The following is a 195,747-nucleotide window of genomic DNA, read 5'->3' on the forward strand; positions in this document are numbered from 1 at the left end:
TGGCGACCAGGTCGGATGACGCCTGGGTGACGATCGTCTGGAACGACCCCGTCAACCTCATGTCGTACGTGACGTGGGTCTTCCAGACCCACTTCGGCTTCACGCGCGCCGTCGCCGAGCAGCGGATGCGCGAGGTGCACGAGCGCGGTCGCTCCGTCGTGAGCTCGGGAAGCCGTGAGCGGATGGAGGTCGACGTGCAGGCGATGCACTCGTACGGGCTCTGGGCCACGCTGCAGCGGAGCGGCGAGTGAGGGGCTTCGAGCGCGATGGCGACCACGCCACCGCGCTCATGGACGAGGAGGAGCGGACCGTCATCGCGCGGATCGTCGCCGACGTCGGCCTCCTGCTGGGCGAGGTCCGGTTCGGCACGGAGGACCCGGACGATGCGGTCGCGCCGGACGATCCGTTCGCCGGCCTCGGCGACCTGGGGGCGAAGGCCTCCGCGCCGACGGATCCCGCGGTGCTGAGGCTCCTGCCGAACGCGGCTCCCGACGACGAGGAGATCTCCGACGAGTTCCGCCGCCTCACCGAGGGCGACCTGCGGTCCCTCAAGGTCGAGCGGCTGCGGACCATGTGGGAGCAGCTGTCCGCCGACGGCGAGGAGTGGACGCTGCCGCTCGCCGAGGCGGCCCCGACGGCCGCGGCGCTCACCGATGTGCGCCTCGTGCTCGCCACACGCCTCGGGCTCGACACGGACGCCGACGTGGACAGGCTCCACGCCGAGATCGATGCGGGGGTGCGCGCGCTCGACGAGGACGAGGAGGCGCCGGTCGATCACGAGAGGGTCTGGCTGGGCATGCTCTACCAGGCGCTCAGCTGGCTTCAGGAGACGCTCGTGAGCTGCCTCGCGGCGGGACAGGAGGACGATGTCTGACGCGCCTATCGGGGTGTTCGACTCGGGAGTCGGGGGCCTCACGGTCGCCCGCGCGATCATGGACATGCTTCCCCACGAGTCGATCCACTACGTCGGTGACACCGAGTACGGACCGTACGGCCCGCTGCCCATCCAGGAGGTCCGCCAGCACGCGCTCGACATCATGGACAAGCTCGTCGAGGACGGCGTGAAGATGCTCGTGATCGCGTGCAACACCGCGTCCGCGGCGGTGCTCCGCGACGCGCGCGAGCGCTTCTCGCGCGAGCGGGGCGTCCCCGTGGTCGAGGTGATCATCCCGGCCGCACGTCGTGCCGCGGCGCTCACCAAGGAGGGGCGCGTGGGAGTGATCGGCACCGTCGCGACGATGACGTCGGGCGCCTACTCCGACGCGCTCGCCGCCGCGCCGTCCATCAAGGTCACGCCGCAGGCCTGCCCCAGGTTCGTCGAGCTCGTGGAGGCGGGTGTCACCTCCGGCCGCGAGGTCATCGAGGTGGCCGAGGAGTACCTGGCGCCCCTCAAGGCGGCGCAGGTCGACACCGTGATCCTCGGCTGCACCCACTACCCGATGCTCGCCGGCGCGATCGGTTACGTCATGGGCCCCGAGGTGACGCTCGTCGACTCCGCGCGCGAGACCGCGCTCGACGTGTACCGCGCCCTCGTGAAGGCAGGGCTCGAGCGGTCGCCCGACGCGATCCCCGAGCATCGCTTCTTCGCGACGGGGGAGCGCGACAGGTTCGAGGCGCTCGCGCAGCGCTTCCTCGGTCCGATCGTGGGCACCGTGGAGCCGTTGGAGAGCGTGTCCGAGCCGCTGGGAACCGCGGCGGAGCCTCTGCCGTGAGGCTCGTGATCGTCGGCGCGTCGGGGTCGGTGCCCGGCCCCGCCTCCGCATCGTCCTGCTACCTGGTCGAGGCCGAGGACGAGCATGGGCGGACGTGGCATGTGGTCCTGGACCTCGGGTCGGGAGCCGCGGGGTCGCTCCAGCGCTATCTGGACCCGCGCGAGCTCGACGCGATCGCGATCTCGCATGCGCACGCCGATCACTGCGCCGACCTCGCCGTCATGGACGTGTACCTCAGGTACAGTGATCCGGACGGCCCCGCGGTGGTCCCGGTGCACGGGCCGTTCGGGCTCGCGGGGAGGATCGCCGAGCTGCGCGGGGTCGACGAGCACTCCGATGTGCTGCCCACGATCGCGTGGCAGCCGGGCGTGCCGGTGAGGATCGGTCCGATGACGCTCACGTGCGCCGCGGTCGAGCATCCGATCCCGGCCTACGCGATCCGTGTCGAGGGTCCGTCCGAGCGTGGCGGCGACGCTGTCCTCACGTACTCGGGGGACACGGACGCATGCGAGGGTCTCGAGGCGATGGCTGAGGGCGCGGACCTGCTGCTGTGCGAGGCGTCGTTCCTCGAGCGCGACGATCAGCCGCGCGGCATGCACCTGACGGGCGCGCGCGCCGGCCAGATCGCGCAGCGGTCCGGAGTCGGGCGCCTGCTGCTCACCCACATCCCGCCGTGGATCGAGCCCTACGAGGCGGTCGCGGAGGCCGCCGGGGAGTACTCGGGGCCGCTCGGCGCCGCGCATGCGGGCATGCGGGTCTACCTGTAGCGGACAACCGGGACGAACAGCGCATTCCGCGCTGGGGTGCGCGGCGGGTAGTCTCGGGGTTCATGACCTCTCGCGCCGATGGACGCCGCCCAGACCAGCTTCGACCCGTCTCTCTCGAGCGGGGATTCCAGACCAACGCCGAGGGCTCCTGCATGGTGACCTTCGGGGGCACGCGGGTGCTGTGCTCCGCGTCGTTCACGGTCGGGGTGCCGCGCTGGAAGAAGGGCTCGGGCGAGGGGTGGGTGACCGCCGAGTACGCGATGCTGCCGCGCGCCACGAACACCCGCAACGACCGCGAGAGCGTGCGCGGCAAGATCGGCGGCCGGACCATGGAGATCTCGCGACTGATCGGCCGCTCGCTGCGCGCCGTGGTGGACGTGAAGGCCCTCGGCGAGAACACGATCGTCCTGGACTGCGACGTGATCGACGCCGACGGCGGCACCCGGACCGCGGCCATCACGGGCGCCTACGTGGCGCTCGCGGACGCGATCGCGTGGGGGCGCGCCAACGGCGCGGTCGCGCTCGACGCGAAGCCGCTCACGGGGTCCGTGTCGGCGATCTCCGTGGGGATCATCGACGGCATCCCGATGCTCGACCTCCCTTACGTGGAGGACGTTCGCGCCGAGACCGACATGAACGTCGTGATGACCGGGGGCGGAGGCTTCGTCGAGGTGCAGGGCACCGCCGAGGGCAAGCCGTTCAGCAAGGCGGAGCTCGACGAGCTCCTCGCGCTCGCCACCGCGGGCAACGCGGAGCTCGCACGGATCCAGCGCGACGCGCTCGCGGGGGCCTGAGCGGATGGCCGACGACAGCAAGGTCAAGCCGATCGTCGCCTTCGCGACCCACAACGCTCACAAGATCGACGAGGTCTACCAGATCCTCCGTCAGCGCGTTCCGGGCCTCGAGCGAGGACACCTGCTCAGCGCAGCCGAGGCCGACGCCCCCGCACCCGTCGAATCGGGCATCTCGTATCAGCAGAACGCGCTGATCAAGGCGCGCGCCCTCGCGGAGCGCACGGGGCTGCCCGCGATCGCTGACGACTCCGGGCTCTCCGTGGACGTCATGGGCGGTGCCCCGGGCATCTTCTCGGCGCTGTGGAGCGGGCGCCACGGCGATGACAGGGCCAACCTCGAGCTGCTGCTCGCGCAGATGGAGGACATCCCGGACGCGAACCGTCAGGCGGCGTTCGTCTGCGCGGCCGTGATGGTGCACCCCGACGGCCGTGAGATCACGGAGATGGGCATCATGGGCGGTCGGCTGACGCGCGAGCCCTCGGGCGCTGCCGGTTTCGGCTACGACCCGATCTTCATCGCCTCGGGTCAGTGCGTGACCAACGCCGAGCTGGACCCCGAGGTCAAGAACGCGATCTCGCACAGGGGCGGCGCCTTCCGCGCCCTCGCGCCGCACGTCGCGGCATTGCTGCCGCGCAGATAGTGCTGCGCGGCACGCGTGCCGCGCAGATAGGGCGGTGCGGCACGGCGTCCGCGCGGCGCCACGTCGCAGGGACGATGCGGTGCTCGGCTCAGGGCAGGACGCCGCAGTGGGCGAGCGCCTGCTTGAGGAGCGACTCCTGGCCGCCCATCATCTCGGCGGCGATGTCCTCGGACGCCGCCTCCTCGGGGGTGAACCAGGCGATGTCGAGCGCGTTCTGGCTGGGTTCGCAGTCGCCGTCGACGGGCACCACGTAGGCGAGCGCGACCGCGTGCTGGCGAGAGTCGTAGTACTTGCTGATGCCTCGCGTGGGGAAGTACTCGGCGATGCAGAACGGCGTGGGGTTGAGCGGCAGGCGGGGCAGCGCGACGGGGCCCAGGTCCTTCTCGAGGTTGCGCAGCAGCGCGTCGCGGATCGTCTCGTGGTAGAGCACCCTGCCGGCCACGATCGCGCGGGAGATCATGCCGTCGTCGTCGGCCCTCAGCAGCAGCCCGACGTGCGTCAGCTCGCCGTGGGGATTGATTCGCACCGGAACGGCGTTGATGTACAGCAGAGGGAGCTCGCCTCGGACGTGGTTCAGCTCTCTGTCGCTGAGCCAGCCCGACGGCTCGGGGGGCAGTTCGGCCATGTCCGTCATGACTCAGTTGTACCCCGGCGCGAGTCTCCCTTCGCACATGCGCGCCGGGCGTGACAGTCTGATATTGGGAAATGAAGTCCGTAGCAAGTGCGTTAGGATACCCCCTAGGGTATATAGACGCCGAGAGAGGAAACATGGCTACCGTCAATCTCACCACCGACACCTTCGACGAGACCGTCGCCAAGGACGGCATCGTCCTCGTCGACTTCTGGGCCGACTGGTGCGGTCCCTGCAAGCGCTTCGCGCCGATCTTCGAGCAGTCCTCCGAGACGCACGGCGATGTCGTGCACGCCAAGGTCGACACCGAGGCCCACCAGGAGCTCAGCATCAAGTACGGGATCACCGCGATCCCCACGCTGATGGCCTTCCGCGACGGCATCATGGTCTTCAACCAGGCCGGCGCGCTGCCCGGCCCGGCCCTCGAGCAGCTCGTGGGAGCCGTATCGGACCTCGACATGGACGAGGTCCGCCAGAAGATCGCCGAGCACGAGTCGCAGGCTTGATCTGATCGCGCGGCCCTCGGCCGCCGGAATCACGCGGGGTCGATCCACACGGATCGGCCCCGCGTCGTCGTCTCCGGCCACAGGGCCCGGGCTCCGAGCCACCGGGCGGGCCCCGCATCGTCCCTGGACGGCGAGCCTCGCATCGTCCCTGGACCAGAGTGCGCGAGAGGGGACTTGAACCCCTACGCCCGAAGGCACTGGAACCTAAATCCAGCGCGTCTGCCAATTCCGCCACTCGCGCGCGCCGCCAAGTGTAACGGGCGCACGAAAGCCTTTCCGCGTCATCGTCGGTGCCGATGGGGCTCTCATGTGGCGAGCGGTCGACGGACGGCCGCGAAGGGAGACGGAATGCTGACGACGTCGGGGTTCGACGCGCGCTGGACCACGCTGCTCGACGACGCCATCGCGGGTGTCGGAGTGGGCATCCACGTGCAGCCGGTCGTGGATCTCACCGCCGGCCAGGTGGTCGCGTACGAGACGCTCGCCCGCTTCAGCCACGAGGACGCCGGAGGCGTGAGCCCCGACGTGTGGTTCGGACGGGCGCGCGAGCACGGGCTCGCCGCAGACCTCCAAGCCACCGTGCTCCGCAAGGCGCTCGGACTGCTCCCGACGCTGCCGGCCGGAACCCTCCTCGGCCTCAACCTCGAGCCCGACACCATCGCGAGCACCCAGGTGCGCGAGGCGCTCCTCGAGCACGTGGACCTGTCGAACGTGGTCGTCGAGCTCACCGAGCACGGATCGTGGTCGTGGGACGAGATCGGTCCCACCGTCGAGGAGCTCAAGGCGCGCGGAGCGCGCACCGCGATCGACGATGCGGGAGCCGGCTACGCGGTCATCCACCAGATCGCCCAGCTCGAGCCCTACGCGCTCAAGCTCGACCGCGTGATCGTCGACGGCGTCGCGCAGGACGTGGGCCGCCAGGCGCTCGTGTCGATGATCATCGGCATGGCCAAGCGCGCGGGCGCCGTCGTCGTGGCCGAGGGAGTCGAGAACATGATCGATGCACAGCGCCTCATCGCCTCGGGCGTGACGCTCGCGCAGGGCTACCTGATCGCCGCCCCCGGCGAGCCCTGGCCGCAGCCGGACGAGGCCAAGCTGCGCGTCCTCGCCGCGGCGGCGGAGCTGTAGCTCAGGCGATCCCCAGGTCGCGTCGCAGCTTCGCGACGTGGCCCGTGGCCTTGACGTTGTACTGCGCGAGCTCGACCGCGCCCTCGGGGTCCACGACCACCGTGGAGCGGATGCTGCCGACCACCGTGCGGCCGTAGTTGTTCTTCTCGCCCCACGCGGCGTACGCCTCCTGGATGGACTTGTCCTCGTCCGAGACCAGGGTGAACGTGAGTCCCTCCTGCTCGCGGAACTGCGCGAGCTTCGCGGGGGAGTCCTTGGAGATGCCGACCACGGTGTAGCCCGCGGCGTTCAGCGCGTCGAGCGAGTCGCGGAAGTCGCACGCCTCGGTCGTGCAGCCCGGCGTCATCGCGGCGGGGTAGAAGTACAGGATCACGTGCTCGCCCCGGTGGTCGGACAGCGTGAACGTGCCCGTGTCGGTCGCCGCGGTGAAGTCCGGCGCGGCCTGGCCCTTGGTCAGTCGGTTGTCGCTCATGGTGCCCCCAACGCTACCCGGGCGCGCGGGATTCCCCCGTGCCGGGGACGGGCGTCCGGAGGCCGCCAGGCGCGTCACCGCGTGTCCCTCCACACGTCCCCGCGGCCACCGAGCCACGCCCGCTACTGTGACGCCAGAGGGCTGGAGGGGTGATGGGCGAGACGATGTCCGAGGTGCGCTGTCCGATCTGCGGCGCCGTGTGCGTGCCGGAGGTCAGCGCTCGGTGCCGGCGCTGCTACGCCGACCTGACCGGCCCTGCGTTCGCGGAGATCGTCGAGCTCGACGCGCGCATCGGGAGCTACAGGGCCGAGTACGACGCGCTCGCGGCGCGGTGGCGCATCGCCCTCGATCAGCGTGGGTCCGCGGTCGCCGCGCTCAACCAGACGCGGGTCGTCGGGCAGGAGCCCGTTCCCGGCGCCGCTCCCGCGTCCACGCCCGGCCTCGCTCCCGCGCCGGCGTCGAGCGCACCGGTGCCTCCCGCCGCACCCGTGCCGCACCGGCGCAGCGCCCTGCGAGACTCGCTCACCGCGCCGATGCTGCTCGGACTGGGCGGCGCGGCGCTCCTGGTCGCATCCGCGGTCGTCTTCGTCGCCGTCACGTGGGAGACGTTCTTCCCGCCCGCGCAGGCGATGCTGCTGCTCGCGCTCTCCGGTGCGACCGGATGGCTCGCGCTGTGGCTCACCCGCAAGGGTCTCGGGGTGTCCGCGGGCGCCGTCGGCGTCGTGTCGATGGCCTTCGCCGGCACGGCCGTGGTGGCGCTCGCGCGTGCGCTCACCGTGCTCGGGCTGTTCACCACGTCCGCGGCGGCGCTTGTCGCCGCGGCCGCCGGCGTCGCCCTCGCGCGCCGGGGCGTCGCGTGGGTGGGGGTCACCTCGACGGTCGCGCTCGGCGTCTCGGGCGTCGGCGCAGCGATCGCCGGAGGCGTCGAGCATGGAGTCGGCGGGTGGACGCTCTGGGGATGCGCCGCGATCGTGGCCATGGCCGCCCTGTCGCGCTGGTGGCTGGAGGGCGTGCTCCGTGTCGCGTTGCGGTACACGGCGGTGGGCCTGGTGGTCCTGGTCGCGGCAGGCGCCGCAGTCGGCGGCTGGGATTCAGCCGAGGTCCTCTGGGTGTGGCTGCCGACGGCGATCGGCATCGGCCTCGCGGTGATCGCTCCGCGCATCGCGCTGCCTGCCGCGGTCGCGGTCGCGACCGGAGCGGCGGCGGCGTCCGCCACCGCGTTCTCCGAGCCCAGCGCCGCGATGCTCCTCGTCGCTGTCGTGTCCGCGGCGACGCTGCTCGCGGGAACCCGACGGCCCGAGCATCGCGCCCGCCTCACGATCGGGCTCGCGCCTGCCGCGCTGGGCGCGGCCTTCGTGGCGTTGATCGTGCTCGGTGGCACGCCCGAGCTTCTCGCCGACTCCGGGCCGAGGTCGGATCTCTCGTGGCTCCTGGCGGGCCTCATGGCCGCCGCGCTGTCGACTCTTGCCGTGCGTCTGTGGGGGCCCGCGGACGCGCCGGCACCGGGTCCGGTGCTCTCCGCCTCCGTGGCACCTGCCCCGGCCGCAGGCCCGGCGGCGGGCGTGCGACCCGGCGATGTGCTGCTCGCGGGCGCGGCGCTGTTCGTCGCGGCGCTTCCGGGAGCCACGGCGGTGCTGTGGCCGAGGCCTGAGCCCGCGGCGCTGGCGGCGACGGCCGTCGCCGTCGGCGTCCTGGCCGCCGTGGCCGCGCTCGCCTGGCCTCGCGGAGGCTCGCGCCAGACGGTGCTCGTGGCGTCCGTCGCGCTCGGAGTGGTCGGGGCGGTCGGTGGAGCTGTCGTGTGGGCGGACGCGTCGTCGGACGTGACGTGGGCTGCGGTCGCGGCGTTCGCCCCTCTGTCGCTCGTTCTCGCGCTCGTCCGGCGCTTCCCGCGAACGTTGAGCGGGCTCGCAGTCCTGCTGCCCACGCTCGTGGCCGGAGCCACGGTGCTCCGCCTCGCGGACGATGCGTCATGGGTCGTCGCGGCGCTCGTCGGCACTGCTGCCCTCGCCGCCTGGGTGCTCGCTCGCGTGCCGCATGACGTGCGGAGGTGGGCGCTTCCAGGGCTGCTGCCCGCAGCGGCAGGCGCGGTGGTCGCCGGCGTCGCGACGGCGGCTGAGGCGACCGACTGGCTGCTCGGCACCGACCTCGCCTACGGCGTCGGCGGTCACGCCGCGCTCGCGGCGACGCTCGTCGCGGCCGCGCTCGCCGCCGGCGCCGTGCGCGTGAGGGTCGACGCGGGCGAGTCCGGGCTGGGGCCCGCCGCCGCGTGGCTCGAGGCCTGCGGCGCGCTTGCGCTCACGGGAGCCGCCCTCCAGCTCGCGCCGGCCGCCGATGCGGTGGTCGGGGACGTCACCGTCGCCTCGGTCGTGAGTATCGCCGCGGCGGTCGCGGTCGCGGCGTCGGCCTGGTGGTGGGCATGGCCCGGCGCCCGCACAGTGGCGTTCGTCGGCGCATCCGCCTGGACCTCGGTGCTCGCGCTCGCAGCGCTCGCCCAGGCCGCCGATCAGGATCTGGACCTGTGGCGAGGCCTCGCGGTGGCCCTGGCCGCGACCGCCGCGCTGGCGCTCGGCGCCCGCTGGCGCCCGATGATCACGCTGCCAGCCCTGACCGCGGTCGTGCCCGTCGTGGTGCCGGCGACCGTCGCATCGTCCACCGACGACGTGCTCGCCACGAGCCTCGCCGCGGCGGCCGCAGGCGCGGCCGCATGCTGGGCGCTCGTGCTGCTCACCCCCGCGCCGCGCGCGAGGGCCGCCCTGGGCCTCGCGACCTCGGCGATCCTCACGCTTCCCGCCGTCGCGATCGCAGGATGGCGGTGGACGTCACGCCTCGGCGAGGCGTGGGACTCGGGCGACGGCGCTCCGTCGTCCTTCGCGCCAGTGATGCTGGTGGCTGTCCTCGGACTTGCGCTCCTGTCGACGCGGTGGTGGCGCACGCACGCCGCCTCCATCGGTACGGCGGTCGTGATCGCGCTGCTCTGTGCGCCACCCGAGGCGTGGGCCTGGGCCGTCGCGGCCACCGCCGCGCTCGTGGCCGTCGTGGCCCTCGTGGCCACGGGACCGTGGGGACGTCTCGGCCCGCGGCCGGCGCACATCCTTGCGCTCGCGGCGTCCGCGGTCGTCTGGGCCGGACCGCACGCCTGGGCGCAGGCGGGCGCGCTCACCGTCTCCGCCATCGTCCTGGGAGCCCTCGCGGCCCGCGCGGTGGAACCACGAGCCGCGTACGGCCATGGCGCCGCGCTGGCTCTCGCCGCCGCCGGCTGGAGCGCATGCATCGGAGCCGACGCGCCGACCGTCGCGTCGGCGCTCGCTCTCGGCCTGTACGGCGTCGGGCTGTCGGTGATGCTGAGGTTCGACGTCGTCGCGCGGCGCGACACCGCGATCGGGCTCGCCGGCACGTCCGTCGTCGCGACGATCGTCGCGCCGCACGGCGATGCGGTGGTCGCGGTCGCGCTCACGATGCTCGTGACCTCCGCCACCTGGCTGGTCCTGCGGCGCGAGCTGGGCCGATGGTCGCGCTGGGTCGCGGGTGCCTACGCGAGCGTCGGCGTGGGGCTGCTCATCCTCAGCGCCGGCATCGACACGCTCGAGGCGTACACGCTGCTGCCCGCGGCGTGGGTGCTCGCCGAGGGCGTCGCGTGGATGCGGCGCGACCCGCAGGTGCCCAGTGTGACGGCGGTCGGGGGAGGGCTCGCGCTCGCGATCGCCCCCAGCGTCGTCGCGCTCGCGATCCAGCCGGGTGCGCTGATCCGCACCCTGCTGCTCACGCTCGCGATCGCGGGGCTCGCCTTCGCCACGGTGCTGCTGCGCTGGCTCGCGCCCGCGGTCGCGGCCGCGGGGACATCGATAGCGGTCGCCCTCGCGCAGCTCTTCGTCGCCGAGCAGCTCGTGCCTCGCTGGGTCTCGTTCGCGGTCGTCGGGGCCGTGCTGATCGTGCTCGCCGCGACCTATGAGAGGCTCAAGGAGTTGCGCTGAGAGCACGCCGGAGCGGGTCCGACCCGCCGATTTCGCAGATCGTCCGACGTCTGCTAATGTTGTCTCTCGTCGCAAGCGCCTCTAGCTCAATTGGCAGAGCAGCTGACTCTTAATCAGCGGGTTCAGGGTTCAAGTCCCTGGGGGCGTACCAGACACGAAGGCCCGGTCCAGATGGACCGGGCCTTCGTCGTTCCCGCGACCGTCAGTCGCGCTCGATCCAGCGGTCGATCGACCAGGTGAGCGCGAGCGCGATCGGCACGTCGAAGCCGTCGGCGACGTCGAGCGTGTAGGTGTCGCGGACCGACAGCCACTTCTGGGTGATCTGCACGACGACGTTGCCCTGCTCGTCCTTGAGCGAGTAGTCCTTCTCGATGAGGTTGCCCTCCATGAGGAGGCTCTTGCCGCCCTCGAGCATGACCTCGATCTTGTCCTTGATGAAGGAGAACGGCTTCGCGTGCAGATAGGCGAGGGGGCTGCCCTCGGCGTCGGAGATGGTGATGCGCTTGGGGAAGGCGAGCATCTCGCCGCGGACGGACGCCACGACGGCGCCGGAGGCGTCGAGGATGTCCGCCTTGGGGCGGATCCCGATCTTGCCGTCGACGAGGTAGAGCTCCGCCTCGGTCTCGGGCTCCAGCACCTTGAAGTCGCGACCGGCTCCGAACTTGCTCTTCATCAGCAGGCGGGTGTAGCCGGCGGGTGCGGCGGGAACGTCCATCGGTGGGATCCTCTCGTGTGCGTCATTCCTGACGCTACCGGGTGGGATGCCCTGGTGTCATGAAGGTGGGCGTGTCAGCCGACCGGCCGTTCCTTCGAGGAGGGCGGGACCGCGTCCCCAGCGTCGGACGCATCGTCCGTGTCGCCGTTGCCGTTGCCGTTGTCGCGCGATCCGAGCCGTTCGCGGTACTCGTTCGTCCAGGTCTTCCAGCGCTCGCGGCGAGACCCGCGTCCCGCCTGCTGCTCGGCCTCGCGTTCGAGCCGCTTGGACGTCTGCAGGAGGCCCTTGTGCTTGCGGCGGCGACGGCCGTTGGAGACGATCCGGTACAGGGCGGCGATCAGGACGACGAAGACCACCACGACGAGCACGGGGATGAAGATCGCGAGGAACGACAGCGCGACCGCGATCGCGTCCTCCGCGAACGATGCCAAGGGTGCCCCAGTGCCGCCGGTCGACGCGTTGATCGTGGGTCTGGAGGCGGTCTTGGACACGTGGACGATGCCGGCGATCACCGCGCCGACGATGCCCGCGATGAGGGGGTTCTCGGTCCAGAACACGTGGCCGTCGAACTCGGCGGCGGCCGCGCTCGCGGCGAAGATCACGCCACCCACGAGCGGGCGCACCGCGGTCTGGATGAGGTCGTTCACGGTGTCGACGCCGGGGATCTTGTCGAGCACGATCTCGGCGGCGAGGAGCATGAGCCCGATGATGATCGCGGGCCACGACTGGAGCCACATGAGCTGCTCGGGCAGCTGCATCACGTCGGTGAAGCGCGCGAACACGCCCACCATGACGAGCGGGATGAAGGCGTTGAGGCCCGCCGCCGCGGAGAGCCCGGCTCCGGTCAGTGCGGCGAACATGTGAACCTCCTGGGTCGGTCGCCCCTGCGGGCGTGCACTGCACCACGATAGCGTTCGGCCGCCTCAGAGGGCGGCCCCGGAGACGCGAGAGGCCCCCGGCCTGAGCCGGGGGCCTCTCGACCTCCATGGGGTGGCTGACGGGACTTGAACCCGCGGCCCTCGCGACCACAACGCGATGCTCTACCTGCTGAGCTACAGCCACCATCGGCCCCTCAAGAGAAGGGCCAGCGAAAAGTGTACCGTGCCGCAGCGGGTGGTGAGGACCGTTCGGCTCAATCGGCGGCTTCGGCCGCCTTCTCGGCGCCCTCGGCTGAGGGGTGCACGACCCGCTCGGCCGAAGCGCGGGCCTCGTCGGAATCCGGTCCGGGAAGCGGGACGAGCACGGTCTCGCGGTAGTAGCGCAGCTCGGCGATCGAGTCCTGGATGTCGCCGAGCGCGCGGTGGTTCCCCGTCTTGTCGGGGGCGTGGAAGAACACGCGGGGGTACCAGCGGCGGACCAGCTCCTTGAGCGAGCTGACGTCGACGACGCGGTAGTGGAGGCGCTCCATGAGCTGGGGCATGTCGCGTTCGAGGAAGGCCTTGTCCATGCCGACGGTGTTGCCTGCGAGCGGCGGGCGCGCGCCTGCGGGGATGTGCTTGTTGACGTAGGCGAGGACCTGCTGCTGCGCGTCCTCCATGGTGGTGCCGTGCTCGAGCTCGGGCAGCAGTCCGGACGTCTCATGCATCTTGGTCACGAAGTCGTTCATCTGCTCGACCGCGCCGGCCGGTGGTCGGATCACCACGGACACCCCTTCGCCGAGCACATTGAGCTCGGCGTCGGTGACCAGGCACGCGACCTCGACGAGCGCGTCGTTCTCGAGGTCCAGCCCGGTCATCTCGCAGTCGATCCAGACGAGTTGATCAGAAGCCATGCCTTCACTCTAGGGGGTGGGGCCGACATCTCCTCTTGACGGGGACATGGTTGCATGGTTAGTTAGTTGAGTAACTAACTGACAGGGAGGGTGCATGGACGACGGAAGGCCGCTGTTCCTGCAGATCGCCGAGGCGCTCGAGTCCGCGATCCTGGACGGCTCCATGCCCGAGGGCGCGCAGGTGCCCTCGATCAACGAGCTCGCGGCCTTCCACCGCATCAATCCGGCCACCGCGCTCAAGGGCGTGAACCGGCTCGTCGATGCGGGGGTCCTGCACAAGCGGAGGGGAGTGGGCATGTTCGTCACCGAGGGGGCCCGCGGGGCCCTGCTGGAGGCCAGGCGAGGCGAGTTCGCCGCGGAGCACGTCGCCCCGCTGGTGTCCCGAGCGCAGGCGCTGGGGATCGGCGCGGACGAGCTCGCGGCGATGATCACGAAGGAGATGGGGCGATGAGCGCGATCCTTGAGGCACAGGGCCTCACGCGACGGTTCGGGGATGTCGTCGCGCTCGACGACGTCACCTTCCGGCTCGACGAGCCCGGCATCCACGGTCTTCTCGGACGCAACGGTGCCGGCAAGACGACCCTCATGAACCTGCTCACAGGGCAGGACCTCCCGACCTCCGGCCGGGCGCTCCTGCACGGCCACGACCCCGCCGCCGGTGCGCACGGCTTCGGCCGCGTCGCGTTCATCAAGGAGTCGCAGGCGTACCCCGAGGGCTTCAAGGGGCGTCACGTCCTCAGGGCAGCGGCGGCGGTGTACCCGCGATGGGACGACGCGTACGCCGCCCGCCTGGTCCACGAGTTCCAGGCGCCGCTCGACCGCTACATGAAGAAGCTGTCGCGGGGTCAGCGCTCGGCCGTGGGCGCGATCGTCGCGCTCGCGTCGCGGGCGGATGTCACGCTTCTCGACGAGCCGTACGCCGGGCTCGACGCGGTCGCGAGGCAGATGCTCTACGAACGACTCATCGAGGACTTCGGCGAGCACCCTCGCGTCATCGTCATGTCGACGCATCTGATCGATGAGGCCGCAGACCTGTTCGAGCGCGTCCTCGTGCTCGACAAGGGCGCGCTCCTCATCGATGAGGACGCCGACACCCTGCGAGGCTCCGCCGTGCGCATCGTCGGCCCCGCGAGCGTGGTCGAGGAGACCGCGAACGGGTACGCCGTGCTCCACCGCGAGGCGCTCGGAGGCACGGCCGCCCTCACCCTCGACAGCGCCGACGAGGGCCTGCGCCGCGCCGCGGTCGACGCCGGCCTCGAGCTGGCTCCCGTCTCGCTTCAGCAGCTCATCGTGCGCCGCACCGGCGTCACCGTCCGCGAGGAGATCGCCTCATGACCACCATCGAATCCGTCCCAGGTGCAACGGTCCCCGACCTCGCGCCCCTCGCCCGCCGCATCGGCGCTGTCCTGCGGATCCATCTCGCGGGGCCGTTCCTGACGCTCATCCAGCCGTGGATCGTCACCGCGGTGATCTTCGCGGTCAACCTCGCCGTCTACGGGATGATCGCTTACGCGGCGGGCGGCGTGTCGGCGATCGACGACGACGCCTTCAAGCACGGCGGCTCCGTGAGCTGGGTCTTCGTGTTCATGATCGTCGTCGCGGTGCAGGCGATGCACTTCACGTTCCGCTTCGCGCTGGGCCTGTCGATCGACCGTCGCGACTACTACCTGGGCACGCTCGCCTTCTTCGGCATGCTCGCGGTGACGTACTCCATCGGGCTGACGCTGTGCGCCGGGTTCGAGCGTGTCACCGGTGGGTGGTGGCTGAACGCGGCCTTCTTCGCCCCTATCCCGCTCGACACCGCGCCTCTCGTCACCGTCGCCTACGTGTTCGTCGTCGGGTTCCTGCTCGCGTTCGCCGTGGGCGCGTTCTCCGCGTCGGTGTGGGTGCGATGGGGAGCGCGAGGGCTGTACTGGTACTTCGGGATCCTCGCGTTCGCGGTCGTCGGCCTCCTGTGGAGCATCACCGCCGCCGGGGCGTGGGGAGACGTGTGGGAGTTCCTCTCGCTGACATCCCTCGCGGAGATCGCCACGTGGGCGCTGCCGCTTGTGGCGGTGTGCGCGGCGGGCGGCTGGCTCCTCCTGCGCAGGGCGCCGCTCAGCGCGTGAGTCAGCCCTCGTCGGTCGGCACGCGGCGAGCCGCGAACGTGCCGCGCAGGAACTGCTTGGGCCAGTAGTCGATCTCGACGCCCAGCTCGTGCGCGGCGCGCAGCGGGAAGTGCGGGTCACGGAGGAACTCGCGGCCCGCGAACACGGCCGACGCCTTGCCCTCGGAGATGATCAGGTCCGCCTGCTTGGCGTCCACGATCTCGCCGACGGCGCCGGTGATGATCCCTGCGCGGTCGTACACCGCCTTCGAGTGAGGCACCTGGTAGCCGGGGCCCGTGGGGATCTGCGCGCCGGGGACGAGGCCGCCGGTCGAGACGTCGATCATGTCGACGCCCGCCTCGCGCAGCCACGTCGCGACGGTCACGGTGTCCTCGAGGGTCCAGCCCTCGGGCTCCATCCAGTCGGTCGCGGACATGCGGACCAGGACGGGGACGTCGGGGCCGGCGATCGCGCGGACCTCCTTCGCGATGGCCAGGAGCAGGCGCGAGCGGTTGACGATCGAGCCGCCGTACTCGTCCTCTCGGTCGTTGGACAGCGGGGAGAGGAACTGGTGGACCAGGTAGCCGTGCGCGGCGTGGATCTCGAGCACGTCGAAGCCCGCCTTGAGCGCGCGCGCCGCCGACTGGCCGAACGCGTAGACGATGTCGTTGATCTCGTCGGACGAGAGCCCGTTCGGCTCGTCGTAGCCCGGGAAGGCGATCGGGGAGGGGGCGACCGTCGTCCATCCGCCCTGGTCCTTCGGCACGGTGCCGTTGCCCACCCACGGGCGCTCGCTCGACGCCTTGCGGCCCGCGTGCGCGAGCTGGATGCCGGCCTTGGCGCCCTGCGAGTGGATGAAGTCGACGATGCGCGTCCACGAGTCCTGCTGCTCGTCGCTCCACAGCCCCGGGCACCACGGAGTGATGCGGCCCTCGGGGACCACGCCGGTCGCCTCGGCCATCACGAGCCCCGCGCCGCCCTGGGCGTACGAGCCGAGCTCCACGAGGTGCCAGTCCGTGGGGACGCCGTCCTGCGCGTCGCACGAGTACTGGCACATCGGGCTGACCCACAGGCGGTTGCGGAAGTCGACGGAACGGATCGTCAGGGGACTGAACAGCGTGGAGGTCATGCGGCCATCCTGTCGTACATCGTGCGATTTGCGAACAGTCGCGCGCCGACGGGGATGAACCCGCGTCCGGTCACGCCGTCGGGGCGTTGGCGAGATCGAACCAGTAGCGCGGCGTGGCCTCGATGAGGAAGTCCGATGCGGCGTCGCGGTCGCGCGGCTCGGGGGAGAGCAGCCACGCCCGCAGCGCGCCGACCAGGCCGTGGCTCGTGAAGGCCACCTCCATCTCGAGGTGGAGCCTCTCGCCCGGGTCCTGGAACCGGTGCGGTGCCGACGCCTCGGCGAAGTCCAGCAGCGAGCTCTCGATGTGCCGTGCGAGCATCGCCTGCATCGCGGTGCCGCGATTGGCCTTGGTGGGGGCGAGCGCCATGCGGTAGACGTCCTGGTGCTCCTCGACGTGCGTGAGCAGCGCCATCTCCGACTTGCGCCACTCGGCCTCGAGGTCGCCGCCCACGAAGCCGCGCAGGAAGTCGGCGCGCACCCTGTCGAGGCCCGCGGCCAGGACGCGGCCCAGGAGCTCCTCGGGAGACTCGGCGTGGTTGTAGAACGTCGCGCGCGAGACGTGGGCCGCGCGAGCGATCTCGCTCACGGAGAGCTCCTCGATGGGACGCTCGGCGGCGAGCTGGAGCACGGCGGTCTCGAGCGCGGTGGCGCTGCGAGCGAAGCGAGGGTCGACAGTCATATTTGACACCCTAGCCCTATCTGTCGCGTGTATGGCAGAGGCCCCCCGCCCGAGTCGGACAGGGGGCCTTGCGAACTGGTTCGGATCAGGCGTTGGCGGCCTCGCTCGCGCGCACCTCGGTGAGGATCTCCTCGACCTTGGCCTTCGCGTCGCCGAACAGCATCGCCGAGTTCTCGCGGAAGAACAAGGGGTTCTGCACGCCGGCGTAGCCGGTGGCCATGGAGCGCTTGAAGACGATGCACTGCTTGGCCTTCCAGACCTCCATGACGGGCATGCCCGCGAGCGGCGAGCCCGGGTCCTCGAGCGCGGACGGGTTCACGACGTCGTTCGCGCCGATGACGAGCACGACGTCGGTCTCGGGGAAGTCGTCGTTGATCTCGTCCATCTCGAGGACGATGTCGTAGGGCACCTTGGCCTCGGCCAGCAGCACGTTCATGTGGCCGGGGAGGCGGCCGGCGACCGGGTGGACGCCGAAGCGCACCTCGACGCCGCGCGCCCGCAGGTTCGCCACGAGGTCGGCGACCGGGTACTGGGCCTTGGCGACGGCCATGCCGTAGCCGGGGACGATGACGACGGACGATGCGCCGGTGAGCATCTCGGCGACGTCCGTGGCCTGGACCTCGGTGTGCTCGCCCTGCTCGGCGGCGGCGGATGAGGTGCCGCCCTCCTGACCGAACCCGCCGAGGATCACGGAGACGAACGCGCGGTTCATCGCCTTGCACATGAGGTAGGACAGGATCGCACCGGACGAGCCGACGAGCGCGCCGGTGACGATGAGCAGGTCGTTGCTCAGCATGAGGCCCGCGGCGGCCGCGGCCCAGCCCGAGTACGAGTTGAGCATCGACACGACGACGGGCATGTCGCCGCCGCCGATCGCGGCGACCAGGTGGAAGCCGAGCAGCAGCGCGATCACGGTCATGATCAGGACAGGGACGATGCTTCCCGTGGCCATGTAGACGAACATCAGCACGAGGCTCGCGACGACCGCACCGAGGTTCAGCCAGTTGCGGCCGGGCAGCGTGAGCGGGCTCGACTTCATCTTCGCGGACAGCTTGAGGTAGGCCACGATCGAGCCGGTGAGCGTGACCGCGCCGATGAAGATGCCGAGGAACACCTCGATCTGGTGCACGGCGTCGGCGTGCGTCTCGGTGAGGTGGGAGTTGAAGCCCACCAGCACCGCGGCCGCGCCGACGAAGCTGTGCAGCATCGCGATGAGCTCGGGCATCTGGGTCATCTCGACGGTGCGAGCCCGCCAGAATCCGATGGAGGCGCCGATCGCGAACACCATGGCGATGAGCAGCGCCGCCTGGAGCGGGCGGTCGGACGTGTCGAGCGACAGGACGACGGTCGCGGCGAGCGCGAGGCCCATGCCGACCATGCCGAGCATGTTGCCCCGGCGCGCGGTCTCCTGCTTGGACAGGCCGGCGAGCGACAGGACGAAGAGGACGGCGGCGATCAGGTACGTGGCCTGGGCGAGCGAGGTGAGCGTCATCACGCGTCCTTCCTGAACATTCCGAGCATGCGGTAGGTCACGAGGAAGCCTCCGAAGATGTTGATGCTCGCGACGGCCGCCGCGACGAACGACAGCGTCGCGACCAGCGGGTCGGCGGAGCCGATCTGGAGCAGCGCGCCGACCAGGATGATCCCGGAGATCGCGTTGGTCTGCGCCATCAGCGGGGTGTGCAGCGAGTGCTTGACGTTGCTGATGACGTAGAAGCCGACGATCACCGCGAGCGCGAACACCGTGAGGTGCTGGACGGTCGCAGAGTCGGCGAACGACAGCAGCAGGAGCGCAGCAACGGCGCCGAGGCCGTACGTCATGTTGCGGCGCTTCGCCTTCGCCTCGGCCTCCGCGGCGTCAGCAGCCGCCTTCGCGGCGAGCTCCTCCTCGGTGGGGCCTGCCGGAGCGGCAGGGGCGGGCGCGGCGGACACCGACACGGCGGGCGGCGGCCACATGACCTCGCCCAGGTGGGCGACGGTCATGCCTCGCTGGACCACGTCCTCGAGATCCAGCACCATCTCGCCGTCCTTGCCCGGCGTCAGCAGGGCCATCAGGTGGACGATGTTGGTGCCGAACAGCGTCGAGGTGTGCCGGGGCATGCGGCTCGTGAGGTCGGTGTAGCCGACGACCACCACGCCGTTGTCGGTCGTGATCGACTTGCCGGGCACCGTGAGCTCGCAGTTGCCGCCGCCGGAGGCGGCGAGGTCCACGACCACCGAGCCGGGCTTCATGGACTCGACCATGGCCGCGGTGATGGTGGTCGGCGCCGAGCCGCGCACGAGGGCCGTCGTGATGACGACGTCGGCGTTCGCAGCCTCGCGGGCATACACGTCCATCGCCGCCGCCTGCTGCTCCTCGGTGAGGGGCTTGGCGTAGCCGTCGGCACTGATCTCCTGCTGCGCCTCGGGCGCGACGACGAACTCTCCGCCCATCGAGCCGATCTGCTCGCCGACCTCGGGCCGGACGTCGAACGCGCGCACCTGGGCGCCGAGCGAGCTCGCGGCGCCGATCGCGGCAAGCCCTGCGACACCGGCGCCGATGACGAACACTGTCGCGGGCCGGGTCTTGCCGGCGGCGGTGACCTGGCCGGTGAACATGCCGCCGTACGCCTCGGCCGCCTCGATCACGGCGCGGTAGCCGGCGACGTTGGACATCGTGGACAGCACGTCGATCGACTGCGCGCGGGAGATGCGCGGCACGGCGTCGAGCGCGAGCGCCGTCACGCCCTTCTTGGCGAGCGCGGCGAGCAGCTTCTCGTTGGACTGCGGCGCCATGGTCGCGACGATGGTCGCGCCCTCGCGGAGCTGCTTGATCTGCGTGGTCGTCGGTGCGTTGACGCACGTGACGATGTCCGCCCCCCATGCGTCGGCCGCGGTGACGAGCGTCGCGCCGGCCTCCACGTACTGCTCGTCGGGGAAGGACGCGCCCGTTCCGGCGCCCTCCTGCACGACCACCTCGTAGCCGAGCTTGATCAGCTGCGCGACCGAGGCGGGACTGGCGGCTACCAGCCTCTCGCCGCGGCGGGTCTCTGCCGGGACCCCTATCTTCATCGTCGATCCTTGTCCGCCGCCGCGGGACCGACCGCCGATGGCGCGGCGAGGGTCCGGGGCGACCAGTGCGTCGGCCGACCCCCGCGAACCTCGCAGGGGTCGGATGAGTTCCGTCCGTCGAACTCTAGCCAACCATGCGTGGGGGAGGCGTGGTACCTAGTACCCGGCTCTGGCGGTACCTCCCACGGGACCGCGCCTCGCATCGTCCGGCCGCGACGGGGCGCCTCGCAGGACTAATGCGCGTCATGCGCGCGTTGGCACTGGCGACGCATCTGCACCACCCTCGAGGAGCACCCACCGCATGGATCTCGGGCACCCGCTCGCCTTCGGCACCTTCATCACACCCGGCAACGCGCAGCCGCAGGCGCCCGTGGCGCTCGCGAAGCTGAGCGAACGGCTCGGCTACGACCTGGTCACCTTCCAGGACCACCCGTACCAGCCCGCGTTCCACGACACGTGGACTCTGCTTTCGTACGTCGCCGCCGCGACCGAGTCCATCCACCTGGCGCCGAACGTGCTCAACCTGCCGCTGCGCCAGCCGCTCGTCGCGGCGCGGGCCGCAGCCTCGCTCGACCTCCTGAGCGGCGGGCGCCTGGACCTGGGCCTCGGCGCGGGCGGGTTCTGGGACCCGATCGAGGCGATGGGAGGACGCAGGCTGACCCCGGGGCAGGCGGTCGACGCGCTGTCCGAGGCGATCGACCTCATGCGCGGCCTGTGGTCGCCCGAGGAGCGCGGCGGGCTGCGCGGTCGCGACCACTACACGGCCAGCGGCGCCAAGCGCGGGCCCCGGCCCGCGCACGAGATCCCGATCTGGGTGGGCGCGTACAAGCCGCGCATGCTGCGCCTCACCGGTCGTCAGGCGCACGGGTGGCTCCCGAGCCTCGCGTACATGAAGCCCCACGAGATCGGGGAGCACAGCGCGCGCGTGGACGATGCGGCCGCGGGCGCGGGGCGCGATCCTGGGGAGATCCGGCGCCTCCTCAACATCGGCGGTCGCGAGTCGGTCGCTCAGCTGTCCGACCTCGCGCTCGCGCACGGCTTCTCGACCTTCATCGTCGCCTCGGACGATCCGACGGCGATGGCGCGCTTCATCCAGGAGGTGGCGCCCGCGGTGCGGGACGCCGTCGCCGAGGAGCGTTCGCGCCGCGGCACCGCTCCGGCATCTGGGCGTTCGCGGCGCGCGCTCGACGCACGGCGGGACGGCATCGATTACGAGGCCGTCCCCGACTCGCTGCGGGAACGCGCGGTCGAGCCCGGCGACTTCGCCTACCCGACCGCGAGCTCGACCTATATGAGAGGAGGCGCGCCCGGCATCGTCCTGCGGCCCGAATCCGCCCTCCAGGTGGCGGACGCGCTCGCGTTCGCGCGCGCCCACCGCCATCTTCCGTTCGGGATCCGCTCCGGTGGGCACGGCATCAGCGGGCGCAGCACCAACGACGGCGGCCTCGTGATCGACCTGGGCGCGCTCGACGCCATCGAGGTGATCGATGAGGCCAGCCGGCGCGTGCGCGTCGGCCCCGGCGCGCGCTGGCAGGACGTGGCCCGCGCGCTCGAGCCGCACGGGTGGGCCATCACGAGCGGCGACTACGGCGGCGTGGGCGTCGGCGGGCTCGCGACCGCGGGCGGGATCGGCTTCTTGGGACGCGAGCACGGGCTGACGATCGACCACCTGGTGGCGGCCGACGTCGTCCTGGCCGACGGGACGCTCGTGCACGTCTCCGCGACCGAGCGGCCCGACCTGTTCTGGGCCGTGCGCGGCGCGGGCTTCGCGATCGGCGTGGTCGTGGCGTTCGAGTTCGAGGCCCAGCCCGTCGGGAACGTCGGCTGGGTCCAGCTCGCGTTCGACGCAACCGACACCGCGGGCTTCCTGCGCCGGTACGCCGAGGTCACCGAGGCCGCACCGCGCGACACGACGCTGTTCCTCATGGCGGGAGCCCCGAGGCCGGGGCAGCCGCCGATCGTGCGGCTGTACGGGATGGTCGACTCGGCAGACCCGGACACGATCATCGAGCGGGTCACACCGTTCGCGTCGATCGCGCCGCTCGTGGACCAGTCGATCCAGCTCGGCTCGTACGCCGACGTCATCGCGAACGCCCCCGACACGCCCCACCAGGGCCAGGGCGAGCCGGGCTTCCGCTCGGGGCTGCTCGATGAGCTGGGCGAGGACACGGCCGCGCTCGCGGCCACGCTCCTGACCTCCGGAACGACACCGTGGTTCCAGCTGAGGCCCGTGGGCGGAGCGATCGCGGACGTCCCCGCCGACGCGACCGCCTACGCGCACCGCGGGGCCCGCTACTCGCTCACCGCGATCGCCGGCTCGCCCGCGTTCGACGCGCTGTGGCGGCCGCTCGCCTCCCGTTTCCACGGCCTGTACGTGAGCTTCGAGTCGCGGGACGATGCGTCGCTGGTCGCCGAGGCGTTCCCCGAGGCGACGCTCGCGCGCCTGCGCGGCATCAAGCGCGCGGTGGATCCCGAGGGTCTGTTCAGGGACAACTTCCCGCTGTTCGACTGACAGAGTGGGGTGCGCTTCGCATCGTCCTGGCTGCCGCATCGTCCTGGCTGTCGCATCGTCCTGGCCGCCGGCATTGCGGGCCCGCACGTCTTCCACACACTTCGCTCTGCCTGCGGCGTGTCGAGGCGGATCGGGGCCGCGACACGCGGGGCGCAAAGCTAGGTGTGTGGAAGACGTGCGGCGGCGGGGCGATGTTGCTTGGGGAGGATCGCGTGCACACATGGGGTTTCAGGGGGTGGCTCGCCGGTGTTCAGGCGAGCGTCACGCCTGGTAATGACAGGTGCCCCCGGCAGGATTCGAACCTGCGACCTGCGGATTAGAAGTCCGATGCTCTATCCAGCTGAGCTACGAGGGCCTCGCGCATTCGCGCATGTACAAGGGTAGCGGGGCGCGCACGCGTCGGAAATCGTTCGCGGTTCGTGAATCTGGGGACGAAGGTCCTAGCGCGTTCGCATGCCTGCGACCGACTGGGGGAGCGACCACGGAGGGTCGCCACGCGGGGAAGGGGCCGCAGGCCGCCGGGTCGAGAGGAGCCTCCCGCCCATGCTCAGCTTCCGCGGACAGATGATCCTTGGCGCGGCCGTGACCGCGACCATCGCCGCCACCGGCGCCATCGCGGCGCTCGTCGCGCTCGGCTCCGTCGACGGCGCTCCCTCGTGGGCGTCCCCGACGATCCTCGTGCTCGGCTCGGCCGCAGTCCTCATGCCGATCGGCTGGGTGTCGTGGCTCAGCGTGCAGCTCGGCGCACCGTGGCAGGAGTTCGCGGCTCTTCTCTCGGCCGCCGCCGAGGGCGACTTCGGCGGCCGCGCAGACGCGTCCACGCGGGGTCCGTTCGCACCTCTCGCGCGCGACTACGACCGCATGGCCGACACCGTCGGCTCGAGCATCGGCACGATCGGCGACGACGTGCTCGCCCTCTCAGCAGCCATGGAGGAGCTGTCCGCCGCGACCTCACAGATCTCCGCGGGCGTGAGCGCGTCGTCGACAGAGGCGACGTCGGTCGCCGCCTCCGCGCAGCAGGTGTCGACGAGCGCTCAGACCGTCGCGACCGCGACCGAGGAGATGTCCGCGTCCATCCGCGAGATCGCCGCGAGCACGAACGCCGGCGCGGCCGTGGCAGCCGAGGCCGTCGAGGCCGTCGAGACGGCGAGCGCGACGGTCGCGGAGCTCGGAGACTCCTCCGCCCAGATCGGGGACGTGGTCAAGCTCATCACCCAGATCGCGGAGCAGACCAACCTGCTCGCGCTCAACGCCACGATCGAGGCCGCGCGCGCGGGCGAGGCGGGCAAGGGCTTCGCCGTCGTCGCGTCCGAGGTGAAGGACCTCGCGCAGGCGACCGCCAAGGCCACCGGCGACATCGGCGGCCGCATCGATGCCATCCAGTCGGGCGTCGGCGCCGCCGCGTCCGCGATCGGGCGCATCTCCGGCGTGATCGAGCAGGTGAGCGAGAGCCAGGGCGCGGTCGCGGTCGCGCTCGAGGAGCAGACGTCCGTGACCGAGGAGATGAGCAGGTCCGTGACCGAGGCCGCGATGGGAGCGGAGTCGATCGCGGAGTCGATCAACCGCATCGCGCAGGCCTCCTCGGCGTCGAGCGAGGCCGTCTCGGACACCACCACTGCACAGGGTGACGTCGCCCGCATGACCGACGACCTGAGCGAGCTGCTCGCGCGCTTCACGTACGCCGAGCCCGCCACGACAGAGGTCTCGGCCGAGCGCCAGATCACGCGCGCGATCGGCGCGCACGGCGCGTGGAAGAAGCGCGTCCGCAAGGCGGTCGACGCAGGGCGACACGGCGAGGACCTCGCGACGGTCGCCAGGGACGACGCGTGCGCGTTCGGCCGCTGGCTGGCGTCCGACGCGAGCCAGGACGCGACGGGCTATCACGAGGCGAGCCGGCAGCAGCACGCGGCCTTCCACCGCGAGGCCGCGGCCACGCTGAGGCTCGTGGGGGCTGGGCACCGCGCTGACGCGGCTGCGGCGCTCGAGGCGGGCGGATCGCTCGCCGAGGCCTCCCGCGTGCTCACCCAGACGATGCTCGAGTGGCGACGCCAGGTGTCCTGACCTCCGCGTTCTCCGCGCGGCCGCGGCTCCGACGGGCGCGCGCCGAATGTGAACACTCACAATTGCGCCGATCAGCGCCCGCGCAGGCATCGCCATGCGGCGCTCCGTTACGAAATCGTGACCTTCCTCCAGTTGAGAACACTCCAATTGTGAGCGCTAATATTCGTTAAGCGGCGTCATAGGGGACGCCGTGAGGCAATGCGCTCGAACCGGCAACGGTGCCGGACAGAACGAGGAGGTTCTGAGAATGAGGAAGCGTTTTCTGTCAACACTTGCACTGGCTGGGGTCGCCGCTTTCGCGCTGACCGCATGCTCGAGCGACGGAGGAGAGACCGATTCGTCGGAGATGGCAGCCGGCGACACCGCTGGCGACACCGTCACCGTCGGATTCGCGCAGACCGGCTCCGAGAGCGGCTGGCGTTCGGCAAACACCGAGTCCATGAAGGCCGCGTTCTCCGAGGAGAACGGCTTCGAGCTCGTGTTCAACGCGGCTGACAACGACACGGCGGCGCAGATCGCCGCAGTCCGCAGCTTCATCAACCAGGGCGTCGACGCGATCGTCATCGCGCCGATCGTCGAGGACGGCTGGGACGACGTGCTCCAGGAGGCCGCCGACGCGGGGATCCCCGTGATCCTCGAGGACCGCACGGTGTCCGCGTCGGATGACCTGTACGCCGCCTGGGTCGGACTCGACTTCGAGGCCGAGGGCGTCAAGGCGGGCGAATGGGCCGCCGCGGAGTACGGCGACACCGAGACCAAGATGGTCGTGCTCGAGGGCACCACCGGCTCGGCTCCCGCCAACGACCGCGCCACGGGCTTCGACTCGGCCATCGAGGGCACCATGATCGAGAAGATCGACTCGCAGACCGGTGACTTCACCCGCGACGGTGGAAAGACCGTCATGGAGGGCTTCCTCCAGAAGTACGGGGTCGACGGCATCGACCTGGTCTACGCGCACAACGACGACATGGCGCTGGGTGCGATCGAGGCCATCGAGGCCGCGGGCGCCGTCCCGGGCGAGGACATCAAGATCATCTCGATCGACGCGGTCCACGACGGCATGCAGGCCCTCGTCGACGGCCAGATCAACTACATCGTCGAGTGCAACCCGCTGCTCGGCGACCTCGCGGCGGGCCTCGTGACGGACGTGCTCGCAGGCAACGACGTCGAGAAGACGGTGTACGTCGAGGACCAGGCGTTCGACCAGGCCGCGGCCGAGGCCGCGCTGCCTGACCGCGCGTACTGATCCGTCGGATACCAGGAACCACGGAGTCCTGTCGGGGGCCGGTGACCGCCGGCCCCCGACAGGGCAGACCCCCTCGACCAGAAAGCTGCACACGACATGACCGAGGACAACGTCGTCCCACCCATCGTCGAGATGACAGGGATCACCATCAGGTTCCCTGGCGTTCTCGCGCTCGATCGCGTCGACTTCACGCTGCGCCCGGGCGAGGTCCACTCGCTCATGGGGGAGAACGGCGCCGGGAAGTCGACCCTCATCAAGGCGCTGACCGGCGTGTACGCGATCGACGCGGGCTCGATCGTCGTCGCCGGTGAGCGCAAGACCTTCTCCACCGCCGCCGACGCCCAGGCCGCGGGCATCTCGACGGTGTATCAGGAGGTCAACCTCTGCACCAACCTGACCGTCGGCGAGAACGTCATGCTCGGCCATGAGAAGCGCCGCGGCAACGCGATCGACTGGAAGTCCACGCATCGCGCGGCGACCGAGCACATGGAGGGTCTCGGCCTCACGATCGACCCGCGCTCGATGCTGTCGAGCCACTCCATCGCCATCCAGCAGCTCGTGGCGATCAGTCGCGCGATGGTCCTCGACGCCAAGGTGCTCATCCTCGACGAGCCGACCTCGAGCCTCGACCGCGGCGAGGTCGAGCAGCTCTTCGGTGTGATCCGCGGCCTGCGCGACAAGGGCGTCGCGATCCTCTTCGTCTCCCACTTCCTCGACCAGGTCTACGAGATCTCCGACAGGATCACGGTGCTGCGCAACGGCGCCCTGGTCGGCGAGTACCCGATCGCCGAGCTTCCCAGGGACGCGCTCGTCACCAAGATGATCGGCCACGAGCTCGAGGACCTCGCCGCGATCGCATCGTCCTCGCACCGGGTCATCGACCGCTCCGGAACCCCCGTCGTCCGCGCCGAGGCCCTCGGCAAGCGCGGCGTGCTCGAGCCCGCCGATCTCGACGTCTACGAGGGCGAGGTCGTCGGCATCGCCGGGCTGCTCGGCTCGGGACGCACCGAGCTCGTCCGGCTGCTGTACGGCGCCGACCGCCCGGACTCCGGCACCATCGAGGTGCACGGCGAGCACGCGAAGGTCCACCAGCCGCGCCACGCGATCGAGAAGCGGATCTCGTTCTCGTCCGAGAACCGGCGCGAGGAGGGCGTCGTCGCCGACCTCACCGTGGCCGAGAACATCGTCCTGGGGATGCAGGCGAGGCTCGGATGGCTGCGCAAGGTCCCCAAGAAGGACCAGGACGCGGTCGTCCAGGAGTACATCGAGGCGCTCGGTGTGCGCCCTGCGAACCCGAACGCGCTTGTCGGCAACCTCTCCGGAGGCAACCAGCAGAAGGTGCTTCTCGCCCGCTGGCTCGCCACGGCGCCCGAGCTGCTCGTGCTCGATGAGCCCACCCGCGGCATCGACGTCGGCGCGAAGGCCGACATCCAGAGGAAGGTCGCCGAGCTGTCCGCTCAGGGACTCTCCGTCATCTTCATCTCCTCGGAGCTCGAGGAGGTGCTTCGATTGGCACAGAGGGTGGTGGTCCTGCGGGACCGGAGGAAGATCGGCGAGCTCGACTCGTCCTCGACTGACCTCGACGGCCTCATCGACTACATCGCCAACGCCGGCGAAGGGAGCGCGGCATGAACGCGATCATGAAGAGCCGACTCGTGTGGCCGGCCTCGGCGCTGATCCTGCTGATCCTCGTCAACACGATCGCCCGGCCCCAGTTCATCAAGATCACCGTCCGCGACGGGGAGCTCTACGGCGCGCTGATCGACATCCTGCGCAACTCCGCGCCGCTCATGCTCGTCGCGCTCGGCATGACGATCGTCATCGCCACGCGTGGCATCGACCTGTCGGTCGGCGCGATCATGGCGGTCTCCGGAGCGGTGGCCCTCACGATCATCGACGGCTCGGGAGACCCCGGCAACCTCGCGACCGTGCTGATCGCGGTCGTCGTGGCGCTCCTCGTGTCGCTCGTCCTCGGCGCGTGGAACGGCTTGCTCGTGTCGGTGTTCGGGATCCAACCGATCATCGCGACCCTCGTGCTGATGCTCGCCGGCCGCGGCGTCGCGTTGCTCATCACCGGCGGATTCATCACGACCGTCAACTCCGAGCCCTTCTCCTTCATCGCCACCGGATACCTGGTCGCGCTGCCGTTCGCGTTCCTCATCTCGATCGCGGCGATCGTGGCGATCTCGGTCATCGAGCGCCGCACAGCGCTCGGAGTCCTCACCGAGGCCGTCGGCATCAACCCGGAGGCCAGCCGCCTCGCGGGTGTGCGATCGCGTGGCATCATCTGGAGCGCCTACGCCGTCAGCGGGGTCCTCGCGGGGCTCGCCGGCGTGGTCTACGCCTCCAACATCAGGGCCGCCGACGCCAACGCCGCGGGCCTGTTCATCGAGCTCTACGCGATCCTCGCGGTCGTCCTCGGCGGAACCTCCCTGAACGGAGGAAAGTTCTCGCTCGCAGGAACCGTGATCGGCGTCCTGATCATCCAGACGCTCGAGTCCACGATCCTCTTCCTCGGAGTCCCGTCGGCGCAGAGCCCGGTCTTCTTCGCGATCGTGGTCGTGGTCGTCGTCGTCGCGCAGTCGTCGCGGCTGCGCAGCGATCTCACCAAGCTGTTCAGACGAACCGGAGCGGCTCCCGCCCCGGCCCAGGACCGCGAGAAGGCCGAGGTGGCCTCATGACCGCCACGACCCTCGACCGACCGGTGCGTACCCAGGAGAAGCCCTCGATGCTCAAGACCTTCCTGAGCCGCAACGGCAGCATGATGCCGACCTTCGCGGCGATCCTCATCCTCATCCTGCTGTTCGCCGGAGCCGAGGCCTTCCTGCGCGGCGACTTCATCACGCCGCGCAACATCTCGGCGCTGCTGCTCGACAACGCGTACCTCCTGGTGCTCGCGGTCGGGATGACGTTCGTGATCCTCACGGGCGGCATCGACCTGTCGGTCGGCTCGGTCATGGCGTTCACGGGCATCCTCGGCGCGCGGATGCTCGCCGAGGGCGCCCCGGTCGCCGTGACGGTGCCCACGATGCTGCTGGGAGGCGCGGCCATCGGCCTGCTGATCGGCATCCTCGTGCAGTACTTCGGGGTGCAGCCGTTCATCGCATCGCTCGCCGGCCTGTTCCTGGGCCGCGGGCTCGCGTACATCGTCAGCCTGTCCTCGATCAAGGTCGAGGAGCCCGCGATCCTGTGGCTGCAGTCCACGCGCATGTCCTTCGGCGGGTGGTACATCACGCCGACGGGGATCATCGCGCTCAGCGCGGTGGCGATCGCCGCGTTCGTGCTGCACCTGACGCGCTTCGGCAGGACCATCTACGCGGTCGGTGGCAACGAGCAGTCGGCCCGGCTCATGGGCCTCAAGGTCGGCAGGGTGAAGATCGCTGCCTACACCATCTCCGGCTTCTGCGCGGGCCTCGCGGGTCTGATCCTCACCGCCTACTCGGGCGCCGGATACCCCCGCAACGGCATCGGCACCGAGCTCGACGCGATCGCGGCCGTGGTCATCGGCGGCACGCTCCTGATCGGTGGCCGTGGCTACGTGCTCGGCTCGATGGTCGGCGTGTTCGTGTACGGCACGATCAAGACGATCATCTCGTTCATGGGCGCCGAGCAGTCGTGGATGCAGATCATCGTCGGCGCGCTCCTGCTGCTGTTCATCGTCGTCCAGCGGGCCATCGTGGCACGCTCGGACGGGCGCAGATAGGCGCGCCGGTTGTACGGAGTTCCTGGTCCGCACCCCGATAATGGGGGTGTGGACCAGGAACGTCCCCTTCTCGAGCTCCGAGGCGCGACGGTGCGCTTCGGAGCTGACGTCGTGCTCGACGAGGTGGATCTCACGCTGCGCGCGGGTGAGGTCCACTCGCTCATGGGCGAGAACGGCGCGGGCAAGTCGACGCTGATCAAGGCCATCACGGGCGTGATCCCGATGGATGCAGGGCAGCTGCGGGTCGAGGGCAGGCAGGTGCGGTTCTCGACCCCGGCGGAGGCGCAGCGCGCGGGCATCAGCACGGTCTATCAGGAGATCGACCTGCTGCCGAACCTGTCGATCGCGGAGAACATCGGCCTGGGACGCGAGCGACGGCGCGCGGGGATGCTGGACCGGCGCTCGATGACGCAGCGGGCGCGCGAGGTACTCGCGGACCTGGGCCTCGACATCGACCCGGGGTCGATCCTGGGCTCGCAGCCGGTGTCCGTGCAGCAGCTCGTCGCGATCGCGCGCGCGATCTCGGCCGACGTCAAGATCCTCGTCCTCGACGAGCCGACCTCGAGCCTCGATCTCGACGAGGTGGGCGAGCTGTTCCGCGTGATCCGCGAGCTCAAGAGCCGCGGCGTCGCCATCCTGTTCGTCTCCCACTTCCTCGACCAGGTGTACGAGATCTGCGACCGCATCACGGTGCTCAGGGACGGCATCCACGTGGGGGAGTACCGCACGGACCAGCTTCTGAGGATCGAGCTCGTGCAGAAGATGCTCGGTCAGGAGGGCGCGACGCTGCGCGAGCGCGACCCGGCCCCCGTGGCGAGGCCGCCCGCGGACCCCGTGCTCAGCGCGCGCGGCATCTCGGTCGGCCGACGCGTCGAGTCGGCGGACGTCGAGCTCGGATCGGGCGAGGTCCTCGGGATCGCGGGGCTGCGGGGCTCGGGGCGTACGGTGCTCGCTCGCGCTCTCACGGGCGTCACGCGGATCGACGCGGGAGTGATCCGCATCGAGCAGACCGAGGAGAGCCTCGACTCGCCGCGGCGCGCGATGTCTCTCGGCGTCGTCTACGCCTCAGAGGATCGACGCCGTGACGGCATCGTCGCGGAGATGTCCGTGCTCGACAACATCACCCTGGGGCTTCAGGCCGAGCGCGGCAGCTTCCGCCGCATCCCGCCCGAGCGGCGTCGTGAGCTCGCGGCCAGCTGGGTCGACGCCCTGGGCATCCGGCCCCCGGATCTGGACCGACCGGTCGGCACGCTCTCGGGCGGCAACCAGCAGAAGGTGCTGCTCGCGCGGCTGCTCGCGCTGGCTCCCAAGATCCTCGTCCTCGACGAGCCGACCCGCGGCATCGACGTCGGATCCAAGGTCGAGGTCCAGCACCTCGTGCGGAGCATGGCGGACAACGGGGTGTCCGTCGTGTTCATCTCGGCCGAGCTCGAGGAGGTCCTCAACGTCGGCGACCGCGTCGCCGTCGTGCGCGACGGGCGCATCGTCGAGACGGTCGACGCGCGGTCGACGACGATCGACGGGCTGCTCGCGCTCGTGGCGCGGCCCGACGAGGGCGATGGCGGGCAGGTGAGCCATGGCTGACGATCAGACGACGCGCGCCGCGACCATCTTCGACGTCGCGAGGCTCGCCGGGGTCTCGCACCAGACGGTCTCGCGCGTGCTCAACGACCTCCCCAACGTGCGCCCCGCCACGCAGCAGCGCGTGCGTGAGGCGATCGCCCAGCTCAACTACAGCCCGTCGCCCGCCGCCCGCGCGCTCGTGACCAGGCGCACGCGCACGATCGGGCTCATCACCCCGGACAACGTGGACTACGGACCGTCCTCGATCGCGATGCACGTCAACAAGGCCGCGCGCGAGGCGAGGTACAGCGTCGACGCCGTGAGCACGCAGGGCTCGAGCGAGTCCGCGGTGCGCGCGAGCATCGAAGGGCTGCTGCGGCAGAGGGTGGACGCGGTCGTCGTGATCGTCGCCGAGAGGGCCGCGCTCGAGGTGGTGCGCGCTCTCGACATGTCGGTGCCGCTCGTGGCGTCGGCGGCGAGCCCGCGGCCGAGCTCGCGGACCGTGTCGATCGACCAGTATCGCGGCGCGCGGGCCGCGGTGGCGCACCTCGCGGAGCTCGGACACACGAGGATCCGTCACCTCGCGGGTCCGCTCGACGCCCCCGACGCGACCGAGCGGCTGCGCGGCTGGCGAGACGAGCTCGCCGCGCGCCAGCTCGAGACCGCCGAGCCGCGGCACGGCGACTGGAGCGCCGCGAGCGGCTTCGCGCTCGGTCACGAGCTGGACCTCGAGCCTGGCTCCGCGGTGTTCGTCGCCAACGACCAGATGTCGATCGGGCTCATGTCCGCTCTGAGGCAGCGAGGCCTGTCGGTGCCGCGCGACGTCAGCATCGTCGGCTTCGACGATGTGCCCGAGGCCGGGTTCCTCTACCCGCCGCTCACGACGGTCCGCCAGGACTTCGCCGCCCTCGGACGCGCGATCGTGCAGAAGGTGCTGTTCGCGCTCGAGGACGATGCGGAGGCGACCACCGACACGCCGCTGCCCGCGCAGCTGGTGATCCGCGAGTCGACCGCGGAGATCGAGCCGGACTGAGGCCCGTGTCGCCGGGTGCCGCGACCAGGGGGTGTGCGCGCGGCATCCTGGTCCCGGACGGGTAGCCTTGAGGCATGGAGCTTAGGCGGGGATACCAGGCATGAGCATCCGGCCGATCAAGACCTGGTCGTACCCGGGCGCGCTGCTCGACGCCCTCGTCGATACCCGCAAGGTGGTCGCTTCGACCGAATTGCCCCTCCCGACCGGACACGAGGGCGAGTCCGAGCAGCTCATGGAGCAGATGCTCGACCAGCTCGACCACCACCTCATCCCGCGCGTGCGCGAGGAGGCGTCTCCCGCGATCGTCGTGGTGGCCGGCTCGACCGGCGCGGGCAAGTCGACCGTCGTCAACGCGCTCATGGGCGAGGAGCTGACGCCGTCGGGCGTGCTGCGTCCCACCACCAAGCAGCCCTACCTGTTCCACCACCCGCTCGACACGCAGCTGCTCAGCGAGGTGGAGCAGCGCGCCAAGGTCCACGCGACCGAGGAGATGCCGCGCGGGCTCGCGCTCGTCGACAGCCCCGACCTCGACTCCGTGTCGGGCGAGAACAGGGAGGTCGCGCACGAGCTGCTCGAGACGGCCGATCTGTGGCTCTTCGTCACGACGGCCGCGCGCTACGGCGACGCCGTGCCATGGGAGGCGCTGCGCGCCGGCGCCGAACGCGGCGCCTCGATCGCCATCGTCCTCAACCGCGTGACGGTGGACGTCGCCGCGCATGTGCGCCGCGACCTGGTCGAGCGCCTTCAGGAGGAGGGACTCGAGGGCCTGCCGCTGTTCGTCGTCCCCGAGGACCCCGAGGGTCGGGGACGGGTGCCGCGCGACGTCGTCGGCAACCTCGCCCGCTGGCTCGAGTCGGTCGCGGCCGCGTCGGCCGAGGCGATCGTCGAGCGCACCCTCCACGGCGCCGCCGAGTCGCTCAAGGAGTGGCTCGAGCGGCTCGCCGAGATCATGGACGACCAGGCCGCCGCCGCCAAGGAGGTCCGCTCCGAGGTGAGGCGATGCGCCGCCCAGGCCGACGCCAAGGGAGGCGACGCCTGGTACCTGGAGATCCCCACATCGTCCCTGGCCTCCCGATGGGAGCAGGCGGCCAGCGAGGGCGGCGACCTGTTCCGGCTGCGCCGCTCCGCGTGGACCCGACGTCGGGTCGCGCGCGAGCGCAGGGACGCCGTGCTCACCCCGATGCGGCGCGAGATCACCGAGGCGGTCGAGGCGTTCCTCGTGCTCGCGGCCTCCGACGCGTCCGACGCGATGGTCGCGGCCCTGACCGACGTGGGCGAGGGCCCCGGGCCCTGGCTGGCCGCGCAGCGCGACCCGCGCGACGCGCGCGCGATCCGCGAGCGCCACGCCGCCGACGCGACCCGCGCATGGCTCGACCGCGTCGACGAGCTGGCCACGTCGCTGCCCGGCTCCCAGCGCGCGAGCGACCTCATCGGGACGCAGGGCCTGTCCACCGCGCTCGCGTCCGCGGCGCTCGGCGTCGAGGGCGCCCGCACCTTCCTCACCGTCGCGTGCTCGGGCTCGATCAACGAGCAGTCCGAGATCGCGCGCGCCGAGCTCACCGCCGCCCGGAAGTTCGTCATCAACAGGGAGGCTCTCGACATGATGAAGCCCACCGACGTGACATCCCTGCTGCCCGAGGCCTCCGCGAAGGTGCGCCTGCGCCGGGCCGAGCTGCGAGGCCTGCTGTGAGCCCCACGTTCAACGACGTCCCCGTCCGCACCGAGACGCGCGCGCTCAAGGAGCGCGTGGACCGGCTGCGCGCCTCGATGGAATGGGCGGCCGACGCGATCCCGCGGGACGTCCGCGACGAGGTGCGCGAGACCATCGGACGATGCGACGAGCGGCTCGCGCTCGGCGTCGACTGGACGATCGTCGCGCTCGCGGGCGGCACGGGCTCGGGCAAGTCGACGCTGTTCAACGCTCTCGTCGGCACCGACTTCGCGGTGCCGGGGGTCACGCGGCCGACCACGTCGCATGCCTCCGCCGCGGTGTTCTCGCACGGCGCGCACCCGCTGCTCGACTGGCTCGGCGTGCAGGAGGAGCACCGCTATCACGTGCCGCAGCCGCCCGAGGAGCTCCACGGGCTCGTGCTGCTCGACCTGCCCGACCACGACTCGATCAACGGCGCCAACAGGGACGTCGTCGACGTCGTCGTGCCGCTCGCGGACCTCATCATCTGGGTCGTCGACCCGCAGAAGTACGCCGACCACGCGATCCACTCGGCCTACATCCAGACCGCGTCCGTGCACGGCCAGCCGTCCCTGATGGTGCTCAACCAGACCGACCGCCTGGCCGAGGGTGACGACTGGAAGATCATCGAGGACCTCCAGCGGCTGCTGGGGGACGAGGGGCTTCCCGACGTGCCGGCGATGCCGCTCAGCGCGCGCACCGGGCGCGGCGTCGAACACCTCAAGGCCGAGCTCGCGGGCGCGGTCGAGTCGGGCTCGATCGCGGCCGAGGCCGTGCGCGCCGACCTGGTCTCCGCGGGCAGGGCGCTCGCGAGCGCGCTCGCGCAGGACGCCGAGCCGACCCTGCCGGACAAGCGCGAGGTCACCGACGCGCTCGCCCGCCTGTCGGGAGTCGAGGCGCGCGCCGAGGCCGCCGGCGCAGTCGCCTCTGGTAAGGCCAAGCACGTGCCCGACCTCACGCCGCTGGGCCTCGCGTCCGTCGAGCGCGAGCGGCTCGACTGGATCGACGCCGCCTCCGACGGGCTGCCGCTCACGTGGCGTCACGTCATCGCCGACACGGTCGCGAGCGGCGAGGAGCTCGCCGACGCGCTCAACCGCGAGCTCGCGGAGGCGGAGTGGCCCACGGTGGAGAGCCCTTCCGGGTTCAGCGGCTGGATGTCGCGCCCCGTGCGCGGGTCGGCGGCCTCGAAGGCCGCGATGGCCGTCGGGCACGACGCCGTGGCTCGCGTCGTGCGCGACTCGCTCGTCGAGCCGACCATCAGGATCCACCAGGCGTATCGCAACCTCGACGAGCTCACGCGGCTCGAGTAGCGCCGCTGAGCCGCGGCGGGCGTGCCAGTCGTCCCGCAACCCGTCGTCCCCAGGCCCCGTCGCATCGTCCCTTCTCCACCGTTCCCGGCCCCCGCATCGTCCTGGCCCTCGCATCGTCCGACTCTGGACCCGCGGCCGCACCGTGCGGCCCGGCGAGGAGGACCAGATGAACGACCTGACCATGACCGCATCCGGCTGGGTGGCGACCGAGCCCAAGCTGCACATCGGTCCCAGCGGCACCACGCTGTGCACGTTCCGGCTCGCGACCACGCCGCGGCGCTACGACCGCACCGCCAACACCTGGGTGGACGGCGACACGCAGTGGTTCACCGTGCGCACCTTCCGTGGCGCGGCGGTGACCGTGAAGCAGTCGGTGAAGAAGGGACAGCCCCTCGTCGTGACGGGGCGGCTGCGCACGAACACGTGGGAGGCGAACGACGGGCCGCGCACCGACCTGCAGATCGACGCGACCTCGCTGGGACACGACCTCACCCTGGGCATCGCGACCTTCAACAGGGCGGTCGGGGACCCGACGCTCGGCGTCGAGGATGTCGTGGCCGACGCATCGTCCGAGGAGGGTGAGGGCGCGGTCGCCGAGGACGATGCGGCGGTCGCCGGCGCGTGGGACGTCGAGCCGGAGGGGGACGAGCCCGAGGGCCTGGAACCCGAGGGCGTCGAGCCCGAGGAGGACGCGGACGAGCTCGTCGCGGCGCGCTGAACCCGCGCCTCGAACGACGATGCAGGGGAGATCCGCTGTCGGCGCCCGCGCCCGGCCCCGCCAGGTCGGGCATCCCGCGTAGGCTAGGGGCGTCGACAGCGGGCCCGCGTGGCCCGGAACCCACAAGTCTCGGAGCATCAGTGGCTGAGTTCATCTACACCATGCAGAAGGCGCGCAAGGCGCACGGCGACAAGGTCATCCTCGATGACGTCACCATGGCCTTCTACCCCGGAGCCAAGATCGGCGTCGTCGGTCCCAACGGCGCAGGTAAGTCCACCATCCTCAAGATCATGGCCGGCATCGAGCAGCCCTCGAACGGCGAGGCTCGCCTCAGCCCCGGCTACACCGTCGGCATCCTCATGCAGGAGCCGCCGCTGAACGAGGACAAGGACGTCATCGGCAACGTGCGCGAGGGCATGGGCGCGATCTACGAGAAGCTCGAGCGCTTCAACGCGATCTCCGAGGAGATGGCGGACCCCGACGCCGACTACGACAAGCTGCTCGCCGAGATGGGCTCGCTGCAGGAGGACCTCGACAACGCGAACGCGTGGGACCTGGACTCGCAGATCGAGCAGGCCATGGACGCACTCCAGTGCCCCCCGGGTGACGCCGACGTGAAGGTGCTCTCCGGTGGTGAGCGTCGCCGCGTCGCGCTGTGCAAGCTGCTGCTCGAGAAGCCCGACCTGCTGCTGCTCGACGAGCCGACCAACCACCTCGACGCCGAGTCGGTCCAGTGGCTCGAGCAGCACCTGGCCCAGTACCCGGGCGCCGTGCTCGCAGTCACTCACGACCGCTACTTCCTGGACCACGTCGCGCAGTGGATCTGCGAGGTCGACCGCGGCCGCCTCTACCCCTACGAGGGCAACTACTCGACCTACCTCGAGAAGAAGCAGGAGCGCCTCCAGGTCCAGGGCAAGAAGGACGCGAAGCTCGCGAAGCGACTCAAGGACGAGCTCGAGTGGGTGCGTCAGAACGCCAAGGGCCGCCAGACGAAGTCCAAGGCGCGCCTCAACCGCTACGAGGAGATGGCCGCCGAGGCAGAGCGCACCAGGAAGCTCGACTTCGAGGAGATCCAGATCCCGCCGGGCCCGCGCCTGGGCAGCATCGTCCTCGAGGCCAAGAACATCGAGAAGGGCTTCGGCGACCGCAAACTCATCGACGGCCTGTCGTTCACGCTGCCGCGCAACGGCATCGTCGGCGTCATCGGCCCCAACGGCGTCGGAAAGACGACGCTGTTCAAGACCATCGTCGGCCTCGAGCCGCTCGACGCGGGAGACCTCAAGGTCGGCGAGACCGTGAAGATCTCGTACGTCGACCAGTCCCGCGGAGGCATCGACCCCGACAAGTCGCTGTGGGAGGTCGTCTCCGACGGGCTGGACTACATCCAGGTCGGCAAGGTCGAGATGCCCTCGCGCGCGTACGTGTCCGCGTTCGGCTTCAAGGGCCCGGACCAGCAGAAGCCCGCAGGCGTGCTGTCCGGCGGTGAGCGCAACCGCCTCAATCTCGCGCTGACGCTCAAGGAGGGCGGCAACGTCCTCCTGCTCGACGAGCCGACCAACGACCTCGACGTCGAGACCCTCGGCTCGCTCGAGAACGCGCTGCTCGAGTTCCCGGGCTGCGCCGTCGTGGTCAGCCACGACCGCTGGTTCCTGGACCGCGTCGCGACGCACATCCTCGCGTACGAGGGCACGGACGAGGACCCGTCGAACTGGTTCTGGTTCGAGGGCAACTTCGAGTCCTACGAGAAGAACAAGGTCGAGCGCCTCGGCGCCGATGCGGCCCGCCCGCACCGCGTGACCTACCGCAAGCTCACGCGCGACTGATCCGGGGCGCGGTGCCGCTCAGGCGGTGCCGCGCGCGACGTAGCGCGGCTCGCGCCGCGCACGACCGGTCGCAGTGAAAGTGAGGAGCCCCCCGGCAGCGATGCCGGGGGGCTCCTTAGCGTTCAGGGCCGGCGCATCGTCCCGACGTCCGAGAAACGACAATGAGCGCCCACTGGCGTGCGCTGAAGTGTGAGAAGCGACAACCATCGCCCGCCACGGTCTCCTCGCCATGCGAGACGTCACCGTGGGCGCTGATTGTCGGTTTCTGCGGTGTGCCGCGTCCCAGTGGGCGCTGATTGTCGTTGCGGGTCGGGAGGCGTGGCGCATCACGCGGCCCCGCAGATACGACGAGGCCCCGGGCGGTTGCCCAGGGCCTCGTGCGGTGCGACGTCGGTCGCGAGGGAGTCCTACGCGGTGAGCGAGTCGACCCACTCCTGGTTGTCAGCGATGAAGCTGGCGACGATGTCCGAGTAGTCGTCCTCCGACTCGGCGGCCTGGAGCTGGTTCTCGAGGTCCGCGAGCAGCGTGGAGTCCATCGTGAAGTTCGCCATCCAGTCGTTCACCTCGGGGAAGTCCGTGGCGAAGTCGGCGCGCGAGTAGGTGTAGATCGACTCGGCGTCACCGAGGGTGCCCTCGGGGTCCTCAAGGTTCTTGAGGTCGTAGGCGCCGTAGGCCCAGTGCGGCTCCCACAGCGTGACGACGATGTTCTCGCCAGCCGACATCGCGGAGTCGAGCTCGGCGAGCATCGCCGGGGTCGACGAGGTGAGGAAGTCCATGCCATCGAGGCCGTAGGTCGGGATGACCGACTTCTCCATGGTGCCGGTGAGGCCAGCGCCGGGCTCGATGCCCACGATGGTGTTGTCGAACTCGTCGGCGGCGTCGGCCAGCTCGGCGAGCGAGTCGATCGGGGCGTCGGCGTTCACGGCGACCGTGAGCTTCGCGCCGTCGTACCAGGCGCCGACCTCAGCGATGTCGTCACCGAACTCCTCGAGGTACGAGGCGTGGGTGACGGGCAGCCACACGTCGGTGACCAGGTCGTAGTCGCCGTCGGCGAGCGCCTGGAACGTGGGGGCGGGGTCCGCGTACTCGAGGTTGACGGTGTAGCCCTTGTCCTCGAGGATGGCCTGCCACAGGACGGACGAGGCAACCGACTCGTCCCAGCCGTTGAAGACTCCGAAGGTGATCTCGCCGCCAGCGGTCGAGCCGGAGTCGGCCGACGCGTCGGTGTCCTCCGACGACGACGAGCAGCCCGCGAGCACGAGGCCCGCAGCAGCGGTGAGTGCGAGAGGCGCGAACGAGCGCATCTTCATGATGAGTTTCCTTTCCCGACGCGGGCTTCTCCGCACGTCGTGAGCACCTGGCCGTCCATCGGTCTGGACGGGGGTGCGCAGCTCCCCTCCGGGGCTGCGAGGTCTGGGGTGGTGGGGTCAGGCGGGCTGCTTGGCGGCATCGGAGGCGCCGTTGCCGTTGGAGGCGGAGCCACGGAGCTTGCGGACCAGGTGCAGCCCGCGCTTCATGCCGAACGCGCCCGTGAAGCGGTCCAGGATGATCGCGAGGATCACGACGGAGACGCCCGCCTCCACGCCGAGCGCGGTGTTGAGCGCGGAGAGCGACTTGGTGACGTCGCCGCCGAGGCCACCCGCGCCGACCATGCCCGCAATGACGACCATTGACAGCGACAGCATGATGACCTGGTTGACGCCCGCCATGATCGACGGCATCGCGAGCGGCAGCTGGATCTGACGCAGGATGCGGCCGGGGGCCGCGCCGAAGGCCTGGCCCGCCTCGACGACCTCCTTGTCCACGCCCCGGATGCCGAGCTCGGTGAGACGCACCGCGGGGGCGATCGCGAACAGGATGGTCGCGAAGATGCCGGGTGCCACGCCGATGCCGAAGAGGCCGATGGCGGGGATCAGGTAGACGAAGGCGGGCATCGTCTGCAGGAAGTCCATGACGGGCTTCACGACGTTCGAGACGTGCTGGTTGCGCGCGGCCCAGATGCCGAGCGGGAGCCCGACCAGGAGCGCGAAGAACGCCGAGACGATGACCAGCGCGAGCGAGCTCATCGCGTTGTCCCACTGGTCGACGCCCACGACGAAGAGCAGGCCGAGCGCGGTGCCGACGGCGAACTTCCAGCCGCGCGCGAAGAGCGCGCCGACCGCGATCACCGCGATGACGAGCAGCGCGGGGGGACCCGCGAAGATCCAGTTGAACGCGTCGTACAGGCCCTCATAGAGGCTGCCGAGGCCGTCGAACAGCCAGCTGAGGTTGTTCTCGATCCAGTCGAGACCGGACTCGATCCACGTGCCGAAGGGGATGCGGAACTCCATCACTGCACCTCCTTCGCGTCGATGGTGCCCGTTTCGACGGCGGCCTCCAGGGCCTCGTCGACCACCTCGGTGGGCAACGGGTCGGGCCTGGGCGAGGCCTCGGTCTCGGGCTCGCCGCCGAGGGCGGACAGGAGCGTGACGCGCGGCACGACGCCGACCAGGCGTCCCCGCTCGTCGATGACGGCGAGCGGGAGCTGCGCCTCGACGACCGGGATGAAGAGGTCGGCGAGCGAGGTGTCCTTCGCGACGGCGCCGTGGTTGTCGCGGATGATCGTCTCGAGGCTCGTGACGCCCTGGCGCACGAGGTCGAGCGCGTCGCGGTCGGTGACCCAGCCGATGAGCGTGCGGTCGCGCTTGGTGACGTAGACCGCGCTGAGCTGCTCGTCGCGCATGATCTTGAGTGCGACGTGCGGGCCCGCGGCGGGGTGGACGGACGCGCGCGGCTTGCGCATGACCGACTCGGCGGTCAGCACGCGCGTGCGGTCCACGTCGGCGACGAACTGCTCGACGTACTCGTTGGCCGGGTCGGTGAGGATGTCCTCGGGAGAGCCGATCTGGACGATGCGGCCGTCCCGCATGACCGCGATGCGGTCGCCGAGGAACATGGCCTCGTTGAGGTCGTGCGTGATGAAGATGATGGTCTTGCCAAGCGTCGCCTGGAGCTCGAGCAGCTGCTCCTGCATCTCGCGACGGATCAGCGGGTCGAGAGCGGAGAACGCCTCGTCCATGAGGAGCACGTCGGTGTCCGCGGCGAGCGCGCGGGCCAGGCCGACGCGCTGCTGCATGCCGCCCGAGAGCTGGCTGGGGAGCTTCTCCTCCCAGCCGGCGAGGCCGACGATCCCGGTGACCTCGCGGGCCTTGGCATCGCGCTCGGTCTTCGGCATCCCCTGGATCTCGAGGCCGTAGGCCACGTTGTCCAGGACGGTGCGGTGGGGGAGCAGGGCGAAGTGCTGGAACACCATGGAGACCCGCTTGCGGCGGATGTCGCGCAGCTTCTTGGCGGGGATGTCGGTGATCAGGTCCCCGCCGATCTCCACGGTGCCGGCCGTCACGTCGTGCAGGCCGTTCAGCATGCGGATGAGGGTCGACTTGCCCGAGCCGGAGAGGCCCATGACCACGAAGATCTCGCCGCGCTGCACCTCGAAGGAGGCGTCGATGACGGCTGCCGTCGTGCCGGCGCCGAGCTCGTCGCGGCTGGCGCCCTCCTCAAGACGGGACACGGCCTGGTCGGCATGCTTGCCGAAGACCTTGTACAGGCCCTCAGCGCGCAGCGCGATGCTGTCGCTCACAGATTCGTCCTCTGATCGTTCGCGCACGAAGGCGCGGACTCGTTCAGATCGCGGCCCGGGCTGAGGTGACTGGATCGGGACGCTGATGCGCCCGCACGATCCCGTGCGGCGCTCGCCGGGAGGCGGCGCCGGACACTCACTGCCATACGCGCGCCGCCATCGTGGGGCACTCGCGGACCTGGGTTGTCAGGGCCTCCGCGAGCACCGCACGATGGCGGCGCCCAGGCGAAGGGCCTGCTCGACCGTAACAACGTCGAGGACAGATCTTCAACCTTTGGTCAAGAACGTAATCATTCTGTGACCTTTGGCCGGGTGTATATCAAGCCTGGTAAATAGGGGTGAGTCAGCACGGTCCGACGGAGGGGTCACAAGCGGACCATTCCCTCCTGTGCCACCGTCGCGACGAGGGCCCCGTCCTCGGAGAATACCCAGGCGCCCGCGAGGCCTCGGCCGCCCTGCGTGGTCGGCGCGTCCTGCACGTAGAGGAGCCACTCGTCGGCGCGCGCGGGGCGGTGCCACCACATCGCATGGTCGAGGCTCGCGAACGAGATGTCAGGCGTCGCCCATGAGACGCTGTGGCGGCGCAGGATCGGCTCGAGGATGATCTGGTCGGACGCGAACGCGAGCAGCGCGCGGTGCGTCAGGTCGGGCACCTCGACCTTGGTCCGAGCGCGCACCCACGTGGTCTGATAGGCGCGCTTCTGGCGGTCAGGGCGAAGGTAGATCGGGCCCTCGACCTGGCGCGCGTCGAAGGGCGCCCGCTCGAGCCAGAAGTCGGCCGTCGGATGCCCTGCGAGCGGCGCGAAGACGTCCACGCTCGACACGAGTTCGTCGGGACCCGGCACCTCGGGCATCGTCACCTGGTGCTCGACGCCGTCCTGCGCCTCCTGGAATGACGCGATCATCGACAGGATCGGCTGGCCCTCCTGGAGCGCGTGCGTGCGCCGCGCGGAGAAGGAGCGGCCGTCGCGGAGGATCTCGACCTCGAAGTCGATCGGCTTCGACGCGTCGCCCGCGCGAAGGAAGTAACCGTGCATCGAGTGCACCGGCCGCGCCTCGTCGACCGTGAGGCCCGCCGCGACGATCGCCTGTCCGAGCACCTGCCCTCCGAACACGCGCCCGCCGGGCATCGGCAGGGATTGGCCGGTGAAGCTCGTGTCTCCGTCGCGGTGGAGGTTCAGCGCGTCGAGGCCGGAGGCGACCGCCTGATCGGCCCAGGTGTCCGGGGTGTGATTCATGGGATCGAGAGTATCCCGATCCTGGGAACGCCCCGGCTCGAGGTCTGCTCGCGCGTGCGCGGACCGGCCGCCGGCGCTGTCGCGCTCGTCAGCCTCCCGGCGTCGGCTCGAACGTGTTGATCATCGAGTGGGCCGCGCGCTCGAGGTAGTCCATGAGCGTCGCCGAGTGCATCGGCGAGAGCTGGGCCTCGACCACGGCCGCTCGCATGTGAAGCATCCAGCGGTCGCGCGCCTCGGGGTTCACGTGGAAGGGCTGGTGGCGCATGCGCAGCCGCGGATGGCCGCGCTGCTCGGAGTAGGTGGTGGGCCCGCCCCAGTACTGCTCGAGGAAGGCGGTGAGGCGCCAGACCGCGCCGTCCATGTCGTCCTCGGGGTACATGGGGCTCAGCACGTCGTCGTCCTTCACCCCCTCGTAGAAGCGGCGCACGATCGCCTCGAACGTCTCGTGCCCGCCCACGGCGTCGTAGAAGCTGGGAGGCTCGGTGGGGGACATGGACGATGCGGGGGCGACGGGCTCGCTCACTCGTCGCCCTCGCCGCCGTCGGCTCCGTCACCCTGGTCGCCGCGCACGACGGAGCCCCCGCGGGTCAGCTCGTCCTTGCCGGGCTTCGCGTGGTGCGACGCGCTGGCGGCCGACTTGGCGCCGGCCGTGGACGATGCGGCGGTCTCCTCCTCTGCCGTGCCGGGGGGCGCGGGCTCCGACATCCTGTAGGCCTGGTGCGGGATCGCCATCTCGATGCCGCGCTCCGTGAACTCGCGGCGGACCTCGCGGCGCACCGCGCGCATCACGTCCCACTGGGTCGCGGGCTGGACCTGGATGAGCAGGCGGATGGTCACGGCGTCGTAGTCGAAGCCTTCGATGCCGGGCACGTCGGGCTCGGACAGGATCGCGTTGTCGATGACCTCGTCGGCCCTCCGCGCGGCCTCGACTGCGCTCAGCATCGCCTCGCGCGCCTCCTCGAGGTCGGTGTCGTAGCCGACGCGGATCTCGAGCAGCGCCCGCGACCATAGCCGCGTCATGTTGCCGACGCGCGTGATGTTGCCGTTCGGGACGTACCACATCGTCCCGTCGATCGACCGCAGTCTCACGGAGCGCAGGCCGATCTCCTCGACCGTGCCGGAGGCCTCGCCGACGTCGATGATGTCGCCCACGCCGTACTGGTCCTCCACGAGCATGAAGACGCCCGCGATCAGGTCCTTCACGAGCGACTGCGCGCCGAAGCCGAGCGCGACGCCGACGACTCCCGCGGACGCGAGCAGCGGGGCGATGTTGATGCCGACCTCGCCGAGCACGATCAGCGTGACGGTCATGATCACGAAGACGGAGAGCGAGGCGTTGAGCACGAGGCGGATGGTGCGCGCGCGCTGCTTGCGGCGCTCCCGCTCGAGCCGGGATTCGAGAGTGTCCTGCATCGGGACCGCGATCTTCGCCTTGCGGAGCGCCGACTTCGCCTTGTGCTCCGTGATCGGCAGCCCGTCCTCGATGGACTGCGTGACGATCTTGATGACCCACCGGCCGAACAGCAGGAACAGGACGCCCGCCAGGATGATCGCGATGATGAAGGCGGCCTCGCCCCAGCCCGAGCCGAGCCAGTCCACGAAGCTGTTGGACACCTCATCGACGGTCTTGCTGCCGGGCAGCGGCGTGGCCGTGACGTCGGGGGACGGGTCAACGGTCGCGGCGAGGAATGCTGCAGTCATCACGTGCTCTACAGTAATCGCCGCCTCCGACACGATGTCCACTTTCCGCTTCACCCGTACAAGAACCACGGACGATGGCAGGATGGAACGCGTGAGCGACGCACCTGATATCCCCGATGAGAGCCCTTCGCCCGCGCTGCAGGAGCTCGCGCGTGCGTGCGGCGTCGCGCTCGACTACACGGCGGCGTCGGGAGAGCACACGACCAGCTCGGCCTCCGCGATCCGCGCGGTGCTCGCCGCGATGGGCGTGGACGGCTCCGACGACGAGCGCTGCCAGGCGGCGCTCGTGAGGCTCGAGGACCTCCGCTGGGAGCGGATGGTGCCCGCGGTGACGGTGCTGCGCGAGGGCGCCGAGGCGGTCATCCCCGTCCACGTCGCGCACGGCGAGCCCGCCGAGGCCGCGCTGGTCCTCGAGACGGGTGAGCGGTGGCCGCTCGAGCAGCTCGACATCTACATCCCTCCGCGCGCGGTCGGCGACCGCGAGATCGGCCGCGCGTCCTTCAAGATCCCTGCCAGCCTCCCGCTCGGCTGGCACCGGGTCGAGGGATCGACCACGGGGACGACGGGCAAGGGCTGGATCGTCGTCACGCCGCAGCGCGTCGAGATCCGCCGCGAGATCCGCGAGGCGAAGCCGTACGGCCTGCACACGCAGCTGTACTCGATCAGATCCTCGCGCTCGTGGGGGCTGGGAGACTTCGCGGACCTCGGCGACCTGTGCGCGCTGGCGAAGGTGCGGGCCGGGGCCGACTTCGTCCTCGTCAACCCGCTGCACGCGTGCGAGCCCGTGCCGCCGATCTCCAACTCGCCGTACAGTCCGTCGTCCCGGCGCTACCTCAACCCCACGTACATCCGGGTGGAGGACATCCCCGAGGTCGCCTACCTTCCCAGTCAGCGTCGGGCCGTGCTCGAATGGGAGTCCGAGAAGCCCCGCCGTGTCAACGCGACGGCCGAGCTGCTCGACCGCGACGGCGCGTGGACCGCGAAGAAGGCCGCGCTCGAGCAGGTCTTCGAGGCGCCTCGCTCGATCGGGCGGGACGCCCAGTTCGAGGCGTACTGCCTGCGCGAGGGCAGGGCGCTCGAGGACTTCGCGACCTGGTGCGCGATCGCCGAGACCTTCAGCGGTGAGGCGTGGCCCGAGGAGCTGAGCCACCCACGCGCTCCCGAGGTCGCGCAGTGGCGCGAGGACCACCCGGACCGCATCATGTTCTACGCGTGGCTCCAGTGGATCGCGCAGGAGCAGCTCGCTGGCGCTCAGGCGCGGGCGCTCGAGTCGGGGATGCGGATCGGCATCATGATGGACCTCGCGGTGGGCGTCCACCCCGAGGGCGCGGACTCGTGGGCCCTCCAGACCGTCCTGGCCCGCGGCGTCGGCATCGGAGCCCCGCCGGATGCGTTCAACCAGAAGGGCCAGAACTGGGCCCTGCCCCCGTGGAACCCGCGCGCGATGGAGTCCGCCGCCTACCTGCCCTTCCGCGACCTGGTCCGCGCGGCCGTCGCGAGCGCGGGTGCTCTCCGCATCGACCACGTCCTCGGGCTGTTCCGCCAGTGGTGGGTGCCCGACGGCCACCAGGCCGACGACGGCGCGTACGTCTACGTGGACCACGAGGCGCTCATCGGCATCGTCGCTCTCGAGGCGCAGCGTGCCGGCGCGATCGTCATCGGCGAGGACCTCGGCACCGTGGAGCCGTGGGTCATGCAGTACCTCAACGAGCGCGGCCTGCTCGGCACCGTCGTCCAGCGCTTCGAGTGGCGCGACGGTCACCCGCTCGCGCCCGAGGACTACCGCGAGGACGTGCTCGTCGCGGTGACGACGCACGACCACCCGCCCACCGCCGCGTACCTCGCGGGCACCGACCTGGACGTGCCCGAGGAACTCGGTCTACTCGTCGGCGACGTCGAGGAGATGAAGGCGCAGGGACGACGCGAGGTCGAGGGCCTCACTCGCTACCTGGACGAGCGCGGCTGGCTGCCGATCGAGCCAGAGGACGAGGACATCCTCGCGGGCATGCACACGCTCGTGCTGAACTCGCCCGCACTGCTCAGCGCGATCGCGGTCACCGACCTGGTCGGGGAGATGAGGACGCAGAACCAGCCGGGCACGTTCCTCGAGTACCCGAACTGGTGCATCCCGCTCACCGACTCCAACGGCGTGCCCGTGCTGCTCGACGAGCTCTTCGACCACCCGCGCGTGCGAAGGCTCGTGAGCAAGCTCAAGAACGCGCGCGGGTGAGGCGACGACGTTGAGCGGTCCGGAAGCGGTCGAGCGGCGCCGCGAGCGACGCTGAGCGACCCGCTTCGCGGGGTGACGGTCAGACCGCCTGGGCCGCGACCGCTCGCCGCATCTCGTCGAGCGACTCGATGACGACCTTGCGCAGCACCGACGGCGCGTCGGGGTGCGCCTCGAGCCACGCCTCGACCTGCGCCTCGATCCCGGGGACGCGGCCGACGGTCGCGATCGGGAACACGTACCGTGCGACACGCGCGCCCACGAAGCCCTCGTTCGGCAGGTAGTAGTCGAGCAGCTCGTCGAGGATGGTCGGCGCGAGGTCCGCGAGCACCGCGGGGTCGTTGACCCGCGCGAGGCCGAGCCCCACCTCGTACTGCGTGGCGTTGTTCAGCGGCGCACCGGACGGTCGGACGAGCGACTCCCATGCGGCGCGCTTGGCGTCGGGGGTGCCGATCGCGGCCTTGGCCCCGGCGGCGCGGCGGCGGCCCGCGGCGGTGTCGTCGGTCGCCAGATGCGCGTCGATCCCGGCCGCATCGAGCGCGCCCGCCGCGGCGAGCGACTCGACGAGCAGCCAGGCCAGGTCGGCGTCGATCTCGAGCCCGGCGAGCGGGACGGCGCCCGACAGCAGGGCCGCGAGCCGCTCGGACTGCTCGGTCGTGCGCGCCACCTGGGCGTAGGCCTTGAGCAGCTGGAGCTGGAGATCCGACCCCGGCGCGGCGGCCTCGACCGCGGTCCACAGCCGCTCGGCGGCGCCGGTCGCCACCTCGTCGAGGCGGGCCGGGGGAACGTAGCGGGTGAGCGCGATCACGAGCGTGCGCGCATGCGAGGCGGCCGCGGTCGAGTTCGCCATCACGGGCAGCGCGGTGAGCGCCGCGTCGATGTAGCTCTCGGCGGGGATCTGGGCGTCGCGGCACATGTGCCACAGCGCGTCGAGCACGATCGCCTGCGGCTTCGCCTCGGTCAGGTCGCCGATGTGAAGCACCGCGGTGGCGACGGACTCCTCCGTGAGGTGGAGCTTGGCGTAGGTGCGGTCGCCGTCGTTGACGAGCAGCAGGTCGTGGCGCGGTCGGCCGGCGGCCGCCGGCACGTCGACGCGGCCGTCCTCGAGGGCGACCTCCGACTCCCACAGTCGCGTGAAGGCGCCGTCCTCGTGCCGGTAGCCGGCGACCGTGAGGCGGTGCGGGTGGGCGACGGGGAAGTCTGCTGCGGGGGTCTCGACGACGGAGATCGACCCAACCGTCGCATCGTCCTGGTAGGCGACCTCCGCACTCAGCGTCGGCACGCCCGGGGTCTCGAGCCAGGCGTGCGCCCACGCGGACAGGTCGCGGCCCGCGGCCTTCTCCACCTCGGCGAGGAACTCCGCGAGGGTCGCGTTGCCATACGCGTACGTCGCGACGTACGACGCGACGCCGGCGAAGAACGCGTCCTCGCCCACGTAGGCGGACAGCTGCTTGAGGGACGATGCGCCCTTCGCGTACGTGATCATGTCGAACGCCGAGACGGTCGCCTCGGTGTCGGGCACCTCGGTCACGATCGCGTGCGTGGTCGGAAGCTGATCCTGGACGTAGGCGACGGACTTGCGGTTCGCGCCGAACGTGACCCACGAGTCCGCGAACTCGGTGACCTGCTCTGTCGCCCACGTGCCGATGAACTCGGCGAACGACTCGTTGAGCCACAGGTCGTCCCACCAGCGCATCGTCACGAGGTTGCCGAACCACATGTGCGCGAGCTCGTGAAGGACGACGTTCTGGCGCGCCTCGCGCTCGCCGTCGGACGGGCGGCCGCGGAACAGCAGGCGGTCCTCGGAGATGGTGACGGCCCCGACGTTCTCCATCGCGCCGAGGTTGTACTCGGGGACGAACAGCTGGTCGTACTTCTCGTACGGGTAGGGGGCGTCGAAGACGCGCTCGTAGAGGTCGAGTCCGGCCTGGACGGTGGTGAGCAGCTCCTCGGCGTCGAGGTGCGCCTCGAGCTGCGCGCGGCCGTAGACGCGCGCGGAGATCTCGCCCTTCTGGGACGTCAGCGTGCCCTCCGCATAGGCGTACGGGCCGGCCATCACGGCGGCCACGTAGCAGGGCAGGGGGTCGGTCTGCGCGAAGGCCCACCGGTGGACGCCGACGGCGCCCGACGGGGCGACGGTGGTGGTCGCGGCCTCGAGGGGCGTGGGCTCGGGCGTGGTCGAGTTGGACACGACGACCCAGTGGGCGGGCGCGTCGACCGTGAACGTGAAACGGCCCTTGATGTCGGGCTGGTCGAAGCACGCGAACGCGCTGCGGGCATCGTTCGCGGCGAACTGCGTGTACAGGTACGTCTCGGCGGTCTCGGGGTCGATGAAGCGGTGCACGCCCTGGCCGTCCGTGCGATACGGCATGAGCGCCTGGACGACGACCGTGGTCCGGCCCGAGAGGGAATGCAGCGTCAGCCGTCCCTCGGTCACGACCGCGGTCGGGTCGAGCGGCTCGCCGTCGATCTCGACGTGGGTGACCTCGCGGGCGACGAGGTCGAGGAAGGTCGTCGTGCCGCGCTCCGCGTCGAACGTGAGGACGGTGCGCGACCCGAACACGTCGCCGGGCAGCGTGAAGTCGAGGGCGACGTCGTAGGCGACGTCGGACACGACCGCAGCGCGCGCGGCGGCCTCGATCTTGGTGAGGTTCAGTCCTGGCATGGCTGAAGTCTTCCACGGCCGACCGACATCGGCGCACGACCTGGGGCCCGGTGGAACCGCCTACCGGCGGGGGTATGAGAAGCGGGCCCGGGATCGTGACGATCCCGGGCCCGCGAGCAGTCGGACGATGCGCTGGATCAGCCCTGGTAGGCCGCGTCCGCGGCCTGGTTCTGAAGCGAGCGACGCACGCCGTCGTCGCCCTCGCGCACGAGCCGCTTGAGCGCGTCGTGCGCGTCGGCGTTCTCCTCGAGCCACGCGGCGGCCTTGTCCTGCAGGCCCTCGACGCGACCGGCGAGCTCCGTGGGGTAGAGGCCCTCGATCAGGTTGGTCGCCATCTCGTTCGTCTTGTCCTTGTAGACGCGGCGCAGCATCGCGAAGTACGGCTCGACGAACGGCTCGAGCAGCGACGTGTCGTGGACGTTGGAGAAGCCTGCGGTCGCGGCGAACTGGAGCGCGTTCGGGAGATCCTCTCCGTCGGCGGCGTTCACGAGGGTGTCCCACGCGGCCTGCTTGGCCTCGGGGGTCGCGATCGCGGCGCGCGTGCCCGCCGCCCGACGCTGGCCCGACGCCGTGGCGTCCTTGCCGAGCTGCAGCTCGATCTCCGCCTCGCCCGCGCGGCCGCCCGCGACGAGCGCCGTGAGCAGATCCCAGGCGAGGTCCGTGTCGACCGGCAGGCCGTCGAGGACGATGCCGCCGTCGAGGATCGCCTGGACGGTGTCGAGCTGGGCGTCGGTCGAGGCGAGCGACGCGAACGCGCGCACGAACTGAAGCTGGTTGTCCGAGCCTGCCTCGGCGGCGCTCGCAAGCGTCCACAGCGTGTCCGTGGCGGCCTCGGCGGTCGCCTTGGCCGCGTCGGGCGCGACGTAGAGCGACAGCGTCGTGTCGAGCTGGCGCAGCAGCGACAGGACGACGGTCGACTGGTCCTCGGTCGCGATGCAGCCCAGGACCAGGTCGACGAACTGGCGCGCGGGCATCTCGCCGTCACGCGTCATGTCCCACGCCGCCGAGAGCACCATCGAGCGCGGCATCGCGTCCGTGAAGGCGCCCACGTGCTCGACCGCGGTCGCGAGCGACGCCTCGTCCAGGCGCACCTTCGCGTACGCGAGGTCGCCGTCGTTGAGCAGGATGAGCGACGGGCGGTGCACGCCGACCATCTCGGGGACCTCGGTGCGCTTGCCGTCGACGTCGACCTCGACGCTCACGGTGCGCTTGAGCGTCGTCTCGCCGTCCGCGCCCACGACCACGTCGTAGCCGGCGATGCCGAGACGATGCGGGCGCTGGGTCGGCCACTCGGCCGGGACCTCCTGGAGGACGGAGAACGCGGCGATGTCGCCGTTCGAGTCCTCCTCGATGACGGGGCGCAGCGTGGTGACCCCTGCCTTCTGCAGCCACACGTCGGACCACGCCGCGAGGTCGCGGCCCGAGGCGGCCTCGAGCTCGACGAGCAGGTCCTTCAGCACCGCGTTGGAGTGGTGGTGCTTGCGGAAGTACTCCTGCACGCCCGCGAAGAACTCGTCCTGGCCGACGTACGCGACGAGCTGGCGCAGGACCGACGCGCCCTTGGCATAGGTGATGCCGTCGAAGTTGACCTCGACGTCCTCGAGGTCCCTGATCTCGGCCATGATCGGGTGCGTCGACGGGAGCTGGTCCTGACGGTACGCCCAGGACTTCTCGAGCGAGTTGAAGGTGACCCATGCGTCCGTGTACTGGGTCGCGTCGGCCGCGCACAGGGTCGACATGAACTCGGCGAACGACTCGTTGAGCCACAGGTCGTTCCACCACTTCATGGTGACCAGGTCGCCGAACCACATGTGCGCGAGCTCGTGCAGCACGGTGATGGTGCGGCGCTCGATGCGCGCCTGCGCCGTCTTGGAGCGGAAGACGTACTCCTCGAGGAAGGTGACGCAGCCCGCGTTCTCCATCGCTCCCGCGTTGAACTCGGGCACGAAGATCTGGTCGTACTTCTCGAAGGGGTAGTCCATCTGGAACTTCTCCTCGTAGAAGGTGAAGCCCCGCTGGGTGTCGTCGAGGATGACGTCGGCGTCGAGGAACTCGGCGAGCGCCTTGCGGCAGTACACGTTGGCGCTCAGCGTGCCCTTGTTCGACTCCACCGAGCCCTGCACCTCGTGGTACGGGCCGGCGACGATCGCGGTGACGTAGCAGGGGATGCGCGTGGTCGGGGTGAACGACCAGCGTGCGACGCCCCGCTCCTTGCCCGCGTTCATCACGGTGCCGTCGACCGCGACCTTCTCCGACGGCGAGTTGGACAGCACGTGCCAGTGCTCGGGTGCGGTCACCGTGAAGGTGAAGGCCGCCTTGAGGTCGGGCTGCTCGAACACCGCGAAGACCCGCCGCGTGTCGGCGACCTCGAACTGCGAGTAGAGGTACACCTCGCCGTCCTCGGGGTCGACGAAGCGGTGCAGGCCCTCGCCCGTGTTCATGTAGGCGCAGTCGGCGACGACCGTCAGCTCGTTGTCGGCCGCGAGGCCCGGCAGCGTGATCCTGCTGTCCGCGAAGTGCGTCGCGGGGTCGAGCGACTCGCCGTTGAGCGTGATGCTCAGCACGGACGGCGCGATGAGGTCGATGAACGTCGACTCCCCGGGGGTGGCGGAGAACGTGACGGTGGAGGTGGATCGGAAGGTCGTCTCGGAGGTGGTGAGATCGAGCTCGATGTCGTATCCGTCGGTGGTGACGACGGCGGCGCGGGCCTCGGCCTCGGCGCGCGTGAGGTTGGTTCCTGGCATACGCGGATTCTGTCACGCCAGGGTGACAAGGAGGTGATGGGCCGTTCACCTTCGGCGCTCGCCGACGAGCGTACGCTGGGCGAGGCGGCACCGGGGCGCGTCGGGACCCCCGCCGCGCTCGACGCGTCGCGCACCTGTTCACGAGGGGGACGCCCGATGCGGCGACGATGGTCGACGGCCTGGCTGTGGGGCCTGGTGCCCGTCGGGGTCGTGCTCCTCGCCTCCACGGGGCTGCGCTCGCCGATCGCGGTCGTCGCGCCGCTCGTGTCCGACATCTCCTCCGACCTCGGTCTCGACGCGCCGACGGCGGCCCTCCTCACGTCGATCCCCGTCCTGTGCTTCGGGCTTCTCACCCCTGCGGCGTCGTGGCTGCTCGGGCGGGTCGGCATCAACCACGGGATGCTCTACTGCCTGGGCGGAATCGTCCTGGGGTCGCTCATCAGGTCCTTCGCGGGGATGGCGGGACTGCTCGCCGGCACCGTCCTCATCGGCGCCTCGCTCGCGATCGGCAACATCGCCGTTCCCATGCTCATCGGCCGCCAGTTCAGGCATCGGGCCGCGCTTCTCATGAGCGCGTACACGGCGAGCGTCAACATCATGGTCACGTTCGTGACGGCCACCGCCGTGCCGATCGCCACGGTGGTCGGGTGGCGGTGGTCGGCCGCGTGGGTCGGGGTCGCGATCGGCGTGATCGCGTTCGCGGTGTGGATCGCCGTCTATCCTCCCGGCGTGCGCGGCGCGAGCGCCGCCGTGAGGAGGCGAGCGGGACTGACGGAGCCGACCCCGAGCCTCGACGGACCAGGGACTGTGGCGAGCGCGCCGCGCGCGATCGGTCGCTGGCGCTTCGTCTGGCTCCTCCAGGTGGCCTTCGCGGGTCACACGATCTCCTACTTCTCCATGACCGCGTGGCTGCCGCTCGCCCTCGCCGATCTTCAGGGCCTCGGCGCCGCCGGCGCCGGTGTCGCATCGTCCGTGTTCCAGGCGGCCGGGATCCTCGGCCCCTTCCTGGTCCCCGTGCTCGCGGGGCCGTTGCGCTGGAGCCCGCCCCGCATGCTCGCGGTGATCTCCGCCGGATGGCTGCTGCTCCCGGTCGGGCTGCTCGTCGCGCCCGGGTGGTGGTTCGTGTGGTCCGCCGTGGGAGGCCTCGCGCAGGGGGCCTTCTTCACGGCGCTGTTCGTGTCCGTCGTCCTGCGCTCGCGCGACGTCGACGAGAACCGGCGGATCACCACGCGCGTCCAGGTCGCGGGCTACACGGCCGCGGCTGCCGGTCCCGTGCTCGCGGGTCTCATCTATGAGCACACCTCGGGCTGGACGCTGCCCTTCGCCTTCGTGGTCGCCGTGCTCGCGGTGGGCTCGATCGCCGCGGTCGCCTCGGCGAGCGACGTCTCGCAGCCCGCCGAGGCCGTGGCGCCCGGGGCGGGCGTAGGGTGACCAGCGGGGGAGTTGCAGATCTGCCTGGAGGTACCGCCATGTCCAAGGGTGCGGCCTGGCGCGTCGACACGCCGCTGGGTCCCGTGCTCGCGCATCGTGATGGCGACCTGTGGCGCGCGCGGGGCATCCCGTACGCCGAGGCCGCGCGATTCGAACGGCCTTCGCCTGTGCGGCCCTGGCGCAAGCCGTACGACGCCGCGACGCCCGCCCCCGTCAGCCCCCAGGCTGCAGACGGGCTCACCGCCTCGATCAGCCCGGATTACACGGAGCTTCTCGGGATCGACGAGCGCTGCCAGCGAGTGTCGGTCACCTGGCCGGACGATGCGGGCGACGAGCCGCTGCCCGTGGTCGTCTGGATCCACGGGGGCAGCTTCCTCACGGGAGCCGGCGACCTCGAGGCGTACGATCCGGCGCTGCTCGTGCGCGAGCAGCGCGTCGTCTTCGTCTCCGTCACCTACCGGCTCGGCCTGCTCGGATGGTTCGGGGACGACGACTTCGCGCCCGCGAACCTGGGCCTGCTGGACATCCTCGAGGCGCTGAGATGGGTGCGCGCGTGCGTGTCGAGCTTCGGCGGAGACCCGACTCGGATCACCGTCATGGGCCAGTCGGCGGGCGGGGACGCGATCGCCGCGCTCCTCGCCGTGCCCGAGGCGCAGGGACTGTTCCGGAGGGCGATCCTCCAGTCCGCGCCGCTCGGCATCGACGATCGTCGCGACGGCATGCATCGCACGATGCGCGGCGTGGTCGCGCCCGTGGACCCCGGCATGGGGCTCGACGAGGTGTACCGCGCGCAGGAGGACATCTACCGCGCGACGAAGCGGCATGGGCTCAAGGGGCTCATGCCGTTCGGTCCCCAGTGGGGGCGCCACCCGCTTCCTCCGGAGTCGCGTCGCGCGACCGAGACCGCGCGCGCGAGCCGCGTGGACCTGATGGTCGGACACCTGTCGCAGGAGGGCATCGTGGTCGGTGCGGCCATCCCCGCCGTCGGCAGGGCCTTCCGCGCGCGCGTCGTCGGCGGCTCCGCCCAGCGGGCGATCGCCGGTCCGCTGCAGGCAGTCGTGTACGAGCGCCCCGCGCGGGCCTTCGTGGACGCTCATCGGGCAGCCGGAGGGCGCGCCGTGCACTACGTGCTCGGGTGGAAGGCGACCGGGTCGCCGATCGCCGACGGCCACGGCATGGACATGCCCGTCCTGCTCGGCGACCCCGACGCCTGGACCCAGGCGCCCGCACTCGTCAACGAGAGCGCTGACCGGATCCGTCGGGTCGGCGCCGCGGTGCGGCAGGTGTGGGGCGACTTCGCCCGCACCGGCGCGGTGGCACCGGGCTCGGCGGCCGCCGCGTCGGAGTGGCTCAGGCTCAGCTGAGCGCGTTCCCGACCGTTGCAGGCGTGGCCGCCCCCGGACTCAGTCGGACCCATTCGTGGTGCTGCGGGCCTTGTGTCGGTACATCGCGTGATCCGCGCGCGTGAGCAGGGAGTCGAGCGTCGGCGCGTCACCGGGGCCGGCCGCCGCGGACCCGATGCTGGCCCTCGCCTCCGCGGGGCCGTCGCTCAGGACGAAGATGTCCCCGAAGAGCTCATGGATGCGCGCGGTCACCGGCTCGGAGACGATCTCGGGACATCCCTCGACGACCACGATGAACTCGTCGCCGCCGAGCCTGCCGACCAGATCCTTGGGCCCGCTCCTCACGAGCACGCCGAGCCGTTCCGACACCGCGACGAGGAGCTCGTCGCCCGCTGCGTGCCCGCGGGTGTCGTTGATCTCCTTGAACCCGTCGAGATCGATGAACCAGACGACGATCCCCGGCGAGTCTCCTGCGCGCACGCGTGTCGTCAGCGCCTCGATGCGGGCGTCCACCGCGCGCCGGTTGGGCAGGCCCGTGAGCATGTCGTGGTCCGCGAGGAAGCGCAGCCGGGACTCGGCGTCGCGGTGCGAGGCGGCGAGCTGGCTGATGCGCGTGAGCACGAGGGAGGTGACGACCACCGAGGCGATCGCGCCGCTCAGCACGTCGACGCGCCCGCCCGCCAGCACGCGCGTGATCACGATGATCGGCGTGGTCATCATCGCGACCCCGAGGACGAAGATCCGGCCCGAGGTGAGCTGAACCGTTCGTTGCGGGATGATCTCGAAGGCGTCGGGACCGGCAGGATGCACGATCGCCCCCCACGTGGCCGCGAACGCGACGGGCCACAGGACGCCGATCCACTCGGGAGCGACGCGGGTCGCGGGATCCGCGAGCACGGTCTCGAGCACGTTGCCCGTGACGGTGATCAGCAGCGCCACCGCGAAGTACCACTTCACGGGGCGCGCGGAGCGCGGCACCCCGCCTGTCGCCCTGAGGCCCACCACCACGCCGATCGCGCCGATGAGGGTCGTGGTGACGATGAGGATCTGCCACCGCTGCCACGGGGCGGCGTCCGCCATCCCCAGCACGGGAGCGAGGGACGCCTGCCACAGCGCGGACGTCGTCGCGACGGTCAGCGTGGTCGCGTCGAGGACCCCGCCGAGGCCGTGCCGCGCCGAACGGCGGATCACGAGGACCGCGGCGACGAGCAGGAAGAGGTAGCCGACGCCCATGAGCGCGTGCACCGCGAGGTGCGTGGAGTCCTCGGGCGTCCCGCTCGCGAAGGTGCCGAACCACAGCGCGCTGGCGGCGAGCTGGAAGACGTAGCCTGCGAGCAGGGCCGCGTAGACGCGGCGCGCGAGGCCGCTCGTGCGGCGGACCCGGCCGAGCGTCGCGATCGTGAGCACGAGGCTCATCGCCGTGACGGTGCCGGAGCCGACGGTCGGGCCGCCGGCGAGGTAGGTCGCGACCGACGCCGCGGACATCAGCAGCACGGTCGCGAGCACGCGGGCCTCGGCGCTGATCGTCCTCATGTTCTCAACATCGGAAGCGATGCGCGGAAGTGAGGGATTGTGGCGCGCTACCGGTTCGACGGCGCGGGCGCCGGGTCGGCGGTGACCGCGGGCAGGACGCGCTCAGGACGGAGCAGGATCGCCGGCCTCGCGCCGCCGGTGCTTCTCCGCGTACATCGCGTCGTCCGCGCGGCTGAAGAGCTCCTCCGCGGTGCGGAGGTCGCCGGGGCCGACGACCGCCATCCCGATGCTCGCCGACGCGGTCACGGCGCCATCGCTCAGGGAGAAGGGGGCGGAGAACGCCTCGCGCACGCGGGCCCCGACGGACGGCGCGGTCGAGGCAGGGTCTCCCGCGGCGACCAGGATGAACTCGTCGCCCCCGAGCCGGCCGACCAGGTCACCCGAACCCGCGCGCGCCAGCCCCGCGAGCCTGTCCGCGATGGCGATGAGCAGCTCGTCGCCTGCCGTGTGCCCGTGAGTGTCGTTGATGACCTTGAAGCCGTCCAGGTCGATGTAGCAGACCGTCAGCCCAGGCGACGATCCCTCCGCGACCGTGCCCAGCGTCGTCTCCAGGTGGTACCTCACGGTGCGTCGGTTCGGAAGCCCCGTGAGCGCGTCGTGCCCTGCCAGGAAGCGCAGTCGGGTCTCGGTGTCACGGTGCGCCGTCGCGAGCTGGTTCACGCGCAGCAGCACCATCACGGCCAGCACCGTCGTGGCCCCTGCGGACGCGGCCCATCCCACGAAGCCCCCGGTGATCTCGCGCACGATCGCGATGGTCGGGGAGATCACGAGGGCGACGCCGAGCAGCATGATCCTGCGGGTGGTGAGCCTGCTCTGCCGCGGAGGAGCGGCCTGGAACGCCTCGGACCCCGCCGGGTGCGCGATCGCGCCCCATGCCACGGAGAAGGCGAGCGGCCAGCACAAGCCGGCCCACCACGGGGCGATGTTCGTGACGGGATCCGCATACATCGCGCCGATCGCGTTCCCGCCCACCGTGAGGATGAGCGCGACCACGAAGTAGCGCAGCACGGGGCGTGCGGCGCGCGAGGTGCTGCCGTTGGCCTCGAGCCCGATCACCACGCCGACGGATCCGCTGAGGATGATGATGACGAGGAAGACGTAGGCCCGCTGGGCGTACGACGTCGAGGAGGCGTCCATCGCGGGTGCGAGGAAGGCCTGCCACACCGCGGACGCCGCCGCGACCGCAAGCGTGGCCGCGTCGAGCACGCCTCCGGGGTCCTGCCTCACGGAGCGTCCCACGACGAGGAAGGCGGCCACGAGGAGCAGCACGTATGCCACGCCGAGGAGCGCCTGCCACTCGTTGTGGATCGAGGACTCCTCGACACCGCGCGCGAAGGTCGTCAGCCACAGCAGCGCCGCGCCGTTCAGCACCACGAAACCTGCGAGCAGGAACGAGTAGACCAGGCGCGGGAATCCGGTGACGCGCGAGGCCCGGACCGCTGCGGTCGCGGTGACCATGAGACTCAGGACCAGCACGGTGGCGGATCGTATGACGGCGTCGCCGACCACGTAGGCGGCGGCGGACGCCGCGGACATCACGAGCACGACGAAGAGCACTCGCGCGCGCGTCCTGTCCTGACTCATGCCCCCACCATCGGCCGTGACGCTCCGAGGTGAGCGACTCGAGGCGTGCGGTGTCCACGATCACACGGGCGAAGCGGTCCGATCAAGCCCCGTCGCGTCCGGAGGCCGTCCCGCGTCGGCGCTTGTCGTCATACATCGCGTGGTCCGCCTGCGTGAGCAGCTCGTCGACCGTGTGCAGCTCGCTCGGGGAGGCGGTGGCGAGCCCGATGCTCGCGGACATCGTCATGGGCCCGTCGCTCAGCGCGAACGAGGTCTCGAACGCGTGCGCGATGCGGGCCATCATCGGCGCCGAGGCGAGGGACGGGTCGCCCTCGCCGATCACGATGAACTCGTCGCCGCCGAGCCTCCCCACGAGGTCGTCGGACTCCGAACGGGCCAGTCCCGCGAGACGAGCCGCCACCGCCGCGAGCAGCTCGTCGCCCACGGCGTGCCCGTGAGCGTCGTTCACGCCCTTGAAGTCGTCCAGGTCCACGAAGCACACCACCGCGCCGAGCGCGTGCCCGGTGGCGACGCGGGAGGCGAGGTCGCCGAGATGCTGCTCGACGGCGCGGCGATTCGGCAGGCCCGTGAGCGCGTCGCGTTCGGCGAGGATCCGCAGCCGCGCCTCGGCGTCGCGGTGGGCCGCGGCGAGCTGGCTGACGCGCGCGAGCACCATGACGACGATCGCGAGCGTGGTGATCGCCCCGGTCAGCCAGTCGACGTATCCGTCGGTGAAGGAGCGCACGACGGCGATCGCCGGCGTGATGACCATCGCGACGCCGAGCGCGACGAGTCGCCTCGTCGTGAGACGGCTCTGGTGCGGACGGCCCACCTCGAAGACGGCGGAGCCCATGGGATGAGCGAGGGCCGCCCACGCCGCGATGTAGGACAGGGGCCACAGGACGTCGGTCCACCATGCGTCCGCGCCCGTGACCGGGTCGGTCGCAGTGGCGTTGAGGCCGTTGCCGGCCACGGCGATCAGGAGCGCGGCAAGGAAGTAGCCCAGGACTGGGCGGGCCGAGCGCGAGACGGATCCGTTGACGCCGACACCGATCACCACCCCGACCGTGCCGCTGAGGACGATCGTGGCCGCGAACGTCGACACCGTCTGCGCTCGGGGCGCGTCGACTGAATCGAGCGCGGGCGCGAGGAACACCTGCCACAGCACCGATGCGGTGGCGATCGCGAGCGTCGCGGCGTCGAGGACCCCGCCGGTGTCGTAGCGCAGCGCCGGCGCCATCGCGAGGAGTGAGGCCGCGAGCAGGAGGACGTAGGCGGCGCCGACCATCGGGACGCTGATCGCGTCGACCGCGGACTCCGACACCCCGACGGTGACGACGGCGAGATACGACGCCTCGTTCATGACCATCAGGACGAAGCCTGCGAGCAGGAGCGAGTAGACGAGACGCATCGAGCCGACGGCGGTGCGCAGATGCGGGATCACCGCCGAAGCCGCGAGGACGCTTGTCAGCACGACGATGGCGCCGCCGACGGCGGGCGGGCTCGCGAGGTACACGGCCGAGGAGGCGAGCGCGAGCACCAGCGCGCAGCACGCCACACGTCCCGGTGTGCTCACGAAGCCCATCCGCGTCCCCCTGATCGCCGACTGGCGCGGCCGATCGATGCCCTCACGTCGCCACGGCTCGACGCCGAGCGCGCTTGTCCTGATACATCCTGCCGTCGGCATGGGTGAGGAGCGAGTCGGCGCTGCTCACCTCGCCGGGCCTCGCGGTGGCCACGCCGACGCTCGCCGACGCTGTCGCGGGGCCGTCGCTCAGCGCGAACGTGCCTTCGAGCGCCCGGTGGACCCTCGCGACGAGGGCGTCCGCGGTGGCTTCTGGCTCCCCCTCCGCGACCACGACGAACTCGTCGCCGCCGATCCTTCCGACGAGGTCGTCCGTACCGGAGCGCGCGAGCCGAGCGAGCCTGCCCGCGATCGCGACGAGCAGCTCGTCCCCGATGGCGTGGCCGCGGGTGTCGTTCACCTGCTTGAAGCCGTTGAGGTCGATGAAGCACACCGCAGCGCCGGGCGCCTCGCGCGCGGCGACGCGGAGCGCGAGGGCGTCGAGGCGCTGCTCGACGATCCGCCGGTTGGCGAGCCCCGTGAGGCTGTCCTGGTCGGCCAGGGACTGGAGCCTCGTCTCGGCGCCCCGGTGCGCCGCGGCGAGCTGGGCCACGCGCGCGAGGACCATGACGATGATCACGACGCTCGCGACGGCCTCGCCTGCCCAGTCGACGTAGGAGCCGGCGAGATCGCGGACGACCGCGATGCTCGGGGTGATCATCATCGCGAGGCCGAGCATGAGCAGCCGTCGAGAGGTGAGGCGTCGCGACCCCTGCGCGGTCACCGCGAGCATGTCGGGACCCGCGGGGTGGGCGAGGGCCGCCCACGCGGAGACGTAGGACACGGGCCAGACCGCGTCGATCCACGAGGGGTAGGCGTGCGTCGCGGGGTCGAGGAAGGCGGAGCCGAGCACATTGCCGGCCAGCGCGAGCCCGAGAGCGCCGAGAAGGTAGAGCAGGACCGGGCGGGCCGAGCGCGGCGCCGAGCGGTTGAGGATGATCCCCGCCACGATGCCCGTGGCACCGCTCAGGATCACGACGATCGCGAAGGAGTAGGCGCGGGCGCTCGTGGGCGCGCCTGTGGCGTGCAGCGATGGCGCGAGCACCGCCTGCCACAGCGCGGCGGCCGCGGCGACCGCGAGCGTGGCCGCGTCGAGCATTCCTCCGGGGTCGCGCCGCGCGGTCGGCACCAGCGCGAACGCGGCCGCCACCAGGATGAGCAGGTAGCCCCCTGCGATCAGCCCCGACATCGCGTTGCCGATCGCCTCGGCATCCACGCCCAGGGTGAGTGTCGAGACCCACAGCGTCTCCGCGGTGATCAGCAGCGTCAGCCCGACGAGCACGGAGCCGTAGACGACGCGGGCTCCACCCCTGGAGCGCACGAGGTGGGGGATCACGTTCGCGGCGGTCAGCATCCCCGCGAGCGGGACGACGACGGCGCGGATGAGCGGTGTGCCCTCCAGGAACAGCGCGACGAAGGCGACGGAGAGGGCCACGGCGAGCACGAGCACGCGCGCGGGAGTGCGGACGATGCTCATGACGTCCCTATCGACTGGCGCGCGCGCGAATGAAGCGTTGCCGGGGCCCTGTTGCCACCCGTCGTCCTTCGCCCGGGCCGTTCGCGCTGACGGCGCCGACGCTGCGCCTCGCACACGCCCTATCGTCCCGGCGTCGTCCGCTCGCGATGCCACCGGGTGACGCGAAGCGCTTGTGCTTGGCCAGCGGACGCCGGTACCTTCACCGGGTGGGAGCAGGAGCCCGCGGCGAGAGGGGACGTCGGTGACGCAGCGGTATGGCGAGGTGTTCCTGCCCGAGGGTGAGGGGACGAGCGAGGGCACGTCGACCGCGGGCGCCTCGACAGTCGTCTCCGGGAGTGAGGCGGTGTTCGAGACCCCGCCGAAGCCGCCCGTCGACCCCGCCGCCGCGAGCGGCCGTCGCCTCGCGACCCCCGCGGGAGTCGGCAACGGTGTGGTGCGATGCCCGAGCTGCGGGTCGTCGCAGGGAGCCGCCGCGGACGACGGCACGTCCTTCGTGTGCGCCCACTGCCGGCACGAGTGGCGCGCTGCGGACCTGGATCGAGCGATGGGCCTATCCGAGCACATCTCGGGGCTTCAGGGGCCGACGCACGCGACTGCCGCGACGAACATCACGTCCGACGACCCCCTGATGGCGGTGGCGTGCGACGGGTGCGGCGCTGAGGTGGTGATCGACACGGAGCGTTCGCTGCGCGCGGCCTGCCCCTGGTGCCGCCACGAGCTGTCGCTCAGCGACGCAGTTCCCAGTGGAATGGTTCCCGACGGCATCCTGCCGTTCTCGGTGTCCAAGGCGCAGGCCTGGCAGAGCGTGCAGGCCGCCGCGCGTCGTCGCTGGTGGTTCGCCTCGAAGGGTTTCCGGCAGGGACTCGCAGTGGAGAACCTCAAGCGGGTCTACCTGCCGTACATGACAGTGGATGTGCGCGCGAACGTGCGGATGGACGGCTTCGGAGAGGTCGAGCTCGCCAGGTCGAGCGCTGGCGAGACCACGACGTACCAGGCCCGACGCTACGCCGTGATGCGTCAGGTGGAGGTCGAGGTCGACGATCTGATCGTCGAGACCGGCTCTGCCACGGCGAGCTCTGGCGCCGCGGCAGCGACCACGAACATCTTGGGCGCGATCCTGCCGTTCGACGTCAAGAACGCGGTGCGATTCGACGCGCGGGTGCTGGAGGAGGACGCCACGGTGCAGCGTCGTGAGCTCGACTCGTCCGACGCGGGTCCCGTCGCGGCGGGGCACGTCCTCGCGATCGCGAGGGAGGCGGCGCGCGAGTCGGTCTCCCAGTACGACCGCTATGTGCAGTGGGAGGCCGAGCAGGCCAGGATCGAAGGAACCCGATGGGTGTCGATGCTGCTGCCCGTATGGCTCTACAGCCATGTCGAGCACGAGCGCGGCGGGGACACGGCCCACTTCATCGCCGTGAACGGCCGGACCGGGGCAACTTCGAGCTCGATCCCGATGGACCGTCGACGCCTCGCACTGGTCTCCTTGGGGCCTACGATGCTCCTCCTGTCGCCGTTCTTCCTGATCGGGCTCGCCTCGCTGTTCCTCATGCGAGACCCGATCTTCTCCCTGATGTTCCTCCTCGTTCCGGTGCCGTTCGTCGTCGCGCCGGCCTGGATCATCCGATTCGTGATCAAGCGGAGGTACCGCAACGCCGAGGCACGGTACGAACCCGAGAAGGTCGTGGCGAGGGAGTCGGCGGTCGTCGCGGGAAGCGACCTCGAGGTCGGCGACGTGACGTCGACGTCGGCCGGGGTCCCGTGGCCGAACTCGATGTTCGCGCACCTGCGTGCGCGCCATTGCGTGTACTTCGCGGCCACTGTGGCCTCCGGCTCCCGGCTGGGCCCGCCGCCGATCTCCACTCATGAGCCCTACCAGGCGGACCTGCTTGAGCACGGCATCCGCGGTATCCCCGCTCAGCTCACGCCTCCGAGCGTCCCACGGCTGATCGACGAGCCGTCGCCGCAATGAGCGCGTGCGCAGAGTCGGTGCAGACCCCACCGTGCATGGGAACCCGGTTGCGGGCCGTCACGTTGCCTCGATAGGTTCTCAGTGCGGATCCTTCCGGTCCGTTTCGGGGGAGGGCTCGAGGCGCGGGCCCGACGTGCGACCAGAGGTCGCGCGGGACGAGAGGAGTCGTCATGGGGTTCATCCAGATCGCGCTCGGCGCAGGCTGGGACGCTCTGAAGTCGTCGTTCGGGGACCAGTTCCTCGACTTCCTGGTCCCGCCGGCCGGGATCGGCGACACCGTCGTCCTGTTCCCTGCCGTGACCCAGGGCACGAACGCGGGCCGCGGCCAGAACACGCGCGGCTCCGACAACATCATCACCAACGGTTCCGTGATCGTCGTGCCCGAGGGGTACGGGCTGCTCACCTTCCAGGACGGCGCCGTCACGTCGGTCGTCGCCGAGTCGGGCGCCTACCGGTGGGACAGCGAGGCCCAGGACTCGAAGTCCGTCTTCTCGGGCGGCGGCCTGCTCAACTCGACGTTCACGACGTCGTGGGAGCGCTTCAAGCTCGGCGGCCGCCCGATGGGTCAGCAGCTCGCGTTCTACGTGAACCTCAAGGAGATCCCGAACAACAAGTTCGGCACCCAGAGCCCGATCTACTGGGACGATCGCTACCTCAACACGCAGGCGGGCGCGATCACGCGGGGCACCTACGTGCTCGAGGTCTGCGACCCGATCCTGTTCGTGAAGACCCTGGTACCCGCCTCGTACATCTCCGCAGGGGCTCGCCCGTTCGACATCACCGAGGCGACCAACCCGGTCTCCGAGCAGCTCTTCAACGAGGTCATCGGCTCGCTCGCCGGCGCGTTCTCGCGCTACGTCAACGACCCCGACAAGGACCACCGCATCACGCGCATCCAGGGCGACTCGGTCGGCTTCGCGAAGTCGCTGTCCGAGGAGGTCGAGAAGAACTACCAGTGGACCACCGAGCGCGGCCTCGAGATCAGCTCGGCGACCCTCGTCGCGATCGAGTACGACGCGGACACGCAGACCCTGCTGTCCGATGTCCGCAAGGCCGATGCCCTCTCGGGCGGGCGCGCGGACACCTTCCTCAAGCAGTCGGTCGCCCGCGGCGTCCAGTCCGCCGGTGAGACGGGGGGCGGGACCGGGCTCGCGATGATGGGCATGGGGATGGGCGCGATCGGCGGCATGGTCCCCGCGACCCCCGGCGCGCCGGCGGGGATGGCCGCGGGAGCCGCGGCCCAGCAGCCCGCTGCCCCGGCGGCCCCGGACCCCTACGCCCAGCTCGCCTCGGCCAAGAAGATGCTCGACGACGGCCTCATCAGCCAGGACGACTACGATGCGCTCAAGAAGAAGGCGCTCGGGCTGTAGGCGCTCATGGCTGAGGAGATCGCGACCCCGTCGGGAAGCGCCGACGGAGTCGACAGGTGCCCCAAGTGCGGCGCGTCCGACGTCGTGCAGCTCGAGGACCAGCACCAGTTCATGTGCTCGTTCTGCCGTCACCGGTGGGGCTTCGAGCGGCTCGACGAGGCGATGGGCCTGTCCGAGGGCATCGCGGACCTCACAGGGGTGAGCTACTCGACCGCGGCCTCCGACATCGTCTCGGACGATGCGCTCGTCACGCTCAAGTGCGACGGCTGCGGATCGGAGGTCGTCGTCGACACCGACCGCACGCTCCAGGCGCGCTGCCACTGGTGCAAGCACGTCCTGTCGCTCAACAACAGGATCCCCAACGGCGCGGTGCCCGACGGGATCCTGCCGTTCTCGGTCACGCGCGAGCAGGCGATGGCGCACATCCAGAGGTTCGCCGAGGAGCGCAGGTCCTTCGCTCTCCCGGCCTTCGCTGACACCTTCACCCCCGCGAACGTCATGGGCGTGTACCTGCCGTACATGACGGTCGACGGCAACATCTCAGCGCGGCTCGACGGCATCGGGGAGATCACCAGGCGCACCACCCACAGCAAGGAGCACGGCACCACCTACTACGTGGACCGCTACGGGGTGACGCGCATGCTCGACATCGAGATCGATGACCTCATCGTCGAGTCGAACTTCGAGAAGGCGAACATCCGCTCGGCGACGAGCACGAACAACGTGATCAACGCGATCCTGCCGTTCGACGTCAAGAACATCGTCCGCTTCGACGCGCACTTCCTGGGTGAGGATTACACCTCGCAGCGGCGCGACATGGACATCGACGAGGCCGAGGGCGTCGCCGCGAACCACTTCATGACCGTGGCGCGCGGCGCCTCCGAGGCCTCGGTCGCCCAGTACCGCCGCGGCGTGCGCTGGGAGTCCGAGCAGCTCCGCATCGACGGGGTGCGCTGGACCTCCGTCCTGCTCCCGGTGTGGCTGTACGGCTTCGTCGAGAACCGCAAGGGCACCCCCGTGACGCACTACATCGCCGTCAACGGGCGCACCGGCGCGACGATGGGGTCGGTCCCCATCAACACCAGGAAGGCCGCGATGCTCGCATGGGGCATCGCGATCGGCGTCTCGGTGGTCACCTGGCCACTGGGCTTCGCGATGCTGGTGGCGTCATGATGCTCGGCGACGTCTCGGACGTGCTCGCCGCGAACGTCGTCCTTGCGTACGGCGGGGGAGGAGGCGACGGCGGTGGCCTCGGCTTCTTCGCGCTGCTCCTGTTCGCGGCGGGGCCCGCCGCGGGCTGGGGGACCTGGACGTGGATCCAGCGCCGCTACCGCAATCGGGAGGCCCGCTACCGGCCCGACCGGACCGTGGCCCACCACGTCTCGAGCCTCACAGGCGATGACCAGCCCCGCGGTCGGTTCAGGAGCCGTTCCGCCTACACCTCGGACCGCAACGACGGCGCCCCGGATCAGCGGGCGCGCCACGCGCAGTACTTCCACGGCGAGCTCCGCAAGCCGGAAGCGGAGGACGAGGTCGAGGACGGCGTGCGCGAGGGCGAGGCCGAGCCAGCGCCCCCGGTGACGGGAACCGCACCCCCGCCGCCCCCCGCATCGTCCCCTCCGACCCCTCCTCCGCCGACGCGCTAGCGTCGACGCCCCCGGGCCTACACTCGTCCGGTGACCGATTCCCCAGGTGAGGCGCAGGATTCCGGCCGACGACACCTCGTCGACCTGGCCCCGCTGAAGGCGAGCCCCGCGTTCGCGCGGCTGTTCATCGGCAACACGATCTCGCTCATCGGCGCGCAGATGTCGGTGCTCGCGGTCGGCCTGCAGATCTACGACATCACCGAGTCCACCTTCATGGTCGGCCTCGTGGGCGGCGTCTCGCTCGTCCCGATGATCATCGCGGGGCTGTGGGGAGGCATGCTCGCCGACGTCTTCGACCGCCGGCGCCTGCTCATCGTCGCCTCGCTCGTGAGCTGGGGGTCGACGCTCGCGCTCGTCGCCCTCGCGCTGTGGGACCTCGCCGAGATCCGTCACGGAGGGCGCGCCGAGGTGTGGCCCTTCCTGCTCGTCACGACCGTCAACTCGGTCGCGGCGACCATCGCGAGCGCGACCCGGTCAGCGCTGGTCGGGCGCATCATCCCCGAGCACCTGCTGTCGCGAGCGAGCGCCCTCAACGGCATCGCGATCGGCGTGGGCGTCACGATCGGCCCCGCGCTCGCGGGCGTGCTCGTCGCGAGCGTCGGCTTCGCCTGGACGTTCGCGGTGGACGCGGTCCTGTTCTCGGCCGGCTTCCTCGGCGTGTGGATGCTGCCCTCGCTGCCGCGCCTGGGCGAGAAGGCTGAGGCCGGCTGGGGGATGCTCCGCGAGGGCGCTCACTTCCTGCGCCACGCGCCGAACCTGCGCATGAGCTTCCTGGTCGACATCATCGCGATGACGTTCTTCCGCCCCTATGTCCTGCTGCCCGCGATCGGCGCGACCGTCGTGGGCGGAGGGTCGCTCTCGGTGGGCTTCCTCACGGCCGCGGGCGCGGTGGGCACGATGCTGGCGTCGGTCTTCTCGGGTCCGGTCGCCCGGATCCACCGTCACGGCCTCGCGGTGTCACGCGCGATCACCGTGTTCGGACTGTTCGGCGTGCTCTTCGGTCTCGCGACCCTGCTCCTGAGCCTCGGCGACCACGAGGCCGCCGAGGGGTGGGGCGGGGTCCACTGGGGCGCGCTCGCGGTGCTCGCGTTCGCGATGCTCGGGATGGGCGCGTCGGACGAGGTCAGCGCGATCTTCCGCTCGACCATGCTGATCCAGGCGGCGCCGGACGAGATGCGAGGCCGGCTTCAGGGCGTGTTCATCGTCGTCGTCACGGGCGGCCCGCGCCTGGGGGACATGTACGCAGGAATCCTTGCGACCGCGGTGGCGGTGTGGTTCCCGCCCCTGTTGGGAGGCTTCGCTATCGTCGCGCTGATCGCGGTGCTGACGAGGGTCGGATCGTCGTTCCGCACGTACGACGCGCGTAACCCGACGCCCTAGGCTTCAGCCGGCTCGGCGGCGGGTGCGGTCCGGGTGCGGTCCGGCTGCGGTCCGGCTGCGGCTCAGAGCCGCGACTCACAGCTCCGAGGCGACGACCGACGCGAGCGCGGTCGTGACGTCCGAGAGGTCGACCCAGTCGTCCACGTAGTGGAGGACAGTGACCGACAGGCCGCCGACCGCGAACTCCACGACCGTGCCGTTCTGGGCGACGAACGCATCGTCCGCGCCTTCGAGTTGGACGTCGGAGGCGTCGCCATAGTCCGTGTCGGCCTGCGCGCGCACGTCGGCGAAGTCGCCCGAGAGCGCCTTCACCTGCACCTGCACGGTCGAGTACGAGTCGCCGGACGCGTACCAGTCGCACACCGCGAGATCGCTGTCCGAGAGGATCGCGTTGAACTCGCCGGCCTCGAAGGCCTCCCCGACGATCGACTCGAGCGACGCCTCATCCAGGAGGTCGCACGCGTCGGGAAGGTCGGGCGAGATCGACTGCTGGTCGGCGACCGCCTGCTCGGAAGCAGCGTCCTCGACCACGTAGACCGTCTCATCCGTCGCCACCGCCGGGTCCGCCTCGGCCGCCTCGCACGCGGACAGCCCCGCCGCCATGAGGATGGCGCCGGTGATCAGTGCGGACTGTCGGACGGGCGTGCGGAAGCGCATGCGATTCCTGTTCGGGAGGGTGCCGCTGCGCCGCGGCGGGTGGACGGACAACGGTCGGCGCGCTCGCCGACGCCGTCATGGTAAGGCAAAAGGTCGGCAAAAGTGAACATGCTGTCGGCATGTCGACACCGGGAACCGCGGACGCAACGAGCCGTTCACACAGGTGGGCTACCGTGAGTGCCATGACGACCTCGCCTGGCCGTGTCCGCGCCTATCTCGCCACCTCGGCGGATGGGTTCATCGCGGGGCCCGACGACGAGATCGGTTGGCTTCAGGAGCCCCGCAACTCGGGGGTGCCGATGGCTGTCGAGCCGTGGTCGGAGAGGGTGCCCGACGGGACCACGTACGACGAGTTCGCGGCCACAGTCGGCTGCATGCTCATGGGGCGCAGGACGTTCGACGTCGCGTGCGGGTTCGGGACCTGGCCCTACGGCGACCTGCCCGTGCTCGTCGCCACCAATCGCCCGCTGCCGGAGTCGAGCACGGTGACCGCGGTGACGGGCGACATCGAGGAGCTCATCGAGGCAGCGCACGAGCTCGCGGGCGGCGCGGACGTCTACGTCGACGGGGGATCGCTCATCAGGCAGGCGCTCGTCGCGGACCTGATCGACGAGCTCATCATCACGATGATCCCCACCGTGCTCGGCGACGGGGTGCGGCTGTTCGAGGCGCCGATGCGGCGGATCGATCTCGCCGTCGCCGACGTGCGTCGCTACGGCGACGGCTACGTGCAGATCCACTACCGCTTCGAGTAGCAGGCGCTCCCGGCCGCCGGCTCGTGAGGCCGGGCGGCCACCGCATCGTCCTCGCTGGATCAGACGTGGCCGTCGAAGTCCGCTTGCCGCGCGGCCTCGTACGCCGCGATAGCGGCGGAGTTCGAGAGGTTGAGCGAGCGGCGTCCGGGCAGCATCGGGATGCGCACCCACTGAGTGACCCGAGGGTGGTTCAGGACCTCGTCCGGCAGCCCCGTCGGCTCGGGGCCGAACAGGAGCAGGTCCGTCGGCCGGTACTCGACGTCGGTGTAGCGCGTCGTGCCCTTGCCGGTGAAGGCGTAGACGCGCGCGTCGGGCATCTCGTCGAGCAGCGCGTCGAGGGTCGGGTGGATCGTGACGGTCGCGAGGTCGTGGTAGTCCAGCCCCGCGCGCTTGAGGCGCGGCTCGTCCATCTCGAAGCCGAGCGGCTCGATCAGGCGCAGCGGGCACCCGGTCACCGCCGACAGGCGGATCGCATTGCCCGTGTTGTTCGGGATGCGCGGCTCGAAGAACACGATCGACGGCAGCACGGTCATGCGCGACAGTCTCCCACGAGCGCAGGGGGCCGGGACGATGCGGGCAGGGACGATGCGGGGGCAGGGACGATGCGGCGGTCGGGTTCGGCTCGGGGTGCCCCTACGCCTTGGCTGCCATCCTCTTCAGCACGGCCTCCTGGCGCAGCCAGCCCACGAGCTCGCCGTCGTCGTCGAGCACGGGCAGGCCGTCGTTCTCCTCGCCGTCGAGGATCCCGTCGAGGACCTCCTCGACGGGAGTGTCGGGGCTCACGAAGTCGCGCCACTCGATCAGCTGCGAGACGGTGACCGTCTCGGCGTCATCGTCGCCGGACATGGCGGACGCGGCGGCGGTGAGGGTGACGACGCCCACGTACTCGCCGTGGTCGGTCACGACGGGGAGGGACTTGCGGGGGATCGCGAGCATCCTGTCCATCGCCTCGGATGCGGTCAGGCGCGGCGACACGGTGCGCGGCGCGGTCCGCATGAGCGACTGGACGGTGACGCCGGCGAGCGTCGTGGCGCCAGGGCGGCGGGTGAGGTCCACGCCGCGGCGACGCAGCTTCGCGGTGTAGATCGAGTCCTTGCTGAGGTGGGAGGTGATCATCGTGGAGACGACCACCGCGAGCAGCAGCGGCAGGATGATCGTGTACTCGCCCGTGAGCTCGAACAGGATGATCACGGCCGTGATGGGCGCGCGCGACGCTCCGCCGAACACCGCGGCCATGCCCACCAGGGCGTACGCGCCCGGGGTGATCCCAGCGTCGGGCACGAGCCACGCGACCGTCTGGCCGAACGCCGCTCCGAGCATCGCCCCGAGGAACAGTGACGGGGCGAACACGCCGCCGGAGCCGCCGATCGCGATCGTGAGCGACGTCGCGACGACCTTGGCGACCAGGAGGACGATGAGGAAGCCGATGACGTACTCGCCCGTCACCGCGTTCTCGAGCACCGGGTAGCCGACGCCGTACATCTGCGGGATGAACAGCAGCAGCAGCCCGAGGAGCAGGCCGCCGACACCCGGCCGGAGCCACTCGGGTCCCTTCCAGATCTTGTCCGCCATGTCCTCGAACCAGTACAGCGCCTTGGTGAAGCCCATCGCGACGAACGCGGCGAGCACGCCGAGGACCACGTAGAGGGCGTACTCGCCGACGTTCGACACGTGGAACTCGGGGAGCACCAGGAACGCCTCGTCGCCGAGGACCGCCCTGGCGATGACGGAGGCGGTGACGGAGGAGAGGACGACGGCGGCGAAGGTGCGCGCCGCGAAGTTCACGAGCAGCAGCTCCATCGCGAAGAAGACGCCCGCGATCGGGGCGTTGAACGTGGCCGCGATGCCGCCAGCGGCGCCGCATGCGACGAGCAGCCGCACCTGCGACTCGTTGAGGCGCACGGCGCGGGCGAGGCTCGAGCCGAGCGCCGAGCCGATCTGCACGATCGGCCCCTCACGCCCGACCGAGCCTCCCGAGCCGATCGTGATCGCGGAGGCGAGCGCCTTCACGAGGGCGACCTTGACGGGGATCCTGCCTCCGCGCTTGGAGATCGCGTACATGACCTCGGGGACGCCGTGGCCGCGGGCCTCGCGCGCCCACCGGTGGATGATCGGGCCGTAGATCAGCCCGCCGACCGCGGGGGCCAGGACCACGAAGAAACCCCCGAGCCAGGGGACCCAGGGGTTGGCGGCGTGGTCGGTGACCGCGGAGTAGTCGGAGTGGCCGGAGAAGATCAGCGTGAAGGTCTGGATCAGCCAGCGGAAGGCGATCGCGCCGAATCCGGCGGCGGCGCCGACGACGAGCGCGAGCGCGATGAGGGCGGAGTTCTCGGAGCGGCGCAGCCAGGCCAGTGCGCGCTGGGGCAGGGGTGCGGGGGCGGGTGGCACGGGTGCTTCCTCACGTGTACGAGTGCAACAGTTGCACACTAGCATGCATAAGCATTAGCGTCGGCGCATGGATATCGACCGCGACGGGTCGTCGCTCGACCCCACCTCGGAGGCCACCGTCCTCGCCTCGCGGTCCCTCCTCGGCTTCGTCGTCCGCTCCCTCGCGCCCGTGCTCGAGGAGCTCACGCTCGTGCAGTTCCGGGCGCTCGTGGTCGTGGACGCGGCCGCTCCCGTGCGGATGGCCGACCTCGCTGAGCGCGTCGGGGTGCACCCGTCCACGCTCAGCCGCACGGTGGATCGCCTCGAGGCCGGCGGCTGGGTCCGTCGTGTGCCCGTCGAGGGCAACCGGCGGGAGGTCCACGTCGAGCCGACCGCGCGGGGAACCGAGCTCGTCGCCGACGTCACGCATCATCGGCGCGCGGAGATCGCTGCAGCGCTGACGCGCCTGTCGCCGCCGGACCGCGAGGCGGTGCGGCGAGGGATGGAGCTCTTCGCGGCGGCGGCGGGGGAGGCGGACCCGGAGGAGCTGCTCGAGCTCGGTCTCTGAGTGTCACCCCTGGGCCTTACGCTGGCGGTCTAGAACCGAGCGAGGTGGGATGGGTCCAGGCGGGCGCGGCATGGTCCGCAACGAGGACGAGGCGAGACGGCTGATCGCCGAGGCGCCTCAGATCCGTGATCTCTGGCGCCGGATAGGCGCCCTGTTCGCGCCCTACCGCGCCCATCTCGCGCTGACCGCTGTCCTCGTGGTCGCCGCGTCGGGCCTCGCGGTGATCCCCCCGCTCGTGGTGCAGCGGATCTTCGACGAGGCGCTGTTCCCCACGAGTGCCGACGGGGTGGTGGGGGCTCCGGACGTCCGCCTCCTCGCGGAGCTCGTCGCGGTGACGATCGCGATCTTCATCGGCGCCGCCGCGCTCGGCGTGTGGCAGACGTGGGTGACGTCGACGGTCGGCAACCGTGTCACGGGCGACCTTCGCGTGCGGCTGTTCTCTCGGCTGCAGTCCATGGAGCTCGGCTTCTTCACGCGCACCCGCACGGGAGTGATCCAATCGCGCCTCCAGAACGACGTCGGCGCCGTCTCCGGGGTGCTCACGACCTTCGTCCAATCGATCGTCGGCAACGTCGTCACGGTGGCCGCGAGCCTTGTCGCGATGCTCCTGCTCGACTGGCGGCTCACGCTCCTGGCCGTGGTGCTCATGCCAGCGCTCGTGATCGTCCAGCGTCGCGTGGGGCTGGTACGCCAGCGCATCGCGGCCCGGACTCAGGAGAGCCTGTCGGAGATGACCGCGATCACGCAGGAGACGCTCTCGGTGAGCGGCATCCTGCTGTCCAAGACGTACAACAGGCAGCGGTTCGAGACCGCCCGCTACGGTCGCGAGAACGACACGCAGATCCGCCTCCAGGTGCAGCAGGCGATGTCGGGGCAGTGGTTCTTCGGGCTCGTCAACATCGTGATGTCCTCCGTCCCTGCGATCGTGTACCTCGCGGCGGGCCTGCTGCTGTCCTCTGGATCGGCCGACGCGGCCGGAGGCACGCTCACGGCGGGCACGATCGTGGCCTTCACGACGCTCCAGGCGCGGCTGCTGTTCCCGCTCATGGCGCTCATGCGGGTCGCCTTGGACGTCCAGACGTCCAAGGCGGTGTTCGCGCGCATCTTCGAGTACCTGGATCTCGAGCCCGCCATCACCGACGCGCCCGACGCTGTCGACGTCACCGAGGCGCCGGGACCGATGGGTCGGATCGAGTTCCGTGACGTCGCGTTCCGCTACCCCGGTTCCAGGGACGATGCGGCACCCACCCTGGCAGAGGTCTCGTTCGTGGTGGAGCCGGGCACCACGCACGCCTTCGTCGGACCGTCGGGCGCGGGCAAGACCACCATGGTCTACCTGGCGGCGCGGCTGTACGAGGCATCGGCGGGCTCCGTGCTCTTCGCCGGCGCCGAGGTCGCGGGCCTGACCCAGGAGTCCGTCGTCTCCCGGATCGGCGTGGTCACGCAGGAGACGTACCTGTTCCACGACACGATCGCCGCGAACCTCCGCTACGCGAGGCCCGAGGCGACCGACGCGGAGCTCGAGGCGGCGTGCCGCGCGGCCAACATCCATGACGCGATCGTCGGCTTCGCGGACGGCTACGACACGGTCGTCGGCGAGCGCGGCTACCGGCTCTCGGGCGGCGAGAAGCAGCGCATCGCCATCGCGCGCGTGCTGCTCAAGGACCCGCCCGTGCTGCTGCTCGACGAGGCCACGTCCGCGCTCGACACCGTCAGCGAGCGCATCGTCCAGCAGGCGCTCGACACGGCCGCGCGCGGCCGCACGACGCTCGTGGTCGCGCATCGTCTGTCCACCGTCGCCGACGCCGATGTGATCCACGTGGTCGACGGCGGCCGCATCGTCGAGACCGGGACGCACGCCGAGCTGATCGCGCGCGATGGCCTCTACGCCGCGCTCGCGACCGCGCAACGACACTGAACCGCGCAGCGGCATTGAGTGAGACCGCGCAGCGGCACTGAACCGCGCAGCGGCATCGACGACGCGCGCGCGGGCCTAGGGTGGGGACGACGGCGTCGTCGAAGGAGGCAGCGGTGAGCGGCGACTGGTGGAAGTCCGCGGTGGTCTATCAGATCTATCCGCGCAGCTTCCAGGATTCGAACGGTGACGGCATCGGCGACCTGAACGGCATCAGGCGGCGGCTCGGGTACCTCCAGGACCTCGGGGTGGACGTGCTGTGGCTGTCGCCGATCTACGCGTCCCCGCATGCGGACAACGGCTACGACATCTCCGACTACCAGGCGATCGATCCCGCGTTCGGGACGATGGGCGACTTCGACGCGCTGCTCGCCGAGGTGCATGAGCGCGGCATGAGGCTCGTCATGGATCTCGTGGTCAACCACACGTCCGACGAGCATCCCTGGTTCCTCGAGTCCAGGGCGTCCAGGCACAGCGCCAAGCGCGACTGGTACTGGTGGCGCCCGCCGCGAGAGGGGTTTGAATTCGGAATGCCAGGAGCGGAGCCGACGAATTGGCGCGGCTTCTTCTCGGGCTCCACCTGGGAGCCCGACGACGAGTCGGGGGAGTACTTCCTGCACCTGTTCCACCCCAAGCAGCCCGACCTCAACTGGGAGAACCCGGAGGTGCGTCAGGCCGTCTACGCGATGATGCGCTGGTGGCTCGACAAGGGGGTCGACGGCTTCCGGATGGACGTCATCAACCTCATCTCCAAGGTGCTGCCGCTTCAGGACGGGGAACCGGGCCCGGGCGGGCTCGGCAACGGCTTCCCGCTCGTCGCGTGCGGCCCGCGCATGCACGAGTTCCTCCAGGAGATGCACCGCGAGGTCTTCGCCGGCCGTGACGCCGAGCTGCTGACCGTCGGGGAGATGCCCGGCGTCATGACGGACGATGCGATCCTCACCACGGATCCCGAGCGCCGCGAGCTCGACATGGTGTTCCAGTTCGACCACGTCGACGTCGACCACGGGCCCGGAGGGAAGTTCGACCCGCAGCCGCTCGACCTGGTGCGGCTCAAGGCGACCCTCGGCCGCTGGCAGTCCGAGCTGGGCGAGCGCGGCTGGAACAGCCTGTACTGGGACAACCACGATCAGCCGCGCGTCGTCTCTCGCTTCGGCGACGACGGCGAGCACCGGGCGCGCTCGGCCAAGGCGCTCGCGGCCGTCCTGCACCTCATGCGCGGCACGCCGTACATCTACCAGGGGGAGGAGCTCGGAATGACGAATGCCGGGCTCGGGTCGATCGACGACTACCGCGACGTCGAATCCCTGAACGCGTACGACGAGCTGCTCGCGCAGGGCTGGGAGGCCGGCCGGATCATGGCGGGGCTCAGGGCCGCGAGCCGCGACAACGCGCGCACGCCGGTGCAGTGGGACGCGACGGCTCACGCCGGCTTCACGGACGGCGAGCCGTGGCTCAAGGTGACGGCGAACCACACGTGGCTCAACGCCGGCGCGCAGGTCGACGACCCGGACTCCGTGCTGGCGTTCTACCGGGCGCTCATCGCGATGCGGCACGCGGACCCGGTCGTCGCGCACGGCGCGTTCGAGATGCTGCTGCCGGAGGACCCGCAGGTCTTCGCCTATCGCCGTCGCCTGGACGATGCGGTGCTCACGGTCGTCGCGAATCTCTCGGGCGATCCGGTGACCGCCGAGATCGACGTGGCTGGGGCATCGTGCGTGCTCCACAACCTCGGCGCGGGGGCCGAACCGGAGCCGGTCGGTGACCGCGGCATCGTCCTGGGGCCGTGGGAGGCTCGCGTCCACCGGGCGTGAGGCGCGGGCCGTGCGGCCTCACACCTGCCCCGGATGTCGGTGCGCGGGACGGCGAGGGCCCTGACGCAGAACGGCGGGACCGGGCCGAAGCCCGATCCCGCCGTCCGCTTGAAGTTCTAGGGTCGCGTCACTCGCCGCAGCTGCAACCGCCGCATCCGCAGCCGCCCGAGGTGTCCTCGGCAGCAGCCTTGTCGGAGGTGACCTCGATCAGGTCGATGCTCTGCTTCTCTGCCATAGGGCGCTCCTCTCGTCGGGGGTGCGGACTCGTCGTGGAGCCCGTCCCGCCACGATACGCCTCGGCGTCCGATCGCGGAATCCGCTGTGGCGAAGTGTGCGCGGCCGGCGCGTCACCAGATGCTGACGCGCTCCTCGGGGTCGAGCCACATGTCGTCGTCGGCGCCGACCTCGAAGGCCTCGTACCACGCGTCCATGTTGCGCACGATGCCGTTGACGCGGAACTCGCTGGGGGAGTGCGGGTCCGTGTTGAGGCGGGTGATCAGCGCCTCGTCGCGCACCTTCATGCGCTCGGTCAGCGCGTAGCCGACGAAGAAGCGCTGCAGGGCCGTCAGCCCGTTGAGCTCGGCGGCCTCCTCGACGGGGTGGCCCAGGGCGATCTCGTACGCCTTGAGGGCGATCTCGACTCCCGCGAGGTCTCCGATGTTCTCCCCGATGGTGAGCGCGCCGTTGACGTGGTGCTCCTCCGAGAGCTGGGCGGGGGAGTACGAGTCGTATTGCGAGATGAGCATCCCAGTGCGCTGCGAGAAGGCCTCGCGGTCGGCCTCGGTCCACCAGTCGTCGAGCTTGCCCGTGCCGTCGTACTTGGAGCCCTGGTCGTCGAAGCCGTGCCCGATCTCGTGGCCGATCACGGAGCCGATGCCGCCGTAGTTGACGGCGTCGTCCGCGCTCGGGTGGAAGAACGGGGGCTGCAGGATCGCCGCGGGGAATACGATCTCGTTCGCGACCGGCAGGTAGTAGGCGTTGACGGTCTGCGGCGTCATGAGCCACTCGGTGCGGTCGACCGGCTTGCCGATCTTGGACCACTCCCAGTCCTCCTCGAAGGCCGAGGCCGCGCGGATGTTGCCGACGAGGTCGTCCGCCGCCAGCTCGAGTCCCGTGTAGTCGCGCCACTTGTCGGGGTAGCCGATCTTCGGGGTGAACTGGTCGAGCTTCTCGAGGGCGCGCTTCTTCGTGTCCTCCGTCATCCACGTCAGGGAGGTGATGGACGCGCGGTACGCCTCGATGAGGTTCGCGACGAGGGCGTCCATGTGCCGCTTGTGGTCCGCGGGGAAGTGCGCCTTGACGTACTCCTGGCCGACCAGCTCGCCGATGACCGACTCGACCAGCCCGACGCCGCGCTTCCAGCGCTCGCGCTGCTGAGGCGCGCCGGACAGGACGGTGCCGTAGAAGTCGAAGTTGGCCTTCGACAGCTCCTCGGTGAGGTACGGCGCGCGCGAGTTGACGACCTTCCACCGCAGGTAGGTCTTCCAGGCCTCGAGGTCGGTTGCGGCCCAGGCCGCGGCGACGCCGGTGAAGAACTCGGGCTCGCTCACGACGAGCAGCTCATGCGCCGCCTCGGGCAGCTGGATGGCATCGGCCCATCCGGCCCAGTCCAGTCCAGGCGCCTCCGAGATCAGCGAGTCGAGCGTCATCGGGTTGTACGTGAGCTCGGCCTCGCGCGTCTTCACCACGTCCCAGTGGTGCGAGGCGATGGCCGTCTCGAGGTTCATGATCTCGGAACCCGTGAAAGCCACACCCGTCAGCGACGACATGCGGTCCACGTGAGCCACGTACTTCTCGCGCGTCTCAGCGTGCGCGTCCTCGCGGTAGTAGGCCTCGTCGGGAAGGCCGAGACCGCTCTGGGACATGTACACGACGTTGCGGTCCGGATCGGCCTTGTCCGCGAAGACGTAGTACCCGACGAGCCCGCTGATGCCGCCGCGCTCGAGCGTGCCCATCGCCCTCGCGAGCTCGCCGTGGTCGGCCGCCTCATCGATGAGCGCCAGATCCTGCTCGAGCGGGGTCATGCCGAGCGCGGAGGCCCTGTCGAGGTCCATGAAGCTCGCGTAGAGCGCGCCGATCTGCGAGTCCGCGGGGGCGTCCTCGATGATGACGCGCACCTGCTTCTCGGCCTCGTCGCGCAGCGTGTAGAACGACCCGTCGGCGGAACGGTCGTCGGGGATGACATGCTCGGTCTCCCAGATCCCGTTCACGTGGCGGAAGAAGTCGTCCTGCGGGCGGACCTCGCTGGAGAACTCGTCGGTGTCGATACCTGAGCGCTTCGTCATGCCCAACACCCTAGGGGGAGGGTCTGACGCGTGAGGGGTGGTTTCGCTGTCGGCGTGGCACGACGAAGAGCCGGGCAGGAACGATGCGGCACGCGCCCCGGCGACAGCCGTGCACCGCACCGCGCCTCAGATGGCATGATGGCGCCATGCGCCTCCACATCGCCGCGGACCACGCAGGGTTCGAGCTCAAGCAGCACCTGATCGCCCACTTCTCCGACGCAGGGGTCGAGGTCGTCGACCACGGTGCGTTCGAGTACGACGCGCTCGACGACTACCCGCCGTTCTGCATCGACGCGGCGACCGCCGTGGCGGCCGCCCCTGGCGACCTCGGCATCGTCATCGGCGGCTCGGGCAACGGCGAGCAGCTCGCGGCCAACCGGGTCAAGGGCATCCGTGCGGCACTCATCTGGTCCGAGGAGACCGCGAGGCTCGCGCGCCAGCACAACGACGCGCAGATCGGCTCGATCGGCGCGCGCATGCACTCGCTCGAGGAGGCGACCGCGATCGCCGACGCGTTCGTGGCGGAGCCCTTCAGCGGAGACGCGCGTCACCAGCGTCGGATCGACCTGATGCTCGACTACGAGGCCGCGCACTAGCCGCGAGGCCTCGGCGCCCGGCGAAGGGCGCGACGCGGCGCGCGACGCTCAGTCGACCCGGGACGCGAACAGGTGCTCCGGCGGCGACCACTTCGCGAGGTCCTCGGGCCACATCGGTCGGCCCAGGTAGAAGCCCTGAAGGTTGTCGCACCCCATGGAGACGAGCAGATCGAGGTCCGCGCCGCTCTCGACGCCTTCCGCCGTGCAGGTCATGCCGAGCGCGTGGCCGAGGTCGATGATCGAGCGCACGACCGTGCGCGACTCCTCCGACGTGGTGGCTGTCGCGACGAAGCTGCGGTCCACCTTGAGCTCGGAGAAGGGGAGCCTCGCGAGCTCGAGCATCGACGAGTAGCCGGTGCCGAAGTCGTCCAGGGAGACCTGGAAGCCCTCGAGCCGCAGACGCGTGAGGCGCTTGAGCGAGGTCACCGGATCGGACATCGCCGCGGTCTCCGTGACCTCGACGATCACTCGAGAGGGGTCGACCCCGCAGTCGTTCGCGAGGCCCATGAGCCGTTGGTCGAGTCGGCTCTCGCCGACCTCGGAGGCGGAGATGTTGATCGAGATCGTCTGCGTCTCGGGAAGCCTCGACGCGGCGAACCATGACAGGGCGCTCGTCATCACCGAGTTCGTGAGGTCCGAGGCCATCCCGTTCGCCTCGGCCACCGGGACGAAGACTCCGGGCGGGATCAGCCGGCCCTCGGGGGTGAGGCACCGTGCGAGAGCCTCGTAGCCCACCACCTTGCCGCTCGCGCACGAGACCTTCGGCTGAAGCGCCACCGTGATCTGCCCGGCGCCGAGCGCCTTGCGCAGGGACTCCGCTGTCACGACCGGGGCATCGCCCGCGGTCGTGGGGGCTGATGCGGCCGTCTTGGGAGTCGGATGCTCGGTGCGCACCTCGAGGATCTCGGTGAGCCTCGCGCGCGAGTACGGCTTGCCGAGCGATCCGGCGACGATGAGGCCGTGCGCCTTCGCGTAACGCAGCGCGGACTCGAGCACCCGGGTGTCCTGGCCGCTCGAGACGATCACGGCGGCCTCGCTCTCTCGCTTGGCGAGCTCCTCGAGCACCATGAGCCCGTCGTCGTGACCGAGCACGAGGTCGACCATCACGTGGGTGGGGCTCCAGTCGTCGTGGGCAGCGAGGAACGACTCCACGCTCGACTCGAGGCGCGCCTCGGCCCCGGTCGCGGTGACCATCGCGCGCGCCATCCGGCCGACGAGGTCGTCGTCATCCACGATCAGCACTCGCAGTCCCTGCGTCGCGTCGCTCATGCGTCGGCGCTCCTTCCCTCGGAAACCAGCCGCGAGACTCGTGAGGCGAGCTCGTGGATCGTGTACGGCTTGGTGAGCAGCTCCGACTCGGGGTCGAGTCGGCCATCCGCGGCGAGAACCTGCTCGGTGTATCCCGATACGCACAGTACAGGCAGCCCGGGCCGGGCCTCGCGAGCCTCGCGTGCGAGGTCGGTTCCAGACATACCCCCAGGCATCACGACGTCGGTGAGCAGCAGGTCGATGTCGTGATGCGAGTCGAGGATGTCGAGCGCCGCCCTGCCGTCGGACGCCTCAAGCACGTCGTAGCCGAGGTCCACGAGTCGCCGCGAGGTGTAGCCGCGCACCAGCGCGTCGTCCTCGACGAGCAGCACGGTCCCCTCGCCCGCGGTCGGCACCGGCGTAGGGACGGACCGGGTCTCCTCGACCTCGACCCGCGCGACAGGCAGGTACAAGGAGAAGGTCGATCCGGCCCCGACCTCGGAGGACGCGTTGAGCGTTCCGCCCGACTGCTGCGCGAAGCCCCACACCATGGCGAGCCCCAGCCCCGACCCGCTGCCGAGGGGCTTCGTCGTGTAGAACGGCTCGAACAGGCGGGGCAGGGCCTCGGGCGCGATGCCCGTGCCCGAGTCCCTCACCGCGAGCCGCACATAGTCGCCGGGGGGAAGCTCGATCGCGGACGTCTCGGCGGGGACGACGTGCCGGTGGAGGCCTGCCTCGATGACGACGGTGCCGCCGTCGATCATGGCATCGCGGGCGTTGATGACGAGGTTGAGCACGCTGTTGTCGAGCTTGCCGCGGTCGACCATGACCGTGGGCAGCCCTTCGGCGATGTCGTACGAGACCTCGATGGCGCCGCCCAGCGTCCGCTCGAGCAGAGGCGCCATCGCCGTGACGGCCTCGCCGATGGAGGTGGGCTCGGGGCTCAGCGTCTGCCTGCGGGCGAAGGCGAGCAGCGCGCCGATGAGGCCCGAGCCGCGCTCGGCGGCCTCGGCGATCATGGAGCGCATCGCCTCGTCCTCGGGTGCGAGCTCGGAATCGGCGAGCGCCTCCGCACCTCCGGAGATCACGGTGAGCAGGTTGTTGAAGTCGTGGGCGATGCCACCCGTGAGGCTGCCGACCGACTCGAGGCGGTTGGCCCGTTCGAGCCGCTGGTTCAGGTCGCGAAGCTCGGTCACGTCCTTGGTGTAGACGGTGAAGCCGGTCGCCTGGGCGGACACCGTGAGCTCGAACCATTTGTCGATGGTGGTGGCGTAGTGCGTGAACTGCACCGTGCGACCCGTGCTGCGCACGGCCTCGAACGCCCTCTCCATCTCGGTGCCCTTGAGGTGGGGGTAGGCCTCCCAGATGTGTCTTCCCAGGAGCGCTCCCGGCTCTCGGCTGAACATCTCGTTGGCCGCTCGGTTGAGGTAGGAGAAGTGCAGATCGTCGGTGTACACGATCACGCCGTCGGTGATCGAGTCGAGAGTCTCCTCGAGCTGGAGCGCGATCGCGGCGGTCTCGCGCTGGCTCTGACGCAGCGCCTGGACGTCGGACGCCGTCGCCCACCACTGCATCGACGAGCCGGCCAGCGCGGGCGTGGTGGGCTCGATCGGGACCGCGCGCACGGTCTGCGCGCGGTAGATCCCGTCGTGCCTGCGGACCCGCAGCTCGACCTCGTATCGCTCCTTCGCCGCGAGCGCCGGCAGGATGACGTCCAGGGCATGCGCGCGATCGTCGGGGTGGACCACCTCGAGCCAGTCCTCGCGGTCGTGGAGATCTCGCCCGAGGAACTCGCGCGTGCCGTGCGAGGTGTAGGTGATCCTGCCGTCGTCGTCCGTGAGCCACACGGGCAGCGGCATCGACTCCGCGAGCGCCACGAGGCGGTCCTGCTCGGCGCGCAGCTCCTCTGCCGTCCCCTCGAGCTCGTGCACGGATGACATGAGCTCCTGCTCGGCCGCCGCGAGGCGCTCCCTGCGTCGCACGCCGAGCACCGCGAGGGCTGCGACGAGCACGATGCCGCCAGCCTGCATCGCCCTGTTGGAGGCGAAGTCGGCGGCGTCGAGATGGAAGTCGGCGCTCCCGGGGTCGCCGAGCGAGGCGATCAGGATGCCCGCGATCGAGGCTCCCGCGACGATCAGGATGAGGCGGGTCCGCTCGGCGAGCATCGCGGTGAGGATGAACAGCGAGTATCCCGCTGCGACGCCGATCGGCACGTCGACGATCAGGTCGGTCACGAAGACCGCGAGCACGCCGACGGACACGATGGCGACATCGATCGCCACGCGTCGTCCTGCCGGCATTCGCTCCCGCATGCGGCTCCCCTCAGAACCCGGGACGCGAGCGGCACGCCCCCGTACCGCCGAGCCTAGCGCCGCGCTCCCGCGTCGTACATGTGTGAAAGATCACTTGCCGTGCCTCGCGGTCAGTGCGGCGAGCGCGACCGCGAGCTCCTGGACTCGGTACGGTTTCGCCAGGTAGGAGACCCCATCGACGATTCGCCCGGCCGCCGCGAGGTGCTCCTCGCCCGCGCCGGACAGGCACAGGACGGGGACGCCAGGGCGTGCGCGTCGGATCTGCTCGAGCGACTCGGGCCCGGTGAGCGCACCGGGCAGCGCGGCATCCGTCACCACGATATCGACGTCGGATCCCTCGGCGAGGAGCTGGAGCGCGTCCGCGCCGTCCTTCGCCTCGACGACGCGATAGCCGAGGGAACCCAGCTGGGACGCCGCGAGAGCGCGGACCGCGGCATCGCCCTCGACGAGGAGGACGTCGGCGTCGCCGCGGGGCGGCTCGGCCAGGGACGATGCGGGGGCCGCCGGGTCTGTCGAGGTCGCCTCGGGAAGGTGCAGGCAGAAGGTCGAGCCGACGCCGAGGTCCGACATGACGGTGAGCGCTCCGCCCGACTGCTGCGCGAAGCCCCATGCCATCGCGAGGCCCAGCCCGGTGCCCTCGCCTGGGGCCTTGGTGGTGAAGAACGGCTCGAACAGGCGGTCGAGCACCTCGGGGTCGATGCCCGTCCCGCTGTCCTCGACGGACAGGCGGACGTACTCGCCGGAAGGGACGTCGACGATGATCGAGCCCTCGTCGGAGGGGAGGGTCTCGCGGCGGGCCTCGATGCGCAGCCGTCCGCCGCCGGGCATCGCGTCGCGCGCGTTGATGACCAGGTTCAGCACCGCGTTGTCGAGCTTCGAGCGGTCCACGAGCACGTTCGGCAGGTCGTCGTCCACGGAGAGCTCGATGGCGATGGAGTCCCCGAGCGTCCGCACCAGCATCGGCCGCATGCCGGCGACCGCCTCCGCGACGCTCGTGGGCTCGGGGTGGAGCGCCTCGTGGCGAGCGAACGCGAGCAGGGAGCGGATGAGTCCCGCCCCCCGGTCGGCGGCCTCCGCGACCATGCTCCTCATCTCGTCGCCCGCGGGGGAGAGGTCCTCGGCGGCGAGCGCGTCGGCGCCGCCCGAGATCACGGTCAGCAGGTTGTTGAAGTCGTGCGCGATGCCGCCCGTGAGGCTGCCGATCGACTCGAGCCGGTTCGTCCGCTGCCGGTGGTGCTCGAGCTCGTGCTCCGCGGTGACGTCCCTCATGTATCCCGTGAAGCCGTCCACGGCTGGGGTGATCGTGATGTCGATCCATCCGCCGGCCTGCTGCGCGTGGTGGACGAGGTGACGCGCGAGTCCCGTGGACCGGACCTCCTCGAACGCGGACTCGAGTGCGGAGCCCTCCAGGTAGGGGTAGAGGTCGACGAGCCGCTCCCCGGCGAGTTCCCGCACCGTGCGCCGCAGGATGGCGCAGGCGCCGGGGTTCGCGTAGGTGATCGTGAGGTCCCGCCCGAGCGTGACCACCCCGTCGCCGATCGAGTGCAGCGTCTCAAGGTGCTCGCGTGTCGCTCGCGCGGCCTGCTCCTGGGTCACGCGCAGGTCCTCGACGTCGATCGCTGTGGCCCACCAGTGGGTGGTTCCGTCGAGCTGCATGGGGGAGGCCTGGACCGCGTGGGCGCGATACTCGCCTGACGCGCTGCGGAAACGGGCCTCGAAGCTGTAGGCCTCGCCGCCCTCGATGGCCCGCATCGTTGTGACGTGGACGCGCCGCTGGTCCTCCGCGTGCACGACGTCGAGCCATTCGTCGAAGCGCAGCGGATCCTGGCCCAGGTACTCGCGGACCGCGCGATTGGCGAAGCTCATGGTGCCGTCGGCCGACATGAGCCACACGGGGGTCGCGATCGACTCGGCGAGCGTCGTCGTGCGAGTCTGCTCGGCGTGGAGCTGCGCGGTGGTCCCCTTGAGCTCGTCGAGCGACGTGTCGCGCTCGGCGAGGGCCCTCTCGGCAGCGTGGCGGTGCCGCACCTCCGCCACGGCCAGGACCGCGGCGAGCACGACGCCCAGCACCTGGAAGCCGCGCGCGACCTGATGCTCGGACTCGGTGATCACCAGGGTGTCGGCGGTGTGGGAGACCAGCTCCGCGGTCAGGATCGCGACCACCGCGGCCGCTGAGATCCACAGGATCAGCGCGATGCGCTCGGTCCGCATGGCCAGGATGATCAGCAGCGCGTAGACGACGGTCATGCCGATGGGGAACTGCACCATCAGGTCGACGCCGAACGTCGCGACGACGCCGAGTGAGAGCAGCCCCGCGGTCACGACGAGGCTCCGTCGCCGCGCCGTCGCTTCGGCCATGCCGCGCTCCCCTCAGTCAGAGCTCGCAATCCACCGGTACTCAGGAGAGATGCTAGTCGCGCGGCGCGTCGCGGCACAGGCCCTGTCGCGACGGGTGTGCCATACTGACCCCGATGCACACCGCGATCATCATTCCGTAGCGCGTCGGCGGACCCTCCCCGACGCGCAGCCTCCCGCACCCAGGGGGGCTTTTTTGTTGGGAGGGTGAGCCGGCGGCACGAGCCGAGGAGCGACACGATGACGGATCTCACTGTCGAGGTCTACGACACGACCCTGCGCGACGGCGCCCAGCAGGAGGGCATGAACCTGTCCGTCGCGGACAAGATGACCATCGCGCCGCTGCTGGACCAGCTCGGCGTGGGCGTGATCGAGGGCGGCTGGCCGGGGGCAGTGCCCAAGGACACCGAGTTCTTCCAGCTGGTCGCCAAGGAGCTCAGCTTCCGTCACGCGCAGTTCGCCGCGTTCGGGATGACGCGTCGTGCCGGGTCCACCGCCGCGGCGGACCCGCAGGTGCGCGCCCTGCTCGACTCCGAGGCCCCGATCCTCACGCTCGTCGCGAAGACCGACATCCGTCACGCCGAGCGCGCCCTGAGGGTGAGCCCCGACGAGAATCTGCGGATGATCGAGGAGACGGTGGCCTTCCTCGTCGACGAGGGCCGCCGCGTCGTCCTCGACGCCGAGCACTTCTTCGACGGCTACCGCTTCGATGCCGACTACTCCGTGAGGTGCCTCCTGGCCGCCGAGGCGGCCGGCGCATCGTCCCTGGTCCTGTGCGACACGAACGGGGGGATGCTCCCGGACGACGTGACCCGCATCGTCACCGACGTGCGTGCCAGGACGACGGCGGCGCTCGGCATGCACGCACACAACGACTCGGGCTGTGCTGTCGCGAACTCCCTGGCGGCCGTGTCCGCGGGCGCGACGCACGTCCAGGGCTGCGTGAACGGCTACGGCGAGCGCACGGGCAACGCCGACCTGATCGCGGTCGCGGCGAACCTCGAGATCAAGCGCGGCGCCACCGCGCTTGCGCCGGGCGGGCTCGCGGAGTCGACCCGCATCGCGCACGCGATCGCCGAGGTCACCAACATCGCCCCCTTCGCTCGCCAGCCGTACGTGGGCGCCTCGGCGTTCGCGCACAAGGCGGGACTGCACGCGTCGGCGATCAAGGTCGACCCGGACCTGTACCAGCACACCGACCCCGCGCTCGTGGGCAACGACATGAGGATGCTCGTGTCGGAGATGGCAGGCCGCGCCTCGATCGAGCTCAAGGGCAAGGAGCTCGGCTACGACCTCTCGGGTCAGGGCGAGCTGCTCAAGCGGGTCACCGATCGCGTCAAGCACGCCGAGGCCGCCGGCTACACGTATGACGCTGCGGACGCATCGTTCGACCTGCTGCTGCGCTCCGAGCTCGGCACGCTCGACCGCTACTGGTCAGTCGAGGAGTGGCGCGTGCGCGTGTCCTCGGAGCCCGGCGATCCCACGGAGGCCGGCGCCGAGGCGGTGCTCAAGCTCCGCGCGGGCGGGGACCGCCACCTCGTCGTCGGCGAGGGCAACGGCCCTGTCAACGCGCTCGACCACGCGCTTCGCACCGCGCTCGCGAAGGTCTATCCCGAGATCGGACGATTCGAGCTGACCGACTTCAAGGTCCGCATCATGGACGCGAGCCACGGCACCGACGCGATCACCCGTGTGCTCGTGACCACCGTGGACACGGACACCGGGCGCTCGTGGGTGACGGTGGGCGTCGGGCCCAACATCATCGAGGCGTCCTGGGAGGCGCTCACCGACGCGTTCTACTACGGGCTGGCTTCGCTGGACGTCGCGCCGACGCCCTGAGCGAGCCTCACGTGCCGTGAGTGAGCGTCAGCGCGAGCCGGTGCGCTGCTCCATGGCCTCCGAGACTCGCTGGGTCAGCTGCTGCGCCGTGTAGGGCTTCGACAGCAGCAGCACGCCCTCGTCGAGGCGGCCGTTGTGGAGCACGACGTTCTCCGTGTACCCCGACGTGAACAGCACGGGGACCTCGGGACGGCGGCGATGCACCTCGTCGGCGAGGTCGCGGCCGGTCATCCCGTCGGGCATGATCACGTCGGTGAACAGCAGGTCGATCGTGTCGAGCCTCTCAAGGAGCTCGAGCGCCGCGGGGCCCGAGGACGCCGCGTGCACCGTGTGCCCCAGCCCGCGCAGCCGTTCGGTCGCGAACGTGCGAACGAGGTCGTCGTCCTCGGCCAGCAGGATCACGCCGGGGCGGATCGGGTGGATCGGCGGAAGCTCGTGGGGCGCGCGCGAGGCGACACCGTTGCCCGACAGCGGCAGGTACAGCTTGAACGTCGTGCCGATGCCCTGCTCGGAGTAGACCGCGATGTGGCCGCCCGTCTGCTTCACGAAGCCCCACACCATGGCCAGACCGAGGCCCGACCCCTTGCCCTTCGCCTTGGTCGTGAAGAAGGGCTCGAAGAGCCGGTCCACGTCCTCGGGGGCGATCCCCTCCCCGGAGTCGGAGACGTCGACGAGCACGTAGCGGCCGGGGGAGACCTCGGCATGGCTGTTGGCGTACGCGTCGTCGAGGACCGTCTCGGTGGCGCCGATGGTGACGCGGCCGCCCTCGGGCATCGAGTCGCGGGCGTTGAGCACCAGGTTGATGAGCGCGTTCTCGAACTGGCCGACGTCGAGCATGACGGCAGGGAGATCGTGGTCGGGCCTGACCACGAGCTCGACCGTCTCGCCGACGGTGCGCTCGAGCATCGGCGTGAGCGTGGCGAGGCAGTCCTCGAGGTCGATCGCGTGCGGTTCGAGCGGCTGCTTGCGTGCGAAGGCCAGGAGGCGTGAGGTGAGGTCAGCGCCGCGCTTGGCGCCCTCGACGACGAGCTCGGCCATCTCGCGCGCCTCGTGGCCCACCTGAGGGTCCTCCGCGACCGCCTCGGCGCCGCCGAGGACGACCGTGAGCACGTTGTTGAAGTCGTGCGCGATCCCGCCGGTGAGCCGTCCCACCGACTCGAGGCGCTGCGCCTGCGCGAGCTGCTCCGACAGGCGGCGCACCTCGGTGACGTCCCGGTGGAACACCGACAGGCCGCGGGGGGTGGGGGTGGCGGTCACCGTGAACCACTTCTTGAGGTTCTCGCTGAAGTAGGTGAAGGTGTGCGGGGAGCCCGTCGCCATCGCGATCTGCAGGCCCTCCTTGCCGTCCCTGTTGGGGTCGAACGGGAAGACGTCCCAGAGTCGCTCTCCGACGAGGTTGTCCGAAAGCCGCCCGATCTCGGCACGGGCGGCGGAGTTCACGTAGGCGATGCGCCAGTCATGGTCGACCGCGTACACCCCGTCGGTCGTGGACTCGAGGATCGTGGCGACCTCGGCCGCGAGGTCCTCGGCATGCTGCTTGAGCTCGACCGTCGTGTTGACGTTGAGGGAGCTTCCCCACCAGCGGATGACCTGACCCATGCCGTCTGTCTCGGGGACCGCGGTGACGTGGAACCACTCGTACTCGCCCGTGCGGCTACGGATCCGGTGCTCGATCTCGTATCTCTCGCCGACCTCGAGCGCGTGGCGCCAGGAGGACATGGTGTGTTCTCGATCGTCCGGGTGGATGTGCTCGATCCACTGGGGGGTGAGATCCGCGACCGAGGGGATCCCCGTGTAGTCGAGCAGGGCGTTGTTCGCGTACTCGAACCCGCCCGTGGGGTGGGCGGTCCAGATGGCGAACGGAACCGACGACGCCATCGCGGTGAAGCGCTGCGCCTCGGCCTCGGCGGCCGACTCGGCCTCGGCCCACCGGGAGATGTCCTGCATCGAGCCGTGGACCACGGTCCGGCCCTCCGCGTCGGTCGACACCGGGTCGCCCATGATGAGCAGTCGTTTGTGGGCGCCGCTCGCGGTCACCGCGTCGAACTCCGAACGGAAGGGCGAGCTCGTCTGGAAGGCGTGCAGGAACCCGCCGAGGAAGCGCTGCTGGTCGTGCGGGGCCAGGAAGTGGATCGCCTGGGCCACGTCGATCGGGGTGTCGGGCTCGACCTCGATGATGGCGGCCGCGCGCGGCCGCCAGATCACGGCCTGCAGCACGGGGTCGAAGTACCACGTCCCGATCGGCGCGATCTCCGAGGCCGCGGCCACCATCTTCGCGGTCTGCTCGTAGGTGAGCTCCGCGGCCTGCAGGTCGGTCTCGAGGCGGTGCGCCTGCTCGGTGCGCCTGAGCGCGATCAGGACGGCGGCGGCGCTCGCCACGACGAGCGCGACCGCGGTGAGGTGAGAGAACAGCATCGGCCCGAGATCGTCCTCGGAGCCGGGGATCTTCGCGATGCTGACGGAGATCACGACTGCCGAGGAGACGGCTGCCGTCCCGACCACGTAGCGGCGGGAGCGCGTGAATCCGGAGGCGAGCACCACGATCGCGTACATCGAGCTGATGTCGTAGCCGCGCGGCAGGAAGACGTTCACGATCGCGACGGCGAGGAGCCCGATCGCGACGAGCAGCCACGCGGGGGCGTCGCGATGGCGCGAACGGTCACGGATCGGCGCTCCTGGGGCCGACGGAGGCCTCAGCTGGCGCAGATCCTCCACGCTGGGACCCGGGGTCCCGCCCTCAGCGGAAGACGCCATGCGGTCATGCTAGCCGGGGTGTCCAGGGGGTCCACAAGGAATGTGATGGATCGCGCACTCCGTGACAGTTCGAGGCGTCGTGCCTGGAGAACGCCTTCCGGTGCGGGCGCTCGGGGCCCTCGGGGTGAGGGGAGGCCACGCGACAGGGCAGGATGGACCCATGCATGGCGAGTACAAGGTCCCCGGCGGCAAGCTCGTTGTCGCCGACGTCGAGACGACCACCGACACCACCACCGACGCCGACCACCCGCGGTTGAGCAGCGTCGTGATCTCCGGCGACTTCTTCATGGAGCCGGCCGAGACGATCCTCGAGATCAACGCGGCGCTGACGGGGCTTCCCGCGTCGACGGCCGTCGGCCCGCTCGCGGAGGCCGTCGAGCGCGCGACCGCGGGGGCGACGATGATCGGCTTCACGCCCGAGTCCGTCGCGATCGCGGTCCGACGCGCGCTCGGGCATGCGACGAGCTGGCACGACCACACGTTCGACGTGATCCACGACGAGCCCCGCGCGCCGCATATGCAGATGGCGCTCGACGAGGTGCTGACCCAGGAGGTCGCGGCGGGACGCCGCGGTCCCACGCTGCGTGTGTGGGAGTGGGAGCGGCCCACGGTCGTCATCGGCTCGTTCCAGTCGCTGCGCAACGAGGTGGACCCTGAGGGGGCCGAGCGCCACGGCATCACGGTGACCAGGCGCGTCTCGGGCGGGGGCGCGATGTTCATCCAGCCGGGCAACACGATCACCTACTCGCTGTCCGTCCCGTCCTCCCTGGTCGAGGGCCTCAGCTTCGAGCAGTCCTACGCGTTCCTCGATGACTGGGTCCTGGGCGCGCTGCGCGACGTCGGGGTCGACGCGACCTACGTGCCGCTCAACGACATCGCCTCACCGGCGGGCAAGATCGCGGGCGCGGCGCAGAAGCGCTACGCCGCGGGCGCGGTCCTCCACCACGTGACGATGGCGTACGACATCGACGCCGACGCGATGCTCGAGGTGCTGCGCATCGGTCGCGAGAAGCTCTCCGACAAGGGCACCAAGAGCGCGAACAAGCGTGTGGACCCGGTGCGCAGCCAGACGGGCATGGCGCGCGCGGACGTGATCGACGCGTTCCTTGCGCACTTCGCCGGCCGCTACGCGACCCAGCCGGGCGTGGTCACCCACAACGAGGTGCAGGACGCCGAACGGCTCGTCGAGACGAAGTTCGGCACCGAGGAGTGGATCCGACTGGTGCCGTAGGCGCCGCGTCGGTCAAGTGCCGTAGGCGCCGCATCGTCCCTGGACGATGCGGGGGTCGCGGACGATGCGGTCCGTGCCCGCCCGTGGTGGGCCGGGTGCGTCGTCAGACGGCGACGCCGACGAGCGTTCCGACTCCGAACGTGATCGCCATCGCGACCGAGCCTCCGAGCACGTTGCGGATCACGGCCTTCGGGTAGGGCGACTTCGCGATGTATGCGGAGATGTAGCCCGTGATGCCGAGCGCGATCGCGACGAGCACGAAGGTCAGCGGGATGCGCCAGCCGGCGGGCGGAAGAGTCGTGGTGAGCAGCGGCGTGAGGCCGCCGATCGTGAACGCGACGATCGAGGCGAAGCCGGCGGCCCACGGGTTGGTGAGGTCGTCGGGGTCGATCCCGAGGTGCATGCGGGCGTGGACGTTCAGCGGGTCCTTGGCCATCTGCTCGGTGGCGGCCGCGCGGGCCGTCGCCTCGCTCATGCCGGTGTCCATGTGGAGCCGCACGAGCTGCTCGAGCTCCCAGTGCGGGCGCGCCTTCTGCCAGATGCGCTCGCGGTCGAGGAGGGCCTCCTCGGCGTCGCGCTGCGCCGACACGGAGACGAACTCGCCGACGCCCATCGAGAGGGCTCCTGCGACGATGCTCGCGATCGCGGTGAGGATGATGATCGACAGGTCCGTCGTGGCGGCGGCGACGCCGACCAGCAGGGCGGCGATGGAGACGATGCCGTCGTTGGCTCCGAGGACGCCCGCGCGCAGCCAGTTGAGGCGCGAGGACATCGCCTCCTCGTCGGGGCCCGCGAAGATGTTGGGCCGATGGGTGTCGCTGCTCATGCGGCAAGGCTAGAGCCGTGCGCCGCGCTCTGCTAGGCAGATGAGGCTTCCCTCACCGCGTGTCGCGGTGTCGCGACGCACGCGCGCGCCGGGCTGCAGGCGCGCGGCGGGCTGCAGGCGCGCGGCGTCCGCGGCCGCGCCGCATCCACCGACGTCTCAGGCCGCGGGACGCGCGCCCATGATCGCGGTGCCGACGCGCACCATGGTCGCGCCCTCGGCGATCGCCCATTCGAGGTCGTTCGACATGCCCATCGACAGGTGCCACGCCTCGCGCAGGTCGCACCTGCCGCGCTCGGACTCGATCAGCGCGGTGTCGCGGATCTCGCGCAGACGCCGGTAGCCGGCCCGCACCGCGTCCTCGTCGGATGAGTTGAGGCCGATGGTCATGAAGCCGGTGACGGTGAGCGCAGGGAGCTTCTGGACCTCGGCAGCGAGCGCGAGGGCCTCGTCCGGGTCCACGCCTGCCTTCGAGTCCTCGCCGGACACGTTCACCTGGATCATCACGTCGAGACTCTTCTCGCGCTCGGACGCGAGGCGCGAGAGCCGCTCGGCGAGCGTGAGCGAGTCGACGGTCTGGACGCAGCTCGCGAACTCGACGGCGGTCGCTGCCTTGTTGCGCTGGAGCTGGCCGATCACGTGCACCTCGGCGCCCGCCTCCAGCAGGGCGGGGCCCTTCACCGCGAGCTCCTGCATGCGCGACTCGCCGACGAGCGTGCCGCCGGCCTCGACCACTGCTCGGGCCGCATCGGCGTCCTTGGTCTTCGTCGCGACGAGCAGGCGCACGCCCGCGCCGGCGCGCCCGCACGACGCCTCGGCCACGTGGATCCGTGCCTTGACCTCCGCGATCGCGGAGGCGGGGTCCCAGCCGGCGGGCGGGGGAGTGAGGTCCATCAGCTCTCCTTGGCTATCGGCGCCACGACGGCGTCGGTGAGGCGGATCAGATCGGCGGGCGCGAGCGAGATGTCCATCCCACGTCGTCCTCCCGAGACGTAGATGACGTCGAAGAGCTCGGCGGTCTCATCGAGCGCGGTCGGCAGCGCGGTGCGCTGGCCCAGCGGCGAGATGCCACCGACGACGTAGCCGGTCGCGCGCTCGGCGTGCTTGGGGTCGGCCATCTCGGCACGCTTGGCGCCGAATGCCTTGGCGAGCGCCTTGAGGTCCAACCGGCCGTCCACGGGCACGATCCCGACGCTGAGATGTCCGTCGACCTCGGCGCACAGCGTCTTGAAGACCTGCTCGGGCTCGACCCCGAGCGCCGTGGCGGCCTCCATCCCGAAGCTGAGGTCGGTCGAGGGGTCGTGCTCGTACTCGTGCACGCCGTGCGCGACACCGGCCTCGAGGAGGGCGTGGATCGCGGGCGTGCTGCCGCCGGCGGCGTGCTTGCGGGACATGTGCCCATTCTGTCGTGTCCGGGCGTCGGCTCGTCGCCCCGGTACCGTATGCGGGTGGCTGACGAGACTCTCACCAAGGTCGACATGTGGACCGACGGCGCATGCAAGGGCAACCCTGGACCGGGCGGCTGGGGCGTGCTGATGAAGGCCTCCGGGCGCGAGAAGGAGCTCTTCGGCGGCGAGAAGGTCACCACGAACAACCGCATGGAGCTCATGGCGGTGATCGAGGGCCTCAAGACGCTCAACCGCCGCTGCGACGTCACGCTTCACGTCGACTCGCAGTACGTGAAGAACGGTGCCCAGTCCTGGATGAAGGGCTGGAAGCGCAACGGCTGGAAGACCTCGAACAAGCAACCCGTGAAGAACGTGGAGCTGTGGAAGGCGCTCGACGAGCAGCTCGGCCGCCACGACATCACGTGGGTGTGGGTCAAGGGACATGCCGGCGACCCCGGCAACGAGAAGGCCGACGAGCTCGCCAACCGCGGCACGCCCAAGGCGTAGGTTTCTCCTCGGACCCAGGGACGATGCTGGGGTGGTCGCGACAGCAGGGACGGTGACGATGCTCGGGTCGGGGAGGTGCGCGTGAACGGCAGGTTCGCCGCCGTGGGCGCGCTCGTCCTGACCTCGATCCTGTGGGGCACGACCGGCACCGCGGCGACCTTCGCTCCCGACGCGGGCCCGCTCGCGATCGGCGCTGCGGCACTCGGCATCGGAGGACTGCTGCAGGCTGCCATCGCGATCCCGGCCCTGCGCCGGGACGCGGCCCGTCTCAGGGCCGACTGGCGCATCGTCCTGGTGGGTGGCCTGGCCGTCGCGATCTATCCGCTCGCCTTCTACTCGTCGATGCACCTCGCGGGCGTGGCCATCGGGACGACGATCTCGCTCGCGTCGGCGCCGCTCGCGGCCGGGGCGCTTGAGCGAGTGGTCGACGGGACGAGGCTTGGTCGCACCTGGATGGTCGCTGCGGGGCTGGGCGCGTTGGGCGCCGGTCTCCTGAGCGCGTCCGACCTCTCCGGCCACTCGGGGTCCGAAGGTGGCACCGGCTCCGACAACGGCACCATGTGGGGAGTGCTGCTCGGCCTGGTGGCGGGCGCGACCTACGCGACCTATTCGTGGGCGGCGCGCCGGCTCATGCAGGCGGGCTCCTCGCGCGGCGCCTCGATGGGTGCGGTGTTCGGGCTTGGCGGGCTGATGCTCATGCCGGTGCTGCTCTTCACCGGAGCGCCGCTCGTCGCGACGCCCGAGGCCTTCGCGGTCGCGGCGTACATGGCGCTCGTGCCGATGTTCGCGGGCTACGTGCTGTTCGGCTTGGGGCTCGCCACTGTCGGCGCGTCCACGGCGACCACGATCACCCTGCTCGAGCCGGCCGTCGCCGCCGTGCTCGCCTTCGTGGTGGTGGGGGAGCGGCTCGGACCGCTCGGCTGGATCGGGCTCGTGCTGATCGGCGTCGTGCTGGTGCTGCTCGCGCTCGCTCCGAGCACGGACGACGCGACCGGCGAGCCGGAGCTCGAGGCCCGCCTCTAGCCTCTCCTCGCGCGTCGGCGCGTCCGGTCGCGTCGCGCACTCTGGCAACGCTCCCGTGCGCGGACTCATGCTGCGAGGTCGAGGGCTGCTCGGCCGCCGAGGCGGGGTGTCTGGGTGGGGTCGATGTGTCGGGGTGGCACGATCCATACCCGGTGGTCGCGTATCCGGACGTCCCAGCCGTCGCGGTGCAGGTCGTGATGACAAGAGGTGCATAGGAGGACGCCGTTGTCGACGTTGGTCGGGCCGGTGTCTCGGTCCCACCAGCGGATGTGGTGGGTCTCGCACCAGTCGGGCGGGGCATGGCATTTCGCGCAGCCGCCGTCGCGTTCGCCCAGGTAGAGGGCCTGTGCTTTGGTGAAGAGCCGTCGTTTGCGCCCCCAGTCGAGGACCTCGCCCTTGCCGCCGAGCACGGCGGGGATGATCTCGGCGTCGGCGGCCAACTGCCGGGCGGTGGTCACGGACACAGGAGTGTCGAGGCCGTCGACCTCCGCGACGCCCTCGCCGGTTTGCAGGTCCGCCAAGGTCATGCGCACCACGACGGTGGTCTTCACGCCCGCGTGCCCCGCCTCGCAGCCTGCGCCGTGGCGTGCCAGAGCGACGAGCGCGTCGGCACGCATCTGCGCCGCGCTGCGACGATCCTCACCGCTCTTGCCTTGGCGATCGCTGTCGCCCCGCTGGTCGTGGAAGCCTGCGCGCACGTAGGCGTCCATGAATGCCTTGATGGGTGCGGCCGACGCGGCATCGAGTACGGCGGTCAGCCTCCACGATCCGTCGGCCTTGGCCGTCAGCGACGCGGAGCGCTGCTGACGGTGTCGGTCTTCGCGCTTCTTGACCTCGTCGGGGTTCACGCGCGCCTCGGCGGCCGCGATCATCCGCCGCACCTGCGCCAACGGCAACCCCAAGGCCTTCGCCACCGCATTACGCTCGAAGACCGCCAGTTCCTCACCCTCGAGCATGTCGGCGACCCGCACCAGCGCCTGGCCGATCACGTCACCGGCCTCGATGGACAGCTCCATCCGGCGCACGGCGTCGGCCAGCACGGGGAGCACCGGCCCCTGAGGTGCGCCGTCGCCCGCCTCGGCGTCGACATCGGCCTCGCCATCAGCGCCGAGGCCGAACAGGTCCTCTCCGAGCTCCTCGGCCAGCGCCTGCGCTCGAGCGGCCGCCTCCTCGGCGCGCCGAGCCTTCTCCGCATCGTCCAGCACTTTGCCCACCCGGGCCTGACGGCCGGCCTCGGCCGTCGACCCGCCTGATATCGACGCGACGAACCCCTCCGCGGTGCGGAATCCCTGCCCGCGAGCAAGCCCGACGCCCTCGTCGTCATCCGAGCGGCGGAACGTCTCCGCGACCATCCGCGCGGACTCGACGTCGAGCTCTCGCCGCACCGCGAACAGCTCCTTCTGTCGCTCCAGCAGCAGCCGCTGCGGCCACGCCTGCGCGCCGTCGACGAGCGCACGCAAGGCAGCCAACCCAGCCCGCACCTGGGCGAACGCCGCGCCCATCTCGTCGTCTGAAGTCATGAGCACAGTCAAACACCGGGGTCTGACAAAACGGACAAACAGGATGCACGGGCGTTCGCGGTCGACCTGAAATGCGGCGCGACTCAGGCCGGCTTGCTGGTTAAATCGTCACCAACTGATGTGGCAGACCCGATCTCAGTCTCCGCGGCTGCACCGAAGCCGTGTTTGCTGGAAACATCGCGCGCGTGGAAGCGGCTCAAGTGGAATAGGTGCCCAATGAAGGCAAAGAGAGCGAGTCGGGGCGAGCACATTGCGAGGCTCACGGCTGCTGCCGCAGGGAACGCGCTGATCTTCGGGCTGCTCATATTCGGGGAGGCGTGGCCCATGTGGCTCAAGATCATCCTCGTGATTGCCGCACTGTGTCTCGTTCCGGAGGGTAGCCCCTATGGGAAGTGGCTTCCCCTCCCGAAGCGGATGGAGCGCGGCGCAACGGACGTTCTCCTCACACGGATCGGTATGCAAGACACGCGGGTGTTGCAGATCGTGCGCAAGTGCGGAGGGGAGGTCGAGTCGTTGGATGAACTGCACCAGGAATTCAAGCGAAACTCAGAACTGCTAGTCGCCTCCGGTATCTCTGATGCCGAAGCCCAGCGCTGTCTGGCCTCGCTACAGCAAGCTGGTGCAAGCGCTCGCATCTGCGCGACTGCGCCGATTCCGACGGCCTAACGCGTGAGGTCTGAAGCCTCTCGACGGTAGTGCGCCATTTCTCCCTCGCGTCGATCGCCCGGCGGAACTCGCATCCCACGCGGAGTGCTCACCTTCCACCCAACGTGCGTTGGCGGCACCGGGTGGATTGACGTGTAGCGGGCTTGACCGCTGTTTCGGCGCCACGCGCTCCGACAGGCCCCTCCGACTAGGATCGATCCAACACCAGGGGGGAACACCGTGATTGCTTCAGCCGTCGTTGGAGTGCTGTTCGTTGCGGCTGTGGTCGCGCTCACGGTTGCGGGGGCATTCGCCGTTCGTCGCCGCTCGAAGAACTAGAACCGGGCCGACGCGCAGGAGGGCGCGCGGACCGCCAAGGGGTGGATTGGCGCATAGCGGGCCTGCCGACGGGCGTCTCGCTTGGCGGACGCTCCCCAGCGCACTTCTCTCTGCATTCTCTGCATGTGGCTTGTCGCCATCGAAATGGGAGCGGACACGCCGAGCGCAGAGCCCGCTGCGTGTCGGAGCGTCGAACCTCCGGCGTCGTAGTGTCGTGAGGAGACAACGTCGTGGGCGGGCGGCGTCGTGCTTGGCGCATCCCGAGCCGGGACCCGATCGGGAGGAGAGTCATGCTCGAGAACTCGTTGGAGCTCGGGATCGACGTGGGGATCAGCGTCGGTGTCGCGCTGCTGGTGCTCCTCGTCGCCGAGGCGATCATGCGCAGGCTCGCGCGGCGCAGCGAGTGGGCGCGCGAGCTGTTCGTCCAGGTGCGTCGCCCGTTCCGGGTGCTCGCGGTCGTGGTCGGCCTGTGGATCGGAGTGCGGGCGGCGCTGATCGGGGTCGACTGGTGGCCCGGGATCACGCGCATCTTCACGATCGCGGCGATCGTGATCGTCGCGTGGCTGCTGGTCGCCTTCGTGCGCTTCTTCTCGGACGTCGCGCTCGGCTACAGTCGCATCGACGTTCCCGACAACGGGCTCGCCCGCCGGCTGCGCACGCAGACGCTGATCGTCAAGCGACTCGCGGTCGCGCTCATCGTCATCATCGCGGTCGGCGGGATCCTCTTCACGTTCGACGAGGTGCGCGCGGTCGGCGCGAGCGTCCTCGCCTCGGCGGGCATCGCGTCGATCGTCGCGGGCCTCGCGGCGCAGTCGGTCCTGGGCAACATGTTCGCGGGCGTCCAGCTCGTGTTCAGCGACGCGCTTCGTGTGGACGATGTGATCGTCGCCAGGGGCGAGTGGGGTCGGGTCGGCGAGATCACGCTGAGCTACGTGGTCCTGGACCTGTGGGACGACCGTCGGCTGGTCCTCCCGTGCACCTACTTCACGACGACCCCGTATGAGAACTGGACCAGGCAGGGATCCGAGCTGCTCGGCTCCGTCGAGTTCGACCTCGACTGGCGGGTGTCCCCGCAGAGGATGCGCGAGCACCTCGAGAAGGTTCTCACCCAGACCCCGCTGTACGACGGGCGAGCCAGCGTCCTCCAGGTCACGGAGGCCACCGGCGGCTACGTCCGCGTCCGCATCCTCGTCACCGCGAAGGACGCGCCGACGCTGTACGACCTGCGCTGCTTCGTGCGCGAGGCCATGGTGCTGTGGATCCAGTCGGTCATGCCCGAGACTGCCCCCGCGCAGCGTGTGCTGGTCTCGGAGCAGACGACGCCGGTCCGTCGCTCGACCAAGCCCGAGCAGGCCGGGGAGACCGGGCTGTTCCATGGCTCCCCGGAGGCCGAGGAGCGCGCGAGCGCGTTCACCCAGGCGATCCCGCGCGATCAGCTCGACAGGGAGCTCGGCGAGGTCCCGCCGGCGCAGGAGGTCGAGGACTCGCCCTGACCTGACTCGGGACTGGCGCTCCGGTCGCCGAGTCGTGGCTGCGACCGGACGCCAGGGCGTCCGGTCGCACTCGCGACTGCGCGCGGAGTGGGCAGCGCGCGGAGGGGTCAGCGCGCGAGCAGGCCGCCGTCGACGGGGATGTACGAGCCTGTCATGAAGCTCGCCTGCGGGCCGGCGAGCCATGCGATCGCGTCGCCGACCTCGTCGGGCTCGCCCAGGCGGCCGAGCGCGTGGAGGCCGGGAAGCGCGGCTGCCGTCGCATCGTCCAGGTTCGCCTCCATGCCGGTGGCGATGAACGCCGGGGCCACGGCGAGGGCGCGGATGCCCTGGTCGCCGTACTCCCACGCGACGGTCTGCATGAGGCCGACGACCGCGTGCTTCGCCGCCGAGTAGGGCGACATCCCCACCAGGGCGCGGTCGCCCGCGATCGAGGAGACGGTGATGATCGCGCCGCCTCCCGCGCGCTGGAGGGCGGGGATCTGCGCACGCACGCCGTAGAAGGCGCCGTTGAGGTCCACATCGATCACCTTGTGCCACTGCTCGTCGGTGAGGTCGGCGGTGGGAGTCGAGGGGATCGTGAGCCCGGCGTTGTTGACCGCGATGTTGAGCCCTCCGAGCTCCTTCTCCGCGAGTGCGACGGCGGCGACGTGGTCCTCGTTGCTCGAGGCGTCGAGCCGCGTGGCGAGGGCGGTGCCGCCTGCGGCGATGATCTCGTCGGCGGTGCGCTGAGCGGCTGCGAGGTCGATGTCGGTGACGAGGACCGAGGCGCCGTTGCGGGCGAGCGAGCGGGCGGTCGCGGCGCCGATTCCCGCGCCCGCGCCGGTGACGAGCGCGCGGAGCGGCTGGGGGGTGGTGTTCGTGGTCATGGGAGTGCTCCTTTGGGATTCGCGGGGACGATGTGGGTGGGGACGATGTGGGTGGGGACGATGTGGGTGGGGACGATGCGGTTGGGGACGATGCGGCTGGGGACGACGTGGTTGGCGGGGTGGGAGGGTGGCGGGCGCGGCCGGGGCGGATCGTGCCCCGACCGTGCCGCGTCGGGGGTCAGCGGTGCTCGAACATCGAGAACGCGACCATCTCGGCGTTGGGCCGAGTCGCGGCCTCGTAGCCGTAGAGCTCGCCGTACTTCGGGCGGAGGGCGTCGACGGCGTCGGCCGCGATCGCGTCGATCCAGTCCGCGAGGAACGGGGTGTGCGCGGTGGCGTCGGGGCTGATGAAGCTCATGAAGTCGTGCTTTCCCATGGCCTCGCCGACGGCGGCGACCAGGTCCTCCATGAACGCGAGGTCGAAGTCGATGTCCTCGCGCGAGCCGATGTTGCCGTGGCCGCCGGAGAGGTGGGTCCACTCGAGGTCGCGCACCTGACGCAGGTTCTCGGCGCTGAACAGGAAGCGCTCATTGCCGGCGAAGCGCCAGAACGGGGGCTGGTCCGGGTTGATGAGGTCGGGCGAGTGCACCACGCCCTCCTGGACCAGCAGCCACGCCGAGTGGTCGTCCGTGTGGGCGGCCCACTCGAAGCCGTGCAGCTGCACGGTGAGTCCCTCGAACTGGAACGAGTCGGTAGGCCAGGCGATCACCTGGTTCGGGACGGGGTACTGGCTGCCGACGAGCCTCATCTTCTCGACCGTCTTGGAGGAGCCGACGATGGTGAGCTCCTGTCCGCGCGCCTTGGCGGCGTCCACGAAGACGTTGATGTCGGCGATGTGGTCCGCGTGGTAATGCGAGTAGACGACGGTCGTGACGGGCTTGTCGGTGACCTCGGCGATCGCGCCGGCGACCATCGGGGAGATGCCCTCGGGTGCGTCGAACACGAGGACCGACTCGTCGCCGACGTAGAAGATGGTCTGGTAGTTGAAGGCCTCGACCCACCACACGCGGTCGGTGAGCCGCTGGACGACGGGTCCCTGCATGTTGCGGGCGAAGAGGTCGGCGATCTTGTCGCCGGGGGTCAGCGTCTCGGTGGCAGACGGCTCGACGTAGTGGGCGCCGATGGTGGAGGTGGCTGCTGCGGTCATGGTCCTTCTCCTTCTGAGGGGCATTCATTGGCGAATGCATCGTTGGTATGACATTGCATATCAATGCTTCGAAGTCGAAGTTCATTCCCGAACTGGACGAAATATGTTCTGGGAACGTAGCGTTGTGCTCGGCAGGCCCCCAGACGCCACCCGAGAGGAGGGGCGATGAACGACACGAGCCCGCGCTGTCGCGTGGATGACGAGGACCTCGCCGAGATCCTGGACCTGCTCGCCAACCGCTGGACCGTCGTCACCGTGACCGCGCTCGAGCAGGGCCGCAGCCGCTTCGGCGCGGTCCGCGAGATGACAGGCATGAGCGCCCAGCTGCAGTCCAAGACCCTGAAGCGGCTCGAGGCCTCAGGCCTTGTCGACCGCACCGTGTACGCCGAGGTCCCGCCGCGCGTCGAGTACGAGCTGTCCGCGCTCGGAGAGAGCCTGTGCCCCGTGATGCGTGCGATCAACGGCTGGGCCGATGATCATGCGGACGAGGTCGTCGCGGCCAGGGCCGCTCGCGCGGGGCTGGGGTGACGCCCGCGGTCCGACTGTCATCCCCGTTACCCTGCCTCACGTGACCTCCCAGCCGCTCCCGTCGACCATCGCCGCGACGGTCGAGCACTCGCTGGAGATCAAGAAGTCCGTCTTCCTTGCTCACCTCGAGCCGGTGGCGAGCATGGAGGAGGCCGACGCGATCATCGCCGCGATCCGCAAGGAGCGCTGGGATGCGCGTCACCACTGCACCGCGCTGATCGTCGGACCCCAGGCTGACCGCCAGCGCTCGAACGACGATGGCGAGCCCGCCGGGACAGCGGGAGTCCCGATGCTCGAGGTGCTGCGCCACCGTCATGTGACCGACCTGGTCGCGGTGGTCTCCCGCTGGTTCGGCGGAACCCTCCTGGGCGCGGGCGGCCTGGTCCGCGCGTACGGCAGCGCAGTGAGCGAGGCCCTCGATCGCGCGACCCTCGTCGAGCGGGTGCATCTCACCCAGGTCACGGCCGACGTGCCCCATGCCGACGCCGGTCGCATCGTCGCGTTCCTCCACCAGTGGGCGGACACGCACTCCGCGGTGCTGGACGATCCCGAGTACGCGGCCGAGGCCCACCTGTCGATCCGCGTCGCCCCCGAGGACGTCCCCACTCTGGAGGCCGACCTCGCCGCGCTCACTGCGGGAGGCATCGTCCCTGTGCGAGGCGAGACCCGCATCGTCGACCGTCCGGCGGCGGGGTGACCTGTGCCGAACCGTCCCGCCGCCGCCACCGCCGCGCCCTTCCTCGTCCTCCTGGGGCTCGTGTGCCAGGAGGCGGGCGCCTCGGTCGCGGTGCTCGTCTTCCCGACGGCCGGACCCGTGGGCATGGTGGCGCTGCGACTGCTGTTCTCGGCCGTCGTCCTGATCCCGCTCGCGTGGCGCGGGCTGAACCGCGGCGTCCTCGCCCACTGGAGGATCCTTCTGGGCTACGGCTTCGCGCTCGGCACGATGAACGTGGTCTTCTACCTCGCGATCGATCGGATCCCGCTCGGCATCGCCGTCACGATCGAGGTCCTCGGTCCGCTCGCGCTCAGCGTGATCGCGAGCCGCAGCGCGCAGGGGCTGCTGTGGGCCGGGACGGCGGCCGCGGGCGTCGTCCTGCTCGGCGGCACCGCTCACGATCTGGACCCGCTCGGCGTCGCGTTCGCGGTCGCCGCCGCGGCGCTGTGGGCCGTCTACATCCTCATGGCGCGCGCGGCCGGCGCCGCGCTTCCCGGGGTGACGGGCCTCGCGGTCGCGATGTCGCTCGGCGCGCTGCTCACCTTGCCAGCGGCGCTCGCGGTCACCGGGACGATGCTGCTGCGGCCCCACGTGCTCGCGCTGGGCTTCGCGGTGGCCGTGCTGTCCTCGGCGATCCCGTACGGCATCGAGATCTCCGCGCTGAGGCATATGAAGGCCGAGACCTTCGGGGTCCTGATGGCGCTCGCCCCGGCGGTCGCGGCGCTCGCGGGGCTCGCGTTCCTGGGGCAGGCGCTCACGTGGGGAGTGGTGGGCGGCATCGCGCTCGTCACCGCGGCCGGCGTCGGCGCGGTCCGCACGGCCCGGCCTCCGGCATCGTCCGGTCCCGAGGGTGCGGAGATCCCGCCCGCGCCCGCGTGATCGACCTGGGAACCATTCGACCCTCCCGTTCGTGACACTGAGTGGCCATCGATGTGCTGCTGCTTCCCTGTCGAACTACTAGCGTTGGCTTGTTCACCAGATGTTCACCAGTGCTGCACGGAGGTCTCCGGATTGGCTGAGCCCGCTTCGACGGTCGTCGCTCCTGTCGTCGTCGACGAGTCCGCCGAGACGCGTCCGACCCTCATGTCTCGCAAGCCATGGCGCGAGGCGCTGGTCGTCCTGGCGCTCTATGCGACGTACTCGCTCGTGAGGCTCGCCGCGACGGGCGACCTCGAGGACGCGGAGGACGCGGCGCACGGCATTCGCATGATCGAACGATGGCTCGGGATCGACGTCGAGCGCTCCTGGAACGGGTGGATCTCCGGTCATCCGACCCTGATGCTCGCAGTGTCGCTCTGGTACGCGACCCTGCATTGGGTCGCGACGGCGGCCGTGCTCGTGTTCCTGTGGCTGCGGCGACCGAGGGTGTACCGGCCGTTGTTCGCGATCCTCGTCGGGACGACCATGTCGGCGCTCGCCTTCTTCGTGCTGATCCCCACGGCGCCGCCGCGGCTGATCGACGGGTTCGTCGACGTGCTCGAGGCCGCCGGCAACCTGGGCTACTGGGACCACGGCGCGACCGGCGAGGATGGGCTCTCCGCGAGCACCAACGAGCTCGCGGCCTTCCCTTCGCTGCATGCGGGGTGGTCGCTGTGGGTGTGCCTCGCGGTCTTCGCGTCGACCCGTCGCCTGTGGTGGCGCCTGGGTGGCGTCGCGTACGCGCTCACCACTGCGGCGGTCGTGATCGTCTCGGCCAACCACTGGGTGATCGACGTGCTCGCCGGGTGGGCGCTCGTCGCGGGCTGGGCGTGGGTGGTGTCGCGCTGGTGTCGCCGACGCAGCGAGGGTCTGTGCGAGGGGACGACCGCCGTCGTACCCTAGGGGGTATGCCTGAGGCTGAGTCGAGGACGACGCGGGTCGCGCGCGGCGGGGCTCGCGCGCTGGCCGGGGCGCTCGCGCTGATCGCCCTTGCGGCGTGCGACGCCGGCGGCACCACGATCGCCTCGACGCAGTCCGCCGCGGCGAGCGCTCCGGCGACCTCCGGGACCCCGGCCACGGCCGCATCGTCCACGTCCAGCGCGTCGTCCGCGCCCGACGTCACGTTCGAGATCGGCGACCTGGAACCCGTGGCGCTCACCGTCGCCGACGGGACGGACCCGGGCGCGGCCGAGGGGCGCGCCCTCAACCTCCCGCACGGCTGGACGGCGGAGGTGTGGGCGGACGTCCCCGGAGCGCGGCTCGCCGCCTGGAGCCCTGACGGGTCGCTCCTGGTATCGACGGGGGATGGCGGCGCCGTCTGGGCGCTCACACCCACGTCCGACGGAGTCGCGCCCGACGCCGTCGAGCTCCTCGTGGGGCTCAACGGCCCGCAGGGGCTCGCGTTCACCGAGGAGGGGACGACGCTCGTCGTCGGCGAGCTGAACCGGCTCGTCGCCTTCGACTACGCCGAGGGCGCGGTGTCCGATCCCGTCGTCCTGATCGACGGCCTGCCCACGGACGGTCACGGCAAGAAGGCCGTCGCGATCCAGGGCGACACCGTCTACTACAGCCTCGGGTCGTCGGGCAATCGCTCCCCGGCTGATCGGACCGCCGACCCCGAGCGCGCCGTCGTCGCCGCCGTCGGCCTCGACGGCACCGGCGATCGCGTGGTCGCGCACGGCGTGCGCAACGGCTTCGCGCTCGACACCGCCCCCGACGGATCGCTGTTCGTCGCGGTCAACCAGATGGACAACCTCCCGTACCCGTACGACGACGGCGCCTACGCCCTCCGCGAGGTGGCGACCGCGTTCGTGAACGACCACCCGATCGAGCAGCTCACGCGCGTGACCGACGGCGTCGACCTCGGGTGGCCGTACTGCGTGCCCGACTCGCGCGCCGGCGTCACCGCGCTGCCCTTCGTGAACGACGCGGAGCTCAACCCCTCCGGCGAGCAGCTCGACTGCGCCGCCCTGCCCGACACCATGGTCGGCCTGCCCGCGCACAGCGCGCCCCTCGGCCTGACCTTCACGCACGACACCGCGCTCGCGGACGTGGTCGGCTGGGGCGCGCTCATCGGAGCGCACGGCTCGTGGAACCGCACGCCGCCTCAGCAGCCGTACGTGGCCTTCGCCGCCTGGGACGATGCGACGGGCACGCTCGGCGAGGCGCACTACCTGGTCACGGGCTTCCAGGACGACGACGGCACGCGCTGGGGCAGGGCCGTCATGCCGACGGTCGGCCCGGACGGCGCGATCTACCTCACGGACGATGCCGCAGGCCTCGTCTACCGCATCGTCCCCGCATAGCGGGCCGGGAGCCGCGGCTGGGCCCGCGCGGGCGTCGGCGTTTCGTGCGCGTCGTCGGCGTTTTCGACACGTCGGCGTTAACGACTCGTAAATGTCTCCGTCCTCGTGCTGTCGCGCCTTCCGTCCGGACCGGGCCCGCGCGTGTACTCGTCTCGAACCCGCGCGGCAGGCGTGCGGGGATCCCACCCTCATCGTTCGTGAAAGGTCCCAAGGTGAACGAGAACTCATCCGTGGTCGAGGCCCATTCCTTCGACTACATCCCGGAGTCGGAGCGGTCCGCTTCGACGAGCGGCCAGTTCCGCTTCTGGTTCATGATCAACGCCACGCTCATCACCGCGTACACCGGCGCCGTCGGTCCGCTGTTCGGCATGAGCCTGTCGTGGACCCTGGTCGCGATCGTGGCCGGCACCCTCTTCGGCACGCTCTTCCAGGCCTTCCATGGCGCGCAAGGGCCGCACATGGGTCTGCCTCAGATGATCCAGAGCCGCGTGCAGTTCGGCTCGCGTGGCGCGATCGTACCGATCACCGCCGCAACGATCGTGCCTATCGGCTTCGCGATCTTCTACATCCAGACCGGCGCGTACGCCTTCACCGATCTGACGGGCACCACGAACCTCGCGGTCCCGCAGATCGTGATCGGTGTCGCTGCCATCGTCGCTGCCATCGTGGGGTTCAAGCTGCTCGTCAAGGCCGAGGGGATCATCGCCTACGTGATGATCGCGAACCTCGTGCTGCTGACGATCGCGGCTCTGGTCGTCCTGCCCTTCGGTGATCTGTTCTCCGCGTCCGCGGTCTCCCTCGTCGGCTTCCTCGCGCAGTTCGGCGCCTCCGCCGCCTACCAGATCGCGATCGCTCCGATCGTGTCCGACTACACGCGCTATCTCCCCAGCCGCACCCCGTCGGTCGTCGTCTCCGCGTCGGTGTTCTTCGGCACCGTCCTGTCCGCCGTCTGGATCGAGGCGCTCGGCGCGGCCGTCTCGCTGACCTTCCCCGACCTCGACGTGGTCGCCGGCATCCACGACATGGGCAATGAGTTCGGATTCCAGCTCGGCACCGCGACCCTCGTGATCGCGATCGTCGTGTGCCTGATCACCGCGGGCGTGAGCTTCTATTCGGGCACGGTGTCGTTCCTTTCCGCGCTCGAGGCCTTCCGTCCCCTCAAGCCCACCGCGAAGCTCCGCGCGGTCACGATCGCCATCGCGGGTGGCGTCGCCGTCCTCGCCGGCCTGACCCTGCCCGCCGACACCCTCACCGGCTTCTCGACGTTCCTGCTGCTGCTGGGCTACCTGCTGATCCCGTGGACCGCCGTGAACCTCACTGACTACTACCTGGTTCGCAAGGGCGTGTACTCGATCTCCGACATCCTGCGCTCGGACGGCGGCATCTACGGACGCTGGGGCAAGCGCGGCCTGATCAGCTACGCGGTCGGCTTCGTCGTGATGATCCCGTTCTTCTCAACGACGTTCTACACGGGACCCGTGGCGGCCTCGCTCGACGGCGCCGACATCTCGTTCGTCGTCGGACTCCTCGTTCCGGCTGGCCTGTACGCGCTGCTGATGCGCGGCCACGACCTCGAGGCGGAGCGTGCGATCGTCGCCGCCTCCGAGATCAGCACCCCCTCCGCCGACGCGGAGCTCGTGGCGGCGGCCGAGGCGTGAGCGTGGTCGACGATGCGGGGCTCGGGGGAGTGGACACGCTGAGGCTCGTGTGGCCCTCGTGGCAGGCGGCCGGAACCGAGAGCGTCGAGGCCTTCGCCCCCGAGTTCTCACTCGAGGAGGCGCGGCGCGGCTACGAGGTCGGCACCCGGGTGTTGGAGGCCATCCTGCCTCCCCACCCCGGGTCCACCGCCCGGATCGACGTGCCGATGGGTGACGACGGGCTCGCGCTCCGCGACGGAGTGGAGGCGAAGGACGCCATCGTCGCCCAGCAGGCGCAGGCGCAGCGGGTCATCGCAGGGCAGAGGTGGTCCCGCATCGTCACGCTCGGCGGGGACTGCAGCGCCAGCATCGCGCCGTTCACCGCCCTCGCTGAGAGGTACGGTGACGAACTCGCCGTCGTCTGGATCGACTCCCACCCCGACGTCGGCACCCCCGACAGCGAGTACAAGGGATTCCATGCGATGGCAGTCAGCGCCATCACTGGCCATGGAGTGCCCGAGGTGCTTGACGTCCTGCCCGCCACGGTTCCGGCCGAGCGCGTCGCGCTCACGGGACTGCATTCGTGGACCGACGACGACTTCCCGAACGCGTCCGCATGGGGCGTCAGCGCCTTCTCGCCCGAGGCGCTCCGCGAGACGACCGAGCCCCTCCTCGCGTGGCTGCGTGGAACCGGCTGCTCGAAGGTCGCCATCCACCTCGACGTCGACGTCATCGACAGCGACGAGGTGGTCCTCGGGCTCGGCATCGAACCCGGTGGGCTCCGGATCGCGGACGTGCGCCGCATCGTCTCCGATGTCGCAGGCGCTGCTGACGTCGTGGGTCTCACCGTCGCCGAGTACATCCCGCGCCAGGTCATGCACGCGCGAGCGCTTCTCGCCGGCTTCCCGCTGCTGTCCTAGCCGGGGCCGCGATGGTCTTCCTCACGGCGCCTCGGTCCGCCTATCCTGAGGCGATGGCGCTTCTCTCCATCGCCGACGGCGACGGGTGGGCCGAGGCCGTTGGCCGCAGCTTCTACCCGCTGGCACTTGAACGCGCCAACACGAGGTTCACCGCCTCGATCCGCCAGACCGCGCTGGGCCCAGGACTGTCAGTCGCGGAGGTGAGCTGCGATGCGAACGACCTGCATCGCACACGGAGGATGGTGCGGGACGCGCCGAACGACGACCTGCTCCTCCTCGTCCAGCTCGCAGGCGAGTCGGTCGTCACGCAGCGGGATCGCCAGGTCCGGGTACGCGCCGGCTGCGCGACGCTGTGCGATCCGCTCGTGGAGTACAAGGTGACGTCGGGCGACGCCTCGCATCAGCTCGTCATCATGCTTCCACGCGCCACCGTGCGTTCGCTCGCCTTCCCGGTGGCCGAGCTCAGATTGCAGCTCCTTGAGCCGCGCTCCTTGTCGCTGCGAGCGCTCACAGCGATCTGCGAGGAGGCCGTCTCGCAGGGCGAGGTCGATCCGATCGAGGCCGAGAGCATCGGCTCCGTCGTCACCGATCTGGCGCGTTCGCTCCTTGTCGCGCACACCCGCGGTCCCGTGCGATCGCACTCCCGCGAAGAGCTCGCCGCTCATGCCCGTACGCTCATCCGGGACAATCACGCGGACCCGACGGTGACCGCATCCGCGATCGCCGCGGCGCTCGATGTCACCCTCCGATCGTTGACCGCGTTGCTCCACGACGACGGAGGGCCCAGCGCGATGCTGCGGTCCGCGCGGCTGCGCACGGCGCGCGGCATGCTTGCCGACGTCGCCTCCGACAGCCTGACGATCGCCCAGATCGCGGCCCGAAGCGGCTTCGCCGATCAGACGACCTTCATCCGTGCGTTCAAGCGGGAGTTCGGCGTGCTTCCGTCGGAGATCCGCGAGCAGCACACGCTGGTCGTTCCCGGCTGAGCGACGCTAGAGATGCCGCACGTACGCGTTCGGCGACTTGCCCTCGCCCGCCGAGCGCTGCTTGACCTGGAAGTCGGGGTGCGCCTTCATGAGGTCGGTGAGCTTGCCGTAGCCCCAGGTGCGGGAGTCGAAGTCGGAGGCGAGGCGCGACAGGTTGCTGCCCACCGTGCCCAGCTGAGCCCACCCGTCGTCCCCTGACGCGGCGTCGACGGCCTCGGCGAGCAGGCTCGTCAGCTGCTTGTCCGCCTTCAGGGACGATGTCTCGGTCTCCTTGGGCGGGGCGGTCGCGGCGGCGAGGTTCTCGACGTAGATGAACGTGTCGCACGCCGCGACGAAGGGCTTGGGCGTCTTGCGCTCGCCGAAGCCGTAGACCGTGAGGCCCTGCTCGCGGATGCGGGCCGCGAGGCGCGTGAAGTCGCTGTCGCTCGAGACGATGCAGAAGCCGTCGACGTTGCCCGAATGCAGCAGATCCATCGCGTCGATGATGAGCGCGCTGTCGGTCGCGTTCTTGCCCGTCGTGTAGCTGAACTGCTGGATCGGCTGGACCGAGTGCTCCAGGAGCACCGACTTCCACGACCCGAGCTGCGTGGACGTCCAGTCCCCGTACGCGCGCCGCACCCCGGCGGTGCCGTACTTCGCGATCTCGGCCAGCAGTCGTTCGAGGTGCTTCGCGCCCGCGTTGTCCGCGTCGATCAGCACGGCAAGGCGTGCGCTGCCTGTCGGCTCCGGCATGAGATCCCCTTTCGTGGGCTCACCTTGACCTTAGTCTCCCGACCGACCTGGGGCCTGCCGCCGGCGCGGGCCCGTCCCTGGTATCGCATGGTGCTGCCGCCCGTGCGCCAGCGCGATCCATGCGTTTTCGGCATTGGCCCAGTCACCGAATGACTGGCTTGCTAGGGGTTGCAGGCGAAGTTCCGTGCCATCGCTGTCACGGACGAACGCCTCCAACCAGAGACTGACCCTTAGCCAACGACGGAAAGGAAATCTCATGATTCGTGGCAACTACGAGTCGGACGCAGGCAAGCACCAGGAGCTGCCCCACGAGGAGCTCGGCACGTTCTCGCACGTGCCGTTCGAGGAGTACAAGGAGAAGTGCAAGGACTTCCTCAGCATGAAGAGGGAGAACGGCATCCTCGAGGCCCGCCTTCACACGAATGGCGACTCGCTCATGTGGAACGCGCAGGCGCACCGCGGACTGCACTACTTCTTCGACTGGGCAGGCCGCGACCCCGAGAACGAGGTCATCATCCTCGGCGGCTCCGGTAAGGACCTGTTCAAGGGCATCGGTCGTCCGATGGAGGACGGCTCCGTGGGCTACGCGCACGAGTTCGACTCGGCGCCCGACAACGCGTGGCGCCTGTACGACTACCAGTACTACGACGGCACGAACGACATCGAGGGCCAGGTCTTCGACATCGAGGTCCCGACCATCGGCGTGTGGAACGGTGCCGCCTTCCACACTGACCTGGTGCTGTTCTCCGACATCACGCTGGCCACCGAGGACGCCTGGACCACGGAGATGCACTTCCGCGTCAACATGGTTCCCGGCGATGGCATCCAGATCGCCTGGCGCGAGCTCATGGGTCGCAAGCGCTTCGCGTACGCCGAGCTCACCGGTGAGGTCATCACCGCCCGCAAGGCGCTCGAGTACGGCATGGTCAACGAGATCTGCGACGACACCGAGGCCGCCTACGCCCGTGCCCAGGAGATCGCCGAGCTGATCATGCGCGCCGGCACCCGCCAGACCCGCCGCCTCACGGTGCAGCAGCTGCGCAAGCCGTGGAAGGAGGACATCGCCAACGAGGTCCGCAACGCCTTCGCCACGGAGATGTGGAACACCGCCACCGAGCACTCGCCGCACGAGGTGAGCTTCTGGGAGTGGGCGCACGAGGAGGCCGAGCTGGTCAAGGCCGCGGAGAAGGAGGGCAAGGTCATCCGTCCTCGCATCGACGGAGGCCAGGCAGAGACCCCCATCAAGTAGGAGGACGCGTCCGGGGCGTTGATGGCGACGCCCCGGACGCACCCTCCGGGACGGCGGCCATGCCGTCCTCGGAAAGGCCTCCGGCGTCAGCGATGCCGGACGACCGCGAGCGTGCTGCGACAACGGAGTTGCACGACGAGGCCCGATTGCGACCCGCTCGCTGTCACTGCCCGATGAGGGCCAGGAAGTTCAGCAGCGTCTGCTGCTGGTTCTCACGCCGATAGATGGCCACCAGATCGAACTGGGTGTCCAGATCGGTGATCTCACACAGTTTGAAGCGCGATTTCTCGAAGGAGGTGCGGAAGATGCGTTCAGGCAGGAGTGTCACTCCCATCCCCAGGTCCACCCGGAGCACCGCGGTCGGCGTGTTCGCGACCGGCTCGATGCTGCCCTGCACGCCCGGCGTGTTCCGTGCCGCGAGCTTCAGCCTGCGCAGGAACGGGGGGTCGACGTGACTGGGCATGATCAGATGCTGGTCGAGCAGCTCCGCGACGGTCACCTCGCCCTCGAGCGCGCACGGGTAGTCCTCACGCATGGCCGCGACGAAGCGATCGCTGCCGACCTTGACCTGCGCGATCTGGTCGTTGTCCGGCACCTCGAAGTCGAGGGTGAACGCGAGGTCGTAGATCCCGTGCAGGATGCTCTCGGAGAGCTCCTGGAACGGGATGTCGTCGACCCGCATCTTCACGCCAGGGTAGAGCGCGGCGTAGCGCTCGGCCAGGTCGGTGAAGGCCGTGCCGAAGTTGGTGACGGTCGCGATGCCGAGCTGTCCCGTGTGGCCCGACTTGGCGCCGTCGATCAGCCGGTACACGAGGTCGTGGTGGCGCAGCAGCAGGTCGCAGTTCTCGTAGAGGACGTTGCCCGCCTCGGTGAGGTGAACGTTGCGGGTGTCGCGGATGAACAGCTGGACGCCGAGCTCCTTCTCGAGGCTCGCGATCTGACGGCTCAGCGCCGACTGCCCGATGTAGAAGTGCTCGGCCGCCTTGCTGAAGTTTCGATACATCGCGACGAACTGAAAGTACTTCAGCGACTGCAGATCCACCCGTGCTCCTTCGCCCGGTCCGATTCACCCAACAGAACCAACACTCTATGTCACCCCGACCAGCCCGAGACCCACGGAGGTCCCACGTCATGAGCCGGATCCTGACCATCAACTGCGGTTCCACCTCGACCAAGGTCGCGTTCTTCGAGGACGACCGGGAGCTCGCCCGCATCTCCCTGGACGTCCCGCTCGACGCCTTGGCGACGATGCCCAAGGTGCTCGACCAGACGGACTACCGGACCACTCAGGTACGCGAGTTCCTGCACGCCAACGAGCTCGACGCGACCACGGCCGACATCGTCGTGGCGCGTGCGGGGACCATCCACCACGTCCCCCACGACGGCGCGTTCGCGGTTAACGAGCTGATGGTCGCGACCCTCAAGTACGCGCCTGCCGCACAGCACGCCTCCGCGCTGTCCGCGCTCATCGGCGTCGAGCTCGTGGAGGGCACGGACATCCCCGTGATCATCTACGACCCCACGTGCGTGGACTCGGTCGATGAGATCGCGAAGGTCACGGGCGTGCCGGAGATCGAGAACAAGCCCGTCTACCACCTGCTCAACCCCAAGGCCGCGGGTCGCAAGTACGCCGAGTCGATCGGCAAGGACTACACCGACCTCAACCTCGTGATCGCCCACCTCGGCGGCGGCATCACGATGGCGTTCCACGACCACGGCCGGGTGGCCGACTGGATCTACGACGACAGCGGCCCCATGTCCCCGCAGCGCGCCGGCGGGATCCCGAACCGCTTCCTGACCGACTTCATCTACCAGTCGGGATGGTCGCACCAGGAGATGCGGATGTACCTGGCGGGGAAGTCCGGCATCGCGGCGCACCTCGGCACCCAGGACGTGCGTGAGGTCGAGATGGAGATCATCGCGGGCGACGAGCACGCGGAGCTGATCTACCGCGCGATGGCCTACGGCGTCGCGAAGGGCATCGGCCAGCTCGCCACCGTACGGGCCGGCGATGTCGACCAGATCATCCTCACCGGGGGCATCGCCCACAGCGAGCTGTTCACGGGCTGGGTGCGCGAGCTGGTCGAGTGGATCGCCCCCGTCACGATCATCCCCGGCGAGCACGAGGCGGAGGCGCTCGCCGCCGGCGGGCTCCGCGTCCTGCGCGGCGAGGAGCCAGTCCACGACTACGACGTGCTCCCCGCCGGCTACGGCTCTGTCGAAGAGATCATCGCCCGCCCCAGCTTCATGGCTTGAGAAGCAGACAACGAAGTCAACGAAAGGAAGAATCATGGAACTCAGCAACAAGGTCGTGCTGACCGCGGCGCTCACCGGAGCCGTCACCCCCAAGTCGATCAACGAGAACATCCCGCTGACGCCGGAGGAGATCTCCGAGGACGCCTACCGGGTGTGGCAGGCGGGCGCGTCCGTCGTGCACTTCCACATGCGCGACGATGAGGGCCTCGGGACGATGGACAAGGAGAAGTTCAAGCAGACCCTCGACCTGCTCAAGACGAACCACCCCGACTGCGACGTGGTCATCAACTGCACCACCGCGGGCGACCACCGCGCCACCGATGACGACCGCATGGCTCACCTCCCGTACGTGATGCCCGAGATCGCGTCGTACGACGCCGGCTCCATGAACTGGACTCCGGACGGCGTGTTCGAGAACAGCCCCCAGTTCCTCGAGCGGCTCGGGCTGAAGATGCAGGAGCTGAACATCAAGCCCGAGTTCGAGATCTTCGACGCGGGCATGGTCGGCAACGTCCTCTACTACGCCTCGAAGGACATCGTCGCGAAGCCGCTGCACTTCCAGTTCGTCCTCGGCGTCGGCGGCGGCATGCCCGCCACCGTCGAGAGCCTGTGCTACCTCAAGAGCCTCATCCCCGCGGACGCCACCTGGTCGGCCTTCGGCATCGGCCGCGCCCACCAGAAGATCATGTTCGCCGCGCTCGCGCTCGGCGGTCACATCCGCGTGGGCCTCGAGGACAACGTCTACTACGCGCGCGGAGTCAAGGCCACGAACGTGTCGCTCGTCGAGCGTGCAGCCCGCGTGATCAAGGAGTTCGGCAAGGAGGTCGCGACCCCCGACGAGGCCCGCCAGATCCTGTCCCTCCCCGCGCGGAACCGGGAGCTTCAGGACGCATGACAACCGTCAACACCGTCCTCGGTCCGGTCGAGGCGGCAAGCCTCGGCCGGACCCTGTTCCACGAGCATCTGGTCTTCGGCTACGCCGGGCACGAGGGCGACAGGAGCATGTGGGACTACGACGAGGACGCGATCGTCGCCAAGGGCGTCGCTTCGCTGCGCTCCATCAAGGAGCAGGGCTTCAGCACGATCTTCGAGGCGACGCCGAACGACTCGGGGCGCGACCCGCTGCTCATGAAGCGCATCGCCGAGGAGACCGGCTTCAACGTGATCTGCGCGACCGGCTACTACAAGGAGCACCACGGCGGGTCCGCGTACTTCGATATGCGGCGCATCTTCACCGACACCGTGGCCGAGATGGCGGACCTGTTCATCAAGGAGCTCACCGAGGGGATCCGCGACACCGGGGTCAAGGCCGGCGTCATGAAGGTCGCGACAGGGCACAGCGGCATCACCGACTACGAGCACGCGGTCATCAGCGCCGCGGCGCGCGCGCAGCAGGCCACCGGCGCGCCGATCATCACCCACACCGAGGACGGCACCGCAGCGCCGGAGCAGGCGCGCGCGCTGATCGACGCGGGGGCCGACCCGTCCAAGGTCGTGGTGGGTCACATGTGCGGCAACGCCAAGAACCTCGACTACCAGCTCGCCGTGCTCGAGACGGGCGTCGGGATCGGCTTCGATCGCACCGGTGGCAACAGGCTGTTCAACGACATCACGGACGACGACCGCATCGACATGGCCGTCACCCTCGCCGAGCGCGGCTACCTGAACCGGATCTTCTGGTCGCAGGACAGCATCGCGAATTGGCTCGGCAGGAGCTGGGACGGCTTCTATGCGCTGCCCGGAGCGAAGGACTGGAAGATCACGCGCATCGGCGACTACATCGTGCCTGGTCTCCTGGGCCGTGGCCTGACCGAGGCGGACATCGACCAGCTGCTCGTGAACAACATCCGCAGCCTCTGGGAGGGGGACATCTGATGTATGCGACGTATGAAGAGCTGGCGGCCGCGTTCCCGCTGCAGGGGCGCCCCCAGCGGTGCGCGGTGGCCGGCGCGGCCGACGAGCATGCGCTGGACGCTGTGATGCGCGCGGCGCGCGAGGGCTACCTCACGCCCGTCCTCATCGGCCCGCGTTCCGAGGTCGAAACGGTGATCGGGGGCCTCGAGATCGTCGAGCCGTACGTGCTGCACGACTGCCCGGAGGGTCAGAACCCGGCCGAGATCGCCGTACGACTGGTGCGCGACGGCGAGGCCGACTTCATCCTCAAGGGCCACATGCAGACCTCCGACCTGCTCCGCCCGATCCTCAACAAGCAGACGGGGCTCAACGATCGTGGCTTCGTCACGCACTTCGGGCTCATGGAGATCCACGGCTATCACAAGCTGCTCGCGATGAGCGATGCGGCGGTGATCCCGCACCCGTCGCTCGCCGACAAGGCGAAGATCATCGAGGTGTGCACGGAGGCCCTGCGGGCCCTCGGGATCGAGCGTCCCGTCGTCGCCGCGCTGTGCGCGTCGGAGACCGTCAGCCCGAAGATCCCCGAGAGCCTCGACGCGGAGGAGCTCTCCGCGATGGGCGCTCGCGGACGCTTCGGCGACTCGATCGTCGTCGGTCCGATCTCGTTCGACCTGGCCACGAGCCGTGAGGCGGCGGAGATCAAGGGGTACGACTCGCCCTATGCGGGGGACGTCGACATGCTCCTGGTGCCCGAGATGGTCACGGGCAACGTGATGAGCAAGATCTGGAACTCCGACGACCGCAACACCCTCGCGGGCTGCCTGCTGGGAGCGAGGGTGCCGATCGCCCTGACGTCCCGCAGCGCCTCGATGAAGGAGAAGCTCACCTCGCTGCTGCTGTGCAGCCTGCTGAGCTCGGTCACCACCAGGACAGGAGCATAGGAATGAGTGAACAGCGCGACAACGACGTCGTGATCGTGGCGGCCGCGCGCACGCCGAACGGCAGGCTCAAGGGAGGCCTCGCCTCGGTGAGCGCCGTCGAGCTGGGAGCGACGGCCATCCGAGCCGCGCTCGAACGCGGAGACGTACCCGCCGACTCGGTCGACCACGTGATCATGGGCCACGTCCTTCAGGCCGGGCTCGGGCAGTGCACCGCACGCCAGGCGGCAGTCGCCGCAGGAATCGGCTGGGACGTGCCCGCGGTGAACGTGAGCAAGGTATGCCTGTCGGGCCTCACCGCCATCATCGAGGGCGCTCGGCGGATCGCGCTGGGGGAGTCCTCCGTGGTGGTCGCAGGGGGCATGGAGTCGATGACGAACGCGCCCCACCTGCTCATGGGCTCGCGATTCGGCTACGGCTACGGCGACACCAAGATCGTGGACTCGATGGCGAACGACGGGCTGTCCGACGCGTGGTCCCACGAGGCGATGGGGCTCGATACCGAGACCAGGACCGCGGAGTACCCCGCGAGCCGCGATGAGCAGGACGCGGTGGCCGCGAGGTCGCACCGGCTCGCCGCGGCGGCGTGGGAGGAGGGCCGTTTCGACGCCGAGGTGGTGCCGGTGACGGTCAAGCAGCGCAAGGGGGACATCGTCGTGGACCGCGACGAGGGCATCCGGCCCGAGTCGACCGTCGAGACGCTCGGCCGGCTCCGTCCCGCCTTCACTCCCGAGGGCACCATCACCGCGGGCAACGCGTCGTCGATCAACGACGGCGGCGCCGCGGTGGTGCTGACCAGTCGCGCCCGCGCCGCGAGCGAGGGCTGGCCCGTGCTCGCGACCGTGCGGTCGTGGGCGCAGGTGGCGGGTCCGTCGCCCGCGCTGGCTCCCCAGCCGGGAAACGCGATCCTCGCCGCCCTGGACAAGGAGGGGTGGACCGCGGACGACCTGGACCTGCTGGAGATCAACGAGGCCTTCGCCGCGGTCGCCGTGCACGCGGTGCGACAGCTCGGGGTCCCCATGGACAAGGTCAACGTCCATGGCGGAGCCATCGCCATGGGCCACCCGATCGGTCAGTCAGGGGCGCGCCTGATCGTCCACCTCGCGCATGAGCTGAACCGTCGCGGTTCGGGCCGTGCCGCTGCCGCGCTGTGCGGAGGCACGGGGCAGGGCGACGCGCTGCTGCTCGAGGCCTGAGTCGAGCTCGATCCAACAAAGGAGATGGACCGATGGCAAGAGACAAGATGATCGCCCTCGCGGAGGCCGTGGCCAAGGTCGAGGACGGCATGACCGTCATGATCGGCGGCTTCATGGGGTGCGGCAACGCGCACGTGCTCATCGACGGGCTGATCGAGGCGGGTACGAAGGACCTGACGCTGATCTGCAACGACGGCGCGCTCCCCGGATACGGCGTGGGCAAGCTCGTCGAGCAGCACCGGCTGCGCAAGCTGATCGCGTCCCACGTGGGGCTCAACCCCGAGGTCGGCCGGCAGATGAACGCCGGCGAGCTCGAGGTCGAGCTGGTGCCACAGGGCACCTTCGCGGAGAGGATCCGGTCCGGGGGCACGGGCCTCGGCGGTGTGCTCACCCCGACCGGGATCGGCACGATCGTCGCCGAGGGCAAGCCGGTCGTCGAGGTCGACGGCAAGGCGTTCCTCCTCGAGAAGCCGCTGCGTGCCGACATCGCGCTGCTCAGCGGGTACAAGGTCGACCCGTTCGGGAACATCTGGTACCGCGGCGACACGCGCACCTTCCAGCCGGTGATGGCGATGGCCGCCGACACCGTCATCGTCGAGGCGGACCAGCTCATCCCGCTCGGGGCGATCCCCCCGGAGGACGTCGTCACCTCGGGGATCCTCGTCGACCACATCGTCAAGGGAGGCGACTGGTGAGCACCATGCAGATGGACAAGGTACAGATCCGCGAGCTGATCGCGGGCAGGGTCGCGCGCGAGCTGAACGACGGCGACGTCGTGAATCTCGGCATCGGGCTTCCGACCATGATCCCGAGCTTCCTGCCCGACGGGGTCGAGGTGATCCTCGAGGCGGAGAACGGCATCGTCGGTGCGGGCCCTGCCACCGACACGTTCTCGGCGCGCTACGTCGTCGACGCGGGCGGGAAGCAGGCCTCGGCAATCCCAGGGGGCGCCTTCATCGACTCGGCGACGTCTTTCGGGCTCATCCGGGGCGGCCACATCGACGCGACCGTCCTGGGCGCGCTCGAGGTCGATGCGAAGGGGAACCTCGCGAACTGGATCATCCCGGGGAAGATGCTTCCGGGGATGGGCGGCGCGATGGACCTCGTCGTCGGGGCCAAGCGTGTCATCGTCGCGATGGAGCACACCCAGAAGGGGCGCCCCAAGATCCTTGAGGCCTGCACCCTGCCGCTGACCGCTGTCGAGTGCGTCGATCTCATCGTCACCGAGATGGGAGTCATCGAGGTGACACCCGATGGACTCGTCCTCAAGGAGATCAATCCGGCCTTCACCGTGGACGAGGTGCGCGAGGCCACAGGCGCCGAGCTCACGATCGCCGAACCGCTTCCCTCGATGCTGTGAGTTGGCTGGGAATCGCTTCTATGCATGATCGACATTGGCCCATGCAGGACCCAAGCCCGTAATTTTCTAGCCAGATGGCGGCGAGGATGCCGACATCTCAGGCCGGCGCATGCCGACCCGCAAGCTACGAGGAAGTGGATTGCAGACCGATGGACCACAGCCGGACCGGGAGCCCTACAGGGCGTGGTGCGGCTGGAGGGGGCCTACCAGGCCGATGAATGAACCCCGCTGGATGGCACGGCGGGTCGCACAGGGGAGAAAGCAGTACCGCGCTGCGTGACAAATGCGGATCCAAAGAACAACTAAAGGAAGCCACAATGACACACAGTGCAAAGACGCCAGTGGTCGCAGAGGGAACGTACAGTCCCTTCCGCTGGTTCATCCTCGCCACGCTCGTCGTGGTCGTGGCCGCGCAGGCGGTCGCCATGATCAGCCCGGCACCGCTGATCGGCGAGATCATGGCGACGAACCCGGACCTCAGCGCCGGACAGGTGACCTTCATGACGATGGGCACGTGGAACCTGTTCGTGGCCCTCGCGGCCATCGGATCGGGTCCCTTGCTCGACAAGCTCGGATTCCAGAAGCTCTACCTCTTCGGCCTGGTCCTGATCATGGTCGGCATGCTGTTGGTCCCGACGCTCGGCGACACCTACACGGGCATGAGCATCGCCCGCGCCATTCAGGCGATCGGCGGTGGCCCCATCATGGCTGCCGGCGTCTACGTCGCGGCGACCTGCTTCCCGAGCAAGGAGCGCAGCATCGCGACCGGAGCCATGGGCTTCGCGATGTCGGTCGGCGTCGCCGGCGGTCTGTCGCTCGCCCCCGCGTTCCTCGCGTCGACCGGCGACTGGCAGCAGGCGCTGTTCAACATGTGGTTCCTGCCCGCGATCGGCATCGTCATGACCCTGATCGTCATGTTCGGCCCGAAGGTGGCGCCGGCGCTGCCCGCGAACCACGACTTCGAAGCCGCATCCATCAGCAACGCCGCGATCTTCAAGAAGGCGCTGCTCACCCCGATCACCTGGGTGGCCATCGGCTGCGTGGTCCTCGCCTCGTGGTTCAACCAGGCGTTCAACGACATGACGCCCGGCTACGTCGCTCTCGATCCGCCCGTCGGCCTCGGCCTGGGCGCCGAAGGATCGAACATGCTCGCCCTTGCGCAGTTCGGTCAGATGGCCGGCGCCGTCGTCATCGGCTTCGTCGTCGAGCGCGTGTTCCGTGGCAAGGTGCGCGGACCGATCGCGATCGGCTTCGGGTTCCTCACCGCGGGCTCGCTCGCGCTGCTGATCCCGGGCGTCACCGGCAACTCGGTGGCGTTCACCTCGAGCCTGCTGATCACGCTGTTCTTCTTCGCGTGGATCAACCCGGCGGCACTGGGCTACATCGCCAAGCACTACCCGGCCGGCGTCACCGGCAAGCTTGGCGGCCTTGCGCAGGGCCTCGGAGTCTTCGGTGGTCTGCTCGGTGTCTCGGCGGGCTCGTACGCGCTGCACGTGACCGGCTTCTACACCGTGTCCACGTACATCATGGCCGGCGTCTGTGCCCTCGGTCTGGTGCTCTCGTTGGCGCTCAAGCCGGTCAAGGGCAACATCCTCGCCGGCGACGACAAGTACGCGGGCGAGAAGGCCGCCGCCTGACCCCATCACTGTCGACTGGCCGGCGGAATTCCGGGCCGCCGGCCAGTCGTCCTACCAGCTATTCAAGGAAGAAGAGATTCAAATGCGTGACTGCGTGATCGTCGGCTACGGCCGCTCGGCCATCGGCAAGGCGGTGAAGGGAAGCCTCGCGGGTGTGAACCCCGTGGACTTCGGAGCCGAGGTCCTCTCGGGCGTGCTCGCCCGCGTGCCGGGTCTCAATCCCGCCGAGATCGACGACGTGATCGTCGGCTGCGCGATCCCCGAGGCGCTGATGGGGCTCAACCCGGCGCGCAACATCGTGCTGCGCGCGGGCCTCCCGCACGCGGTCCCCGGCCAGACCCTCAACCGCTTCTGCTCCTCCGGGTTGCAGGCGATCGCCGAGGCGACGGCCCAGATCCGCTCCGGCATGGCGGACGTCATCGTCGCTGGAGGGGTCGAGCACATGAGTTCGCCGGTGCTCAGCGACACGCCCGAGTACCTGAACCCGTGGCTTATCGAGAACACCGACGCCTACATGCCGATGGGGATCACAGGAGAGAACGTGGCCGCGCGCTACGGCCAGACCCGGACCCAGCTCGACGAGCTCGCCGTGCAGAGCAACGCCCGTGCGGCGGCGGCCCGTGAGGCGGGACTGTTCGAGTCCCAGATCGTGCCCGTCACCGGGCGTGACAAGGAGGGCAACGAGATCGTCTTCCAGGCCGACGAGGGCATCCGCCCCGGCACCAACCTGGACTCGCTCGCAGGGCTGCGGCCCGCGTTCGGCGAGGACGGCGTGCTGACCGCCGCGACGAGCTCGCAGCGCAGCGACGGCGCCGCTTTCGTGGTGCTGATGACAGCGGAGCGCGCCTCCGAGCTGGGGATCACGCCGATCGCCCGACTCACGGGCTTCGCGGCCGCCGGCATCGACCCTGCCTACATGGGCATGGGCCCGATCGCCGCGGTACCGAAGGTGCTCGCGCAGGTCGGGCTCACCGCCTCCGACCTCGACGTGGTCGAGCTCAACGAGGCGTTCGCCTCGCAAGCGCTCGCGGTCGTGCAGGAGCTCGGCCTCGACTGGGCTCGCGTGAACCCCAATGGTGGCGCGCTCGCCATGGGCCACCCGCTCGGCGCCACCGGCGCGATCCTGACCGCGAAGCTGCTCGCCGAGCTCGAGCGAACCGACCAGACCCGCGGCCTGGTCACGATGTGCGTAGGAGGCGGCATGGGCGCCGCCGGAATCTTCGAGAGGATCTGAGAGGCAACCATGACCGCCACACTGAACCCGATCACCAGCTCGGCGACCAACCCGAAGTACAGCCACCTCGCGCAGCCGATCAAGATCGGCAACGTGACCGTGAAGAACCGCTTCATGAAGAACGGCACGGGATTCTTCTGGGACGACCCCGAGACCGGCAGCTATGTCAACGAGAAGTACCTCGACTACTTCGATGAGCTGGCGAAGGGCGGCGCAGGTCTCATCGCGACGGCCATGGGGCCGCTGACCCGTGACCTCGACGCGAAGATGCCGGGCTACCGCATCACCGATGATCGCTACATCCCCGGCTGGAAGGAGTGGGCCGACACCGTGCACAAGTACGGCGCGGCTGCCTTCGGCCAGCTGTTCCACCTCGGCCCGATGGCGCCGCTCCTGGTGAACGTGCCGCCGACCTCCTCGGCCTCGGCGATCCCGCGCGAGGAGTCGCCTCGCCCCGGCTTCGGCGACTTCCGCGCCCACACCGTGGAGGAGATCGAGGACATCATCCAGATGTTCATCGAGGCGGCCGAGCGCCAGAAGAAGGCGGGACTCGACGGCACGGAGCTCAACGTCGCGTGCAACCACTTCGTCAACAACTTCCTGTCCCGTGCCTGGAACCGTCGCGACGACGAGTGGGGCTCGCAGACCATGGAGAACCGCACCCGCGTCGCGGTGAGGATCATCCGCGGCATCAAGGAGCGCAACGGCGAGGACTGGCCGGTCATCGTGCTGATGAACGCGATCGAGGTGGACCTCAAGGACGGCATCACGATCGATGAGAGCAAGGAGTTCGCGAAGATCTTCGTCGATGCGGGTGCCGATGCGCTCGAGGTCCGCGGCGAGTACTACACGTGGACGCAGGATGTGGAGCGCCGCGAGAGCCTGCACTTCCCGGACATGTACCTGTACCCGCACCGCACGGGCCCGATCGACCCGTACGTGGACGCCTCCCGGAGGGGCAAGGGGGCGAACATCCCCATGGCCGCCGAGATCAAGAAGATCGTCGACGTGCCCGTCATCACCGTCGGCCGCCTGGACTGGGACATCGCGGAGAAGGCGATCGGCGAGGGCAAGTTCGACATCGCGAGCATGAACCGCAGGATGCTCGCCGACCCGGGCCTTCCCAACAAGGTCCTCGCGGGCGATGTCAGGGACATCAACCCGTGCGCGGGGTGCATGACCTGCTTCGACTCGATCGAGCACTTCGGCGCGGTCAAGTGCCGAGTCAACGCCTCGCTCGGACGCGAGCGCGAGTACGCGATCACGCCGGCTCCGGTGAAGAAGAAGGTGCTCGTCATCGGCGGAGGTCCCTCCGGCATGGAGGCCGCCAGGGTCGCCGCGCTTCGCGGGCACGAGGTGGTGCTGTACGACAAGCTCCACAAGCTCGGTGGCTCCCTGCCCGTCGCGGCGCTCGTCAAGGGCCCCCGCGAGGACATCGCCGGGATGATCCACTACCTGGACCGTCAGGTGCACCAAGCGGGCGTCACGGTCCACCTGGGCAAGACGGTGACCAAGGCCATCCTCGACAAGGAGCGGCCCGACGAGATCATCGTCGCCGCGGGTGGCACTCACGAGATCCCGGACATCCCTGGCATCGACGGCCGCAACGTGATGACCGGCCAGGACCTGCACAAGCTCGCGAAGGCGATGCTGCAGTTCGTGCCGATCGAGGCTGCTCGCACGATGCACAACCTGCCCGTGGCCCGCAACGTGATGATCGGCAACCACGTGGTCGTCATGGGCGGACAGCTGCACGGCTGCCAGACAGCGGAGTACCTCCTCAGCCTCGGCAAGAAGGTCACGATCGTCCACCGGGGCTCGAAGGAGGACCTGGGCGAGGGGCTGCTCGAGGTGTTCATGAAGCCCTACCTTCTCTACTGGCTCGAGGAGCAGGGCGTCGAGTTCATCACCGACGCGACGTTCGAGAAGGTCACCAAGGAGGGGCTCCAGATCTCCACTCCCGAGGGTGGGCGCCGCCTCATCGAGGCGGACACGGTCATGACCGCGCTCGCGCTTCAGCCGAACCCTGAGGTCGTGAGGCTGGCCGAGAGCACGGGCGCGACGGTGCATGTCGTCGGCGATGCCGGCACCCCGGCACTGATGGTCGACGCGGTGGCCTCCGGCTCCGCCGTCGGTCACGCGATCTAGGGGGGACGCGATGGGTGCTCTCGAAGGCAAGATCGCGATCGTCACCGGCGCCAACTCGGGGATCGGCAGGGCGACGGCGCTGCTGTTCGCCTCGGAGGGTGCGACCGTCGTCGTCTCAGGACGACGACAGGAGCGGAACGCCGAGGTCGTCGCACAGATCGAGGAGGCCGGGGGCACCGCCCTCGCGGTCACCTCGGACGTGTCCTCGCCCGAGGACTGTCGCGAGCTCGTCGATGCCACCGTGGCCGCGTACGGGCGGATCGACGTGCTCGTCAACAACGCGGGGATCGCGGACAAGCACATGCCGATCGACGACTGCACCGAGGAGTGGTTCGACCACGTGACGAAGGTGGACCAGTACTCGGTCTACTACATGGCCAAGTACGCGCTCGAGCACATGGCCCCGGCCGGCGTCGGCTCGATCGTCAACGTCTCGTCGATCGGTGCAGGCGGCGTGGCAGGGATCTCCTACAGCGGCGCCAAGGCGGCGGTGAACGCGATGACGAAGAACATCGCGATCCGCTATGCGAGGACGGGCGTCCGCTGCAATGCCGTGGCTCCAGGGCCAACCCCCACGCCGCTCAACGCTCCCGAGGTCGCGAGCACGTTCCATGCGGAGTTCGCGGGAATGTGCGCCGAGCACCTCGACCTCACCGTGCCCGAAGCCACCGCCGAGGATCAGGCGCAGGCGATCCTCTGGTTCGCGTCGGACGCGTCGAGGGCGGTGACCGGTCAGATCCTCTATGTGGATCACGGCACCAGCCTGTATTGACCCCGCCTCCGCGGCACGTCTCAAGGGGCATGAGGCGTGCCGCATGTTGCATAAATGTCCCAGGTAGATGGCGTGTCGGCGGCTCCCGAGGCTAGCGTGGAAACGTACTCGGGGAACGCCGAAGGCGTCCTCGGCCGCAGTGTCGCGGCCGGGAACGCGACGGCGTCTCGACCACAATGAAGTGCTCGAACGACAGGACTCCCATGGCTCTCTCACTCAACGATCCGCTTCAGCTCCGCTGTGGCGTCGAACTGCCCAACCGCGTCGTGATGGCGCCGATGACCACGCTCAACGCGGGCCACGACGGCATCTGCAGCGACGAGCTGCCCGACTACTACGGCCTGCGAGCCGGCGGCCCTGGCGCCATCATCGTCGAGTGCGCGCACGTGAAGCCGAACGGCCGGGTGTTCCCCGGCGGGATCGGACTGGACGTCGACGAGCAGATCCCCAGCCTCGCCAAGGTCGCCGCCGCGATCAAGGAGCAGGGTTCGAAGGCGATCCTCCAGATCTTCCACGGCGGCAGGATGTGCTCGCCCGGCCAGATCAACGGCGAGCAGCCGGTCGCGCCGAGCCCCGTCGCCGCACCGCGACCGGAGGCGGTCATCCCTCGCGAGCTCAGCGTCGAGGAGATCGATGAGCTGATCGAGGCATTCGCCGCCACGACCAGACGTGCCGTCGCTGCGGGCTTCGATGGCGTGGAGATCCACGGCGCCAACACCTACCTGGTGCAGCAGTTCTTCTCGCCTCATTCCAACCGTCGAGACGACGAGTGGGGTGGCAGCCGCGAGGCGCGCGCCCGCTTCCCGCTGGCCGTCGTGAATGCTGTCAAGGAGGCCGCGCCCGCCGAGGGCTTCGTCATCGGCTACCGGTTCAGCCCCGAGGAGATCGAGGTGCCCGGCATCCGGTATGACGACACCCTGTACCTTCTGGAGCAGATCGCGGCCGTGGGCGTCGACTACTTCCACTACTCCACGAAGAAGCTGATGCAGACCTCGATCGTCGAGACGTCGGACAAGGAGACGCTCCTTGCGAAGCTCCTGGCGTCCAGGTCCGAGATCCTCGCCGAGGTGCCCGTCGTCGGCGTGGGTGGCGTGATGGAGCTCGAGCAGGTGGAGGACGCGCTCGCTGCTGGTTTCTCGGCGGTGGCCGTCGGCCGAGAGCTGATCGTCGAGCCGCGATGGGTGCAGAAGGTGACGTCGGGTGAGCCGATCGCGACGTTCATCCGCAAGGAGGACTGCATGATGCTCGCGGTCCCGATGTCGCTGTGGAACTTCGTCGAGGCGGACATGGCGGCGGAGGAGCGCCGCGTCAACGCCGCGCGTGCGAAGGACCGGGTGTACATCCCGAACGTCTACATCGAGTCGTTCGACGATCTTCATGGAGTCATCACGGTCAAGGTCACCGTGAACACCGAGGGCATCGAGGACATCCAGATCATCGGAGCCGTCGAGTCGGAGGAGAAGTTCAGCGAGGAGGACGTGTGGAAGGTCCTTCCCGAGCGCATGATCGCGCTCAACTCCACCTCGGTCGACATCATCACGGGTGCCACGATGTCGAGCAAGCGGCTGCTGGCCGCCGTCGACCGGGCCCTCGCGAAGGCCTCGGGCGACTCGGATCCGATGATCATCTCCGAGCACCCCGAGGAGCTGCCGCCGCCGCCGTGGCTGGGTTCTGAGCCGACGGTCCCCGACGACGAGATCGAGACGGTCATCGAGACCGACGTGATCGTCATCGGCGCGGGTGTCGCCGGTGTGGCCGCGACCCGGTCGGCCGCGGAGCAGGGCGCGAAGGTCGTCGTCATCGAGAAGGCGAGCGAGCCGCAGTGCCGCAGCGGCGAGTACGCGGTCATCAACGGCACCCTGCAGGAGAAGTGGGGTCGCGCCACGATGGATCCCGACGAGATCGCGGATCGGCTGATGAAGGAGTGCTCGTACCGCGTCAAGCGGTCGATCATCAGCCGCTGGGCTCACCACTGCGCCGAGGTGTTCGACTGGTGGATCGCGGCCAAGCCGGACCTCTACATCGCCCCCACGAACCGCGCGGACATCCCCGACGAGCACGCGGCGGCGTTCATGGTGCCGCTGTATCACCCGCTCCCGAAGCACTACGACTACAAGGTGGAGAACTTCCCGACCTATCCGACGTCGGTCGAGTTCCTCCCCAACCAGGCCCCGGTGTTCCAGGCGAACATGGCCAAGGCCGTGGCCGAGGGCGACGTCACGCCGTTCTATGGCCACTTCGCTGTCAAGCTGCTCAAGGAGGACGGCCGCATCGTCGGCGTCATCGCGAGGAACGCGAGGACGGGGCGTTACCTCAAGGCCATGGCCAGCAAGGGCGTCGTCCTCGCGAGCGGCGACTACGGCAGCAACTCCGACATGGTGCGCTACTACGCGCCGGAGATCATCGAGAACGGCCTGCCCGCGGTGTGGCTGAACCGCGACGTCGAGGGCAAGCCCACCAACACCGGTGACGGACTCAAGCTCGGCGCCTGGGCGGGGGCCAAGATCCAGCAGAACCACGCGCCGATGGTGCACCACATGGGCGGTCCGTCCGGTACGGGCGGCGTCATGGGCAACACTCCGTGGCTGTTCCTGAACGCTCGTGGCGAGCGCTTCATGAACGAGAGCGTGCCCGGCCAGCAGCTCGAGAACCAGATCGAGATGCAGCCGAGCAAGATCGCGTTCCAGATCTGGGACGAGCGCTGGCCGGAGGAGGTCGAGTACATGCCGGCCAGCCACGGCACGATCTGCTACTACTCCGAGGAGAAGCCGAGGAACAACGACTGGGACCGCAGCTACAGGTCCCGCGCGGACCTCGACAAGGCGGTCGAGACCAACCAGGTGCAGAAGGCCGACACGCTCGAGGAGCTCTACGAGAAGCTCGGGCTGCCGGCCGAGGAGGCGGCGGCCTCCGTCGCGCGCTACAACGAGCTCGCCGCGAAGGGCTACGACGACGACTTCGGCAAGCCCGCGAAGCGCATGTTCGCGCTCGAGAACGCGCCGTACTACGGAGTGCGGATGGGGCTCACCGGCATGCTCGTCTGCGCCGGAGGCCTCGAGAGCGACGAGGAGTCCCGGACGTACGACGGCGCACGCAACGTCATCCCCGGCCTCTACGTCGCGGGCAACATGCAGGGCAACCGCTGGGCGGTCGAGTACCCGATCTGCGTCAAGGGCCTCAGCCACTCGATGGCGATGTTCTACGGTTACGTCGCGGGGAAGAACTGCGTGAACGGAGTCTGAGCATCGACGCGAAGAGCGAGCGCACCGTCGCCACGTTCCCTCTGATGGGGACGCTGGCGACGTTGTGCTTCCCGGGCCCGGCGGATCCGACCGTGACCGAGGCGGTCGCGCGGACCCTGCGCGGCCTCGAGCGTCGTCTCACCGTCAACGGGCCGCCGTCGGCACGCGCCGCCTCGCAGGTCGAGGCGATCAACGCCGCGGCCGGTCGCGCCGCGGTCGAGGTGGACCCGGAGGTGTACGGCCTGGTCCGCACCGCGGTGATCGCGAGCCGCGAGCACCGCGACAGCTTCAACGCGCTGATCGGCCCCGTCGTCAAGGCCTGGGGGATCGGCTTCGACGGCGCGCACGTGCCGGACGACGCCGCGATCGCCGCGCTGCTGTCGCTGACGGACCCCGAGGAAGTCGAGATGGACGATGCTCGGTCCACCGTTCGCCTGGGGCGGCCGGGGATGAGGCTCGACCTGGGCGCGATCGCCAAGGGGTACGCGGCCGACAGGGCGGCCGACGTCTGCCGCGAGCACGGTGTCGAGGGCGGGCTGATCGACCTCGGCGGCAACGTGGTCGCGATGGGGCGGTCCGACGTCGGGGTGCCGTGGCAGGTGGGGATCCAGTCGCCGTTCGACGTCAGGGGAGAGGTGCTCGGCACGGTCTCCGCGCAGGACGAGTCGGTGGTCACCTCGGGGGTCTACGAGCGGGTGCTCGAGGTCGGCGGCAAGCGCTATCACCACATGATCGACCCGCTCACGGGGCGCCCGTTCCAGACGGACCTCGCGAGCGTCACCGTCGTCGCCGCGTCCTCCACGAAGGCGGACCTGTGGGCGACCATCGCGCAGGCGGGCGGCCTCGACGAGGGCTTCCGGCGGGTGTCGGAGGCCTACGGCGTCGAGGCCGTGTTCATCACCCACGACGGCAGCATCGTCGCGACGCCGGGGCTCGAGGCACGCCTCACGCTCCGATCCGCGTAGGCCCGACCTTCCGGGTCGCCCACCGTCGCCCTCGCGCGGTTTCGCGAACAAGCGGGTCACCCGCCGTCGGCGCTACTGCGGCCCGACGTGGAGCAGCTCGATCACCGGCGCGCCGGCCTCGTCTGACGCAGCAAGGTTCACGGCGGCGACGATCGCCCAGTCATGGTCGCCAGCGGGATCGTCGAGCACCTGCCGCACGATCCAGGTGCCCTCGGGAAGCGTGGCGTCCGGCGTTGCAGCCAGGGCCGCACGCGCGTGTCCCGAGCCGTGGTCTCCGCCGGGTTCCACGAAGGTGAGCAGCGCCGCGGCGCGCGCGTTCGGGCCGATGCCGATCGCATCGTCGCCCTGGTCCTCGAACAGCGGGTCGAGCGCGTCGCGCCACGCGTCGGCCTTCCAGCCGGAGCCGCCGTCCAGCGCGCCGAGCGCCGCGTAGTCCTCGCGCGCAGCGAGCTCGACTCGCCGGAACATCGCGTTGCGCACGAGGCGTCGCAGGACACGAGGGTTGCCGGACATCGGCCTCGCCGGGCCGGCGTCCGACCCGAGCGTGGGCACCGAGGCGGGGTCCGCATCGTCCGCGATGACGGCGTCGGGGTTCATGAGGCGCTCCCACTCGTCCAGCAGGGACGAGTCGGTCGAGCGCACGACGCCGCCGAGCCAGTCGGTGATCGCGAGGACCTCGTCGGTCCGATGCTCCTCGGGCACGGTCTGACGCATCGCCCGGTAGGCCTCGGCGAGGTAGCGCAGCACGACGCCCTCGGTGCGCTCGAGCCCGTAGACCGAGATGAGGTCGCCGAACGACATCGCCTTCTCGAGCATGTCCCGCACGATCGACTTCGGTGACAGCTCGGCGTCGAGGATCCACGGGTTGGAACGCTTGAACGTGAGGAACGCGGGCTCGAGAAGATCGGCCAGCGGCGTGGGCCATGTGACGTCCTCGAGCAGCTCCATGCGCTCCTCGTACTCGATGCCCTCGGCTTTCATCGCGGCGACCGCCTCGCCGCGCGCGACGTTCTGCTGCGCGACGAGCAGCTGGCGCGGATCCGAGAGCGTCGCCTCGATCACCGAGACGACGTCGAGCGCATGGTCCGGCGATTCGACGTTGAGCAGGTCCATCGCTGCGAGGGCGAAGGGGGAGAGCGGCTGGTTGAGCGCGAAGCCCTTGGGCACGTCGACGGTGAGCTTCACAGACGGGCGGAAGCCGCGCGGGTGCGACGGGTCCGGGATCCGGACCTTCTCCACGACGCCCGCGATGCGCAGCGAGCGGTAGATGCGCAGCGACTGCCGCACGTGCGCGGACCTCTGAGCCGGGGTCTCGTGCACGGCATCGAGCAGGTGCTTCATCGCGAGCACCGGGTCCTCGGCCTCGCGGTCGAGCCACGGGTTCGCGATCCCGCGCGACAGGATGTTGAGCACCATCGCGTGCGTGACGGAGAACCGGCTCGCGAGGGCCTCGGGCTCGGCGTCGCGCAGACGCTCGAACGTCGCGTCGGTCCAGTTCACCGAGCCGGCCGGGGCGCTCTTGCGCACGATCTTCTTGCGCTTCTTGGGGTCCTCGCCGGCCTTGAGGAGGGCCTTGCGGTTCTCGATGACGTGCTCGGGGGCCATCGCGATGACGTCGCCCTCGGTGTCGAACCCAGCGCGTCCAGCGCGGCCCGCGATCTGGTGGAACTCGCGCGCCGTGAGGTGGCGCATGCGCTCGCCGTCGTACTTCACCAGGGAGGTGAGCAGCACGGTGCGGATCGGGACGTTGATGCCGACGCCGAGGGTGTCGGTGCCGCACACGACCTTGAGCAGTCCCTGCTGGGTGAGGCGCTCGACGATGCGGCGGTACTTGGGCAGCATGCCCGCGTGGTGCACGCCGATACCGGCTCGCAGGAACTTGCTCAGCGTCTTGCCGAAGCCGGTCCCGAAGCGCACGCCGTCGAGCGCGTCGGCGATGCGCGCCTTCTCCTCCTTGGAGGACACCTTCATGCTCAGGAGCGCCTGGGCGCGATCGACCGCGTCCTTCTGGGTGAAGTGGACGATGTAGACGGGCGCCTTGCCCGTCTCCACCACCTTCTCGACGACGTCGGGCAGCGGCTCGACGCTGTACTCGAAGCTCAGCGGCACGGGGCGCTCGGCGCTCGTGACCTCGGCGACGGTGCGGTCGGAGCGTGACTCGAGGTCCTCGACCAGCCAGGCGGTGTCGCCCAGGGTCGCGGACATCAGCACGAACTGGGTGTCGGGCAGCTCGAGCAGCGGCACCTGCCAGGCCCAGCCGCGCTGCGGGTCGGAGTAGAAGTGGAACTCGTCCATGACCACGAGCGACGCATCGGTGGCGTTGCCGTCGCGCAGCGCGAGGTTCGCGAGGATCTCGGCGGTGCAGCAGATGATCGGCGCCTCGGCGTTGACGGCGGAGTCGCCGGTCATGAGCCCGACGTTCTCCGAGCCGAACATGTCGATGAGGTCGAAGAACTTCTCGCTCACGAGCGCCTTGAGGGGCGCCGTGTAGTACGTGCGTCCTCCCACGCCTGCGCGGTGGTCAGCGAGCGCCGCGAAGTGCGCTCCCGCCGCGACAAGCGACTTCCCCGAGCCGGTGGGCGTCGCCAGGATGACGTGCGAGCCGGAGACGATCTCCATGAGCGCCTCGTCCTGATGCGGGTACAGCGGTCGGCCCTGGTCCGCGGCCCACTCGGAGAACGCCTCGTAGAGCGCGTCGGGGTCGGGTTCGACGCCCTTCACGAAGTCAGGCATGCGGGCGATCAGGGGCGCGTCGGTGGAGGTCATCGGTGCCATTGTCCCGTGTCCAGCCGCGCTCGTGCGCGCCGGTAGGTCCTCAGCGCCGAGGACCTGTTGGGGACTGCAGGGCGGGATCACGCGGGGTCGATGCGGAACACCGGGTAGTGCTCGGCGATCGTGGCCAGCTCTTCAAGGGAGGCATCGCGGTCGACGCCGAAGTAGAACTCCGCCTGTTGGGAGGCTGTCTTGGCCCCGCCGAGGGTCTCCCCGAAGCCGATGTAGGCCTTCAGCACCGGCGCGCGCTGGTCGACCGGCAGCTCGACGAGCGTCACCTCGCGTCGGCGACCTCGGCGCATGGTCACCCTGCCTCCGGCAGCCCGGACGTTGCGCACCCACTGCGCCTCGCCCGCGAGGGCGACGAGGTAGCGGTGACCCTCGACAGGGATGGCGAGGATCGGGAGCTTGCGGATCCTGCCCGACTTGCGCCCGCGAATCGCGATCGTGACGGCGCCGCGTGGGGCGAGGCCGACCGAGGTGAGCGCGACCCCGAGCCAGTTGAGCCGGAGGTACCACGCGGCGGGGCGGCGGTAGCGGGTGCGGGCCGAGTATGACTGGGGGTCCATGTTCAGCGTTCCGTGACGTCGCGGAGCGAGCGGATCGCGTCCAGCAGTCGCGAGCGCAGCACGTCGCCGCGCGCGGCGAACTCGCGCTGCCGCTCCACGTACGCGCGCTTGCCCTCGGGCGTCTCGATCGCGATCGGGTCGAGCCCGTACGACGACACGTCGTACGGCGACGCCTGCATGTCCACCTGCCGCACGTCGAGCGCGAGCTCGAACGCATCCAGGGTCAGGGACGATGCGATGGCCGGGGCGAGCTTGAACGCCCACTTGTACAGATCCATGTTCCCGTGCAGGCACCCGGGCTGCTCCATCGCTGGCGTCGTCTCACGCGTGGGCTGAAGCTCGTTGAGCGGCTGTGCCTCGGGCGTGAAGAAGCGGAACGCGTCGAAGTGCGAGCACCGGATCGGGTGGTTCTCGACCACCTCGTCGGTCGCGGCCGCGCCGAGCCGAAGCGGCAGGGGGTGACGGCGGTCGTCCTCGTCCATCCGGTAGACCATCGCCCACTCGTGCAGCCCGAAGCACCCGAACGACGCGGTGCGTGACGCGGTCCGCGTGAGCAGCCCCTCGATCCACCCGACCGTCGTCCCTCGATCGCGCAGGAAGGAGTCGACGTCGACCGACGTCGAACCAGCATCGTCCCTGTAGAAGCGCCAGCCCGCGTGCTCCGGAGCGTCCTCCAGGACGATGCCGGGGCCGGGGTGCCAGCGTCGCAGCTGGGCGGGCTTGGCCGGGTAGTACTCGTAGAGGAAGTCCTCGATCGCGTGGCGCTGCCCGCGGGAGGCGCGCTGGCGCCGTCCCGCGGTGAGCGCATCCGCGCGAGCGGCGTGCGCGGCCGCGAGCGGCTCCCACTCGGCGCGCGTGAGCACGTGCGCGGCCACGGGAGAGACGGTCATGCCGACCATTGTCGCAAGTCTCGTGAGTCGCGCGAGGCGGCCGACCTACGGCGTGACCACGATCTTCCCGGGGGCGTGAGACGACTCGAGCACTGTGAACGCGTCGACCACCTGCTCCAGCGGGAACGTGGCCGCGACGGGCAGGACGACGCGGCCGGCCGCCACCTCGTCGGCGAGCCGAGCGAGGTTCTCGGCGGTGCGGGCGGCGCGTTCGACGTTCTGCGCGCCGATCTCGGCGAGCGCCGCGTAGGCCGCGATCGCGACCATGCGGTCGGTGCTCACCCCGAGCGTCACGCCCGCGTCGAGCGCGTCGCGCCCGTGGCAGTCCATCACCGCGGTGACGTCGCCGATCGCGGCGGCACGATCCGCGAGCCCGGGGCCGTACTCGACGGCCTCGATGCCGAGCGAGCGCACGAAGTCCAGGTTGCGCGCGGAGGCGGTGCCGATGACCGTGGCCCCGGCCTCCTTCGCGAGCTGCGACGCGATGATTCCCACGCCTCCCGAGGCGCCGCCGACCAGCACCGTGTCTCCCGGCCCGACCGGGACGGTCGCAAGGCACGAGACGGCCGTGAGGCCTGCGACGTTCAGTCCGCCCGCGACCTCGATGGGCAGCGCCTCGGGGCGCTTTGCCAGGGACGATGCTCGGGCGACGGCGCGCTCGGCCACCGCGCCCGCTCCGGACCCGAGGACCTCGTCCCCGACTGCGACAGGCGTGCCGTCCCAGTACTCGGCGCCAGCGCCCACGGCCTCGACCGTGCCTGCGAGGTCGGAGCCGATCCGACGAGGGAACGGGGCCTCGCTCGGGATGAACCCCCGACGCACCTTGCCGTCGTAGGGGTTGATCCCCGCGGCGTGCACGCGAACCAGGACCTCGCCGGGGCCGGGCGCGGGATCCGGAGCCTCGGCAAGGTGCAGGACCTCGGGCGTCCCGGTCTGGTCGTACATGGCCGCAAGGCTCATCGTGATCTCTCCTTCGTCTGCTGGGGGCCGCTCATGCGGCGACCTTCCTGGCCTATCACGTCACCGGGCCTCGAGCCGCGCGATCCTCTCCTCATCGAGGTGGTCAGGCGCGATGATCGCGCGCCCGAAGCCGGCGAGCGCTTGAGCGACGAGCCGCGGCAGGTCGATCGCGTGCCTCGAGAGCGCCCATTGGAGCTGCATGCCGTCGCCGATCGACTGCATCGTCCGGGACGCCGTCAACGGGTCGACCCCGGGGCGGAGCTGGCCGGCGTCGGCGCACGCCGCGAAGCGAGTGGCGTTCTCCCGTGCGACGCGCTCGTACGCCTCGGACATCCATGCGTGCGCGGGGGCGGTCGGGTCGATCGCGTCCGCGCTCACGCGCACGGCGAGGTCGACGAGTCCTGGCCGGGCCTGCATCTGAGCGAGGGTGTCGACCGCGCGCTCGAGGAGCGCGTGGATCTCGGGCTCATCCTCGGTTGCGGTCCAGTCGAGCTCGATGTCGGCGAGGCGCCGCTGCGCGACCTCGGACAGGAGGTGGCGGCGGGTGGGGAAGTAATGCTGCAGGTTGCTGAGGCTCACGTCGGCGGCGTCAGCGATCTCGGCCAGTGTCACGCTGTCGTAGCCGACCTCGGCGAACGCGGTTGAGGCGGCGGCGACGATGGCGGCCCGGCGCTCCTGTCCCACCTTGTAGGGACCTCGTCGCCGCGTCATGTCTCCTGATGCTAGCGGGGGAGCGGTGCGCTACCGGGGTTCGCTCGCAACTTTCCCCAACTGAAAACTTGTAAAACATTGTTTTAGTGCTACTGTCATCGCATCGACTTGAAACGATCCAAGTCGACCTGACTCAACAATGTGGTTGAAAGGAATGCACCATGGCTGCAACGTCGGAGCCGTCGCAATGGCGACACAGCATCGTCCCCGGACTCATGTCGTACCTCGACGCGGGCTCGATCATCACCATGAGCATCGCGCTCGTCCTGCTCCAAGAGTCTCTGGGCATCAGCGCCTGGGGCTTCGGCTTCCTCACGGGCCTGCTCACCGCCGCGTTCGCGGTCGGAGCGTTCGTCGGGGGCCGCATCTCTGACCTGTGGGGCCGCAAGCGGGTGTTCCTGGTCAACCTCGCGATGTACATCGTCGGTGCGGGCATCGTGATCGTGGCGTCGACCGCCGCCTGGCTGTACCCGGGCATCGGACTCATGGGAGTTGCGATGGGCATCGGCGTGCCGACCTCCCTCGCGCTCATCGCCGAGTCCGCGGCGGAGGGCACCAAGGGCAAGATGGTGGGCCTGTCGTCCGCGCTGTGGCTCGTGGGAATCATGGGCACGCTCGGCCTGGCCACCGGCGTCGCGCAGTTCGGCCCGCTGGGTGCCCGCATCCTCATGGGCCACATGGTCCTGATCGCGGCGATCGCTCTCGTGCTCGGATTCGGCCTGCACGAATCGCAGGAGTGGAAGGACGCGCGCGCCGCCGGCGGCTCCGTCGAGTCCACGAAGATCCCGCTGAGCACGCTGTTCACCAAGCGCCTGCTCGGCCCGCTCGTCGCGCTCACCGCCTTCTTCACCCTCGTCAACCTGCCCGCGAACACCCTCGGCCAGTACATGACCTACCTCTACGTCAACGTCGCCGGGGTCGACGCATCGAAGGCCTCCCTGCTCGGCCTGCTGGGACTGCCGGTCGGGCTGGTCGGCGCCGTCATCTTCATGCGCTTCGCCGACAAGAGCCTGCGCAAGCCGCTGTTCGTGGGCGGCGCGATCCTCCAGGTGGTCGCCTTCGGGCTGCCGGCCGCGTTCGGAGTGACCCAGTGGACGGTGTTCCTCATGGCGGCGATCGCGGGCTTCGGCGGCGCGTTCGCCGGCGAGGGCATCTACAAGGTCTGGAGCCAGGAGCTCTTCCCGACCATGTACCGCGCCACCGCGCAGGGCTTCACCTACGGCGTGACGCGCGGCATCACCGCGGGCTTCGCGGTCATCACTCCGGCGCTCATCGCCTACGACCCGGCGGTGCTGCTGTGGATCCTCACGGCCATGGTGGCCGTCGCCGGCGTGGTCGGCGGGATCGCGGTCCAGCGCATGGGCGCCGAGCGCGGCGCGGACCCGTGGCTCGTCGTCGCCGACGACGCCGAGCCTCAGCTCGAAGGGAGCAACGCGTGAGCACTACGGTCGACGCTATGAGCGCCTCGATCGTCGACGTCGACGCCTCGGCCTGGGTCGGGCACTGGATCAGCCACGGTCCCGTGGCCGGGCCGACGGATCCGATCGGCATCGGCCGCGAGGACGGCGACGCCGACTTCGGCCGGTACCTTTTCTCGACGACGTTCGACCTGGACGATGCGCCCGCGGAGGCGCTCGTGCGCCTCACGGCCGACTCCAGGTACGTCCTGTTCTGCAACGGCGAGGAGGTCGGTCGCGGCCCGGTGCGCAGCCAGCCCCGCCGGCTGTCCTACGACGTGCTCGACCTTGCGCCGCACCTGGTCGAGGGCGAGAACTCGCTCGTCGTGCTCGTGACGTACTACGGCTCGCCGAACTCCTTCTGGTTCCCGGCCGCGGCGAACCCGATCATCGGGCGCCGCCCTGTGCTCGTCCTCGAGGGCAGGGTCGGGGACGTGACCCTCGCGACCGACGGGACGTGGAGGAGCGCTGCGATGCCCGCGTGGACGCTCGCGACCGGGATCGCGCACATCGGCGTCCCTGTCGAGGAGGTCGATGCCCGCGAGCTCCCCGTCGGGTGGCGGCTGGGCGAAGGGATCGCGTGGGAGCCCGCGTCGATCCTGTCGGCCTCGCACCCGGGGGCGCTCGCGCGCAGCCAGCCGCCGACGGACCCGTACGGCCCGTTGATCCGCCGTCGCATCGGTGTGCTCGGGGGTGACGTGGTCGTGCCCGAGGCTGGCACGTGGAGCCGCGTCGCCGCGCGGCCCGAGGGCGAGAACGTCATCGAGCGCGCGACCTCGGTCGTCGAGGCGCCCGCCAAGCCCGCGGGGGCAGGCGTGGACTACGCCGGCGACGGCGGGGCGCTCCACGGCGTGCTCGACATGGGCCGGGTCGTGGCGGGCAACGTCTCGTTCGAGATCGACGCCCCGGCCGGGACCCGCGTGGACCTTCACTATCGCGAGGTCGCGTGGAAGCCCGGCAAGGCCGATCCGATGTCCCTGCCCATGACCGGGACCACGTATGTGGCGCGCGGTCACGACGACGCCTATGGCTCGCTCGAGGTCAACGGCTTCCGTTACATCCACGTCGTGATCGACGCCCCGGACGATGCGCAGGTCACCTTCCGCGGCCTGACGGTCAGCGAGCGGCTCTATCCGTATGAGAACGAGGCGCGCTTCGCATCGTCCGATCCCGAGCTCGACGCGCTCTGGAAGGCCGCGCTGCGCACAGTTCAGCTCAACTCGCAGGATGCCTTCACCGACTGCCCGACCCGAGAGCAGCGCGCCTGGGTCGGCGACGGCACGGTGCATCAGATGGTGCACCTCGCGGGCTCGACGGACTGGCGGCTGTGCTGGCAGTACCTGCACCTGGGCGACTCGCCCCGCTCTGACGGGATCCTGCCCATGAGCGTGGCGGGGGAGACCGAGCGGGGGAACGGCTTCACGATCCCCGACTGGTCGCTGTACTGGATCCGGGGCGTGTACGAGATGCATCGGTACACCGACGACCTCGACCAGCTCCGCGAGCTCTTCCCGACGGCCGAGCGCATCGTCCGCTGGTACCTGCCGTACGTGACGGACGACGGCATCCTCGCCGACGTGCCCGAATGGAACCTCGTCGACTGGTCGAGCATCTTCCTGCCGGGCCGGTCGTCGATCCTCACCTCCATGTGGGTCGCAGCCCTCGGCCACGTCGCGGAGATCGCTGAGCGGCTCGAGAACCTCGGCACGGCCCGGTGGGCGCGCGGGCTGATCGAGTCCGCCCGTGAGGGCTTCGAGCAGTTCTGGGATGCCTCGCGCGGCACGTACATCGACCACATCGTCGACGGCGAGCCGCGGGACGCGGCATCGCAGCTCGCGGGCGCGCTCGCGATCCTGTCGGGTCTCGCGCCGCGAGAGCGGTGGGACTCGATCGTGGCGTGGATCGCCGACCCGGACCGCATGGTCGTGCGGTCGTGGATCGGCGGCGACGGCGGCTACTCGGCGGAGAAGATCTTCGAGCAGCTCCAGGGCATCCAGCGCATCGACTGGGACGCGCAGGAGGAGTGCGTGAGCGCCCAGCCGTTCGCGAGCTTCCTGGTGCACGACGCGCTTGCCCTCGCCGGGCGTGCGGACCTGATCGTGCGCAACATGCGCCGCTGGTCCGTGTATCTGCAGGGCGGGTACGACACCTTCGGCGAGTGCTGGGGGTGGGGCACCCCCGTCCATGGCTGGAGCTCGACCCCCATGCGCGACCTCGCTCGCTACGTCGTCGGAGTGAGCCCGGCCGCGCCGGGATTCGCGACGGCGCGCATCGAGCCGGCCTACGGCGTGGTCGAGAGGTTCGAAGGCGAGGTGGCGAGCCCTGAGGGCATGATCGCCGTCTCGGTCGACGGGAGGGCGGTCACGGTCGACAGCCCGATCCCGTTCGAGGTTCGCGACGGTGCCGGCACTGCGCACCACCGCGAGGCGGGCCGCTACTCGTTCTAGCGACCCCTGCGGCGAGGGCGGGTCACCGTGGGTCAGGCCGCGGCGGCCCGCCCTCGTCGCGCCTCACGGTCGCGTCGTCACCTTGTCAGCCGCGGCGTTCGAGGCGTGCGTCATGAGCGCCTCGAGTGGGCCTTGAGGGAAGCGCAGCCTCCAGCCCCACGCGGCCGCGGCGAGGATGACGGCCATGACGACGAGGGTCACGTTGCTCGGCTCGTAGACGATCTCCTCGCCGACGAACGCGATGACGAACACGTGGAGGACGTAGGCGGTGAACGCCATCGCACCCAGCGCCCGCAGCGGCTCGAGCCAGCGTCCGGTCGCGTCCGACAGCCACAGGCACACGGCGATCGTCGCGATCGCGAGGCCCGCGTTGGAGACCAGCTCGACGGGGGAGTAGGAGTGCGCCTCCATCGACGCCCACGCCGGCCCCCACCCGAACGTCGCCCCCGCGGGAGGCCACGGCGTCGTCCCTCCGAACCCGATGCCGAGCATCGCGGCGCCCACCCCGAGTGCGAGCCCGCCACGGGTGAGGTCGAGCCGCGTCGCCTTCGACCGCAGGTCCATCCGCGAGATCGCGAGCCCGACCAGCAGGTAGCCCACCCAGACGAGCGCGGGGTAGTGGTGCCACCACAGCCGGTCCAGCATGGGCGCCGTGCCCAGCCAGGACGATGCGGTCCATTCCTGGACGGTCGGCAGCACCAGTCCTCCACCCACGAGGACCACCACGGCGGCCGTCCACAGCCACGGGGTGCGCCACGTGAGGGTCGGGAGCATGAGGAGCATCATCACGCCGAGGTTCGCGAGGATCACGTACACGGGCGTGCCGAGAGAGGCGACGACGGCCCCCGCGACGATCAGCACGACGCCGCGCGTCGCGACCTTCACGCGCGTGTGGGCGAGCGAAGGGCCGCGCGCGGTCATGATCCCGATCGAGACCCCCGCGAGCACGGCGAACAGTGCCGAGGGCCGCCCGTGCGCGATCCACAGCCACCACCAGCCGTCGGAGTCCGAGCCTCGAGTGCCGTCGTCCCCGACGTGCGCGGCGAGCATGCCGAGGAAGGCGACCGCGCGCGCGAGGTCGAGGCCGCCGATGCGGCCGCCCTGGCGCAGCGACGATCCCGTGGCGCGGCTGATCACGTCCACACGGGTTCCTGGGGCGGGCTCCCTCATGGCGTCAGGCTAGCGGCCTCCCCCCGAGCCCGACTCGCGGATGAAGGCGGCCGAGGCGAGCAACGCCTCGGCCGAGGAGACGTAGTCGAAACCGAGCTGGCGGGGCGCATCGGAGCCGTCGACCTCGGCGTTCATGGCTAGCCCCATCGCGGCGGTCCGCATCGGCGGCATGACGAGCGCGGCCGCGCGGATCAGCCAGTCCGGCGCGACGCGGGTGGTCACCTTGGCATCGGGGTAGGCGGCGAGGACGATCTGCGCCATCTCGGGCAGCGTCATCGCGCCGGCGTTCGCGGGGAAGCGCTGTCCGACCGCCGCGTCGTCCGTCATCGCGCGCACGTGGATCCGCGCGACGTCCCGCACGTCCACCACCGGCATCCCCATCCGGGGCAGCGCGGGGTACTGGCCGGTGATGAGCTGCTCGACCGTGCGCAGCGACGATCCGTAGTGGGCATCCATCGCGGGTCCGAACACCATGCCGGGATTGATCGTCGTGAGCCGCATCTCGGGGTGCGCGGCGACGAAGTCCCACGCGGCGCGCTCGGCGAGGGTCTTGGACGCCTCGTACGGAGTGGTCCGCGGCCCTTCCGGATCTGTCCAGTCCTCGCGCGTCTTCACCCGGTCCCACTGGTCGCCCGCGGGCTTGTAGATCGCGCCGCACGTGGAGGTGAGGACCACGCGGGTGACGCCGGCGGTGCGCGCGGCGGTGAGGGCGCGGAGCGTGCCGTCCACCGCGGGGCGGATGAGCTCCTGCGGATCCTTGGGCGGCGCGGTCGGGAAGGGCGAGGCCGTATGCATGAGCACGTCGACGCCCTCCATCGCCTCCTCCCAGCCGTCGTCGGACAAGAGATCGAGGGAGACGAAGGTCAGGTCGGCGTCGGGGAAGAGCGCCTCGACCTGCGCGCGGCGGCGCTCCGAACGGACCGCGGCCCTGACCGCGTGACCGTTCTCGAGGAGCTCCCCGACGATGTGCTTGGCGATGAAGCCCGAGGCTCCGGTGACGAGGACGGTCGACATGGCACTCAGCGTACGCATCGTCCATCGCACGCCCACCCCGCGGAGGAGCCGGCGCGACGCACTAGGCTGGAGCCCATGCGTATCGCACGATTCACCACCGGAGACGACCCCCGCTACGCGATCGTCGACGGCGAGGAGGGCTCGGAGGAGCTCGTGGTCCTCACAGGCGACCCGATGTACGTCCCCGGTCAGCCCACCGGCGAGCGGATCCCGCTGTCCCAGGACAACGTTCGCCTGCTCGCGCCCGTGATCCCGCGCTCCAAGGCCGTGTGCCTGGGCCGCAACTACGCGGAGCACGCCAAGGAGATGGGCAACGCGGTCCCCGAGCCCGAGCTGCCGATCCTCTTCCTCAAGCCCAACACCACGGTCATCGGGCCCGACGACCCGATCGTGCTGCCCGAGTACAGCCAGGACGTCCAGATCGAGGCCGAGCTCGCGATCGTGATCGGGCGGATCTGCAAGGAGGTCTCGGCCGAGACCGCCGAGCAGTACATCTACGGCTACACGTGCGCGAACGACCTCACCGCGCGCGACCTGCAGCGCCAGGAGAACCAGTGGTTCCGGGCCAAGGCGTTCGACACGTCGCTGCCGCTCGGCCCGTGGATCGAGACCGAGCTCATGCACGACGACGTCCTCGTCTCCTCGCGCATCAACGGCGAGACCAAGCAGAACGCGTCGACCCAGGAGATGATGCTCGGCGTGCTCGAGGCCGTCGCCGCCGTCTCCGAGGTCACGACGCTGCTGCCCGGCGACGTCATCCTCACCGGCACCCCCGCAGGCGTCACCAAGGTCGACCACGGCGACGTCGTCGAGGTCGAGATCGAGGACATCGGCATCCTGCGCAACCCCGTCATCCGCCGCTAGGCGCCGCCCAGGCGCCCCGCGCATCGTCCTGGACCGCATCGTCCAGGAGCCCCAGACCCACTCACCCGAGACACCCCGCAAAGAGAGCAATGAGCAAGGTTCGCGTTCGCTTCTGTCCCTCGCCCACCGGCCTGCCGCACGTCGGCATGGTCCGCACGGCGCTGTTCAACTGGGCCTACGCCCGCCACATGGGCGGCGAGCTCGTGTTCCGCATCGAGGACACCGACGCCGAGCGCGACTCGCAGGAGAGCTACGAGATGCTGCTCGACGCGATGAACTGGCTCGGCATCACCTACGACGAGGGCCCCGACATCGGCGGCCCGTACGCCCCCTACCGTCAGAGTCAGCGCCACGACCTCCACGCCGAGGTCGTCGCCAAGCTGCTTGAGGGCGGCTACGCGTACGAGGCGTTCTCCACGCCCGACGAGGTCGAGGCGCGCCACAAGGCGGCCGGCCGCGACCCCAAGCTCGGCTACGACAACTTCGATCGCGACCTCACCGACGAGCAGAAGGCCGCGTACCGCGCCGAGGGCCGCGAGCCCGTGCTGCGCATGCGGATGCCCGATGAGGACATCACGGTCAACGACCTGATCCGCGGCGAGGTCACCTTCCCCGCGGGCACCGTGCCGGACTACGTGATCGTGCGCGCCAACGGCGTCCCGCTGTACACGCTCGTCAACCCCGTGGACGACGCGACGCAGAAGATCACGCACGTGCTGCGCGGCGAGGACCTGCTCGCCTCGACGCCTCGCCAGATCGTGCTGTGGCGCGCGATGGTCGAGCTCGGCATCGCCGACGGCATGCCCGAGTACGCGCACATGCCGATGGTGCTCGGCGAGGGCACCAAGAAGCTGTCCAAGCGCGACCCCGAGTCCAACCTGTTCCACCACCGCGAGCGCGGCTTCCTGCCCGAGGGGCTGCTCAACTACCTCGCGCTGCTCGGCTGGAGCATCGCGCCCGACCGCGACGTGTTCACGCGCGACGAGATGATCGCCGCGTTCGACATCGCGGACTGCACGCCCAACGCCGCGCGCTTCGACATCAAGAAGGCCGAGGCGATCAACGCCGACCACATGCGCATGCTCGCGCCCGAGGACTTCGCGGGCCGCCTCGTGCCGTATCTGCACACCGCGGGCGACGTGAGCGCTTCGTCCTATAACGAGCTGACCTCCTCGGAGAAGGGGATCCTCGATGCGGCCGCGCCGCTCGTGCAGACGCGTATGCAGCTGCTCGGCGAGGCGTCGGGCATGCTCGGCTTCCTCTTCGCCGCGGACGAGTCGATCGAGTTCGACGAGGCCGCCCTGAAGAAGCTGCCCGAGAACGCCGCCGAGATCCTCGACGCCGCCGTGTCCGTGCTCGAGGGGCTCGAGGACTTCGGCCCCGAGGCGCAGCAGGAGGCGCTGCGCGCGAGGCTCGTCGACGAGATGGGCATCAAGCCGCGCTTCGCCTTCGGCCCGCTGCGCGTGGCCGTGACGGGGCGTCAGGTCTCGCCGCCGCTGTTCGAGTCGATGGAGATCCTCGGCAAGGACTCGTCGCTGGCGCGCCTGCGCCGCCTGCGCGCGACGTTCTGACCCGCGCGACATGACCGGGGCGGGCGCCATCCGGGCGGTGCTGTTCGACGTCGACGACACGCTCGTCGACACGCGCGGCGCCTTCCGGCATGCGCTCGCCTCCGTCGCGGTCGACTACCTGGACGAGGGAGTCGATCACGAGGAGCTCGTGCGGTTCTGGCGCGAGGACCGTCAGGGCTGGTACCGGGCCCATACCCGGGGCGAGCTGACGCATCGCGAGCAGCGGCATCGTCGCGCCAACGACCTCCACGAGGAGTTCGGAGGCCCGTTCCTGGACGATGCGGCGTATCAGCGCTGGGACGACGCGTTCGAGCGCTACTTCCAGGAGGGGTGGGCGGCGCATCCCGACGCGTTGCCGGCGCTCGAGGCGCTGGACGCACTCGGGGTCCCGTACGGCGGGCTTTCCAACGCGCGCAGCGACTACCAGGTGACGAAGCTCGCGGCCTGCGGGCTGGGGCGGTTGCCGATGCTCGTGGGCGTCGACACCCTGGGCTTCGGCAAGCCTGACCCCCGGGTCTTCCTTCATGCGTGCGAGAGGCTCGGCTTCGCGCCTGCGGAGGTCGCCTACGTGGGCGACGAGTTCGACGTGGACCCGCTCGGGGCGCGCGACGCGGGGCTGGGGCTTGGCGTGTGGATCGAGCGTCCGGGGGCGCATCGGGGAGATGTCGACGGCCTCGCAGGCGACGGCGTGCCTCGCGACGGCCTGGTTCGCATCGACACACTCATGGAGCTGCCGGGGGTCCTCGGGCTCTGAGGTGTGAGGCGCGACACCCTGGTTTGGGCGATCGCCGATCATCCGGTACAGTTGTTTCCCGGTCCGGTCCCCGGATCATTGGCCTATGGTGTAATTGGCAGCACGTCGGTTTCTGGTACCGCCAGTCGAGGTTCGAGTCCTTGTAGGCCAGCTTCAAGCCCCTCCTTCGGGAGGGGCTTTTCGCTTTCCCGGGGGTCGCAGGGCCCTCGGACCCGTGCGCGAGCCACGCCCGCATCGTCCCCATGCGCGTGCACTCCGCACGGATTACCGTGCGACACGCAAGCGTGTCGCGGTCCGGGCCCGGCGTGTCGTCGGGGTGTCGGGCCCAAATCCGTGCGGAGTGCGTGGCGGGCGGGGGAGCGGACTACTCCGCCTGCGCCGTGTGCATCACCTCGAGGTGCTCGCCGTCCCAGCCGACAGTGACCGCGTCGCCCTCGCGCAGGCGCCCGTCCACGATCTCCTTCGCGAGCTCGTTCAAGACCCGCGTCGTGATGAGCCGCTTGAGCGGACGCGCACCGAACTGGGGGTCGAAGCCGTCGCGGGCCAGCGAATCCCGCAGTGCGGGCTCGACAGTCAGCGCGATGTCCTTCGCCTCGGCCAGGCGCGCGATCGCCTTGGCCAACTCGGTCTCGACGATGCCCTTCATCGCCTCGGGGTCGATGCGGTCGAACACCACCACATCGTCCAGGCGGTTGAGGAACTCGGGCCTGAACGACCGCTTGAGCACCTCCATCAGCTGGCCTTCCAACTCGTCCCGCGAGGAGCCGTCCCACGCGAGTACCAGGTCGGAGCCCAGGTTGGAGGTCATCACGATGATCGTGTTCGTGAAGTTCACCGTGCGGCCGCGGCCGTCGGTGAGGCGTCCGTCGTCGAGGACCTGCAGCAGCACGTTCCAGACGTCCGGGTGCGCCTTCTCGACCTCGTCGAACAGGACGATGCTGTACGGACGACGCCGCACGGCCTCCGTGAGCTGTCCTCCCTGGTCGTAGCCGACGTACCCAGGCGGGGAGCCGATCAGGCGCGACACCGCGTGCGACTCCATGTACTCGGACATGTCGATGCGGATCATGGCCCGCTCGTCGTCGAAGAGCTGCTCGGCGAGCGCGCGAGCGAGTTCGGTCTTGCCCACTCCCGTAGGCCCGAGGAACAGGAACGAGCCGATGGGCCTGTTCGCGTCCGCCAGGCCCGCGCGGGCACGACGGATCGCGTCCGAGACCGAGGTGATGGCCCGGTCCTGGCCGACGACGCGCTCGTGGAGCCGCTCCTCGAGGTGGCCGAGCTTCGCGGACTCCTCGGTGAGCAGCTTCTCGACGGGCACGCCCGTCCACTTCGCGACGACTCCCGCGATGTCCTCGCCTGTGACCTCCTCGCGCAGCATGCGCTCGTCCGACGGGATCGCGTCGAGCTGGGCGCGAGCATCGGCGATCTCCTGCTCGGCGTTCGGGATCTCGCCGTAGCGGATCCTTCCGGCCTTCTCGAGCTCTCCGTAGCGCTCGGCGCGTTCCAGGTCGCCGCGCAGCGATTCGACGCGCTCGGTGGCCGCGGAGACGCGGACGATGAGGTCCTTCTCGCGCGCCCACCGCATGTTGAGCTCCTCTGACTCGGCCTTGTGACGGGCGATCTCTGTGTCGATCTCCGCGCGACGCGCCTTGGCGTGCTCGGACTTGTCCTTGGCGACCTGGGTGCGCTCGATCTCAAGCTGCATGATGCGGCGGCGCGAGCGGTCGAGCTCGATCGGCATGGAGTCGAGCTGCATCTTGAGGGCCGAGGTGGCCTCGTCGATCAGGTCCACGGCCTTGTCGGGCAGGAAGCGGTCGGAGATGTAGCGGTCGGACAGGTGCGCCGCCGAGACGATCGCCTCGTCGGTGATCTTCACGCCGTGGTGGACCTCGTACTTGTCCTGGAGGCCGCGCAGGATCGCGACCGTGTCGTCGAGGCTGGGCTCGCCGACGTAGACGGGCTGGAAGCGACGCTCCAGGGCGGAGTCGGTCTCGATGTGCTCGCGGTACTCGTTCAGGGTCGTGGCGCCGATCATGCGCAGCTTGCCGCGCGCGAGCATCGGCTTGAGGATGTTGCCCGCGTCCACGGACCCGTCGGCCTTGCCCGCGCCGACGATCGTGTGCAGCTCGTCGACGAACAGGATGATGCGGCCCTCGGCCTCCTCGACCTCCTTGAGGATCGCGTTGAGGCGCTCCTCGAACTGGCCGCGGTAGGCGGCGCCGGCGACGACGGAGCTCATCGCGATCTCGATCACGCGGCGGTCCTTGAGGGACGACGGCACGTCTCCCGCGATGATGCGCTGGGCGAGGCCCTCGACGATCGCGGTCTTGCCGACGCCGGGCTCGCCGATCAGCACCGCGTTGTTCTTCGTGCGGCGCGTGAGCACCTGCATGACGCGGCGGATCTCCTCGTCACGTCCGATGACGGGGTCGAGCGCGCCCTCCTCGGCGAGGGCGGTGAAGTCCTGGCCGAACTGCTCGAGCGCTGACTGCTGCTCCTGCTGAGGAGCCTGGGACGGGGTCGTCATGTTGTTCCTCCTGAGGTGGTCGACGTCCGTGGATTCGTAGTTGAGTCTTGCACGCTCAACTTTACATAAGCATGGGCGATGCGACAAGAGGGATGGTGTTGGGGGAGGGCCGGGAGGGCGGTTCTGATGCCGATTGGCGTTCACCCCCATTCATGGTCTATAGTCTTATCTCGCGCCAGTTGCCCGGGAGGGTGACGGAATGCAGCTAGGGCCCCGTTGTGTAGCGGCCTAGCACGCCGCCCTCTCAAGGCGGTAGCGCGGGTTCGAATCCCGTCGGGGCTACCACGACAAGCTCCTTGCCGAAAGGCAAGGAGCTTTTGTCGTTTCCAGGGACGATGCTCGATTGGCTCGACTCGCTCCGTCCATCCCGTCACGCAGTGTCGTGGTCGGCTACGGTGAGACGAAAGAGTGGGCGCGAAGAGGCCTGCGACGAGGGCAGGGGGCGCATCAACGTGTACCTGAACTCGGGCTTCACAGGCTCCACCACCACGCTCCGGCTGCCGGCGGCGAAGTCGTGAACGCGCCACGTCGTCGCAGGCCCGGGGCACGGGTGATCCGCAGGTTCAGCTTCGCGGTGGCTGCCCTCGCTACGGCAGCAGCGATGGCGGGCTGCACTTCTACCGTGACTCGTTCCATCGATCTCGACCCGGACAACGTGGCTGAGGTCGAGTTGTACTTCTACGACGTCTCGTCGGCGATTCCGAACGAGATCACCCGCACCACGATCGTCGACGCGGGACTGATTGCCGAGCTCGTCGATACGTTCGTCGACATCCCGGGTGCCTCGATCGACGACCCGCAAGAAGAGGTCCAGGGGGCGCGGGCCACGGGCATACGCTTCGTCCTGGACGACGGCTCCACGGTGGACATGACTCAGTACTACATCGACCACGCCAGCGGAGTCATCGCATGGCCGGACGGTGAGGTGCTCTATACCGAGTGGGGACTGCCCTTTGAGGACTACTACCTGGACTCTGGGGACAAGGTGACGGTAGACGCAGCCGAACGCCCTGTGTCGCCGCTGGAGACCGCCGGCTAACAGGGGCGTTGGTAGCCCGTGGGAGACCGGTCGGGCCGACACGCCCCGCGTGTGCGAGAGCGCCGGGTGTCTCCGTCCGACGCCGTGCAAAGGTTGCTGTAGACATGCAGGAGACGCACCACTGAAGGACGGCCCTCATGACCACGCACAGCCTCGGCGAGATCCAGATCCGTGACCCCTACCTCGTCACCGTGCCCGAGCGAGGCGAGTACCTCCTGTTCGGCAGCACCGACAAGGACGTCTGGAATCCGCCCGCGACCGGGTTCGACTGCTATCGCAGCACCGACCTGAAGCAGTGGGAGGGGCCGATCGAGGCCTTCCGTCCGCTGCGGGGCTTCTGGAGCGACCGGGACTACTGGGCGCCCGAGGTGCACGCCTACCAGGGGCGGTACTACATGTTCGCCACGTTCACGTCAATGGACGCGCGCCGCGGCACCCAGATCCTGTCGGCGGATGCGCCCGAGGGCCCCTACACGCCGTGGAGCGATGGCCCGGTGACCCCTCGCGAGTGGGAGTGCCTCGACGGGACTTTGCACCTGGACGACGCGGGCGATCCGTGGATGGTCTACTGCCACGAGTGGGTGCAGGCGATCGACGGCGAGATGATCGCGCAACGGCTCAGCGCTGACCTGAAGCACACGGTGGGGGAGCCCACGCTGCTCTTCACGGCGTCGGAGCCGGAGTGGTCCCGGCCGATGGCGCACCCGCAGCTTGCTGGCGAGAACAGGGCGTACGTCACCGACGGGCCCTTCCTGCATCGACTGTCTTCGGGCGCGCTCATCATGCTGTGGTCGAGCTACGGCGACCGGGGCTACGCGATGGGGATCGCGCATTCCACGAGCGGAACCGTCGAGGGCCCGTGGGTCCAGGACGACGAGCCGCTCTGGGCCGCCGACGGGGGACACGGCATGATCGCGCGCACGCTCGGCGGCGACCTGCTGCTGACCCTGCACCAGCCGAACGACACGCCGCACGAGCGGGCCGTCCTTCGCCGGCTCCGCGAGACCGACACCTCCGTCGTCCTCGCCGACTGAGAGGCGCCAAGGAATCGCGCTCACGCGGGACGCGACGGTCAGTCGTCGCTTCCCAGCCAGGCGAGAGCGCCGTCCGCGGCCCAGGCGCCCATGCTGAACGAGGCCTGGAGCAGGTAGCCGCCCGTGGGCGCCTCCCAGTCGAGCATCTCGCCGGCCACGAATGTGCCCGGCATGCGGCGCAGCATGAGGCGGTCGTCCATCTCCGACCACGCGATGCCGCCCGCCGTGGAGATGGCGCGGTCGATCGGCATGGTGTCCGTGACGCGCACCGGCACCGCCTTGATGAGCGCCGCCATGTGAGCTGGCTCCGACGGCAGCGCACCGCTGTCCGTCTCCCGCAGCAGCCCGATCGACGCGGGGTCGAGCCCCACCGCGCGGCGCAGCCACGTCGATGCCGAGTCCTTCGGCCGCCGCCGCCCGAGGCGCTGTACCAGCTGGTCCGCGGAGACGTCGGGCCGCAGGTCCACCTCGAGCACGCAAGGCGCGCCTCCGGTGGCGGCGACATCGAGCGCGCTGCGGATGGCCGCTCCGATCGCGTAGACGGGCCCGCCCTCGATGCCCGTGCGGGTGAGCATCGCGTCGCCGCGCTGAGGCGGCGCGCCGCTGCCGCGCACGGTGAGCGACACGTTCTTGAGCGGCGCCCCCGCGAAGCGCTCGACGAACACGTCCGTCCAGGCGACGCGCAGCCCGACGTTCGCGGGTCGCAGCGCCGTCACCTCGACGCCTCGAGCTCTGAACGGCTCCACCCACGCCCCGTCCGCACCCAGGTGCGGCCACGAGGCCCCGCCGAGCGCGAATACCGTGACGTCGCTTTCGACCGCCCCGGGCTGCCCGTTGGCATCCGTGATCAGCGCCCGGCCGTCGGCGTCCCAGCCGGTCCACAGGGAGCGCCGCTCGAGCGTCACGCCCAGCTCGGTCAGGCGTGACAGCCAGGCGCGGAACAGGGGAGTAGCGCGGAACGCCTGGGGGAACACTCGTCCGCTGGATCCGACGAAGGTCGGCTCGCCCAGGTCCTCGCACCACGCGCGCAGATCCTCCGGGCCGAACCTCTCAAGCATCGGAGCGATGCGGTCCGCGGAGGCGCCGTAGCGGCTGAGGAACGGCTCGCGGGCCTCCGAGTGGGTGATGTTCAGCCCGCCGTGTCCCGCGAGCAGGAACCTGCGGCCCGGCGAGGGCTTGCGCTCGTGGACGGTGACGGTCACGCCCGCGGCGGCCAGCGTCTCGGCCGCGAACAGTCCGGCCGGGCCACCGCCGATGACGGTCGCGGTGCTCACGGTCGCCGCCGGGCGTCAGGAATCGCGCGCGTGAGCATGAGGCCAACGTAGCCCAGAAGGACGTGGCGCCCGAGCCTGAGCGGGCTTGAGATCGCTCGTGGACGATGCGGTGGTCGGCGGGGGAGGGGCGGCTACAGATCAGCGGGCGTCGCGAGCCTCGACCGCCACAGGTCGACCATCGGTTCCGGGGGCACGCCGCACGCATCGTCCCCGTCGATGCGGGGCCTCCGCGCGGCCATCGCGTCGTAGATCCGATCGCGCAGGGCACGGGGGACGAGGCGACCCGCGCGCAGCAGGCTCCACGGAACGGGGAGAGCGCCGAGGACCTCGAGGACCGCGTCGGACCTGACCAGCGCCTCACCGTCGACCCACAGGATCATGGTCGAGTCGGTGACCAGGGGGTCGAGCCCCGCGCGGGAGACGATGCTCGCCCCGACCTCGCTGGCGCCACCGGTGATGAGGTGGGCGCCGTGCGGGTCGTGCGTGAGGAGCCACGCGACGAAGCCGTTGCACAGCCCGCAGTCGCCGTCGAAGACCACGATGCGGGAACCCATGCCACATGAACGGCGTGATCGCCGTGACGATTCCGCGACACGGCGGCGAGCGCGTGCGGACGATGGCTGGCGTCGTCGCGCCGCGCTGTACTGTCATCGGGAGACACGACCAGGTGAGGGGGAAGCGTGGTTCTCGGAGAGGGCTTCGACCCCGCGCTCGCGGCGGCGCGCACGGGCGCCGAGTGGGCGTGGGAGAGCCTCTACCGCGATCTCGCCGGCCAGGTCGGCGGGTATCTGCGGAGCCGAGGCGCGCAGGACCCCGAGGACGTCCTGTCCGAGACCTTCCTCTCCGTCGCGAAGGACATCCGTCGGTTCGAGGGCGACGAGTCCGACTTCCGCGCGTGGGTGTTCACCATCGCGCACCGCCGCATGCAGGACGCGTTCCGCAAGCGGGGGCGCCAGGTGCCCACGTTCGATGGTGAGGAGGCGCTCGAGGCCGCGGCCGGAGCGTGGCTCGGCAACTCGGAGGACGAGGCGATGGCGCACCTGTCCGCGGCCCAGGTCGAGAGCATCGTCCGTGGGCTGTCCGACGTCCAGCGGGACGTCCTCATGCTCCGCGTGGTCGGCGACCTCTCCGTGGCCGAGACCGCGCAGGTGCTGAACCGCTCCGAGGGCGCGGTCAAGGCGATCCAGAGCCGCGCTCTCAAGGTGCTCCGCAAGAATCTTTCACAGAGCGCGTCACCTTTCCGCTCCGATGAGCGATGACAGGGATGCCATGACGAAACACCCCCCTCGTGACGACGAGTTCGAAGCCGCGCTCCAGGGCCCCCCGCCCGGGCGCGCGGACATGGCCGTCCTCTCGGAGGCGTTCGACGCGATGCGTCGGACCTATGCCTTCGAGCAGGATGACGCGCACACAGCCGCCTTCGCAGGCAGGCTTGCCGCCGTGGCCGCCGTCGCCCCCCTTGGCGGCGGCACGGTCGGCGCGCACCCGCGGGGCCGCACGCGCATGCAGCGTCGTGCGGCCGCCGCGATTGCGGCCGCGGCCGTGATCACCGTGACCTTCGGCGGCGTCGCGGCGGCGAACGAGGCCGCCCCCGGCGACGCCCTCTACGGACTGGACCGCGCGCTCGAGCGTCTCGGTGTGAATGCGGGAGGCGCCCACGAGCGTCTCCTCGAGATGCGGGAGCTGCTCGCCGACGGCGATGTGGACGACGCGCTGGACCTCTCGGTCGAGGCCGTCGACGCGATGGACGATCTCGACGAGGCCGAGGCCGACGAGCTGACCGGGCTGCTCCACGCCGCCGAGTCCGTGATGAGCAACGGGTCGGAGCAGTCGGCCGAGCGTCGCGCCCAGGTGGCCGCGATGCTCACCTTCATGGCCGAGACCGATCTCACCGGCCGCGAGTTCGGGCAGGCGGTGTCTCAGCACGCGCGCGGCATCGTCGATGACGAGTCTGACGAAGCGGCAACGGATGACACCACCGACGCGGCGCCCGGCAACTCGGGCACCGCGCCGGGGCACACCAAGGACGCGGACGCCACCACGAAGAGCGACAAGTCCAAGGACTCGGCCACGACGGACGATGCGGACGACGAGTCCGATGCGGACGAGGCCGAGGACGCCGCGCAGTCGGACGACGACGCTTCCACGGACGACTCGGCCGATTCCGGCTCGAGCGCGAACCGCAGCGCCAACAGCAACGCGGGCGGCGCCTCGGACCAGGCGAAGGGGTCCCAGTCGAACGCGGGCGGGAACTCGGACGCGGCGAAGGAGTCGCACGCGAACGCGAACGCCGGCTCTGCCGCCGGGGATGACGATGCGTCGTCCGACGACTCAGGTGACGCGGGGTCCGACGAGGACTGACGCTCGCGAAGGACGGCCGATGCCGGCCGTCAGGCGGTTGTCAGGATCAGGTCGTCGCCAGGATCACGCAGCCGCGGCGTTCAGCACGGTCGCGAGCTGCGCGCCCCACGCGCGGGCCTTCGCGAGCTCGCCGTCCTTGAGCAGGTCCGCCTCGGTGGGCCCGGCGTTGCGGAAGTCCACGCGGAAGCTCTTCGGCTGAGCGAGCAGCGAGCACCCCTTCGCGGCCTGCGCGCGGATGATCGCGGTCGAGGAGCCTCGGCCGAGGGGCCCGCGGACGCGGGTGTCGAACGCTGTGGCGGGGATGGCCAGCTCGGGCAGTCCCGCGAGCCAGTCGCGCATGAGCGGCGCGTCGGTGCGAGGCGCCAGGTGCGCCTCGTCGACCTTCTTCGCGGCGGCGGCCGCGAGGGACTCCGAGGTGGGCAGGCTCATGCCGTGCACCGGCGCCCCCGCGATGAGGGCGCGGATCGATGCCGCCTCCGCTGGGTCGGTGTCGGCTGTCGACACCGCGATCGCCTCCTCGCCGAGGCCCTCCGCGATGGCGCGAGCGATCGCCGCTGTGTTGCCCCACAGCGACTCGTACACCACCCAGATAGCCATGGGAAAAGCCTGACCGACATCGCGGCGGAAATCGTCGGACGAAGGTCCTGAAATCCCCGTTGTCGCGTGTCACCAGGGCGAATATGCCCCGGTGGCGAGAGTCAGGAATCGGCGAGAGCGGTGTCCAACGCGAGCATCTCCGCGGCGAACCTCGCGCGCATGGCGGCCTTCGTATCGTCGTCGCAGAACGCGCCGTCGATCCCGGCGAGCGCGATCCGCTTGGCGTCCTCGACGCCGAGCCCCATGAGCGGCAGCGCCTCCCTGAACTCGCGTGCCACGGACGTCCGGAAGAACACCGCATCGTCCGAGGAGAAGCTGACCGAGAGCCCTGCGTCGATCATCCTGCGGATCCGATGCTCGGGGTCGATCGTCCAGCCGGAGCAGATCGTGGTGGACCACGGGGTGGTCGCGAAGTGCATGCCCGCGTCGCGGGCGCGCGCGGTGAGCGCAGGGTCGTCGACGATGCGGTAGCCGTGGTCGATGCGGTCCACAGCGAGGTCCTCGAGGGCGACGCGCACGTTCTCGGGGGCGTCGACCGGGCGCTCGCCGACGTGCGCGGTGGTCTTGAGCCCGTGCCGGCGCGCGAGCGCGTAGGCGTCGGAGAAGCGGCCGGGGTCCTCGGTGAGCTCGGGGGTCAGGTCGTCCATCCCGATCCCGACCACCTCGGGGATCGGGTCGGCGAGCACCTGCTCCACGAGCTCGACCGCCGCGGCGGGGGAGTCCTGGCGGTTGATCGCGACGACGATGCGGAAGCCGACGCCGAGATCGGCCTCGGCCGCTCGCAGGCCGTCGATGATCGGGTCCAGCAGGTCCCGGTAGCCGAGGCCCTTCGGAGCGAAGTACTGCGGGTTGACGTAGTACTCGCGGTAGCGCAGCGACCCGGCGGCCGCGTCCGCCCGCACCCCGTCGTACGCGACCTGCGCGAGGTCCTCGGAGGTGCGAAGCACGTCCGTCGCGGCGCGGAACGCGACGAGGAAGTCCGCGAGGTCGTCGTAGTCGAACAGCGTCTCGGGATCCGTCGTCGGCAGCGCGACGCCGTAGCGGTCCGCGAGCTGGATGAGCCGCCCCGCGGACATCGTGGACACGAAGTGGCAGTGCAGCTCTGTCTTCGGGAGGAGTCTCAGGTAGTCGTCGACGCGCATGAGGTCAGTGAAGCGCACCGATGTTTCGCGCGCGCGTCGGCGCCGAGGGACTGGCCAGGGACGATGCGGGGGATGAGGGGGCGCCGTCAGCCGGCGGTGCGGCGCAGGACCTCGCTGAGCTGCTGGGCGGCCTCGACGACCGCTGTCGCGTGCATCGTCCCGGGGTGGGCGGTCATGCGCTCGGCCGGGCCCGAGATCGAGACGGCCGCGATCACCGTGCCCGCGGTGCCCCACACAGGGGCGGACACGGAGCTGACGCCGGGCTCGCGCTCGCCCGAGGACTCGGCGTAGCCGCGCTCGCGGACGACCGCGAGGTCGCGAGCGGTGTAGCGCGCTGCGGCGAGCGTGCGATGGATGCGCTCGGTCTCCTCCCATGCGGTGAGCACCTGCGCGGCGGAGCCCGCGGCCATGGTCATGGTGGTGCCGACGGGGATCGAGTCGCGCAGGCCCATCGCGCGGTCGGCGGAGGCGATGCAGATGCGCTGGTCGCCGTGCGGGCGGTACAGCTGCGAGGACTCGCCGGTGCGGTCGCGCAGGACGGTGAGCACGGGCTGCGCGGCGGAGACGAGGCGGTCCTCGCCCACCGCGGCGGCGAGCTGCGCGAAGCGCGGTCCCAGGATGAACGCCCCGGTAGCGTCGCGGCCCACGAGGCGGTGGTGCTCGAGCGCGAGCAGCAGCCGGTGCGCGGTGGGGCGCGCGAGGTGCGTGGTCGTGACGATCTGGCCGAGGGTGGCGGGGCCCTCCTCCAAGGCGGTCAGCAGGGCCGCCGCCTTGTCAATCACGCCGACGCCGCTATGATTGTCCATAGAGCGATACTAGCGTCTCAAAATGTGAGATGTCTAGACCGAGATCGAGGAGGAGAGCATGGGTACGACCCTCGCCGAGAAGCTGTGGGCCAACCACCTGGTCAAGAAGGGTGAGGGCGGCGCTCCCGACCTCATCTACATCGACCTTCACATGTGCCACGAGGTCACGAGCCCGCAGGCGTTCGAGGGCCTCCGCATCGCCGGACGCAAGGTCCGCCGCCCGGACCTCACGATCGCGACCGAGGACCACAACACGCCCACGCTGGACATCGACCTCCCGATCGCGGACGAGACCAGCCGCAAGCAGGTCGACAAGCTGCGCGAGAACACGAACGAGTTCGGCGTCCGCATCCACTCGCTGGGCGACGCCGACCAGGGCATCGTCCACGTCGTCGGCCCCCAGCTCGGGCTCACCATGCCCGGTATGACCGTGGTCTGCGGCGACTCGCACACCTCGACCCACGGCGCGTTCGGGTCGCTCGCGTTCGGCATCGGCACCTCCGAGGTGGAGCACGTCCTCGCCACCCAGACGCTGCCGCTCAAGCCGTTCAAGACGATGGCGATCAACGTCGACGGTGAGCTGCCCAAGGGCGCGACCGCGAAGGACATCATCCTCGCGATCATCGCGAAGATCGGCACCGGCGGCGGCGCGGGCTACGTGCTCGAGTACCGTGGCGACGCGATCCGCAACCTCTCCATGGAGGGGCGCATGACGATCTGCAACATGTCGATCGAGGCCGGCGCCCGCGCCGGCATGATCGCGCCCGACGAGACGACCTTCGAGTACGTCAAGGGCCGTCCGCACGCCCCCGAGGGCGCCGACTGGGATGCCGCCGTCGAGTTCTGGAAGACGCTCAAGACGGACGACGACGCGGTGTTCGACACCGAGGTGAACCTCAACGCCGCCGACCTCGAGCCCTTCATCACCTGGGGAACGAACCCCGGCCAGGGCCTGCCGCTGTCCGCCAACGTGCCGAGCCCCGAGGACTTCGCCGAGGAGTCCGACCGCGAGGCCGCGAAGAACGCGCTCGAGTACATGGGCCTCACGCCCGGCACGCCGTTTCGCGACATCACGATCGACACGGTGTTCCTGGGCTCGTGCACCAACGGCCGCATCGAGGACCTGCGCGCCGCCGCGGCGATCCTCCAGGGTCGCAAGAAGGCCGACAACATCCGCCTGCTCGTCGTCCCCGGTTCGGCGCGCGTCCGCCTCCAGGCCGAGCGCGAGGGCCTCGACAAGATCTTCCTCGACTTCGGCGGCGAGTGGCGCAACGCCGGCTGCTCGATGTGCCTGGGCATGAACCCCGACCAGCTCAAGCCGCAGGAGCGCTCGGCGTCCACCTCGAACCGCAACTTCGAGGGCCGCCAGGGCAAGGGCGGCCGCACGCACCTCGTGTCCCCGCTCGTCGCCGCCGCCACCGCGGTGCGCGGCACCCTGTCCAGCCCCGACGACCTCGACGACGCGCCCTCGGCGCTCGCGTAAAGGAGACGAGCCATGGAGAAGTTCACCACCCACACCGGCGTCGGCGTCCCGCTGCGTCGCTCCAACGTCGACACCGACCAGATCATCCCCGCGGTGTACCTCAAGCGCATCACGCGCACGGGCTTCGAGGACGCGCTGTTCGCGGCCTGGCGCGGCGACCCCGAGTTCATCCTCAACAAGCCCGAGTACACGCACGGCTCCGTGCTGGTCGCGGGCCCCGACTTCGGCACCGGCTCATCCCGCGAGCACGCCGTGTGGGCGCTCAAGGACTACGGCTTCAAGGTCGTGCTCGCCTCGCGCTACGCGGACATCTTCCGCGGCAATTCCGGCAAGCAGGGCCTCGTCACGGGCGTCGTCAGCCAGGAGAACATCGAGCTGCTGTGGAAGCTGCTCGAGACCGAGCCCGGCAAGGAGATCACGGTCTCGCTCGAGGACCGCACCGTCACGTGCGGAGAGCTGACGGTCCCGTTCGAGATCGACGACTACGTCCGCTGGCGCCTCATGGAGGGTCTCGACGACATCGGCCTGACGCTGCGCGACGAGGAGGCCATCACGGCCTTCGAGGCGACCCGCGAGTCGTGGCGTCCCAAGACGCTGCCCGCGAAGACGCTCCCCAAGGAGGAGATCGTCGCGGCGCGTCCCGTCGACTGACCGACGCAGCACGCGCGATGCGCTCGCCGTCCCCAGGGACGGCGAGCGCATCGCCGTATCGGCCTCCGCGAACGCGGAAGGCGCCGGGAATAGGATGCAAAGGTGAACGCTGAGGGGCGAGTGAAGCGCCGGCGTCGGGGCGACGCGCTCGAGGACGCGATCCTCGACGCGGCCTGGGACGTCCTGAGCGAGGGCGGCCACGCTGCCTTCACGCTCGACGCGGTCGCGCGCCGCGCCCGCACGAGCCGCACCGTGCTCGCCCGCCGCTGGGAGGACCGCGCCGCCCTCATGAAGGCCGCGCTGTGGAAGCGCGGCCGCTCCGAGGACGGCGCCGCCCTCGACACCGGTTCCCTGCGCAACGACGTGCTGGTCCTGCTCGGCAACGCGTCGCTGCGGCCCGATCGCTACGAGGCGCTGCTCTACGCCTCGGCCTCGGGCGACGCGCTCGCCGACGGAGCCGAGCGCAGCCGGCTGCGGGAGATCTTCCTGTCCGACTCCGTGACGCGCATGGAGGACGTCTGGTTCCGCGCCGTCGATCGCGGCGAGGCGCCGGACGGGAGCGTCGACCCCTGGCTGCTCGCGCTGCCGTTCGACCTGTTCAGCGCCGAGGTGCTCATGACCAGGCAGGCTCCGGGAGCGCTGCGGCTCGCGTGGATCGTCGACGAGGTGTTCATGCCGCTCGTCCGCGCGCGCCTCGCCCAAGGACGCGCCTCGTGACGGCCCCGGCCGACCTCCCGCGCGGCGCGCTCGACCTCGCGGGCGCGCTCGCCGCGCAGGTCATCGACGACGCGGACTCCTCCGCCGGCACGCGGCTGATCGGCGTCGCGGGCGGCCCCGGCTCGGGCAAGTCGACGCTCGCGGCGGCCCTCGTGGCCGTGATCCGCCAGCGGCGGGCCGACCTCAAGCCCGCGCTCGTGCCGATGGACGGATTCCATCTGCCGCAGGCCGAGCTCGAGGCGCGCGGCCTCGCCGGCCGCAAGGGCGCCCCCGAGACCTTCGATCCCGCAGCGCTCGTCGCCGTGCTCGACGCCCTGCGCGCGCCGCGGAGCGAGGCGGTGCCCGTCCCCGACTACGACCGCGCGCTTCACGAGCCCGTGCATGGGCGACTCTCCGTGCCCGCCGACTGCCGCATCGTCCTGGTGGAGGGCAACTGGCTCACCCTGGACTCGACCCCGTGGCTGCGCGTGCACGAGCGCCTCGACGCGCTGTGGTTCCTGGACGTGCCCTGGGAGGCGTGCCGCGAGCGGCTCATCGCGCGGCGCGTCGCCACGGGCCGTGAGCCCGGACCCGCGCGCGTCTGGGTGGACACCGTGGACGCCGAGAACTACTGGCTCGCCCACGACTCCTCGCGCACCGCGGACCTCATCCTCACGCCGGGCACCTGCTGAGCCGGTCGACGCCCGGAGCTCACGCTCAGCGCTCGTGGGGGAGCCGGCCGCTCAGCCACGAGCGCGTCCCGAACGATCCGAGCGACGCGCCCGCGACCGCCGACGCCCACACCGCATCGTCGTGGATGCGCTCATCCTCGAGCCCGAGCTCGGCGATGCGGAACGCGAAGGCGCCATGGAAGAAGTCTCCGGCGCCGAGAGTGTCGACCACGGGGACGGGCCGCACGCCGGCCTCGCCCGATCCGACGGGCGTGCGGTAGAGCACCGATCGACCGCCGCGCGTGATGAGGACCCGCTGCACGCCGAGCGCGAGCAGGGTGCTGACCACGGCCGCGGGCTCGCCGTCGGTCCCGGGCGGGGCGAAGTCGTCGGAGACGACCGCGATGTCGACGTGGTCGAGGACGTCGAGCGAGTAGGGCTTCCAGCTGCCCGCGTCGAGGATCACGGGGACCCCGGCCTCGCGCGCGGCACGCGCGATCGGGATCCCCAGATGGCGGTGGTAGCCGTCGAGGAGCACCGCGTCGAGGCCATGGACCAGGGACGATGCGTCAAGATCCGCCGGGGTCTCGCGTTCCGAGGCCGCGGTGCCGGTGGGGGAGACGACGGCGCGGTCGCCGGTCGCCTGAGTCACCATGATCGCCGCGGTCGCGGGCGGGCCGTCGCCCGAGGGATCCGCCACGCGGACGTCGACGCCGCAGTCCCGGAGGTCGGAGAGCACGAGCTCGCTCAGCTGATGCGGGGGCAGGGCCGTCACGAGCGTCGTCTGGGCGCCGCATCGTGCCGCGGCGACCGCCGCGTTGGCGGCGGGGCCACCGCCCGCGAGGAGGAAGTCGAGCGCGGCCACCTTCTCGTTGGGGCGCGGCAGCCGCTCGACGAGCTGGACGACGTCGAGCGTGGCGAGGCCCGCGCACAGGACGCGAGGCGGATCGGTCACGGCACCACTGTAGAGCCGAAGGCCCTGGTCTCCCGGGAGTCACTCGCGCCGCGCTGTGGAGATCGGACGGGCCGAGCGTCCGAGATGGGGCACCATAGGACCATGACCGATTCCATCCGCGTCACCGGCGGGCGGCCGCTCGAGGGCGAGATCACCGTCCGGGGCGCCAAGAACTTCGTCTCCAAGGCCATGGTGGCCGCTCTGCTCGGCTCCACCGCCTCCACCCTGCGCAACGTCCCCGAGATCCGCGACGTCAAGGTGGTGTCCTCGCTGCTGCGACTCCACGGCGTCGACGTCGACTACGACGTCGAGTCCGGCGTGCTCAGCATGGACACGTCCGAGCTGAAGTTCGCCGACGCGATGCAGATCGCCACGCACGCCGGCTCGTCGCGCATCCCCATCCTGCTGTGCGGCCCGCTCCTGCACCGCCTGGGCGAGGCCGTCATCCCCGACCTCGGCGGCTGCCGCATCGGCGACCGCCCCATCGACTTCCACCTCGAGATCCTGCGCAAGTTCGGCGCCGTCGTGACCGAGGCCGGCGACGGCCTGCACCTGACCGCCCCGAACGGGCTCAAGGGCATCCATCACGAGCTGTCCTACCCGTCCGTCGGCGCGACCGAGCAGCTGCTCCTCACCGCCGTCATGGCGGAGGGCATCACGACCCTGCACAACATGGCGGTCGAGCCCGAGATCAAGGACCTCATCGACACGCTCCAGAAGATGGGCGCGATCATCTCGGTCGACACCGACCGCTCGGTGACGATCGAGGGCGTGCCCGAGCTGTTCGGTTACGACCATGTCGCGCTCGGCGACCGCATCGAGGTCGGCTCGTGGGCCTGCGCGGCCCTCGCCACCGGCGGCGACATCATGATCAAGGGCGCCCAGCAGCGTCACATGGGCATGTTCCTCAACGTCTTCCGCAAGGTCGGCGGCGAGTTCACGGTGACCGCCGACGGCATCCGCTTCCGCCACCCCGGCGGCGACCTCAAGCCGATCGCGATCCAGACGGACGTGCACCCCGGCTTCATGACCGACTGGCAGCAGCCGCTCGTCGTCGCGCTGACCCAGGCCGCCGGCCTCAGCATCGTCCACGAGACCGTGTACGAGAACCGCTTCGGCTTCACCGAGGCGCTCGTCCAGATGGGCGCGCACGTGCAGCTGTACCGCGAGTGCCTGGGTGACAAGAAGTGCCGCTTCGGGCAGCGCAACTTCACCCACTCCGCGGTGATCTCCGGTCCCACGCCGCTCAAGGCGGCCGACATCGAGGTCCCCGACCTGCGCGGCGGGTTCTCGCACCTCATCGCCGCGCTCGCGGCCGAGGGCACGTCCACGGTGCACGGCATCGGCATCATCGACCGCGGATACGAGAGCTTCCGCGACAAGCTCGCCGCGCTCGGCGCGAGCGTGGAGTGATGGCGACCCCCGAGACTCGCGGCTACAAGGCTGCGGCCTACTTCCTGCGCTCGATCTTCGGTCCGGCGACCCGCAAGGACTGGCACGGGGCGGAGAACCTCCCGAAGGACTCCGGCTTCATCGCGGTCTCCAACCACGTGAGCTACGCGGACCCGATCACGCTCGGGCACTTCCTGTACCTCAACGGGCATCCGCCCAGGTTCCTCGCGAAGTCGTCGCTGTTCGAGCTTCCCGTGATCGGCAAGGCGCTCCACGGCGTGGACCAGATCCCCGTCTACCGGGGGACGTCTCGCGCGAAGGATGCGGTCGACAAGGGCATCGAGGTGCTGCGCCGCGGAGACATGATCGCGATGTTCCCCGAGGGCACCCTCACGCGCGACCCCGACCTGTGGCCCATGGTCGCTCGGCCGGGCGCCGTGCGCATGGCGCTCGACGCGGGCGTGCCGATCATCCCCGTCGCCCAGTGGGGCGCGCATCGTCTGCTCGCCCCCTACGGCAAGATGTTCAAGCCGTTCCCGCCCAAGACGATCACCGTCGTCGCCGGGCCTCCGATCGACCTGAGCGACGTCGGGGACAAGCGCGACGCGGAGACGCTGCGGAACGCGACCGACAGGGTCACCGCCACGCTCACCGCGATGCTCGCCGACATCCGCCAGGAGGAGGCGCCGTCCTCGCCGTGGGACATGCGCAAGGGCGGTCGCGTCTCCGGAGCCGAGTCATGACCCGCGCCGCGGTCCTCGGCGCGGGCGCGTGGGGAACCACCTTCGCCGCGGTGCTCGCGGACGCGGGCACCGACGTCACCCTGTGGGGCAGGGACGATGTGGCGGTCGCCCAGGTGCGCGACGAGCGCCGCAACGACCGGGCCCTCGCGGGGCTGCACCTGCCCGAGGGGATCAACGCGACGACGGACGCCGCCGAGGCGCTCGACGGCGCCGAGATCGTCGCGGTCGCGCTGCCCTCGCAGCATGTGCGCGGCGTCATCTCGCCCTGGGCGTCGCTCGTGCCGTCCGGCGCGGTCGTGACCTCGCTGATGAAGGGCATCGAGCTCGGCACCCACCAGCGCATGACGCAGGTGCTCGCGGAAGCGTGGGGTCTTCCGGACGACCGCCTCACCGTGGTCTCGGGCCCCAACCTCGCGCGCGAGATCGCCGAGCGTCAGCCGACCGCCACCGTCGTCGCGGGCGCCGACTCCGGCGCGGCCGAACTTGTCGCATCGTCCACCGCGTCGTCGTACTTCCGCCCCTACACGAACTCGGACGTCGTCGGCGTCGAGCTCTCGGGCGCCTACAAGAACGTCATCGCCGTGAGCGTCGGCATCGCCGACGGCATGGGCTTCGGCCACAACACCACGGCGACCGTCATCACGCGGGGCCTCGCGGAGATCACGCGGCTAGGCCTCGCCCTCGGCGCGGCGCCGGAGACGTTCTCGGGACTTGCGGGCATGGGCGACCTCATCGCGACGTGCGCCTCGCCGCTGTCGCGCAACCACACGCTCGGCTCCGCGATCGGCAAGGGCGCGAGCCTCGAGGAGGCGATCGCGACCACCGGCGGCACCGCCGAGGGCGTCAAGACCTCCCTGTCGATCCAGGAGCTCGCGCGCGAATGCGGCGTCGACGTGCCGATCTGCGACGCCGTGGTGGCGATGATCCACGAGGGCGCGCCCAAGGAGGCCGTGCTGCAGGCGCTCGTGTCGCGGCCGCGCAAGGCCGAGGGCCAGTAGTGTCGAATCAGATCAGGACCGAAGGGACACGATGAACCCCAAGCCGACCGTGGCCGTGCTGTTCGGCGGCCGATCGTCCGAGCACGGGGTGTCCTGCGTCACCGCGGGCGGCGTGCTGGGAGCGATCGACCGCGACACCTACGACGTCGTCGCGATCGGCATCACGCGCGACGGCCGCTGGACGCTCGCCTCGACCGACGCGGCCGACTGGCGGATCGTCGACGGCGCGATGCCCGTGGTCGCCGACGAGGGCCCCACTGTTCTCCCGCCCGTCCGGGTCGGCTCCACCGAGTGGAGGCTCGACGACGGCACGGCGGTGACGCCCCTGGGCGCGATCGACGTCGTGTTCCCCGTGCTTCACGGCCCGTACGGCGAGGATGGGACGATCCAGGGCGCGCTCGAGCTGATCGACGCCCGCTTCGTCGGCTCCGGCGTGCTCGCGTCCGCGGTCGGCATGGACAAGCAGTTCATGAAGGCCGCCTTCGTCGACGCCGGACTGCCCGTGGCCCCGGGAATCGTGCTGCGGCCCGGCGAGCCCGTCGCCCCGCGGATGCCCGAGCTCGAGAAGCTCGGCCTGCCGGTCTTCGTGAAGCCCGCGCGCGCCGGCTCCTCGATGGGCATCTCCAAGGTGACCTCGTGGGACGAGCTCGAGGCGGCCGTCGCGGATGCCGCCAAGCATGACCCCAAGGTTCTCGTCGAGGCGGGGATCGTCGGACGCGAGATCGAGACCGCGGTGCTCGCGACGGGCCAGGAGGTCCGCACCTCGCCGCAGGGCGAGATCGTCACGAAGGGCGACCACGCGTTCTACGACTTCGAGGCCAAGTACCTGGACGAGGGCAACGTGGAGCTCCTGTGCCCCACGGCGCTCGACCCTGGCGTGGCCGCGACCGTCGCGGACTTCGCGCGGCGCGCGTTCCTCGCCGTCGGCGCCGAGGGACTCGCGCGCGTCGACTGCTTCGTCGGTTCCGACGGCTACGTGACGGTCAACGAGATCAACACGATGCCGGGCTTCACGACCACGAGCATGTATCCGCGCATGTGGGCGGTCGCCGGCATCGCGTACCCGGCGCTCGTCGAGGCGCTGATCCAGGAGGCGCTGAACCGCCCGCTCGGCCTGCGCTGACTCGTCACGGGTGCCGCCTCGCCGGGTGAGGTCTGCGCGTCGCCGCCCGAGCACCGCCACCCTGCCCGCTCCTGGCGCTAGGGTCGTCCGTAGGAGCTGTCAGCGACGTCGAAGGAGACCTCATGCCCACGCTCGCCATCATCGGTGCGGGACCGAATCTCGGCGCGGCCGTCGCGCGCCGCTTCGGGCGAGAGGGCTTCGCGGTCGCGCTGATCTCGCGGGACCAGGAGAAGCTCGACGCGATCGCCGCGGACCTCTCACGGGAGGGGATCGAGGCACGCGGCTACGCGGCCGACGTCCTTCAGCCCGCGCAGCTCGTGGGGGCGCTCGAGATGGCGGCGGCCGAGCTCGGGCCGATCACCGCCTTGCAGTACAGCCCGTTGCCGTTCCGCAGCTTCCTCAACCCGGTGCTCGACCTCACTCCCGAGCTCGCCACGCAGGCCTTCCAGTTCTCGGCGCTGGGGCTGATCCACGCCGCCCGCACGGTGCTGCCCGCGATGCGCGAGGCCGGCGAGGGCTCGATCATCCTCATCAACGGCGGCACCTCGGTCAAGGCCAGGCACGGCTTCTCGGGCACGTCCGTCGCCTTCCCCGCCGAGAGCGCCTACGGCGAGATGCTGCACGACGCGCTCGGCGTCGAGGGCATCGGGGTCCACCAGCTCGTGATCCCCGGCGCGATCCCCAAGCTGCGCTACACGATCGACGAGGTCGCCGACAAGATCTGGGAGATCCACATCGGAGGCGGCGACTTCAGGACGATGCTCATCCCGCTGGACGAGGGACGCGAGTAGCGCTCGGAGCGGGCGGGGCCCACCACCCGCCGTTCTCGCACGCGCCGCCCCAGGCGGTCAGGAGCAGGTCAATCCGTTCTCCGGGGCGAGCGAGGCCGGCCCCGACAGCTCTGCGAGCAGATCCCCGAGGGCCTCATCGGCGCGCACCTTCGGCACCGTGACCTCAAGCGCGGGGGAGCGGCCGAACGACGTGGCGACCCACGCATCGTCCGTCTCCGTGATGATCCAGTCCTGGGACGCCGTGGACGTGTCGACCGCGAGGCACTCGTCGGTAGTCGGTCCGGGCGGCTCGACGCCGCAGCGCGCGACGATCACGCCCTCGTCGTCGCCCCACGCGGCCGTCGCCTGCGACGTGGTGGTGCGCTTGTCGAGCCCGCCGAGCTCGTCGGGCACAGCGAGCATGACCCGCGCGCAGTCGGCGTCGCCCGCGTACTCGGCGGGCTCGACCGCGTAGGGCGACGCGCAGCCCGCGAGGGTCGGCGCGAGGACCGCGGTGAGGACCGCTGCGGGGCCGATCGCGGAGAGTCTGCGGGGCATGCCCACAGCCTAGGCGTGGCTAGGGTGGAGTCCTGACGAGGAGGACCATGCCGCACACCGAGAACCTGCTGTCCCCGCCGGCGTGGGCCGAGCCGTTCCGCCCGTGGTATCGCCACTGGGCGGTCGCGGTCCTGCTGGGCGTGCTCACGATGGGCGTCTTCGGCTACGTGTTCCTCTCGCTGCCGTTCCTGGTCGTGCTCGTCGCGATCGTGATGGTGCCCGCGACCGCCCTCAACGCCTGGCTCGGCTACCAGGGACGATCCATCGCCACCGCCGAGACCTCCGTGCTTCAGGCGCGCGTCGTCGACGACCAGCTCGAGCTGGGCGGCATGACGTCGCCCCTCGCTCGGCGCAGGTGGGCGTCGTTCGCGCCCGGCGTGCTCTCGCTCGCCGAGGTAGGCGCGACCAAGCAGGGCGCGGTGCTGTACGCGATCTCCGACGGACAGTCCGAGGTGCGCTTCCTGCACGACTCCGACGTGACCCCGGAGCGCCTGAACACGGCCATGGAGCCGGTCCGCAGCCACGGCGTGCGCGTTGTCGTCCGGGACTGACCTGCTGCGGGGGCTCCCGCACCGGCGCGCGTTCGCGCTGGCCTGGCCGGCGATCCTGTCCAACATCACGGTGCCGCTCGTCGGCCTCGTGGACACCGCGATGCTCGGCCACTTCTCCGACGCGACGCATCTCGGCGCGGTCGCGATCGGCGGGACCGTCATCGGCGCGGTGGTCTGGCTGCTGGGCTTCTTGCGCACAGGCACCACCTCGTTCGTGGGGCGTTCGCTCGGGGCTGGCCGTGAACAGGAGGCAGTCGCGCATCTTCAGCGGTCGGTGCTCATGGCCGTGGCGCTCGGCGGGGCGATCCTCGTCCTCCAATGGGTCGCGGTGCCGCTGCTCATGGGCGTGCTCGCCCCCGAGGGTGCCGTGCGGGCCTTCGCGACCGACTATGCGCTGATCCGCCTCCTCGCCGCCCCCGCCACCCTGCTCACGCTCGTCGCCAACGGATGGTTCGTCGGATCGGGGGACACGCGTCGCCCGCTCGCGATCGTCGCGACGGTCAACGTGCTGAACATCGTCCTCGACGTGACGTTCGTCGCCGGGCTGGGGTGGGGATCCCAGGGTGCTGCGGCCGCATCGGCCCTGGCAGAGTGGGTTGGCGTCGGCCTCGCCGCGGTGCTCTGGTGGCGCGCGGCATCGCCGGCCGTGCGAGAGGCGTTCCGGCGCTGGCGGGGCAAGGGCCTGCGCTCCGGCTGGGGTGCGGTGGTGGCGCTCAACGGGTGGCTCTTCGGGCGCACCGCGATCCTCTACGCGGTCCTCACCTTCGTCACGGCCTACGCCGCGCGCATCGGGGAGGACGTGCTCGCGGCCACGTCGGTACTCATGCAGTTCATGCTGCTCGCGTCGTACGCGCAGGACGGCTACGCGCATGCGGCCGAGGCGATGTCCTCGCGCGAGATCGGGCGGCGTGACGTGCGCGAGTTCCATCGGGCCAACCTCGCGGCGGCGGTGCCGGCGGTGACGATCGGTGCGGTCTTCACGCTGCTGTACCTCGTGGCGCGCGATCCGCTCATCTCAGTCATGACGGACCTGCCCGAGGTGAGCGCCTCCGTGCGCGAGTACTTCCCGTGGGTGATCTGGCTTCCGCTGTTCAGCTCGCTCGCGTATCTGTTCGACGGAGTGTTCCTGGGGTCGGGCCACACGCGCGCGATGCTCGTGACGATGCTGCTCTCCGCCGTCGTCGTGTTCTTCCCTGTGCTGGCGGTGGGGGCGCTGTGGGTCGGTGACGACCGCGGGCACGATCTGTGGCGCGCGTTCCTGCTGTTCAACATGGCGCGCGGGGTGTTCCTCGGGATCGCCTACTGGGTGACGACGGCGCGCGGGGCCTGGCTCGAGCACGAGGAGTCGGTTCCCGCCTAGGCGCGCCCAGCTGCCGCATCGTCCCCGTCCACCCGCCTGCCGCATCGTCCCTTCCCGCCCGCCCCCGCATCGTCCCCGTCCACCCGCCCATGCGTGCTGGAGGGAACTGAGTGCAGGATGTGCCGCAAATCCTGCACTCAGTTCCCTCCAGGAGACGTGAGGTGCCGCCGATGGGTGCGAGCGCGGGAATCGAGCCGACCGATGTCAAGAAAAGTTGACAGCATGTCCGCTCCGCCTTACTTTGGCCGTGTCAGAGATCTGTGACATCACGAGGAGGCGGCCATGTCCATGCAGCAGCGCACCGTGTGGGCCTCGCTCATCGCGTTCATCCTGGTCGGCATCGTCTACGCGGCCGTCATGATCCCGCGCACGATCGGCTCCAGCCCGGAGGCGATCAGCTGGGTGTGGCCCATGGGCATCGCGATGGGGTCGATCGTCGTCGTGATCATCGCCGGGGTCATCGTGTCCACGATCGGCGGTGCCATCTCGGCCACCGTGCGCGGCGAGGAGCCCGAGTTCGAGGAGGGCGACGAGCGCGACAAGCAGATCGAGAACTACGGCGATGCCAAGGGGCTGTCCGTGGGATCGTTCGGCGCGCTCGGCGCGATCATCCTCGCCATGAACGACGTGGATCCGTTCTGGATCGCACAGCTGCTCTTCGCCGTCGGCCTGCTCGGCGGCATCGTCGGCGCGGCCCTCAAGCTCCGCGCCTACTCGCGGGGGCTGTGATGCCCCGCTCCACGAAGGTCACCAACGACATCCGCACGCTGCGCTTCATGCACGGCGAGATGACGCAGGCCGCGCTCGCGAAGAGCGTCGGCGTGACGCGTCAGACCATCATCGCGATCGAGCAGGGCAGGTACTCGCCCTCGCTCGAGGTCGCGTTCCAGATTGCGCGGGTCTTCGGCGTCCCGCTCGAATCCGTGTTCAGCTACGCCGACGACGTCGACGCCTGAACGCGTCGGCTCTCCGGGGGGAGAGATCATTACCACCACCACAGTCGCGCCGGCGCGCCCCGGCATGGACGATGCGACGCGCACCACCGCGCGCGTCACCGGAGCCTCGTACCTGGGGCTCGCTGTCACAGGGATGCTCGGGTTCCTGCTTCTGCGCCCGGCCTTCCTCGGCGAGGACGGGCTCTCGACCGCGGCGAACCTCGTCGACAGCCCGCCGCGCACCCTGCTGTTCCTCGGCCTCGAGCTCGGCACAGTCGCGACGCAGGCGCTCGCGGCCGTGTGCTTCTACAAGCTCCTGCGGGGCCTCAACCCGGTGGCCGCCTGGGCCACGGCGGCGTTCGGCATGGCCAACGCGCTCGCGATCCTCGGATCGGCCGCGATGCTCATGACCGCCGCCGCGGTCGAGGACGATGCGTCGCTCGCCCCGGGCGGGGACGTCGGCGCCACCGTCTCCCTCCTGTGGGCGACCGCCGACTCGTGGTGGGCCGTGGGAGCGCTGTTCTTCGGCCTGTGGCTCATCCCGATGGGGCATGTCGCGCGGACCTCGGGGCGTTTCCCCTCGTTGCTGGGGTGGTTGCTCATCGTCGGCGGCGCGGGCTACGTCGTGAGCGCGTTCCTCGGGCTTGTCGAGGGCGCGGCGCCGTCGTGGCTCGTGGACGCGGTCGCCATGCCCGCGACCGTGGCCGAGCTCTGGATGATCGGCTACCTGCTGATCGTGGGGATCCGGCCCGCGACCGCGCCCGCCACTGCGAGCCCGGCCGCTGCTGGCCCGCTCCCGAGCGAGGGCGTGGCCCGATGAAGGCCGTCGTCTATGACACGTACGGCGGTCCCGAGGTCATGCGCCTGGTCGACATGCCCGCCCCGTTGCCGCAGAAGGGCCAGGTCCGCATCGCGAATCGAGCGGCCTCGCTCAATCCCTACGACTGGCACGTCTACCGCGCCGATCCCGCGCTCGCCCGCAGCTTCAGCGGCTGGCGGTCCCCGGGTTTCAGGGTGCTCGGCGCCGACGTCGCGGGCGTGGTCGACGCGGTCGGTCCCGGGGTGGATGGCCTCGCCGTCGGGGATGAGGTGTACGGCGAGATCAGCTTCGGCGGGTGCGCGCAGTTCTGCGTCGCGGACGCCTCGCGCATCGCGCACAAGCCCGCGGGGCTGTCGTTCGATGAGGCTGCCGCCCTGCCGATGGGCGCGCTCACCGCGCTGCAGGGGCTCGAGACCGCCGGGATCCGTGAGGGCTCGCGTGTGCTCATCATCGGTGCCTCTGGCGGGGTCGGGCACCTGGGGGTGCAGATCGCCAAGGCGCTGGGAGCCTCTCGCGTCGTCGCCGTGTGCTCGGGGCGCAACGCGGCATGGGTGCGCGAGCTCGGCGCCGACCGGGTCGTCGACTACGTGCGCGAGGAGGTCGCCGACTGCGGCGAGCAGTTCGATGTGGTGCTCGACCTCGTCACCACATCGTCGCTGCGCGACCTCGCGAGGATCATCGCGCCCGACGGCGCCTACGCTCCCATGGGCGGCGTCGGGGGAGGCTGGCTGCTCGGCCCTGCATCGGCGATCCTCCGCGCGAAGGCGCTGGGACCCATCGTGAAGCGCAAGGTCGTCCAGCTCACGGCCGTCCCGAATGCCGCGGACCTCGTGAGGGTCGCCGGCTGGGTCGACGAGGGGCTCGTGACGCCCCGCATCGACACCGTGTATCAGCTCGACGGGTACGGGACGGCGCTTGAACGGCTCGAGGGAGGGCACGTCGCAGGCAAGCTCGTCGTGCGGACCGCGTGACCGAGGTGGCCGTCGCATCGTCCTGACCGGGACGACCGGGACGACCGGGACGGTCGGAACGACCGGGACGGTCGGAACGGTCGGAATGGCCGCATCGTCCCTGGCGATCGCATCGTCCACACCCGCCTAGGCTTGTCCGCATGACTTCCATCGGCGAGATCGGCGAGGACGCGCTCATCGCGCTGTTCGCCCCGCGGCTTCCGGACACCGACGCCGAGATCCTCGGGCCTGGGGACGATGCGGCGGTGGTCGCCGTCGACGGTCACCTGGTCGTGTCGTCGGACGTGCTGGTCGAGGGCCGCCACTTCCGGCGGGAATGGTCGACCGGTGCCGACGTGGGCTGGCGCGCCGCGATGCAGAACCTCGCCGACATCGACGCGATGGGAGCGGTCCCGACGTCCTTGCAGATCACGCTGTGCCTGCCCGAGGACACCGACGTGGACTGGGTCCTCGACTTCGCGGACGGGATCCGTGAGGCGTGCGAGCCGCACGGCGTCGGCGTCGTCGGGGGAGACCTGTCAGGGGCCGATCAGATCGTCGTGTCCGTCACCGTGCTGGGCGAGACGCACGGCACCGAGGTCGTGACCAGGGCCGATGCGCATCCCGGGATGGTCGTCGCGGTGTCCGCGCCGCTCGGGGCCGGGGCCGCTGGGCTCGCGGTGCTCACCGCCGGGATCGGCGCCGCGCCCGAGGCGGTCGCGCTGTTCAAGCGCCCGCGTCCCGTGGTCGGCGCTGGTCTCGAGGCCGCGCTGCGCGGAGCTGCCGCGATGATGGACATCTCCGACGGGCTGCTGCGCGATGCTGGTCGGATCGCGCGCGCGTCCGAGGTGGGGATCTCCATCGATTCGTCCGCTGTTCCCGTGCACCCGGCCGCCTCGGTGGCGGCCGCGGCGCTCGGGGTCTCCGCGCTCGACTTCGCGCTCACCGGGGGAGAGGACCACGCGCTGCTCGCGGTGTTCCCCTCCGCGTCGTCCGTGCCGCCGGGCTGGGAGGCCGTCGGGACCGTGACCGACGAGTTCGCCGGCGTGCGCGTCGACGGCGCCGTGCCCGAGGCCCTCGGCTGGGACCACTTCTCGGCGTAGCGTTCGCGCGCGTCTGGCATCGGCTCCATGAATCTGCTTCCTGCCGAACTGGGCGAGGGCGTCGCCCTGAGAGTGATCGAAGAGGACGACGCGGCCCCGCTCGCCGCGGCTCTCGTGCGCAACCGCGATCACCTCGCGCCGTGGGACCCCGAACGGCCGCACGCCTTCTGGACCGAGGGCGGCCAGTCCGAGCGCATCGCCGACCTGCGCGAGGATTTCGAGCTCGGGCGCGGCCTGCCGCTCGTCCTTGTCGACGGCCCGGACATCGTCGGAGCGATCACGGTCTCCCAGATCGCTCACGGGCCGTTCCTGAGCGGCAGCGTCGGATACTGGCTCGACGGATCGTACGAGGGACTGGGCCTGGTGACGCGGGCCCTCGGGCGAGCGGTGGAGGTGTGCCGCGACGAGCTCGCGCTTCATCGTCTTCAGGCGGCGGCGCTGGTGCACAACGAGAGGTCGCGTCGGGTGCTCGAGCGGGCGGGGTTCAGCGAGATCGGCGTCGCCGAGGGGTACCTGCTGATCGCCGGCGAATGGCAGGACCACGTGCTGTATCAGCGTCTCCTGAGGTGAACGAGCGGCACTAGGCCTCGGCTGAGGGATCTCGCCTCGCGCGTCGCCCGACGCGGCCCCACAGGAGGTACAGGATCGGGCCGAGGGGGAACAGGAGGACCGTCGCGCCGATCCACGCCCACTTGGGGGCGACCTTCACGTCACCGCGCACGATGTCCGCGATGACGAGCGCCATCAGCACCGCCGACAAGGCCCACCAGGGCGAGAGGCCCAGCGTCTCGAGGCTTCCGGTCAGCTCCGTCTTCATGCGTCCCCCACAGCAGTTCCCCCACGTTCGGATGAAGCCAACCTACGGCAGAGCCGGCGCGCATGTGTCGCGCCGCGTCCGGACGCTTTCTGACACAGCACGCCCGCCTCGCACGGCGTGTTCCGCGCGACACGCCGCGTCGCCGCCGCGCGATGTGTCAGAAAGTGTCCGCTCGCGCAGAGGCCAGGCCGTGGCCGGCCACCCGTAGGGCAAGCAGAAAGGGCGCCTCCCCGAGGGGAAGCGCCCTTTCCGAGATCAGCGGATGGACCGCTGCACGATCAGATCGCGCGGGTAACCTTGCCGGCCTTGAGGCACGAGGTGCACACGTTCAGGCGCTTGGGGGTACCGGCGACCACGGCACGGACGCGCTGGATGTTCGGGTTCCAGCGACGCTTCGTGCGGCGGTGCGAGTGCGAGATGGAGTGCCCGAACGAGGGGCCCTTGCCGCAGACGTCGCAGTTGGCAGCCACGATAGTTCTCCTACAGTTCTTGCACGCCGGCGACTTCCGACAGTGCCACGATTGAGAGCCCGAAGGTGCTCGGGCAACCGCACAAGGATAGCCGACGATTCCGTTTCGCGCCAAACAGCGCGTCGGAGCGGCCCGTCCCTGCGTCCCAGTGTCCCATGGTCGTGCCACGATAAGGAGCGGTGGACGGCGATCCCGCGCGGGATCGGATGACCATCAGAACGCGACCAGGAGGTGCACCGGGATGAGCGAGGCCACCGAGCTGCGCCGCTGGCTGACCTCTGGCGTCGACGCCGTGAAGCGTGCCCGCGAGAGTCTCGACGCGATCAACGTGTTCCCGGTCGCGGACTCGGACACCGGCACCAACATCTATCTGACCCTTCAGGAGGGCAACCGCGCGGTCGCCAAGCTTCCGGACGATGCGACCCACAGGGAGGTCGTGGCGGCGTTCGCCCGAGGTGCCCTCCTGGGAGCCCGCGGCAACTCCGGCGTGATCGTCTCGCAGTACCTCTCGGGCTTCCTCACGGCGATCGACGAGCGCGGCGGCCTCAACAAGGCGAAGCCGACGGCGATCGCGGAGGCGATGGAGATCGCGGCCGAGGCCGCGTATCGCGCCGTGAGCTCGCCGGTCGAGGGCACGATCCTGTCGGTCGCCCGCGCGGCCGCGAAGGGCGCGCGCGATGCGGCGAGTGTCAAGGCGGGGCGCGAGGCCGTGGCCGTGGCGGCCGTCGTGTCGGCTCGCGCGGCCCTCGCTCTCACCCATGAGCAGCTGCCGAGCGCGCGTGACGCCGGCGTGGTCGACGCGGGTGCGGCGGGCCTGGTCCTCCAGCTGGAGATGCTGGCCGAGACGCTCGCCGGACGCGATGCGCTCGCCGCCCTCGATGAGGTCGAGTGGGAGCTCAGGGACGGCCGGAACGTGATCCACGGGCCGGGGCCGCACTCTCACGGCATCCCGGGAGGCGGCGCCTACGAGGTGATGTTCGTGGCCGAGCCGGAGGACGCGGGCATCGTCGCGTCCCTGCGCGTCGAGCTCGAGGCCGTCGGTGACTCCGTGACGGTGTCCCACGGGCATGGGCTCGCGCAGGCGCACGTGCACACGGACTCCCCGGAGGCCGCCGTGCGGATCGCGCAGTCGGTCGAGGCGCGACAGATCGTCGTGCGCAGCCTCCTCATGAGCCAGGTCGGCGATCGCGCCGCGACCGGCGTCGTCGCGCTCACGTCGTGCCCGGGGCTCGCGGAGCCGCTCACCGATGCGGGCGCCGTGGTGCTCGTGGTGCCTGACGCCTCCAAGATGAAGAAGCGCGAGCTGCGACGGGCGGTGAAGGATGCCTCCGGGTCCTCCGCCGTGGTGGTCGCGGGCAACCCCGCGCTCCGGCTCGCGGCGCGAGAGCTCGCGGCACGCTGGCGCCACTGGCATCTGACCGTCCTGGACGCCGGGCACGAGGCCCAGGTGGTCGCCGCCGTGGCGGCTGCCGCGCTCGCGACCCCTGGCGAGGACCTCGCGGTCCTGATGTCCGATGCGGTGGCGAGCACGGCCGTGGCCGCCTCCTCGGTCGACGCGCTCGACGACGACCTCGACCGGATGATCGGTCCCGACACGGACCTCGTCACCCTGATCCTCGCGAGGGGGGTCCCTGTCGACGTGGCCGCCCAGGCGCGCGTGTCCGTCGCTCAGGTCGCCCCGATGGCGGATGTCCAGGTCTACGAGGGCGGTCACGGAGCACCGGGGATCCTGATCGGCGTCGAGTCGTCTCCAGTCGCATGAGCGGGCCTGGCGGCCGGGACGATGCGGTGGGGCCGGCGGTTCCCGGCGACCATGCCGGCGGGCGCCTGAGCGAGCCGCTGACGCGGGTGCTCGGCTCCCGCACCGCGCAGTCGCTCGGGAAGCTGGGACTCGAGACGGTCGGCGATCTGCTCCGCCACTACCCGCGCAGGTACGGCAGCCCGGGCGAGATGACGCCCATCCGTGACCTCAAGGTGGGCGAGCACGTCACGGTCATGGCGCAGGTGCGCTCCGCCACCGCGAGGCCCATGCGCAATCGTGGGGGTGCGATGCTCGAGGCCGTCGTGACGGATGGGCAGGACTCGCTGCGGCTGACGTTCTTCGCCAAGCGGATGGGCGTGCTGCGCATGCATGAGGACAAGCTGCGCGCCGGCCGCACGGGGCTGTTCACCGGCACGGTCGGCGAGTACCGGGGCGAGCGCCAGCTCACGCACCCCGACTATCTGATCGTGGGCGTCGATGCCGCGGATGAGGACGAGGCCGTCCTCGAGGCGTCGCGGCCCATCCCGATCTATCCGGCCGCGGCGGGCGTCCCGACGTGGCGCATCGGTCGGTCGGTCCGGACGGTGCTGGATCCGCTCGCGCCCGCCGAGGTCGACGATCCCGTCCCGTCGGAGCTGCTCGAGCGACACGGGCACATGGGGCTCCTCGACGCGTGGCGCGGGATCCATACGCCCGAGGTCGACGCGGACTGGCGCGCTGCTCGCGCGCGCCTGGTCTACGAGGAGGCGCTGGTCCTTCAGGCCGCGCTTGCGCGGCGCCGCGCCGTGCATGACGCGCACGCGACGCTGGCTCGCCCCGGGAGGGCCGACGGGGCGCTCACGGCCTTCGACGCGCAGCTGCCGTGGCCGCTGACGGGCGCCCAGGTGCGCGCGGGGGAGCGGATCGCGGCGGATCTGGCCCGCGAGACGCCGATGCTTCGGCTGCTCCAGGGTGACGTCGGCTCGGGCAAGACCCTCGTCGCGCTGAGGGCGATGCTGCAGGTCGTGGACTCGGGCGGCCAGGCCGCGCTGCTCGCGCCCACCGAGGTCCTCGCAGGTCAGCACCTTCGCACGCTCAGGGCCATGCTCGGCGCGCTCGCGGACGCGGGAACGCTCGGCGGCGACCCGCGCGGCACCCGGATCACTCTGCTCACCGGCTCGCAGGGGGCCGCGTCCCGGCGCAAGGCGCTCGCGGATGCGGCCTCGGGCGAGGCAGGCATCGTCGTCGGCACGCACGCGCTGCTGAGCGAGACCGTGCAGTTCGCCGACCTGGGGCTCGTCGTGGTCGATGAGCAGCACCGTTTCGGAGTCGAGCAGCGCGATGCGCTGCGCACCCGCGGCGTGCATCCGCCGCACATGCTCGTCATGACCGCCACGCCGATCCCGCGCACGGTCGCGATGACGGTGTTCGGCGATCTTGAGACCACTGTGCTCGACGAGAAGCCCGCGGGTCGCGCCGAGGTGACGACGCACGTCGTCCCTGCGGGCAACCGTGCGTGGCTGGATCGCGTCTGGGCGCGCATCGCCGAGGAGGTCGCCCAGGGACGCCGCGCGTACGTCGTGTGTCCCCGCATCGAGGAGGGCGAGACGACGCCCGACGACGACGCACCCGAGGCGAGCGCGGACGACCTCGCCGACGACGGCCTCCTGGACCTCGGCGGCAAGGCCAAGGGGGAGGCCAAGGAGCGTCCGCCCCTGGCCGCCGCGACCCAGGTCGTCGAGATGCTCCGCGCCCGGCCCGAGCTCGCCGGCACCGGCATCGGCCTGTTGCACGGACGCATGGCGTCCGACGACAAGGACGATGCGATGGCGGCTTTCGCGTCCGGCCGCACCCCGGTCCTCGTGTCGACGACCGTGGTCGAGGTCGGCGTCGACGTCCCCGAGGCCTCCGTCATGGTGGTCATGGACGCTCAGCACTTCGGCATCTCGCAGCTCCATCAGCTGCGCGGGCGCATCGGGCGCGGCGGACTTCCAGGGGTGTGCCTGCTCGTCACGAACGCCGAGGAGGGAACGCTCGCCGCCGAGCGCCTCGCCGCGGTGGCCGGGACCACCGACGGCTTCGAGCTCGCCGACAAGGACGTCGAGCTGCGCCGCGAGGGCGACGTGCTCGGCACCGCGCAGTCCGGGGGACGCAACTCGCTTCGCCTGCTGCGCGTCGTCAGGGACGCGAAGGTGATCGCGCAGGCCAGGGACGATGCGCGCGAGCTCGTGGCCGCCGATCCCCAGCTCGCGGACCACCCGGCATTGGCGGCGGCGATCGACGAGTGGCTCGGCGAGGAGCGCGAGCAGTTCCTCGAGCGGGGCTAGCGTGAGCCGGGCCGCGAACGGCTGGCGGGACCAGGCCGGTCAATCCGCGCAGCTGAGCACGGGACGCTCCGGAGCGGGGCCCGTCGCGTTGAAGCCGAACGTCGTGGTGCTTCCCGCGTCGAGCTCCGCGTTGTAGTCCTCGCTCACGAAGGTCGCGATACCGTCGTCCGACGAGACCAGGCGCGCGCGCCACGGTCCTTCGGCCGTGGCATCGGCGCCGAGGTCGGCGGTGACGGTCCATCCGTCGAGGCCTCCCTCGCCGGCCACGATCTCGATGTCGAGCTTGAAGCCGCCTTCCCAGCTGTCGGCCGCGGTGACGATCGCGGTGCACGCGGCTCCCTCGGCCGGCCCTTCCGCCGACCCCGACGCGGCGGTGTCCTCGTCGTCGGGCTCGACGTCTGCGGACGTCTTCGCGGAGGCGGCGTCGTCCGGGCCTGCGCCTCCGTCCCCCTTCTCGTCCGTGCCGCTTCCCGCGTTCACCGAGCCGTCGTCCGTGGTCGTCGTGGGGGTCCCCACAGCGGCTGTGGCCTCATCGGCGCGCGGCGTGAGGATCAGCGCGGTCGCGACGATCCCGACGGCGAGCCCGGCGAGGAAGCCGACCGCGACCCGCGTCGCCGCGGATCCGCGGCGAGCATCTGCGGGAGGGATCGTGGCGGGGACCATGTCGATCCGCTGCGTCGCATCGGGATCGGCCGAGGTCCGCCCCTGCTCGGATGGGTGCTGCTCGCTCATGGGTGCCCTCTCATGGTCGCCGCCAGCGTTCTCACTGCCGACAACGTAGACGAAGGACCCTGCGAATGTCACTGGTACGCGTACGGTGAGCGCATGACCCGCATCATCGCCGGAGAGCTCGGAGGCCGCCGGATCGCCGTCCCGCCGAAGGGCACCAGGCCCACGACTGATCGCGTCCGCGAAGCGGTGTTCTCGCGGCTCGACCATGCCGGTGCGCTGCGCGACGCCCACGTGATCGACGTGTTCGCGGGCTCGGGGGCGCTCGCCTTCGAGGCGCTGAGCAGGGGAGCGGCCGACGCGGTCCTCGTGGAGTCCGCCGGTCAGGCGGCGAAGGTCGCACAGGGCAACGCGCGCGATCTCGGGGTGGGCGGGCGCGCGACCGTGGTGCGCGAGAAGGCGCGTCCGTACCTCGAGCGCGCGGAGCGCACGTGGGACCTCGCGTTCCTCGATCCGCCGTACGACATCGCGCGCGACGATCTCGCGCAGGTGCTCGCCGCGCTCGCGGCGCGGTTGAGCCCCGGCGCGACCGTCGTCCTCGAATGGTCGTCCCGCGTGGGGGACGCACCCTGGCCCGACGCGATCGAGGCAGTGACGTCGAAGGCGTACGGCGAGACGACGGTCCACTACGGCGAGGCCGTCGCCCCAGGTAGCGTGGGCGCATGACCATCGCGGTGTTCCCCGGCAGCTTCGACCCCATCACGCTCGGTCACGTCGACGTCGCCGTCCGCGCGAGGACGATCTTCGAACGCGTCGTGATCGCGGTCGCGCACAACTCGACCAAGACCCCGCTGCTCGATGTGGACACCCGTGTGCGGCTCGCGACCGAGGCGACCGCCCACCTCGACGGGATCGAGGTCGCGGCCACGGACGGGCTGCTCGTCGACTTCTGCGAATCGGTCGGGGCGAATGCGATCGTCAAGGGGCTGCGCGGCGGCGCGGACTACGACGTCGAGCGCCCGATGGCGCTCATGAACCGGTCGATCACGGGGATCGAGACCGTGTTCCTCACGGGAGACAACGCCCTGAGTCACATCGCATCGTCCCTGGTGCGTGACGTGGCGAGGCATGGAGGCGACATCACCGCCTACGTCCCTCCTGGCGTCGAGAGCGCGGTGCTCGAGGCGCTCGAGCGTCGTTCCTGAGCGCCTCCGAAGCCGCGCGGCGACCCCCGATCCGGCGTATCCTGGAGCGCGAGGGCACGACTTCGCGGGGGCCGGGTTGAGCACTGGGGGCACATCGCGTAGAATCGTGCGCTGGCCCGTCGTCTGACGTGGCCGAGGTCCGTGAGGACTGGAACTGTTCAGGAGGCGCTCGTGTCGCACACCAAGCGCCACCAGGGCTCTCCGTACGAGCTTCCCGCGAGGGAGATCGTCGGCCGCCCGGGGACGCAGCGCGTCCTGTCGGAGCAGTTCCCAGCCCCCGCGGTCCTCGGCACCGACATGATCGGCGTGGCCGCCGGCACCGAGGTGAGTCTCGATCTGAGCCTCGACTCGGTGCAGGACGGAATCTGGGTCTCCGGAACCGTCACCGCGCAGGCGGTGGGCGAGTGCGGCAGGTGCTTGGACGAGGTGCGACTCACGGTCGTGGCCCCGATCCAGGGACTGTTCGAGCTCCCCGACGTGCAGCGCGAGGACGAGGAGGAGGAGCCGGAGGACGTCTACGAGTTCGACGGGGAGACCCTCGACCTCACCGAAGTCGTGCGGGACGCGGTGGCCGACCAGCTGCCGTTCACCCCGCTGTGCGACCCGGACTGCCCGGGGCTGTGCGACCAATGCGGCGCACGGCTCGCGGACGACCCGGGTCACACGCATGAGAAGATCGATCCCAGGTGGTCGGCTCTGCAGGCGTTGACCGTCGATGAGCCGTCCCAGACGAAAGAGAGTTAGCCGTGGCTGTTCCCAAGCGCAAGATGTCGCGCAGCAACACGCGTGCACGCCGGGCCCAGTGGAAGACCACTGCTGCCAACACCGTGACGTGCCCCTCGTGCAAGGGCCAGAAGCTGGCCCACGTCGCGTGCCCGTCGTGCGGCGCCTACAACGGTCGCCAGTACGCCGAGGCGCTGCGCACCGAGCACGAGGCGTAAGGCGCGCGTCACCACGCGTACCGAGGTGACGCGGTGAGCATCCCGGGCCAGGAGGCGGCAGACGCCCTGGTCCGGAGGATCGGTGTGTCGATCGACCCCGATCTGCTGGTGCTCGCCCTCACCCACCGGTCCTTCGCCTACGAGGCGGGCGGTCTGCCGACGAACGAGCGGCTCGAGTTCCTGGGGGACTCGGTGCTCGGCATCGTCGTGACCGACCACCTCTATCACGCGCACCCTGACCTCCCCGAGGGCGAGCTCGCCAAGATGCGGGCCGCATGCGTGTCCCAGAAGTCCCTGGCCGCGATCGCGCGCCAGATCTCGCTGGGGCCGTGCGTCCTGCTCGGCAAGGGCGAGACGTCCACGGGCGGGCACAACAAGGACTCGATCCTGTGCGACGCGTTCGAGGCGATCCTCGGCGCCGTGTACCTCACGCACGGCATCGAGACCTCCCGTGAGGTCGTGCTGCGCCTCGTCGGACCGTCCCTCGCGGCCGCCGCCAAGTCGGGCGCCGCGCTGGACTGGAAGACGTCGCTGCAGGAGCGGTGCGCCGAGCTCGGCCTTCCCGCTCCCGTGTACGACGTCACGGGCGAGGGCCCGGATCACGCGCGCGTGTTCACCGCCCGCGCGATGGTCGACGGCCAGGCGCGCGGCGAGGGCACCGGCACCGCCAAGAAGCACGCCGAGCAGGAGGCCGCCGCGGCCGCGTACGCCTCTCTCGAGACGGTGGACAGCCAGGTCGACGGCGTCGTTGCCTGAGCTTCCCGAGGTCGAGACGGTCCGTTCCGGACTCGACTCCCTCATCACAGGCGCCACGATCCGCGCCGTCGACATCCGCCGCGACAGCTGCGTCCGTCTCCTTCCTGGCGGCGCGGCCGAGTTCACCGCCGAGGTGATCGACACGCGCATCAACGCCGTCGTCAGGCGCGGCAAGTTCCTATGGATGGTCCTCGACGGGGACGATGCGGCCCCCGGGGCGGCGCTCAGCGCTCACCTGGGGATGTCGGGCCAGTTCCGCGTCCATGAGGCGGCGGGCGCCGAAGCGTCCGAGCCTCATCCGCATTGCCGGGCCCGCCTCACCCTCGAGCATCCGACGCGAGGCGCGCTGACGCTCGACTTCCTCGACCAGCGCACCTTCGGCTACCTCCACGCGGAGCCCCTCGAGCCCACGGACGATGCCTTGCCCGCCGGCCAGGGCTCGAACCTCGCCTGGCTCCCTCGGTCCGTCGCGCACATCGGGAGGGACGCGCTCGACCCGCACCTCGACGAGCGCGCGGCGGGACTCGCCCTGCGCAAGGGCAGCAGGGGAGTCAAGCAGGTCCTCCTCGATCAGACGGTGGTCAGCGGCATCGGCAACATCTACGCCGACGAGGCGCTGTGGCTCGCACGAGTGCATCCGCAACGGCCGGCCCATGCCGTGACCGCTGCACAGGCTCGGGCACTGCTCGCGGCGACGCGTCAGGTGATGACGGCAGCGCTCGCGCAGGGCGGCACGAGCTTCGACGCGCTCTACGTGAACGTCAACGGCGAGTCCGGCTACTTCGACCGCTCGCTCGCGGCGTATGGGCGCGGAGGCGAGCCCTGTGGACGGTGCGGCAGGCCCCTGCGCAGAGCCGTGATCGGCGGCCGCGCGACCCACTGGTGCACCACATGTCAGCGACGCTGGGTGCCGAAACCCGGTGACGCATCTTCCAGGCAGTAGCATTTCTTCCATGTCTGACATCACAGTCCTCGTTCTCGACGACCACGAGGTCGTGCGTCGTGGCATCTGCGACATCCTCGACAGGGCCGATGGCATCACCGTCGTCGCCGAGGCCTCGTCGGTCGCCCAGGCCACGCGCCGCGCCGATGCGGTCCGTCCTCAGGTGATCCTGTCCGATCTGCGCCTGCCCGACGGCACGGGTCTCGACGTGATCCAGCACGTGCGCGCCAAGCTGCCGGACACCCGCGTGGTCGTCCTCACCTCGTACGACGACGACGACGCGAAGGCGGCCGCTCGTTCGGCCGGCGCCGACGTGTTCCTCGCGAAGACCGCGACGAGCGCCGAGGTGCTCCAGGCGGTCAAGGACGCCGCGACGGGCCGCGAGCACGGCCAGCACATCGACGTCCACGAGGACGACATGCTGTCGCGCCTGACGCCCATGGAGCGTCGCGTGCTCACGCTCGTGGGCCAGGGCCTCGCCAACCGTGAGATCGCGACCGAGCTGGGCATCGCCGAGAAGACCGTGAAGAACCACGTGACGAGCGTGCTCGCCAAGATGGGTCTTCAGCGCCGCACGCAGGTGGTCGCCTGGGCGACGGCGCGTCGCGCGCAGTCGTTCCGCGGCTAGTCGTTCCGCGGAGAGTCGCCGCCGCTGCGCGGCTCAGGGTTGCCGCTGCGCGGCCGGCGCCTACGCCTCGACGTTCCACTCCGCCGCGGTGCCCGGCCGTCCGGCTCCCGGGCGCACGGGCGACAGCGTGAACGTCCCCTGACGGCGGATCGCGCGGTTCGCGAGGTTGGACGTGCCCGAGTGGCGCTTCGTCGCCCCGGCAGGGCCGATGCCGTCGTCCGTGATGGTGACCACGAAGCGACCCGTGGGCGCCACGATCGAGATCGTCACCGCCGTGGCCTGCGCATGGCGTGACACGTTGGACAGCAGCTCTCGCACCACGGCCACCGCGTCGTCGGAGAGCGAGGGGTCCGCCGCGGTCGCGGTCGCGACGTCCTCCCAGTCCACCGAGATCGTCGGGGTGAAGCCGAGCGAGTCCTGCGCGAGGATGAACTCACGCCGGAGGCGCTCCGACAGCGGCTCCGAGGTGCGCTCTCCCGCGAGGGTCCCCATCACGGACCGCACCTCGCGCTGCGCGCGCTTGACGTGGTCGAGGGTCGACAGGAGGCGCGGGCGGAACTCCGCGGGGACGTTGGACGCGATCGTCTCGAGCTGGATCGCGGTCGCGAAGAGCTCCTGCGACACGAAGTCGTGCAGGTCGTCAGCGATGCGCTCGCGCTCCTCGAGCATGTGGGACACGTTCTTGACGTGAGCGAGCTCAGCGAACGACAGCGCCATGGCGGCCTGGCTCGCGAAGCGCTGCGCGGTCGAGAGGTCGTTCTGGTCGAAGGCCGCCATGCCTGGCTCGCGCCACAGCATGAGCAGGCCCGAGGTCTTTCCCTCGGAGTGCAGGGGCGCGTAGAGCGTGGGCCCGAAGGCGCGGACCGCGGGCAGCACGGTGCCGCCGGGCGGCTCGGACGCGACGACGCCCTCTCCCGAGCGGATGATCGTGAGCGCGTGCCCGTCCTCGGGGAGAACCTGGCCGAGAAGCTCGTCGGCGCGGTTGCCGAGGGTGAACTCCATGACCCATTCCTCGTCGACGCCGGGCAGCACGAGCGCGGCCGAGGTCGCGCCTGCGAGCTCCGTCGCCGCGAGGACGATGCGCTCGAAGGCCTCCTCGTCGCCCGGGTCCGCGAGCAGCTGCGTCGTGATGTCCTGCGAGGCGGTGAGCCACTTCTCGCGCGCGATCGCGGCCTCGTAGAGCTGCGCGTTGTCGATCGCGGAGGCCGCGGCCGAGGCGAGCGCGAGCACGATGTGCTGGTCGCGCGGCGTGAACCCGTCCGTCTTGTCGGCCAGGTACAGGTAGCCGAACAGCTCGCCACGCACGACGAGCGCGGTGCCGAGGAACGAGCCCATGGGCGGGTGACCGTCGGGCAGCCCTCGGAAGGCGGGATGCTCGGTGAGCTCCTCGATGACGAGGCAGCCCTCCATCGGGATGCGTGCGAGCGTGCCGACTGCGTTGGGCGCGCGCCCGATGTGCGCCATGACGCCCTCGGGCATCCCGTTGTAGTGGAACTCGACGGAGATCCCGTCACGGTCCAGGATGTTGATGGCGGCCATGCGCGCGCCGGTGTGCTCGGTCGCGGCGTCCAGGAACTTGTCCAGGACGTCCTTGAGGTCGAGCCGGTTCATCCCGACGATCGCGTCGGCCAAGGCGTCGGACACGGCCTGGTTCTCCTCACTCACGTAGGTCGACCCGCCTCTCCGCGTATTCGAGCGGGGACTCGTGATGGGTGACGAGGACCACGATACGGCCCTGCGCGGTCAATGCCAGGACGACGGACCTCAGCGCGTCCTGGCCCGCTGCGTCGAGGTGCTCCGCCGGCTCGTCGACGAGCAGCACGGGAGCCGGGTGAAGCATCGTCCTGGCGAGGAGGAGGCGGCGGCGCTCGCCGCCCGAGACGGTGTGCCCTCCCGACCCGATCATCGTGTCGATCCCGTCGGGCAGCGACGCGATCCACGGGCCGAGACCCACGGTGTCGAGCGCGTCGAGGGCCTCGGCGCTCGTGACGTCCCCGCGCGCGACACGGAGGTTCTCGAGCACCGTCGTCCCGAACACGTGCGCGTCCTCCGACGTGAGCGCGACGCGGTGCCCCGTGTCGCCCGGAGCGACCGGCTCGCCATCGAGGAGGACCCGGCCCGAGGCGGGACGGATCGCGCCCGCGATCGCGAGCAGCAGCGTCGACTTGCCGATCCCTGACGGGCCCACGATCGCGAGGGTCTCGCCCGGGCGCAGCGTCTCGGTGAGGGGCCTGGTCGGCGTCATGCCGGGCCACGCGACGGACAGCGCGTCGAGACGCAGCTCGGACACGGACGATGCGGGGGTCGTGGCAGTGCCAGCCTCGGCGGCGTTCGTCTCGGTCGCGGGAGCGGCGAAGGCCGTGCCCTCGAGCGGTGCGGCGAGCTCCTCGATGCGGCGTGCGGCGGCGCGCGAGCGGTGGAGCTGGAGCACCGCGGCGGGGATGACGCCGACGGCCTCGAACGCGGCGAGCGGTAGGAGCGCGACGACGGTGCCCCACGGTCCGGAGACGGTGCCCTGGCCGATCGCGACGACCGCGAGCCACACCCCACCGATGACCGCGAGCCCCTGGCTGAGCGTGAGCAGCGCCGCGGCGGCCGCGCCTGGTCGAGCCTCCGCCTCGAGCGCCGCCTCGGCCTGCGCGTTCGCGTCCCGGACGGCGGCGATGGAGTCGTCAGAGGTGCCCCACACGCGGTGCTCGGGCGCGGACTCGATAGCCGTGAGCGAGGCGGTGGCGACCTCGGCGTGGGCGGCGATGCCGGCCTCCGCCGCGACGCGAGCCTGGCGCGTGGTCAGCGCCGCGGTGCCGAAGCCCGCGAGCGCGAGGCACGCGGCGAGCACGAGGCCTGCCGCGGGCAGCACCGCGCCGACGATCGCGACCGAGATCGCGCTCACCGTGAGAGCGACCCCGGTGGGGATGATCGCCCTCACGACGGCATCGCCCACCGCGTCCAGGTCGGACCCGATGCGCGCGATGATGTCGCCGCGGCGCAGCGTGAGCACGCGTCCCGCTCCGGCGGCGGCGAGGCGCTCATACGTGCGTTCGCGCAGCTCGACCATGCCGCGCAGCGCTGTGTCGTGGCTCGCGAGACGCTCGAGGTACCGGAAGAGCCCGCGCGAGATTCCGAAGAAGCGCACGATCACCGCGGCGAGCGCGAGGTCGGCGGGGGAGGGCATCTCCGCGGCCTTGGCGATGAGCCAGGCGGCCACGGCGGACAATCCGACGGCGGAGCCGAGCGCCATGGTGCCGGCGAGGACGGCCTTGATCACGGGCCAGGGGCGAACCCCCGTGTCCCTCAGCGCGGCGCGCAGCGCCTTCCCCTCTCCCTCGACGTGCGAGCTCGCCGGCGCGCTGTCGGTCGCGGCGGTCATGCATCGACCTCCTTGGTGGCGTGGGACTCGACGGTCACGACCGCGTCCGCGCCGTCGACGACCGCAGGCTCGTGCGTCGCGACGACGACGGTCGCTCCCGCGTCGGCGAGCGCACGGATCTCGGCGACGACCTCGGCGCGTGACGCAGGGTCGAGGTGCGCGGTCGGCTCGTCCAGGAGCACGAGCGGCCGGCCGGAGGACAACGCACGGGCGAGGGCCTGGCGCTGACGCTGGCCAAGGGACAGGCGTCGTCCCTCGGGGCCGAGGTCGGGGCGCTGTGGCACCCACGCGATCTGCGACGTCCAGCCGTCCAGGTCCGTCACGACGGCGCCATCCTGCGAGACCGGGGCGACTCCCGCATCGTCCCCTTCCACGCCGACACGACCCGACGACGGAGGGAGCAGCCCCGCGAGAGCGAGCAGCAGGGTCGACTTGCCGGATCCGTTGGGTCCGACGATCGCGGTCACGGTGCCGGGCTCGCACCGGAGCGTGACCCCTGCGGGGGCCTCGCGCCCGCCGTCGGGGGTGAGGACTCCGAGATCCGCGGCGACGAGCGCGCCGCTCGACACGGACGGCGCCTGCGCGGTGCCGCCCGCGGCGGGCACGGGCTCGTCGAGGATGCCGAAGGCGGCATCGGCCGCGGCGAGGCCGTCGGCCGAGGCGTGGAAGTGCATGCCCACGTTGCGCAGCGGCAGGTAGACCTCGGGCGCGAGGATGAGCACCGCCAGCCCCGTTTCGATGCCGACGCCGCCGGCGACGAGCCTGAATCCCATCGTGACCGCGACGATCGCGACGGAGAGCGTCGTCAGGAGCTCGAGCACCATGCCGGACAGGAAGGCGACCCTGAGGGAGCCCATCGTCGCCTTGCGGTGCGACTCGCCGAGCTCCCTCACGCGTGCGGCCGGACCGTTCTCGCGCCCGAGGGCCTTGAGGGTGGGCACGCCCGCGATGAGGTCGAGCGTCCGAGCGCCGAGCGTCTGCATCGCCTCGAGGTGCCGCTCCGACCTGTCACGCGTCACGAGTCCGACCAGGATCATGAAGATCGGGATCAGCGGCAGCGTGAGGCCCACGATGAGCGCCGATATCCAGTCCAGGCCGAGCACGAGCACGAGCAGGATCGGGGTGAGCGTCGCCGCGAGCCCCAGCTGGGGAAGGTAGCGCACGAAGTAGGGCAGCAGGTCGTCGAGGCCGCGCGTGACGACCGTGACGACCTCGGCGCCACGGCCCGAGGCGACCCAGCGAGGCCCCATGGCGGCGGCGTGCTCCACGACCTGCTCGCGCAGCTCGGAGATCACGCGTGCGCCAGCTCGGTGCGCGAGCCGTTCCTGCAGCCACGAGACCGCGGTACGCAGCCCGACGACCGCAGCGAGAATCGGCAGCCCGACCGCGAGCCCCCTGGCGGACTCCGGCACGATCGAGCCGATCCAGCCGAGACCGTCCTCGGTGAGGGGCTCGGGGGCGAGGAGCGGCGCGAGCAGGCGCGCGATGACGAACGCCTGGAAGGCGACGAGAAGGGCCGTGGAAAGGCCGAGGCCCGCCGTCACGAGGATGTAGCGGCGGGCCGGGCCGATCCGCACGACCAGGCGCGGATCGATGGGTTTCATTCGATGAGGCTACTTCTTGAGGAACGTGAGCTCGTTGTGCTCGGGGATGTGCTCGGTGCTGATCCGGCGGCGGAACACCCAGTACGACCAGGACTGGTAGGCCAGGACGATCGGGGTCATGATCACCGCGACCCAGGTCATCACCGTGAGCGTGTAATCCGAGCTCGACGCGTTGCGGACCGTGAGCGAGAACTCGGGATCGATCGACGACGGCATGACATCGGGGTACATGGATCCGAAGATCAGCACGACGGCGCCGACGACGACGACCGCGTTGGCGATGAACGCCTTGCCGAAGCTCTCAGCACGCGAGAACCAGACCACGGCCACGAGGCCGAGCGCCGCGACGACGACGGCCGCCCAGGTCCACGGCTGCGAGTAGGCGAGCTGTGCCCAGATCGCCCACACCGCGGCGATCAGGAGCGAGGCGATCGAGACCTTCTTCGCGAAGTCGCCCGCACGCTGCGAGAACTCGCCGGAGGTCTTCAGCGCGAGGAAGATCGCGCCGTGCGTGAGGAACAGCGCGAGGGTCACGAGGCCGCCGAGCAGCGCGAACGGGCTCAGCAGGTCGAAGAAGTTGCCGACGTACTCGAGCCTGCCGTCGACCTCCTCGATCGGCACTCCGCGCACGAGGTTCGCGAACGCGACGCCCCACAGGATCGACGGGACCCACGCGGTGCCGATGATCGCCCAGTCCCAGCGCTGACGCCAGGCCTCGTCGTTGATCTTGCCGCGGTACTCGATCGCGACGGCGCGGATGATGAGCGACACGAGGATCAGCAGCAGTGGCAGGTAGAACCCCGAGAACAGGGTCGCGTACCACTCGGGGAACGCCGCGAAGGTCGCGCCGCCAGCGGTGAGCAGCCACACCTCGTTGCCGTCCCACACCGGGCCGATCGTGTTGAGCGCCAGGCGGCGCTCCTTGTTGTTCTTCGCGAGCAGGCCCATGAGCATGCCGACGCCGAAGTCGAATCCCTCGAGGACGAGGTACCCGGTCCACAGGACCGCGATGAGGAGGAACCAGATGAGAGGAAGATCCATGATCACGACTCCTTAGTACGCGAAGGAGAGCGGCTTGGAGCCGTCCTCGTCGACGGTGGGCTCCTCGACCTGCGGCGCGCCCTCGATCGCGTACCGGTGCAGCAGGCGGAACCAGAAGACCGCGAGCACCGCGTAGACGATCGTGAAGATGACGAGCGAGGTGATGATCTCGCCCGCGGACACGCTCGGGGAGTACCCGGACTGCGTCAGCAGCATGACCATGTCGACGCCGTCGGGGTTGGGCGCGACGACGAAGGGCTGCCTGCCCATCTCGGTGAAGATCCAGCCGAAGCTCGCCGCGAGATACGGCATCGGCAGCGACACCAGCGCGAGATTCCTCATCCACGGCTTCGTCGTGTAGGCGCCCTTGCGGGTGAACCACAGGATCGTGAGCGCGAGCGCGGCGGAGAACGCGGCGAGGCCGATCATGAGGCGGAAGGACCAGTACGTGACCAGCAGGTTCGGGCGGTACTCGATCTCGTCGCCGTTCGCGTCGGTCGCGCCGTAGCGCTCCGCGTACTCCTCCTGGAGCTGGTTGATGCCGCGGACCTCAGCGTCCCAGTCTCCTGTGAAGAGGAACGAGGTGAACTTGGGGATCTCGATGAGGTGGGTGACCGAGCTGGGGTCGTCGCCCGCGAGGTTGCCGATCGCGAAGAGCGAGAACGAGGCGCCGGTCTCGGTGTCCATCAGACCCTCGGCGGCGGCCATCTTGATGGGCTGCTGCTCCGCGAGCAGCTTGCCCTGGACGTCGCCCGTGTAGATGACGGCGGCACCCGCGATGAGCATCGTCACCGCGCCGAAGCGCGCGGCGGTGCGGTACATCGGCAGGTCGGCGTGGTTCGCGTCCTCGCGGTGCCTGCGCACCATCCAGTACACGGCGATCCCGGCGACGAAGTTGCCCGCGACCAGGAACGCGGTCGCGATGACGTGCGGGAAGGCTGCGAGCGTCGTGACGTTCGTCAGGACCTCGAGGATCGAGGTCATCTCCGCACGACCCGTCTCGGCGTTGTAGTCCGCGCCGACGGGGTGCTGCATCCACGAGTTGGCCGCGATGATGAAGTAGGCGGACAGGGTCGAGCCGATGGCGAAGGCCCACACCGTCATGAGGTGGATCTTCTTGGGGAGCTTGTCCCAGCCGAAGATCCACAGGCCCAGGAACGTCGACTCGAGGAAGAACGCGAGCAGCGCCTCCATCGCCAGCGGGGCGCCGAAGATGTCGCCGACGAAGCGGGAGTAGTTGGACCAGTTCATGCCGAACTGGAACTCCTGCACGATTCCGGTCGCGATGCCCAGCGAGAAGTTGATCAGCAGCAGCTTGCCGTAGAACTTCGTCAGCCTCAGCCACTTCTCGTTGCCGGTCCGGACCCACGCCGTCTGCATGATCGCCACAAGGACGGACAGGCCGATCGTGAGCGGTACCAGGACGAAGTGGTAGACGGTCGTGATACCGAACTGCCAGCGGGCTAGTTCGAGCGCCTCCATGCCAGTGCCCTCCTTTGGTAGATGCGTCAAGAAAAACTACCGAGGGGACCATTGTCCTATACCGGGACCATGGTCCTGACGGCCCGTCCGGGTGCAGGCGCGTTGCGTCCAGCATCCCAAGTTCGCGGTGTGTTCGCCACCCGCGCGGCGGGGGGGCGGACCGACTCCGTGCCTGCTCAGCAGGCGTTGCGGTCCCCCGCTCGAGGGTTCCGCTGACCTCACGCCCAGGCATCTCGCGCATCGTCCCCGACCGCGTCCACGAGCCCCGGAAGGTGCGCCCTCGCGCGCGTGTCCTGTGAATTGGATGGGGACTGTGACACAATGGGCGCCAGGTCAGCATCCGTCCACACCGGATGCAAACCGCGCGACAGACGCAGCGACTGCGCTGCCGCCGGTCCTGACACGGTCCCGCACGGCTACCGCCGCCAGCGGCGACATCGGGGGCGCGGCGCACGCATGGCGCCGCTGTCAGCCGCGACCGACAGACTTCCGCGGTCACAGACAGTGACCCGCGACCGACGACATGTTCGAGGTCGGGTGTGGCCGACCTGAACCTTGAGGTACCCGCATTGAGCGAGGACAACGCCACACCCGCAGCCGCACTCATCTTCCAGGCGCCCGAGCCGCCGAAGTCGCGCCGCGCTTCGGCTCCCGCCGGCCCGCCGCAGGTCGAGGTGAAGCCGGTCGAGACCAAGCCCGAGCCGGCAGCTGAGATCGCCGCGCCTCAGGCCGAGAGGTCCGAGGCGCCGCAGGCTGACAAGCCCAAGAAGAAGTCGAGCGGCAAGAAGAAGAAGCCGAAGGCCGACGCGCAGGACGCGGCCCAGTCCGCTGACGCCGTCGAGGCGAGCGACTCCAGTGAGCCGTCGAGCAGCGATGAGGCTTCCGCGGAGGGCGCCGACGGCGACTCCGGCGAGGGCGGTGGCAACGGTCGTCGCCGTCGCCGCCGCGGCGGACGCGGACGCGGCAAGAAGCGCCCCGAGGGCGAGGCGAACGGCGAGTCCGACGCCGAGTCCGGCGATGTCGATTCGAGCGCGACCGACGATCAAGCGGATGCGGACTCCACCGAGGCCGACGCCTCGGACGCCGACAGCGGTGAGGCAGGTGAGGGCGGTTCCTCCCGCCGTCGCCGCCGTCGCAGCCGCGGCTCGCGCTCCGGCTCGTCGTCGTCGGCGCCCGCCGAGGACCAGCTCCAGGGTTCCACGCGCCTTCAGGCCAAGCGCCAGCGCCGCCGTGACAACCGCGACGGCTCACGCCGTCGCCCGGTGATCTCCGAGGCGGAGTTCCTCGCGCGCCGCGAGTCGGTGAAGCGATCGATGGTCGTGCGCGAGAAGGACCACCGCGTCCAGATCGCCGTGCTCGAGGACGACGTGCTCGTCGAGCACTACGTGTCCCACCAGGCGCAGCAGTCGATGGCCGGCAACGTCTACCTGGGCCGTGTCCAGAACGTGCTGCCCGGCATGGAGGCCGCGTTCGTCGACATCGGTCGTGGCCGCAACGCGGTGCTCTACGCCGGTGAGGTCAACTGGGACGCCGCAGGGCTCGAGGGCAAGGCCAAGCGCATCGAGCTCGCGCTCAAGCCCGGCGACCAGGTCATGGTGCAGGTCACCAAGGACCCGATCGGGCACAAGGGCGCGCGCGTCACGTCGCAGATCTCGCTCGCCGGACGCTTCCTCGTGTACGTCCCCGCGGGCGGCGTCACCGGCATCTCGCGCAAGCTGCCCGACACCGAGCGCGCGCGCCTCAAGAAGCTGCTGCGCGAGGTCATCCCGTCGGACGCCGGCGTGATCGTGCGCACCGCGGCCGAGGGCGCCTCCGAGGAGGAGCTGCGCGCCGACGTCGACCGGCTCAAGCGCCAGTGGCAGACCATCCAGGACGAGGCGGGCAGCGGCAAGGCGCCCAAGCTCCTGCGCGGCGAGCCCGACATGGCCATCCGCGTCGTGCGCGACATCTTCAACGAGGACTTCGACTCGCTCACCATCCAGGGCGACGACACGTGGAACTCGCTGTCGATGTACGTGCACCAGGTCGCTCCGGATCTCGCCGAGCGCCTTCACAAGTACACGGCCGAGGGCGACGTGTTCGCCGACTGCCGCATCGACGAGCAGCTCGCCAAGGGCATGGACCGCAAGGTCTGGCTGCCCTCGGGAGGCTCGCTGGTCATCGACCGCACCGAGGCGATGACCGTCATCGACGTCAACACGGGCAAGTTCGTCGGCAAGGGCGGCACGCTCGAGGAGACGATGACGCTCAACAACCTCGAGGCGGCCGAGGAGATCGTCCGCCAGCTGAGGCTGCGCGACATCGGCGGCATCATCGTCATCGACTTCGTCGACATGCTCCTCGAGTCCAACCGTGACCGCGTCCTGCGTCGACTCATCGAGTGCCTGGGGCGCGACCGCACCAAGCATCAGGTCGCCGAGGTGACCTCGCTGGGCCTCGTGCAGATGACCCGCAAGCGGGTCGGCCAGGGCCTGGTCGAGGCGTTCTCGGAGACCTGCGAGCACTGCAAGGGTCGAGGCTTCCTCGTCCACGGCGAGCCGGTGGCGGAGGCCAGCGAGAAGCAGCCCGAGCAGCGACGCTCGTCGCGTGGCGGCCGCAGCCGTTCGGGCAGCAAGCAGCCGAGCCAGCAGAAGCCTCAGGAGGAGCACCAGCACGCCGAGCCCGCCAAGGGCGAGACGCACGCCCTCGACGACCGGGAGGACGCCCGCGCTCAGGTGAAGGCGACGCTCGCCTCGATCGCTGCAGCCGCGGAGAAGGCTCACCACGAGGGCGAGCACGTCGACGCCGCGGGCGAGATCCCCGTCATCGACATCGAGCTGCCCGAGGCGCCGTCTGATTCCGAGGCCGCCGCCGAGCAGGACTGAGCGCGTCCGTGGGAGGGGTCGTGGTCGAGTCGCGCTTCACCGCGAGGCTCGCCGCCACTCGAGAGCAGGTGCTCGAGGCCGAGTCCGACCTCGTGTTTCAGGGCGAGGTCATGGGCATCGAGTTCCGCGACGTCGTTCGAGGAGAGTCGGGCGCGCCGCTGACGTGGGTCCAGGTGGCTCGTAACGGACCCTTCCGGCAGACGTACGCTGGCACCTCGGTGAGCAGCGATCCCCTTGTGATGGTCTCCCGGCGCCGGGGTGTCTTCACGGAGGAGCAGACCAGCACCACCACGGTCGACGATGCTCCCGGCGAGGACGGCCGGATCGGGGTGGAGTGGCTGCTCCGGGTGGAGGCGACCGGGAGGTACCCGTTCTCGGGGTGCTTGCTCGCTCTCACCGGATCGTCGGTGCAGCGACGGGTCAGCAGGATCCACGCCGGCATGACGATGCAGTGGGCCGCGGCGATCGAGTCGCGCGCCTTGCGGGAGCCCGCGTGAAGCAGGAGCGGGCGACGTCGCCGCGCGAGGAGGCGCGCCAGTTTGACCGGCGGGCCCGACGCGGGTAATCTAGAGCGTCGGCGCGCGAGCGCCTCGAAGCCCTGCCTGCGCCCTCTGGGGAGCGGCTGCGGCAGGACCGGATCCGTTCGGGATCCACGACCACGAGTTTCAAGAGGAAAGACACATCATGGTGTACGCGATTGTGAAGGCCGGTGGCCGCCAGGAGAAGGTCTCCGAGGGCGACGTCATCGTCGTCGACCGTCTCAAGGCCGAGGCCGGCTCCACCGTCGAGCTCGCCCCCGTGCTGCTCGTCGATGGTGACAAGGTCACCTCGGACGCCAAGGCGCTGGGCAAGGTCAAGGTGACCGCCGAGGTCATCCGCGACGAGCGCGGCCCGAAGATCGACATCCTCAAGTACAAGAACAAGACCGGCTACCGCAAGCGTATCGGTCACCGTCAGGAGCTCACGCGCCTGAAGGTCACGGGCATCAAGTAAGCGAGGAGATCACTCATGGCACACAAGAAGGGCGCGAGCTCCTCGCGCAACGGTCGCGATTCCAACGCGCAGTACCTCGGCGTGAAGCGCTTCGGCGGTCAGGTCGTCAACGCGGGTGAGATCCTGGTCCGCCAGCGCGGCACCCACTTCCACCCGGGCGAGAACGTCGGCCGCGGCAAGGACGACACGCTGTTCGCGCTGTCCGCCGGCTCGGTGGCGTTCAACCAGCGTCGTGGCCGCAAGGTCGTCGACATCGTGGCGGGCGAGTAGCAGCCGCACGCAGTCTTACGTAACTCTGGTTCAGGGGCGCGCCGACAGGCAGCGCCCCTGACCTGTATCTAGGCTCGTTCCAGAGCCGACGCGTCGCGTTCATCCGCCGACGCGCATCCCGGCCGGTGACGGCACACAAGGAAGGGAGTCGTCGTGGCGAGCTTCGTCGACCGCGTGACCCTGCACGTCGCAGCCGGCAAGGGAGGTCACGGCGTCGCATCCGTGCACCGCGAGAAGTTCAAGCCGTTGGGTGGTCCCGACGGCGGCAACGGGGGCCGTGGAGGCTCCGTCGTGCTGCGCGTCGACCCGCAGGTCACCACCCTGCTCGACTACCACCACGCGCCGCATCGGTCCGCGGAGAACGGGAAGCAGGGCGCGGGCGACATGCGCCACGGCGCCAACGCCGCGGACCTCGTCCTCGGCGTTCCGAACGGGACCATCGTGAAGTCGCCCGAGGGCGACGTGCTGGCCGATCTCGTGGGCGACGGCGCCGAGCTCGTCGTCGCCGAGGGTGGCCGCGGAGGCCTGGGCAACGCGGCTCTCGCGACCACCAAGCGCAAGGCCCCGGGCTTCGCGCTGCTCGGTGAGCCCGGCGAGGAGGCCTCTGTCGTCCTCGAGCTGAAGTCCATCGCCGACGTCGCGCTCGTGGGCTACCCGAGCGCGGGCAAGTCGTCGCTCATCGCTGCGATGAGCAGGGTGCGGCCGAAGATCGCCGACTACCCCTTCACGACCCTCGTCCCCAACCTCGGCGTCGTCGAGGCCGGCGGCAAGCGCTTCACGATGGCCGACGTGCCCGGCCTGATCGAGGGGGCGTCGGAGGGCAAGGGGCTCGGTCACGACTTCCTGCGTCACATCGAGCGCTGCTCGGTGATCGCGCATGTGCTCGACACGGCGACGCTCGAGACCGATCGTGACCCGCTGAAGGACCTGCAGGTCATCTCCGGCGAGCTGCGCGCCTACTCGACCGACGACGCGATCAGCGGGGTTCCGCTCGCCGAACGCCCGCAGATCATCATCCTCAACAAGATCGACGTTCCCGACGGCCGCGATCTGGCACAGCTCGTCCGGCCCGATCTCGAGGAGCTCGGGCTGCCGATCTTCGAGGTCAGCGCCGTGAGCCACGAGGGGCTGCGCGAGCTCGGGTTCGCGCTCGCTGCGATGGTGGATGAGGAGCGGGCCAAGATCCCCGAGATCGATAAGGCGCCCATCGTCCTGCGCCCGAAGGCGGTCGACGAGTCCGGATTCACGGTCAAGCACGTGCGTGACGGCGCCGAGGACTACTACCAGGTGCGTGGTGTGAGGGTCGAGCGCTGGGTGCGCCAGACCAACTTCGCCAACGACGAGGCGGTCGGCTACCTCGCGGATCGTCTCGCGCGAGCCGGCGTTGAGGAGCAGCTCTTCCGGGCCGGAGCCGTACCCGGCAGCGAGGTCGTCATCGGCCCTCGCGACGGCGGCGTCGTCTTCGACTGGGAGCCGACGATGGCATCGGGTGCGGAGCTGCTCGGACAGCGCGGCTCGGACCTGCGCATCGAGGAGCACGAGCGTTCGCATCGCGCGACTCGCGCCGAGAAGCGCCAGGAGCACAAGGAGCGGATGGACGCCAAGACGGAGGCGCGCAAGGAGCTGTGGACCGAGCGCGACGCCGGGCACTGGACCGATCCGTCCAAGGACGACGACGAACTCTGACACGATAGGGCTTGCCGGGCTCGTCGCGAGCGGCTCGGCCGCGACCGGCGACCACAGGGAGGGTACGTGAGCGAGCACCTGCGAGACGTGGTCGCGCGTGCCTCGCGCATCGTCGTCAAGGTCGGGAGCTCGTCCCTCACCGGGGATGAGGGCCGCCTCGACAAGGAGCGCCTCGGCGCTCTCGTCGACGTGCTCGCGCATGAGGCCGCCTCGGGGCGCGAGGTGATCCTCGTGACGTCGGGATCGATCGCCGCCGGTATCGGCCCTCTCGGGTTGAGCCAGCGCCCGACGAACCTTGAGCTTCAGCAGGCGGCAGCCTCGGTGGGGCAGGGCAAGCTGATCCACGCGTACACCCAGGCGTTCGCCCACCACGGCCTGGACGTGGGTCAGGTGCTGCTCACGTCGGACGACATGGTGCGTCGCTCGCACTACGGGAACGCCCGACGCGCGCTCGAGTCGTTGCTCAGCCTCGGCGTCGTCCCGATCATCAACGAGAACGACACCGTCGCCACCGACGAGATCCGGTTCGGCGACAACGACCGGCTCGCGGCGCTTGTCGCGACCGCCATGGCTGCGGACCTCCTGGTGCTCCTCACCGACGTGGATGCGCTGTACACGGCGGCCCCGGGCTCTCCTGGCGCCCACCGCATCTCCGTGGTGCACGGCCCGGACGACCTCGGCGGTATCGACATCTCTCGCAGGGGGTCCGCCGTCGGCACCGGCGGCATGATCACCAAGGTCGAGGCCGCGTCCATCGCGACCACCTCCGGCGTCCACGTCGTGCTTGCGAGCGCGGACGATGCGGGAGCGGCCCTTGCAGGGCAGGACGTGGGCACGGTGTTCGTCACCACGGGCAAGCGGGACACCACCCGGCTGCAATGGCTCGCCCATGCCGCGCGGACCCGTGGAGGCATCGTCCTGGACGACGGCGCCGTGCGAGCGGTGGTGAGTCGGCGAGCGTCGCTGCTCGCCGCAGGAGTGGTGGAGATCCGCGGCCATTTCGAGGCGGGCGAGCCGGTCGACCTCGTGGCGCTGGACGGGACACTCGTCGCGCGAGGCTTCGCGGGATTCTCAGCGGAGGAGGCCGAGCAGATGAAGGGGCTCAGCACCGACGCCCTCGGCGAGCAGCTCGGCGAGCATTACGCGCGCGAGCTGATCCACATCGACCACCTCGTCGTCCTGTAGGAGGCGCGCGTGCCCGGCCCGCTGATCCACAACGCCCTTGGAGCGGCTCCGCCGGTCGTGGCTCGCGCGGAGGGCGTGTGGCTCTGGGACGCCGAGGGCAACCGCTATCTGGACGGATGCGCGGGCGCCGTCGTCAGTGCGATCGGGCACAGCCACCCGCACGTGGTCGAAGCGATCGCGGCTCAGGCGGCGAAGGCGACATACGCGCATCGGGGCGCGTTCACCAGCGAGGCCGCCGAGGCCGTGGGAGAGACGCTCTCCCGGATGAGCGGGTTCCCCGGGGTGTGGCTCGTGGGCTCAGGCAGCGAGGCGACCGAGGCCGCGATGCAGTTCGCGCTGCAGTACCAGCGAGAGGTGGGCGAACCACAGCGCACGACCTTCCTCACGGCGCGCGCCGGCTATCACGGCAGCACGCTGGGCGCGCTGTCGGCCTCGGGCCACGCTCGGCGGGCGGCGGTTGCCGGGCTGGCCCTCGACATGACCGCTCTTCCCGCGGGTGACGCGCTGCGCGACCAGGGCGATCAGAGCGAGACCGAGTACGCGGAGGCGATGCTGCGGGAGGCCCGGACGATCATCCACGAGCATGCGGACTCCCTGGCGGCCGTCATGATCGAGCCGGTCGGCGGCGCGACCCTCGGTGCGAACACTCATCCAGCCGGCTACCTCGCCGGCCTCAAGCGTCTCTGCGAGGAGACCGGCGCGCTGTTCATCGCCGATGAGGTGATGACTGGCATGGGACGCACGGGGACGGTGCTCGCGTGCGATGCCGAGGGTGTTCAGGCGGACCTGGTCGCGATGGGCAAGGGCCTGGGATCCGGATACACCCCGATCGCCGCGGTGCTGGTCTCTTCTCGCGTGCTGACAGCCATCGAGCAGGGCTCGGGAGCGGTCCTCGGAGGGCACACCTATGCAGGCAACCCGCTGTCCGCAGCGACGGCGCTCGCGGTGCTCGAGGTGTTCGAGACGGAGGACGTCATCGCGCGCGGAAGAGGGGCGGCGGCGGTCCTGCGCGAGCAGCTCGATGAGCTCGCGACGCGTCATGGGATCGTGACAGACGTCCGCGGGCGCGGGATGCTGCTCGGCCTTGAGCTCGACGCGGGAGGCCGGAGACAGGGAGCCACCGCATCGGCGCTGTACGCCGCTTGCGCCGCGCACGGGCTGGTCGTCTACCCGACCACCGGCGGGTACGTGGACGCGGTCATCATCGCGCCGCCACTGATGATCGAGAGGGGCGAGATCTCGGTGCTCGTCGTGGCCCTGGACGCTGCGCTGACTGACCTCGAGACCTCGTATGAGGCCCCTCAGAGACTCCCTGACTAGATTTCCGGCAGATTTCCGGCGATTTATCAGGACAGACGCGATCCATTGCTGAGAATTACACCGATGTGGTCATCCGCACCCCGTGCGCACGTGTAGTGTCTTCCCCCGGAACGAGGTCGGAAATACATCCGAAAGCGCGGTCGCCGAGGCGGACGACAAGATGTACGATTGAGATCCTCCACTCAAGCGGGAGACAAGCCGGCAAGGCGAGTTGACAAGAGCGCAAGAGTGGGTAAGGTCGAAGGGTTGCGCCGAGCGAGGTTGAGAGACTGAGCGAGGAGCGACGCCCGCCAATCTGACAGGTCGATTTGACAGGTCAGCGAGGATGGGTAAGATTGAAGGGTTGCGCCGAGCGAGGCTGAGAGGCCGGAGCGAGGAGCAGCACCCACCGATCTGGCGGCTCGCCGAAGAAGCGAGTTGACAAGTCAGAGAATG

The 195,747-nt window shown here is 70.3% G+C and carries 167 protein-coding genes and 6 tRNA genes (1 of these 173 only partly in view); 110 read left to right on the plus strand and 63 right to left on the minus strand.

The features are described from left to right. The 6 genes from clpS to rdgB all read left to right on the plus strand — a co-directional run. A protein-coding gene (gene clpS / locus AOP78_RS10645; RefSeq protein WP_062204205.1) for an ATP-dependent Clp protease adapter ClpS crosses the window boundary here: on the plus strand, nt 1–251 show its 3' portion. The gene continues 37 nt to the left of window position 1, outside the view; 251 of the gene's 288 nt are visible here — the last part of the coding sequence; its start codon lies beyond the left edge, outside the window; its stop codon occupies nt 249–251. Further along, entirely contained in the window at nt 248–874 is a 627-nt protein-coding gene (locus tag AOP78_RS10650) for a DUF2017 family protein (protein WP_062204208.1), read from the plus strand. The genes clpS and AOP78_RS10650 overlap by 4 nt, the downstream gene beginning before the upstream one ends. After that, nucleotides 867–1,712 carry a glutamate racemase gene (murI, locus tag AOP78_RS10655; protein WP_062204211.1) on the plus strand — a complete coding sequence of 282 codons (846 nt, stop codon included), beginning with the start codon at nt 867–869 and terminating at the stop codon, nt 1,710–1,712. The genes AOP78_RS10650 and murI overlap by 8 nt, the downstream gene beginning before the upstream one ends. Further along, nucleotides 1,709–2,479 (plus strand): MBL fold metallo-hydrolase, encoded by a 771-nt coding sequence (locus AOP78_RS10660; RefSeq protein ID WP_062204214.1) that lies wholly within the window; start codon nt 1,709–1,711, stop codon nt 2,477–2,479. The genes murI and AOP78_RS10660 overlap by 4 nt, the downstream gene beginning before the upstream one ends. A gap of 62 nt (nt 2,480–2,541) precedes the next feature. After that, a complete protein-coding gene (rph, locus tag AOP78_RS10665) occupies nt 2,542–3,273 on the plus strand; it encodes a ribonuclease PH (RefSeq protein WP_062204217.1) in 732 nt (243 codons plus the stop codon). A gap of 4 nt (nt 3,274–3,277) precedes the next feature. Next, nucleotides 3,278–3,913: an RdgB/HAM1 family non-canonical purine NTP pyrophosphatase gene (rdgB, locus tag AOP78_RS10670; RefSeq protein WP_062204220.1), complete on the plus strand. Its 636-nt coding sequence runs from the start codon at nt 3,278–3,280 to the stop codon at nt 3,911–3,913. Nucleotides 3,914–4,001: 88 nt separating this feature from the next. On the opposite strand, the gene AOP78_RS10675 is transcribed toward rdgB, so the two are convergent. Beyond that, entirely contained in the window at nt 4,002–4,547 is a 546-nt protein-coding gene (locus tag AOP78_RS10675) for an NUDIX hydrolase family protein (protein WP_062204223.1), read from the minus strand. Nucleotides 4,548–4,681: 134 nt separating this feature from the next. Here AOP78_RS10675 and trxA point away from each other — a divergent pair, with 134 nt between their 5' ends. Further along, nucleotides 4,682–5,050 (plus strand): thioredoxin, encoded by a 369-nt coding sequence (gene trxA, locus AOP78_RS10680; protein WP_062204226.1) that lies wholly within the window; start codon nt 4,682–4,684, stop codon nt 5,048–5,050. Nucleotides 5,051–5,209: 159 nt separating this feature from the next. Here trxA and AOP78_RS10685 read toward each other — a convergent pair. After that, a tRNA-Leu gene (locus tag AOP78_RS10685) sits at nt 5,210–5,291 on the minus strand. A gap of 107 nt (nt 5,292–5,398) precedes the next feature. On the opposite strand from AOP78_RS10685, the gene AOP78_RS10690 reads away from it, so the two are divergent. Then, nucleotides 5,399–6,178, plus strand: coding sequence for an EAL domain-containing protein (locus AOP78_RS10690; RefSeq protein ID WP_062204229.1), 780 nt, complete (start codon nt 5,399–5,401; stop codon nt 6,176–6,178). Between the two features lies 1 nt (nt 6,179). Here AOP78_RS10690 and AOP78_RS10695 read toward each other — a convergent pair whose 3' ends face one another. Continuing rightward, the gene (locus AOP78_RS10695; protein ID WP_062204232.1) at nt 6,180–6,650 is read right to left on the minus strand and encodes a peroxiredoxin; all 471 of its coding nucleotides are present in this window, start codon (nt 6,648–6,650) and stop codon (nt 6,180–6,182) included. Between the two features lie 152 nt (nt 6,651–6,802). On the opposite strand from AOP78_RS10695, the gene AOP78_RS10700 reads away from it, so the two are divergent. Together AOP78_RS10700 and AOP78_RS10705 are read left to right on the plus strand one after the other, a co-directional pair. Continuing rightward, nucleotides 6,803–10,621 (plus strand): SCO7613 C-terminal domain-containing membrane protein, encoded by a 3,819-nt coding sequence (locus tag AOP78_RS10700; RefSeq protein WP_062204236.1) that lies wholly within the window; start codon nt 6,803–6,805, stop codon nt 10,619–10,621. A gap of 75 nt (nt 10,622–10,696) precedes the next feature. Beyond that, nucleotides 10,697–10,772: transfer RNA gene (locus AOP78_RS10705), tRNA-Lys, on the plus strand. A gap of 51 nt (nt 10,773–10,823) precedes the next feature. On the opposite strand, the gene AOP78_RS10710 is transcribed toward AOP78_RS10705, so the two are convergent. The 4 genes from AOP78_RS10710 to orn form a co-directional block, all read right to left on the minus strand. Continuing rightward, nucleotides 10,824–11,336 (minus strand): LURP-one-related/scramblase family protein, encoded by a 513-nt coding sequence (locus AOP78_RS10710; RefSeq protein ID WP_062204238.1) that lies wholly within the window; start codon nt 11,334–11,336, stop codon nt 10,824–10,826. Between the two features lie 74 nt (nt 11,337–11,410). Further along, complete coding sequence (locus AOP78_RS10715) at nt 11,411–12,196, minus strand: DUF4126 domain-containing protein (RefSeq protein ID WP_083980039.1); 786 nt, start codon at nt 12,194–12,196, stop codon at nt 11,411–11,413. Between the two features lie 126 nt (nt 12,197–12,322). Then, nucleotides 12,323–12,398 (minus strand) — tRNA-His (locus tag AOP78_RS10720). A gap of 70 nt (nt 12,399–12,468) precedes the next feature. Further along, nucleotides 12,469–13,107 (minus strand): oligoribonuclease, encoded by a 639-nt coding sequence (orn, locus tag AOP78_RS10725; protein ID WP_062204243.1) that lies wholly within the window; start codon nt 13,105–13,107, stop codon nt 12,469–12,471. Between the two features lie 94 nt (nt 13,108–13,201). Here orn and AOP78_RS10730 point away from each other — a divergent pair, with 94 nt between their 5' ends. Genes AOP78_RS10730 through AOP78_RS10740 form a run of 3 tightly spaced genes read left to right on the plus strand, consistent with a single transcriptional unit; the run spans nt 13,202 to nt 15,215 of the window. After that, nucleotides 13,202–13,558: a GntR family transcriptional regulator gene (locus tag AOP78_RS10730; protein WP_062204246.1), complete on the plus strand. Its 357-nt coding sequence runs from the start codon at nt 13,202–13,204 to the stop codon at nt 13,556–13,558. Then, nucleotides 13,555–14,442, plus strand: a complete 888-nt coding sequence (locus tag AOP78_RS10735) for an ABC transporter ATP-binding protein (protein ID WP_062204251.1) — start codon at nt 13,555–13,557, stop codon at nt 14,440–14,442. The genes AOP78_RS10730 and AOP78_RS10735 overlap by 4 nt, the downstream gene beginning before the upstream one ends. Then, nucleotides 14,439–15,215 carry a hypothetical protein gene (locus AOP78_RS10740; protein ID WP_062204254.1) on the plus strand — a complete coding sequence of 259 codons (777 nt, stop codon included), beginning with the start codon at nt 14,439–14,441 and terminating at the stop codon, nt 15,213–15,215. Before AOP78_RS10735 ends, AOP78_RS10740 begins: the two co-directional genes overlap by 4 nt. A 1-nt stretch (nt 15,216) precedes the next feature. On the opposite strand, the gene AOP78_RS10745 is transcribed toward AOP78_RS10740, so the two are convergent. From AOP78_RS10745 to AOP78_RS10760, 4 genes are all read right to left on the minus strand, one after another. Beyond that, complete coding sequence (locus AOP78_RS10745; protein WP_062204256.1) at nt 15,217–16,323, minus strand: NADH:flavin oxidoreductase/NADH oxidase; 1,107 nt, start codon at nt 16,321–16,323, stop codon at nt 15,217–15,219. Nucleotides 16,324–16,393: 70 nt separating this feature from the next. Further along, on the minus strand, nt 16,394–17,002 hold the full coding sequence (locus tag AOP78_RS10750) for a TetR/AcrR family transcriptional regulator (protein WP_062204258.1): 609 nt from the start codon (nt 17,000–17,002) through the stop codon (nt 16,394–16,396). A gap of 85 nt (nt 17,003–17,087) precedes the next feature. Continuing rightward, nucleotides 17,088–18,494 carry a Re/Si-specific NAD(P)(+) transhydrogenase subunit beta gene (pntB, locus tag AOP78_RS10755; protein ID WP_062204263.1) on the minus strand — a complete coding sequence of 469 codons (1,407 nt, stop codon included), beginning with the start codon at nt 18,492–18,494 and terminating at the stop codon, nt 17,088–17,090. Continuing rightward, nucleotides 18,494–20,053 (minus strand): Re/Si-specific NAD(P)(+) transhydrogenase subunit alpha, encoded by a 1,560-nt coding sequence (locus tag AOP78_RS10760; RefSeq protein WP_062204266.1) that lies wholly within the window; start codon nt 20,051–20,053, stop codon nt 18,494–18,496. Before AOP78_RS10760 ends, pntB begins: the two co-directional genes overlap by 1 nt. Before the next feature lie 301 nt (nt 20,054–20,354). Between AOP78_RS10760 and AOP78_RS10765 the strand changes: the two genes are divergently transcribed. Beyond that, the gene (locus tag AOP78_RS10765) at nt 20,355–22,565 is read left to right on the plus strand and encodes an LLM class flavin-dependent oxidoreductase (protein WP_062204269.1); all 2,211 of its coding nucleotides are present in this window, start codon (nt 20,355–20,357) and stop codon (nt 22,563–22,565) included. A gap of 281 nt (nt 22,566–22,846) precedes the next feature. Here AOP78_RS10765 and AOP78_RS10770 read toward each other — a convergent pair. Continuing rightward, nucleotides 22,847–22,920: transfer RNA gene (locus tag AOP78_RS10770), tRNA-Arg, on the minus strand. Nucleotides 22,921–23,108: 188 nt separating this feature from the next. Here AOP78_RS10770 and AOP78_RS10775 point away from each other — a divergent pair. The 11 genes from AOP78_RS10775 to ettA all read left to right on the plus strand — a co-directional run bounded on the left by AOP78_RS10775 (nt 23,109) and on the right by ettA (nt 37,712). After that, nucleotides 23,109–24,626 carry a methyl-accepting chemotaxis protein gene (locus AOP78_RS10775; RefSeq protein WP_062204273.1) on the plus strand — a complete coding sequence of 506 codons (1,518 nt, stop codon included), beginning with the start codon at nt 23,109–23,111 and terminating at the stop codon, nt 24,624–24,626. 247 nt (nt 24,627–24,873) lie between these two features. Then, nucleotides 24,874–25,872 carry an ABC transporter substrate-binding protein gene (locus tag AOP78_RS10780; protein WP_062204276.1) on the plus strand — a complete coding sequence of 333 codons (999 nt, stop codon included), beginning with the start codon at nt 24,874–24,876 and terminating at the stop codon, nt 25,870–25,872. 96 nt (nt 25,873–25,968) lie between these two features. After that, on the plus strand, nt 25,969–27,504 hold the full coding sequence (locus tag AOP78_RS10785) for a sugar ABC transporter ATP-binding protein (protein WP_062204280.1): 1,536 nt from the start codon (nt 25,969–25,971) through the stop codon (nt 27,502–27,504). After that, on the plus strand, nt 27,501–28,553 hold the full coding sequence (locus AOP78_RS10790; RefSeq protein ID WP_062204283.1) for an ABC transporter permease: 1,053 nt from the start codon (nt 27,501–27,503) through the stop codon (nt 28,551–28,553). The genes AOP78_RS10785 and AOP78_RS10790 overlap by 4 nt, the downstream gene beginning before the upstream one ends. Then, a complete protein-coding gene (locus tag AOP78_RS10795) occupies nt 28,550–29,575 on the plus strand; it encodes an ABC transporter permease subunit (protein ID WP_062204284.1) in 1,026 nt (341 codons plus the stop codon). The genes AOP78_RS10790 and AOP78_RS10795 overlap by 4 nt, the downstream gene beginning before the upstream one ends. A gap of 48 nt (nt 29,576–29,623) precedes the next feature. Beyond that, on the plus strand, nt 29,624–31,159 hold the full coding sequence (locus AOP78_RS10800) for a sugar ABC transporter ATP-binding protein (RefSeq protein ID WP_062204286.1): 1,536 nt from the start codon (nt 29,624–29,626) through the stop codon (nt 31,157–31,159). Continuing rightward, nucleotides 31,152–32,171 (plus strand): LacI family DNA-binding transcriptional regulator, encoded by a 1,020-nt coding sequence (locus AOP78_RS10805; RefSeq protein WP_062204289.1) that lies wholly within the window; start codon nt 31,152–31,154, stop codon nt 32,169–32,171. Before AOP78_RS10800 ends, AOP78_RS10805 begins: the two co-directional genes overlap by 8 nt. Nucleotides 32,172–32,271: 100 nt before the next feature. Next, nucleotides 32,272–33,861 carry a dynamin family protein gene (locus AOP78_RS10810; protein WP_062204292.1) on the plus strand — a complete coding sequence of 530 codons (1,590 nt, stop codon included), beginning with the start codon at nt 32,272–32,274 and terminating at the stop codon, nt 33,859–33,861. Further along, nucleotides 33,858–35,171, plus strand: coding sequence for a GTPase (locus AOP78_RS10815; RefSeq protein WP_062204295.1), 1,314 nt, complete (start codon nt 33,858–33,860; stop codon nt 35,169–35,171). The genes AOP78_RS10810 and AOP78_RS10815 overlap by 4 nt, the downstream gene beginning before the upstream one ends. A gap of 166 nt (nt 35,172–35,337) precedes the next feature. Then, nucleotides 35,338–35,889 (plus strand): single-stranded DNA-binding protein, encoded by a 552-nt coding sequence (locus AOP78_RS10820; RefSeq protein WP_062204297.1) that lies wholly within the window; start codon nt 35,338–35,340, stop codon nt 35,887–35,889. Nucleotides 35,890–36,029: 140 nt separating this feature from the next. Next, nucleotides 36,030–37,712, plus strand: a complete 1,683-nt coding sequence (gene ettA / locus AOP78_RS10825) for an energy-dependent translational throttle protein EttA (protein ID WP_062204299.1) — start codon at nt 36,030–36,032, stop codon at nt 37,710–37,712. A 407-nt stretch (nt 37,713–38,119) separates the two neighbouring features. Here ettA and AOP78_RS10830 read toward each other — a convergent pair whose 3' ends face one another. The 6 genes from AOP78_RS10830 to AOP78_RS10855 all read right to left on the minus strand — a co-directional run bounded on the left by AOP78_RS10830 (nt 38,120) and on the right by AOP78_RS10855 (nt 44,270). Beyond that, entirely contained in the window at nt 38,120–39,022 is a 903-nt protein-coding gene (locus AOP78_RS10830; RefSeq protein WP_062204301.1) for a glycine betaine ABC transporter substrate-binding protein, read from the minus strand. Nucleotides 39,023–39,139: 117 nt separating this feature from the next. Next, on the minus strand, nt 39,140–40,042 hold the full coding sequence (locus tag AOP78_RS10835; RefSeq protein ID WP_062204302.1) for an ABC transporter permease: 903 nt from the start codon (nt 40,040–40,042) through the stop codon (nt 39,140–39,142). Then, nucleotides 40,042–41,331 carry a quaternary amine ABC transporter ATP-binding protein gene (locus AOP78_RS10840; protein ID WP_062204304.1) on the minus strand — a complete coding sequence of 430 codons (1,290 nt, stop codon included), beginning with the start codon at nt 41,329–41,331 and terminating at the stop codon, nt 40,042–40,044. The genes AOP78_RS10835 and AOP78_RS10840 overlap by 1 nt, the downstream gene beginning before the upstream one ends. Nucleotides 41,332–41,696: 365 nt before the next feature. Then, nucleotides 41,697–42,569 carry an acyl-CoA thioesterase gene (locus tag AOP78_RS10845; protein WP_062204307.1) on the minus strand — a complete coding sequence of 291 codons (873 nt, stop codon included), beginning with the start codon at nt 42,567–42,569 and terminating at the stop codon, nt 41,697–41,699. A gap of 88 nt (nt 42,570–42,657) precedes the next feature. Further along, complete coding sequence (locus tag AOP78_RS10850) at nt 42,658–43,062, minus strand: globin (protein WP_062204710.1); 405 nt, start codon at nt 43,060–43,062, stop codon at nt 42,658–42,660. A 26-nt stretch (nt 43,063–43,088) separates the two neighbouring features. Then, nucleotides 43,089–44,270, minus strand: coding sequence for a mechanosensitive ion channel family protein (locus AOP78_RS10855; RefSeq protein WP_236685370.1), 1,182 nt, complete (start codon nt 44,268–44,270; stop codon nt 43,089–43,091). 82 nt (nt 44,271–44,352) lie between these two features. Here AOP78_RS10855 and malQ point away from each other — a divergent pair, with 82 nt between their 5' ends. Continuing rightward, the gene (malQ, locus tag AOP78_RS10860; protein WP_236685368.1) at nt 44,353–46,500 is read left to right on the plus strand and encodes a 4-alpha-glucanotransferase; all 2,148 of its coding nucleotides are present in this window, start codon (nt 44,353–44,355) and stop codon (nt 46,498–46,500) included. A 79-nt stretch (nt 46,501–46,579) separates the two neighbouring features. On the opposite strand, the gene pepN (AOP78_RS10865) is transcribed toward malQ, so the two are convergent. After that, nucleotides 46,580–49,162 (minus strand): aminopeptidase N, encoded by a 2,583-nt coding sequence (pepN, locus tag AOP78_RS10865; protein WP_062204311.1) that lies wholly within the window; start codon nt 49,160–49,162, stop codon nt 46,580–46,582. Between the two features lie 137 nt (nt 49,163–49,299). Further along, nucleotides 49,300–51,906 carry an aminopeptidase N gene (gene pepN / locus AOP78_RS10870; protein ID WP_062204314.1) on the minus strand — a complete coding sequence of 869 codons (2,607 nt, stop codon included), beginning with the start codon at nt 51,904–51,906 and terminating at the stop codon, nt 49,300–49,302. 36 nt (nt 51,907–51,942) lie between these two features. Between pepN (AOP78_RS10870) and AOP78_RS10875 the strand changes: the two genes are divergently transcribed. Together AOP78_RS10875 and AOP78_RS10880 are read left to right on the plus strand one after the other, a co-directional pair. Then, nucleotides 51,943–53,337 (plus strand): MFS transporter, encoded by a 1,395-nt coding sequence (locus AOP78_RS10875; protein ID WP_062204317.1) that lies wholly within the window; start codon nt 51,943–51,945, stop codon nt 53,335–53,337. A 38-nt stretch (nt 53,338–53,375) separates the two neighbouring features. Beyond that, nucleotides 53,376–54,701, plus strand: a complete 1,326-nt coding sequence (locus AOP78_RS10880; RefSeq protein WP_062204320.1) for a carboxylesterase family protein — start codon at nt 53,376–53,378, stop codon at nt 54,699–54,701. 39 nt (nt 54,702–54,740) lie between these two features. Here the strand turns inward: AOP78_RS10880 and AOP78_RS10885 are convergent, their stop codons facing one another. From AOP78_RS10885 to AOP78_RS10900, 4 genes are all read right to left on the minus strand, one after another. Beyond that, on the minus strand, nt 54,741–56,213 hold the full coding sequence (locus AOP78_RS10885; RefSeq protein WP_062204323.1) for a GGDEF domain-containing protein: 1,473 nt from the start codon (nt 56,211–56,213) through the stop codon (nt 54,741–54,743). Nucleotides 56,214–56,315: 102 nt separating this feature from the next. Then, the gene (locus tag AOP78_RS10890; protein ID WP_083980043.1) at nt 56,316–57,797 is read right to left on the minus strand and encodes a GGDEF domain-containing protein; all 1,482 of its coding nucleotides are present in this window, start codon (nt 57,795–57,797) and stop codon (nt 56,316–56,318) included. 82 nt (nt 57,798–57,879) lie between these two features. Continuing rightward, a complete protein-coding gene (locus AOP78_RS10895) occupies nt 57,880–59,352 on the minus strand; it encodes a GGDEF domain-containing protein (protein WP_160297626.1) in 1,473 nt (490 codons plus the stop codon). Between the two features lie 52 nt (nt 59,353–59,404). Then, complete coding sequence (locus AOP78_RS10900) at nt 59,405–60,877, minus strand: GGDEF domain-containing protein (protein WP_062204331.1); 1,473 nt, start codon at nt 60,875–60,877, stop codon at nt 59,405–59,407. 241 nt (nt 60,878–61,118) lie between these two features. Here AOP78_RS10900 and AOP78_RS10905 point away from each other — a divergent pair, with 241 nt between their 5' ends. The 5 genes from AOP78_RS10905 to AOP78_RS10925 all read left to right on the plus strand — a co-directional run bounded on the left by AOP78_RS10905 (nt 61,119) and on the right by AOP78_RS10925 (nt 67,242). Beyond that, a complete protein-coding gene (locus AOP78_RS10905; RefSeq protein WP_062204334.1) occupies nt 61,119–62,846 on the plus strand; it encodes a zinc ribbon domain-containing protein in 1,728 nt (575 codons plus the stop codon). Nucleotides 62,847–63,016: 170 nt separating this feature from the next. Next, nucleotides 63,017–64,216: an SPFH domain-containing protein gene (locus tag AOP78_RS10910; protein WP_062204337.1), complete on the plus strand. Its 1,200-nt coding sequence runs from the start codon at nt 63,017–63,019 to the stop codon at nt 64,214–64,216. A 6-nt stretch (nt 64,217–64,222) separates the two neighbouring features. Continuing rightward, on the plus strand, nt 64,223–65,389 hold the full coding sequence (locus AOP78_RS10915; RefSeq protein WP_062204339.1) for a hypothetical protein: 1,167 nt from the start codon (nt 64,223–64,225) through the stop codon (nt 65,387–65,389). Continuing rightward, nucleotides 65,386–65,862: a hypothetical protein gene (locus AOP78_RS10920; RefSeq protein WP_062204342.1), complete on the plus strand. Its 477-nt coding sequence runs from the start codon at nt 65,386–65,388 to the stop codon at nt 65,860–65,862. The genes AOP78_RS10915 and AOP78_RS10920 overlap by 4 nt, the downstream gene beginning before the upstream one ends. A gap of 30 nt (nt 65,863–65,892) precedes the next feature. After that, complete coding sequence (locus AOP78_RS10925; protein ID WP_066730246.1) at nt 65,893–67,242, plus strand: MFS transporter; 1,350 nt, start codon at nt 65,893–65,895, stop codon at nt 67,240–67,242. A 75-nt stretch (nt 67,243–67,317) separates the two neighbouring features. Here the strand turns inward: AOP78_RS10925 and AOP78_RS10930 are convergent, their stop codons facing one another. Then, nucleotides 67,318–67,899 carry a hypothetical protein gene (locus tag AOP78_RS10930; protein WP_062204344.1) on the minus strand — a complete coding sequence of 194 codons (582 nt, stop codon included), beginning with the start codon at nt 67,897–67,899 and terminating at the stop codon, nt 67,318–67,320. A gap of 182 nt (nt 67,900–68,081) precedes the next feature. Between AOP78_RS10930 and AOP78_RS10935 the strand changes: the two genes are divergently transcribed. Next, a complete protein-coding gene (locus tag AOP78_RS10935; RefSeq protein ID WP_062204347.1) occupies nt 68,082–68,654 on the plus strand; it encodes a dihydrofolate reductase family protein in 573 nt (190 codons plus the stop codon). A gap of 59 nt (nt 68,655–68,713) precedes the next feature. On the opposite strand, the gene AOP78_RS10940 is transcribed toward AOP78_RS10935, so the two are convergent. Together AOP78_RS10940 and AOP78_RS10945 are read right to left on the minus strand one after the other, a co-directional pair. Then, nucleotides 68,714–69,187: a tRNA (cytidine(34)-2'-O)-methyltransferase gene (locus AOP78_RS10940; RefSeq protein ID WP_062204359.1), complete on the minus strand. Its 474-nt coding sequence runs from the start codon at nt 69,185–69,187 to the stop codon at nt 68,714–68,716. A gap of 100 nt (nt 69,188–69,287) precedes the next feature. Then, a complete protein-coding gene (locus tag AOP78_RS10945; RefSeq protein ID WP_201774782.1) occupies nt 69,288–71,042 on the minus strand; it encodes a chloride channel protein in 1,755 nt (584 codons plus the stop codon). Between the two features lie 67 nt (nt 71,043–71,109). Here AOP78_RS10945 and AOP78_RS15250 point away from each other — a divergent pair, with 67 nt between their 5' ends. The 3 genes from AOP78_RS15250 (at nt 71,110) to AOP78_RS10960 (ending at nt 75,318) form a co-directional block, all read left to right on the plus strand. Then, on the plus strand, nt 71,110–71,589 hold the full coding sequence (locus AOP78_RS15250; RefSeq protein WP_062204365.1) for a MarR family winged helix-turn-helix transcriptional regulator: 480 nt from the start codon (nt 71,110–71,112) through the stop codon (nt 71,587–71,589). Between the two features lie 70 nt (nt 71,590–71,659). Continuing rightward, nucleotides 71,660–73,507: an ABC transporter ATP-binding protein gene (locus AOP78_RS10955; RefSeq protein ID WP_083980048.1), complete on the plus strand. Its 1,848-nt coding sequence runs from the start codon at nt 71,660–71,662 to the stop codon at nt 73,505–73,507. Nucleotides 73,508–73,620: 113 nt separating this feature from the next. Then, nucleotides 73,621–75,318 carry an alpha-glucosidase gene (locus tag AOP78_RS10960; protein ID WP_062204370.1) on the plus strand — a complete coding sequence of 566 codons (1,698 nt, stop codon included), beginning with the start codon at nt 73,621–73,623 and terminating at the stop codon, nt 75,316–75,318. 347 nt (nt 75,319–75,665) lie between these two features. On the opposite strand, the gene AOP78_RS10965 is transcribed toward AOP78_RS10960, so the two are convergent. Next, nucleotides 75,666–77,603, minus strand: coding sequence for a M13 family metallopeptidase (locus AOP78_RS10965; RefSeq protein WP_062204374.1), 1,938 nt, complete (start codon nt 77,601–77,603; stop codon nt 75,666–75,668). 146 nt (nt 77,604–77,749) lie between these two features. Here AOP78_RS10965 and AOP78_RS10970 point away from each other — a divergent pair, with 146 nt between their 5' ends. Continuing rightward, complete coding sequence (locus tag AOP78_RS10970) at nt 77,750–78,199, plus strand: ribose-5-phosphate isomerase (RefSeq protein WP_062204377.1); 450 nt, start codon at nt 77,750–77,752, stop codon at nt 78,197–78,199. Nucleotides 78,200–78,247: 48 nt separating this feature from the next. Here AOP78_RS10970 and AOP78_RS10975 read toward each other — a convergent pair whose 3' ends face one another. The 3 genes from AOP78_RS10975 to AOP78_RS10985 form a co-directional block, all read right to left on the minus strand. Next, entirely contained in the window at nt 78,248–79,468 is a 1,221-nt protein-coding gene (locus AOP78_RS10975; RefSeq protein ID WP_062204379.1) for an EAL domain-containing response regulator, read from the minus strand. Continuing rightward, entirely contained in the window at nt 79,465–81,729 is a 2,265-nt protein-coding gene (locus AOP78_RS10980; RefSeq protein ID WP_062204382.1) for a hybrid sensor histidine kinase/response regulator, read from the minus strand. The genes AOP78_RS10975 and AOP78_RS10980 overlap by 4 nt, the downstream gene beginning before the upstream one ends. A 120-nt stretch (nt 81,730–81,849) precedes the next feature. Next, nucleotides 81,850–84,117: a hybrid sensor histidine kinase/response regulator gene (locus tag AOP78_RS10985; protein ID WP_062204386.1), complete on the minus strand. Its 2,268-nt coding sequence runs from the start codon at nt 84,115–84,117 to the stop codon at nt 81,850–81,852. Nucleotides 84,118–84,354: 237 nt separating this feature from the next. Between AOP78_RS10985 and cimA the strand changes: the two genes are divergently transcribed. Further along, nucleotides 84,355–85,953, plus strand: coding sequence for a citramalate synthase (cimA, locus tag AOP78_RS10990; RefSeq protein ID WP_062204389.1), 1,599 nt, complete (start codon nt 84,355–84,357; stop codon nt 85,951–85,953). 27 nt (nt 85,954–85,980) lie between these two features. On the opposite strand, the gene AOP78_RS10995 is transcribed toward cimA, so the two are convergent. Further along, nucleotides 85,981–88,707: a hybrid sensor histidine kinase/response regulator gene (locus AOP78_RS10995; protein ID WP_083980050.1), complete on the minus strand. Its 2,727-nt coding sequence runs from the start codon at nt 88,705–88,707 to the stop codon at nt 85,981–85,983. A gap of 160 nt (nt 88,708–88,867) precedes the next feature. On the opposite strand from AOP78_RS10995, the gene lplAB reads away from it, so the two are divergent. Beyond that, on the plus strand, nt 88,868–89,938 hold the full coding sequence (lplAB, locus tag AOP78_RS11000; protein WP_062204395.1) for a lipoate-protein ligase LplAB: 1,071 nt from the start codon (nt 88,868–88,870) through the stop codon (nt 89,936–89,938). A 103-nt stretch (nt 89,939–90,041) separates the two neighbouring features. Here the strand turns inward: lplAB and AOP78_RS11005 are convergent, their stop codons facing one another. From AOP78_RS11005 to ybaK, 3 genes are all read right to left on the minus strand, one after another. Continuing rightward, entirely contained in the window at nt 90,042–90,764 is a 723-nt protein-coding gene (locus AOP78_RS11005; RefSeq protein WP_062204398.1) for a VIT1/CCC1 transporter family protein, read from the minus strand. Nucleotides 90,765–90,920: 156 nt separating this feature from the next. Beyond that, nucleotides 90,921–91,655 (minus strand): YggS family pyridoxal phosphate-dependent enzyme, encoded by a 735-nt coding sequence (locus tag AOP78_RS11010; RefSeq protein WP_062204402.1) that lies wholly within the window; start codon nt 91,653–91,655, stop codon nt 90,921–90,923. Continuing rightward, nucleotides 91,655–92,155 (minus strand): Cys-tRNA(Pro) deacylase, encoded by a 501-nt coding sequence (ybaK, locus tag AOP78_RS11015; RefSeq protein ID WP_062204405.1) that lies wholly within the window; start codon nt 92,153–92,155, stop codon nt 91,655–91,657. Before ybaK ends, AOP78_RS11010 begins: the two co-directional genes overlap by 1 nt. Before the next feature lie 54 nt (nt 92,156–92,209). Here ybaK and rnhA point away from each other — a divergent pair, with 54 nt between their 5' ends. After that, nucleotides 92,210–92,656: a ribonuclease HI gene (rnhA, locus tag AOP78_RS11020; protein ID WP_439645042.1), complete on the plus strand. Its 447-nt coding sequence runs from the start codon at nt 92,210–92,212 to the stop codon at nt 92,654–92,656. Nucleotides 92,657–92,737: 81 nt separating this feature from the next. Then, complete coding sequence (locus AOP78_RS11025; RefSeq protein WP_083980051.1) at nt 92,738–93,679, plus strand: DMT family transporter; 942 nt, start codon at nt 92,738–92,740, stop codon at nt 93,677–93,679. Between the two features lie 65 nt (nt 93,680–93,744). Here AOP78_RS11025 and AOP78_RS11030 read toward each other — a convergent pair whose 3' ends face one another. Then, complete coding sequence (locus AOP78_RS11030) at nt 93,745–95,205, minus strand: HNH endonuclease (RefSeq protein WP_236685371.1); 1,461 nt, start codon at nt 95,203–95,205, stop codon at nt 93,745–93,747. A 318-nt stretch (nt 95,206–95,523) separates the two neighbouring features. On the opposite strand from AOP78_RS11030, the gene AOP78_RS11035 reads away from it, so the two are divergent. Beyond that, nucleotides 95,524–95,865 (plus strand): hypothetical protein, encoded by a 342-nt coding sequence (locus tag AOP78_RS11035; RefSeq protein WP_152659516.1) that lies wholly within the window; start codon nt 95,524–95,526, stop codon nt 95,863–95,865. Nucleotides 95,866–96,473: 608 nt separating this feature from the next. Next, nucleotides 96,474–97,676 (plus strand): mechanosensitive ion channel family protein, encoded by a 1,203-nt coding sequence (locus AOP78_RS11040; protein ID WP_062204420.1) that lies wholly within the window; start codon nt 96,474–96,476, stop codon nt 97,674–97,676. Between the two features lie 107 nt (nt 97,677–97,783). Here the strand turns inward: AOP78_RS11040 and AOP78_RS11045 are convergent, their stop codons facing one another. Then, the gene (locus AOP78_RS11045) at nt 97,784–98,542 is read right to left on the minus strand and encodes an SDR family NAD(P)-dependent oxidoreductase (protein ID WP_062204423.1); all 759 of its coding nucleotides are present in this window, start codon (nt 98,540–98,542) and stop codon (nt 97,784–97,786) included. Nucleotides 98,543–98,720: 178 nt separating this feature from the next. After that, entirely contained in the window at nt 98,721–99,689 is a 969-nt protein-coding gene (locus AOP78_RS11050; protein ID WP_062204426.1) for an MBL fold metallo-hydrolase, read from the minus strand. A 165-nt stretch (nt 99,690–99,854) separates the two neighbouring features. Between AOP78_RS11050 and AOP78_RS11055 the strand changes: the two genes are divergently transcribed. The 8 genes from AOP78_RS11055 (at nt 99,855) to AOP78_RS11090 (ending at nt 107,699) form a co-directional block, all read left to right on the plus strand. Beyond that, complete coding sequence (locus tag AOP78_RS11055; RefSeq protein WP_062204429.1) at nt 99,855–100,217, plus strand: winged helix-turn-helix transcriptional regulator; 363 nt, start codon at nt 99,855–99,857, stop codon at nt 100,215–100,217. Between the two features lie 40 nt (nt 100,218–100,257). Next, nucleotides 100,258–100,914 carry an IMPACT family protein gene (locus AOP78_RS11060; protein ID WP_062204433.1) on the plus strand — a complete coding sequence of 219 codons (657 nt, stop codon included), beginning with the start codon at nt 100,258–100,260 and terminating at the stop codon, nt 100,912–100,914. 3 nt (nt 100,915–100,917) lie between these two features. Next, a complete protein-coding gene (locus tag AOP78_RS11065) occupies nt 100,918–101,811 on the plus strand; it encodes an EamA family transporter (RefSeq protein WP_062204434.1) in 894 nt (297 codons plus the stop codon). A 132-nt stretch (nt 101,812–101,943) separates the two neighbouring features. After that, nucleotides 101,944–102,753 (plus strand): phosphatase PAP2 family protein, encoded by an 810-nt coding sequence (locus AOP78_RS11070; protein WP_062204437.1) that lies wholly within the window; start codon nt 101,944–101,946, stop codon nt 102,751–102,753. Nucleotides 102,754–102,758: 5 nt separating this feature from the next. After that, nucleotides 102,759–104,156 carry a PQQ-dependent sugar dehydrogenase gene (locus AOP78_RS11075; protein ID WP_062204439.1) on the plus strand — a complete coding sequence of 466 codons (1,398 nt, stop codon included), beginning with the start codon at nt 102,759–102,761 and terminating at the stop codon, nt 104,154–104,156. 212 nt (nt 104,157–104,368) lie between these two features. Then, on the plus strand, nt 104,369–105,814 hold the full coding sequence (locus AOP78_RS11080; protein ID WP_160297628.1) for a purine-cytosine permease family protein: 1,446 nt from the start codon (nt 104,369–104,371) through the stop codon (nt 105,812–105,814). Between the two features lie 2 nt (nt 105,815–105,816). Further along, nucleotides 105,817–106,713: an arginase family protein gene (locus AOP78_RS11085; RefSeq protein WP_062204442.1), complete on the plus strand. Its 897-nt coding sequence runs from the start codon at nt 105,817–105,819 to the stop codon at nt 106,711–106,713. A 53-nt stretch (nt 106,714–106,766) separates the two neighbouring features. Continuing rightward, entirely contained in the window at nt 106,767–107,699 is a 933-nt protein-coding gene (locus AOP78_RS11090; RefSeq protein WP_062204447.1) for an AraC-like ligand-binding domain-containing protein, read from the plus strand. A 6-nt stretch (nt 107,700–107,705) separates the two neighbouring features. On the opposite strand, the gene AOP78_RS11095 is transcribed toward AOP78_RS11090, so the two are convergent. Next, entirely contained in the window at nt 107,706–108,431 is a 726-nt protein-coding gene (locus AOP78_RS11095) for an NYN domain-containing protein (protein WP_062204450.1), read from the minus strand. 256 nt (nt 108,432–108,687) lie between these two features. Between AOP78_RS11095 and AOP78_RS11100 the strand changes: the two genes are divergently transcribed. Then, entirely contained in the window at nt 108,688–109,680 is a 993-nt protein-coding gene (locus tag AOP78_RS11100; RefSeq protein WP_062204453.1) for an enoyl-CoA hydratase/isomerase family protein, read from the plus strand. Between the two features lie 163 nt (nt 109,681–109,843). Here the strand turns inward: AOP78_RS11100 and AOP78_RS11105 are convergent, their stop codons facing one another. Then, nucleotides 109,844–110,722 (minus strand): LysR family transcriptional regulator, encoded by an 879-nt coding sequence (locus AOP78_RS11105; RefSeq protein WP_062204456.1) that lies wholly within the window; start codon nt 110,720–110,722, stop codon nt 109,844–109,846. A gap of 89 nt (nt 110,723–110,811) precedes the next feature. On the opposite strand from AOP78_RS11105, the gene buk reads away from it, so the two are divergent. From buk to AOP78_RS11170, 13 genes are all read left to right on the plus strand, one after another. Further along, on the plus strand, nt 110,812–111,936 hold the full coding sequence (buk, locus tag AOP78_RS11110) for a butyrate kinase (RefSeq protein WP_062204459.1): 1,125 nt from the start codon (nt 110,812–110,814) through the stop codon (nt 111,934–111,936). Between the two features lie 34 nt (nt 111,937–111,970). Further along, complete coding sequence (locus AOP78_RS11115) at nt 111,971–112,831, plus strand: beta-keto acid cleavage family enzyme (RefSeq protein ID WP_062204462.1); 861 nt, start codon at nt 111,971–111,973, stop codon at nt 112,829–112,831. Beyond that, on the plus strand, nt 112,828–113,811 hold the full coding sequence (locus AOP78_RS11120; RefSeq protein ID WP_062204466.1) for a phosphotriesterase family protein: 984 nt from the start codon (nt 112,828–112,830) through the stop codon (nt 113,809–113,811). Before AOP78_RS11115 ends, AOP78_RS11120 begins: the two co-directional genes overlap by 4 nt. Continuing rightward, the gene (locus tag AOP78_RS11125; protein ID WP_062204469.1) at nt 113,811–114,731 is read left to right on the plus strand and encodes a phosphate acyltransferase; all 921 of its coding nucleotides are present in this window, start codon (nt 113,811–113,813) and stop codon (nt 114,729–114,731) included. The genes AOP78_RS11120 and AOP78_RS11125 overlap by 1 nt, the downstream gene beginning before the upstream one ends. A gap of 2 nt (nt 114,732–114,733) precedes the next feature. After that, nucleotides 114,734–115,924, plus strand: coding sequence for an acetyl-CoA C-acetyltransferase (locus tag AOP78_RS11130; protein ID WP_062204472.1), 1,191 nt, complete (start codon nt 114,734–114,736; stop codon nt 115,922–115,924). A gap of 32 nt (nt 115,925–115,956) precedes the next feature. Further along, nucleotides 115,957–116,619 carry a CoA transferase subunit A gene (locus AOP78_RS11135; protein WP_062204475.1) on the plus strand — a complete coding sequence of 221 codons (663 nt, stop codon included), beginning with the start codon at nt 115,957–115,959 and terminating at the stop codon, nt 116,617–116,619. A 5-nt stretch (nt 116,620–116,624) separates the two neighbouring features. After that, nucleotides 116,625–117,284, plus strand: a complete 660-nt coding sequence (locus tag AOP78_RS11140) for a 3-oxoacid CoA-transferase subunit B (RefSeq protein ID WP_169748456.1) — start codon at nt 116,625–116,627, stop codon at nt 117,282–117,284. A gap of 317 nt (nt 117,285–117,601) precedes the next feature. After that, complete coding sequence (locus AOP78_RS11145) at nt 117,602–118,921, plus strand: MFS transporter (protein ID WP_160297629.1); 1,320 nt, start codon at nt 117,602–117,604, stop codon at nt 118,919–118,921. 82 nt (nt 118,922–119,003) lie between these two features. Continuing rightward, complete coding sequence (locus tag AOP78_RS11150) at nt 119,004–120,155, plus strand: thiolase family protein (RefSeq protein WP_062204482.1); 1,152 nt, start codon at nt 119,004–119,006, stop codon at nt 120,153–120,155. Between the two features lie 9 nt (nt 120,156–120,164). After that, entirely contained in the window at nt 120,165–122,303 is a 2,139-nt protein-coding gene (locus AOP78_RS11155) for an oxidoreductase (RefSeq protein ID WP_062204486.1), read from the plus strand. A 10-nt stretch (nt 122,304–122,313) separates the two neighbouring features. Next, nucleotides 122,314–123,075, plus strand: a complete 762-nt coding sequence (locus tag AOP78_RS11160) for an SDR family NAD(P)-dependent oxidoreductase (RefSeq protein WP_062204490.1) — start codon at nt 122,314–122,316, stop codon at nt 123,073–123,075. A gap of 203 nt (nt 123,076–123,278) precedes the next feature. After that, complete coding sequence (locus tag AOP78_RS11165) at nt 123,279–126,317, plus strand: FAD-dependent oxidoreductase (protein WP_062204492.1); 3,039 nt, start codon at nt 123,279–123,281, stop codon at nt 126,315–126,317. Nucleotides 126,318–126,361: 44 nt separating this feature from the next. Continuing rightward, nucleotides 126,362–127,282: an FAD:protein FMN transferase gene (locus AOP78_RS11170; RefSeq protein ID WP_062204494.1), complete on the plus strand. Its 921-nt coding sequence runs from the start codon at nt 126,362–126,364 to the stop codon at nt 127,280–127,282. A gap of 72 nt (nt 127,283–127,354) precedes the next feature. On the opposite strand, the gene AOP78_RS11175 is transcribed toward AOP78_RS11170, so the two are convergent. The 5 genes from AOP78_RS11175 to AOP78_RS11195 all read right to left on the minus strand — a co-directional run bounded on the left by AOP78_RS11175 (nt 127,355) and on the right by AOP78_RS11195 (nt 133,184). Continuing rightward, nucleotides 127,355–130,048 (minus strand): DEAD/DEAH box helicase, encoded by a 2,694-nt coding sequence (locus AOP78_RS11175; RefSeq protein ID WP_083980073.1) that lies wholly within the window; start codon nt 130,046–130,048, stop codon nt 127,355–127,357. 86 nt (nt 130,049–130,134) lie between these two features. Further along, nucleotides 130,135–130,623, minus strand: coding sequence for a nitroreductase/quinone reductase family protein (locus AOP78_RS11180; RefSeq protein WP_062204497.1), 489 nt, complete (start codon nt 130,621–130,623; stop codon nt 130,135–130,137). Nucleotides 130,624–130,625: 2 nt separating this feature from the next. Further along, nucleotides 130,626–131,513 carry a hypothetical protein gene (locus AOP78_RS11185; protein WP_062204729.1) on the minus strand — a complete coding sequence of 296 codons (888 nt, stop codon included), beginning with the start codon at nt 131,511–131,513 and terminating at the stop codon, nt 130,626–130,628. Nucleotides 131,514–131,558: 45 nt separating this feature from the next. After that, nucleotides 131,559–132,473: an NADP-dependent oxidoreductase gene (locus AOP78_RS11190; protein ID WP_062204499.1), complete on the minus strand. Its 915-nt coding sequence runs from the start codon at nt 132,471–132,473 to the stop codon at nt 131,559–131,561. 60 nt (nt 132,474–132,533) lie between these two features. Further along, nucleotides 132,534–133,184 (minus strand): TetR/AcrR family transcriptional regulator, encoded by a 651-nt coding sequence (locus AOP78_RS11195; RefSeq protein ID WP_062204502.1) that lies wholly within the window; start codon nt 133,182–133,184, stop codon nt 132,534–132,536. Between the two features lie 161 nt (nt 133,185–133,345). On the opposite strand from AOP78_RS11195, the gene AOP78_RS11200 reads away from it, so the two are divergent. Beyond that, nucleotides 133,346–134,623 carry an MFS transporter gene (locus tag AOP78_RS11200; RefSeq protein ID WP_062204506.1) on the plus strand — a complete coding sequence of 426 codons (1,278 nt, stop codon included), beginning with the start codon at nt 133,346–133,348 and terminating at the stop codon, nt 134,621–134,623. A 17-nt stretch (nt 134,624–134,640) separates the two neighbouring features. Further along, complete coding sequence (locus AOP78_RS11205; RefSeq protein ID WP_062204508.1) at nt 134,641–137,088, plus strand: family 78 glycoside hydrolase catalytic domain; 2,448 nt, start codon at nt 134,641–134,643, stop codon at nt 137,086–137,088. A gap of 63 nt (nt 137,089–137,151) precedes the next feature. Here AOP78_RS11205 and AOP78_RS11210 read toward each other — a convergent pair whose 3' ends face one another. Together AOP78_RS11210 and AOP78_RS11215 are read right to left on the minus strand one after the other, a co-directional pair. Continuing rightward, nucleotides 137,152–138,258 carry a heparan-alpha-glucosaminide N-acetyltransferase domain-containing protein gene (locus AOP78_RS11210; RefSeq protein ID WP_083980064.1) on the minus strand — a complete coding sequence of 369 codons (1,107 nt, stop codon included), beginning with the start codon at nt 138,256–138,258 and terminating at the stop codon, nt 137,152–137,154. A gap of 9 nt (nt 138,259–138,267) precedes the next feature. After that, the gene (locus AOP78_RS11215) at nt 138,268–139,272 is read right to left on the minus strand and encodes an SDR family oxidoreductase (protein WP_062204513.1); all 1,005 of its coding nucleotides are present in this window, start codon (nt 139,270–139,272) and stop codon (nt 138,268–138,270) included. A gap of 75 nt (nt 139,273–139,347) precedes the next feature. Here AOP78_RS11215 and AOP78_RS11220 point away from each other — a divergent pair, with 75 nt between their 5' ends. The 4 genes from AOP78_RS11220 to AOP78_RS11235 all read left to right on the plus strand — a co-directional run bounded on the left by AOP78_RS11220 (nt 139,348) and on the right by AOP78_RS11235 (nt 142,612). Continuing rightward, nucleotides 139,348–140,136, plus strand: a complete 789-nt coding sequence (locus tag AOP78_RS11220; RefSeq protein ID WP_062204516.1) for a fumarylacetoacetate hydrolase family protein — start codon at nt 139,348–139,350, stop codon at nt 140,134–140,136. Nucleotides 140,137–140,225: 89 nt separating this feature from the next. Continuing rightward, a complete protein-coding gene (gene gltX, locus AOP78_RS11225) occupies nt 140,226–141,707 on the plus strand; it encodes a glutamate--tRNA ligase (protein ID WP_062204519.1) in 1,482 nt (493 codons plus the stop codon). Nucleotides 141,708–141,717: 10 nt separating this feature from the next. Further along, nucleotides 141,718–142,461 carry an HAD family hydrolase gene (locus tag AOP78_RS11230; RefSeq protein WP_062204522.1) on the plus strand — a complete coding sequence of 248 codons (744 nt, stop codon included), beginning with the start codon at nt 141,718–141,720 and terminating at the stop codon, nt 142,459–142,461. 79 nt (nt 142,462–142,540) lie between these two features. Then, nucleotides 142,541–142,612: transfer RNA gene (locus tag AOP78_RS11235), tRNA-Gln, on the plus strand. A 213-nt stretch (nt 142,613–142,825) separates the two neighbouring features. Here the strand turns inward: AOP78_RS11235 and AOP78_RS11240 are convergent. Continuing rightward, the gene (locus AOP78_RS11240; RefSeq protein WP_062204524.1) at nt 142,826–144,988 is read right to left on the minus strand and encodes an ATP-dependent Clp protease ATP-binding subunit; all 2,163 of its coding nucleotides are present in this window, start codon (nt 144,986–144,988) and stop codon (nt 142,826–142,828) included. Nucleotides 144,989–145,197: 209 nt separating this feature from the next. Here AOP78_RS11240 and AOP78_RS11245 point away from each other — a divergent pair. The 3 genes from AOP78_RS11245 to AOP78_RS11255 all read left to right on the plus strand — a co-directional run bounded on the left by AOP78_RS11245 (nt 145,198) and on the right by AOP78_RS11255 (nt 147,061). Continuing rightward, nucleotides 145,198–145,273, plus strand: a tRNA-Glu gene (locus AOP78_RS11245). A 337-nt stretch (nt 145,274–145,610) separates the two neighbouring features. Continuing rightward, the gene (locus tag AOP78_RS11250; protein ID WP_152659518.1) at nt 145,611–146,027 is read left to right on the plus strand and encodes a hypothetical protein; all 417 of its coding nucleotides are present in this window, start codon (nt 145,611–145,613) and stop codon (nt 146,025–146,027) included. A 137-nt stretch (nt 146,028–146,164) separates the two neighbouring features. Beyond that, nucleotides 146,165–147,061, plus strand: a complete 897-nt coding sequence (locus AOP78_RS11255; RefSeq protein WP_062204530.1) for a glycoside hydrolase family 43 protein — start codon at nt 146,165–146,167, stop codon at nt 147,059–147,061. 38 nt (nt 147,062–147,099) lie between these two features. On the opposite strand, the gene AOP78_RS11260 is transcribed toward AOP78_RS11255, so the two are convergent. Both AOP78_RS11260 and AOP78_RS11265 read right to left on the minus strand, forming a co-directional pair. Next, a complete protein-coding gene (locus AOP78_RS11260; RefSeq protein ID WP_062204532.1) occupies nt 147,100–148,335 on the minus strand; it encodes a BaiN/RdsA family NAD(P)/FAD-dependent oxidoreductase in 1,236 nt (411 codons plus the stop codon). 131 nt (nt 148,336–148,466) lie between these two features. Beyond that, nucleotides 148,467–148,889 (minus strand): thiol-disulfide oxidoreductase DCC family protein, encoded by a 423-nt coding sequence (locus tag AOP78_RS11265; RefSeq protein ID WP_062204535.1) that lies wholly within the window; start codon nt 148,887–148,889, stop codon nt 148,467–148,469. Between the two features lie 126 nt (nt 148,890–149,015). Between AOP78_RS11265 and AOP78_RS11270 the strand changes: the two genes are divergently transcribed. After that, entirely contained in the window at nt 149,016–149,594 is a 579-nt protein-coding gene (locus tag AOP78_RS11270; protein WP_062204536.1) for an RNA polymerase sigma factor, read from the plus strand. 10 nt (nt 149,595–149,604) lie between these two features. Further along, nucleotides 149,605–150,696, plus strand: a complete 1,092-nt coding sequence (locus AOP78_RS11275) for a hypothetical protein (protein ID WP_062204539.1) — start codon at nt 149,605–149,607, stop codon at nt 150,694–150,696. 63 nt (nt 150,697–150,759) lie between these two features. On the opposite strand, the gene AOP78_RS11280 is transcribed toward AOP78_RS11275, so the two are convergent. The 3 genes from AOP78_RS11280 to AOP78_RS11290 all read right to left on the minus strand — a co-directional run bounded on the left by AOP78_RS11280 (nt 150,760) and on the right by AOP78_RS11290 (nt 153,241). After that, nucleotides 150,760–151,293 carry a flavodoxin family protein gene (locus tag AOP78_RS11280; RefSeq protein ID WP_062204542.1) on the minus strand — a complete coding sequence of 178 codons (534 nt, stop codon included), beginning with the start codon at nt 151,291–151,293 and terminating at the stop codon, nt 150,760–150,762. A gap of 101 nt (nt 151,294–151,394) precedes the next feature. Next, complete coding sequence (gene add, locus AOP78_RS11285) at nt 151,395–152,435, minus strand: adenosine deaminase (RefSeq protein ID WP_152659519.1); 1,041 nt, start codon at nt 152,433–152,435, stop codon at nt 151,395–151,397. Between the two features lie 86 nt (nt 152,436–152,521). Next, a complete protein-coding gene (locus AOP78_RS11290; protein WP_062204547.1) occupies nt 152,522–153,241 on the minus strand; it encodes an IclR family transcriptional regulator in 720 nt (239 codons plus the stop codon). A gap of 58 nt (nt 153,242–153,299) precedes the next feature. On the opposite strand from AOP78_RS11290, the gene leuC reads away from it, so the two are divergent. The 4 genes from leuC to AOP78_RS11310 all read left to right on the plus strand — a co-directional run bounded on the left by leuC (nt 153,300) and on the right by AOP78_RS11310 (nt 156,763). Further along, nucleotides 153,300–154,724: a 3-isopropylmalate dehydratase large subunit gene (leuC, locus tag AOP78_RS11295; protein ID WP_062204551.1), complete on the plus strand. Its 1,425-nt coding sequence runs from the start codon at nt 153,300–153,302 to the stop codon at nt 154,722–154,724. A 12-nt stretch (nt 154,725–154,736) separates the two neighbouring features. Then, a complete protein-coding gene (gene leuD / locus AOP78_RS11300; protein WP_062204556.1) occupies nt 154,737–155,375 on the plus strand; it encodes a 3-isopropylmalate dehydratase small subunit in 639 nt (212 codons plus the stop codon). Between the two features lie 102 nt (nt 155,376–155,477). Next, a complete protein-coding gene (locus tag AOP78_RS11305; protein WP_062204558.1) occupies nt 155,478–156,092 on the plus strand; it encodes a TetR/AcrR family transcriptional regulator in 615 nt (204 codons plus the stop codon). Further along, complete coding sequence (locus AOP78_RS11310; RefSeq protein ID WP_062204562.1) at nt 156,089–156,763, plus strand: nucleoside/nucleotide kinase family protein; 675 nt, start codon at nt 156,089–156,091, stop codon at nt 156,761–156,763. The genes AOP78_RS11305 and AOP78_RS11310 overlap by 4 nt, the downstream gene beginning before the upstream one ends. Before the next feature lie 25 nt (nt 156,764–156,788). Here the strand turns inward: AOP78_RS11310 and AOP78_RS11315 are convergent, their stop codons facing one another. Further along, nucleotides 156,789–157,697, minus strand: a complete 909-nt coding sequence (locus tag AOP78_RS11315; protein ID WP_062204565.1) for a carbohydrate kinase family protein — start codon at nt 157,695–157,697, stop codon at nt 156,789–156,791. Between the two features lie 102 nt (nt 157,698–157,799). Between AOP78_RS11315 and murA the strand changes: the two genes are divergently transcribed. From murA to AOP78_RS11340, 5 genes are all read left to right on the plus strand, one after another. Next, entirely contained in the window at nt 157,800–159,110 is a 1,311-nt protein-coding gene (gene murA, locus AOP78_RS11320) for a UDP-N-acetylglucosamine 1-carboxyvinyltransferase (protein ID WP_062204569.1), read from the plus strand. Then, nucleotides 159,110–159,832 carry a lysophospholipid acyltransferase family protein gene (locus AOP78_RS11325; RefSeq protein WP_062204572.1) on the plus strand — a complete coding sequence of 241 codons (723 nt, stop codon included), beginning with the start codon at nt 159,110–159,112 and terminating at the stop codon, nt 159,830–159,832. The genes murA and AOP78_RS11325 overlap by 1 nt, the downstream gene beginning before the upstream one ends. Beyond that, complete coding sequence (locus tag AOP78_RS11330) at nt 159,829–160,830, plus strand: NAD(P)H-dependent glycerol-3-phosphate dehydrogenase (RefSeq protein ID WP_062204575.1); 1,002 nt, start codon at nt 159,829–159,831, stop codon at nt 160,828–160,830. The genes AOP78_RS11325 and AOP78_RS11330 overlap by 4 nt, the downstream gene beginning before the upstream one ends. 31 nt (nt 160,831–160,861) lie before the next feature. Further along, nucleotides 160,862–161,953, plus strand: a complete 1,092-nt coding sequence (locus tag AOP78_RS11335) for a D-alanine--D-alanine ligase family protein (protein WP_062204578.1) — start codon at nt 160,862–160,864, stop codon at nt 161,951–161,953. A gap of 122 nt (nt 161,954–162,075) precedes the next feature. Then, nucleotides 162,076–162,744, plus strand: a complete 669-nt coding sequence (locus AOP78_RS11340) for an SDR family NAD(P)-dependent oxidoreductase (protein ID WP_062204583.1) — start codon at nt 162,076–162,078, stop codon at nt 162,742–162,744. A gap of 57 nt (nt 162,745–162,801) precedes the next feature. On the opposite strand, the gene AOP78_RS11345 is transcribed toward AOP78_RS11340, so the two are convergent. Continuing rightward, nucleotides 162,802–163,281 (minus strand): DUF3515 family protein, encoded by a 480-nt coding sequence (locus AOP78_RS11345; RefSeq protein ID WP_062204585.1) that lies wholly within the window; start codon nt 163,279–163,281, stop codon nt 162,802–162,804. Nucleotides 163,282–163,328: 47 nt separating this feature from the next. On the opposite strand from AOP78_RS11345, the gene AOP78_RS11350 reads away from it, so the two are divergent. The 8 genes from AOP78_RS11350 (at nt 163,329) to AOP78_RS11385 (ending at nt 169,570) form a co-directional block, all read left to right on the plus strand. After that, the gene (locus AOP78_RS11350; protein ID WP_062204588.1) at nt 163,329–163,832 is read left to right on the plus strand and encodes a hypothetical protein; all 504 of its coding nucleotides are present in this window, start codon (nt 163,329–163,331) and stop codon (nt 163,830–163,832) included. Then, nucleotides 163,816–165,192, plus strand: coding sequence for an MATE family efflux transporter (locus tag AOP78_RS11355; RefSeq protein WP_062204591.1), 1,377 nt, complete (start codon nt 163,816–163,818; stop codon nt 165,190–165,192). Before AOP78_RS11350 ends, AOP78_RS11355 begins: the two co-directional genes overlap by 17 nt. Before the next feature lie 282 nt (nt 165,193–165,474). Beyond that, entirely contained in the window at nt 165,475–165,921 is a 447-nt protein-coding gene (locus tag AOP78_RS11360; protein WP_062204592.1) for a hypothetical protein, read from the plus strand. Continuing rightward, nucleotides 165,921–166,148: a helix-turn-helix transcriptional regulator gene (locus tag AOP78_RS11365; RefSeq protein WP_062204731.1), complete on the plus strand. Its 228-nt coding sequence runs from the start codon at nt 165,921–165,923 to the stop codon at nt 166,146–166,148. Before AOP78_RS11360 ends, AOP78_RS11365 begins: the two co-directional genes overlap by 1 nt. 64 nt (nt 166,149–166,212) lie before the next feature. Next, entirely contained in the window at nt 166,213–166,947 is a 735-nt protein-coding gene (locus AOP78_RS11370; RefSeq protein WP_062204596.1) for a DUF4386 domain-containing protein, read from the plus strand. Next, the gene (locus AOP78_RS11375) at nt 166,944–167,918 is read left to right on the plus strand and encodes an NAD(P)-dependent alcohol dehydrogenase (protein ID WP_062204599.1); all 975 of its coding nucleotides are present in this window, start codon (nt 166,944–166,946) and stop codon (nt 167,916–167,918) included. The genes AOP78_RS11370 and AOP78_RS11375 overlap by 4 nt, the downstream gene beginning before the upstream one ends. A 140-nt stretch (nt 167,919–168,058) precedes the next feature. Next, nucleotides 168,059–169,000 (plus strand): thiamine-phosphate kinase, encoded by a 942-nt coding sequence (locus AOP78_RS11380; RefSeq protein ID WP_062204603.1) that lies wholly within the window; start codon nt 168,059–168,061, stop codon nt 168,998–169,000. Nucleotides 169,001–169,027: 27 nt separating this feature from the next. Next, nucleotides 169,028–169,570: a GNAT family N-acetyltransferase gene (locus AOP78_RS11385; RefSeq protein ID WP_062204607.1), complete on the plus strand. Its 543-nt coding sequence runs from the start codon at nt 169,028–169,030 to the stop codon at nt 169,568–169,570. 10 nt (nt 169,571–169,580) lie between these two features. Here the strand turns inward: AOP78_RS11385 and AOP78_RS11390 are convergent, their stop codons facing one another. Together AOP78_RS11390 and rpmB are read right to left on the minus strand one after the other, a co-directional pair. After that, on the minus strand, nt 169,581–169,817 hold the full coding sequence (locus AOP78_RS11390; RefSeq protein WP_062204610.1) for a PLD nuclease N-terminal domain-containing protein: 237 nt from the start codon (nt 169,815–169,817) through the stop codon (nt 169,581–169,583). Nucleotides 169,818–170,095: 278 nt separating this feature from the next. Then, nucleotides 170,096–170,287 carry a 50S ribosomal protein L28 gene (gene rpmB, locus AOP78_RS11395; RefSeq protein ID WP_062204614.1) on the minus strand — a complete coding sequence of 64 codons (192 nt, stop codon included), beginning with the start codon at nt 170,285–170,287 and terminating at the stop codon, nt 170,096–170,098. A 241-nt stretch (nt 170,288–170,528) separates the two neighbouring features. Between rpmB and AOP78_RS11400 the strand changes: the two genes are divergently transcribed. Both AOP78_RS11400 and AOP78_RS11405 read left to right on the plus strand, forming a co-directional pair. Further along, nucleotides 170,529–172,049: a DAK2 domain-containing protein gene (locus tag AOP78_RS11400; RefSeq protein WP_062204616.1), complete on the plus strand. Its 1,521-nt coding sequence runs from the start codon at nt 170,529–170,531 to the stop codon at nt 172,047–172,049. Further along, entirely contained in the window at nt 172,046–174,355 is a 2,310-nt protein-coding gene (locus AOP78_RS11405) for an ATP-dependent DNA helicase RecG (protein WP_083980067.1), read from the plus strand. Before AOP78_RS11400 ends, AOP78_RS11405 begins: the two co-directional genes overlap by 4 nt. A 39-nt stretch (nt 174,356–174,394) precedes the next feature. On the opposite strand, the gene AOP78_RS11410 is transcribed toward AOP78_RS11405, so the two are convergent. After that, nucleotides 174,395–175,087 carry a cellulose binding domain-containing protein gene (locus AOP78_RS11410; protein WP_062204620.1) on the minus strand — a complete coding sequence of 231 codons (693 nt, stop codon included), beginning with the start codon at nt 175,085–175,087 and terminating at the stop codon, nt 174,395–174,397. A gap of 93 nt (nt 175,088–175,180) precedes the next feature. Between AOP78_RS11410 and rsmD the strand changes: the two genes are divergently transcribed. The 7 genes from rsmD (at nt 175,181) to AOP78_RS11445 (ending at nt 179,497) form a co-directional block, all read left to right on the plus strand. Then, nucleotides 175,181–175,750, plus strand: coding sequence for a 16S rRNA (guanine(966)-N(2))-methyltransferase RsmD (gene rsmD / locus AOP78_RS11415; RefSeq protein ID WP_062204623.1), 570 nt, complete (start codon nt 175,181–175,183; stop codon nt 175,748–175,750). Next, nucleotides 175,747–176,229: a pantetheine-phosphate adenylyltransferase gene (gene coaD / locus AOP78_RS11420; RefSeq protein ID WP_062204626.1), complete on the plus strand. Its 483-nt coding sequence runs from the start codon at nt 175,747–175,749 to the stop codon at nt 176,227–176,229. The genes rsmD and coaD overlap by 4 nt, the downstream gene beginning before the upstream one ends. Before the next feature lie 171 nt (nt 176,230–176,400). After that, nucleotides 176,401–176,973 (plus strand): YceD family protein, encoded by a 573-nt coding sequence (locus AOP78_RS11425; RefSeq protein WP_062204629.1) that lies wholly within the window; start codon nt 176,401–176,403, stop codon nt 176,971–176,973. Between the two features lie 2 nt (nt 176,974–176,975). Further along, a complete protein-coding gene (rpmF, locus tag AOP78_RS11430; RefSeq protein WP_062204633.1) occupies nt 176,976–177,170 on the plus strand; it encodes a 50S ribosomal protein L32 in 195 nt (64 codons plus the stop codon). 33 nt (nt 177,171–177,203) lie between these two features. Next, a complete protein-coding gene (rnc, locus tag AOP78_RS11435) occupies nt 177,204–177,926 on the plus strand; it encodes a ribonuclease III (RefSeq protein WP_062204636.1) in 723 nt (240 codons plus the stop codon). Beyond that, nucleotides 177,919–178,869, plus strand: coding sequence for a bifunctional DNA-formamidopyrimidine glycosylase/DNA-(apurinic or apyrimidinic site) lyase (mutM, locus tag AOP78_RS11440; protein ID WP_062204639.1), 951 nt, complete (start codon nt 177,919–177,921; stop codon nt 178,867–178,869). Before rnc ends, mutM begins: the two co-directional genes overlap by 8 nt. 10 nt (nt 178,870–178,879) lie before the next feature. Beyond that, nucleotides 178,880–179,497 carry a response regulator gene (locus AOP78_RS11445; RefSeq protein ID WP_062204641.1) on the plus strand — a complete coding sequence of 206 codons (618 nt, stop codon included), beginning with the start codon at nt 178,880–178,882 and terminating at the stop codon, nt 179,495–179,497. A 60-nt stretch (nt 179,498–179,557) separates the two neighbouring features. Here the strand turns inward: AOP78_RS11445 and AOP78_RS11450 are convergent, their stop codons facing one another. From AOP78_RS11450 to AOP78_RS11470, 5 genes are read right to left on the minus strand one after another with little or no spacing between them, the layout of a single operon-like run. Then, a complete protein-coding gene (locus AOP78_RS11450) occupies nt 179,558–181,162 on the minus strand; it encodes a GAF domain-containing sensor histidine kinase (RefSeq protein ID WP_152659520.1) in 1,605 nt (534 codons plus the stop codon). Continuing rightward, complete coding sequence (gene cydC / locus AOP78_RS11455) at nt 181,155–182,867, minus strand: thiol reductant ABC exporter subunit CydC (RefSeq protein ID WP_062204647.1); 1,713 nt, start codon at nt 182,865–182,867, stop codon at nt 181,155–181,157. Before cydC ends, AOP78_RS11450 begins: the two co-directional genes overlap by 8 nt. Further along, nucleotides 182,864–184,471: an ABC transporter ATP-binding protein/permease gene (locus AOP78_RS11460; RefSeq protein WP_062204649.1), complete on the minus strand. Its 1,608-nt coding sequence runs from the start codon at nt 184,469–184,471 to the stop codon at nt 182,864–182,866. Before AOP78_RS11460 ends, cydC begins: the two co-directional genes overlap by 4 nt. A 9-nt stretch (nt 184,472–184,480) precedes the next feature. Next, the gene (gene cydB / locus AOP78_RS11465) at nt 184,481–185,512 is read right to left on the minus strand and encodes a cytochrome d ubiquinol oxidase subunit II (protein ID WP_062204652.1); all 1,032 of its coding nucleotides are present in this window, start codon (nt 185,510–185,512) and stop codon (nt 184,481–184,483) included. A gap of 12 nt (nt 185,513–185,524) precedes the next feature. Beyond that, a complete protein-coding gene (locus AOP78_RS11470; protein ID WP_062204655.1) occupies nt 185,525–186,994 on the minus strand; it encodes a cytochrome ubiquinol oxidase subunit I in 1,470 nt (489 codons plus the stop codon). Nucleotides 186,995–187,563: 569 nt separating this feature from the next. On the opposite strand from AOP78_RS11470, the gene AOP78_RS11475 reads away from it, so the two are divergent. From AOP78_RS11475 to AOP78_RS11505, 7 genes are all read left to right on the plus strand, one after another. After that, nucleotides 187,564–189,858: an Rne/Rng family ribonuclease gene (locus AOP78_RS11475; protein WP_062204661.1), complete on the plus strand. Its 2,295-nt coding sequence runs from the start codon at nt 187,564–187,566 to the stop codon at nt 189,856–189,858. Nucleotides 189,859–189,878: 20 nt separating this feature from the next. Continuing rightward, on the plus strand, nt 189,879–190,355 hold the full coding sequence (locus AOP78_RS11480; protein ID WP_062204667.1) for a hypothetical protein: 477 nt from the start codon (nt 189,879–189,881) through the stop codon (nt 190,353–190,355). Nucleotides 190,356–190,542: 187 nt separating this feature from the next. After that, nucleotides 190,543–190,851, plus strand: a complete 309-nt coding sequence (gene rplU, locus AOP78_RS11485) for a 50S ribosomal protein L21 (RefSeq protein ID WP_062204671.1) — start codon at nt 190,543–190,545, stop codon at nt 190,849–190,851. Between the two features lie 15 nt (nt 190,852–190,866). Continuing rightward, a complete protein-coding gene (gene rpmA, locus AOP78_RS11490; RefSeq protein WP_062204675.1) occupies nt 190,867–191,121 on the plus strand; it encodes a 50S ribosomal protein L27 in 255 nt (84 codons plus the stop codon). A 153-nt stretch (nt 191,122–191,274) separates the two neighbouring features. After that, a complete protein-coding gene (gene obgE / locus AOP78_RS11495) occupies nt 191,275–192,807 on the plus strand; it encodes a GTPase ObgE (protein ID WP_062204677.1) in 1,533 nt (510 codons plus the stop codon). Between the two features lie 66 nt (nt 192,808–192,873). Then, the gene (gene proB / locus AOP78_RS11500; protein WP_062204681.1) at nt 192,874–193,992 is read left to right on the plus strand and encodes a glutamate 5-kinase; all 1,119 of its coding nucleotides are present in this window, start codon (nt 192,874–192,876) and stop codon (nt 193,990–193,992) included. Between the two features lie 9 nt (nt 193,993–194,001). After that, entirely contained in the window at nt 194,002–195,312 is a 1,311-nt protein-coding gene (locus tag AOP78_RS11505) for an aminotransferase family protein (protein WP_062204683.1), read from the plus strand. Nucleotides 195,313–195,747 lie beyond the last annotated feature (435 nt).

This window comes from Demequina salsinemoris, from assembly GCF_000974805.1.
Taxonomy (GTDB): Bacteria; Actinomycetota; Actinomycetes; order Actinomycetales; family Demequinaceae; genus Demequina; species Demequina salsinemoris.

What these genes read in the sequence shown, in the direction of transcription:
- AOP78_RS11410 (WP_062204620.1), bottom strand. Translation starts at nt 175,087, where the DNA reads ATGAGCGAGCAGCACCCATCCGAGCAGGGGCGGACCTCGGCCGATCCC.
- AOP78_RS11345 (WP_062204585.1), bottom strand. Translation starts at nt 163,281, where the DNA reads ATGCCCCGCAGACTCTCCGCGATCGGCCCCGCAGCGGTCCTCACCGCG.
- AOP78_RS10690 (WP_062204229.1), top strand. Translation starts at nt 5,399, where the DNA reads ATGCTGACGACGTCGGGGTTCGACGCGCGCTGGACCACGCTGCTCGAC.
- AOP78_RS10745 (WP_062204256.1), bottom strand. Translation starts at nt 16,323, where the DNA reads ATGACCTCCACGCTGTTCAGTCCCCTGACGATCCGTTCCGTCGACTTC.
- AOP78_RS11150 (WP_062204482.1), top strand. Translation starts at nt 119,004, where the DNA reads ATGCGTGACTGCGTGATCGTCGGCTACGGCCGCTCGGCCATCGGCAAG.
- AOP78_RS10850 (WP_062204710.1), bottom strand. Translation starts at nt 43,062, where the DNA reads ATGTCCCCCACCGAGCCTCCCAGCTTCTACGACGCCGTGGGCGGGCAC.
- coaD (WP_062204626.1), top strand. Translation starts at nt 175,747, where the DNA reads ATGACCATCGCGGTGTTCCCCGGCAGCTTCGACCCCATCACGCTCGGT.
- AOP78_RS11170 (WP_062204494.1), top strand. Translation starts at nt 126,362, where the DNA reads ATGGGGACGCTGGCGACGTTGTGCTTCCCGGGCCCGGCGGATCCGACC.
- AOP78_RS11120 (WP_062204466.1), top strand. Translation starts at nt 112,828, where the DNA reads ATGACAACCGTCAACACCGTCCTCGGTCCGGTCGAGGCGGCAAGCCTC.
- AOP78_RS11335 (WP_062204578.1), top strand. Translation starts at nt 160,862, where the DNA reads ATGAACCCCAAGCCGACCGTGGCCGTGCTGTTCGGCGGCCGATCGTCC.
- AOP78_RS10920 (WP_062204342.1), top strand. Translation starts at nt 65,386, where the DNA reads ATGATGCTCGGCGACGTCTCGGACGTGCTCGCCGCGAACGTCGTCCTT.
- ybaK (WP_062204405.1), bottom strand. Translation starts at nt 92,155, where the DNA reads ATGTCCCGCAAGCACGCCGCCGGCGGCAGCACGCCCGCGATCCACGCC.
- AOP78_RS10790 (WP_062204283.1), top strand. Translation starts at nt 27,501, where the DNA reads ATGAACGCGATCATGAAGAGCCGACTCGTGTGGCCGGCCTCGGCGCTG.
- murI (WP_062204211.1), top strand. Translation starts at nt 867, where the DNA reads ATGTCTGACGCGCCTATCGGGGTGTTCGACTCGGGAGTCGGGGGCCTC.
- AOP78_RS11130 (WP_062204472.1), top strand. Translation starts at nt 114,734, where the DNA reads ATGAGTGAACAGCGCGACAACGACGTCGTGATCGTGGCGGCCGCGCGC.
- AOP78_RS10885 (WP_062204323.1), bottom strand. Translation starts at nt 56,213, where the DNA reads ATGAGGACGATCAGCGCCGAGGCCCGCGTGCTCGCGACCGTGCTGCTG.
- AOP78_RS15250 (WP_062204365.1), top strand. Translation starts at nt 71,110, where the DNA reads ATGGATATCGACCGCGACGGGTCGTCGCTCGACCCCACCTCGGAGGCC.
- AOP78_RS10805 (WP_062204289.1), top strand. Translation starts at nt 31,152, where the DNA reads ATGGCTGACGATCAGACGACGCGCGCCGCGACCATCTTCGACGTCGCG.
- gltX (WP_062204519.1), top strand. Translation starts at nt 140,226, where the DNA reads ATGAGCAAGGTTCGCGTTCGCTTCTGTCCCTCGCCCACCGGCCTGCCG.
- AOP78_RS10740 (WP_062204254.1), top strand. Translation starts at nt 14,439, where the DNA reads ATGACCACCATCGAATCCGTCCCAGGTGCAACGGTCCCCGACCTCGCG.
- AOP78_RS10700 (WP_062204236.1), top strand. Translation starts at nt 6,803, where the DNA reads ATGGGCGAGACGATGTCCGAGGTGCGCTGTCCGATCTGCGGCGCCGTG.
- AOP78_RS10890 (WP_083980043.1), bottom strand. Translation starts at nt 57,797, where the DNA reads ATGAGTCAGGACAGGACGCGCGCGCGAGTGCTCTTCGTCGTGCTCGTG.
- AOP78_RS11405 (WP_083980067.1), top strand. Translation starts at nt 172,046, where the DNA reads ATGAGCGGGCCTGGCGGCCGGGACGATGCGGTGGGGCCGGCGGTTCCC.
- AOP78_RS10985 (WP_062204386.1), bottom strand. Translation starts at nt 84,117, where the DNA reads ATGGCCGAAGCGACGGCGCGGCGACGGAGCCTCGTCGTGACCGCGGGG.
- rsmD (WP_062204623.1), top strand. Translation starts at nt 175,181, where the DNA reads ATGACCCGCATCATCGCCGGAGAGCTCGGAGGCCGCCGGATCGCCGTC.
- murA (WP_062204569.1), top strand. Translation starts at nt 157,800, where the DNA reads ATGACCGATTCCATCCGCGTCACCGGCGGGCGGCCGCTCGAGGGCGAG.
- lplAB (WP_062204395.1), top strand. Translation starts at nt 88,868, where the DNA reads ATGCATGGCGAGTACAAGGTCCCCGGCGGCAAGCTCGTTGTCGCCGAC.
- AOP78_RS11100 (WP_062204453.1), top strand. Translation starts at nt 108,688, where the DNA reads ATGATTCGTGGCAACTACGAGTCGGACGCAGGCAAGCACCAGGAGCTG.
- AOP78_RS10975 (WP_062204379.1), bottom strand. Translation starts at nt 79,468, where the DNA reads ATGAGCGACGCGACGCAGGGACTGCGAGTGCTGATCGTGGATGACGAC.
- AOP78_RS10760 (WP_062204266.1), bottom strand. Translation starts at nt 20,053, where the DNA reads ATGAAGATAGGGGTCCCGGCAGAGACCCGCCGCGGCGAGAGGCTGGTA.
- AOP78_RS10730 (WP_062204246.1), top strand. Translation starts at nt 13,202, where the DNA reads ATGGACGACGGAAGGCCGCTGTTCCTGCAGATCGCCGAGGCGCTCGAG.
- rdgB (WP_062204220.1), top strand. Translation starts at nt 3,278, where the DNA reads ATGGCCGACGACAGCAAGGTCAAGCCGATCGTCGCCTTCGCGACCCAC.
- AOP78_RS11135 (WP_062204475.1), top strand. Translation starts at nt 115,957, where the DNA reads ATGGCAAGAGACAAGATGATCGCCCTCGCGGAGGCCGTGGCCAAGGTC.
- AOP78_RS11160 (WP_062204490.1), top strand. Translation starts at nt 122,314, where the DNA reads ATGGGTGCTCTCGAAGGCAAGATCGCGATCGTCACCGGCGCCAACTCG.
- AOP78_RS10765 (WP_062204269.1), top strand. Translation starts at nt 20,355, where the DNA reads ATGGATCTCGGGCACCCGCTCGCCTTCGGCACCTTCATCACACCCGGC.
- orn (WP_062204243.1), bottom strand. Translation starts at nt 13,107, where the DNA reads ATGGCTTCTGATCAACTCGTCTGGATCGACTGCGAGATGACCGGGCTG.
- AOP78_RS11175 (WP_083980073.1), bottom strand. Translation starts at nt 130,048, where the DNA reads ATGACCTCCACCGACGCGCCCCTGATCGCCCGCATGCCTGACTTCGTG.
- AOP78_RS11095 (WP_062204450.1), bottom strand. Translation starts at nt 108,431, where the DNA reads ATGCCGGAGCCGACAGGCAGCGCACGCCTTGCCGTGCTGATCGACGCG.
- pepN (WP_062204311.1), bottom strand. Translation starts at nt 49,162, where the DNA reads ATGCCAGGACTGAACCTCACCAAGATCGAGGCCGCCGCGCGCGCTGCG.
- AOP78_RS10855 (WP_236685370.1), bottom strand. Translation starts at nt 44,270, where the DNA reads ATGACTGCAGCATTCCTCGCCGCGACCGTTGACCCGTCCCCCGACGTC.
- AOP78_RS10915 (WP_062204339.1), top strand. Translation starts at nt 64,223, where the DNA reads ATGGCTGAGGAGATCGCGACCCCGTCGGGAAGCGCCGACGGAGTCGAC.
- AOP78_RS10835 (WP_062204302.1), bottom strand. Translation starts at nt 40,042, where the DNA reads ATGGAGTTCCGCATCCCCTTCGGCACGTGGATCGAGTCCGGTCTCGAC.
- AOP78_RS11445 (WP_062204641.1), top strand. Translation starts at nt 178,880, where the DNA reads ATGTCTGACATCACAGTCCTCGTTCTCGACGACCACGAGGTCGTGCGT.
- AOP78_RS11075 (WP_062204439.1), top strand. Translation starts at nt 102,759, where the DNA reads ATGCCTGAGGCTGAGTCGAGGACGACGCGGGTCGCGCGCGGCGGGGCT.
- AOP78_RS11010 (WP_062204402.1), bottom strand. Translation starts at nt 91,655, where the DNA reads ATGGACCTCACTCCCCCGCCCGCCGGCTGGGACCCCGCCTCCGCGATC.
- AOP78_RS11005 (WP_062204398.1), bottom strand. Translation starts at nt 90,764, where the DNA reads ATGAGCAGCGACACCCATCGGCCCAACATCTTCGCGGGCCCCGACGAG.
- AOP78_RS11090 (WP_062204447.1), top strand. Translation starts at nt 106,767, where the DNA reads ATGGCGCTTCTCTCCATCGCCGACGGCGACGGGTGGGCCGAGGCCGTT.
- AOP78_RS11185 (WP_062204729.1), bottom strand. Translation starts at nt 131,513, where the DNA reads ATGACCGTCTCTCCCGTGGCCGCGCACGTGCTCACGCGCGCCGAGTGG.
- AOP78_RS10780 (WP_062204276.1), top strand. Translation starts at nt 24,874, where the DNA reads ATGAGGAAGCGTTTTCTGTCAACACTTGCACTGGCTGGGGTCGCCGCT.
- AOP78_RS11210 (WP_083980064.1), bottom strand. Translation starts at nt 138,258, where the DNA reads ATGAGGGAGCCCGCCCCAGGAACCCGTGTGGACGTGATCAGCCGCGCC.
- AOP78_RS11360 (WP_062204592.1), top strand. Translation starts at nt 165,475, where the DNA reads ATGTCCATGCAGCAGCGCACCGTGTGGGCCTCGCTCATCGCGTTCATC.
- AOP78_RS11380 (WP_062204603.1), top strand. Translation starts at nt 168,059, where the DNA reads ATGACTTCCATCGGCGAGATCGGCGAGGACGCGCTCATCGCGCTGTTC.
- AOP78_RS10955 (WP_083980048.1), top strand. Translation starts at nt 71,660, where the DNA reads ATGGTCCGCAACGAGGACGAGGCGAGACGGCTGATCGCCGAGGCGCCT.
- AOP78_RS10820 (WP_062204297.1), top strand. Translation starts at nt 35,338, where the DNA reads ATGAACGACCTGACCATGACCGCATCCGGCTGGGTGGCGACCGAGCCC.
- AOP78_RS10710 (WP_062204238.1), bottom strand. Translation starts at nt 11,336, where the DNA reads ATGGACGTTCCCGCCGCACCCGCCGGCTACACCCGCCTGCTGATGAAG.
- AOP78_RS10810 (WP_062204292.1), top strand. Translation starts at nt 32,272, where the DNA reads ATGAGCATCCGGCCGATCAAGACCTGGTCGTACCCGGGCGCGCTGCTC.
- AOP78_RS11205 (WP_062204508.1), top strand. Translation starts at nt 134,641, where the DNA reads ATGAGCGCCTCGATCGTCGACGTCGACGCCTCGGCCTGGGTCGGGCAC.
- rph (WP_062204217.1), top strand. Translation starts at nt 2,542, where the DNA reads ATGACCTCTCGCGCCGATGGACGCCGCCCAGACCAGCTTCGACCCGTC.
- buk (WP_062204459.1), top strand. Translation starts at nt 110,812, where the DNA reads ATGAGCCGGATCCTGACCATCAACTGCGGTTCCACCTCGACCAAGGTC.
- AOP78_RS11255 (WP_062204530.1), top strand. Translation starts at nt 146,165, where the DNA reads ATGACCACGCACAGCCTCGGCGAGATCCAGATCCGTGACCCCTACCTC.
- AOP78_RS11375 (WP_062204599.1), top strand. Translation starts at nt 166,944, where the DNA reads ATGAAGGCCGTCGTCTATGACACGTACGGCGGTCCCGAGGTCATGCGC.
- AOP78_RS11460 (WP_062204649.1), bottom strand. Translation starts at nt 184,471, where the DNA reads ATGAAACCCATCGATCCGCGCCTGGTCGTGCGGATCGGCCCGGCCCGC.
- AOP78_RS11275 (WP_062204539.1), top strand. Translation starts at nt 149,605, where the DNA reads ATGACGAAACACCCCCCTCGTGACGACGAGTTCGAAGCCGCGCTCCAG.
- AOP78_RS10910 (WP_062204337.1), top strand. Translation starts at nt 63,017, where the DNA reads ATGGGGTTCATCCAGATCGCGCTCGGCGCAGGCTGGGACGCTCTGAAG.
- AOP78_RS11190 (WP_062204499.1), bottom strand. Translation starts at nt 132,473, where the DNA reads ATGAGCCTTGCGGCCATGTACGACCAGACCGGGACGCCCGAGGTCCTG.
- AOP78_RS11330 (WP_062204575.1), top strand. Translation starts at nt 159,829, where the DNA reads ATGACCCGCGCCGCGGTCCTCGGCGCGGGCGCGTGGGGAACCACCTTC.
- AOP78_RS11265 (WP_062204535.1), bottom strand. Translation starts at nt 148,889, where the DNA reads ATGGGTTCCCGCATCGTGGTCTTCGACGGCGACTGCGGGCTGTGCAAC.
- AOP78_RS10695 (WP_062204232.1), bottom strand. Translation starts at nt 6,650, where the DNA reads ATGAGCGACAACCGACTGACCAAGGGCCAGGCCGCGCCGGACTTCACC.
- AOP78_RS11035 (WP_152659516.1), top strand. Translation starts at nt 95,524, where the DNA reads ATGTGGCTCAAGATCATCCTCGTGATTGCCGCACTGTGTCTCGTTCCG.
- AOP78_RS10830 (WP_062204301.1), bottom strand. Translation starts at nt 39,022, where the DNA reads ATGAAGATGCGCTCGTTCGCGCCTCTCGCACTCACCGCTGCTGCGGGC.
- AOP78_RS11350 (WP_062204588.1), top strand. Translation starts at nt 163,329, where the DNA reads ATGCCGCACACCGAGAACCTGCTGTCCCCGCCGGCGTGGGCCGAGCCG.
- AOP78_RS11385 (WP_062204607.1), top strand. Translation starts at nt 169,028, where the DNA reads ATGAATCTGCTTCCTGCCGAACTGGGCGAGGGCGTCGCCCTGAGAGTG.
- cimA (WP_062204389.1), top strand. Translation starts at nt 84,355, where the DNA reads ATGACGGATCTCACTGTCGAGGTCTACGACACGACCCTGCGCGACGGC.
- AOP78_RS11325 (WP_062204572.1), top strand. Translation starts at nt 159,110, where the DNA reads ATGGCGACCCCCGAGACTCGCGGCTACAAGGCTGCGGCCTACTTCCTG.
- AOP78_RS10795 (WP_062204284.1), top strand. Translation starts at nt 28,550, where the DNA reads ATGACCGCCACGACCCTCGACCGACCGGTGCGTACCCAGGAGAAGCCC.
- AOP78_RS11040 (WP_062204420.1), top strand. Translation starts at nt 96,474, where the DNA reads ATGCTCGAGAACTCGTTGGAGCTCGGGATCGACGTGGGGATCAGCGTC.
- AOP78_RS11125 (WP_062204469.1), top strand. Translation starts at nt 113,811, where the DNA reads ATGTATGCGACGTATGAAGAGCTGGCGGCCGCGTTCCCGCTGCAGGGG.
- AOP78_RS11145 (WP_160297629.1), top strand. Translation starts at nt 117,602, where the DNA reads ATGACACACAGTGCAAAGACGCCAGTGGTCGCAGAGGGAACGTACAGT.
- AOP78_RS10935 (WP_062204347.1), top strand. Translation starts at nt 68,082, where the DNA reads ATGACGACCTCGCCTGGCCGTGTCCGCGCCTATCTCGCCACCTCGGCG.
- cydB (WP_062204652.1), bottom strand. Translation starts at nt 185,512, where the DNA reads ATGGATCTTCCTCTCATCTGGTTCCTCCTCATCGCGGTCCTGTGGACC.
- AOP78_RS10875 (WP_062204317.1), top strand. Translation starts at nt 51,943, where the DNA reads ATGGGCCGTTCACCTTCGGCGCTCGCCGACGAGCGTACGCTGGGCGAG.
- AOP78_RS11215 (WP_062204513.1), bottom strand. Translation starts at nt 139,272, where the DNA reads ATGTCGACCGTCCTCGTCACCGGAGCCTCGGGCTTCATCGCCAAGCAC.
- AOP78_RS11290 (WP_062204547.1), bottom strand. Translation starts at nt 153,241, where the DNA reads ATGGACAATCATAGCGGCGTCGGCGTGATTGACAAGGCGGCGGCCCTG.
- rplU (WP_062204671.1), top strand. Translation starts at nt 190,543, where the DNA reads ATGGTGTACGCGATTGTGAAGGCCGGTGGCCGCCAGGAGAAGGTCTCC.
- add (WP_152659519.1), bottom strand. Translation starts at nt 152,435, where the DNA reads ATGCGCGTCGACGACTACCTGAGACTCCTCCCGAAGACAGAGCTGCAC.
- rpmA (WP_062204675.1), top strand. Translation starts at nt 190,867, where the DNA reads ATGGCACACAAGAAGGGCGCGAGCTCCTCGCGCAACGGTCGCGATTCC.
- pntB (WP_062204263.1), bottom strand. Translation starts at nt 18,494, where the DNA reads ATGACGCTCACCTCGCTCGCCCAGGCCACGTACCTGATCGCCGCCGTC.
- trxA (WP_062204226.1), top strand. Translation starts at nt 4,682, where the DNA reads ATGGCTACCGTCAATCTCACCACCGACACCTTCGACGAGACCGTCGCC.
- AOP78_RS11370 (WP_062204596.1), top strand. Translation starts at nt 166,213, where the DNA reads ATGGACGATGCGACGCGCACCACCGCGCGCGTCACCGGAGCCTCGTAC.
- AOP78_RS11365 (WP_062204731.1), top strand. Translation starts at nt 165,921, where the DNA reads ATGCCCCGCTCCACGAAGGTCACCAACGACATCCGCACGCTGCGCTTC.
- AOP78_RS10715 (WP_083980039.1), bottom strand. Translation starts at nt 12,196, where the DNA reads ATGTTCGCCGCACTGACCGGAGCCGGGCTCTCCGCGGCGGCGGGCCTC.
- AOP78_RS10940 (WP_062204359.1), bottom strand. Translation starts at nt 69,187, where the DNA reads ATGACCGTGCTGCCGTCGATCGTGTTCTTCGAGCCGCGCATCCCGAAC.
- AOP78_RS11390 (WP_062204610.1), bottom strand. Translation starts at nt 169,817, where the DNA reads ATGAAGACGGAGCTGACCGGAAGCCTCGAGACGCTGGGCCTCTCGCCC.
- AOP78_RS10775 (WP_062204273.1), top strand. Translation starts at nt 23,109, where the DNA reads ATGCTCAGCTTCCGCGGACAGATGATCCTTGGCGCGGCCGTGACCGCG.
- AOP78_RS11220 (WP_062204516.1), top strand. Translation starts at nt 139,348, where the DNA reads ATGCGTATCGCACGATTCACCACCGGAGACGACCCCCGCTACGCGATC.
- AOP78_RS10735 (WP_062204251.1), top strand. Translation starts at nt 13,555, where the DNA reads ATGAGCGCGATCCTTGAGGCACAGGGCCTCACGCGACGGTTCGGGGAT.
- AOP78_RS10930 (WP_062204344.1), bottom strand. Translation starts at nt 67,899, where the DNA reads ATGCGCTTCCGCACGCCCGTCCGACAGTCCGCACTGATCACCGGCGCC.
- AOP78_RS10965 (WP_062204374.1), bottom strand. Translation starts at nt 77,603, where the DNA reads ATGACGAAGCGCTCAGGTATCGACACCGACGAGTTCTCCAGCGAGGTC.
- AOP78_RS10970 (WP_062204377.1), top strand. Translation starts at nt 77,750, where the DNA reads ATGCGCCTCCACATCGCCGCGGACCACGCAGGGTTCGAGCTCAAGCAG.
- AOP78_RS11155 (WP_062204486.1), top strand. Translation starts at nt 120,165, where the DNA reads ATGACCGCCACACTGAACCCGATCACCAGCTCGGCGACCAACCCGAAG.
- AOP78_RS10675 (WP_062204223.1), bottom strand. Translation starts at nt 4,547, where the DNA reads ATGACGGACATGGCCGAACTGCCCCCCGAGCCGTCGGGCTGGCTCAGC.
- AOP78_RS11240 (WP_062204524.1), bottom strand. Translation starts at nt 144,988, where the DNA reads ATGACGACCCCGTCCCAGGCTCCTCAGCAGGAGCAGCAGTCAGCGCTC.
- AOP78_RS11200 (WP_062204506.1), top strand. Translation starts at nt 133,346, where the DNA reads ATGGCTGCAACGTCGGAGCCGTCGCAATGGCGACACAGCATCGTCCCC.
- AOP78_RS10995 (WP_083980050.1), bottom strand. Translation starts at nt 88,707, where the DNA reads ATGGCGTCTTCCGCTGAGGGCGGGACCCCGGGTCCCAGCGTGGAGGAT.
- AOP78_RS11400 (WP_062204616.1), top strand. Translation starts at nt 170,529, where the DNA reads ATGAGCGAGGCCACCGAGCTGCGCCGCTGGCTGACCTCTGGCGTCGAC.
- AOP78_RS11140 (WP_169748456.1), top strand. Translation starts at nt 116,625, where the DNA reads ATGCAGATGGACAAGGTACAGATCCGCGAGCTGATCGCGGGCAGGGTC.
- cydC (WP_062204647.1), bottom strand. Translation starts at nt 182,867, where the DNA reads ATGACCGCCGCGACCGACAGCGCGCCGGCGAGCTCGCACGTCGAGGGA.
- AOP78_RS11230 (WP_062204522.1), top strand. Translation starts at nt 141,718, where the DNA reads ATGACCGGGGCGGGCGCCATCCGGGCGGTGCTGTTCGACGTCGACGAC.
- AOP78_RS10785 (WP_062204280.1), top strand. Translation starts at nt 25,969, where the DNA reads ATGACCGAGGACAACGTCGTCCCACCCATCGTCGAGATGACAGGGATC.
- leuC (WP_062204551.1), top strand. Translation starts at nt 153,300, where the DNA reads ATGGGTACGACCCTCGCCGAGAAGCTGTGGGCCAACCACCTGGTCAAG.
- AOP78_RS11180 (WP_062204497.1), bottom strand. Translation starts at nt 130,623, where the DNA reads ATGGACCCCCAGTCATACTCGGCCCGCACCCGCTACCGCCGCCCCGCC.
- pepN (WP_062204314.1), bottom strand. Translation starts at nt 51,906, where the DNA reads ATGCCAGGAACCAACCTCACGCGCGCCGAGGCCGAGGCCCGCGCCGCC.
- AOP78_RS11280 (WP_062204542.1), bottom strand. Translation starts at nt 151,293, where the DNA reads ATGGCTATCTGGGTGGTGTACGAGTCGCTGTGGGGCAACACAGCGGCG.
- AOP78_RS11115 (WP_062204462.1), top strand. Translation starts at nt 111,971, where the DNA reads ATGGAACTCAGCAACAAGGTCGTGCTGACCGCGGCGCTCACCGGAGCC.
- AOP78_RS11340 (WP_062204583.1), top strand. Translation starts at nt 162,076, where the DNA reads ATGCCCACGCTCGCCATCATCGGTGCGGGACCGAATCTCGGCGCGGCC.
- AOP78_RS10900 (WP_062204331.1), bottom strand. Translation starts at nt 60,877, where the DNA reads ATGAGCATCGTCCGCACTCCCGCGCGCGTGCTCGTGCTCGCCGTGGCC.
- AOP78_RS10750 (WP_062204258.1), bottom strand. Translation starts at nt 17,002, where the DNA reads ATGACTGTCGACCCTCGCTTCGCTCGCAGCGCCACCGCGCTCGAGACC.
- AOP78_RS10880 (WP_062204320.1), top strand. Translation starts at nt 53,376, where the DNA reads ATGTCCAAGGGTGCGGCCTGGCGCGTCGACACGCCGCTGGGTCCCGTG.
- leuD (WP_062204556.1), top strand. Translation starts at nt 154,737, where the DNA reads ATGGAGAAGTTCACCACCCACACCGGCGTCGGCGTCCCGCTGCGTCGC.
- malQ (WP_236685368.1), top strand. Translation starts at nt 44,353, where the DNA reads ATGGAACGCGTGAGCGACGCACCTGATATCCCCGATGAGAGCCCTTCG.
- AOP78_RS11055 (WP_062204429.1), top strand. Translation starts at nt 99,855, where the DNA reads ATGAACGACACGAGCCCGCGCTGTCGCGTGGATGACGAGGACCTCGCC.
- AOP78_RS11045 (WP_062204423.1), bottom strand. Translation starts at nt 98,542, where the DNA reads ATGACCACGAACACCACCCCCCAGCCGCTCCGCGCGCTCGTCACCGGC.
- AOP78_RS11165 (WP_062204492.1), top strand. Translation starts at nt 123,279, where the DNA reads ATGGCTCTCTCACTCAACGATCCGCTTCAGCTCCGCTGTGGCGTCGAA.
- AOP78_RS11195 (WP_062204502.1), bottom strand. Translation starts at nt 133,184, where the DNA reads ATGACGCGGCGACGAGGTCCCTACAAGGTGGGACAGGAGCGCCGGGCC.
- AOP78_RS11050 (WP_062204426.1), bottom strand. Translation starts at nt 99,689, where the DNA reads ATGACCGCAGCAGCCACCTCCACCATCGGCGCCCACTACGTCGAGCCG.
- AOP78_RS10845 (WP_062204307.1), bottom strand. Translation starts at nt 42,569, where the DNA reads ATGAATCACACCCCGGACACCTGGGCCGATCAGGCGGTCGCCTCCGGC.
- AOP78_RS11470 (WP_062204655.1), bottom strand. Translation starts at nt 186,994, where the DNA reads ATGGAGGCGCTCGAACTAGCCCGCTGGCAGTTCGGTATCACGACCGTC.